207 protein-coding genes, 1 tRNA gene, 1 other RNA gene and 2 pseudogenes (1 of these 211 only partly in view) are annotated in these 203,881 nt (G+C 63.7%); 140 read left to right on the top strand and 71 right to left on the bottom strand.

From position 1 onward, the window contains the following. The first annotated feature begins 141 nt into the window (after nucleotides 1–141). Nucleotides 142–333: a hypothetical protein gene (locus RAD16_RS14380; RefSeq protein WP_458158531.1), complete on the top strand. Its 192-nt coding sequence runs from the start codon at nucleotides 142–144 to the stop codon at nucleotides 331–333. Between the two features lie 66 nt (nucleotides 334–399). Here RAD16_RS14380 and RAD16_RS14375 read toward each other — a convergent pair whose 3' ends face one another. Further along, nucleotides 400–1,011 (bottom strand): TetR/AcrR family transcriptional regulator, encoded by a 612-nt coding sequence (locus RAD16_RS14375; protein ID WP_458158530.1) that lies wholly within the window; start codon nucleotides 1,009–1,011, stop codon nucleotides 400–402. Nucleotides 1,012–1,142: 131 nt separating this feature from the next. On the opposite strand from RAD16_RS14375, the gene RAD16_RS14370 reads away from it, so the two are divergent. From RAD16_RS14370 to RAD16_RS14355, 4 genes are all read left to right on the top strand, one after another. Further along, entirely contained in the window at nucleotides 1,143–2,375 is a 1,233-nt protein-coding gene (locus RAD16_RS14370) for a cytochrome P450 (RefSeq protein WP_458158529.1), read from the top strand. 266 nt (nucleotides 2,376–2,641) lie between these two features. Continuing rightward, the gene (locus tag RAD16_RS14365; RefSeq protein WP_458158528.1) at nucleotides 2,642–6,286 is read left to right on the top strand and encodes an AsmA family protein; all 3,645 of its coding nucleotides are present in this window, start codon (nucleotides 2,642–2,644) and stop codon (nucleotides 6,284–6,286) included. Nucleotides 6,287–6,508: 222 nt separating this feature from the next. Beyond that, on the top strand, nucleotides 6,509–7,633 hold the full coding sequence (locus tag RAD16_RS14360) for a DUF2336 domain-containing protein (RefSeq protein ID WP_458158527.1): 1,125 nt from the start codon (nucleotides 6,509–6,511) through the stop codon (nucleotides 7,631–7,633). A 26-nt stretch (nucleotides 7,634–7,659) separates the two neighbouring features. Continuing rightward, nucleotides 7,660–7,893, top strand: coding sequence for a hypothetical protein (locus tag RAD16_RS14355; RefSeq protein WP_458158526.1), 234 nt, complete (start codon nucleotides 7,660–7,662; stop codon nucleotides 7,891–7,893). Between the two features lie 107 nt (nucleotides 7,894–8,000). On the opposite strand, the gene RAD16_RS14350 is transcribed toward RAD16_RS14355, so the two are convergent. Beyond that, nucleotides 8,001–8,234: a hypothetical protein gene (locus RAD16_RS14350; RefSeq protein WP_458158525.1), complete on the bottom strand. Its 234-nt coding sequence runs from the start codon at nucleotides 8,232–8,234 to the stop codon at nucleotides 8,001–8,003. Between the two features lie 245 nt (nucleotides 8,235–8,479). On the opposite strand from RAD16_RS14350, the gene RAD16_RS14345 reads away from it, so the two are divergent. Then, nucleotides 8,480–8,707, top strand: a complete 228-nt coding sequence (locus tag RAD16_RS14345; RefSeq protein ID WP_458158524.1) for a hypothetical protein — start codon at nucleotides 8,480–8,482, stop codon at nucleotides 8,705–8,707. A 108-nt stretch (nucleotides 8,708–8,815) separates the two neighbouring features. Here RAD16_RS14345 and RAD16_RS14340 read toward each other — a convergent pair whose 3' ends face one another. Beyond that, nucleotides 8,816–9,553: an SDR family oxidoreductase gene (locus RAD16_RS14340; protein WP_458158523.1), complete on the bottom strand. Its 738-nt coding sequence runs from the start codon at nucleotides 9,551–9,553 to the stop codon at nucleotides 8,816–8,818. Between the two features lie 150 nt (nucleotides 9,554–9,703). Between RAD16_RS14340 and RAD16_RS14335 the strand changes: the two genes are divergently transcribed. Both RAD16_RS14335 and RAD16_RS14330 read left to right on the top strand, forming a co-directional pair. Next, a complete protein-coding gene (locus tag RAD16_RS14335) occupies nucleotides 9,704–10,255 on the top strand; it encodes a TetR/AcrR family transcriptional regulator (RefSeq protein ID WP_458158522.1) in 552 nt (183 codons plus the stop codon). 130 nt (nucleotides 10,256–10,385) lie between these two features. Then, nucleotides 10,386–10,763, top strand: a complete 378-nt coding sequence (locus RAD16_RS14330) for a RidA family protein (RefSeq protein ID WP_458158521.1) — start codon at nucleotides 10,386–10,388, stop codon at nucleotides 10,761–10,763. 141 nt (nucleotides 10,764–10,904) lie between these two features. On the opposite strand, the gene RAD16_RS14325 is transcribed toward RAD16_RS14330, so the two are convergent. Continuing rightward, nucleotides 10,905–11,402: a GNAT family N-acetyltransferase gene (locus tag RAD16_RS14325; RefSeq protein ID WP_458158520.1), complete on the bottom strand. Its 498-nt coding sequence runs from the start codon at nucleotides 11,400–11,402 to the stop codon at nucleotides 10,905–10,907. A 276-nt stretch (nucleotides 11,403–11,678) separates the two neighbouring features. Between RAD16_RS14325 and RAD16_RS14320 the strand changes: the two genes are divergently transcribed. Further along, the gene (locus tag RAD16_RS14320; protein WP_458158519.1) at nucleotides 11,679–11,945 is read left to right on the top strand and encodes a hypothetical protein; all 267 of its coding nucleotides are present in this window, start codon (nucleotides 11,679–11,681) and stop codon (nucleotides 11,943–11,945) included. 162 nt (nucleotides 11,946–12,107) lie between these two features. Continuing rightward, nucleotides 12,108–12,863 carry an outer membrane protein gene (locus RAD16_RS14315; protein WP_458158518.1) on the top strand — a complete coding sequence of 252 codons (756 nt, stop codon included), beginning with the start codon at nucleotides 12,108–12,110 and terminating at the stop codon, nucleotides 12,861–12,863. A gap of 87 nt (nucleotides 12,864–12,950) precedes the next feature. Here the strand turns inward: RAD16_RS14315 and RAD16_RS14310 are convergent, their stop codons facing one another. Beyond that, nucleotides 12,951–13,574 carry a helix-turn-helix domain-containing protein gene (locus RAD16_RS14310; RefSeq protein WP_458158517.1) on the bottom strand — a complete coding sequence of 208 codons (624 nt, stop codon included), beginning with the start codon at nucleotides 13,572–13,574 and terminating at the stop codon, nucleotides 12,951–12,953. A gap of 475 nt (nucleotides 13,575–14,049) precedes the next feature. Between RAD16_RS14310 and RAD16_RS14305 the strand changes: the two genes are divergently transcribed. Next, nucleotides 14,050–14,187 carry a hypothetical protein gene (locus tag RAD16_RS14305; RefSeq protein WP_458158516.1) on the top strand — a complete coding sequence of 46 codons (138 nt, stop codon included), beginning with the start codon at nucleotides 14,050–14,052 and terminating at the stop codon, nucleotides 14,185–14,187. A gap of 88 nt (nucleotides 14,188–14,275) precedes the next feature. On the opposite strand, the gene RAD16_RS14300 is transcribed toward RAD16_RS14305, so the two are convergent. Further along, nucleotides 14,276–14,728 (bottom strand): hypothetical protein, encoded by a 453-nt coding sequence (locus RAD16_RS14300; protein WP_458158515.1) that lies wholly within the window; start codon nucleotides 14,726–14,728, stop codon nucleotides 14,276–14,278. 406 nt (nucleotides 14,729–15,134) lie between these two features. Here RAD16_RS14300 and RAD16_RS14295 point away from each other — a divergent pair, with 406 nt between their 5' ends. After that, entirely contained in the window at nucleotides 15,135–15,422 is a 288-nt protein-coding gene (locus RAD16_RS14295; protein ID WP_458158514.1) for a DUF3551 domain-containing protein, read from the top strand. A gap of 154 nt (nucleotides 15,423–15,576) precedes the next feature. Here RAD16_RS14295 and RAD16_RS14290 read toward each other — a convergent pair whose 3' ends face one another. Beyond that, nucleotides 15,577–15,897, bottom strand: a complete 321-nt coding sequence (locus tag RAD16_RS14290; RefSeq protein WP_458158513.1) for a hypothetical protein — start codon at nucleotides 15,895–15,897, stop codon at nucleotides 15,577–15,579. 147 nt (nucleotides 15,898–16,044) lie between these two features. Then, nucleotides 16,045–16,977 (bottom strand): cupin domain-containing protein, encoded by a 933-nt coding sequence (locus RAD16_RS14285; RefSeq protein ID WP_458158512.1) that lies wholly within the window; start codon nucleotides 16,975–16,977, stop codon nucleotides 16,045–16,047. 101 nt (nucleotides 16,978–17,078) lie between these two features. Here RAD16_RS14285 and RAD16_RS14280 point away from each other — a divergent pair, with 101 nt between their 5' ends. From RAD16_RS14280 to RAD16_RS14260, 5 genes are all read left to right on the top strand, one after another. Next, entirely contained in the window at nucleotides 17,079–17,417 is a 339-nt protein-coding gene (locus tag RAD16_RS14280; RefSeq protein ID WP_458158511.1) for a carboxymuconolactone decarboxylase family protein, read from the top strand. Nucleotides 17,418–17,545: 128 nt separating this feature from the next. Further along, nucleotides 17,546–18,817 carry a sulfite dehydrogenase gene (soxC, locus tag RAD16_RS14275; RefSeq protein ID WP_458158510.1) on the top strand — a complete coding sequence of 424 codons (1,272 nt, stop codon included), beginning with the start codon at nucleotides 17,546–17,548 and terminating at the stop codon, nucleotides 18,815–18,817. After that, nucleotides 18,804–19,352, top strand: a complete 549-nt coding sequence (locus RAD16_RS14270) for a c-type cytochrome (RefSeq protein WP_458158509.1) — start codon at nucleotides 18,804–18,806, stop codon at nucleotides 19,350–19,352. Before soxC ends, RAD16_RS14270 begins: the two co-directional genes overlap by 14 nt. A 10-nt stretch (nucleotides 19,353–19,362) precedes the next feature. Continuing rightward, on the top strand, nucleotides 19,363–19,836 hold the full coding sequence (locus tag RAD16_RS14265; protein WP_458158508.1) for a DUF302 domain-containing protein: 474 nt from the start codon (nucleotides 19,363–19,365) through the stop codon (nucleotides 19,834–19,836). Nucleotides 19,837–19,858: 22 nt separating this feature from the next. Further along, entirely contained in the window at nucleotides 19,859–20,173 is a 315-nt protein-coding gene (locus RAD16_RS14260; RefSeq protein WP_458158507.1) for a hypothetical protein, read from the top strand. A gap of 255 nt (nucleotides 20,174–20,428) precedes the next feature. On the opposite strand, the gene feoB is transcribed toward RAD16_RS14260, so the two are convergent. From feoB to ssrA, 7 genes are all read right to left on the bottom strand, one after another. After that, complete coding sequence (gene feoB, locus RAD16_RS14255) at nucleotides 20,429–22,303, bottom strand: ferrous iron transporter B (protein WP_458158506.1); 1,875 nt, start codon at nucleotides 22,301–22,303, stop codon at nucleotides 20,429–20,431. Nucleotides 22,304–22,327: 24 nt separating this feature from the next. Beyond that, nucleotides 22,328–22,603, bottom strand: a complete 276-nt coding sequence (locus RAD16_RS14250; protein WP_326904937.1) for a FeoA family protein — start codon at nucleotides 22,601–22,603, stop codon at nucleotides 22,328–22,330. Between the two features lie 115 nt (nucleotides 22,604–22,718). After that, nucleotides 22,719–22,976, bottom strand: coding sequence for a ribbon-helix-helix domain-containing protein (locus RAD16_RS14245; protein ID WP_458158505.1), 258 nt, complete (start codon nucleotides 22,974–22,976; stop codon nucleotides 22,719–22,721). After that, complete coding sequence (locus RAD16_RS14240; protein ID WP_458158504.1) at nucleotides 22,973–23,161, bottom strand: DUF4169 family protein; 189 nt, start codon at nucleotides 23,159–23,161, stop codon at nucleotides 22,973–22,975. Before RAD16_RS14240 ends, RAD16_RS14245 begins: the two co-directional genes overlap by 4 nt. Before the next feature lie 277 nt (nucleotides 23,162–23,438). Further along, on the bottom strand, nucleotides 23,439–24,872 hold the full coding sequence (fumC, locus tag RAD16_RS14235; RefSeq protein ID WP_458158503.1) for a class II fumarate hydratase: 1,434 nt from the start codon (nucleotides 24,870–24,872) through the stop codon (nucleotides 23,439–23,441). Nucleotides 24,873–24,960: 88 nt separating this feature from the next. Beyond that, entirely contained in the window at nucleotides 24,961–25,479 is a 519-nt protein-coding gene (locus RAD16_RS14230) for an SspB family protein (protein ID WP_458158502.1), read from the bottom strand. A 113-nt stretch (nucleotides 25,480–25,592) separates the two neighbouring features. Next, nucleotides 25,593–25,961, bottom strand: a transfer-messenger RNA (tmRNA) gene (ssrA, locus tag RAD16_RS14225). A 96-nt stretch (nucleotides 25,962–26,057) separates the two neighbouring features. On the opposite strand from ssrA, the gene RAD16_RS14220 reads away from it, so the two are divergent. From RAD16_RS14220 to RAD16_RS14165, 12 genes are all read left to right on the top strand, one after another. Then, nucleotides 26,058–26,663 carry a chromate transporter gene (locus RAD16_RS14220; RefSeq protein WP_458158501.1) on the top strand — a complete coding sequence of 202 codons (606 nt, stop codon included), beginning with the start codon at nucleotides 26,058–26,060 and terminating at the stop codon, nucleotides 26,661–26,663. Next, complete coding sequence (locus tag RAD16_RS14215) at nucleotides 26,660–27,190, top strand: chromate transporter (RefSeq protein ID WP_458158500.1); 531 nt, start codon at nucleotides 26,660–26,662, stop codon at nucleotides 27,188–27,190. Before RAD16_RS14220 ends, RAD16_RS14215 begins: the two co-directional genes overlap by 4 nt. A gap of 95 nt (nucleotides 27,191–27,285) precedes the next feature. Next, complete coding sequence (locus RAD16_RS14210; protein WP_458158499.1) at nucleotides 27,286–28,047, top strand: tripartite tricarboxylate transporter TctB family protein; 762 nt, start codon at nucleotides 27,286–27,288, stop codon at nucleotides 28,045–28,047. Nucleotides 28,048–28,054: 7 nt separating this feature from the next. Continuing rightward, entirely contained in the window at nucleotides 28,055–29,569 is a 1,515-nt protein-coding gene (locus RAD16_RS14205) for a tripartite tricarboxylate transporter permease (protein WP_458158498.1), read from the top strand. 139 nt (nucleotides 29,570–29,708) lie between these two features. After that, nucleotides 29,709–30,692 carry a tripartite tricarboxylate transporter substrate binding protein BugD gene (locus tag RAD16_RS14200; RefSeq protein ID WP_458158497.1) on the top strand — a complete coding sequence of 328 codons (984 nt, stop codon included), beginning with the start codon at nucleotides 29,709–29,711 and terminating at the stop codon, nucleotides 30,690–30,692. Nucleotides 30,693–30,878: 186 nt separating this feature from the next. Further along, nucleotides 30,879–31,673: a thymidylate synthase gene (locus RAD16_RS14195; protein WP_063689078.1), complete on the top strand. Its 795-nt coding sequence runs from the start codon at nucleotides 30,879–30,881 to the stop codon at nucleotides 31,671–31,673. 5 nt (nucleotides 31,674–31,678) lie between these two features. Next, nucleotides 31,679–32,164: an N-acetyltransferase family protein gene (locus RAD16_RS14190; RefSeq protein ID WP_458158496.1), complete on the top strand. Its 486-nt coding sequence runs from the start codon at nucleotides 31,679–31,681 to the stop codon at nucleotides 32,162–32,164. Further along, complete coding sequence (locus RAD16_RS14185; RefSeq protein WP_458158495.1) at nucleotides 32,164–32,673, top strand: dihydrofolate reductase; 510 nt, start codon at nucleotides 32,164–32,166, stop codon at nucleotides 32,671–32,673. The genes RAD16_RS14190 and RAD16_RS14185 overlap by 1 nt, the downstream gene beginning before the upstream one ends. Nucleotides 32,674–32,826: 153 nt before the next feature. Further along, entirely contained in the window at nucleotides 32,827–33,963 is a 1,137-nt protein-coding gene (hflK, locus tag RAD16_RS14180) for an FtsH protease activity modulator HflK (RefSeq protein WP_458158494.1), read from the top strand. Then, nucleotides 33,960–34,856 (top strand): protease modulator HflC, encoded by an 897-nt coding sequence (gene hflC / locus RAD16_RS14175; RefSeq protein WP_458158493.1) that lies wholly within the window; start codon nucleotides 33,960–33,962, stop codon nucleotides 34,854–34,856. Before hflK ends, hflC begins: the two co-directional genes overlap by 4 nt. A gap of 70 nt (nucleotides 34,857–34,926) precedes the next feature. Further along, nucleotides 34,927–35,133 carry a DUF2065 domain-containing protein gene (locus RAD16_RS14170; RefSeq protein ID WP_142248818.1) on the top strand — a complete coding sequence of 69 codons (207 nt, stop codon included), beginning with the start codon at nucleotides 34,927–34,929 and terminating at the stop codon, nucleotides 35,131–35,133. 142 nt (nucleotides 35,134–35,275) lie between these two features. Next, on the top strand, nucleotides 35,276–36,787 hold the full coding sequence (locus RAD16_RS14165) for a Do family serine endopeptidase (RefSeq protein ID WP_458158492.1): 1,512 nt from the start codon (nucleotides 35,276–35,278) through the stop codon (nucleotides 36,785–36,787). A gap of 141 nt (nucleotides 36,788–36,928) precedes the next feature. On the opposite strand, the gene serB is transcribed toward RAD16_RS14165, so the two are convergent. Beyond that, complete coding sequence (gene serB, locus RAD16_RS14160) at nucleotides 36,929–37,834, bottom strand: phosphoserine phosphatase SerB (protein ID WP_458158491.1); 906 nt, start codon at nucleotides 37,832–37,834, stop codon at nucleotides 36,929–36,931. 11 nt (nucleotides 37,835–37,845) lie between these two features. Here serB and miaA point away from each other — a divergent pair, with 11 nt between their 5' ends. The 9 genes and pseudogenes from miaA (at nucleotide 37,846) to RAD16_RS14115 (ending at nucleotide 47,338) form a co-directional block, all read left to right on the top strand. Then, nucleotides 37,846–38,787 carry a tRNA (adenosine(37)-N6)-dimethylallyltransferase MiaA gene (gene miaA, locus RAD16_RS14155; RefSeq protein WP_458158490.1) on the top strand — a complete coding sequence of 314 codons (942 nt, stop codon included), beginning with the start codon at nucleotides 37,846–37,848 and terminating at the stop codon, nucleotides 38,785–38,787. 329 nt (nucleotides 38,788–39,116) lie between these two features. Beyond that, on the top strand, nucleotides 39,117–40,892 hold the full coding sequence (locus tag RAD16_RS14150) for an acetolactate synthase 3 large subunit (RefSeq protein WP_458158489.1): 1,776 nt from the start codon (nucleotides 39,117–39,119) through the stop codon (nucleotides 40,890–40,892). Nucleotides 40,893–41,093: 201 nt separating this feature from the next. Continuing rightward, on the top strand, nucleotides 41,094–42,065 hold the full coding sequence (locus tag RAD16_RS14145; protein WP_458158487.1) for a threonine dehydratase: 972 nt from the start codon (nucleotides 41,094–41,096) through the stop codon (nucleotides 42,063–42,065). Between the two features lie 22 nt (nucleotides 42,066–42,087). Continuing rightward, nucleotides 42,088–42,630: an acetolactate synthase small subunit gene (ilvN, locus tag RAD16_RS14140; protein WP_254133287.1), complete on the top strand. Its 543-nt coding sequence runs from the start codon at nucleotides 42,088–42,090 to the stop codon at nucleotides 42,628–42,630. A gap of 3 nt (nucleotides 42,631–42,633) precedes the next feature. Further along, nucleotides 42,634–43,329, top strand: coding sequence for a class I SAM-dependent methyltransferase (locus RAD16_RS14135; RefSeq protein ID WP_458158486.1), 696 nt, complete (start codon nucleotides 42,634–42,636; stop codon nucleotides 43,327–43,329). A gap of 44 nt (nucleotides 43,330–43,373) precedes the next feature. Next, the gene (locus tag RAD16_RS14130) at nucleotides 43,374–44,249 is read left to right on the top strand and encodes an EamA family transporter (protein ID WP_458158485.1); all 876 of its coding nucleotides are present in this window, start codon (nucleotides 43,374–43,376) and stop codon (nucleotides 44,247–44,249) included. A 7-nt stretch (nucleotides 44,250–44,256) separates the two neighbouring features. Continuing rightward, on the top strand, nucleotides 44,257–44,859 hold the full coding sequence (locus RAD16_RS14125) for a LysE family translocator (protein ID WP_458158484.1): 603 nt from the start codon (nucleotides 44,257–44,259) through the stop codon (nucleotides 44,857–44,859). Between the two features lie 132 nt (nucleotides 44,860–44,991). Beyond that, complete coding sequence (gene ilvC, locus RAD16_RS14120) at nucleotides 44,992–46,011, top strand: ketol-acid reductoisomerase (RefSeq protein WP_014493068.1); 1,020 nt, start codon at nucleotides 44,992–44,994, stop codon at nucleotides 46,009–46,011. 476 nt (nucleotides 46,012–46,487) lie between these two features. Further along, a pseudogene (locus RAD16_RS14115) lies at nucleotides 46,488–47,338 on the top strand (SDR family oxidoreductase). Nucleotides 47,339–47,345: 7 nt separating this feature from the next. Here RAD16_RS14115 and RAD16_RS14110 read toward each other — a convergent pair. After that, nucleotides 47,346–47,966, bottom strand: a complete 621-nt coding sequence (locus tag RAD16_RS14110) for a hypothetical protein (protein ID WP_458158483.1) — start codon at nucleotides 47,964–47,966, stop codon at nucleotides 47,346–47,348. Nucleotides 47,967–48,073: 107 nt separating this feature from the next. On the opposite strand from RAD16_RS14110, the gene RAD16_RS14105 reads away from it, so the two are divergent. The 3 genes from RAD16_RS14105 (at nucleotide 48,074) to RAD16_RS14095 (ending at nucleotide 51,294) form a co-directional block, all read left to right on the top strand. Beyond that, the gene (locus RAD16_RS14105; protein ID WP_458158482.1) at nucleotides 48,074–48,730 is read left to right on the top strand and encodes a TetR/AcrR family transcriptional regulator; all 657 of its coding nucleotides are present in this window, start codon (nucleotides 48,074–48,076) and stop codon (nucleotides 48,728–48,730) included. Between the two features lie 335 nt (nucleotides 48,731–49,065). Continuing rightward, the gene (locus tag RAD16_RS14100) at nucleotides 49,066–50,778 is read left to right on the top strand and encodes a sulfatase-like hydrolase/transferase (protein WP_458158481.1); all 1,713 of its coding nucleotides are present in this window, start codon (nucleotides 49,066–49,068) and stop codon (nucleotides 50,776–50,778) included. A 138-nt stretch (nucleotides 50,779–50,916) separates the two neighbouring features. Next, nucleotides 50,917–51,294 carry a rhodanese-like domain-containing protein gene (locus RAD16_RS14095; RefSeq protein WP_458158480.1) on the top strand — a complete coding sequence of 126 codons (378 nt, stop codon included), beginning with the start codon at nucleotides 50,917–50,919 and terminating at the stop codon, nucleotides 51,292–51,294. Between the two features lie 129 nt (nucleotides 51,295–51,423). Here the strand turns inward: RAD16_RS14095 and RAD16_RS14090 are convergent, their stop codons facing one another. Together RAD16_RS14090 and RAD16_RS14085 are read right to left on the bottom strand one after the other, a co-directional pair. After that, nucleotides 51,424–52,983 (bottom strand): glycine betaine ABC transporter substrate-binding protein, encoded by a 1,560-nt coding sequence (locus RAD16_RS14090; RefSeq protein ID WP_458158479.1) that lies wholly within the window; start codon nucleotides 52,981–52,983, stop codon nucleotides 51,424–51,426. Beyond that, a complete protein-coding gene (locus RAD16_RS14085; RefSeq protein WP_458158478.1) occupies nucleotides 52,980–53,762 on the bottom strand; it encodes an ATP-binding cassette domain-containing protein in 783 nt (260 codons plus the stop codon). Before RAD16_RS14085 ends, RAD16_RS14090 begins: the two co-directional genes overlap by 4 nt. A gap of 133 nt (nucleotides 53,763–53,895) precedes the next feature. Between RAD16_RS14085 and RAD16_RS14080 the strand changes: the two genes are divergently transcribed. Both RAD16_RS14080 and RAD16_RS14075 read left to right on the top strand, forming a co-directional pair. Then, nucleotides 53,896–54,714: an ABC transporter ATP-binding protein gene (locus tag RAD16_RS14080; protein ID WP_458158477.1), complete on the top strand. Its 819-nt coding sequence runs from the start codon at nucleotides 53,896–53,898 to the stop codon at nucleotides 54,712–54,714. Continuing rightward, nucleotides 54,714–55,502, top strand: a complete 789-nt coding sequence (locus RAD16_RS14075) for an ABC transporter permease (protein ID WP_458158476.1) — start codon at nucleotides 54,714–54,716, stop codon at nucleotides 55,500–55,502. The genes RAD16_RS14080 and RAD16_RS14075 overlap by 1 nt, the downstream gene beginning before the upstream one ends. Before the next feature lie 45 nt (nucleotides 55,503–55,547). On the opposite strand, the gene RAD16_RS14070 is transcribed toward RAD16_RS14075, so the two are convergent. Next, on the bottom strand, nucleotides 55,548–55,997 hold the full coding sequence (locus tag RAD16_RS14070; RefSeq protein ID WP_326904899.1) for a cupin domain-containing protein: 450 nt from the start codon (nucleotides 55,995–55,997) through the stop codon (nucleotides 55,548–55,550). Between the two features lie 139 nt (nucleotides 55,998–56,136). Here RAD16_RS14070 and RAD16_RS14065 point away from each other — a divergent pair, with 139 nt between their 5' ends. The 8 genes from RAD16_RS14065 to RAD16_RS14030 all read left to right on the top strand — a co-directional run bounded on the left by RAD16_RS14065 (nucleotide 56,137) and on the right by RAD16_RS14030 (nucleotide 63,571). Next, a complete protein-coding gene (locus tag RAD16_RS14065) occupies nucleotides 56,137–57,162 on the top strand; it encodes an ABC transporter substrate-binding protein (protein ID WP_458158475.1) in 1,026 nt (341 codons plus the stop codon). 29 nt (nucleotides 57,163–57,191) lie between these two features. Then, nucleotides 57,192–57,896 carry an NUDIX hydrolase gene (locus RAD16_RS14060; protein WP_458158474.1) on the top strand — a complete coding sequence of 235 codons (705 nt, stop codon included), beginning with the start codon at nucleotides 57,192–57,194 and terminating at the stop codon, nucleotides 57,894–57,896. A 94-nt stretch (nucleotides 57,897–57,990) separates the two neighbouring features. After that, complete coding sequence (locus tag RAD16_RS14055; RefSeq protein ID WP_458158473.1) at nucleotides 57,991–59,301, top strand: ABC transporter substrate-binding protein; 1,311 nt, start codon at nucleotides 57,991–57,993, stop codon at nucleotides 59,299–59,301. 15 nt (nucleotides 59,302–59,316) lie between these two features. After that, complete coding sequence (locus RAD16_RS14050; protein ID WP_458158472.1) at nucleotides 59,317–60,087, top strand: ABC transporter ATP-binding protein; 771 nt, start codon at nucleotides 59,317–59,319, stop codon at nucleotides 60,085–60,087. Further along, the gene (locus RAD16_RS14045; RefSeq protein WP_458158471.1) at nucleotides 60,087–60,791 is read left to right on the top strand and encodes an ABC transporter ATP-binding protein; all 705 of its coding nucleotides are present in this window, start codon (nucleotides 60,087–60,089) and stop codon (nucleotides 60,789–60,791) included. Before RAD16_RS14050 ends, RAD16_RS14045 begins: the two co-directional genes overlap by 1 nt. Nucleotides 60,792–60,796: 5 nt before the next feature. Further along, nucleotides 60,797–61,678: a branched-chain amino acid ABC transporter permease gene (locus tag RAD16_RS14040; protein ID WP_458158470.1), complete on the top strand. Its 882-nt coding sequence runs from the start codon at nucleotides 60,797–60,799 to the stop codon at nucleotides 61,676–61,678. Continuing rightward, entirely contained in the window at nucleotides 61,675–62,694 is a 1,020-nt protein-coding gene (locus tag RAD16_RS14035; protein WP_458158469.1) for a branched-chain amino acid ABC transporter permease, read from the top strand. Before RAD16_RS14040 ends, RAD16_RS14035 begins: the two co-directional genes overlap by 4 nt. Then, nucleotides 62,654–63,571, top strand: coding sequence for a polyphosphate kinase 2 family protein (locus RAD16_RS14030; protein ID WP_458158468.1), 918 nt, complete (start codon nucleotides 62,654–62,656; stop codon nucleotides 63,569–63,571). The genes RAD16_RS14035 and RAD16_RS14030 overlap by 41 nt, the downstream gene beginning before the upstream one ends. A gap of 130 nt (nucleotides 63,572–63,701) precedes the next feature. On the opposite strand, the gene RAD16_RS14025 is transcribed toward RAD16_RS14030, so the two are convergent. Next, entirely contained in the window at nucleotides 63,702–64,586 is an 885-nt protein-coding gene (locus tag RAD16_RS14025) for an MBL fold metallo-hydrolase (protein WP_458158467.1), read from the bottom strand. Nucleotides 64,587–64,998: 412 nt separating this feature from the next. Next, nucleotides 64,999–65,607, bottom strand: a complete 609-nt coding sequence (locus RAD16_RS14020) for a hypothetical protein (RefSeq protein WP_458158466.1) — start codon at nucleotides 65,605–65,607, stop codon at nucleotides 64,999–65,001. Nucleotides 65,608–65,826: 219 nt separating this feature from the next. Between RAD16_RS14020 and RAD16_RS14015 the strand changes: the two genes are divergently transcribed. The 10 genes from RAD16_RS14015 (at nucleotide 65,827) to RAD16_RS13970 (ending at nucleotide 78,134) form a co-directional block, all read left to right on the top strand. Further along, entirely contained in the window at nucleotides 65,827–68,148 is a 2,322-nt protein-coding gene (locus RAD16_RS14015; protein WP_458158465.1) for a mechanosensitive ion channel domain-containing protein, read from the top strand. 90 nt (nucleotides 68,149–68,238) lie between these two features. Beyond that, entirely contained in the window at nucleotides 68,239–69,237 is a 999-nt protein-coding gene (locus RAD16_RS14010; RefSeq protein WP_458158464.1) for a Bug family tripartite tricarboxylate transporter substrate binding protein, read from the top strand. 146 nt (nucleotides 69,238–69,383) lie between these two features. Then, on the top strand, nucleotides 69,384–71,036 hold the full coding sequence (locus RAD16_RS14005; RefSeq protein ID WP_458158463.1) for an NAD-dependent malic enzyme: 1,653 nt from the start codon (nucleotides 69,384–69,386) through the stop codon (nucleotides 71,034–71,036). A gap of 167 nt (nucleotides 71,037–71,203) precedes the next feature. Then, a complete protein-coding gene (locus tag RAD16_RS14000) occupies nucleotides 71,204–71,596 on the top strand; it encodes a BlaI/MecI/CopY family transcriptional regulator (protein WP_458158462.1) in 393 nt (130 codons plus the stop codon). Then, entirely contained in the window at nucleotides 71,593–74,112 is a 2,520-nt protein-coding gene (locus tag RAD16_RS13995; RefSeq protein WP_458158461.1) for a M56 family metallopeptidase, read from the top strand. Before RAD16_RS14000 ends, RAD16_RS13995 begins: the two co-directional genes overlap by 4 nt. Before the next feature lie 167 nt (nucleotides 74,113–74,279). Further along, nucleotides 74,280–75,758, top strand: coding sequence for a DUF1800 domain-containing protein (locus RAD16_RS13990; protein WP_458158460.1), 1,479 nt, complete (start codon nucleotides 74,280–74,282; stop codon nucleotides 75,756–75,758). Nucleotides 75,759–75,760: 2 nt separating this feature from the next. After that, nucleotides 75,761–77,011, top strand: a complete 1,251-nt coding sequence (locus tag RAD16_RS13985; RefSeq protein ID WP_458158459.1) for a DUF1501 domain-containing protein — start codon at nucleotides 75,761–75,763, stop codon at nucleotides 77,009–77,011. A gap of 30 nt (nucleotides 77,012–77,041) precedes the next feature. Further along, nucleotides 77,042–77,209, top strand: a complete 168-nt coding sequence (locus tag RAD16_RS13980) for a hypothetical protein (RefSeq protein ID WP_458158458.1) — start codon at nucleotides 77,042–77,044, stop codon at nucleotides 77,207–77,209. 151 nt (nucleotides 77,210–77,360) lie between these two features. Then, entirely contained in the window at nucleotides 77,361–77,876 is a 516-nt protein-coding gene (locus tag RAD16_RS13975; RefSeq protein WP_458158457.1) for a septal ring lytic transglycosylase RlpA family protein, read from the top strand. A 102-nt stretch (nucleotides 77,877–77,978) separates the two neighbouring features. Then, nucleotides 77,979–78,134 (top strand): hypothetical protein, encoded by a 156-nt coding sequence (locus RAD16_RS13970; protein ID WP_458158456.1) that lies wholly within the window; start codon nucleotides 77,979–77,981, stop codon nucleotides 78,132–78,134. 33 nt (nucleotides 78,135–78,167) lie between these two features. Here the strand turns inward: RAD16_RS13970 and RAD16_RS13965 are convergent, their stop codons facing one another. The 3 genes from RAD16_RS13965 to RAD16_RS13955 form a co-directional block, all read right to left on the bottom strand. After that, the gene (locus RAD16_RS13965; protein ID WP_458158455.1) at nucleotides 78,168–78,467 is read right to left on the bottom strand and encodes a hypothetical protein; all 300 of its coding nucleotides are present in this window, start codon (nucleotides 78,465–78,467) and stop codon (nucleotides 78,168–78,170) included. Nucleotides 78,468–78,593: 126 nt separating this feature from the next. Further along, on the bottom strand, nucleotides 78,594–78,866 hold the full coding sequence (locus RAD16_RS13960) for a hypothetical protein (protein ID WP_458158454.1): 273 nt from the start codon (nucleotides 78,864–78,866) through the stop codon (nucleotides 78,594–78,596). A gap of 147 nt (nucleotides 78,867–79,013) precedes the next feature. Beyond that, nucleotides 79,014–81,704 carry a flavin-containing monooxygenase gene (locus RAD16_RS13955; RefSeq protein WP_458158453.1) on the bottom strand — a complete coding sequence of 897 codons (2,691 nt, stop codon included), beginning with the start codon at nucleotides 81,702–81,704 and terminating at the stop codon, nucleotides 79,014–79,016. Nucleotides 81,705–81,966: 262 nt separating this feature from the next. Here RAD16_RS13955 and RAD16_RS13950 point away from each other — a divergent pair, with 262 nt between their 5' ends. Both RAD16_RS13950 and RAD16_RS13945 read left to right on the top strand, forming a co-directional pair. Further along, a complete protein-coding gene (locus RAD16_RS13950) occupies nucleotides 81,967–82,143 on the top strand; it encodes a hypothetical protein (protein ID WP_458158452.1) in 177 nt (58 codons plus the stop codon). A gap of 185 nt (nucleotides 82,144–82,328) precedes the next feature. Next, the gene (locus RAD16_RS13945) at nucleotides 82,329–83,792 is read left to right on the top strand and encodes a carboxylesterase/lipase family protein (RefSeq protein ID WP_458158451.1); all 1,464 of its coding nucleotides are present in this window, start codon (nucleotides 82,329–82,331) and stop codon (nucleotides 83,790–83,792) included. Nucleotides 83,793–83,813: 21 nt separating this feature from the next. On the opposite strand, the gene RAD16_RS13940 is transcribed toward RAD16_RS13945, so the two are convergent. Then, complete coding sequence (locus RAD16_RS13940) at nucleotides 83,814–83,993, bottom strand: hypothetical protein (RefSeq protein WP_458158450.1); 180 nt, start codon at nucleotides 83,991–83,993, stop codon at nucleotides 83,814–83,816. A 160-nt stretch (nucleotides 83,994–84,153) separates the two neighbouring features. On the opposite strand from RAD16_RS13940, the gene RAD16_RS13935 reads away from it, so the two are divergent. Next, nucleotides 84,154–84,948 (top strand): DODA-type extradiol aromatic ring-opening family dioxygenase, encoded by a 795-nt coding sequence (locus RAD16_RS13935; protein ID WP_458158449.1) that lies wholly within the window; start codon nucleotides 84,154–84,156, stop codon nucleotides 84,946–84,948. A 182-nt stretch (nucleotides 84,949–85,130) separates the two neighbouring features. On the opposite strand, the gene RAD16_RS13930 is transcribed toward RAD16_RS13935, so the two are convergent. The 3 genes from RAD16_RS13930 to glgC are packed head-to-tail and all read right to left on the bottom strand — an operon-like array spanning nucleotide 85,131 to nucleotide 88,121. Next, entirely contained in the window at nucleotides 85,131–85,391 is a 261-nt protein-coding gene (locus tag RAD16_RS13930) for a SemiSWEET transporter (protein WP_458158448.1), read from the bottom strand. 37 nt (nucleotides 85,392–85,428) lie between these two features. After that, entirely contained in the window at nucleotides 85,429–86,862 is a 1,434-nt protein-coding gene (gene glgA, locus RAD16_RS13925) for a glycogen synthase GlgA (protein WP_458158447.1), read from the bottom strand. Further along, nucleotides 86,859–88,121 carry a glucose-1-phosphate adenylyltransferase gene (gene glgC, locus RAD16_RS13920; RefSeq protein ID WP_458158446.1) on the bottom strand — a complete coding sequence of 421 codons (1,263 nt, stop codon included), beginning with the start codon at nucleotides 88,119–88,121 and terminating at the stop codon, nucleotides 86,859–86,861. Before glgC ends, glgA begins: the two co-directional genes overlap by 4 nt. Before the next feature lie 350 nt (nucleotides 88,122–88,471). Here glgC and RAD16_RS13915 point away from each other — a divergent pair, with 350 nt between their 5' ends. Next, nucleotides 88,472–88,885, top strand: coding sequence for a hypothetical protein (locus tag RAD16_RS13915; protein WP_458158445.1), 414 nt, complete (start codon nucleotides 88,472–88,474; stop codon nucleotides 88,883–88,885). A 390-nt stretch (nucleotides 88,886–89,275) separates the two neighbouring features. Here RAD16_RS13915 and RAD16_RS13910 read toward each other — a convergent pair whose 3' ends face one another. Continuing rightward, nucleotides 89,276–90,256 carry an ABC transporter substrate-binding protein gene (locus tag RAD16_RS13910; protein WP_458158444.1) on the bottom strand — a complete coding sequence of 327 codons (981 nt, stop codon included), beginning with the start codon at nucleotides 90,254–90,256 and terminating at the stop codon, nucleotides 89,276–89,278. Between the two features lie 475 nt (nucleotides 90,257–90,731). Here RAD16_RS13910 and RAD16_RS13905 point away from each other — a divergent pair, with 475 nt between their 5' ends. The 10 genes from RAD16_RS13905 (at nucleotide 90,732) to RAD16_RS13860 (ending at nucleotide 100,555) form a co-directional block, all read left to right on the top strand. After that, nucleotides 90,732–91,835, top strand: coding sequence for an ABC transporter substrate-binding protein (locus RAD16_RS13905; protein ID WP_458158443.1), 1,104 nt, complete (start codon nucleotides 90,732–90,734; stop codon nucleotides 91,833–91,835). Continuing rightward, nucleotides 91,813–92,835 carry an ABC transporter permease gene (locus RAD16_RS13900; RefSeq protein WP_458158442.1) on the top strand — a complete coding sequence of 341 codons (1,023 nt, stop codon included), beginning with the start codon at nucleotides 91,813–91,815 and terminating at the stop codon, nucleotides 92,833–92,835. The genes RAD16_RS13905 and RAD16_RS13900 overlap by 23 nt, the downstream gene beginning before the upstream one ends. Next, nucleotides 92,829–93,629, top strand: coding sequence for an ABC transporter ATP-binding protein (locus RAD16_RS13895; RefSeq protein WP_458158441.1), 801 nt, complete (start codon nucleotides 92,829–92,831; stop codon nucleotides 93,627–93,629). Before RAD16_RS13900 ends, RAD16_RS13895 begins: the two co-directional genes overlap by 7 nt. After that, on the top strand, nucleotides 93,623–94,795 hold the full coding sequence (locus tag RAD16_RS13890; RefSeq protein WP_458158440.1) for an acyl-CoA dehydrogenase family protein: 1,173 nt from the start codon (nucleotides 93,623–93,625) through the stop codon (nucleotides 94,793–94,795). Before RAD16_RS13895 ends, RAD16_RS13890 begins: the two co-directional genes overlap by 7 nt. A gap of 20 nt (nucleotides 94,796–94,815) precedes the next feature. After that, nucleotides 94,816–95,910: an LLM class flavin-dependent oxidoreductase gene (locus RAD16_RS13885; protein WP_458158439.1), complete on the top strand. Its 1,095-nt coding sequence runs from the start codon at nucleotides 94,816–94,818 to the stop codon at nucleotides 95,908–95,910. After that, a complete protein-coding gene (locus RAD16_RS13880; protein ID WP_458158438.1) occupies nucleotides 95,907–96,845 on the top strand; it encodes an ABC transporter substrate-binding protein in 939 nt (312 codons plus the stop codon). The genes RAD16_RS13885 and RAD16_RS13880 overlap by 4 nt, the downstream gene beginning before the upstream one ends. Nucleotides 96,846–97,172: 327 nt before the next feature. Then, nucleotides 97,173–98,018 (top strand): CmcJ/NvfI family oxidoreductase, encoded by an 846-nt coding sequence (locus tag RAD16_RS13875; RefSeq protein ID WP_458158437.1) that lies wholly within the window; start codon nucleotides 97,173–97,175, stop codon nucleotides 98,016–98,018. A 104-nt stretch (nucleotides 98,019–98,122) separates the two neighbouring features. Then, nucleotides 98,123–98,434, top strand: coding sequence for a septal ring lytic transglycosylase RlpA family protein (locus RAD16_RS13870; protein WP_458158436.1), 312 nt, complete (start codon nucleotides 98,123–98,125; stop codon nucleotides 98,432–98,434). A gap of 49 nt (nucleotides 98,435–98,483) precedes the next feature. Further along, nucleotides 98,484–99,653, top strand: a complete 1,170-nt coding sequence (locus RAD16_RS13865; protein WP_458158435.1) for a Gfo/Idh/MocA family protein — start codon at nucleotides 98,484–98,486, stop codon at nucleotides 99,651–99,653. Nucleotides 99,654–99,796: 143 nt separating this feature from the next. Continuing rightward, the gene (locus tag RAD16_RS13860) at nucleotides 99,797–100,555 is read left to right on the top strand and encodes a hypothetical protein (RefSeq protein ID WP_458158434.1); all 759 of its coding nucleotides are present in this window, start codon (nucleotides 99,797–99,799) and stop codon (nucleotides 100,553–100,555) included. Here the strand turns inward: RAD16_RS13860 and RAD16_RS13855 are convergent. The 9 genes from RAD16_RS13855 to RAD16_RS13815 all read right to left on the bottom strand — a co-directional run bounded on the left by RAD16_RS13855 (nucleotide 100,543) and on the right by RAD16_RS13815 (nucleotide 110,730). Further along, the gene (locus RAD16_RS13855; RefSeq protein WP_458158433.1) at nucleotides 100,543–101,853 is read right to left on the bottom strand and encodes an ABC transporter substrate-binding protein; all 1,311 of its coding nucleotides are present in this window, start codon (nucleotides 101,851–101,853) and stop codon (nucleotides 100,543–100,545) included. The two genes, RAD16_RS13860 and RAD16_RS13855, sit on opposite strands and share 13 nt — an antisense overlap. Nucleotides 101,854–102,044: 191 nt before the next feature. Beyond that, nucleotides 102,045–103,283, bottom strand: coding sequence for an ABC transporter substrate-binding protein (locus tag RAD16_RS13850; RefSeq protein ID WP_458158432.1), 1,239 nt, complete (start codon nucleotides 103,281–103,283; stop codon nucleotides 102,045–102,047). Nucleotides 103,284–103,324: 41 nt separating this feature from the next. Next, nucleotides 103,325–104,806: an ATP-binding cassette domain-containing protein gene (locus tag RAD16_RS13845; protein WP_458158431.1), complete on the bottom strand. Its 1,482-nt coding sequence runs from the start codon at nucleotides 104,804–104,806 to the stop codon at nucleotides 103,325–103,327. Next, nucleotides 104,806–105,732 (bottom strand): branched-chain amino acid ABC transporter permease, encoded by a 927-nt coding sequence (locus RAD16_RS13840; protein WP_458158430.1) that lies wholly within the window; start codon nucleotides 105,730–105,732, stop codon nucleotides 104,806–104,808. Before RAD16_RS13840 ends, RAD16_RS13845 begins: the two co-directional genes overlap by 1 nt. Nucleotide 105,733: 1 nt before the next feature. Beyond that, the gene (locus RAD16_RS13835) at nucleotides 105,734–106,609 is read right to left on the bottom strand and encodes a branched-chain amino acid ABC transporter permease (protein WP_458158429.1); all 876 of its coding nucleotides are present in this window, start codon (nucleotides 106,607–106,609) and stop codon (nucleotides 105,734–105,736) included. A 100-nt stretch (nucleotides 106,610–106,709) separates the two neighbouring features. Continuing rightward, nucleotides 106,710–106,856, bottom strand: a complete 147-nt coding sequence (locus RAD16_RS13830) for a hypothetical protein (protein WP_458158428.1) — start codon at nucleotides 106,854–106,856, stop codon at nucleotides 106,710–106,712. Between the two features lie 247 nt (nucleotides 106,857–107,103). Further along, nucleotides 107,104–108,207 (bottom strand): NAD(P)/FAD-dependent oxidoreductase, encoded by a 1,104-nt coding sequence (locus RAD16_RS13825; protein ID WP_458158427.1) that lies wholly within the window; start codon nucleotides 108,205–108,207, stop codon nucleotides 107,104–107,106. 54 nt (nucleotides 108,208–108,261) lie between these two features. Continuing rightward, on the bottom strand, nucleotides 108,262–109,377 hold the full coding sequence (locus tag RAD16_RS13820) for a D-alanine--D-alanine ligase family protein (protein ID WP_458158426.1): 1,116 nt from the start codon (nucleotides 109,375–109,377) through the stop codon (nucleotides 108,262–108,264). A 120-nt stretch (nucleotides 109,378–109,497) separates the two neighbouring features. Further along, nucleotides 109,498–110,730, bottom strand: a complete 1,233-nt coding sequence (locus RAD16_RS13815) for an SMP-30/gluconolactonase/LRE family protein (RefSeq protein WP_458158425.1) — start codon at nucleotides 110,728–110,730, stop codon at nucleotides 109,498–109,500. Between the two features lie 317 nt (nucleotides 110,731–111,047). Between RAD16_RS13815 and RAD16_RS13810 the strand changes: the two genes are divergently transcribed. The 6 genes from RAD16_RS13810 (at nucleotide 111,048) to RAD16_RS13785 (ending at nucleotide 119,576) form a co-directional block, all read left to right on the top strand. Next, nucleotides 111,048–111,302 (top strand): hypothetical protein, encoded by a 255-nt coding sequence (locus RAD16_RS13810; RefSeq protein WP_458158424.1) that lies wholly within the window; start codon nucleotides 111,048–111,050, stop codon nucleotides 111,300–111,302. Between the two features lie 608 nt (nucleotides 111,303–111,910). Continuing rightward, nucleotides 111,911–113,470: a 2-isopropylmalate synthase gene (locus RAD16_RS13805; RefSeq protein ID WP_458158423.1), complete on the top strand. Its 1,560-nt coding sequence runs from the start codon at nucleotides 111,911–111,913 to the stop codon at nucleotides 113,468–113,470. A gap of 171 nt (nucleotides 113,471–113,641) precedes the next feature. After that, entirely contained in the window at nucleotides 113,642–117,238 is a 3,597-nt protein-coding gene (locus tag RAD16_RS13800; protein ID WP_458158422.1) for a beta strand repeat-containing protein, read from the top strand. 241 nt (nucleotides 117,239–117,479) lie between these two features. Beyond that, complete coding sequence (locus RAD16_RS13795) at nucleotides 117,480–118,493, top strand: TRAP transporter substrate-binding protein (RefSeq protein ID WP_458158421.1); 1,014 nt, start codon at nucleotides 117,480–117,482, stop codon at nucleotides 118,491–118,493. Nucleotides 118,494–118,735: 242 nt separating this feature from the next. Further along, nucleotides 118,736–119,341 carry a Spy/CpxP family protein refolding chaperone gene (locus RAD16_RS13790; RefSeq protein ID WP_458158420.1) on the top strand — a complete coding sequence of 202 codons (606 nt, stop codon included), beginning with the start codon at nucleotides 118,736–118,738 and terminating at the stop codon, nucleotides 119,339–119,341. 159 nt (nucleotides 119,342–119,500) lie between these two features. After that, nucleotides 119,501–119,576, top strand: a tRNA-Lys gene (locus RAD16_RS13785). 57 nt (nucleotides 119,577–119,633) lie between these two features. Here RAD16_RS13785 and RAD16_RS13780 read toward each other — a convergent pair. From RAD16_RS13780 to RAD16_RS13755, 6 genes are all read right to left on the bottom strand, one after another. After that, nucleotides 119,634–120,566 (bottom strand): hypothetical protein, encoded by a 933-nt coding sequence (locus tag RAD16_RS13780; RefSeq protein WP_458158419.1) that lies wholly within the window; start codon nucleotides 120,564–120,566, stop codon nucleotides 119,634–119,636. A 1,299-nt stretch (nucleotides 120,567–121,865) separates the two neighbouring features. Then, nucleotides 121,866–122,639, bottom strand: coding sequence for a GntR family transcriptional regulator (locus RAD16_RS13775; protein ID WP_458158418.1), 774 nt, complete (start codon nucleotides 122,637–122,639; stop codon nucleotides 121,866–121,868). 183 nt (nucleotides 122,640–122,822) lie between these two features. Then, entirely contained in the window at nucleotides 122,823–123,161 is a 339-nt protein-coding gene (locus RAD16_RS13770; protein WP_458158417.1) for a 2Fe-2S iron-sulfur cluster-binding protein, read from the bottom strand. A gap of 37 nt (nucleotides 123,162–123,198) precedes the next feature. Further along, the gene (locus RAD16_RS13765) at nucleotides 123,199–123,495 is read right to left on the bottom strand and encodes a ferredoxin (RefSeq protein ID WP_458158416.1); all 297 of its coding nucleotides are present in this window, start codon (nucleotides 123,493–123,495) and stop codon (nucleotides 123,199–123,201) included. Between the two features lie 79 nt (nucleotides 123,496–123,574). Then, the gene (locus tag RAD16_RS13760; protein ID WP_458158415.1) at nucleotides 123,575–123,907 is read right to left on the bottom strand and encodes a 2Fe-2S iron-sulfur cluster-binding protein; all 333 of its coding nucleotides are present in this window, start codon (nucleotides 123,905–123,907) and stop codon (nucleotides 123,575–123,577) included. A 17-nt stretch (nucleotides 123,908–123,924) separates the two neighbouring features. Beyond that, on the bottom strand, nucleotides 123,925–124,689 hold the full coding sequence (locus RAD16_RS13755; protein WP_458158414.1) for a TenA family transcriptional regulator: 765 nt from the start codon (nucleotides 124,687–124,689) through the stop codon (nucleotides 123,925–123,927). 255 nt (nucleotides 124,690–124,944) lie between these two features. On the opposite strand from RAD16_RS13755, the gene RAD16_RS13750 reads away from it, so the two are divergent. From RAD16_RS13750 to RAD16_RS13720, 7 genes and pseudogenes are all read left to right on the top strand, one after another. Next, entirely contained in the window at nucleotides 124,945–126,495 is a 1,551-nt protein-coding gene (locus tag RAD16_RS13750; RefSeq protein WP_458158413.1) for a hypothetical protein, read from the top strand. 16 nt (nucleotides 126,496–126,511) lie between these two features. Continuing rightward, nucleotides 126,512–128,008, top strand: a complete 1,497-nt coding sequence (locus RAD16_RS13745) for an aldehyde dehydrogenase family protein (protein ID WP_458158412.1) — start codon at nucleotides 126,512–126,514, stop codon at nucleotides 128,006–128,008. Between the two features lie 70 nt (nucleotides 128,009–128,078). Next, nucleotides 128,079–128,552: a GlcG/HbpS family heme-binding protein gene (locus RAD16_RS13740; protein WP_458158411.1), complete on the top strand. Its 474-nt coding sequence runs from the start codon at nucleotides 128,079–128,081 to the stop codon at nucleotides 128,550–128,552. Between the two features lie 33 nt (nucleotides 128,553–128,585). Further along, a complete protein-coding gene (locus RAD16_RS13735; protein ID WP_458158410.1) occupies nucleotides 128,586–129,494 on the top strand; it encodes an alpha/beta hydrolase in 909 nt (302 codons plus the stop codon). Continuing rightward, nucleotides 129,491–129,646, top strand: a complete 156-nt coding sequence (locus tag RAD16_RS13730) for a hypothetical protein (protein WP_458158409.1) — start codon at nucleotides 129,491–129,493, stop codon at nucleotides 129,644–129,646. The genes RAD16_RS13735 and RAD16_RS13730 overlap by 4 nt, the downstream gene beginning before the upstream one ends. Then, nucleotides 129,631–131,113: pseudogene (locus RAD16_RS13725) on the top strand (amidase). Before RAD16_RS13730 ends, RAD16_RS13725 begins: the two are co-directional and overlap by 16 nt. 33 nt (nucleotides 131,114–131,146) lie before the next feature. Continuing rightward, on the top strand, nucleotides 131,147–132,454 hold the full coding sequence (locus tag RAD16_RS13720; protein WP_458158408.1) for an MFS transporter: 1,308 nt from the start codon (nucleotides 131,147–131,149) through the stop codon (nucleotides 132,452–132,454). Nucleotides 132,455–132,614: 160 nt separating this feature from the next. On the opposite strand, the gene RAD16_RS13715 is transcribed toward RAD16_RS13720, so the two are convergent. Further along, the gene (locus RAD16_RS13715) at nucleotides 132,615–133,064 is read right to left on the bottom strand and encodes a DJ-1/PfpI family protein (RefSeq protein ID WP_458158407.1); all 450 of its coding nucleotides are present in this window, start codon (nucleotides 133,062–133,064) and stop codon (nucleotides 132,615–132,617) included. Between the two features lie 150 nt (nucleotides 133,065–133,214). Here RAD16_RS13715 and RAD16_RS13710 point away from each other — a divergent pair, with 150 nt between their 5' ends. Beyond that, a complete protein-coding gene (locus RAD16_RS13710) occupies nucleotides 133,215–133,421 on the top strand; it encodes an SDR family oxidoreductase (RefSeq protein WP_458158547.1) in 207 nt (68 codons plus the stop codon). 547 nt (nucleotides 133,422–133,968) lie between these two features. Here RAD16_RS13710 and RAD16_RS13705 read toward each other — a convergent pair. From RAD16_RS13705 to RAD16_RS13660, 10 genes are all read right to left on the bottom strand, one after another. Then, nucleotides 133,969–134,577, bottom strand: coding sequence for a sll1863 family stress response protein (locus RAD16_RS13705; protein ID WP_458158406.1), 609 nt, complete (start codon nucleotides 134,575–134,577; stop codon nucleotides 133,969–133,971). Nucleotides 134,578–134,674: 97 nt separating this feature from the next. Next, a complete protein-coding gene (locus RAD16_RS13700) occupies nucleotides 134,675–134,920 on the bottom strand; it encodes a hypothetical protein (protein ID WP_458158405.1) in 246 nt (81 codons plus the stop codon). 27 nt (nucleotides 134,921–134,947) lie between these two features. Further along, nucleotides 134,948–135,736: a 3-hydroxybutyrate dehydrogenase gene (locus RAD16_RS13695; RefSeq protein ID WP_458158404.1), complete on the bottom strand. Its 789-nt coding sequence runs from the start codon at nucleotides 135,734–135,736 to the stop codon at nucleotides 134,948–134,950. 63 nt (nucleotides 135,737–135,799) lie between these two features. Next, on the bottom strand, nucleotides 135,800–136,591 hold the full coding sequence (locus RAD16_RS13690; protein WP_458158403.1) for an acetoacetate decarboxylase: 792 nt from the start codon (nucleotides 136,589–136,591) through the stop codon (nucleotides 135,800–135,802). A gap of 30 nt (nucleotides 136,592–136,621) precedes the next feature. After that, on the bottom strand, nucleotides 136,622–137,794 hold the full coding sequence (locus RAD16_RS13685) for a DUF3734 domain-containing protein (protein ID WP_458158402.1): 1,173 nt from the start codon (nucleotides 137,792–137,794) through the stop codon (nucleotides 136,622–136,624). Between the two features lie 39 nt (nucleotides 137,795–137,833). Then, nucleotides 137,834–138,433, bottom strand: coding sequence for a PepSY domain-containing protein (locus RAD16_RS13680; protein ID WP_458158401.1), 600 nt, complete (start codon nucleotides 138,431–138,433; stop codon nucleotides 137,834–137,836). 23 nt (nucleotides 138,434–138,456) lie between these two features. Further along, the gene (locus tag RAD16_RS13675) at nucleotides 138,457–138,738 is read right to left on the bottom strand and encodes a hypothetical protein (RefSeq protein WP_458158400.1); all 282 of its coding nucleotides are present in this window, start codon (nucleotides 138,736–138,738) and stop codon (nucleotides 138,457–138,459) included. Nucleotides 138,739–138,796: 58 nt separating this feature from the next. Next, on the bottom strand, nucleotides 138,797–139,015 hold the full coding sequence (locus RAD16_RS13670; RefSeq protein WP_458158399.1) for a hypothetical protein: 219 nt from the start codon (nucleotides 139,013–139,015) through the stop codon (nucleotides 138,797–138,799). A gap of 19 nt (nucleotides 139,016–139,034) precedes the next feature. Then, nucleotides 139,035–139,190: a hypothetical protein gene (locus RAD16_RS13665; protein WP_458158398.1), complete on the bottom strand. Its 156-nt coding sequence runs from the start codon at nucleotides 139,188–139,190 to the stop codon at nucleotides 139,035–139,037. Further along, nucleotides 139,187–139,387: a hypothetical protein gene (locus tag RAD16_RS13660; protein ID WP_458158397.1), complete on the bottom strand. Its 201-nt coding sequence runs from the start codon at nucleotides 139,385–139,387 to the stop codon at nucleotides 139,187–139,189. The genes RAD16_RS13665 and RAD16_RS13660 overlap by 4 nt, the downstream gene beginning before the upstream one ends. Before the next feature lie 156 nt (nucleotides 139,388–139,543). On the opposite strand from RAD16_RS13660, the gene RAD16_RS13655 reads away from it, so the two are divergent. The 3 genes from RAD16_RS13655 (at nucleotide 139,544) to RAD16_RS13645 (ending at nucleotide 140,968) form a co-directional block, all read left to right on the top strand. Next, nucleotides 139,544–139,798, top strand: a complete 255-nt coding sequence (locus tag RAD16_RS13655; RefSeq protein ID WP_458158396.1) for a hypothetical protein — start codon at nucleotides 139,544–139,546, stop codon at nucleotides 139,796–139,798. A 79-nt stretch (nucleotides 139,799–139,877) separates the two neighbouring features. Next, on the top strand, nucleotides 139,878–140,315 hold the full coding sequence (locus RAD16_RS13650; RefSeq protein ID WP_458158395.1) for a hypothetical protein: 438 nt from the start codon (nucleotides 139,878–139,880) through the stop codon (nucleotides 140,313–140,315). Nucleotides 140,316–140,371: 56 nt separating this feature from the next. Further along, complete coding sequence (locus RAD16_RS13645) at nucleotides 140,372–140,968, top strand: TetR/AcrR family transcriptional regulator (RefSeq protein ID WP_458158394.1); 597 nt, start codon at nucleotides 140,372–140,374, stop codon at nucleotides 140,966–140,968. A 40-nt stretch (nucleotides 140,969–141,008) separates the two neighbouring features. Here RAD16_RS13645 and RAD16_RS13640 read toward each other — a convergent pair whose 3' ends face one another. Beyond that, complete coding sequence (locus tag RAD16_RS13640) at nucleotides 141,009–141,659, bottom strand: TetR/AcrR family transcriptional regulator (protein ID WP_458158393.1); 651 nt, start codon at nucleotides 141,657–141,659, stop codon at nucleotides 141,009–141,011. Nucleotides 141,660–141,869: 210 nt separating this feature from the next. On the opposite strand from RAD16_RS13640, the gene RAD16_RS13635 reads away from it, so the two are divergent. From RAD16_RS13635 to RAD16_RS13570, 14 genes are all read left to right on the top strand, one after another. Beyond that, nucleotides 141,870–142,739: an ATP-binding protein gene (locus RAD16_RS13635; protein ID WP_458158392.1), complete on the top strand. Its 870-nt coding sequence runs from the start codon at nucleotides 141,870–141,872 to the stop codon at nucleotides 142,737–142,739. A gap of 74 nt (nucleotides 142,740–142,813) precedes the next feature. After that, a complete protein-coding gene (locus RAD16_RS13630) occupies nucleotides 142,814–143,851 on the top strand; it encodes an efflux RND transporter periplasmic adaptor subunit (protein ID WP_458158391.1) in 1,038 nt (345 codons plus the stop codon). Next, nucleotides 143,848–144,924: an efflux RND transporter periplasmic adaptor subunit gene (locus RAD16_RS13625; RefSeq protein ID WP_458158390.1), complete on the top strand. Its 1,077-nt coding sequence runs from the start codon at nucleotides 143,848–143,850 to the stop codon at nucleotides 144,922–144,924. Before RAD16_RS13630 ends, RAD16_RS13625 begins: the two co-directional genes overlap by 4 nt. Continuing rightward, on the top strand, nucleotides 144,921–148,070 hold the full coding sequence (locus tag RAD16_RS13620; protein ID WP_458158389.1) for an efflux RND transporter permease subunit: 3,150 nt from the start codon (nucleotides 144,921–144,923) through the stop codon (nucleotides 148,068–148,070). The genes RAD16_RS13625 and RAD16_RS13620 overlap by 4 nt, the downstream gene beginning before the upstream one ends. Before the next feature lie 579 nt (nucleotides 148,071–148,649). Further along, entirely contained in the window at nucleotides 148,650–148,946 is a 297-nt protein-coding gene (locus RAD16_RS13615) for a DUF3551 domain-containing protein (protein WP_458158388.1), read from the top strand. A 659-nt stretch (nucleotides 148,947–149,605) separates the two neighbouring features. Continuing rightward, nucleotides 149,606–150,340 carry a GntR family transcriptional regulator gene (locus tag RAD16_RS13610; protein ID WP_458158387.1) on the top strand — a complete coding sequence of 245 codons (735 nt, stop codon included), beginning with the start codon at nucleotides 149,606–149,608 and terminating at the stop codon, nucleotides 150,338–150,340. Nucleotides 150,341–150,552: 212 nt separating this feature from the next. After that, a complete protein-coding gene (locus RAD16_RS13605) occupies nucleotides 150,553–151,059 on the top strand; it encodes an ureidoglycolate lyase (RefSeq protein WP_458158386.1) in 507 nt (168 codons plus the stop codon). 12 nt (nucleotides 151,060–151,071) lie between these two features. Beyond that, nucleotides 151,072–151,992, top strand: coding sequence for an allantoinase PuuE (locus RAD16_RS13600; RefSeq protein ID WP_458158385.1), 921 nt, complete (start codon nucleotides 151,072–151,074; stop codon nucleotides 151,990–151,992). A 20-nt stretch (nucleotides 151,993–152,012) separates the two neighbouring features. Beyond that, nucleotides 152,013–152,885, top strand: coding sequence for a substrate-binding periplasmic protein (locus RAD16_RS13595; RefSeq protein WP_458158384.1), 873 nt, complete (start codon nucleotides 152,013–152,015; stop codon nucleotides 152,883–152,885). Nucleotides 152,886–152,939: 54 nt separating this feature from the next. Further along, nucleotides 152,940–153,611 carry an amino acid ABC transporter permease gene (locus tag RAD16_RS13590; RefSeq protein WP_458158383.1) on the top strand — a complete coding sequence of 224 codons (672 nt, stop codon included), beginning with the start codon at nucleotides 152,940–152,942 and terminating at the stop codon, nucleotides 153,609–153,611. A 9-nt stretch (nucleotides 153,612–153,620) separates the two neighbouring features. Beyond that, a complete protein-coding gene (locus RAD16_RS13585) occupies nucleotides 153,621–154,292 on the top strand; it encodes an amino acid ABC transporter permease (RefSeq protein WP_458158382.1) in 672 nt (223 codons plus the stop codon). Nucleotides 154,293–154,295: 3 nt separating this feature from the next. Further along, a complete protein-coding gene (locus RAD16_RS13580; protein WP_458158381.1) occupies nucleotides 154,296–155,291 on the top strand; it encodes an NAD-dependent epimerase/dehydratase family protein in 996 nt (331 codons plus the stop codon). Nucleotides 155,292–155,317: 26 nt separating this feature from the next. Next, complete coding sequence (locus tag RAD16_RS13575) at nucleotides 155,318–156,064, top strand: SDR family NAD(P)-dependent oxidoreductase (protein WP_458158380.1); 747 nt, start codon at nucleotides 155,318–155,320, stop codon at nucleotides 156,062–156,064. A gap of 17 nt (nucleotides 156,065–156,081) precedes the next feature. After that, nucleotides 156,082–156,837 (top strand): amino acid ABC transporter ATP-binding protein, encoded by a 756-nt coding sequence (locus RAD16_RS13570; RefSeq protein ID WP_458158379.1) that lies wholly within the window; start codon nucleotides 156,082–156,084, stop codon nucleotides 156,835–156,837. 235 nt (nucleotides 156,838–157,072) lie between these two features. Here the strand turns inward: RAD16_RS13570 and RAD16_RS13565 are convergent, their stop codons facing one another. After that, the gene (locus tag RAD16_RS13565) at nucleotides 157,073–157,387 is read right to left on the bottom strand and encodes a recombinase family protein (RefSeq protein ID WP_458158378.1); all 315 of its coding nucleotides are present in this window, start codon (nucleotides 157,385–157,387) and stop codon (nucleotides 157,073–157,075) included. A 436-nt stretch (nucleotides 157,388–157,823) separates the two neighbouring features. On the opposite strand from RAD16_RS13565, the gene RAD16_RS13560 reads away from it, so the two are divergent. Together RAD16_RS13560 and RAD16_RS13555 are read left to right on the top strand one after the other, a co-directional pair. After that, a complete protein-coding gene (locus tag RAD16_RS13560; RefSeq protein WP_458158377.1) occupies nucleotides 157,824–158,579 on the top strand; it encodes a class I SAM-dependent methyltransferase in 756 nt (251 codons plus the stop codon). 112 nt (nucleotides 158,580–158,691) lie between these two features. Continuing rightward, nucleotides 158,692–160,038: an alpha-amylase family protein gene (locus RAD16_RS13555; protein WP_458158376.1), complete on the top strand. Its 1,347-nt coding sequence runs from the start codon at nucleotides 158,692–158,694 to the stop codon at nucleotides 160,036–160,038. Between the two features lie 80 nt (nucleotides 160,039–160,118). Here the strand turns inward: RAD16_RS13555 and RAD16_RS13550 are convergent, their stop codons facing one another. Continuing rightward, entirely contained in the window at nucleotides 160,119–161,099 is a 981-nt protein-coding gene (locus tag RAD16_RS13550) for a LysR family transcriptional regulator (RefSeq protein WP_458158375.1), read from the bottom strand. 102 nt (nucleotides 161,100–161,201) lie between these two features. Between RAD16_RS13550 and RAD16_RS13545 the strand changes: the two genes are divergently transcribed. The 14 genes from RAD16_RS13545 (at nucleotide 161,202) to RAD16_RS13480 (ending at nucleotide 172,565) form a co-directional block, all read left to right on the top strand. Then, nucleotides 161,202–162,146: a ketopantoate reductase family protein gene (locus tag RAD16_RS13545; RefSeq protein ID WP_458158374.1), complete on the top strand. Its 945-nt coding sequence runs from the start codon at nucleotides 161,202–161,204 to the stop codon at nucleotides 162,144–162,146. Nucleotides 162,147–162,150: 4 nt separating this feature from the next. Beyond that, on the top strand, nucleotides 162,151–162,537 hold the full coding sequence (locus RAD16_RS13540; protein WP_458158373.1) for a VOC family protein: 387 nt from the start codon (nucleotides 162,151–162,153) through the stop codon (nucleotides 162,535–162,537). Between the two features lie 19 nt (nucleotides 162,538–162,556). Continuing rightward, entirely contained in the window at nucleotides 162,557–163,027 is a 471-nt protein-coding gene (locus RAD16_RS13535; RefSeq protein ID WP_458158372.1) for a MaoC family dehydratase, read from the top strand. Next, complete coding sequence (locus RAD16_RS13530; protein ID WP_458158371.1) at nucleotides 163,024–164,265, top strand: CaiB/BaiF CoA transferase family protein; 1,242 nt, start codon at nucleotides 163,024–163,026, stop codon at nucleotides 164,263–164,265. Before RAD16_RS13535 ends, RAD16_RS13530 begins: the two co-directional genes overlap by 4 nt. A gap of 3 nt (nucleotides 164,266–164,268) precedes the next feature. Beyond that, entirely contained in the window at nucleotides 164,269–165,096 is an 828-nt protein-coding gene (aroE, locus tag RAD16_RS13525) for a shikimate dehydrogenase (protein ID WP_458158370.1), read from the top strand. A gap of 13 nt (nucleotides 165,097–165,109) precedes the next feature. Further along, a complete protein-coding gene (locus tag RAD16_RS13520; RefSeq protein WP_458158369.1) occupies nucleotides 165,110–165,964 on the top strand; it encodes a shikimate dehydrogenase in 855 nt (284 codons plus the stop codon). Between the two features lie 51 nt (nucleotides 165,965–166,015). Then, complete coding sequence (locus RAD16_RS13515; protein ID WP_458158368.1) at nucleotides 166,016–166,684, top strand: amino acid ABC transporter permease; 669 nt, start codon at nucleotides 166,016–166,018, stop codon at nucleotides 166,682–166,684. An 11-nt stretch (nucleotides 166,685–166,695) separates the two neighbouring features. After that, nucleotides 166,696–167,352 carry an amino acid ABC transporter permease gene (locus tag RAD16_RS13510; RefSeq protein WP_458158367.1) on the top strand — a complete coding sequence of 219 codons (657 nt, stop codon included), beginning with the start codon at nucleotides 166,696–166,698 and terminating at the stop codon, nucleotides 167,350–167,352. Nucleotides 167,353–167,403: 51 nt separating this feature from the next. Beyond that, nucleotides 167,404–168,231 (top strand): transporter substrate-binding domain-containing protein, encoded by an 828-nt coding sequence (locus RAD16_RS13505; RefSeq protein ID WP_458158366.1) that lies wholly within the window; start codon nucleotides 167,404–167,406, stop codon nucleotides 168,229–168,231. 57 nt (nucleotides 168,232–168,288) lie between these two features. Beyond that, on the top strand, nucleotides 168,289–169,035 hold the full coding sequence (locus RAD16_RS13500) for an amino acid ABC transporter ATP-binding protein (RefSeq protein WP_458158365.1): 747 nt from the start codon (nucleotides 168,289–168,291) through the stop codon (nucleotides 169,033–169,035). 14 nt (nucleotides 169,036–169,049) lie between these two features. Further along, the gene (aroQ, locus tag RAD16_RS13495; RefSeq protein ID WP_458158364.1) at nucleotides 169,050–169,499 is read left to right on the top strand and encodes a type II 3-dehydroquinate dehydratase; all 450 of its coding nucleotides are present in this window, start codon (nucleotides 169,050–169,052) and stop codon (nucleotides 169,497–169,499) included. 6 nt (nucleotides 169,500–169,505) lie between these two features. Then, entirely contained in the window at nucleotides 169,506–170,540 is a 1,035-nt protein-coding gene (locus tag RAD16_RS13490; RefSeq protein WP_458158363.1) for a Gfo/Idh/MocA family protein, read from the top strand. A gap of 465 nt (nucleotides 170,541–171,005) precedes the next feature. Continuing rightward, nucleotides 171,006–171,581, top strand: coding sequence for a hypothetical protein (locus RAD16_RS13485; protein WP_458158362.1), 576 nt, complete (start codon nucleotides 171,006–171,008; stop codon nucleotides 171,579–171,581). Nucleotides 171,582–171,725: 144 nt separating this feature from the next. Then, nucleotides 171,726–172,565: a LuxR C-terminal-related transcriptional regulator gene (locus tag RAD16_RS13480; RefSeq protein WP_458158361.1), complete on the top strand. Its 840-nt coding sequence runs from the start codon at nucleotides 171,726–171,728 to the stop codon at nucleotides 172,563–172,565. Here the strand turns inward: RAD16_RS13480 and RAD16_RS13475 are convergent. The 4 genes from RAD16_RS13475 to RAD16_RS13460 all read right to left on the bottom strand — a co-directional run bounded on the left by RAD16_RS13475 (nucleotide 172,562) and on the right by RAD16_RS13460 (nucleotide 178,062). Then, nucleotides 172,562–173,980 (bottom strand): HlyD family type I secretion periplasmic adaptor subunit, encoded by a 1,419-nt coding sequence (locus RAD16_RS13475; protein WP_458158360.1) that lies wholly within the window; start codon nucleotides 173,978–173,980, stop codon nucleotides 172,562–172,564. The two genes, RAD16_RS13480 and RAD16_RS13475, sit on opposite strands and share 4 nt — an antisense overlap. Before the next feature lie 50 nt (nucleotides 173,981–174,030). Then, on the bottom strand, nucleotides 174,031–175,767 hold the full coding sequence (locus RAD16_RS13470) for a type I secretion system permease/ATPase (RefSeq protein WP_458158359.1): 1,737 nt from the start codon (nucleotides 175,765–175,767) through the stop codon (nucleotides 174,031–174,033). A 142-nt stretch (nucleotides 175,768–175,909) separates the two neighbouring features. Continuing rightward, nucleotides 175,910–176,368: a hypothetical protein gene (locus tag RAD16_RS13465; protein WP_458158358.1), complete on the bottom strand. Its 459-nt coding sequence runs from the start codon at nucleotides 176,366–176,368 to the stop codon at nucleotides 175,910–175,912. A 254-nt stretch (nucleotides 176,369–176,622) separates the two neighbouring features. Next, the gene (locus tag RAD16_RS13460) at nucleotides 176,623–178,062 is read right to left on the bottom strand and encodes a hypothetical protein (RefSeq protein ID WP_458158357.1); all 1,440 of its coding nucleotides are present in this window, start codon (nucleotides 178,060–178,062) and stop codon (nucleotides 176,623–176,625) included. A gap of 363 nt (nucleotides 178,063–178,425) precedes the next feature. Between RAD16_RS13460 and RAD16_RS13455 the strand changes: the two genes are divergently transcribed. Beyond that, a complete protein-coding gene (locus RAD16_RS13455; RefSeq protein ID WP_458158356.1) occupies nucleotides 178,426–179,232 on the top strand; it encodes a hypothetical protein in 807 nt (268 codons plus the stop codon). A 469-nt stretch (nucleotides 179,233–179,701) separates the two neighbouring features. Here the strand turns inward: RAD16_RS13455 and RAD16_RS13450 are convergent, their stop codons facing one another. From RAD16_RS13450 to RAD16_RS13420, 7 genes are all read right to left on the bottom strand, one after another. Next, entirely contained in the window at nucleotides 179,702–181,474 is a 1,773-nt protein-coding gene (locus RAD16_RS13450) for a complex I subunit 5 family protein (protein WP_458158355.1), read from the bottom strand. Next, nucleotides 181,474–181,812 carry an NADH-quinone oxidoreductase subunit K gene (locus RAD16_RS13445; RefSeq protein ID WP_458158354.1) on the bottom strand — a complete coding sequence of 113 codons (339 nt, stop codon included), beginning with the start codon at nucleotides 181,810–181,812 and terminating at the stop codon, nucleotides 181,474–181,476. The genes RAD16_RS13450 and RAD16_RS13445 overlap by 1 nt, the downstream gene beginning before the upstream one ends. Further along, nucleotides 181,809–182,753: an MnhB domain-containing protein gene (locus tag RAD16_RS13440; protein WP_458158353.1), complete on the bottom strand. Its 945-nt coding sequence runs from the start codon at nucleotides 182,751–182,753 to the stop codon at nucleotides 181,809–181,811. The genes RAD16_RS13445 and RAD16_RS13440 overlap by 4 nt, the downstream gene beginning before the upstream one ends. Continuing rightward, on the bottom strand, nucleotides 182,750–183,043 hold the full coding sequence (locus RAD16_RS13435) for a monovalent cation/H(+) antiporter subunit G (RefSeq protein WP_326904829.1): 294 nt from the start codon (nucleotides 183,041–183,043) through the stop codon (nucleotides 182,750–182,752). The genes RAD16_RS13440 and RAD16_RS13435 overlap by 4 nt, the downstream gene beginning before the upstream one ends. Continuing rightward, nucleotides 183,040–183,330 carry a monovalent cation/H+ antiporter complex subunit F gene (locus tag RAD16_RS13430; protein WP_458158352.1) on the bottom strand — a complete coding sequence of 97 codons (291 nt, stop codon included), beginning with the start codon at nucleotides 183,328–183,330 and terminating at the stop codon, nucleotides 183,040–183,042. Before RAD16_RS13430 ends, RAD16_RS13435 begins: the two co-directional genes overlap by 4 nt. Beyond that, nucleotides 183,323–183,790, bottom strand: coding sequence for a Na+/H+ antiporter subunit E (locus RAD16_RS13425; protein ID WP_458158351.1), 468 nt, complete (start codon nucleotides 183,788–183,790; stop codon nucleotides 183,323–183,325). Before RAD16_RS13425 ends, RAD16_RS13430 begins: the two co-directional genes overlap by 8 nt. Nucleotides 183,791–184,096: 306 nt before the next feature. Beyond that, on the bottom strand, nucleotides 184,097–184,252 hold the full coding sequence (locus tag RAD16_RS13420) for a DUF3551 domain-containing protein (protein ID WP_458158546.1): 156 nt from the start codon (nucleotides 184,250–184,252) through the stop codon (nucleotides 184,097–184,099). 509 nt (nucleotides 184,253–184,761) lie between these two features. Between RAD16_RS13420 and RAD16_RS13415 the strand changes: the two genes are divergently transcribed. The 10 genes from RAD16_RS13415 (at nucleotide 184,762) to RAD16_RS13370 (ending at nucleotide 196,413) form a co-directional block, all read left to right on the top strand. Beyond that, on the top strand, nucleotides 184,762–185,871 hold the full coding sequence (locus RAD16_RS13415) for an efflux RND transporter periplasmic adaptor subunit (protein ID WP_458158545.1): 1,110 nt from the start codon (nucleotides 184,762–184,764) through the stop codon (nucleotides 185,869–185,871). Next, nucleotides 185,868–188,933 (top strand): efflux RND transporter permease subunit, encoded by a 3,066-nt coding sequence (locus tag RAD16_RS13410; protein ID WP_458158350.1) that lies wholly within the window; start codon nucleotides 185,868–185,870, stop codon nucleotides 188,931–188,933. The genes RAD16_RS13415 and RAD16_RS13410 overlap by 4 nt, the downstream gene beginning before the upstream one ends. A 132-nt stretch (nucleotides 188,934–189,065) precedes the next feature. Beyond that, nucleotides 189,066–190,499, top strand: a complete 1,434-nt coding sequence (locus RAD16_RS13405) for a basic amino acid/polyamine antiporter (RefSeq protein ID WP_458158349.1) — start codon at nucleotides 189,066–189,068, stop codon at nucleotides 190,497–190,499. Between the two features lie 25 nt (nucleotides 190,500–190,524). Further along, nucleotides 190,525–191,787 (top strand): arginine deiminase, encoded by a 1,263-nt coding sequence (gene arcA / locus RAD16_RS13400; RefSeq protein ID WP_458158348.1) that lies wholly within the window; start codon nucleotides 190,525–190,527, stop codon nucleotides 191,785–191,787. A gap of 152 nt (nucleotides 191,788–191,939) precedes the next feature. After that, complete coding sequence (locus RAD16_RS13395) at nucleotides 191,940–192,746, top strand: outer membrane beta-barrel protein (protein WP_458158347.1); 807 nt, start codon at nucleotides 191,940–191,942, stop codon at nucleotides 192,744–192,746. A 52-nt stretch (nucleotides 192,747–192,798) separates the two neighbouring features. Beyond that, nucleotides 192,799–193,044, top strand: a complete 246-nt coding sequence (locus tag RAD16_RS13390) for a hypothetical protein (protein ID WP_458158346.1) — start codon at nucleotides 192,799–192,801, stop codon at nucleotides 193,042–193,044. A gap of 356 nt (nucleotides 193,045–193,400) precedes the next feature. Then, complete coding sequence (locus RAD16_RS13385) at nucleotides 193,401–194,201, top strand: sensor histidine kinase (protein WP_458158345.1); 801 nt, start codon at nucleotides 193,401–193,403, stop codon at nucleotides 194,199–194,201. A gap of 107 nt (nucleotides 194,202–194,308) precedes the next feature. Further along, the gene (locus RAD16_RS13380) at nucleotides 194,309–194,938 is read left to right on the top strand and encodes a response regulator (RefSeq protein WP_458158344.1); all 630 of its coding nucleotides are present in this window, start codon (nucleotides 194,309–194,311) and stop codon (nucleotides 194,936–194,938) included. Between the two features lie 152 nt (nucleotides 194,939–195,090). Further along, nucleotides 195,091–195,726 (top strand): response regulator, encoded by a 636-nt coding sequence (locus RAD16_RS13375; RefSeq protein ID WP_458158544.1) that lies wholly within the window; start codon nucleotides 195,091–195,093, stop codon nucleotides 195,724–195,726. Between the two features lie 141 nt (nucleotides 195,727–195,867). Beyond that, nucleotides 195,868–196,413 carry a DUF1269 domain-containing protein gene (locus RAD16_RS13370; RefSeq protein ID WP_458158343.1) on the top strand — a complete coding sequence of 182 codons (546 nt, stop codon included), beginning with the start codon at nucleotides 195,868–195,870 and terminating at the stop codon, nucleotides 196,411–196,413. Here RAD16_RS13370 and RAD16_RS13365 read toward each other — a convergent pair. Continuing rightward, the gene (locus RAD16_RS13365; RefSeq protein ID WP_458158342.1) at nucleotides 196,376–197,086 is read right to left on the bottom strand and encodes a Bax inhibitor-1/YccA family protein; all 711 of its coding nucleotides are present in this window, start codon (nucleotides 197,084–197,086) and stop codon (nucleotides 196,376–196,378) included. The two genes, RAD16_RS13370 and RAD16_RS13365, sit on opposite strands and share 38 nt — an antisense overlap. Before the next feature lie 236 nt (nucleotides 197,087–197,322). On the opposite strand from RAD16_RS13365, the gene RAD16_RS13360 reads away from it, so the two are divergent. The 7 genes from RAD16_RS13360 to RAD16_RS13330 form a co-directional block, all read left to right on the top strand. Further along, a complete protein-coding gene (locus RAD16_RS13360) occupies nucleotides 197,323–197,520 on the top strand; it encodes a DUF6894 family protein (RefSeq protein ID WP_414645213.1) in 198 nt (65 codons plus the stop codon). 154 nt (nucleotides 197,521–197,674) lie between these two features. Continuing rightward, nucleotides 197,675–199,114 (top strand): basic amino acid/polyamine antiporter, encoded by a 1,440-nt coding sequence (locus RAD16_RS13355; protein ID WP_458158341.1) that lies wholly within the window; start codon nucleotides 197,675–197,677, stop codon nucleotides 199,112–199,114. A gap of 303 nt (nucleotides 199,115–199,417) precedes the next feature. After that, nucleotides 199,418–200,554 (top strand): AI-2E family transporter, encoded by a 1,137-nt coding sequence (locus RAD16_RS13350; protein WP_458158340.1) that lies wholly within the window; start codon nucleotides 199,418–199,420, stop codon nucleotides 200,552–200,554. Next, on the top strand, nucleotides 200,551–201,150 hold the full coding sequence (locus tag RAD16_RS13345) for a hypothetical protein (protein ID WP_458158339.1): 600 nt from the start codon (nucleotides 200,551–200,553) through the stop codon (nucleotides 201,148–201,150). The genes RAD16_RS13350 and RAD16_RS13345 overlap by 4 nt, the downstream gene beginning before the upstream one ends. Next, the gene (locus tag RAD16_RS13340) at nucleotides 201,151–201,636 is read left to right on the top strand and encodes a DUF992 domain-containing protein (RefSeq protein ID WP_458158338.1); all 486 of its coding nucleotides are present in this window, start codon (nucleotides 201,151–201,153) and stop codon (nucleotides 201,634–201,636) included. It begins immediately after the preceding gene. Nucleotides 201,637–201,669: 33 nt separating this feature from the next. Next, on the top strand, nucleotides 201,670–202,911 hold the full coding sequence (locus RAD16_RS13335) for an efflux RND transporter periplasmic adaptor subunit (RefSeq protein WP_458158337.1): 1,242 nt from the start codon (nucleotides 201,670–201,672) through the stop codon (nucleotides 202,909–202,911). Next, a protein-coding gene (locus RAD16_RS13330) for an efflux RND transporter permease subunit (RefSeq protein ID WP_458158336.1) crosses the window boundary here: on the top strand, nucleotides 202,908–203,881 show its beginning. 2,182 nt of this gene lie beyond the right edge of the window; 974 of the gene's 3,156 nt are visible here — the first part of the coding sequence; the start codon lies at nucleotides 202,908–202,910; the stop codon falls past the right edge of the window. Before RAD16_RS13335 ends, RAD16_RS13330 begins: the two co-directional genes overlap by 4 nt.

Below are 203,881 nucleotides of genomic sequence, written 5' to 3'. Positions count from 1 at the left end.
GAAAGCCTCGCTATAATCACCCATGACTCGCCCTCCTTGCGTGAGGCTCTGCCCGGACCATCCGGGTAACCCTCGCAGTCGCATCGAGGGTGAGTCGCCCCGTTCCGCAAAGGGACATACGGTCTGAAGAACTGCGGCGACGTGCTGACGCGCGAGAACGTGCTGAAGCAGGCCACGAACATCAGCAAGGTGTCACTGCCGCTACTCCTCCCCGGCATTACGGTCTCCGTGTCGCCGACGGATTACTCCACGTTCGACACGTTCAAGCTCGCCAAGTTCGACGGCAAGACGTGGAAGTTTTTTGGCGAGAACCTCAGCACCGCGTCGCGCTGACGGCAGGCGCTTCGCAAACGACGGGACGCAGCGGTTTCGCTGCGTCCCAAGTTGCCCGACAATTTCCTACTCCTCCGCCAGCCCCGTCCTTCGCCGCAAATCCATGATCGCGCGCAGAAAGCTGTCGGCGGGTGTGGTCTCCGGGTCGATCAGCCGGTGCAGACGAAAGCCGTCTTCCAGGGCCAGTACGACGGAGGCCATCCAGGGCGGGTTCAGATTGTCGTTCCTGCCGTTGCTCTTCAGCGTCGCCTCGACGATGTCGGCGACGAGCTTGCGCCGCGCGCGCAGGCGCTTGGCGAGCTCGGGGCGGCGCTTCTCGGCGCGCGCGACGAACAGGATCATCTCCATGTGGAGGAGGGGCGAGCGGCCGAGCGGGTCTTGTTTGGTGCGGTCCATCGACTTCAGCGCCGCGATGAAATCGTCGAGATTGTCGTGCTGGGCGAGGATGTCCATGTTGCGTCGGATCGACTGCTCGACATGGTCCTCGAGCATGGCGATGATCAGCTCGTCCTTGCTCTTGAAATTCGAATAGAACGCGCCGCGGGTGAAGCCGGCGGCGGCCGCGATCGCCTCGATGCTGGCGCCGCCGATGCCGTCTTCCTCGAACACGCGCGCGGCCGCCTCGAACAGCTTGTCGCGCGTATCGTCCCTGGTCGGCCTGGTTCTCACCCTTGACATCGGCGCAGGTTAGGGCAGAATGCAACTCGATACAACAATGTATCGAGTTGATAATCAAAAGGGATGGTTACGCCGGGCAGTGGGGCTGCGACTGGCGTATTCGTGTCATCGGCAACCGAGTTGAGGTCACCATGAACGAGCAAGTGCAACCCACAGGCGGCGATCCGCTGTTCAACCCGCTGTCACCGGACTTCATCCGCGATCCCTATCCGCATTACGACCGGCTGCGCACGACCGATCCGGTCCATGTCACGCCGTTCGGCCAGTTCGTCACCAGCCGTCATGCCGACGTCAGCCTCGTGATGCGCGACAAGCGCTTCGGCAAGGATTTCGTCGAACGCTCCAAGCGCCGCTACAGCGCCGCCATCATGGACGAGCCGGTGTTCCGCAGCATGAGTCACTGGATGCTGCAGTCCGATCCGCCCGATCACACCCGCCTGCGCGGTCTCGTCGTGAAGGCCTTCACCGCCCGCCGCGTCGAGGACATGCGGCCGCGCATCCAGGAGATCGTCGACCATGCCATCGATGCCGTGATCGATCGCGGCCACATGGACCTGATCGAGGACTTTGCCTTCCGCCTGCCTGTTACGATCATCTGCGACATGCTCGGCATCCCCGAGGACCATCGCGAGGTCTTCTACAAGAGCTCGCGCGACGGCGGCCGGCTGCTCGATCCCGTGCCGCTGTCGCCGGAGGAGATCGCCAAGGGCAACGCCGGCAACATGATGGCGCAGATGTATTTCCAGCAGCTGTTCGAGCTGCGCCGCCGCAATCCCGGCGACGACCTCATCACCCAGCTGGTGCAGGCCGAGGAAGACGGCAACAAGCTCACCAACGAGGAGCTGACCGCCAACATCATCCTGCTGTTCGGCGCCGGCCACGAGACCACCGTCAATTTGATCGGCAATGGCCTGCTCGCGCTCCACCGCAACCCGGACCAGCTCGCGCTGCTGAAGGCGCGGCCGGAGCTGATGGTGGGCGCGATCGAGGAATTCCTGCGCTACGATTCCTCGGTGCAGATGACCGGGCGCGTGACGCTGGAGGACATCGACGACCTCGGTGGCAAGAAAATCCCAAAGGGCGAGACCGTGCTCTGCCTGCTCGGCTCGGCCAACCGCGATCCGGCGGTTTACCCCGATCACCCTGACAGGCTCGACGTCACCAGGCAGAACGTCAAGCCGCTGTCCTTCGGCGGCGGCATCCATTTCTGCCTGGGGGCCCAATTGGCGCGGATCGAGGCCGAGATCGCCATCGCCACGCTGCTGCGGCGGCTGCCGGATCTGCGCATCGACGACGTGGAAAACCCCCAATGGCGGCCGACCTTCGTGCTGCGCGGCCTGACGCAGCTCCCGGCGAGTTGGTGATAGCTGCCAGTCCTCATCCTGGGGAGCGCGCCAGCGCGTCTCGCAGGATGAAAGGCCCCGCTGCATCCATGCGGCGATAGCCGGGCCTCGCCCTTCGAGACGGCCGCGTTCCACGGCCTCCTCAGGGCGAGAGTCTCACACCGGCGTTAACCTCCGCGCGCAACAGTCGCTGTGACTTCGCCACACTTCCCTCTATATAAGGGGCTGTTCCGGCGCGCCTGAGGCCCTCAGGTTTGGCCCGGGCCGGTTTGGCCGAGGGGAGACCCGTGCAGACGACGCTGCTCGGATTGGCGATTGCCTTCATCTTAGCGCTTTTGGCCGCGCTGATCGGGCCTTACTTCATCGACTGGAACCAGTTCAGGCCCCAGTTCGAGGCGGAGGCTGGCCGGATCATCGGCGTGCCGGTACGGGTGGCGGGCGCGCTCGACGCGCGGCTGCTGCCGGCGCCGACGCTGCGGCTGCGCTCGGTCACCTTCGGCGGCAACAACGATCTCGGCCGCCTGCGTGCCGACAAGCTCGACGTCGAGTTCAGCCTGGGCTCCCTGATGCGCGGCGAATGGCGCGCCACCGAGCTGACCGTCAACGGCATGGCGGTCGATCTCGGCCTCGATGCGCGCGGGAGGGTCGATCTGCCATCGACTGCCAGCGGCGCCTTCAACCTCGCCTCGCTCGCCATCGAACGGCTGAACCTCACCGGCCGCATCGCCCTGCATGATGCCGCCAGCCGCTCGACCCTGGAATTGAACGACATTGTCTTCTCCGGCGACGTCCGCTCGCTGGCCGGCTCGGTCCGCGGCGACGGTAGCTTGACGGCCAACAGGGTGCGTTATCCCTTCCGCGTCTCCTCCGGCCCGAGCGCCGACGGCAGCGCCACCCGCCTTCACCTCAACATCGATCCCGGCGAGCGCGCCATTCTGGCCGATCTCGAAGGCGTGCTCGCCTTCGACAACCGCCTGCCGAAATTCGAGGGTGCGCTGATCCTCGCCGTGCCGCCGCCGAAGAAGCCGGGCGAGCCGGGGCCGACGCCCTGGAAGCTCACGACAAAGCTCAAGGCCGATCCGGCCGGCGCCAAGTTCGACCAGATCGATGCGAGCTTCGGCACCGAAGACAATACGTTGAAGGTTGGCGGCGTCGGCGATCTCAGGTTCGGCGCCTCGCCGCTGCTGCGTGCGGTGCTGTCGGCGCGGCAGGTCGATGCCGACAAGCTGGCGGGCAAGGACGATACCGATCCGCAGCGCGTGCTGCCGGCGCTGCGCGCGGGGCTGGCGGCGATCCCGCAGGCGCCGATCCCGGCGCAGATCGAGTTCAACTCCGATCAGATCATGCTCGGCGGCCGTCCGCTGCAGAACATCACGGCGGAGCTGCAGACCGGCGGCAGCTCGTGGACCTTCCAGCGGCTCGAGCTGCGCGCGCCCGGCATGACGCAGCTCTCGCTCAACGGCGCGACACCCGGCGCCGACAGCTTTAGCGGCCGTCTCAGCGTCGAGTCGTCCGATCCGGATACGCTGGTGGCCTGGCTTCAGGGCCGCAGCGAGATCAACCGCCGCAGCACGCGGCCGCTGCGGCTCGCCGGCGACGTGACCATCGCCGCCAACCATCTCGCCATCGACAAGCTGAAAGCCGACATTGAAGGCGGCACGGTGGAGGGCCGCATCGGCTTCGTGCAGACAGGCGCGAGCAAGGGCTCGCGGATCGACGCCGAGCTGAAGGCCGACCGTCTCGACCTCGACGCCGCCGCGAGTTTTGTCCGCGCGCTGGCGGGCCCGCAAGGCGAATGGCCGGAGGAAGTAAAACTCTCGCTCGATGTCGGCCGCGCCATCTCCGCGGGACAGGAGCTGAAGCCATTTGCGGCCAAGCTCGGCTACGGCCCGAATGCGCTGTCACTGGAGCAGTTGCGGTTCGGCCAGACCGGCGGCGTGACCACCGAGGCGAGCGGCAGCTTCGATCGCACCAAGGCCACCGGCAAGCTCGCGCTGAAATCCTCGGCCAATTCGCTGCGCGAGCTGACGGCGCTGATCGAGCCGTTCGCGCCGGCGGTGCGTGCACGGCTGGATGCGCTGCCGTCACTGCCGGGCGCGACCCGCCTCAAGCTCGATCTCAGCCTCGACAAGAATGCCGAGCATGCCGATCGCGGCGACGCCCGCGCCGTGCTCGATCTCGATGCGCCACAGCTGAAGGCCACCGCGACGCTGGCGGCGCAGACACCGCTCGCGGCAATCAACGGTATCGACATCGACAAATTGCGCGGCAGCGATTTCACGCTGGACTCGAAAGTCTCGACGCCGCAGTCCGGCGCATTGCTGGCGCTGCTCGGGCTCGATCGCATGGTGGCCGCCGGCGACGGCGCTTCGCAATTCGAAGGCCGGTTAAGTGGCGCCTGGCGCCGGCCGCTGCAACTGAACGCAAAGCTCAGCGGCGGCGGGCTTGACGCGGATGCACAAGGCAGCGTCGAATTGTCGGAGCCGAAGGCCAACGTGAATCTGCGCGTGCGCAACGTCAATCTCGCGCCGCTGTTCGGGACCAGTCCGGCGGACAAGTCAGCGCAGGGCGTCAGCCTGTCCTCGCGCGTCGGCCTGTCCGGCAACCGCCTGACCTTCGACGATCTCGACAGCAGCGCGGCCGGCTCGCATCTGCGCGGGCATCTGGCGGTGACGCTCGATCAGGAGAAGAGCGTCGACGGCGAGATCGGCCTCGACACGCTCGACGTGATGCCGGCGCTGGCGATGGCGATCGGCGCCGCCGGACGCGATGCAGGCGAGCCGCTGAGTGCGGGGCTGCTCGGCGGTTGGCGCGGCCGCATCGCCTTCCAGGCGCTGCGCGGCACGTTGCCCGGCGGGCTCGAGCTGCGCCCCTTCGGCGGCACGATCAGGAGCGACGGCCAGTCGCTCGCGCTCGATGCGTTGAAGGGAAATGTCGGCGGTGGCGGAATGTCGGCGAGCTTCGATGCGCGCAATGGCCCCAATGGCATTGCGCTGAACCTGCATCTCGATCTCACCAATGTCGATGCGACGACGCTGCGCTATCGCGACCTCGCGCTGCCCAAGGGACGCGCCTCGGTGCAGATGGCGCTGACCAGCCAGGGCCGCAGCGTCGCGGCCTTGACCGGTGCGCTCGCCGGTAACGGCACGGTGACGCTCGACTCTGCCGAGATATCTGGCCTCAATCCGCGCGCCTTCGAGATCGCGATCCGCGCCAGCGACGGCGGCCAGGTCAGTGATGACAACCGGCTGCGGCAGCTCGTCGAGCCTGCGCTTGCGTCCGCGCCGATCGCGGTTGCCTCGGCGCAGATTCCGTTCACGATCCGCGACGGCCGCCTGCGCGTCGGCGCCACCCCGCTGGAAGCCAAGAACGCCCGCGCCATCGTCTCCGGCGGCTATGACATTCCCGCCGACCAGGCCGACATCCGCGCCAGCCTGACGCCGATCATGACCGGGCTGTCGGGCGCGCCGCCGGAGATCCAGCTGTTTGCGGCGGGGCCGCCCGACAGGCTCAGCCGCACCGTGGACCTGGCGCCGCTGTCGTCATGGCTCGCGGTACGCACGATCGATCGCGAGACGCGGCGCCTCGACGCCATCGAGCGCGGCGAGCCGCCGCCCGCGACCGCCGCGCTGCCGACGCTGGTCTCGCCCGATCCCGCGCCGGAGCCCTCGCTGACTGATGTGCCGATGCCCGGCCGCGATCCGCGCCGTGCGCCGGCGCCGAAGGCCAAGGTTGAACCCAGGGCGCCGCCGACACCGAAGCCGCCGCAGGCTGCGCCCGCAGCGCCAAGCCCTCCACTGACAAGCCCGCCGCTCGCCAGCCAGCAGGTCGCCCCGCTGCCACCACCGATCGAGGTGCGGCCGGCGCCGGGCCCGCCGCCCGCAAAGCCGAAGCCAAAGCCGCCGCTGGTGCTGACGCCGTCGAATCCGTGAGGCGACAGCATCGTTGCGGCCATCCTTCGAGACGCCCGCCTTTGCCCGCCGGTAAGCCCCATTCCCTCGCATTTTACTGAATTTTCGTCAGCAAAACTGATCTGCTGATTTTACTGGATTATCGCGTTTCATCTCTAGCGTCTGTTCGTAGAGGAAATCGGCGTCGCGCCTGCACAGGCGGGATGGCCCGGCAAATAACGACCAAGAACTGGGGTTATCGAGATGAACGGGGCGAAGACGCTTCTACAGGATCTGGACGACGCGATTGCGCGCGGCACCGACGAAAGCCGGACGCGGGCGTTGTGGCATGCGACCGACATCCTGATCACCGGCCGCTACAGCGACGACGAGATCAGCATGTTCGGCGAGGTGATCGGCCGGCTCGCCGACGAGATCGAGGTTGCCGCGCGGACGCAGCTCTCCGAATTGATGTCGGCCTGCGATCACGCTCCGTTCAACGTCATCGAAAAGCTCGCGCTCGACGACGAGATCGAGGTCGCAGGTCCCGTGCTGCGCGACTCCACCCGCATCGACGAGAAGATGCTGGTTCAGAGCGCCATGACCAAGGGCCAGGCGCATCTGCTCGCGATCTCCCAGCGCCAGTCGATCGGCGAGGCCGTGACCGACGTGCTGGTCAAGCGCGGCGACCAAGAGGTCGTGACCTCGGTCGCCAGGAACGAGGGCGCGCGCTTCTCCGGCTCGGGCCTTCTGCACATGGTCCGCCGCGCCGAGGGCGACTCGATCCTTGCGGAGCAGCTTGGCCTGCGCAAGGACGTACCACGGCACATCTTCCAGCAGTTGATCGCGAAGGCGTCGGAAGACGTCCGCCGCCGGCTCGAGACCGAGCGCCCCGAGATGATGGCGCAGATCCAGAGCTCGGTGACCGAGGTCACCGGCGATCTGCAATCCAAGTTCGGCCCGTCCTCGCGCAGCTATTTCGTTGCCAAGCGCGTGGTGACGACGCAGTATCGCCAGGGCAACCTCAATCAGGATTCGATCTCGAACTATGCGCGACAGCACCGCTTCGACGAGGTGCAGATCGGCCTGTCGCTGCTGTCGGCGCTGCCGGTTGACGTGATCGAGCGCGCGCTGATGGACCGCAACCGCGAGATGCTGCTGGTGCTGTGCAAGGCGCTCGACTTCTCCTGGGACACGACCATGTCGCTGCTGTTCCTCGGCGCCAAGGATCATTTGATCACGGCGCGCGAGCTCCAGGACAACGAGCGCGAGTTCGGACGGCTCAAGATCGAGACCTCGCGCAGCATTCTGAAATTCTACCAGTCGCGCAAGAACAGCGCGGGTGCCGAGGCCCCCGGGGGCCGTCAGCCCGAGCTCCAGGTCCACTGAGCGGAAAATCGAGGGAGTATTTGCAAATGTTGCCTCAATTCGGTACCGCCGTTCGCAAGAACAAGAACCTCGCCGCCGACACGAGCGGATCGGCTCCCGAGAAGGCTTCCGTCGACGCCGCCTGGCTCGTGCTGGAAGCCGCCAACGATCTCGGCGACCAGGCCGCGATCGCAGCCTGCCGCCGTGTCATCGACGCCGAGCTGAACGGCACCGTCGCCAGCAATTCGGATGTCGATCTCGTGCTGGGATATTTCCGGTAGAATCCTACGAACTGGGATATTTCTGGTAAGCCGGGGACGACCCGCGGCTGACGAAAGCAAAAAGGCCCCGCCGAAGCGGGGCCTTCCTGTTCGATCACGTGGACGCGTTAATCGTCCCAATGGTGGTAACGGCGGATCACGACGCCGCGGTCATAGTCCCGGTCGTGATGATACCAGCCACGATGCCAGCCGCGGTCATGTTCGTAGACGCGCGCACGCGGGCCATCATAGTAGTCCCTGTCGCCGCCGACATAGACGCCGACGCCGGCCGCATTGGCGATGGTGGGGGCACCGATTGCAAGCGTCGCTGCCGCTGCAAGAGCGTAAACCAGCTTCTTCATCTGTTCCTCCTTCTTCGCGTCGTCCCCGGGTCAACTTCTGCCGTCCGCGCCTGTTGCAGGAACGCGCAAGAAACTTTCTTGAATGGCTGTTCAGGTTTGTTGCGCTCGGCGCCAACAAGGTATCCGCAACGGAACTGTGGTGCGGGATCCCTTTGTTCCGCTGTCGTCCCCCAGGCTGAGCGAAACTGTGTTATCGTACTACCTGGGATAGTGTTCGCTGTCCTCACGGTATGGGAGAGATCACCATGAAGACCTTGTCGTTCCTCATCGTCGGGCTCGCTGCCGCAACTATGTCAATGCCGGCAGCAAATGCTCAGTACAAATGTTCCTTTAGCGGCGGCACCATTTCCGCCGTCCCGTGTGCCAAGCGTTATGCTGTGAACTACGAGGCGTGCCGAAAACACCTCATCGAGCATGGTTCGACGTCGGCTGACGCCATGTGGTGGTGTACGAGCCAAGGCTACACGCAATAAGGTCACACGAAATAAGGCCACGCTAAATCAGACGGCACAAAGGCGATCCGACACCGGCCACGAGCAAGAGGCCGCTTTGGGGCGGCCTCTTGCAACCGGATGGGACGCTCAGGCGTTCGCGCCGCCGTCGACGGTCAGTGTCGTGCCGGTGACGTATTTGGCTTTCGCGCTCGCCAGGAACGCCACCGCGCTTGCGATGTCGTCCGTCGCGCCGTACCGGCCCAGTGCCATGAACTGCTTCAAGGTCTCCGCGGTCGCGCCGTGCGCCGGATTCATGTCGGTGTCGATCGAGCCCGGCTGCACCAGGTTGACCGTGACGTCGCGGGGGCCGAGCTCGCGTGCCAGCGCCTTGGTGAAGGCCGATAGCGCCGACTTCGTCGCCGCGTAGACACCGAGCACCGGCGAGGGCACGCGGTCGGCGAAATAGCTGCCGATGGTGATGATCCGGCCGCCCTTGCCGAGGTGCGGCAGGGCCGCCTTGCTCGCGACGATCGGCGAGCGGACATTGACGTTCAGCTGCGCATCGATGTCGGCGAGCGAGATGTCGTTGAGGCCGCCCAAGCGCAGAATGCCGGCGTTGTTGACCAGGATATCGAGCCCGCTCAGCTCCTTGACGGTCTTGTCCACCGAGGCCTGGACGGCGGCGACATCGGCGCTGTCGGCCTGGATCGCCACGGCTTTCCGCCCGGACGACTTGATGGCGTCCACGATCTTGGCGGCGCTCTCCGCGGACTTCTCGTAAGTGATGGCGACATCGGCACCTTCGGCGGCGAGCGCCTTCGCGATGGCGGCCCCGATACCCCTGCTTGCGCCCGTCACCAGGGCCCGTTTTCCAGCCAGCGTCATCTGATCTCTCCAATTCTGTAACGATCGACACAGAATATGTGGAGTCTTGATCACTCAGATCAAGTGAATTATGTGTTGATCATTACAGAAAGGCGGGCGATGGCAGGTCGGCCACGGGAATTTGATCGCGACTCGGCACTCGAGGCTGCCATGCAGCTGTTCTGGCGCAAGGGCTTTGCCGCGGCCTCGATGACCGATCTGTGCGAGGCCATGGGCGTCCGCTCGCCGAGCCTCTATGCCGCCTTCGAGAGCAAGGAGGCGCTCTACCTCGCCGCGATCGCGCATTACGTCGAAACGCAGGGACAGCCGGTCTGGGACAGGCTGGCGGAAGGTGCAACCGCGCGCGCCGGCATCGAGAACCTGCTGATCGGGGCGGCCGAGACCCTGCCGAAATCCCGTGCCGCACCGGCCGGCTGCATGGCCGTGCTGGGCGCCGTCAGCGACGAATGGCCGGCATCCATTGCCCGGGTGGTCAAAAAGGTCCGGCTCGACATGCTCGATACGCTCCGCGCGCGGGTCGAGGCTGCGGTCGCTGGCGGCGAATTGCCCGCCACGACCGACGTCGACGCGTTGAGCCGGTTCTACCTCAGCGTCTTCGAAGGCATGGCCATCCAGGCCAAGGACGGCGCGACGCTCGCGGAGCTGAGGGGCGCGGCGAAAGCGGCCATGGCGGGGTGGCCGGGCGGGGGCAGCGAAAGTTAGCTCCATCTGCGGCCGCGACCTGATGCATCGCACGTGGCTGCGATACGCTGCAATGGCACTTGCGGCTTTGGCCGAAAGAGGGCAGCGGTGATGGTTCGGTGTTGCGCAGGAAAATCACGGGGGCGCGTCGTTGAAGAGGCAAAACATCTCATCGGGGTATGCGTTTGAAGACAGCTATGGCTACTCCCGCGCCGTGCGCGTCGGAAACCAGGTCTTTGTCTCCGGCACAACGGCACGGCCGCCGCATCTCGACGGCGATGCCTACCTGCAAGCCAGGGCCGTACTTGCATTGATCGCCGACGCATTGGCCGAGGCCGGCGCCGGTATGCGGCATGTCGTCCGCACCGTGGTGTACGTCATCGACATGGCGGACACTGATCATGTGGCGCGCGCCCATTCCGAAGCTTTCGGTGCGGTGCGCCCGGCGAGCACCCTCGTTCAAGTCAGCGCCCTGACGCCAGCTTCTGCCCGCGTCGAGATTGAAGTGGCGGCGATCATCTCGGACTGACGGGCTTCAAGCCGCGCGGGCGCCGGATCCGCTACGTAGTCCGTAGGATGGGTAGAGCGCAGCGAAACCCATCATTGCTTCCGCGCGTGTTGAAGCGCGATGGGTTTCGCTTCGCTCTACCCATCCTACAAGTGTGCGCTCTCATCGCCTGATACGGTAGATCACGACGTCTTCGCCGCGATGCGTCGTGCTCTTCTCCAGAATGTAGTTCGCCTTCTCCAGCACGCGGCGCGACGCCCTGTGCTCGACAAACACCAGGCCGATGAGGGACGGCAGCGCGAGTTGTGACAGCCCGATATCGGTCAGCGCGGTCGCGATCTCGCTGGCAAGTCCCTGGCCCCAGACATCGCGCCTGAACGTGTAGGCGACCTCGATCTCGTCCAAATCGTCCACGAGGATGTGCCGGATGCCGGCCCGCCCGGCGAAGGCGCCGTCCTTGGTCCGCAGCACCCACAGCCCGAAACCGTGCCGGTCCCAGTGGGCCATGTTGACGTCGAGATAGGTCCTCGTCGCCTCCGCCGAGCGCACGCCGCCGAGATAGCGCGACACCTCGGCATCGAGATGCAGCGCGACGAGGTCGGCGATGTGGCTTTCGTTGAGTCTTTCGGCGGTCAGTCTGTCGGTGCTGAAATGGTCCATGGACGCCGTTGGTCGCCTTGAAACTGTTCGCGATCTTGATGTGGTTGTCCTGTTTTGCCCGGCTGGTCAACTGGCGTTCGGTCCGTAGCCCGGATGGAGCGCAGCGAAATCCGGGAACTCGTTTGGTGGATGCAGATTCCGGATTATGCTTCGCTCCATCCGGGCTGCGGATACGCCGTCCGGCGTGTCAGCCATCGCTTGATCTGAATCAAGCACGCGCATGACAGCCACAGCACAACCCGACTCCAGGGGCTGGTGATATGTTTGGTGTGCGCAATGAGTCCGACCTGGTACGTCACCTTTGAAGTGCAACAGCGAGGCATTCTGCCGAGACAACGCAGTCCGCGAGAGACGAAGACCTTTGCGACGGAGCAGGAAGCGAAGCTGTTCGCGCGTGCCAAGCGCGATGAGGGACTCGCCGTCTTTGCAGGCACGATCAACCCGCATCTTCCGAGGCGGCTGATCCCGTCCTCGGGCATCAACGCGTGGCTTGCCGACGACCAGGACAGCGCTGCTGCGCCCGGTACTTCAAAAAGCGACTAAGCACTCTGTCGTGCACAGCGATGGCGCTTGGGTGTTGCCATTTTGGTACGGGCCAAAAACCTCCTCGCGCGTAAACTTCAGGATGTTCGCGGCACTTATGCACGTCAGCCTGCATAAGGGCTCGTTTCTGACGGAAAAGATTTGAGCAAAGGGGACGAAACGATGAAAAAGCTTTCAATCGCGGCAATCGGCTTTGCGGCGCTGAGCATGGCGGCTCCCGCCATGGCAGCCGATATGGCCGTCAAGGCGCCGCCGCCGGCGCCGGTGGTGGCCGTCTACAACTGGACCGGGTTCTACATTGGTGCCAACGGTGGCTGGGGGCAGAGCCACGGCTGCGTGGATTTCCTGACGCCCGCAGGGAGAGTCGGAAGTGGTTGCGCCGATCGCTCCGGCGGCCTCGCCGGCGGACAGATCGGGTATCGCTGGCAGATGAATCAGTTCGTGTTCGGCCTGGAAGCGCAGGGCGATTGGGCCGATATCAAGAACACGCGCGTGAGCCTGATCGATCCATTGATCTCGACCACGGGCAAGACCGATGCGATCGGGCTGTTCACGGCCCAGCTCGGTTGGGCATGGAACGCCTCGCTGTTCTACCTGAAGGGCGGCGCCGCCGTGACGCGCAATCGCTTCGACATCTTCAACAACCTCACCGGCGTCGGCCTCGCCTCGGCAGGTCACACGCGCTGGGGCGGCGCCCTGGGTGTCGGCTGGGAGTATGGCTTCGCGCCGAACTGGTCGGCCGGTATCGAATACGACCATCTCTGGATGGGGCGTGACAACACCACCTTCGCAGGCGTGGTCACTCCCGGTGGGGTCCTCCTCACGGGTAGCGGCGTCACCCAGGATATCGACATGGTCACGGTTCGGTTGAATTACCGCTTCGGCGGTTACGGTGCGCCGGTCGCGGCTCGCTATTAATCTGAAGTCTTCCCAGAGAACTCAGGCCCCGGCATCGACCGGGGCCTTTTTCATGGGAGGCCGAAGAAAGTGCGCGAATGTCCGGCGTCAGTTCCTGCGGTCGAGCGCGGCGAGCTGCTTCCTGTCGAGCAGCACGATGTGGCGCTGATTGTTGTCGATGAAGCCGAGGATGCCGAGCTCGCGCAGATGCGACAGTGACCGCGAGACGGTCTCGAGCGTGAGGCCGAGATAGTCCGCGATGTCACGCCGCGTCATCGGCAGGGCGAGCACGCCTGCGGCGGTGAGCCGCCGGTCCATCTCGATCAGGAACGCGGCAACCCGCTCCATCGACGTCTTGCGTCCCAGCAGGAGCATGTGGTCCTCGGCATGCCGAAGGTTCATCGTGGTCATGTAGAGCAGGCTCCTCGTCAAGGCGCCGTCGCTCCCGGCAACCGCCTCGAGGCTCTCGTGCCTGATCAGCCGCACGGTCGTGTCCACCACCGCTTCGGCGGTGAAGCGATGGATGCCGCCGTTTGTCAGTCCGAAGACGTCGCCGGGGACGTGAAATGCACTGATCTGCCTGCGCCCGTCCGGCAGCAGCTTGTAGCTTCGCACCGTGCCCGACTTGACCTGGTAGACATATCTTGCGGGCTCTCTCTCGCCGTAGATCTCGCCGCCGCGGCGATAGCTGAACTCGCTCAAGCTGACCATGGGATCTGAGTCCGCGGTCATTCCGAATTCGCTCAGAGAGTGCGGGCGGGGCAGGGACGCCGAGGTCAAGTGCATCAGCATCGGACCAACTCCTCAATCCGGTGGCGATCGGGTTTGTTAGCCGCAGCGCATGCGACACCAGGACGGCGTCGCGCCGCCTCGTTCTTGCTGAGACGAAGCTTGTTCGAAAGCGAAACCGATGACTATCGTCCTAAGGTTCAATGTCCCAAGGGGCATGCAGGGTTCGGCGCGTCGCGCCGCCTTGATCTAGCGCAACATGAGTGCCCGCACGGCTCCGATGCTCCGATCGCTGGATTTAACCAGCTCACGGAGGCGAGTATGGATGCAAAGCGATTGATTGTGGCGGCTGCCGCGTTCGCGTGCCCAGCCTCGATGCTTTCGATCAGCGGCCGCCGAGGCAAGTGACCGGCTCTATGTCGGGCCGCTCTATCATGGCGGCTACATCGCCGACCAGACCGGGCTGCCCTGATACGCGGTGCGGGCCTATTACACCGGAGGTCCCTGGACCTATGGCTACAGCAGCTGGTCCGACTACGCCGCGCGCAACGGCATCGGCTGCACACCGGGTACGCTGGTCAAGGGCGGCGACGGCATCATGTATGTTTGCCAATAGGACGCGAGACCGGAGGCGGCCTCGCGCCGCCTCCCTTTGTCTGTCGCCATCTTCGTCTGTCGCCATCTTCGCCGCCACGACTGGCCGACTACCAGTACCTGTACCCGAACCACGCGAACTGTCCCTGCGGCGCCGCCAGAAGCATCTGCGGCGGCGCGTGCCGCTTCGATCGCACAGCAACGTGTTGGCTCTTGCGCGGCCGCTTGTGATCGACGATCTCGCGCGACGGCGCTTCCGGCCGCGCCATGGCGAGCGCGTTGGCAACCGCTGGAGTCTCTGCCCGGATGACGGGCGGTTCTGCACGGTCGGGAGGAGCCGCGGCCTGCGCGGTCGACACTGCGGGCGCAGCCGCGACGACGACCCGCGTGCTGGTATCGAGGACCACGCGCTCGGGCCATTTGCGATCCGAGTGGATGCGGATCGCCGGCCGGTCCGCGTCTGTCTTCTCGGTAACGGGGGCCTTCGGCAGACAAAGGCCCGCAATGAAAAGGAGCGCGAGCAGCACCGCGCCGACTTTCCAGAAATACGCCAACAGCGGCATATCGGTCGCTCCGTGCCCCCCACATTGGGCCCAGCGACGACGTCCCGCTTCAAGTCATTCGAGCGTGGAATGCGAAGCTGCGTTCAACTCGACCAGGACTGCCGCGCAGCTTCGGAGCATTGACGCAACGTGTCAACCACTAGTTTCATCGTGTGTCAGTAAGCACGTGACCCTCAAGCCAGATCTTTAGTAGCGCCCCGAGCCAATGCGATTGACGCCGCCATTGGCGTTGCCGCCGGCATTATGGCGGACCGTGGCACGTGCGACTGGCCGGAGCCTCAGCACGACGCCGGTTCTCGCAACGCAGCCGACGAGGCTCTGATCGCGCCCAATTGTGTTGATGTTCGCAGTTTGAAGGCGGACTCTTGCGCACAGCAACCGACAGATCTGAAATCAGGAGATCGACATGACACGCCTGCTCCTTGCAATCGTATCGGTCAGCTTAATTCTGGTGTCGACGGCCTCGACCTCGTCCGCGGGGCAACGCCAGTATCGCTACAGCAACGTCGCCCCGAGTGCTCCTGTGCGCTACTGCTTGCAGGGCCGGATTTGGGGATACCCAGGCAATTGCCAATTCGCGACCTATGAGCAATGCATGGCAACCGCTTCAGGGACCAACGCATATTGCGGCATCGATCCGAGCTACGCCTTTGCATATCAGCGCGATTCTCGCGGTCAGTGGTATCCGCGCTAGGCCTTGGATTAATGGATGGTGCGCTTGTGCTGGGCACGTCATCGACGCCGGCCCTTATCACCAATCAGGCGAGCCGATGTGGTTCAAAGCCAGTCAGGTGCGCGTCAACTGGCGCTCAGCGACATGAGAGAAGCTCACATGACGCCGCTGCGGTTCACTTCTTGTCACCAAACTGTCCTGAATACATTTCGAGGCAGGTCAAAAGTTCGACGTAGCTTTTCTCATCACCGCCGGCGTTGCTCTCGCCGACGCACTCTTTCTTCTGCGACGCACTGAATGAAGACCAGCGCTTGGTCAGTTGGTCCTTGGCGTCGGTTTCGTCGATCGTGCAATTCTTCCCCATGCCGCCGGATCCCGCCGTCTCCATGCTGCAGTTTCGGGCGATGTCGAACACGGGTGGTCCGTCGGCGGCTCCCGCCGGCGCAACCGCAAAACCGAGTGCAACGACAATCAGACCCAAAATGAAGTTGCGCATCCTGGCCTCCCGGTGTCGGGCCGCACCAGGGTAAGGACAGCCGTGCTCCATGGCTTGATCTGCATCAACGCTACCTGCGGCGCGTGGAGGCAGCCGCGCGCTGCCTCCATTTTAACTGGCCCGGAGCAACAGTTCCGACCGCGGCTATCACCCGGGCTCCGCCATTCTCAGCGCGCCGGGCCGCACGCCGTATCTGCGCATGACGGCCTTGCTCAAGGCGCCCTCGGACGCGTAGCCGACCTCGCCCGCAATCTTGGCTATGGAATCGGAGGTGCCGGCCAGACGTTGGCGCGCGACCGTCAATCTCAAATCGGACAGGAACGTCATCGGCGCCATCCCTGCGTGCTTGCGAAAGGCGCGGACCAGGCTCGCGCGGGAGGTGATCGCGACGGCCGCCATCTCGTCGAGCGTCCAATCCCTGGAAAGATCGTTGAGGATTGCCGAAACGACACGGGCCGTCGTGCGGTCCCGCAATAACGAAACTGTATGATTCCCGGCAGCATCGTCCGCGAGATGGTCGCGGAGCATCATGACGAACAGGGCTCTGGCGAGATCGGCGGCGATTGTTTCCGATCCAACCCTGCCTGCGTCCAGTTCTTCACGAATATCGATCAGCAGTCGCCGAAACCTTTCCAGCAGCGGCTCGCCTGCCGTGCGAAGGACGATTTCATCGGGAAGCGCTGCGATCAGCGGGTTTCCGTCCGACGTCTCGAACAGGAACCGGCCACACAGGAATTCGGTGTCGATCTGAGCGTCGACCGTCGTGCGTTGTCGAACCCCGTTCCGGACGTCGCTCGCGATCCGCGCAGCTGCGCCGCCGGCCTGGCTGCGGACCAAATGGCTGTCTCCGTGCGGCAAGAGCAGAATGTCGCCGGCGTTCAACCGCTGCGAGCCCAGGCCCGGCCTCTCGACAACGCAGGAGCCGCACGTGACCATGTGGAATTGCGCCCATCCCCGGCCGTTCGGCGCGTGGAGCGATTCCCAACTGCCGCCAAATCGACAGTAATCGTCGATTACGGGCCGGATTCTGAGCAGCGGCACCATCGCCTTCAACAATTCCGCGGCTTTCGCCACCGACATTCGTGCTCCTTGATCCGCCCGGACATGATTGCGAGCCGCCTGGCCATACCTCGTAGCCGCAGGCGCTTCTAAATCAGATTTACCAAGACACGGAGAGCACAATGTCAATGCTCGACTGGAACAATTACCGTCGCCAGGTCGTGGCCGGCGTCGGCGAAATTGGAAAGCTGACGCCGGATACGGTGAAGGGCTACGCGATCCTCAACGGCGCGGGCTCGAAGACCGGTCACCTCGATGCCAAGACCCGCGAGTTGATCGCGCTGGCGGCCGCAATCAGCTTGCGCTGCGACGGCTGTATCACCGTTCACGCCGCCGAAGCGAAGAAGCATGGTGCGACGGAGGGCGAGGTCGCCGAGGCGCTCGGCGCCGCGATCTCGGTCAATGCCGGCGCCGCGCTGGTCTATTCGACGCGTGCGCATGAGGCCTTCAGAGAGGCCTGAGCGATCATGCGCACGATGCTCATTGTTTCTAACACAACCTAACGAGCAATCGTCGCCGTGTTCGCTAAATGTGGCGGCACGACAGCGGCGGAGATTTTCCAAAAAGCACGATGTCGACGGGAGATGACATGACGTCCAAGACGCCAATCGAAGTGTTGCCACGGCCCGCGAATGTGTCGCGCCGTGGCTTCGTGGGAGGCCTCTCGGCCGGCATCGTTGCCGCGGTTTCGACCGAGGCGGCGGGTGCAGAGTCGTTGGCCGACGTGCCCGATCGCGGGCCCGGCGCCGATCTGAGCGCACACAGTGAGCGATCACGGTTTGCAAAGCTCGATCGCATCCCCGAGGCCACGCCGGGCAAGCGCAACGTCGATCCCGGCGATGCCATCAACTCCAAGACCCCGCATCAGAAGCTGGTTGGCAACATCACGCCGACCGACGTGCATTACGAGCGGAGCCATTCCGGCGTGCCGGATATCGATCCCGCACAGCACAGGTTGCTGATCCACGGCATGGTGCAGAAGCCGCTGGTGTTCAGCGTGGACGATTTGAAACGGATGCCGTCGGTCACGCGCGTGGTCTTCATCGAGTGCACCGGCAACGGCTGGGAGAACTGGAAGAAGGCCGACCCTGACCTGACGGTGCAGAATACGCACGGTCTCGTCAGCACCAACGAGTGGACCGGCGTGCCGCTCAAGTTCCTGATCGACCTCGTCGCCAGGGACAAGGGGGCGAGCTGGATGCTTGCCGAGGGCGGCGACGGCGCCGGTGTCGATCGCAGCATCCCGCTCACCGACGAGATCGTGAACGAGGCTTTCATCGCCTACGGGCAGAACGGCGAGCCGCTGCGGCCCGCGCACGGCTTTCCGATGCGGCTGGTGATGCCGGGCTTCGAGGGCAACCTCAACATCAAATGGCTGCGCCGTCTCAAATTCGGCAACGCGCCCTGGATGACGCGCTGGGAGACGGCGCGCTACACGCAGTTGCTCGCGAACGGCAAGGCGCGGCAATTCCAGCTCCGGATGGAAACCAACTCGGTCATCACCCAGCCCTCCGGCATGATGCAGATCCAGCCCGGCTATAACCGCATCTCCGGCCTTGCCTGGAGCGGTCATGGCAAGATCGCCAAGGTCGAGATCTCGACCGACGGCGCGAAAACCTGGAAGCAGGCGCAACTGAGCCAGCCCGTCCTCTCCAAGGCCCAGGTCCGCTTCCAGATGGATTGGGTGTGGGACGGCAAGCCGACGAAAATCGTTAGCCGCTCGACCGACGAGCAGGGAAACGTTCAACCGGACCGGCAGACCTTCATCGCCGCGATGGGGACCAACGCCCTGTTTCACTACAACGCCCAGCAGACCTGGAGCATCGACGAGGCCGGGAGGGTCCGCAATGTCCTCGCATGAGAAACTGCTTCTTGCCGGCATTATCGCTGCCGGCTTGCTCGCCGCACCCGCGCTGGCATTCGATTTTGGCCGCCGCGCAACGCCGCAGGAGATCAAGCTGTGGGACATCGATGTCAGCCCCGACGGCAAGGGCCTGCCTGACGGCAGCGGCACGGTGGCGCAAGGCAAGCAGATCTTCGCCGACTATTGCGCGGCCTGTCATGGCGACAACGGCCAGGGCGGCATCAAGGACCGTCTCGCCGGCGGCCAGGGCACTCTTGCCTCCAACATGCCGGTCAAGACCGTCGGCAGTTTCTGGCCTTATGCGACGACCCTGTTCGACTACATTCATCGCGCGATGCCTTATCCGACGCCGGGCTCGCTCAGCACCGACGAGACCTATGCCCTCACCGCCTACATCTTGAGCCTCAACGGCATCGTTCCCGCCGACGGCAAGGTCGACAAGGACAGTCTGCCGAAGATTAAGATGCCCAATCGCGACGGCTTCATTCCGGAGCCGGAGTTCGATCCGGCGAAATTATTCCGCAAGAAGTGAGCTTGTGGTCATGAGGTTTTCGACACTGATCACGATCCTCGCTCTGGCTGCAGCGACATGTTCATGGGAGACGCAAGCAATGGCCGCAGACGGACTGATTACCATCAAGAGCAGCTTCGGACCGGAAGACACGATGAAGCGGCTGGAAGCGGAGGTGAAGGCCAAAGGCCTCACCGTGTTTGCCCATGTCGATCATGCCGCGGGCGCCGCTGCGGTCGGCCTGCCGCTGCGGCCGACCGATCTCATCATCTTCGGCAACGCCAAGGGCGGCACACCGTTGATGCAGCAGTCGCAGACGATCGGGATCGACTTGCCGCTGAAGGCGTTGGTCTGGCAGGACGAGCAGGGCGCGACGTGGCTCAGCTACAACGATCCAGCCTATTTCACGCATCGTCACGGCCTCGGCGATGGCGCCAAGGCCCCGGTCGAGGCGATGTCGGGCGCGCTGAAGGCGATCGCCGCAAAGGCGACGAGCGCGCCCTGATGCGGACCATCAGGAGGGGCCGATGAGCACCAACGAGCCACCGACACCGTCCAGCCCGCGCGACGGCAAGCTCGCCAGATGGCTTGTCATCGCGGTGCTGTGCGCCATGCTCGTCGGCGCCGGCGCGCTCGGCTATCTCGGCTGGTTCAGGACGGATCACGACGTGCCGGAGGCGGGCTATGTCGCGCTCGTGCTCGGCGTGGTGTTCTCGCTGGTCGTCGGCGTCGGCCTGATGGCGCTGGTGTTCTACAGCAGCCGCAAGGGCTACGACGAACCGGCGGTGCTGATTCAGGAGCCGGAGAGCGATCCGGAGGATCAGCGAGACGATCCGAGATGATGGGTCGCGCGCAGGAGCCCAAGATGCCATCATGCCAGTGTTTTGCCCGACGGTGCAACCGGGGCACATCTCGTAGCCCGGATGGAGCGTAGCGCAATCCGGGTCCGGCGGTGCGTTACGCGAGAATCCCGGATTTCGCTTCGCTCCATCCAGGCTACGGCTCGGTGCTTTTTGCACCCCCCGTAAGCCATTGATTTCACAACCCCCGTCTACTGTGCATGGGGTTGTTTTCGCAGTTTTGGTGTTGAGGGGGCCTCAGCCGGCCCCGAGCGCGACCGCGACGTTGTAGGTCACGAGGCTCGCCGCATAGGCCAGCACCAGCATGTAGGTGAAGGTGACGGCCATCCATCCCCAGCTTCCGGTCTCGCGCCGGATCACGGCGAGCGTGGACGCGCATTGCGGGGCGAAGATGTACCAGGCCAGCATCGACAGGGCGGTGGCGAGCGACCATTTCGTCGCCAGCACCTGGCCGATCTGCTCGGCGGCTTCCTTGCCGCCTTCGATCGCATAGACCGTGCCGAGGGCTGCGACCGCGACCTCGCGCGCCGCCATGCCGGGGATCAGCGCCACCGCGATCTGCCAGTTGAAGCCGACGGGTGCGAGCAGCGGCTCGAGTGCCTTGCCGATGATCGCGGCGAGGCTGAAGTCGATCGCAGGCTCGGTCGCGCCGGCGGGCGGCTGCGGGAACGAGGCCAGGAACCAGATTAGCACCATCATCGAGAAGATCGTGGTGCCGGCGCGGTACAGGAACATCTTGGCGCGGGTGAAGATGCCGATCGCGACTGATTTCAGGCGCGGCAATTTGTAGTCCGGCAGCTCCAGCATGAATGGCGCCGGCGCATAGTCGCGCAGCATGAAGAACTTGATCAGGAACGAGACGAGGAGCGCGCTGACGATGCCGGTGGCATAGAGCCCGAACATCACGAGGCCCTGCAAATTGATGAAGCCCCAGACGTCCTTGGCCGGAATGAAGGCGGAGATGATCAGCGTGTAGACCGGGATGCGCGCCGAGCACGTCATCAGCGGCGCGATCAGGATCGTGGTCAGCCGGTCGCGCTTGTTGTCGATCACGCGCGTCGCCATGATGCCGGGAATGGCGCAGGCAAAGCTCGACAGCAGCGGAATGAAGGCGCGGCCGTGGAGGCCGGCGCCGCCCATGATGCGGTCCATCAGGAACGCGGCGCGCGCCATGTAGCCGAAATCTTCCAAGAGCAGGATGAACAGGAAGATGATGATGATCTGCGGCAGGAACACGATGACGCTGCCGACGCCCGAGATCACGCCGTTCTGAAGGAAGCTCTGGAGGAGGCCGGCGGGCAGGTGATCGTGCACGAACTCGCCGAGCATATCGAAGCCGGAGTTGAGCAGCTCCATCAGCGGCTGCGCCCAGGCGAACACCGCCTGGAACATCACGAACAGGATCAGCGCCAGCACGATCAGGCCGCCGACCGGGTGCAGCACCACGGCGTCGATCCGCGCGGTCCAGGTGTCGGGCCTAGCAGGCAGGCTGACGCAGTCGGCGATGATGCGGTCGGCCTCGCGCTGGGTTGCGCGCAGCTCGGCGACGCTGAGCGCGCGCCAGCTGTTCTCCTGCTGCGGCTCGGAAGCGAGTTTCGCGGAGATCTCGTCGGTCAGCGCCAGCAGGTCGGCCGTGCCGCCCTTGCGTACCGCGATCGAGGTGACCACGGGGACGCCGAGCTCCTTGGCGAGCCGCTCCACGTCGACCGCGATGCCGCGGCGGCTCGCGATGTCGAACATGTTGAGGACGAGGATCATCGGCCGGCCGGTGCGCTTGAGCTCGAGCAGCAGGCGGATGGTCAGGCGCAGATTGGTGGAGTCGGCGACGCACAGCACGAGATCGGGCACGGTCTCGCCGGTGGCCTTGCCGAGCACGAAGTCGCGGGTGATCTCCTCGTCCGGACTGCGGCCGCGCAGCGAATAGGTGCCGGGCAGGTCGACCACCGAGACCTGGCGGCCGAGTGGACTGACGAAGAAGCCTTCCTTGCGCTCGACGGTGACGCCGGGGTAGTTCGCGACCTTCTGCCGGCTGCCGGTCAGCGCGTTGAACAGCGAGGTCTTGCCGCTGTTGGGCGTTCCGACCAGGGCGAGATGCAGCAGGGGTAATTCCATGGAAACAAATATCCGGTCGCGATCTCAGGCGACGATGATGGCCATGGCTTCGCGACGGCGCACTGCGATCGTGATGTTGTCGACCCGCACCGCGATCGGGTCGCGCCCGACCAGGCCCTCGTGCAGGACCTCGACCCGGGCCCCCTCGACGAAGCCGAGCTCGATCAGTCGGCTCTCGAGCTCGATGTCCGAGAGCGCCGAGCCTGCGTCCTTGGTGGAAAGGTGCTGAATGACGCCGGTGTAGCCGCGCAGGGCGAGACCAAGCGGCATGTGTGGGCGCGTATCATGGGTGTCGGTCATGCCCTGTATTTTCAACGCAGGGCATTGAGGTCAAGCGCGCGGGCTCGCCGAAACTGCACCTTAGAGTGATTTTAAAGTGCAGTTGATGGGGGGCGTCGAAAAGACGCCCCGGCGGCTACTGGGCCGGGACCTTTTCCGGCTGCTGGATGGCGGCCATGGCGCGGCTCTTGAAGTAGTCGAGCACGAACAGGCGGATCGCCGAGGACAGGTTGCCCTGCTGGCGGGCGCCGTCGATCTCGCCGACGAGCTCGGACAGCGTCATGTTACGCAGGCCCGAGATCTCCTTCATGCCGTTCCAGAACGCCTCTTCCAGGCTGACGCTGGTCTTGTGGCCGGCAACGACAATCGATCGTTTCACCACGGGCGACTTCATGATTGATCCTCGTGATCGATCTGGTGCTGGTCCAGATGCGTCTTCGCCTTGTCCGCGCGGGTCTCCTCCGCGGACCGCTCCGCCTTCGTGCGGCCGAACTTCGCCCGATTGGCGTCCGCCTGCTTCGCCGATGCTTCCCGCTCGGCGCGCTTCCTGAAACGATTCAGGTTGATGACGTTCCCCATGCCGCGTCTCCATCATCCGATCCTTTCCAGGTGGGATGAAACATTCAGAAACAGGGTGCCGCGCTGCGCCCTACAAGACTTGATCGCCATTAGCTTGTCCTCGTCAATCGGCCCTTCGGGCCATCAAACGATGAATTAGCCCCGTCAAGGGCAGAGAGGCCTGCGTAGCACGCCGCCTCCCTGCAACATTGACGGTAATCAAATCCCGTCCCTGAAACCTTATAATTATAGGCCTTTGGGCTCCGTATCATTACGGATGACTATCGGAATTCGGAATTCATCCGGGCCGGGTCATTTTCTCCGGCTGCACCAGGCGGTCGAATTCGTCGGCGGAGACGAAGCCCAGACGGAGCGCTTCCTCCTTCAGCGTGGTGCCGTTGTGATGCGCGGTCTTGGCGACCTTGGCGGCGTTATCATAGCCGATTTTCGGGGCGAGCGCCGTCACCAGCATCAGCGAGCGCTGCATCAGCTCCTTGATGCGCTTTTCGTCGGCGCGGATCCCGTCGACGCAATGTTCGGTGAAGGAGCGCGCGGCGTCCGCCATCAGGCGGATCGAGTGCAGCATGTTGTAGGCCAGCACGGGCTTGTAGACGTTCAGCTCGAAATGGCCCTGGCTGCCGGCGACCGTGATCGCCGTGTGATTGCCGAACACTTGGCAGCACACCATGGTCATCGCCTCGCACTGCGTCGGATTGACCTTGCCCGGCATGATCGAGGAGCCCGGCTCGTTCTCCGGCAGGATCAGCTCGCCCAGCCCCGAGCGCGGGCCCGATCCGAGCAGCCGGATGTCGTTGGCGATCTTGAACAGGCCCGTCGCGACGGAATTGATGGCGCCGTGCGCCAGCACATAGGCGTCGTTCGAGGCCAGCGCCTCGAACTTGTTGGCGGCGCTGGTGAAGGGCAGCTTCGTAATCCCGGCAACGTGCTTAGCGAACAACGTTGCAAAGCGCGGCTTCGAGTTGAGGCCGGTGCCGACGGCCGTGCCGCCCTGCGCAAGGGGGTAGAGGTCCTTCACCGCGACCTTGAGACGGGCGATGCCGCTCTCGACCTGCGCGGCATAGCCGGAGAATTCCTGCCCCAGAGTCAGCGGCGTCGCATCCTGGGTGTGGGTGCGGCCGATCTTCACGATCTTCGCGAACGCCTTCTCCTTCTTGCGCAGTGCGCGGAGCAGCTCGGTGAGGGCAGGGACTAGATCGACATTGATGCGGCTCGCGGCCGCGATGTGCATGGCCGTGGGGAACGAGTCGTTCGACGACTGGCTCATGTTGACGTGGTCGTTGGGATGCACCGGCTTCTTGGCGCCAAGCTCGCCGCCGAGCAGCTCGTTGGCGCGGTTGGCGATGACCTCGTTGAGGTTCATGTTGCTCTGGGTGCCTGAGCCGGTCTGCCACACCACCAGCGGAAAATGGTCGTCGAGCTTGCCCTCGATCACCTCGCGCGCGGCGCGGATGATCGCATTGGCGCGGCGCTGGTCGAGCAGGCCGAGCGCGAGGTTGGACTGTGCGGCGGCAAGCTTGACGATGCCCAGCGCATGCACGAGCGAGATCGGCATGCGGTCGGTGCCGATGCGAAAATTCTGGCGCGAGCGCTCGGTCTGCGCCCCCCAATAGCGGTCGGCGGGGACCTCGATGGCACCGAAACTGTCGGTCTCGATGCGGGTGGCGGGGGACGAGGTCTTCGCGCGAGCAGCTTTGGCCATGAGCACATCCATTCCGCCGCGCATGTGCCGCGCGGCCTCTTCATGTGCTTCTCTATACAGGGAGTTTGGCCGGGCGCGACCGGTTGGCGCCCAACCTAGATCATTTCTTGCGGAAACGATCGAGCCGCACGACCTCGGCACCGCCCTGGCTCGGCGGGGTCGGCTCGTCCGCGGTCTCCGCCTTCTCCGTGTCGGGTGCGGGCACCGACAGCGCCGAAGGAGCAGGGGCCGCCGGCAGCGTCTCCGGCGCGACCTCGGCGACATCGGAGGTGTCGAACTGGAGGCCGAATTTCACGGACGGATCGAGGAAGCTCTTGATGGCGCTGAACGGCACCACCAGCCGCTCCGGAATGCCGCCGAAGGACAGGCCCACCTCGAAACGATCCTCGAGCACGGTCAGGTCCCAGAACTGGTGCTGCAGGATGATCGTCATCTCTTCCGGATATTGCGCCAGGAGCCGCGACGACAGCTTCACGCCCTCGGCCTTCGACACGAAGGTGATGAAGAAATGGTGCTCGCCGGGCAGCCCATGGGACGCGGCATCGGTCAGTACCTTCCGCAGCACGCCGCGCAGCGCGTCGCGGGCCAGCACATCGTATCGGATATGATCGGTCGCCATGGTGGTCCTGTTGCATTCCAGGAGTTGGGCCCTCCGGCCCGACTCGCCAAGCCGCAATAGTACCGCGCCTAACGGGTCAGAAGGAGTCCCCGCCGGGGAGGAAATAGAAGGCAAGTGGAGGCTTCTGTTGCCAGGTGCCTCCGAACCCCGCCTAACGGAGCTTAACCCGTTAGGACTTTAAAGTGGTCTTTCAAACTGCGTTACGCAGCCTGAGCAACCGGAGCAAAGTTGTCGTTGGCAACTATTGCAGTAGCCCGATAACGGCGGAACAATACCGGGAAAAAGCACGCCCTTTACGCCCTCGTCGATCCTATTTCGCCCCCGCCAAAACTCACCTTCGATGGGCTCGAGCCCGATGAACTTTGGTGGAGGCGCCGGGTACCGCCCCCGGGTCCGAATGGTTTATTGCGACGACCGTTTATTTCCATAGCCGGCGAACCGGCACCCCCAATATAGGGGGCAAAGGTTTCAAAAAACAGAGGTTTCGAGCGGAGAGGGCGCTGTTCCCTTTGGATAGGTTCCGGATCGCCACTGGTCCGATCTTGGCCGCGGCGCGGCCCCCGTTCTAAGCTCCTGACATGTCCACGGATTCAGCACCGGCCGCCCAAGAGCCGGATGTCCCCGCCGTCCACGCCCCACCGCCCGGCTTGCTGGCGCTATTCGTCGCCTTCGCCCGGATGTCGCTGGCCGGTTTCGGCGGCGTGCTGGTGTTTGCCCGGCACGCCATCGTCGACCAGCACCGCTGGATGACGGCGGACGAGTTCAACGAGACCTTTGCGCTCTGCCATTTCCTGCCCGGGCCCAACATCGTCAATCTGTCGATGGTGTTCGGCTCGCGCCTGCGCGGGATCGCCGGCGGGGTTGCCGCCTTCACCGGGCTATTGCTGCCGCCGACGCTGATCATGACCGTGCTGGCGATCGTCTATGCCCGGTTCGGCGACGTCGAGGTGCTGCGTCGTATCCTCGCGGGGATTTCCTGCGCGGCGGTCGGCCTCCTGATCGCGGTGGTGTTCCGGATGATGATGCCGTTGCTGAAGCGAATGGATGTCGTCGTGCTCATCCTGATGCTCGGCGTCTTCATCGCCATCGGCGTGCTCCGCCTGCCGCTTCAGGCGGTGCTGCTGGTCGCGATTCCCGTCAGCATCGGCGTCACCTATGTGATGCGGCGGAAGGTAGCAGCATGAACGGCGAGAACCCGATCTGGGCGCTGATCTCCACCTTTGGTCTAATGTCGCTGTTCGCGGTCGGCGGCGCCGCAGCTGCGGTGCCGGAAATGCATCGCATCGCCGTCGACGTGCATCACTGGATGACCGACAAGCAGTTCACCGATGCCTATGCGATCGCGCAACTTTCGCCAGGTCCAAACGTGCTTATCGTGACGTTAATCGGCTATGCCGTCGCCGGCATCCCCGGCGCGCTGGCCGCAACGCTCGCGATGTGCCTGCCGACAGCACTGCTTGCCTATTATGTCAGCCGTCTGCTGAGCCGGCCCAGCCAATCGCGCTGGCCCGGCTTGATTCAGGCTGCATTGGTTCCGCTGTCGATCGGATTAATGGCAGCCAGCGCCCTGATCCTGGCCCAGTCAACCGATCGTACGTTTGTTGCACTGCTCCTGACCGCATTGGTTGCGGTGGTCGCGTCGGTCTCGCGCATCAATCCACTCTGGCTTCTGCTGGTCGGAGGCCTGTTTGGTTTTGCTGGCATTGTGTGATGAAAATCGCTAGGCAATGGTCCGGGCCGGGGATCCACTTCCAGCCGATTTAGAACAACAGTGCTCGTGACTTACGGGTCGCGGAGGAGACATGCATGGCCGAGACGATGGGCCACTCAGCGACGGCCACCCGAAATACTTCGGTGGCGATCGGCTTTTGCCTGCTGGCGATAGCGCCGCAGATTTTCGAATTCATCTGGTCGATCGGGACTATTTTCGGCTGGGGCGCGGGACGCGGCCCGGCCACGGTCCTGATCAGTCACGCGACCGCACTGGTCACGGGCGCTCCTGCCGCGCTGATCGGCGCGGCCGGCGGTGACACCAAGAAGGCGTCATCGGATGTGCTGCTGGCGCTGATCTACTCCTATCCGATTTTCGCGGTGGCGATCGTCACCCTGTTCATGACCATCCGGTCTGCGCAGGACTATGTCGGCGGCGTCATCCTGATGGCGCTGGCGCTGTTCGCGCTGTGGGCCTCGAGCGATTTGCAGGGCATGCGCGGCTTCTCCTTCGGCGCGGGCACCGCGCCGCGGATGTTCGGCGGGCTCCTCGTCGCCATGTCTGCCGGCATCGCCCTGAGCGGCCTTCTGGTCGATGGGCCGGGAATGTCGCATTATTCCTGGCGCGGGCCGCTGTTCGTGATGGTCGCGATCCTGTTCTTCGCTCTGGCGATCCGGCCGCTCGGTCTCGTGGTCACGGCCTTCGCGAGCTTCATGATTGCAGCGACGGGGTCGCACGAGACGCGCTGGCTGGAGGCCGCCATTGTCGGCGCCTGCCTGACGCTGGGCTGTGCCATCCTGTTCCCCTACGTGCTCGGGCTACCGATGCCGATGTTTCCGCGTTTCCTGATTCAGTGAGGGCGTGATGGATATTTTTGCGAACCTCGCTCACGGCTTTGTCGTCGCGCTCTCCCCGATCAACCTGCTGATGTGCCTGATCGGTGCCCTCGTCGGCACGCTGGTCGGCGTGCTCCCGGGCATCGGCACCATCGCAACCGTCGCGATGCTGCTGCCGATCACCTTCGGACTGCCGCCGGTCGGCGCGCTGATCATGCTCGCCGGCATCTATTACGGCGCGCAATATGGCGGCTCGACCACGTCGATCCTGGTCAATATTCCAGGTGAGGCGACATCGGTCGTCACCGCCATCGACGGTCACCAGATGGCCAAGCAGGGCCGTGCCGGTCCGGCGCTGGCGATCGCGGCGATCGGCTCGTTCTTCGCCGGCTGCGTCGCGACCGTTTTGATCGCGGTGCTCGGCGCGCCGCTGACGAAACTCGCGCTGGCGTTCGGTCCGGCCGAATATTTCTCGCTGATGGTGCTCGGCCTGATCTTCGCGGTCGTGCTGGCCAAGGGCTCGGTGCTGAAGGCGATCGCGATGATCGTGTTCGGCCTGTTGCTCTCGATGGTCGGCTCGGACATCGAGACCGGTGCCTCGCGCATGGCCTTCAACATTCCGGAACTTGCCGACGGTCTCGGCTTTGCGACGGTGGCGATGGGTGTGTTCGGCTTCGCCGAGATCATCCGCAATCTCGACGCCGGCGCCGAGATGAACCGCGACCTCGTGCAGCAGAAGATCACCGGCCTGATGCCGACCAAGAAGGATCTGATCGACTCGACGCCGCCAATCCTGCGCGGCACCGTGCTCGGCTCGATCCTCGGCATTCTGCCCGGCGGCGGCGCTGTCATCGCCTCGTTTGCGGCCTATACGCTCGAGAAGAAGCTCGCCAGGAACCCGTCGCGGTTCGGCCGCGGCGCGATCGAGGGCGTGGCGGCGCCGGAAAGCGCCAACAACGCGGCGGCACAGACCTCCTTCATCCCGTTGCTCACGCTCGGCATCCCGCCGAACGCGGTGATGGCGCTGATGGTGGGTGCGATGACCATCCATGGCATCGTGCCGGGCCCGCAGGTGATGCAGAAGCAGCCCGACCTCGTCTGGGGCATGATCGCCTCGATGTGGATCGGCAACCTCATGCTGATCATCATCAACCTGCCGCTGGTCGGCATCTGGGTCCGCCTCCTGCGCGTGCCTTACCGGCTGATGTTCCCCTCGATCGTGATCTTCTGCGCGATCGGCATCTACTCGGTGAACAACGCACCGGTCGACGTCATCCTCGCCGGCGTGTTCGGGCTCGTGGGCTACTGGCTGATCAAGCACGATTTCGAGCCGGCGCCGCTGCTGCTCGGCATGGTGCTCGGACCGCTGATGGAAGAGAACCTGCGCCGCGCGCTGCTGATCTCGCGCGGCGATTGGAGCGTGTTCCTGACGCGTCCGCTGTCGGCAGTGCTGCTGGCAATCGCGGCGGGCCTTCTGGTCCTCACGGTGCTGCCCGTGCTGCGGGCCAAGCGCGACGAGGTGTTCACCGAATCCGAGAACTGATCGCGCCGCGCCTGCGTCGTCGCGGCGCCCTGCGTCCGCGCGCCGCATTCGGAAGTCGAATCGACTTGTGCGATGTCTTCGTGAAATGAAAATGCCGGCCCTTGTGGCCGGCATTTTTCTGTGTCCCGGGGGAAACGAAATGACTTCCATTCGCGCGCTTGCTACCGGCGCATGTGCCGCCGCGCTCGCATCGATGTGCGCCTTTGTCGCACCGGCGAAGGCGCAGACCTATCCGACGCGCGGCATCACCATGATCGTACCGTTCGCTGCCGGCGGCCCGACCGATGTGATCTCGCGCATCGTCACCGCGCACATGGCGCAGACGCTCGGCCAGAGCATCATCATCGAAAACGTGGTCGGCGCCGGTGGAACCACCGCGACGACGCGCGCGGCGCGCGCGACCAATGACGGCTATACGCTCATCACCGGGCATATGGGCACGCACGCCGCGTCGGTGCCGCTCTATCCGAAGCTCGCCTATCACCCGGAGAAGGACTTCGAGCCGATCGCACTGCTCGCGGGCACGCCGATCCTGATCCTCGCGCGCAAGGACTTTCCGCCGAAGGACCTGAAGGAGTTCGTCGCTTACGTGAAGGCGAATGCCGAGAAGGTGAATGCGGCGCATGCCGGCGTCGGCTCGGTCTCGCACGTCTCATGCGAGCTCCTGCACTCGATCCTCGACGTCAAGCCGGTCGGCGTGCCCTTCAACGGCACCGGTCCAGCGATGAACGCGCTTGTGGCGGGACAGGTCGACTACATGTGCGACCAGATCGTCAACGCCGTGCCGCAGATCAACGCAGGCACCATCAAGGCCTATGCGATCGCAACGCCCGAGCGCAATCCGTCGCTGCCGAACGTGCCAACCACGACCGAAGCCGGTCTGCCGACGTTCCAGGCGCAGGCCTGGAACGCGATGTTCGCGCCGAAGGGAACTTCGCCCGCGATCATCGCGAGCCTGAACGCCGCTGCCATCAAGGCGCTCGACGACGAGACCGTGAAGAAGCGCCTGCTCGAGCTCGGCAGCGTCATCCCCGCGCCCAAGGACCGGACGCCCGAGGCGCTGGCGACCCTCGTCAAGAACGAGATCGCGAAGTGGACCCCGGTGCTCAAGCCGGCAACTTAACCAGCACTTTCAAGCCGATAGGCGAGGGGCGGGACGCAGGTTCCGCCCCTTTTCGTTTGCCCCGGGAACAGCCACTTTTCGGGGTATAATGCGTTTAAACAGCGAATCGCCGCTGTCGCAGCGCGGGGGTGGCCGTTAAGTTCGCCGCCTCCCCAAAGGCTGCCGTCTTTCTAAAGGTTTGGGCACATGCACCAGTATCAGGACCTGCTTGAGCGGATTCTTTCAGACGGCGCCGAGAAGACCGACCGGACCGGCACCGGCACCCTGTCGGTGTTCGGCCATCAGATGCGCTTCAATCTGTCCGCCGGCTTCCCGATGCTGACCACCAAGCGGCTGCCGCTGAAGGCGATCGTGCATGAGCTGCTGTGGTTCCTGAAGGGCGACACCAACATCAAGTATCTCAAGGACAACGGCGTTACCATCTGGGACGAATGGGCGGACGCCAATGGCGATCTCGGCCCGGTCTACGGGCATCAATGGCGCTCCTGGCCAACGCCGGACGGCGGCAGCATCGACCAGATCGCCAAGGTCATCGACATGATCAAGCGCACCCCGGATTCGCGCCGGCTGATCGTCACCGCCTGGAATCCGGCCGACGTCGACAAGATGGCGCTGCCGCCCTGCCACCTGCTGTTCCAGTTCTATGTCGCCAACGGCAAGCTGTCCTGCCAGCTCTATCAGCGCTCGGCCGACGTGTTCCTCGGCGTGCCCTTCAACATCGCCTCCTACGCGCTGCTCACCATGATGGTCGCGCAGGTTACGGGCCTGAAGCCCGGCGACTTCGTGCATTCGCTCGGCGACACCCATCTCTATTCCAACCATCTGGAGCAGGCCCGGCTGCAGCTCACCCGCGCGCCGCGTGCGCTGCCGGTGATGCGCATCAACCCCGATGTGAAGGACATCTTCTCCTTCCGCTACGAGGATTTCGAGCTCGTCGGCTACGATCCGCATCCGCACATCAAGGCGGAAGTCGCGGTCTAGCGCCGATGGCGTTCAACATCCGCCGCGCGCGTCCCGGCGAAGCCGGACTCGTTCTCGATTTCGTCCGCGAACTCGCCGAGTACGAAAAGCTCTCGCACGAGGTCGAGGCGACCGAGGCTGACATTGCGGACGCCTTGTTCGGTCGCGATCCCAGGCTGTTTTGTGCGATTGCCGAGTGGAACGGCGAGCCGGTCGGCTTCGCGGTGTGGTTCCTGAACTTCTCCACCTTCAGCGGCCGTCACGGCATCTATCTCGAAGATTTGTATGTGCAGCCGTCGCATCGCGGCAAAGGCCTCGGCAAGGCGCTGCTGGTCTATCTCGCCAAGGAATGCGTCGACAACGGCTGGTCGCGCCTGCAATGGGCGGTGCTCGACTGGAACGCGCCGTCGATCGCGTTCTACAAGTCGCTCGGTGCGGTCATGATGGACGACTGGACGCTGTGCCGCGTCTCCGGTTCTGCGCTGACGCGGCTTGCCGGGAGCTCTGCCTGATGGAGATCGTCTTCGTCGTTGCCATCGCTGAGAACGGCATCATCGGCGCGGGTAATGCGATCCCGTGGCGATTGAAATCCGACATGGCGCGCTTCAAGGCGCTCACCATCGGCAAGCCCGTGATCATGGGCCGCAAGACCTTCGAGTCCCTGCGCCGGCCGCTGCCGGGTCGCACCAACATCGTCATCACGCGCGATACGGATTATCGCGCCGCGGGGGCGGTCGTCACGACGTCGTCCGCCGATGCCGGCGCGGTTGCGCGCGGCGACGCCCTGCGGCGTTCGGTCGCCGAGATCGCGGTGATCGGTGGCGCCGAGATCTATCGGCAATGGCTCGATCGCGCCGACCGTCTCGAAATCACCGAGGTGCATGCGCGGCCCGAAGGCGACACGCATTTCGACATCGACAGGGCGGAATGGGAGGAGACGGTGCGCATTCGTCATCCTGCCGGCCCCGACGACAGCGCCGACTTCTCCTATGTGACATATCGTCGGCGGGCGCCCCATTAACCGCTTTCTCCAATGTTTACATTGACTTTTTCTTGCCCGAGCATAGCTCGGAAGACGGCGATGGCTGCGTTGTAAGGGACCTGCCTGTCCCCTATAAAGCCGGACCGGACAAAGCGGGCGGGGGCAATTCCACCCTGCCGAGGAGAGCGTCGAATGCCGTGGAAGAATCAGGGCGGTGGCCCTTGGGGCTCGGGTCCGAAGGGACCATGGGGCACAGGCCCGCAGCCGGTGGGGCCGAGGCCGCCGGATCTGGAAGATCTTCTGCGGCGTGGCCAGGACCGCCTCCAGCAGATCATGCCGGGCGGCTATTTCTCCGGCATCGGCATCACGCTGATCGTCCTGCTCATCGTCGCGTTCTGGCTGCTGTCGGGCTTCTTCCGCGTGCAGTCCGAAGAGCAGGGCGTCGTGCTGCGCTTCGGCAAGCATGTCCGCACCGTCGATCCGGGCCTGAATTATCATCTGCCCTATCCGATCGAGACCGTGCTGCTGCCGAAGGCGCTGCGCGTCAACACCATCTCGATCGGCATGACGCTGATCGACGATCCGGCGCGGCGCGGCCGCTCCATCCGTGACGTGCCGGAAGAGAGCCTGATGCTGACCGGCGACGAGAACATCGTCGACGTCGACTTCACCGTGCTCTGGCGCATCAAGCCCAACGGTGTCGGCAACTTCCTGTTCAACATTCAGAACCCCGAGGGCACCGTGAAGGCGGTCGCCGAAAGCGCGATGCGCGAGGTGATCGGCCGATCGCAGATCCAGCCGATCCTGACCGGTGCGCGCAACGTCACCGAGCAGGGCGTGCAGGAGCTGATCCAGCGGACCCTCGACAGCTACGGCGCGGGCATTCAGATCACCCAGGTGCAGATGCAGAAGGTCGACCCGCCTGCCCAGGTCATCGACGCCTTCCGCGACGTCCAGGCGGCGCGCGCCAATCAGGAGCAGTTGCAGAACGAAGCGCAGACCTACGCCAACCAGGTTGTTCCGCAGGCCCGTGGACGGGCGGCGCAGATCCAGCAGGCCGCCGAAGGCTACAGGGAGCAGGCGATCGCCGAGGCCAAGGGCCAGAGCGCGCGCTTCCTGAAGGTGTACGAGGAATACAAGAAGGCGCCCGACGTGACGCGTGAACGGATCTATCTGGAGACGATGGAGCGTGTGCTCGGCAGCTCGGACAAGCTCATCTATGATGGCGGCCGTTCCGGCCAGGGCGTCGTGCCCTATCTGCCGCTCAGCGAATTGACGACCAAGCGGGCGCCTACCACCGGTCAGCCCTCGAGCGGAGCCACAAGATGAGGTCTCCGGTCACAGGTATCGTCACGCTGCTCGGGCTCCTGATCGTCGTGATCGTCGGCTACATGTCGCTGTTCACGGTGCAGCAGACCGAGCAGACCATCGTGCTCCAGTTCGGCAAGCCCGTCGACGTCGTCACCGATCCCGGCCTGCACTTCAAGGCGCCGTGGAATTCGGTGATCAACATCGACAAGCGGATCCTCGATCTGGAGAACCCGTCGCAGGAAGCGATCGCGTCCGACCAGAAGCGTCTCGTGGTCGACGCCTTCGCGCGCTACCGCATCAAGGACGCGCTGCGCTTCTATCAGAGCGTCGGCTCGATCCAGGCGGCCAACCTCCAGCTCACCACGCTCCTGAACGCGGCGCTGCGCCGCGTGCTCGGCGAGGTCACCTTCATCAACGTGGTGCGCGACGATCGCGAGAAGCTGATGCTGCGCATCCGCGACCAGCTCGATCGTGAGGCCGACGGCTACGGCATCCAGGTCGTCGACGTCCGGATCCGCCGTGCCGACCTGCCGGAGCAGAACAGCCAGGCGGTCTACCTGCGCATGAAGACCGAGCGCGAGCGCGAAGCTGCCGAGTTCCGCGCACAGGGCGGCCAGAGGGCGCAGGAGATCAAGTCGAGGGCCGACCGCGAAGCGACTGTGATCATCGCTGAAGCCAATTCGCAGGCTGATCAGACCCGCGGTGCGGGCGATGCCGAGCGCAACCGGCTGTTCGCGGAAGCCTACAGCAAGGATGCCGACTTCTTCGCCTTCTACCGGTCGATGACGGCCTATGAGACTGGGCTGAAGTCGAGCGACACCCGCTTCCTGCTGCGGCCGGACTCGGATTTCTTCCGGTATTTCGGTAGCCCGTCCGGCAAGACGGCGACCGAGACGCCGGCGAAACCGTAAGCTAGACAGGGGCGGCAGTTCTGCCGCCCTTCGTCCAGACAAGAACAGCACAACGGGAGGTTCCCATCCGATGAGGTCCATTGCGTTCGCCGACTTCCTCATCGGCCTAGGCATCCTGTTTGTGCTGGAAGGCTTGATGTTCGCGGCAAGTCCGAACTGGATGCGCAAGGCCATGAAGAGCGCCATCGCCACGCCGGACAATATCCTGCGGGTGGTCGGGATCGGCTCGGCCGTGGCCGGCCTGGTCCTGATCTGGGTGATGCGGCGCCCGGTTTAGCCGCGGGGCCAACGCCAAAGTGAAGGCGACAAGCCGGTTTTCGCCATATTGTCCGGGTCTTGAGGCCCGTTAACGTCCGCGCTTGCGCCGTCCCCCGGTTCGAGCGCAGTCTGGCGCCGAATCCCTTTCTCTGGAGATACCAATGACCGCTGCCATCATTGCCCCGTCCCGCTTGCGCCGATGTGCGCGATTTGGGCTGGCCGCGCTCGCCATCAGTGCTTTCAGCGCGTTCGGCACGCCCGCCGAGGCGCGCGGACCGGAGGGCATCGCCGACGTCGCCGAGAAGGTGATCGACGCGGTCGTCAACATCTCGACCTCGCAGACCGTCGAGGCCAAGGGCGGTGGCAGCAACACCATGCCGCAACTGCCGCCGGGCTCGCCCTTCGAGGAGTTCTTCGACGACTTCTTCAAAAACCGCAGGGGTCCCGGCGGCGGCAGCAAGGGCGGCGACAACGGCAGCGGCCCGCCGCGCAAGACCAACTCGCTCGGCTCGGGCTTCATCATCGACACATCGGGCGTTGTCGTCACCAATAACCACGTCATTGCGGACGCCGACGAGATCAACGTCATCCTCAACGACGGCACCAAGATCAAAGCCGAGCTGGTCGGCGTCGACAAGAAGACCGACCTTGCGGTGCTCAAGTTCAAGCCGTCGAAGCCGCTGGTTGCGGTCAAGTTCGGCGATTCCGACAAGCTGCGCCTTGGTGACTGGGTGGTCGCGATCGGCAACCCGTTCAGCCTCGGCGGCACCGTGACCGCGGGCATCGTCTCGGCGAAGAATCGCGACATCTCCTCGGGACCCTATGACAGCTACATCCAGACCGACGCCGCCATCAACCGCGGCAATTCCGGTGGCCCGCTGTTCAACCTCGAAGGCGACGTCATCGGCGTCAACACGTTGATCATCTCGCCCTCCGGCGGCTCGATCGGCATCGGCTTCGCCGTGCCGTCCAAGACGGTCGCGGGCGTCGTCGACCAGCTCCGCCAGTTCGGCGAGCTGCGCCGCGGCTGGCTGGGCGTGCGCATTCAGAGCGTCACCGACGAGATTGCCGAGAGCCTCAACATCAAGCCGCCGCGCGGCGCGCTGGTTGCGGGCGTCGACGACAAGGGCCCGGCCAAGCCCGCCGGCATCGAGCCCGGCGACGTCGTCGTCAAGTTCGACGGCAAGGACGTCAAGGACCCCAAGGATCTCTCCCGTGTCGTCGCCGACACGGCGGTCGGCAAGGAAGTCGACGTCGTCATCATCCGCAAGGGTCAGGAAGAGACCAAGAAGGTCACGCTCGGCCGTCTGCAGGATCCTGAGAAGGTGCAGGCCGCGGTGAAGACCGACGAGCCCGCGCCCGAGAAGACGGTGACGCAGAAGGCGCTCGGCCTCGATCTCGCCGTGCTGAGCAAGGATCTGCGCACGCGCTACAAGATCAAGGACAGCGTCAAGGGCGTGGTCGTGACCAATGTCGACGCCAATTCAGACGCCGCCGAGAAGCGTCTCTCCGCCGGCGACGTCATCGTCGAGGTCGCGCAGGAGGCGGTGTCGAGCGGCGCCGACATCCAGAAGCGCGTCGACCAGCTCAAGAAGGACGGCAAGAAGTCGGTGCTGCTGCTGGTGTCGAATGCCGACGGCGAGCTGCGGTTTGTTGCGCTGAGCGTGCAGTAAGGGCGGTCTCGTAGGGTGGCAAAGCGAAAGCGTGTCCACCATCTTTCGACCGTCTCAGCAAAAGTGGTGGGCACGGCGCAAGCGCGCCTTTGCCCACCCTACGGCTGCGGAGTGTGTCGCAACGGCTGACGAAGGCGGAGGCTATGCCTCCACGAACTCGTCCCGACGATACCCTTGCGCATAAAGCAGCGCAGTGAGATCGCCATGATCGATCCGCGCAGCCGCGGCCGCGGCCACCGCCGGCTTGGCGTGATACGCCACACCCAGCCCCGCTGCCTGGATCATCGCGAGATCGTTGGCGCCGTCGCCGACCACGACCGAGTCGATGTCGTCGAGATCGAACGACTCCATCAGATCCACCAGCGTCGCGAGTTTGGCCGCGCGGCCCAGAATCGGCTCCTTCACCTCGCCGGTGAATTTTCCGTCGCGCACGACGAGCTCGTTGGCGCGGTTCTCCTGGAAGCCGATCTTTGCGGCGACCGCGCGCGTGAACAGCGTGAAGCCGCCGGAGACGAGGCAGGTATAGGCGCCGTGCTTCCGCATGGTCGCGACCAGTTCACGGCCGCCCGGGGTCAGCGTGATGCGCTTGTCCAGCACTTCGTCGACGACGTTGGCGGGGAGGTCCTTCAGCAGCGCGACGCGCTCGCGCAGCGCCGGCTCGAACTCGATCTCGCCGCGCATCGCGCGTTCGGTGATCGCGGCGACATGGGCCTTCATCCCGACCAGATCGGCGAGCTCATCGATGCATTCCTGCCCGATCATTGTGGAATCCATGTCGGCGAGAAAAAGCTTCTTGCGCCGGAAGCCGACAGGCTGCACCACGATGTCGATCGGCAGGTCGCCGCGCAGCTCGCGGAGCCGCTCTTCGATGGCGTGACGGTCGCCTTCGAGGTTACTGTCGGCGCCGAAGGGGATGTCGACCGCAACCCCGTCGAACAGCCAGTGCGCAGGCGCTGCCTGAGGCAGCACGGCACGGGCGCCGTCGACGATGGTGGAGTCGAGGGCGGGATTATCGGGGTTGCAGATCAGCGTGGCGACGAGGGACATTTGAGGTTTTCGTGAGCGAGAGGCATCCGATCAAGGCCGTGCTTATCGCAGGCCCGACCGCCAGCGGCAAGTCGGCGCTGGCGCTCGAGCTTGCCATCAGCGCCGGCGGTACCGTCATCAATGCCGATTCCATGCAGGTGTACCGTGACCTGCGCATCATCACGGCGCGCCCCACGCATGGCGAGGAAGCGCGCGTTCCGCATCGTCTCTATGGTCATGTCGATGCGGCCGTGAATTTCTCGGCCGGCGCCTGGGTGGCTGATGCGGCGAAGGCACTGGAGGAGGCGCAAAGCGAAGGCCGCCTGCCGATCTTCATCGGCGGCACCGGGCTTTATTTCAAGGCGCTGACTGCGGGCCTCTCCGTGGTGCCGCCGATCCCTGCGGAGATCCGCGACGACGTGCGGGCGCGACTGGAGCGGAATGGCGTCGAGGCGCTGCACGCGGAACTCGCGCGGCGCGATCCGCGCGCCGCTGAGCGATTGAACCTGCGCGACCGAACCCGCATCGCACGCGCGCTCGAAGTGGTCGAGGCGACCGGCCGCTCGCTGCTGGACTGGCATCATGAGGGCCAGCCGCCGCTGCTGCCGAAGGACAGTTTTCGCGCGGTGTTTCTCGCCCCTGAGCGTGAAGAGCTCTATGCCCGCATCGACGCCCGCTTCGATGCCATGCTGGGCGCCGGCGCTTTGAAGGAAATCGAGCGGCTCGCCGCCCGTCACCTCGATCCGCTGTTGCCGGCGATGAAGGCCCATGGCGTGCCGGCGCTGATCCGGCATCTGCGCGGTGAGCTCAACCTGGAGGAGGCCGCAACCATCGGTCGCGCGGACACCCGGCACTACGCCAAGCGGCAATTCACTTGGTTCCGGCACCAATTGCCTGACTTCGAATGGGTGAAGCTCGAGGAGGCGAGGGGGTGGCTGGCGGCTGCCGTCAAGGTGGCGCGGGATCCCGGTTAACGTGCTTTTGTGCCCGGGTCCCCGCATTTACCTCTCGCCGAACCTCGGGAACACCGTTACACTGCCAAAATCACGCGGAAGCGGCCGCTTTGCCTTGACATCGAGGCTTTGGTCGTTATGTTTCGCGCAACCTTTGGGATGTCGAGCGCCTACCATGCGTAACATTATTACCAAGCTCCTTATCGCCGTCGTACCCAGGCACACCGCCGGGGGTGGCTAGCTGCCATCCACATGACAGGCGGTGTGCAGGGTCCCTCTTCGGGGCCTTTTTTATTTCCCGAACCCAGAACGAACGAAGCCGCTGACAACAGCGCATCCGGAGCAAGACAATGAGCGACAAGAGCCACGATCCGAACCAGATGACCGGTGCTGCGATGATCGTCCGCGCGCTCATCGATCATGGCGTGACCGACATTTTCGGCTATCCCGGCGGCGCGGTGCTTCCGATCTATGACGAGATCTTCCAGCAGAGCGAGGTCCAGCACATCCTGGTTCGCCACGAGCAAGGCGCGGGACACGCCGCCGAGGGCTATGCGCGCTCGACCGGCAGGCCGGGCGTTGCGCTGGTGACCTCCGGCCCCGGCGCCACCAATATGGTGACGCCGTTGACCGACGCGCTGATGGACTCGATCCCGCTGGTCTGCATCTCCGGCCAGGTGCCGACGCATCTGATCGGCAACGACGCGTTCCAGGAATGCGACACGGTCGGCATCACGCGTCCCTGCACCAAGCACAATTGGCTGGTGCGCGACGTCAACGACCTCGCCAAGGTCCTGCACGAAGCCTTCTACGTTGCCACCACGGGCCGTCCGGGCCCGGTGCTGGTCGACGTTCCCAAGGACGTGCAGTTCGCCACCGGCACCTATCATCCGCCGCGCAAGTCCGACGTGCACCGCTCCTACGCGCCGCGCGTGAAGGGCGATGCGACGCAGATCCGCAAGGCCGTGTCGCTGCTCGCCAATGCCAAGCGTCCGGTGATCTACAGCGGCGGTGGCGTCATCAATTCCGGCCCCGAAGCGACCAGGCTGCTGCGTGAGCTGGTCGAGGTCACCGGCTTCCCGATCACCTCTACGCTGATGGGCCTGGGTGCTTATCCGGCGTCGGGCAAGAACTGGCTCGGCATGCTAGGCATGCACGGCACCTACGAGGCCAACATGACGATGCATGATTGCGACGTCATGCTGTGCGTCGGCGCACGCTTCGACGACCGCATCACCGGCCGCGTCGATGCGTTCTCGCCGAACTCGAAGAAGATCCACATCGACATCGATCCGTCCTCGATCAACAAGAACATCCGCGTCGACGTGCCGATCATCGGCGATTGCGGCAACATCCTCGGCGACATCCTGCAGGTGTTCAAGGCGGAGGCGAAGAAGCCCGACATCAAGGCGTGGTGGCAGCAGATCGCGCAGTGGCGTGCCCGCAACTCGCTCTATTACAAGAAGAGCAACGACGTCATCCTGCCGCAGCACGCGATCCAGAGCCTGTTCGAGGCGACGCGCGGCCGCGACACCTACATCACGACCGAAGTCGGCCAGCACCAGATGTGGGCGGCGCAGTTCTATGGCTTCGAGGAGCCGCACCGTTGGATGACTTCGGGTGGTCTCGGCACCATGGGCTACGGCCTGCCGGCCGCGGTCGGCGTGCAGGTGGCGCACCCCGACAGCCTCGTCATCGACATCGCAGGCGATGCCTCGGTGCAGATGACGATCCAGGAGATGTCGACGGCGGTTCAGTACGAGCTGCCGATCAAGATCTTCATCCTGAACAACCAGTACATGGGCATGGTGCGGCAGTGGCAGCAGCTGCTCCACGGCAACCGCCTGTCGCATTCCTATTCGGAGGCGCTGCCGGATTTCGTCAAGCTCGCCGAAGCCTATGGCGGCGTCGGCCTGCAGGTGCACAAGCCGTCCGATCTCGACGGCGCCATCCAGGAGATGATCTCGGTCAAGCGTCCGGTGCTGTTCGACTGCCGCGTCGCGGCGCTCGAAAACTGCTTCCCGATGATTCCCTCCGGCAAGGCGCACAACGAGATGCTGTTGCCCGAGCAGGCCAACGACGAAGCGACCGCGAAGGCGTTCGCCGGCGGCAAGGCGCTGGTGTGAGTCGGTGATGGCGCAGCAGCGAAGAGCGACTTCTCTTCGCCTCTCCCCGCTTGCGGGGAGAGGCCGGATTGCGCGCGAGCGCAATCCGGGTGAGGGGGAGTCTCCGCGAGTCCAGCTGTCACCGTCCCTGCGGAGACTCCCCCTCACCCCGACCCTCTCCCCGCAAGCGGGGCGAGGGGGCAGACCGTACGCGGGGCTACAATGTTCGACCTGACGGAGCTCGAGCGCGCACATGCGATCGTGGGGCAGGCGGTGCCGGCAACGCCGGCACGCGGCTGGCCGCTGCTCGCGGAGCGCCTCGGCACCGAGGTCGTGGTCAAGCACGAGAACCACACGCCGATCGGCGCCTTCAAGGTGCGCGGCGGGCTGGTCTATCTCGATCGGCTCAAGCGCGAGCGGCCGAACACGCCTGGCATCATCTCGGCGACGCGCGGCAATCACGGCCAGAGCCTGGCGTTTGCCGCGGGCCGCCACGGCGTGCCTGCGGTGATCTACGTGCCGCGCGGCAATTCGGTCGAGAAGAACCGCGCGATGAAGGCGTTTGGCGCCGAGCTGGTCGAGCATGGCGAAGACTTTCAGGCCGCGCGCGAGGAAGCCGAGCGCCGCGCGCAGTTCGCCGGCCTCCACATGGTGCCGTCGTTCCACTCGGACCTTGTGCTGGGTGTCGCGACCTACGCGCTCGAGCTGTTTCGCTCTGCGCCCGATCTCGACGTCCTCTACGTGCCGATCGGGCAGGGCTCCGGCATCTGCGGCTGCATCATGGCGCGCGACCTGCTGGGCCTGAAGACCGAGATCGTCGGCGTGCAGTCGACCGAGGCGCCGTCCTACGCGCTCTCGTTTGCGGCCGGTAAGATCGTGACGACCGAGACGGCCAACACGCGCGCGGACGGCATGGCGACGCGCATCCCTGACGAGGATGCGCTCGCGCTGATCCGCAAGGGCGCTTCGCGCATCGTGCAGGTCACCGACGACGAGGTCGCTGCGGCGATCCGCGCCTACTGGATCGACACGCATAATCTCGCCGAAGGCGCCGGCGCGGCCGCGCTCGCCGCGGCGCTGCAGGAAAAGAGCAAGCTGAAGGGCAAGCGCGTCGGTCTCGTGCTGTCCGGCGGCAATATCGATTTCGATCTGTTCCGCCGTTGGGTCGGGACGGACGCGCCAGCGATGGCGTGACGGAGAGACAAGAGGGACGACAATGAACCAGCCCGCATCCGCCTACTTCATCGAAGACCGCCACGATCCCAACGAGACGCACACGCTCGCGGTGCTCGTGCAGAACGAGCCGGGCGTGCTCGCGCGCGTCATCGGCCTGTTCTCGGGCCGCGGCTACAACATCGAGAGCCTCACGGTCTCCGAGACCGAGGCGCAGAAGCATCTGTCGCGCATCACCATCGTCACGACGGGCACGCCGATGGTGATCCAGCAGATCAAGCACCAGCTCGATCGCATGATCCCGGTCTATCAGGTCGTCGACATGACCCAGACCAAACGCTCGATCGAGCGTGAGCTCGCGATGGTGAAGGTGCGCGGACAGGGCGAGCATCGCGTCGAGGCGCTGCGACTCGCGGATGCGTTCCGCGCCCGCGTGATCGACGCCACGACCGAGAGCTTTGTGTTCGAGATCACAGGCAATACCGACAAGATCAACCAGTTTATCGACCTGATGCGCCCGCTCGGCCTTGTCGAGGTGTCGCGCACCGGCGTTGCCGCGATCGGCCGCGGGCCCGAAGGGATGTGAACCATGCTGGCGCGCGACTGGTACTATAACGAGCGGAACCGGATGGGCATCGAGCCCGCGGTGGCGTCGATCTACGACAGCCATGACGATGCCGATCTGCGGGCGCGCGCCGCGCTGAAAATGCTTGGAGTACAGCGCGGCTGGCGCATCGCCGATATCGGCTGCGGCAATGGCGTGCTGGCGACCGAAGCCGCGCTGATGGGAGCCGAAGTCGATGCCATCGACATCTCGCCGGCAATGCTGGCGCTCGCGGAGATCTATGCCCGTGACCGCAAGGCGCCGGTGCGCACCCAGTCGGCCGGCCTGCTCAGCTTCGCCTACCGGCCCGAATCCTACGACCTGATCGTCAGCGAGTTCACGCTGCATCATCTGCCGGATTTCTGGAAGGTGGTGGCGATGTCGCGGATCTTCCGCGCGCTGAAGCCGGGCGCGACGTTCTATCTGCGCGATATCGTCTATGCGTCCATGCCTGACGCGGTCGAGCGCGACGTCGAGCAATGGGCCGACTACCAGATCAAGAACCACGACTTTTCGCGTGAGGGCGTCGTCACGCATATGCGCGACGAATATTCCACCTTCGGCTGGGTGATGGAGCGGATGCTGACCGACGTCGGCTTCACCATGGTCTCGGCCGATTACCACGCACCCATGCACGGCACTTACCTGCTGCGCAAACCGAAAGCCGGCGAGCAAGGCTAGAACAACAAACAGGGCTGCACGACAAAGCAGAACCGGAAACAACAATGAAGCCGGCCGACATCCTCATCGCCCTCCTGGTGGCGATCATCTGGGGCCTTGCCTTCGTGGCAAGCCGGATCGCGCTCGACGAGTTTTCGCCGGAGCTGATGACGGCGATGCGCTTTTCCATTGCCGCGGTGCCGTGCCTGTTCATCCGCAAGCCCAAGGTCGCCTGGTCGCTGCTGATCGCGATCAGCTTCACGCTGTTTCTCGGCCAATTCCTATCGCAGGCTTACGGCATCGCTCATGGCGTGCCGGTTGGGCTGACCTCAGTCGTCGTGCAGAGCCAGGCGCTGTTCACCATCGGCTTTGCTGCGCTCGCATTCGGCGAGCGTCCGACGCCGGTGCAGACGCTGGGTGTCGTCATCGCCGCGGTGGGCTTGCTGATGATCTGCGGCACCGTAGGTTATGATTTCAGCGTCGGCGCCTTCGCGGTGTTGATGATCGCGCCGGTCAGCTTCGCGGTCGGCAATCTCCTGCTGCGTGGCGCGCGCGGCGTGCCGATGTTCGACCTGTTCGCCTGGCTCTGCCTTGCGACCGCCGTGCCGCTGTTCGCGCTGACACTCGTCGTCAACGGGCCGGTGCCGACCGTGAAGTCGCTGATCCATATGTCGCTGACCGGCCTCGTCTGCCTGCTGATGATCGGCGCGATCTCCACCAGCATCGCCTATTGGCTGTGGGGCCGGCTGCTGCGTGATTATCCCGCTGCGCAAGTGGTGCCGCTCGCGCTGCTGGTGCCGTTCGTCGGCTCGGCGGCGTCCAGCATCGTGTTCGGCGAGCGTTTCGGGCCGCTGCGCCTCGCCGGCATGCTGACTGTGATCGGCGGCATTGCGGTGATGGTGCTGGCAAAGCGCCCGCAGATCCTGCCGAAGACCGCGTGAGATGATGATGGCCTACTCACTGTTCTACGCCTTCCTCGCCTTCATGGTGGTGATGTACTTCACGCCGGGGCCGAACAACATCATGCTGTTGTCCTCCGGCCTGACCTACGGCTTCCGCCGCACCATTCCGCACATCGTCGGCATCGTGCTCGGCTTTGCCTTCATGGTCGCCACCGTCGGCCTCGGGCTCGGCACCGTGTTCCTGGCCTATCCGGTCCTCCAGACCATCCTGAAATATGCCGGCGCCGCCTACCTGATTTATCTCGCCGCCGTGATCGCCATGTCCGGCCCGACCACGCCGGGCGGGGAGAGCGGCCGCGGCCCGATGACCTTCTGGGGCGCGGCCATGTTCCAGTGGATCAACGCCAAAGGCTGGGTGATCGTGATCGGCACCATCACCGCCTACGCGGCGATCGCCCAGTTCCCCCTCAACATCGCGATTCAGACCCTGATCAGCCTGCTGGTCGGCACCGTCTCGACCGTGGTTTGGGCTCTGTTCGGCACTGCACTACGACCGGTGCTGACCTCGGAGCGGCTGGTCCGCGCCTTCAATATCCTGATGGCGCTCCTGCTGCTCGCCTCCCTCTACCCCGTTTTCATGGATGCATGATGTCGCGGATTTCCATGCAGAAACGGGTTTCCTTAAGGGGCCAAAATGCTCTAGACAGCCCCCGAAATCCGCAAATTTCACCCTTCGGACACTGACCATCGGCCGCTTTTGGCCCTGAACGAGGAAACGACTATGCGTGTTTATTACGATCGCGACGCCGACCTGAACCTGATCAAGGGGAAGAAGGTCGCCATCGTCGGCTATGGCAGCCAGGGCCACGCCCATGCGCTCAACCTGAAGGACTCCGGCGTCAAGGAAGTGGCGATTGCGCTCCGCAAAGACTCGGGCTCGGTCAAGAAGGCGGAAGCCGCCGGCTTCAAGGTGATGGAAGTCGCCGAAGCCGCCAAATGGGCCGACCTCGTCATGATGCTGACCCCGGACGAGCTCCAGGGCGACATCTATCGCGAGCACCTGCACGACAACATGAAGAAGGGCGCCGCCCTCGTGTTCGCGCACGGCCTCAACGTCCACTTCAACCTGCTCGATCCGCGCGCCGACCTCGACGTGCTCATGATCGCGCCGAAGGGCCCCGGCCACACCGTGCGCTCGGAGTATCAGCGCGGCGGCGGCGTGCCCTGCCTGATCGCGATCGCCAAGGACGTCTCGGGCAACGCCCATGACCTCGGCCTGTCCTACGCTTCGGCCGTCGGCGGTGGCCGCGCCGGCATCATCGAGACCACCTTCAAGGAAGAGTGCGAGACCGACCTGTTCGGCGAGCAGGTCGTGCTCTGCGGCGGTCTGGTCGAGCTGATCAAGGGCGGCTACGAGACCCTGGTCGAAGCCGGCTACGCCCCGGAGATGGCCTATTTCGAGTGCCTGCACGAAGTGAAGCTGATCGTCGACCTGATCTATGAAGGCGGCATCGCCAACATGAACTACTCGATCTCGAACACTGCCGAGTACGGCGAGTACGTCACGGGTCCCCGCATCGTCACCGCCGAGACCAAGGCCGAGATGAAGCGCGTTCTCGCCGACATCCAGGGCGGCAAGTTCGCCCGCGACTGGATGCTCGAGAACAAGGTCAACCAGACCTCGTTCAAGGCGACGCGCGCCAAGCTCGCTGCGCACCCGATCGAGGAAGTCGGCGCCAAGCTGCGCGACATGATGCCCTGGATCAAGAAGGGCGCGCTGGTCGACAAGTCGAAGAACTAAGTCGTCGTCGTCGCGACGCGGCGTATCGCTTACGCCGCGTCGGACGCGAGAGCGAAAACACAAGCTTCGCTCGCCAAACCAAATCTTAAACCTTCGCGACTATATTCGAGCGAGATCGCAGATAGCGGTCTCGCTCTTTTCATCTCGCGCGAAGCATTGCTGCTTCATTCAAATTCTTCGCGAGCTGATGTGCCCTCTGAGTACGAAGAACTGACGCTTAAACCATATTCTTGAGTTCGCGTCGTTTTTCAGGACTTTTTCAGCAGCAGCCGATTGCCAAAAGCCTAGCGTCTTCAGAGTCAAGGATTCGGCTCTTCATCCGTATTTTCAAGGCGCAGATCCATCTCGTGCGCGACGTTTACGCGCCGCTTCATCTTAAGAACTGACACCTGCAACCTCAGCTTGAGCGCTGGGCGGCATTGCGCACCAAGGCCTTCCTCCTCCATGATCTCTGGAATTCAAAGGGGGGAGCGACCATGCGATCCGTCGTCGTCACCGGCGTGTCCACCGGCATCGGCTGGGCCATTGCAAAATTCCTGATCGGGCGCGGCTATCGCGTCTTCGGCAGCGTCCGCAAGCAGGCCGATGCCGACCGTCTCAAGGATGAGTTCGGCGCGAACTTCACGCCGCTGCTGTTCGACGTCACCGACGAGGCAGCCGTGCTGGCCGAGGCCCGCCAGGTACGCGAGGCGCTGGGCGGCGAGACGCTGGCCGGCCTCGTCAACAACGCCGGTATCGCCGTCGCCGGCCCCGTGCTCGAATTGTCGGCAGACGACTTTCGCCGCCAGATGGACATCAACGTCATCGGCCCCGTCATCGCGACGCAGGCCTTCGGGCCGCTGCTGGGCGCGGACCCGTCGCTGAAGGGAGCGAAGGGACGGATCGTGATGATCAGCTCGGTTGCGGCAAGAACGGTAACCCGCTGTCGGCGCCTTATTGCACGTCCAAGCACGCGATTGAGAGGCTGTCGGAAAGCCTGCGGCGCGAGCTGATGCTGTTCGGCATCGACGTCATCATCGTCGCGCCCGGCGCGGTGAAGACGCCGATCTGGAGCAAGGCCGAGCAAATCGACCTCTCCGTCTACCAGAACTCGCCCTATCTGCCGGCGCTGAACAAGGTCATGGCGTTCATGATGGACCTTGGCGCCAAAGGCCTGCCGGCCGAGCGGATTGCCGAAGTCGTGTTCGAGGCGCTGACCGCGGCAAGCCCCAAGGTGCGCTACCAGATCACGCCCGACCCGCTGCGCCATCTGATCGGCGCATTGCTGCCGAAACGGACGGTCGATCGCATCATCGCCAAGCGGCTTGGATTCCTGCCGCAGGCCTGATCGGCGTTCAGCCCGCCGCGATGGTTCGCCCACGTGGATGGGCGGCCATCGCGATCAGCCGCAGTGCCATCACGGCGAGCAGCGGAATGAGGAAGGCGGCATAGAGCGGCATCGCCGGCACGCGCTTGCCGAACGACACCATGAACTGGAACCAGAGGTAATAGCCGCCGGCGAGATGCAGCACGCGCCAGGCGCGCGGTCCGACCAGCGCGGCGGTGCGGTCGAACGAGGTCGCGCTCATGGCGACGATGATGGCATAGCCGATGCCGCCGAAGACGTAGGAGGCGGGCGAGGTGGCTTCCGCGAAGCCGGCCGGATCCGTGTTGGCGAAGTCGATGATCGCCACCGCGTGGATGGCGTGGGAGGCCGCAAAGCTTAAACCCAAGTAGCGGCGGTTGCGACGCTGCCAGCGCGTCCAGGCATTCGGCCACAGCCGCGCCAGACCCGCGGCACTGAAGGCGAGGCAGAACAGCAGCAGCGAGCTGCGCGCAGTAAAGCGGATCACCATCCGCACGCCCTCGACCTCGAACTGCCGCATCGAGGCGATCCACAGGCTGAGCGCGATCAGGCTCAGGGTGAGGGCGGCCAGCAGCCGCCAGCCTTCGAACCAACCTTGACGTTGCGACATGGCGATTTCCTCGGTTATGTAATCATCGATTACATTTGAGGGTGGCGAGGTCGTCAATGGTGTAATCGCTGCTTACATTCACGTTCGGGTGATGCTAGGACAACGCCATGCCTGCCCGACAGCCGTCCAAGCCGCGCGCCCGCCGCCAAGCCTCTGAAGCCCGGCCGTACCATCACGGCGATCTCCGCCGTGTGCTAATCGATGCTGCGCTGCAACTGGCAGCCGAAGGCGCCGAGGTCTCCGTGCGTGAAGCCGCGCGTCGGGCCGCGGTGTCGCCGGGGGCGCCGTTCCGGCACTTCCCCAACCGTGATGCCCTGATGGCAGCTGTAGCCGAGGAGGCGCAGCGGCGCTTTCGCACCGAGATCGAGGTGGCCCTTGGCCAGGCACCAGCCACCGATCCGCTGGGCCGGTTCCGCGCCTTCGGCCTCGCTTATCTGCGCTGGGCGATGCGAAACCCCGCGCATTTCGAGATCATCTCCACGGGGCGCTTTTTTGCCCATGGCAGCTCCCCTGAGCTGACCCGGGACAATGCTGAGCTGATCGCCCTGACCGAGCAGATGCTGGCTGACGCAGCCGCGCAGGGCCTGCTGCGCTCGGCTGACCTCAAGCGTATCCAGATCGCCGGACGCGCGCTGGTCTATGGCTTTGCCCGCATGAATCTCGACGGCCACTTTCCGCGCTGGGGTGTCGCGGAGGGCGAGATCGACCGGATGGCGGAAGGGGTGATCGACCTGTTCATCGCGGGGATCGCGAAGTCCGCTTGACCTCATGGTGAGGAGGCGCGTAGCGCCGTCTGCGGACGATGCTTCGCATCGCCGCGAGAACCATGCAGGCCCGACTGCTGCCCCGGGCCTCGCCCTTCGAGACGCCCGCTTCACGGGCTCCTCAGAGTGAGGGGATAGAACTGGCCGTGCGGCCGTTCGCCGCCCACCAGGATTAAGCCAAAGTCGCGTCGCGGCGCGCGTTGCCTGTCCTTGACCGTTCCGTTACAGTTTTGTGACATGGTGCAGGCATCCGGCTGCGCCGGACGCCCTAGCCGCCGCCAGGCCGGCCAGACGGCTAGGTTTCATTGCGCCGGACCAGCTGTTGCGTGTCGTCGATGGCGTCCGCGCCCAATCCAGGTCCCTCTGCCACGACCGCCGTGCTGGCGAGCGTCGCCGCGCTCGGAATCTGGCGGCTGCTCGCGGTTGCCGCGCCGCATCTGGCAGCGCTCGCCCTGATGTACGAGACCGAGATCGATTTCGGCTCGCGCCTCTCCTTCGCGCTGGCCTGGGGCATCCTCAACTTCTTCTGGATCACGTTGCTGCGGCGGCCCGCGCTGTCGGGTGCGCTGTCGCTGACCATGGTCGTGGTGCTGGTGCTGCTGTCGCGGCTCAAGCACGACGTCGTGCAGATGACGGTCAACTTCATCGACCTGATGATGATCGACCGTGACACCGTCGCATTCCTGTTCACGATCTTCCCGAATTTGCGCTGGTCGGTGATCCTGGCCGGCCTCGTCACGCTGCCGCTGATGTATGCGCTGTGGTGGCTCGATCCGTTCCGCATCCGCCGCTTGCCGGCGCTGGCCTGCAAGCTTGCTTGTCTTGCCGCCCTGGTCGGCTATTCGCTCTATCATCCGGATGAGGCCTGGCGCGGTTATTACGACGACGGCTATCTCTCGAAGTTCTTCCGCTCCGGCGTCACCGCGGTATCCGACTTCGCGCAATACGGCTTCATGGAATCGGCCGCTTCGACCAATGAGCGGCTCAACATGCCGCTGGTCGATGCCTGTCATCCCGCCGGCCGCCGGCCGAACATCATCATGATCCATGATGAATCGAGTTTTGACATCCGCGCCGCGCAGGGCGTCAAGTTGCCCCATGGCTATGGCAATCACTTCAAGTCCTGGGACGGCAAGCAGCGCACCTTCCTCGCCGAGAGCAATGGCGGGCCGAGCTGGTTCACCGAATACAACGTGCTCGCCGGGCTGTCGTCGCGCTCGTTCGGCCGCTTCGCCTATTTCGTGACGCGCATCGCATCCAACCGTGTCGAGCGCGGCCTGCCGCTGGCGCTGCGCCGCTGCGGCTACGATACGATGTCGCTCTATCCCGCCTATGGCGGCTTCATGGGCGCGCGCAGCTTCCAGATGACGACCGGCGTCGAACGCTTCCTCGACTCCAGGGATCTCGGCGCCAAGGATGTCGAGCCGGACTCTTTCTTCTACGACAAGGCGCTGCAGCTGATGGGCCAGCAGCCGCCGAACAAGCCGCTGTTCACCTTCATCTATCTCGGCGCCAATCATTTCCCCTGGGAGACGCGCTTCCGCCCTGACCTGCTGCCGACCTGGCGCGCGCCGGGCAATGCGGCGTCGATCGACGAATATCTGCGCCGGCAGGCGATGAGCGCCGAGCAGTACAAGGCGTTCGTTGCGGGCCTGAAGAAGAGTTTTCCGGGCGAGCCCTTCCTGATCGTGCGCTACGGCGATCACCAGCCCGAATTTGCGCCGAACCTGCTCGAGCCCGGGCTCGACGAGGGCGCGATCGGCAAGAAGCTCGACGCCTACGATCCGCGCCTCTACGCGACCTATTACGCCATCGACGCCGTCAATTTCGAGCCGGTGAAAAGCGAGGCCGTGATGGACACGGTCGACGGCCCGTATCTGCCGCTGGTGATCCAGGAGGCCGCCGGTATCCCGCTCGACCCGTCCTTCGCCGAGCAGAAGCAGATCATGCTCCGCTGCAAGGGCATCTTCTACGGCTGCAAGGACGGCGCCGAGGCGCGGCGGCTGAACCGGTTGCTGATCAATGCCGGGATCATCCGCGGGCTGTAGTTTTCATCGCGGCCATTCATTCGCCACCGCGTCCGTCGATATTTTGGTCCCGCGTCCTCGTCCGAACGAGGGACGCGATGAAGGATGATGCCGGGTAATGGGGCGCTCGATCAACCGCGAACCTTAAGGAGGAGTCATTTGCCAATCTCCGTGAAACAGATGCTCGAGGCCGCCAACGCGGCCGTGCCGAAGATCTCCCCGGCCCAGGCGAAAGAGATGATCGGGAAGGGCGCGCTCGTGCTCGACGTGCGCGATGCGCCTGAAGTCGAGAAGAGCGGCAAGATCCCGGGCGCGCTGAACATCTCCCGCGGCATGCTGGAGTTTCGGGCCGATCCGGACTCGCCCTATCACGACAAGTCCCTCGCCAGGGACAAGACCGTGATCCTCTATTGCGCCTCCGGCGGCCGCTCCGCGCTCGCCGGCAAGCTGCTTCAGGACATGGGCTACGGTCACGTCTACAACGTCGGCGGCTTCAAGGACTGGGTCGATGCCGGAGAGGCGACCGAGAAGGCCTAGCACGGGCGGCGGCGCGGGGAGGCACGCCCTAAAGCGCGATGACATTAGGATGAATCGTCATCGCGCTTTAGCTTGTTGTTTGAGCATGATCTTTTCGGAAAACCGCTGCGCACTTTTCCGGATCATGCTTTAGCGCCGGCCCACCTTCTCCCACAGCCACTTCGCCACCACATCGGGCGATGAATTCGCGTCGTTGCCGCTGGCGCGCAGGTTGGCTTCGCGCATCGTGGCGATGTCGATCCTGCCGAGCAGCGGCTTGAGGGCTGCCTGCAGCTTCTCGTCCCCGGCGCGCTTCGGCGCCAGCAACAGGATTGCGTCATAGGGCGGAATCGCGTGCTTGGGATCGTCGAGCGCTGTGAGGTCGTATTTCGCGATCAGGCCGTCGCTGGTGTAGCCGGCGATGACGTCGACCTCGCCGCTGGCGACCGCGGCATACATGAAGTCCGGCTGCATCTGGCGCTGGGCGCGGAACTGAAGTCCATAGGCCTTTTGCAGCGCCGCCCATTCCGGGCGCGAGAAGAATTCGTAGTCGCCTGCAATCGATAGGGTCGATGCATGCGTGGCGAGATCGGCGATGCTGCGGACGCCGAGCGCCTCGGCACGCTTCTTCGGGATCACCAGCGCATAGGCGTTCTCGAAGCCGAGCTCGCCGAGCAGGGTGATGTTGTCCTTCGCGAGTGCTGTCCTTAAATCGGTCAGCAGCTCCGCGCGCGGCTTGATGTCGGTGCGATGCAATTGATTGGCCCAGAGCGTACCGGAATAGTCGACATAAAGATCGATGTCGCCCGCCTTCAGCGCCTCGAAGATCACGCTGGAGCCGAGGCCTGATCGCGCGGTGGCGGCAAGACCGGCCGCCTGGAGGCGGTCTCTGAGCAGCGCCGAGAGCACATATTGCTCGGCAAAGGTCTTGGCGCCGACGACATAGCTTTGCGATGAGCGGCTCATCGTCGGCACCAGCGTGGCGGCGACCAGCGCTGCGATGCCGATGCCGCCGAGCGCGGTGCGCAAGCGGCTGCGTTGGCGCAGGCCGCTCTCGATCAGGCCGAGCAGTTGATCGACGGCGAGCGCCAGCAGGGCCGAGACAAGGCAGCCGAACAGCACGAACACCCAGTTCTGGGTCTGCAACCCCGCGAAGATGTAGTTGCCGAGGCTGGTCTGCCCGATCGGCGTCGACAGTGTCGCGGTGCCGATCACCCACACCGCGGCGGTGCGGATGCCCGCCATCATCACCGGCAGTGCCAGCGGCAGCTCGACCATCGTCAGCGACTGACGCGGCGTCATGCCGACGCCCTTCGCGGCTTCGATCAGCGCGGGATCGATGCCGTTGAGGCCGGTGATGCCGTTGCGCAGCACCGGCAGCATCGAATAGAGCGCCAGTGCCAGCATCGCCGGCAGGAAGCCGAAGGCGGAGAATGACACGCCGAACCAGGCGAGCGTGACCGAGGCAGCCGCCAGCAGCAGCGGATAGAACAGCGCGAGCAGCGCCAGCCCCGGCACCGTCTGCACGATGCTGGCAAGCGCGAGCAGGACGGCGCGCGGCGCCGGCCGGTTGCGCGTCAGGATCGCCAGCGGCAGGCTGGCAGCGAGGCCAAGCGCGAGCGCGGCGAGACTCACCCGCACATGGTTGCCGAGATAGTCGGGCAGATGCGCCAGCGCCTCGCCCCAGCGCGGATCATTGAGGAGGCTCATGCCGCACCGCTCGTGGGCAGCAGCGTATTCAGCCGCTCGACCTGCCGTCGCGGCGTGCGCAGCAACTCCAGCACGTAGGAATCGCTGCTCTGCGAGAGCTCGGCGGGCGTGCCCTGCGCCAGCAGCCTCCCGCCGTGCATCACCGCGATACGGTCGGCAAGCAAGATCGCCTCCGTCATGTCATGCGTGATCATGACTGTCGTCAGGCCGAGGCTGCGATGCAGCGAGCGATAATCGTCGCCGAGCGCATCGCGGGTGAGGGGATCGAGCGCGCCGAACGGCTCGTCCATCAGCACGATCCTGGGCTTTGCCGCGAGCGCCCGCGCCACGCCGACGCGCTGGCGCTGGCCGCCTGAGAGTGCCTCGGGCAGCCGGTCGCGATGGGAGGTGCGGTCGAGCTGCACGAGCTCCAGCAGCTCGTCGACGCGTGTTGCGATCGCCGCCGCGGGCGTGCCGAGCAGCCTTGGCGTGATCCCGATATTGTCGGCAACACTCAAATGCGGGAACAGTCCGCCGCTCTGGAAGACGTATCCGATCCGCCGCCGTAGTGCGACCGGATCGATGTTCTGCACGTCCTCGCCTTCGACGGTGATCGTGCCGCCATCCGCCTCGATCAGCCGGTTGGCGAGCCGCAGCAGCGTCGTCTTGCCCGAGCCCGAGCCGCCGACGATGGCCACAAACTCGCCCTCGGCGATGTCGAGCGACACGTCGTCAACGGCCTTGAGGGAGCCGAAGCTTCTGGTGACGTGGGCATAGCCAATCATCGGCCTGGACGGCATCGGGCGGGGCTCGCTTCGCTGCCCCGCCCATGGAGGGAGGGGATGACAAGGCCCATGCGTAGCACGCTTGGCCGGTTGATTGAACTTGGCCGCGCGAGCGGCTAAGGCATCGGGCGAGGTTCGGAGGGAACACATGACAACGCCCACGGCAGTGGCGCTGGAAGATGCCAAGGTTGCGTTCCGGCTCGGGGACGGCCGGGTTTATACGGCGGTGGAGAAGGCGCATCTTTCGGTCGCGCAGGGCGAGTTCGTCGCCATCGTCGGCCCCACGGGGTGCGGGAAATCGACGCTGCTCAACGCCGCCGCAGGCCTGCTCAAGCCGGCCGCCGGCAGTGTCAAGATATTCGACCGGCCGCTCGCGGGGCTGAACCGGGATGCCGGCTACCTGTTCCAGGCCGATGCGCTGTTTCCCTGGAAGACGGCGCTCGACAATGTCGCGATCGGGCTCGAGATCAAGGGCACGCCGCGCGCAGAGGCGCTGCCGCTGGCGCAGAAATGGCTGACGTCGGTCGGCCTCGGCGCCTTCGCGGGGCGCTATCCGCACATGCTGTCGGGCGGCCAGCGCAAGCGCGTGGCGCTGGCGCAGGTCCTGATCCGCGATCCAAAAATCCTCCTGATGGACGAACCGTTCGGCCCCCTCGATGCGCAGACGCGCCAGGTGATGGGCAATCTGCTGCTCGACCTCTGGAACGCCGACCGCAAGGCCGTGCTGTTCGTCACCCATGATCTCGAAGAGGCGATCGCGCTTGCCGACCGCGTCGTGATCATGTCAGCGGGACCGTCCTCGCGTATCATCGGCGACTGGCGCGTCACGCTCCCCCGGCCGCGCGACATTTTCGAGGTGCGGCTCGACAAGGAGTTTCACGCACTCCATCGCGAGATCTGGAGCGTGCTCAAGGACGAGGTGATGAAGGGCTACGCGCAATCCACCCAGGCGGCGGAGGCGGTCTGATGTCGCGCGTCACGCTGCTTGCGCTGCAAGTCCTGGTCGCCGTTGTCTGCCTCGCGATGTGGCAAGTCTTTTCGAGCGTGCCGGTGTTCGGAAAAATCCTGCTGCCGCCGTTCTTTTTCTCCAACCCGGTCGACGTGTTCAGCCAGATCGTGAAATGGTTCGCCTCCGGCGTGATCTGGAAGCATCTCGGCATCACGCTGGCAGAATCGATCCTCGCCTTCGTGATCGGCTCGCTCGGCGGTGTGCTGATCGGCTTCTGGTTCGCACGCCAGCCGCTCGTTGCCGCGGTGTTCGATCCCTATGTGAAGATGGTCAACGCGCTGCCGCGCGTCGTGCTGGCGCCGATCTTCGCGCTGTGGCTCGGCCTCGGTATCTGGTCCAAGGTCGCGCTCGGCGTGACGCTGGTATTCTTCATCGTGTTCTTCAACGTCTATCAGGGCGTCAAGGAGGTCAGCCGCACCGTGCTCGACAACGGCCGCATGCTCGGCATGAGCGAACGGCAGCTGATGCAGCACGTCTATTGGCCCTCGGCGCTGTCCTGGATGTTCTCCTCGCTGCACACGTCGGTCGGCTTCGCCGTGGTCGGCGCGGTCGTCGGCGAATATCTGGGATCGGCCGCGGGGCTCGGCTATCTCATCCAGCAGGCCGAGGGCGTGTTCGATGTCGCGGGCGTGTTCGCCGGCATGTTCGTGCTGTCGGCTTTCGTGATCCTGATCGATTTCGGCGTCACGCTGGTCGAGCGCCGCCTCCTGGTGTGGCGGCCGACCGCGTCGGACGGGCGCGGCTAGCAGTGGAGGGCCCGCGCATCGGCGCGAGCCCCTGATAGCAAGAGCTCAGTCCAGCAGCTTGGTATCGTCAGGCGCCTGTGGGGGCGTCTTGATCGCGATCGCCTTGACCTGACCGCTGATCGGCTTGGTGCCACCATGCGGCGTGCCCTTCGGGATGATCACGAGATCGCCCGGTTTCACCGTGACCTCCTTGTCGCCGAGCCAGATCGTCCCGGTTCCGTCCAGGATGTACTGGATCTCGTTGGTGTTGGGGTGCATGTGCTTGGGCACATTGCCGACCTGGATCGAGATGGTGGCGCCGTCGGCGCTGGCGAACATCTTTGAGCGGTAGCCGACATTGTTGGCGGCCCCGAGCGCGTCGCCCTCCATCTCGCCGGTGTGGATGATCTGCGCGGTGATGTTCTCGGCGGCCAATGCCGGCCGGAGCAGCTGGTTGGCACCGCATCCGGCGGCAAAGGCGGCGGCGATCGACAGTCCGGCAACAAGGCGATTCATGGATGATCCTCCCCATCAAGAATTGTTGTTGTGGGCGGATGCTATTGCGTCGAAAGACCAATGGCTAGTCGCACTTAAGCGGTGCTTCTCAAGCCGGTCCCGCTGCTCTATGGTGCCGCCAGCCGAACGGAGGAAACCAATGAAGAACACGATTGCCAGGCTCGCCGGCGCGCTGCTCGCGCTGACGCTCACCACCGGTCTTGCTTCGGCCCAAAGCAAGGTGACCGTCGCGATCGGTGGCGGCGCCTGCCTGTGCTATCTGCCGACAGTGCTGGCCAAGCAGCTCGGCGAGTACGAGAAAGCCGGCCTGAACGTCGATCTGGTCGACCTCAAGGGCGGCTCGGACGCGCTCAAGGCCGTGCTCGGCGGCAGCGCCGACGTCGTCTCCGGCTATTTCGACCATTGCGTCAACCTCGCCGCCAAGAAGCAGGAGCTTCAGGCCTTCGTGGTCTACGACCGCTATCCCGGCCTCGTGCTCGTGGTCGCGCCCTCGCGCACCAATGACATCAAGTCGGTCAAGGATCTCGCCGGCAAGAAGGTCGGCGTCAGCGCGCCCGGCTCCTCCACCGACTTCTTCCTGAAATATCTCCTGAAGAAGAACGGCCTTGATCCTGCCGGCACCGCCGTGATCGGCGTCGGCCTCGGCGCGACCGCGGTCGCGGCCATGGAGCAAGGGCAGCTCGACGCCGCCGTGATGCTCGATCCCTCCGTGACCGTGCTCCAGGGCAGCCACAAGGATCTGCGCATCCTCTCTGACACCCGCACTCAGAAGGACACCCTCGAGACGTTCGGCGGCGAATATCCGGGCGGCGCGCTGTATTCGACCGTCGCCTGGATTAACGGGCACGAAAAGGAAACGCAGGCACTGACCAACGCGATGCTCGCGACGATCGCCTGGATCCATTCGCATTCGCCCGAGGACATCATGGCGAAGATGCCGGAGGAGATGGTCGGCAAGAACAAGGACCTCTATCTCGCCGCGCTGAAGAACACGATCCCGATGTTCTCCGAGACCGGCAAGATGGACCCGAAGGGCGCGGACGCCGTGCTCGCAGTGTTCAGCGTCGGCTCGCCCGAGGTCGCCAACGCCAAGATCGACGTCAGCAAGACTTTTACCAACAAGTTCGTCGATCAGGCCAAGAAGACCACGGGAAGTGCCAAATAACTGACGCGAACACGTTGTAATCAGGCGTCATGACGTCACTCACCATCCATCGCGTCACGACGCTTGATCTTGCCGTGCGGCCGGCCGTCTGGCCGTTCGCGGAGGAGCGCCGCGACGAGATCGCGGCGCATTTCGCCCAGCAGCAGCGCGAGCGGCCGAAGATCTGGAACGGCCGCGTCCTGCTTGGGCGCGATGCCGTGTTCACGGATGGCCATCTCTCCGCGACCTATTTCGAGACCGATTTCGCCAGCTTCCTCGCCTGGCGGGACTGGGGCTATCCCGACAGGGGGGTGTTCAACGGTTTTGGCATGGGCGCGCTGCGCAGCTCCGACGGCGCCTTCATCATGGGTGAGATGGCGCATCACACCTCCAATAGCGGCCGCATCTATTTCCCGTCCGGCACGCCCGATCTCGACGACGTCAGGGACGGGATACTCGACATTCCCGGCAGCGTCGTCCGCGAGCTCGCCGAGGAGACCGGCCTGTCCGAGGCCGACTGCCGGGCCGAGCCGGACTGGCACTGCGTCTTCACCGGTCCAGCTCTTGCAATGATACGGGTCCTCAACCTGGATGTGCCGGGCGACGTCGCCCGTGCCCGCATCGAAGCCAATCTCGCGCGCGAGGCCGAGCCCGAATTGTCGGCCATCCATCTCGTGCGCGGGATCGATGATCTCAAGCCGTCCATGCCGCGATTTGTCACGGCCTTCGTCGAGCAGCAGTTCGCCTCGCGCTGATGCGCGAGGCTTGACATCGCTGCGCGCAGCCCATGTGATGGGCAAAAAATAAAACCAAGGAGAATGCAATGCACAATCGTCCAGGGAGGTTTAGATGCGCCTGCGCATGGCTGCCCGCTTGGTACGTGGGCTGTTGGTCGCGATAGCAGCGACGGGCTTGGCGGTGTCCGCCGAAGCTCAGGAGAAGAAGATCAAGATCGGCGTCGTCTTTGATTTGACCGGGCCTCTCGCGGGCGGCGGATCTGAACTCGGCTATATCGGCGCAAAGATCGTCCTCGACCATTTCGCCAAGACCGGCGTCGAGGGCCACAAGATCGAGGCGGTCTATGCCGACGCGCAAAGCAAGCCCGACATCGCCATCAACGAATCCGTCCGCCTGCTCGAGCAGGAAAAGGTCGACATGGTGCTCGGCTTCTTTTCCTCGGCGCAGTGCGTGCCGGTCGCCGCGCGTGTCGAGCAGCTCAAAAAGTTCATGTGGATGACGACTTGCATCTCGTCGGCCGTGTTCAACGACAAGGGCTACAAATACGTCTTCCGCCCGCAGGCGAGCGGCGACCAGTTCGGCATGATGACGATGGATTTCATCGCGCAGAATGCCAAGGCAAAGTTCGGCAAGGAGCCGAGCGAGCTGCGCGTCGCCATCATCCACGAGGACGGCGCCTATGGCGTCGACGTCTCCAGGGGCAACGAGGCCGGCGCCAAGAAGGCGGGCTTCAATGTCGTGATGAAGGAGGGCTATTCGGCGACCGCGCCCGACCTCTCAGCGCTCGTGACCAAGCTGAAGCGCGCCAAGCCGGATGTCATATTCCACACCGGCTACAACCCCGACATCACGCTGCTGCTGCGGCAGGCTCGCGAGCAGGGGCTGAAGTTCGGCGCGCTGATGGGCCATGGCGCGGGCTACGGCGTCTATGAGAAGCTCAAGGAGGGCATGGGCGCCGACGCCACCTACATCTTCAACACCGACCCGATCTCGATCTGGCTCGCCAACCAGAAGACGATGGATCCGAAGCTTCCGGCCGTCATCAAGATGGTCGGCGAGGAGTTCGACAAGATCAGGCCCGGCGTCGCCATCCGTTCGGCCCATGTCGGCATCGGTGCGTCGAACACCTATGTGTTCATGAGCGACGTGCTGCCCCGCGCGATCAAGAAGTACGGCGGGGTCGATCCCGATGCGCTGCGCAAGGCCGCGCTCGACACTGATATCCCCGAGGGCGGGACCATGCTCGGTTTCGGCGTCAAGTTCTACGGCGAGGGCACGCCGATGGCGGGTCAGAACGAGCGCTCGTTCCCCGTCGTGATCCAGTACATCGACGACAAGTCCCATGTGGTGTGGCCCAAAAGCCAGGCGCAGCGCGAGGCCGTGCTGCCGCTGCCGAAGGGCACCACCTACAGCAACCAGTAGAGGCGGAGAGCGGTGGTGCTGGAAGTCAGCGGGCTGGTGAAGCGGTTCGGCGGCTTCACCGCCGTGAACAATGTGTCGTTCAGGGTCGATCAGGGCGAGATCCTCGGCCTGATCGGCCCCAACGGCTCGGGCAAGAGCACGATCTTCAACATGCTGTCCGGCACGCTGGCGCCAAGCTCCGGCTCGATCCTGTTCGCCGGGCATGAGATCGCGGGCCTCGCGCCGCACCGGATCATCAATCGCGGCATTGGCCGCACCTTCCAGATTCCGCGTCCCTTCCGCCGCCTGACCATTTTCGAGAACGTTGCGCTCGCAGGCTTCTACGGCCAGGGCCGGCACAGCCGCATCAAGGCCGAGGAAGCGGCCGAGCGATCGCTCGCCATGGTCGGCCTGCCGACCGATCGCCATGCCAGCGTCGATGGCCTCGGCGCCGCCGGCCTGAAGAAGCTCGAGCTGGCGAAAGCGCTCGCCACTGCGCCAAAATTGCTGCTGGCCGACGAGAGCCTCGGCGGCCTCGACGAGGCCGAGATGGACCAGGCGGCGGACATGCTGCGCAACATCCGCGACGAACTCGGCATCACCATCATCTGGGTCGAGCACATCATGGGCGTGCTGATGCGCGTCGTCGACCGCGTCATGGTGCTCGATCACGGCGAGAAGATCTCGGAAGGGCTGCCGAGCGCGGTTGCGGGCGATCCGCGCGTCATCGAGGTCTATCTCGGCACCGATGCCGAGACCACGCAGGCCGCCGCCGCCGAAGCGCGCCGCCGCGCGGGAGGGCAGTGATGCTGGGGATCCGCGGCGTCAATGCCGGCTACGGCACCTTCCAGGCGCTGTTCGACGTCGATCTCGACGTGAAGGCGGGCGAGGCCGTCGGCGTCATCGGCCCGAACGGCGCCGGCAAGACCACCCTGATGCGCGTCATCTCCGGCCTGATCCGTCCCTCGCGCGGGTCGATCGCCATGGAGGGCGTCGACGTCGTCGCGACGCCGCCGCACAAGATCGTCAGCCTCGGCATTGCGCATGTGCCGGAGAACCGGCGGCTGTTTCCGCAGCTCACGGTCGACGACAATCTCAAGATGGGCGCGTTCATGAAGGAGGCGCGCGGTCACTATGCCGAGCGGCTGGAGGTCGTGTTCGACCTGTTTCCGCGCCTGAAGGAGCGCCGCCACCAGATGGCCGGCACCATGTCAGGGGGCGAGCAGCAGATGTGCGCGATCGGCCGCGCGCTGATGTCCAAACCAAAGCTGCTGCTGCTCGACGAGCCCTCAGCGGGACTCGCGCCGGTCGTGGTGCAGCAGGTGTTCGAGCTGGTGAAGCGGATCCGCGCCAGCGGGCTGACGGTGCTGATCGTCGAGCAGAACGTGCAGCAGGTGCTGAAGGTGGTCGATCGCGCCTATCTGATCGAGGCCGGCAGCATCCGCGCGTCCGGCACGTCGGCCGAAATGCTGGCGAGCGACACGGTCAAGGAAGCGTATCTCGGGGTGTGAGGTTCATGCAGGCGTTCCTGGACGTATTCGATATCTACCTGTTGGAGGCCGTGATCAACGGCATCCTGCTCGGTGGCGTGCTGGCGCTGCTTGCGCTCGGGCTCAACCTGATCTTCGGCGTCATCGACGTGACCTGGATCTGCTACGCCGAGCTGGTGATGATCGGCATGTATGCCATGTATTTCATGGTGCAGTATTATGGCGTCAGCTATTTCGTCGCCGCGCCACTCACCATTGTGCTGGTCGCGATCCTCGGGGCTCTCTTGCACTACCTCGTGATCGCGCCGCTGCTCACGGCGCCGCCGATCAACCAGCTGCTCGCGACCGGCGGCGTGCTGTTCGTGCTGCAGAGCTTCGCCACGGTCGCCTTTGGCATCGACTTCCGCAATCTCGGCATCCGCCTGCCGGTGCTCGCCTTCGGCGATATGAATTTCAGCTACGCCCGGCTGCTCTCGTTCCTGGCCGCGCTGGTCGGCATGGTCGCCGTCTATCTGTTCATGACGCGGACCTTCACCGGCACCGCGATCCGCGCGATCTCGCAGGACCGACAGATCATGGCGCTGATGGGCGTCGATACGAAGCGGATCTATCTCATCACCTCAGCGCTCGGCGGCGCGCTGGCCGGGCTCGCCGCGTGCCTCCTGGTGCTGCAATACGACGTGCATCCCTTCGTCGGCCTTTCCTTCGGGCCGATCACCTTCCTGATCTGCGTGCTCGGGGGCCTCGGCAATTTCATCGGTGGCTTCATTGCCGCCTTCGTGTTCGCCGAGATCATCTCGCTCGGCGGCCTGTTCTCCGATCTCGAATGGGGCTACGTGCTCGCCTTCGCTTTCTTCATCGTCATGATGTTCATCCGGCCCGCGGGCCTGCTTGCGAGGCGCCGATGATGGGGCAGGGGCGGCTTGCAGCCTGGACAGTGGGATTGGCGGCGCTGGTCGCGCTGCCCTTCGTCTATCGCGATCCCTATCATCTCCACATCCTGGTGCTGATCCTGATCTGGTCGTTCGCCTATACGTCCTGGTCGATGATGGGCCGGTTCGGCCTCGTCTCACTCGGCCATGGCGGCTTCATGGGCATCGGCGCCTACGTCACCGCGTTGCTCTGGAACCATCTGGGACTGTCGCCCTGGATCGGCATCCCCATCAGCATGGTCGCGGCCGGCGCGCTGGCGCTGATCGTCGGCTATCCCTGCTTCCGCTTCCGCATCACCGGGCATTATTTCGTGCTGGTGACACTCGCGTTGTCAGGCATCGTGCTCCAGGTCATCACCGCAACGCGCGACTATACCGGCGGCTCGCTCGGCTACACGCCGAACCGCGCCACAGGCAACAAGCTGCTGGCGCTGCAATTCGACGACAAGACGACCTGGTACCTGATCGCGCTCGCGGTCTGGCTGTTCGGCATCGTGGTCTGGCACTGGGTCGACCGCAGCATGGCGCGCTATGCGCTGGAGGCGATCTCCGAGGACGAGGATGCGGCGGCCGCCGCCGGCGTCGACGTCACCGCGGAGAAGCTGAAGATCACGCTACTCAGCGCGCTGATGACGGCGCTCGCGGGCGCCATTTACTGCCAGTACCAGATGTTCATCACGCCCGACACCGTCAGCGGCATCGCGGTGTCGCTCCAGATGGTGTTCGCCGCCATCGTTGGCGGCCTGTTCGTCTCGCTCGGCCCGACTGTGGGCGCCGTCATCACCATCCTGCTGGCGGAGACCTTACGCATCGGCTTCGGCACCAAGGCGGTCGGCTGGGACAACCTCGTCTACGGCGTGCTGCTCGTGCTTTTCATCATATTCCTTCCCAAAGGCATCCTTGGTAGCGTGCTCGACCGACTGAAGCCGCAACGCAAGGTGCCCCGCGCTCATGAGCAAGAAGCCGTCCAAATCGCTCGCCCAGGAACTTGACCACTACATCACGCCGTTCCGCTATGATGGTTCGGGCAAGTTTCACCTCAAGGACCACAAGACCAACGAGAGGAGCGATCTCGATAAGGAGAAGGCGCAGGAGATTCTCGACGCCAACAAGAAGCGCCTGATCGAGTTCCAGGAAAGGCTCTATGCCCAGGACCGCTGGTCGCTGCTGATCGTGTTCCAGGCCATGGACGCCGGCGGCAAGGATAGCGCGATCAAGGCGATCTTCGAGGGGATCAATCCGCAGGGCTGCGAAGTCTCCGCCTTCAAGGCGCCGACGAGCAAAGAGCTCGATCACGACTTCCTCTGGCGCCACGTAATCGCGTTGCCCGAGCGCGGACATATCGGCATCTTCAACCGCTCTCACTACGAGGAATGCCTGGTGACACGCGTGCACCCGGAGATCCTTGCCAAGGAGAAGCTGCCGCCGAAGCTCGTCACCAAGAACATCTGGAAGGAGCGCTTCGAGGACATCTCCGCCTTCGAGCGCTATCTCTGCCGCAACGGCACCGTGGTGCTGAAGTTCTTCCTCAATCTCTCCAAGGAAGAGCAGCGCAAGCGCTTTCTCGACCGGCTGGAGGAGCCGGCCAAGCAATGGAAATTCTCGATGGACGACATCAAGGAGCGCGCCTTGTGGCCGCGTTACCAGGCGGTCTATCAGGACATCGTTCGCCACACCGCAACGTCCCATGCGCCGTGGTACGTCGTCCCCGCCGACCACAAATGGTTCGCCCGCGTCGTAATCGGCTCGGTGATCAATGCCACGCTCGAAAAGCTCGACCTGCGCTTCCCCCGCGCCGACAAGGCGTCGCTGGCGGAGTTCGAGGCGGTGCGCAAGGCGCTGGAGCGGGAGGGGAAGGGAAAGCGGTGAGGGCCGCGATCTCAGGTCCCGTAGGGTGGGCAAAGCGCAAGCGTGCCCACCAATCTTTGACCCGATCGAAGTGGTGGGCACGGCGCTGGCGCGCCTTTGCCCACCCTACGGCTTCTGTGCAAGCCGCCTGTCAGTACCCGCGGCCCCACCAGTAGCAGAAGCGCTCGACATTGGCGGGAAGGCTGGCCTCGTAATTCGCCCACTTCTCGTATTTCGGCAGCTTCACCTCCTTCATCGCGGTGTCGAAGCATTTGCCGGCGTCTGCCGCCTTCTTCACCTCCGCCGAGAGGTCCTCCATGTAGGCGATGTCGTCCTCGACGTCCTTCTTGGTGCCGAAGCGGCCGCCCGCATAAGGATGGCCGGGGATCATCCGCTCCCAGTCGAGCGAGGCCAGCTTCTTCAGCGAGGCGATATATTCCAGCGGCGAGGCGTTGTCGGGGATGTTGCGGAACTGGACGGATTCGATCGGCGCGAAGTCGACGACGAAGACGATCTTCTCCTTCGGCAGCCGCATCACCAGCGAATTGTCGGAATGGTTGCGGCCGACATAGTCGAGCTCGAGCGTGGTGCCGCCGAGCTTGATGATCTTCTGGTCACCGACCACCTCGTCCGGCATCACCACGTCCGCGAGCAGCGAGTTCTGCTTCTTCAGCTCGAGCAGGCGCTCCTTGGTCCACCTGTGCGCGATGAAGGTGGCGCCGAGATCCTTGAAGGGCTGGCCGCCCGCGATGTGGTCGTAATGGTGGTGGCTGTAGATGACGTATTTGATCGGCTTGTCGGTAACCGCCTTGATCGCGTCGATATAGGGTTTTGCGGGACGCAAGTAAGAGATCGGGTCGGTCGCGATCACGCCTTGCGGCGTCACCACGAACATGGACTGATGGCCGCCATAGCGGAAGACGTAGACGTTCTCGGTGCCGTCGACCTTGCGGGTCGAGGTCTGCGGCGGGCTTTGCGCGAATGCTGACCCGGTCACGAGGGCAGCGAGAACGGCGATGCAAAATGATGCTTTCATCTCTGGCTTTCTGAAAAAGGATGGGGCGGGAGAGGCGAGTATTCCCTTCGACACAAACGCTGCGTCGAGGGATTTATTCCGCTGTTTCACGGCCAATCTGTCGCGGGTAACGCATGGAACGCGTCCGCAAAAGTGATTTGAAAGCCATTGATCCTGCTTGACAGTTTTAAGTCACGGGAGGAGCATCATGAGGGTCGCGAATACGCGACGCGGAACATCCATCTCGAGAGCAAGGGGAGGTCTATGACGCCACCTCCGCAAATCCAGCCGCGTTAAATGCGATGGAGCTCGTTCGGACTATCGCATAGCGGCAGAAACCGCGAACGGCACGCCGGGTAAAGGTCTAGAGGGCTGCATCAGTGAGGCAAAGCCCCTACCTACCCGGCGCTGTGCGTTTTGGGCTGGCTGCGCGCTACGCCTTCTGCACGCCGAAGAGATCACCAAACCATTGATAGTAGACCGGCTGCTTGTCGTGGAGCGTCGTGCGATTGAACGGCGGACGGTCGACATTGCCCCAGAGATAGAGGCTTCCCGTCACGGCAAAATATTCCTGCACGTTCTTCAGCACGTAGGCGTCCGGCGGATAGAGTTCGTTCTGCCGTGCGATCCCATAGAAGCGCAACAGGTCGGGGTTCTGCAATGCGCCCGGCAGGACACGAAAATGATTGGCGTACAGCAGCACCGGCTTCTCGGGCGGGACGATCGATGCATCGACCGTCACGCCATCGACCTTTGACGAGAAATGTCCGCCGCCGTCGCCCTGCCCAGGCTTGACCGCGACCGGCTGGCTCTTGAAGAAGGTCATGATCTCGGGCTTGGCCCCGCAGCCGACGACGATGTCGATCTGGTGCTTCAGCGAGGCAACGATGTCCTTGATGTTGGGCGCGGCCTGCGCGGCGCTGGTGTCGACGGCGATGCTGCGATAGGTGAAGGTCGGTCCCGTCTGCGCGATCGCGGATCGCGTGCCAAGCAGGATCGCAGCTCCCGCAAGCACGAGCTGGCGCCGATCGAAATCTGTCATGTGATGCCCCCGAATTCCCGCCGCAATTTCGCATGCTTTTGCGACACAGGCCATGGATGGGTTCCATCACATCTGCGTTGCAGCAAATGCCAAGAGAATGTCGCCTCATTGGCAAACTTCCGACACAGGATCGGGGCGAATACCCACGATCCGACATGACACACTGCTTCGGGCGGTCACGATTCCGCTGGCGCATTTCATTTATTTTGGGGAATCCGCGTGTCGCATAAGCTTGCCTCGGCGCTTCTCGCTGCCTTCTTTCTCGCCTTCTCTCCGACCCACGCAGAGCCGCCTGCGCCGGCGGCCAATAGCGCGGCCGCGCTGTCGCCCGACGAGGCCAAGCGGGCGCTGGAGACCCTTCAGGACGACAAGAAGCGCGCGCAGATGATCGACACGCTGCGCGCCATTGCGAGTGCGTCCGGTCAGCAGTCGCCCGCGCCCGAGGCGAAATCGCCGATCCCGCTCTCGGCCGACGGTCTCGGCGCCCAGCTTCTGCTCACGGTGTCGGAGCAGATCGGCGAGATCTCGAGCGAGATCGCGAGCATGGCGCGAACCCTCACGCACTTTCCAGCCTTCTATTACTGGATCGTGCGCACCGCGAACGATCCTGCCGCCTACAATCTCCTGATCGAGATCGCCTGGAAGCTCGCGCTGGTGCTCGGCTGCGCGCTCGCGGCCGAATGGCTGATCTTCCGCCTGATCCGGCGTCCGGTCGCGTTCCTGGAGGGACGCGTGCCGCAAACCGCGCGCTTGCCGGCGCAGGTGCTGCCGATCGCCGATCCACCGTCATCGGTGGCGGACGTTACTCCCGCGCCCGAGCTGCACAGGCGCCGCCACAACCTGGCGCGGATCTGGCAGGTGATGCTGCGGCTGCCCTTCGTGCTCGGGCGTTTCGTGCTCGAGCTGCTTCCCGTGTTCATCTTCATGGGCGTTTCCACCGCGCTGCTCGGAACGGAGATCGGCGAGCCGACTACCGTTCGCCTCGTGATCCTCGCGGTCGTCAATGCCTACGCGTTCTCGCGCGGCCTCATTTGCGTGGTCCGGGCGCTGGCCGCGCCGTTCGGCCTGCTTCCGGTTCGCCCCGAGACTGCGGCCTATATCGAGATCTGGGCGCGCCGCATCGTCGGCGTCGGCGTCTCCGGCATCGCCTTCGCCAATGTGGCGCTGCTGCTTGGCCTGCATCGGGCCGGCTATGCCGCGCTCATTCGCATGGTGATGCTGGTCGTGCATCTCTTCATCGCCGTCATCATCCTGCAATGCCGTCGTCAGGTCGCCGAAGCCATCCGTGCCCCGGCTGACCGGCAGGGGATCGCGGCGCGGCTGCGCAACCGCATCGCCGGCGGCTGGCATTATCTTGCCATCGCGCTCGATCTCGCGCTGTGGGCGGTGTGGGCGCTGAACATCCGCAACGGCTATTCGCTGCTGCTGCAATATTTCGTCGGCACCGTCGTGGTGGCGCTGCTCACGCGTGTGGCCATCATGCTGACGCTGGGTCTGATCGACCGCGGCTTCCGCATCAAGCCGGAGATCCTGCAGCGCTTTCCGGGGCTGGAGACCCGCGCCAACCGCTATCTGCCGCTGCTGCGCAAGATCGTCTCCGGCGTGATCGCCTTCATCGGCTTCGTGGCCGTGCTCGAGGTCTGGGGCGTGGACGCCATCGTCTGGTTCTATGGCGGCCAGATCGGCAGCCGGCTGATCTCGGCGGTGGTGACGATCGGCATCGCCGTCTTCGTCGCTGCGGCGATCTGGGAAATCGCCAACGCGCTGCTGGACCGCCAGATCAACGCGCTGTCGCGGGACGGCCATTATGCCCGTGCCGCACGCCTGCGCACTTTCCAGCCGATGCTGCGCACCGCGCTGCTCTGCCTGATCGCCACTGTCGTCGGCCTCACGGCGCTGAGCGAAATCGGCGTCAATGTCGCCCCGCTGCTCGCGGGCGCCGGCATCGTCGGCATCGCCATCGGCTTCGGCTCGCAGAAACTGGTGCAGGACCTAATCACCGGCCTGTTCCTGCTCTTGGAGAACACGGTGCAGGTCGGCGACACCGTCAGCGTGTCGGGTCTCTCCGGTGTCGTCGAGAACGTCTCGATCCGAACCATCCGGCTTCGCGCCGGCGACGGCGCCGTGCATATCGTGCCGTTCAGCGCGGTCACGACCATCACCAATGCGAGCCGCGGCGCCGGCAATGCCTCGGTCAGCGTCAACGTGGCCTACAAGGAGGATACGGATCGGGCCGGTCAGATCCTCAAGGACATCGTCGACGAGATGCGCCGCGAGCCGGACTTCCGCGCGCTGATCCGCGGCGATCTCGAGCTCTGGGGCATCGACAAGGTCGACGGTGCCATGGTGTCGATCGTCGGCCAGATCCGTTGCACCGAGGCCGGCCGCTGGCCGGTCCAGCGCGAATTCAACCGCCGCATGAAGCAGCGTTTCCAGCAGCACGGCATCGAGGTCGCGTCCGCCACGCAGACCATTTTGATGCACATCGCGCCGCCGGCCGACAGTGCCGCAAATCTGACCCCACGGCGGGCAGCTGGATAATTTCCAGCTTGCCTCGGCCCGCCCGGCAGCGTTCACTCCGGCTCCAGCCCGCTGCCAACAAGCGGGCGGCAAAAAGGGTGGGAGAGACTGATGCGGGGGCTGTGGGCCGTGTTACGCGGTCATGTGATTGTCGTATGCGCGTTGCTTGGATGTGCGGCGTGGACCTCGCCGGCAGGCGCCCAGCCGTTTCCCTCGCGCCCCATCACTCTTGTGGTGCCGTTCGCGGCGGGCGGGCCGACCGACACGCTGGCGCGCATCCTGTCCGATCGGATCGCTGCGGAATTGCACACCACGGTCGTGGTCGAGAATGTGGCCGGAGCCTCCGGCAGCATCGCCGGTGCCCGCGTCGCGCGCGCGGCGCCCGACGGCACGACGATCACCATCGGCCATTGGGGCACGCATGTGCTCAACGGCGCGATCTTCAAGCTGCCCTATGACGTGCTTGCCGATTTCGAGCCGGTTGCGACCATCGCGATGGGCACGCAGCTCATCGTCGGCCGGAAGTCGCTCGAGGCCAACAACCTGAAAGAGATGATTGCCTGGCTCAAGGCCAATCCCGGCAAGGCCACTGCGGGCACGGCCGGCGCGGGCACGGGCGCACATGTCGCCGGCGTCTTCTTCAAGGAGAAGACCGGCACCGACTTCCAGTTCGTGCCCTATCGCGGCGCCGGGCCCGCGATGATCGATCTCGTCGCAGGCCAGATCGACATCATGTTCGACCAGGCCTCGAACTCGCTGCCGCAATACAAGAACGGGGCGATCAAGGCGTTTGCGGTGACCTCGCCGACAAGGCTTGCATCCGCGCCCGATATTCCGACCGTCGACGAGGCGGGCCTGCCCGGCCTTTACATCTCCTACTGGCACGGCATCTGGGCACCGAAGAACACGCCGAAAGATATTGTCACAAAGCTCAACGCGGCCATCGTCGCCGTGCTCGCCGATCCCGCTGTCAAGCAGCGCTTCGGTGAGTTGGGGCAGGAGATTCCGCCGCCCGACCAGCAAACACCCGCAGCGCTCGCGGCTTTCCAGAAGGCCGAGACCGAGAAATGGTGGCCGATCGTGAAGGCCGCCGATATCAAGCCGGAATAGCTGCGCGACATTAACCTTTTGTCGTGTTCGCCAATCTCGCTGCGGTGCGAGATCACAATCGATGCGCGGAGTGCTACGTCCTTGATCTCAGGGGACCGCTGGCCGACAATGTCGGCCCTTCAATAAGAAACTCCCTGGGGGATTTCGTGAATAGACCGGCTCGGGTCAGCGCCCATTCGACATCATCCGACACCACGCACGGCATGACGCTGCTGCGCGATCCCTTGCTCAACAAGGGCACCGCCTTCACGGAAGCGGAGCGCGATTCGCTCGGCCTGCGCGGCCTGCTGCCGCCTTGCGTGCTGACGATGGAGACCCAGGCCGAGCGCGTGCTGACCAATCTGCGCACGCTGCCGACGGACCTCGAGAAATACGTCGCGCTGAATGCGCTCCACGACCGCAACGAGGCGCTGTTCTTCCGCGTCGTGGTCGACAATATCGACGAGATCCAGCCGATCATCTACACGCCGACGGTCGGGCTCGCCTGCCAGAAATACGGCCTGATCTTCCAGCGGCCGCGCGGCATGTTCATCTCCTCGCGCGATCGCGGCCAGATCGCCGAGATTTTGAAGAACTGGCCTTATCCGGCCAAGCTGATCGTCGTCACCGACGGCGAGCGCATCCTCGGCCTCGGCGACCTCGGCGCCAACGGCATGGGCATTCCGGTCGGAAAGCTCTCGCTCTATTCGGCCTGCGCCGGCGTGCATCCCGAGCAATGCCTGCCTGTTGTGCTCGACGTCGGCACCAACAACGAAGAGCTCTTGAACGATCCCTATTATCTCGGCCTGCGCGAGCGGCGGCTCACCGGCGAGGCCTATGACAGCTTCGTCGACGAATTCATGACGGCTGCGCGAAAAACCTTTCCCGGTGTGCTGATCCAGTTCGAGGATTTTGCCAATCATTCGGCGTTCAAGCTGCTGCACAAATATCGCGACGAGGCCTGCGTCTTCAACGACGACATCCAGGGCACCGCCGCGGTGGCGCTCGCCGGCCTGTTCTCGGCCCTGCGCGTTAGCGGTGGCAAGCTGAAGGACCAGAAAATCCTGTTCCTTGGCGCTGGCGAGGCGGCAACCGGCATCGCCGATCTCGTGGTCTCCGCGATGATGGCGGAGGGTGTGTCGGAAGCGGACGCACTGCGGCGCAACTGGCTGGTGGATTCCCGCGGCCTCGTCGTCAGCGGCCGCGATGGCCTTCACGGCCACAAGCTCCGCTACGCCCATACGGACCAGGCGCCGATTTCCGACTTCCTCACCGCGATCAAGACGCTGAAGCCGACGGCGATCATCGGCGTTGCCGCGGTCGGCGGCGCCTTCACGCCCGACGTGCTCAAGACGATGGCCGAGCTCAATGAGCAGCCGATCGTGTTCGCGCTGTCCAACCCGACGTCGAAGGCCGAGTGTTCGGCGGAGGATGCCTATCGCTACACCGAGGGCCGTGCGCTGTTCGCCTGCGGCAGCCCGTATGATCCGGTGAAGCTCAGCGGCCGCACGTTCGTGCCGCGCCAGGGCAACAACTCCTACATCTTCCCGGGTGTCGGTCTCGGCGTCATCGCCAGCGGCTCGCGCCTCGTCACCGACGAGATGTTCATGGCGGCCGCCCATACCCTCGCCGATTGCGTCGGCAAAGAAGACCTCGCGCAGGGCAGCCTCTATCCGGCACTGCCGCGCATCCGCGAGGTTTCGGCCCGCATTGCGGCCGCCGTCGCGGATGTCGCCTATCAGCGCGGCCTCGCCGACGGACCCGCGCCCAACGACGTGAAGGGTCTGGTCCAGTCGCAGATGTACGAGCCGAATTACTGAGCAAGGCGGGTCCGGGACGGCCCCGGGCATGACGACCGTCTGAAGCCAACCGCGGTCAGGTCAGCAAGGCGATACCATGTCCAGTGGAATCGCCGTTGCGCGGCACTGGTGTATATGCGACGATCTGTAGCGTTACAAGAAAAAATCCAACCGTAAGGTAAGCCACCATGGACGATCGTTTGCCCGAACTGGGCGACCTCGAGCACGAGGTCATGCAATTGGTTTGGGCCCATGGTCCTGTGACGGCCGAGGTGGTTCGTGAGCGCTTGTCGCGACGTCTGAAGGAATCGACCGTCCGCACGGTGCTGCGCCGGCTCGAGGAAAAGGGCTATGCTAACCACACCGTGGACGGACGCACCTACGTTTACCAGGCTGCCGAACCCCGCGCGAAGGTCGCGGCCAAGGCGGTGCAGCGCATCGTCGACTGGTTCTGCAACGGCTCGATCGAGGAGGTCCTCGTCGGCATGGTGGACAATGCGATGCTCGACCAGCAGCAATTGCGCACGCTGGCCGACCAGGTGGCGAAGGCGAAGAAGGCGAGGGGAGTGAAGAAAGAATGATCGCAACTCTGGCGGAGGCGGCGCTGCGCTCCTTTGTGCTGGGAGGCGTCGTCTGGTTCGGTCTCACCCTGTTTCGCGTGCGTAACCCGCACGTCCACATGACGGCATGGGTCGTCGTGCTCGTAGCCTCGCTCGCGATGCCGTTCGTGATGCGTTGGCCGACGCTCACCATCGACCGGCTGCCTCTGTCCGTGCCTGTCACGGACGAGGCGCGGCAGGCCGATATCTCCTCGCTGGAGACGCCGCAGCCGGCATTGCCGATTCCGCCCGGCGCGGCCGTTGCGCCGCCGGTGAAAAGCGTCGTCTCGGTCAACTGGTGGCTGCTGGCCACCGTGGTCTATGCCAGTGTCGCCGGCCTGTTGCTGCTGCGGCTTGCGATCGGCCTCTGCCTGACCTGGCGGCTTGCGCGCGCCGCGAAGCCGATGAAGGGCGCGCAGACGATCGGTGCCGACGTGCGCGTCAGTCGCGATGTCGGCGGTCCCGTCACCTTCGGCTCGACGATTCTGGTGCCGCCGCAATTCGCCGGCTGGGACGCCAAGAAGCGTCTCGCGGTGCTCGCGCATGAGGGGGCCCATGTCGCCAACCGCGATTTCTATGTCCTCCTGGTCGCGGCATTCAACCGCGCGGTGTTCTGGTTCAGCCCGTTCTCGTGGTGGCAACTCGCGCGTCTTGCCGAGCTCGCCGAGATCATCAGCGACGCCCAGGCGATCGAGGTCATCGACGACCGGTTGTCCTACGCGGAAATCCTGCTCGACTTTGCAAGTAGCGTGAAGCCGCGCCCTGTGGAGCTTGCGATGGCGCGGGCTTCCACCGTGCGCGCCCGCGTCGAGCGCATCATCGCGGCTGCCTCAATTCCCGCTGCGGTCGGCTGGCGCAAGCGGCTGTGGATTGCGGCGGCGATCGTTCCGGTCGTGATCGTGTCCGCCGGCATGATCGCCTATCGCACGCCGGATCCCGCGACCGCCGTCGCCGACCTCGGCGAGGCACCGGCCCAGCATTACCGTCCCTTCGTCAATTTCTACGCCATGGGCCCGGCCTCGGTGTTCGCAATCTTCCGCGAGGGGGATGAGGTCTATGGCCAGCTCACCGGGCAGCGCAAATTGCGTCTGACGGTTGGCGGTGACGGTACCGCGTCCTATGCGTCTTCGTCCGGCGAGATCACGTTCCCGCTCGAGGCGGAGCGCCGCTCCGGCGGGCTGACGCTACGCATGAACGGCCGCGACATCCGCGCAGTCCGCGTTGCCGAGGTGCCGGTGGCGGCCACTGAACCCGCCTCGCTCGACCAGTATGTCGGCTGGTACAGGGTCGCGCCGAACCGCGTGCTCACCGTGCGCCGCGATGGGGATCGGCTGCAGGTGCAGGAAACCGTGCAGGGCCGGGCCGCGCTCCTCGCCGAGGGGGCCGACGTCTTCTCCATCCATGGCGACAATCTCCTGGTCTTCCTGCGCGACGAGCAGGCCAAGGTCTCGCGCGTGCTGGTCCAGAACGCCGTCTTCGGCGCCCGCATCGCACCGCGGATCGATGCGGCGCAGGCGCAGGCGATCGAGGCCGATTTCGCGCGCCGCGTGGCGGAAGTGCCGGACCGCTTCCGCGAGCAGGTTCCGGTCGCTGGCGGCAAGGAGATGATCCTGCGCGGGATCGAGGATATGCGTCGCGGCACGCCCAACTACGATCGGATGAGCGCGCCGCTGGCTGCCAAGATCCAACGTCTGCTCAATGAGACGCAGGCGACATTCGTCGCGCTCGGTGCGGTGGAATCGATCTTCTTCCGTGGCGTCGGCCCTGGTGGCTACGACATCTATGGCGCCAAGTTCGAGAACGGCACGGCGGAATTCCGCCTCCTGCTCGAACCCGACGGCAAGGTCGGCGACGTGATCTTCCGGGCCGACGGCAATGACGAACTCGGCGGTATCGTCTCCTGCGCAGAAGAGGCGAATGTGCCCGGCCGCGCCGGCACCTCGCCGATCCGGATCATGGTCTACAACGAGATGGCCGACGACATCCGCGTCTTCAATCTCGATGCCGACGGCAATCGCAAATCGCAGAGCGTGGTCAGGCCGAACATGAGCTGGGCCACCACGACCACCGTGAACAATCCCTGGGTGATTGCCGACAAGTCGGGGCGGTGCCTTGAAGTGTTGATGCCGGGCCGGCAGACGCGCTTTCACAATGTCGAGGCTTCGAACATCGGAGCAAAGCCGGGGCGCGCGGCGCGCCGCGCCATTCCGATCGCCAATGGCGAGGAGATGCTGCGCCACTACATCGAGGGCGTCGGCAAGGGGCAGCCCGATTACGAGCACATGACGCCGGAAGTCGCCGACATCACGCGCCAGCAACTCCCGTTCGACCAGGCGATCCTGTCGCGGCTCGGCGCGCTGCGTGCGGTCTCGTTCCGCGGCGTCACCGCGCTCGACAGCGACATCTACATCGCCCAGTTCGCCAACGGTTCGGCGGAATGGCGCATCGGTGTCAGGAACGGCACGATCACCAAGATCGCGCTCGGCCCCAACTTCTAGGATCATTGCGGCCGATCCGTCGCGTCGGATGGGCGGCCCATGCGTGCGGACGGGGATCCCTCAATCTCCGCTTGCCGAGGCATATTCTAGATGCTACGATTTGTAGCATTACGGGTCGTAGCCTCTAACGGCGCTGCCGGCGGGCACGACAGAATTGGGCGGTCGCCATGAACGATCCTGGAAAGGGCAATCCTGCAAAGGCCGAAGCTGTCTTGGCTCTTCATCGCTTCGGCATGGGGCCAAGGCCAGGATCGATCGCCGCTGTCGGCACCGACCCGCGCGGCGCGCTGATCGCCGAGCTCGACCGGCCGCTCACGCTGGCGGCCGCCGCCGGCCTTCCCGGCAGTGCAAAGGCTTTCCGAACAGTGGCCGATGCCAATGCGCGGCGGACTGCGCGCGCCAAGCAAGCGCAGCAGCAAGCCAAGAAGCAGCAGGTCGCGGCCGCGCAGGCCATGACAGAAGACCAAGCGCAAGGTCAGGGGCAGGCACAAGGTCAAGAGAAGGACGCCGCCGAGATGGCGGCGAAGCAGGCGGCTGACGCCGTTCCCGATCCCGGGCGTCCGATGTATCTGCAGGAAGCCAAGCTTCGCATGGAAGCCGCGCTTGCCGCCGACATCGGCTTTGCCGAGCGTCTGGTGTGGTTCTGGTCGAACCATTTCTGCATCTCGGCCAACAAGATCCAGAGCATGTCCGGCGCCTACGAGCGCGAAGCGGTTCGCGCCAACGCGCTCGGCCGCTTCGTCGATCTGCTGCAGGCGGTCGAAGGCCATCCGGCGATGCTGTTCTATCTCGACAATCTCGAATCGATGGGCGCGAATTCGATCGCAGGCATCAATCGCAGCCGCGGCCTCAACGAGAACATCGCGCGTGAGATCATGGAGCTGCACACGCTCGGTGTGCGCACCGGCTACACCCAGGATGACGTGATCAGCTTCGCCAATGTCATGACTGGCTGGACCCTGGTGCCGCCGGGTGCCGATCCACAGCATGGCGGCGAGTTCACCTTCAATCCGCGGCTGCACGAGCCCGGCGGACAGACCGTGCTCGGCAAGCGCTATGAGCAGGAGGATGTCGAGCAGGGCCGCGCGGTGCTGCGCGATCTCGCCGCGCATCCGGCGACCGCGACCCATGTCGCGACCAAGCTCGCGCGACACTTCGTGGCCGATGACCCGCCGCCGGCGCTGGTCGAGCAGATGGCGAAGACGTTTCGCGACACCGAAGGCGATCTCAAGCAGGTCGCGATCGCGATGGTGTCATCGGACGAGGCCTGGCGCGGACCGCCGACAAAGCTCAAGCGGCCCGGCGAATGGGTCGTCGGCATGGTACGGGCGACCGGCATCACGACCGTCGATCCCGTCCGCTACACCGGCGGCCAGGAGTTGCTCGGCGAGGCGCTGTGGCGTCCGTCCGCGCCGAAGGGCTATCCGGACGACGAGGCGAGCTGGATCGACGGTATCGGCCGGCGGCTCGACATCGCCAATTATTTCGCCGAGCGCATCACCGGCATGGCCGATCCGCAAGTCATCATCGAGGACGTCTTTGCGTCCGAGATCGCACCCGAGGTGAAGCAGGCCGTCAGCCGCGCCGAGAGCCGGCAGCAGGCGCTGGCGCTGCTGTTCATGTCGGCGGATTTTCAGAGGAGGTGAGCATGGGCGTTGTCAATCATTTGCCCACGCGGCGCGAGCTTCTGGTTGGCTCCGGTGCGCTGTTCGCATGGAGCCAGATGCCGCGGATCGCGCGCGCTGAAGGCCGCGATCCGCGCCTGCTCGTCGTCGTCCTGCGCGGCGCGCTCGACGGCCTCGGTGCTGTCGCGCCGGTCGGCGATCCCGACTGGATCTCGTTGCGCGGGGATCGCGCGTTGACGCTGGACGGCAAGCCGCCGGCGCTGCCGCTCGATGCGTTCTTCGCGCTCAATCCGGCGATGCCTAACCTGCATCGGCTCTACAAGACCGGCAAGGCCGCGATCGTCCATGCCGCAGCGACGCCCTATCGCGAGCGCTCGCATTTCGACGGGCAGGACGTGCTGGAGAGCGGGTTCACCAAACCCGGCGCGACCGCCTCGGGATGGCTCAACCGTGCGCTGCTTGCGATGGAATCCGGCGGTCGCGTCGATCCGCGCGGCAGCCGCGCGCTCGGTATCGGCTCGGTGACGCCGCTCGTGGTGCGCGGCTCGGCGCCGGTCATGACATGGGTGCCGCAGAAGCTCTTGCCCGCGAGCGAGGATACGCAGAGCCGCCTGCTCGATCTCTACCAGCACACCGATCCGAAGCTTGCGACCGTGCTGCAGGCGCGCATGAAGCTCGCCTCGCTCGGCGGTGCGCCCGGCGCCGGCGATCCGATGTCGGACGATCCGACGCTGGTGCCGCCGGGTGCGGCACGCGTGCGCGCCTATTTTGCCGAAGCTGCCGGCACCGCTGCGCGTTATCTTGCAAAGCACGACGGCCCGCGCGTCGGCGCGATGGGTTTCGTCGGCTGGGACACGCACATCGCCGAAGGCGCCGCTTCGGGGCAACTCTACAATCTGCTCGGCGCGCTCGACGGCGCCTTTGCCGCGATCGAGACCAACATGGGCGAAGCGTGGAGCGAGACCGTGGTCGCCGTCGTCACCGAGTTCGGCCGCACCGCGCGCATCAACGGCACGCAGGGCACCGATCATGGTACGGGCACGGTCGCCTTCCTCATCGGCGGCGGTCTCGCCGGTGGCCGCGTGATCGCGGACTGGCCGGGCCTGAAGCCGGCGCAGCTTCTCGAGGATCGCGATCTCAAGCCGACCACGGATTTGCGCGCCGTGCTGAAGGGGTTGCTCAGGGATCATCTGCGCGTGGATGAGAAGGTGCTGGCCGAGGCGGTGTTCCCGGGCAGCGCCGACGTCAAACCGCTGGGAGGCCTCGTCGGCTGACGATACGGCGCTCGCAACCGGACCGGGTTCATGATGTGCACACTGACGCAACGGGAGCTCGACTTTCTCGCCAGCCTGAAAACCGGCTGGCGAAGGCTCTATCGGCATGAGCTGATGCGGCTCCTGAAGGGTGACGCCGAGCCCGGCGAGGATCAACCAGGCGTGCGCCCGATCCTCTGGCGCGTCGTATCGGGCTGATTTTCCGCCGGACTGTCCCGATTCAGGACACCGACTGTGGTGGAATCGTCACAGCCGGCGCGAAACGGCCACGGCCTTAGGCCCGCTTTCCTTCCGACAAGGTTCTGCCCTCATTGCCCACCGAAACTTGGGGTTGTTCGGAGGGCGCATCATGTCTCGCATTGCAAGTGCCGAAACTGCCCGGATCTCCCTGGGAACCTCGAGCCGGTTGCTGCTCGCAATCGTCAGTGCCGCATCGCTCGCCGCGTGCGCGCAATCACCGGTCGGCCGCCAGAGGGCCGATCTCGGCACCAGCAGGCAGGCTGCGGTGGAGCGCGCCCACAGGGTCGCGGCGCTGCATCCACGGCCCATCAGCCGGGCACGCAGGCCCGACGGTGAGGCAAGGCAAACCGCCGCGCGTGGCGTCGCCAGCTTCTACTCGGACACCGAGACCGCGAGCGGCGAGAAGTTCGACAAGAACGAGTTGACCGCGGCGCATCCGACGCTGCCGTTCGGCACCAAGCTGCGTGTGACCGACGTCTCCTCCGGCCGCTTCGTCACCGTCAGGGTCAATGATCGCGGCCCCTTCGTTCGCGGGCGTGTCGTCGATATCTCGCCGTCCGCGGCCGAGGCACTCGGCATGGTCGACAAAGGCCTCGCCAATGTCCGGCTCGACGTCGTGCGATGAGCTCCGATTCGCCGATCTGAAGCGCCGCGCTTAACCGGCTGTTAGGCGCTTCTCAAGCACCATGGCTGCCCAAACAAATCGGGCTTTTGGGGAGGCGGACGCTTGAACACGATCCAGTATCTCGAAGATCAGGCTGCACGCGCCGAGCGCCTTGCCAAACGGATCACGGATACGCTGACGATCGAAAAGCTCCTGACCTTCGCCGGCGACCGCCGCCGCGAGATCGAGGTCATCGCCGGCAAATACCGGCGCGCATAGCAATTGGGACTGTATCAGACGCGCGTTGCGTGCTCAGCTGTGGCTCTCGACGAAGTCGCTGAGATAGTCGGGCAGGGTCACGCCATCGATGTCGCAGCGCGCCTGGATCTCGTCGGCGACATCGGTTGAGATGTCCTTCATCCAGTGCTCGAGCGTATTGAACGAGATCACCTTGATGGGATCGTTGAAGCAGCCGGCGACGAGCTCGCCGATGGTGGCTTCGAGATCGCTCCGCTCGATGCGGATTTCGGTCGCCTTGTCGAGGCGATCGATCACCACGAACAAGGTCTGGTCAGCGCCATAGGGCACGACCGGGGGTGCAGCTTCAAGCATCTTGGACACTCACGCTTTTAGCTTCCGATCCCCGTTAACGGGAAAAACCGGAGGAAGGTTCCTGCGGAAGTCCCAGGATGCAAGCGAGACGCGCCGCGTGCGTGCAATACCGGAATCGTCGTGCAGTCAGAGAAATTCTCTCAGCCGCGAAAGCTCGGTGACGTGCTCAGGCGAGAGGATATCCGTGACCAGCGGCGGCTGCGCGATCGTGTGGATCTCATAGAGATGCCTGCTCTTCGCCGGCTTGCCCATGAACGCCGAGATGCACTCATCGAGGGTGCCTTGGCTGACTTGATAGGCCTCCCTGTCCGGCCGGCGCTGGTTGGCAAGTGACGGCCATTTATGCAGCGCCGCAAGCGCGCCGAAATTGACCTTTGAGTCCGCGACTACATCCCGCATCACTCCACCTCACAAAAAAAGACCCCACGCAAAAAAGAACCCCAGCTCGCGGATTTGCGCGCCGGGGCTCATACCTATCGCTACATCTCAATGCCACGCCGCCTTAACGCAGTAGCCGGGAAAAGGTTCCCGGCTGCCTTGTGAAGATCAGCTCGCGGCCGCTGCGATCTTGTGCCCCGGACTAGCATGGCCGTGGCTCGTCTCATCGCCGCGGCTAACCTCCGGCGGAAGCCCGGCGAAGCGCCGCAACGCCTCGGCCATCTGCACCCGGCCCTGGACGCCGGTAATCACCACGTCCACCATCGCAAAGGACGAATGGAAATGGCCACGCGCCTTGAGCTGCTCGACCGGAACGCCGGCAGCCGCCATCGCGTCGGCATAGGCGATGCCCTCGTCGCGCAGCGGATCAAACTCGCAGGTGACGACGAAGGCGGGCGGTAGCCCTGCGACCTTGCCGCGGAGCGGCGAGACGCGCGGATCGGTTCGGTCGGCCGGCGAGCAGTAGAGGTCCCAGAACCAGTACATCAGCGATCGCGTCAGGAAGTAGCCGGTCGCATTGTCATTGTAGGAGGGCCGGTCGAAGGTGCAGTCGGTGACCGGGCACACCAGAAGCTGGCCGGCGATCTCCGGCCCGCCACGGTCGCGTGCGAGCTGGCAGGTGACGGCGGCGATGTTGCCGCCGGCGCTCCAGCCGGCAACCAGCACCGGGCCTGCCTTGCCGCCGAGCTCGGTGGCGTGCTCGGCGATCCAGCGCGCGGCCGCGTAGCCGTCTTCCGCCGCCGTCGGGAAGCGATGCTCGGGCGCGTGGCGATAGCCGACGCTGACGAACATCATGCCGGTCCGCCGCACCATGTCGCGGCAGAACGGCTCGTCCGACTGCTCGTCGCCGAGCACCCAGCCGCCGCCATGGAAATAGACCACGACCTGATGCGGCCCCGGGGACGCCGGCTTGTAGACGCGATAGGGCAGCGGCCCATTGGCGCCGGGCAAGGTGCCGTCGACGATCTCGCCGATCAGCCGTCCCGCGGGGCGGCCCTTGTTGAACTCGTTGACGAAGGCGCGCGCGCCGATCGCGCCCATCGACTCGATCGGTGGCAGGTTCAGCGAGGCCAGCAAATTCAGCACCAGCCGAACGTCCGGCTGCAGCTTCACCACCTCGCCGTCATTGCATTGCGCGGCGACGTTGGGGCCGGTCAGCTTGAAGCCGAGCATGCCGCGGCTGGTGATCTCGTCGCAGATGCTGCGATAGGGACCGACGCCGCCGGTGTAGGGCATCAGGCCCTGCACCTTGCCGGGCACGTTCGCGCCCGTGTACCAGGTGTTTGCGAGTCGGTGCAGCGTCACCATCGAGCAGTCGGCCATGTGCCGGCCCCAGCCGGCCTGCGCCGTCTCGGTCGGCTCCATCGTGGTGAAGCCGGCATCGCGCAATGCGGCCAGACGATCCACCACCCAGTCGACATGCTGCTCGATCGAGACCGCCATGTTCGACAGCACCGACGGGCTGCCGGGCCCCGTGATCATGAAGAAGTTCGGGAAGCCCTCGACCGTGAGACCGAGATAGCTCTGCGGTCCATGCGCCCAGACGTCGGTGAGCGACTTGCCGCCCCGTCCGGTGATCGGATGCACGGCGCGGATCGCGCCGGTCATGGCGTCGAAGCCGGTCGCGAACACGATGACGTCGACATCGACGTTGCGCTTGCCGGTGGTAATGCCGCTCGCGGTGATCGCCTTGATCGGCTCCTGGCGCAGATTGACCAGCGTGACATTCGGCCGGTTGTAGGTCGCGTAGTAATTGGTGTCGAGGCAGGGACGCTTGGCGCCGAACGGATGATCGTCCGGCATCAGTGCCGCTGCGGTCTCGGGGTCCTTGACGGCGGCGCGGATCTTTTCGCGGATCAGATCCTGGACAATCTTGTTGCCGTCGACATCGACGGCCTGGTCAGCCCAGAGCTGCGTCAGGATGTGGACGAGGTCGCCGGCGGCCCAGGCGCGCTCGAACCGCTCGCGACGCTCGGCGTCGCTGAGCTGCCAGCTCACGACGGTTTGCTGCGGATAGGGCACGCCGGTCATCGACTGGCGCGCTTGCTCGCGATAGGCGGCGCGATCGCTCTGGAAAAAGTCCATGCGATCGGCGGGCGAGGGGCCGTTATGTGCAGGCAGCGCGAAATTCGGCGTACGCTGGAACACGGTCAGGTGTGCTGCCTGTTCGGCGATCAGCGGGATCGACTGAATCGCCGACGAGCCGGTGCCGATCACGGCGACGCGCTTGCCCGCGAGGTTGACGCCGTCATGCGGCCAACGTCCGGTGAAATAGATCTCCCCCTTGAAGTCCTTGACGCCGTCGATCTCCGGCGGTTTCGGTGCGGAGAGGCAGCCTGTGGCCATGATGTAGTGGCGGGCGGAAACCGGCGCGCCGTTGTTGGTGGTGAGCTGCCAGCGTTCGGCCGTCTCGTCCCACTTGGCTTCGGTGACCTTGGTCCTGAAGCGGATGTCGCGGCGCAAATCATAGCGGTCGGCGACGAAGCCGAGATAACGCAGGATCTCGGGCTGGGTCGCGTATTTCTCCGACCAGGTCCAGAGCTTGTCGAGTTCCGGATCGAACGTGTAGCTGTAGTCGATAGTCTGAATATCGCAGCGCGCGCCGGGATAGCGGTTCCAGTACCAGGTGCCGCCGACATCGCCGGCTTCTTCGAGCGCGACTGCCGAGAGGCCTGCCTTGCGCAGGCGATGGAGAAGATAGAGGCCGGCAAATCCGGCGCCGACGACGGCGACGTCGACCTGTTGGGCTGTTCCACTCGCCGCCTTGGACTCACGTGCGGCGACCATTGCGTCTGGCATGGTATTCCTCCCGTGTATTTTGTTTTGCCGGCAGGCTAGCCCTGCAGGTTTGGTCTGTCATCAGGACAAGTGCAATCTTCGGTAGTCGTTTGCGGCGCAGTGGTGGCCGCGCGAAGATTGCGGCGATACACGCACCGCGATGCACAATCGCCGGGATTGTCCGGTCTAATCAGATCACATCCTTCTGTGTATGCTTGCGGTTACAAGCCACGCGTGCCGACCGGGCGTCATGACAGAGTTGAGTGAGCGAACCAGAGCCAACATGGACGTCGTCCTCGAGGAGACGTGCCGCCAATTGCCGCATGGCGGCGATCACGACAGCCGCAGGTTCATCGCCGAGCGCCTGATCGAGGCAGCGAAGGCGGGACACTCCACGCTCGGCGAGCTCGGCATCATCGCAAGGCGTGCGCTGGCGGAGATCCGCGCCAAGGGCGGTTAGCTGCCGTCGCGATCAAGCTGAACGTTTAGCCGCGGCGAAGGTGCACTCCCCGCCCCGCTCTTGCGGGGAGAGGGTTGGGGTGAGGGGCCTCTCTCCGCAAGCGGGGAGAGGTGAGACGCAGCTTGCCTCGCCCGTGGCCGTGGACATAACCTCACGGGAACCTTTCCGCGCATCGAGATCCCAAGATGCGGTCCGTGCTTGCGCTCATCGTGGTTGCCGCATTGCTCTGCCTCGCTGGCCCCGTTGTGGCCCAGCCGGTCGGGCAGTTTCCGTTCGCGCTGACGCGTGAAGGCCAGATGCTTGGTGCCGTCGAAGGCGAGGTGGCGTTCTTCAGGGGGCTTGCTTATGCCGCCCCGCCGACCGGCCCGCTACGCTGGCGGCCGCCGCAGGCAACGGTCGAGGAAAGCTCCGAGATGCGCACCGCCTTCGAGTACGGCGCAGCTTGTCTCCAGCCATCGCTTCGTGATGCGAGCGAGGATTGCCTCACGCTGAACGTGTTTCGTCCGTTCGGCGTCGACGGCCCGCTGCCTGTGATGGTGTTCATTCATGGCGGCGCCTTCGTCAGCGGCACCGCGAACGATCCGCTGTTCGATGGCGCGAGACTCGCGCAGGCCGGTCTCATCGTGGTCACCGTGAATTACCGCCTTGGTGCGCTCGGCTGGCTCACTCATCCTGCGCTGTCCGAAGGCGGCTCCGGAAATTACGGACTGATGGACCAGATCGCAGCGCTGCATTGGGTCCACGACAATATCGCGGCGTTCGGGGGCGATGCGAACAACGTCACATTGTTCGGCAGCGGCGCGGGCGCGACGTCGATTGCGTTGCTGATGCTGTGCCAGGAGGCACGCGGTCTGTTTCACAAGGCCATCTTGCAATCGGTGCCCGGTCGCATGCACCTGCGATCGCGGCAGGAGGCGGAGGCTGCGGGCCAGCAATTCGTGGCTGAACTCGGAGGTCCCGCGGATTTGCGCGCGGCCGAGCCCCGGCGTCTCTTGGCCGCCGAAAGGAAGCTGCGCGCGACATCACCGCATAGCTTTGCGCCGGTGATCGACGGACGCCTCGTGACGGAAGATATCGCTGCAGGCTTTGCGGCCCGACATGAAAGCCGGATTCCGCTGATCATCGGCTCCAACGATGACGAGACGGATTTCGACAGCGAGCCTGACATCGCGCAGGCGCTCGCATCGTCCGGTATCACCTTGGATGAATTGCGCAAGCTCTATCCTGATCTTGCCCAGGCTTCGGACCTTGCGGCGAGGTTCTATACCGACAAGGTGTTCTCCGAGCCGGCGAGGCTGCTCGCGCGTCTTCACGCCGCGACCGGTGCGCCGGTCTTCCGCTATCGCTTCGCCTATGTGCCGGAAGCCCGGCGCAGGACTCCGGAGGGCGGTCACGGACGCGAATTGCAGTTCATCTTCGGCGTGGAGGGCGTGCCCGGCGCGGGCATCTTCTCACGGCGCGATCGCGAGGTCGCAAGCCGCATGCGGTCCTACTGGATCAACTTCGCGAGGAGCGGCGATCCCAACGGTCCTGACCTGCCGCGCTGGGATGCGGCGGCAGGCGGCGACCGCCTGCTGCTGATGACGAACGAGCGCACCGCGAGCGGTGACGATCCCTTCGCGGAGCGTCTCGATAGGCTCGCGCGCTAGCGCGACGGCAGGAGATTGGATTTAGGCCGCGAGCTCGACGCGCGGGGCCGGCGTCAGCCGGTCTTCTTCCAGATAGTCCATCGCACCGTCCCTCTCGACGGCATAGAACTGCTGGCCTTCCTTCGACCGGTAGGCGGCACGGACAACGCCGCGGCGGCCCTTGTCACTGTTGACGACGTCCCCCAGCGCAAACTTCTTCATCTCACGTCCCGCTTGTCTTCAGGCCGACTCCTTCGGCCATGGGGCGATTGTGGGCGGCAAATCGTTAACGGGTTGCTAACCATACCGGTTTGCCTATGCTCGCCGCCGATCCCGCGCACGGCTACACGCGCATGTCGCCAACGAGACGAGCCCAGCATCCATGACGCGCTTTCCGACCCTGTTCCTGTCGCACGGTGGCGGCCCCTGGCCCTTCATGGAGGACAGAAGGGTGCAGTACGCCAAGACCGCCGAAGAGTTCGGCCGGCTGCCGCAGCTCCTGCCTGAAAGGCCGAAGGCGGTGCTCGTCATCACCGGACATTGGGAGGCGGATGCCTTCACCGTCTCGACCTCGGCGCATCCGCCGATGGTGTACGACTATTACGGTTTCCCCGAGCATACCTATCACCTCAAATATCCGGCGCCGGGCAAGCCCGAGCTCGCTGCGGACGTGAGGGCGCTGCTCAAGCACGCCGGCCTCGATTGCCGGGAGGATCCCAACCAGGGTTTCGATCACGGCACCTTCGTGCCGCTTGGCCTGATGTATCCGAATGCCGACATGCCGATCGTGCTGCTGTCACTGAAGTCGACTTACGATGCGGCCGAGCACGTCAAGGCCGGGCAGGCGATCGCCTCGCTGCGGGACGAAGGCGTCCTGATCGTCGGCAGCGGGCTCACCTATCACAACATGCGCGGCTTCAACCGGCCGGAGTCGAAGCCCGTGTCTTACGATTTCGAAGCCTATCTCAACGAAGCCATCAGCAATCCCGATGCGGCGCGCCGCAACGCGATGCTGGTCGACTGGGAGACCGCGCCAAGCGCGCGCCTGGCGCATCCGCGCGAGGATCATCTGCTGCCGCTGATGGTGGCGGCCGGGGCGGCTGGCCGCGACGTCGGCAAGCGAGTCTTCGTCGACGAGGTCGCGGGCGTTGCGATGGCGTCGTACATGTTTGGATGATGCCTCTGACATAAAACGACGAAAACAACCCCATGCACAGTAGAACGGCTGAGCAATTTGAATGGGTTAGCAGGGGCTTTTTTACCGGCCGGGTGATCGAGCGGTGCTCCTGACGACATTTGACTCGTCGGGCAAAACAGGAGCGGAGTCAGATCATGGCGGTGGTGGCGGTGTGATCAAGCTCAGCCGTATTTCAGCTTCATGAACAGGATGCCACCGGCGAGCAGCATGGTGATGGCGTTGGCGGCGACCAGGGGTGCATCGCCGCTGAGCAGGCCGTAGATGAGCCAGAGCGCCAGGCCCAGTACCATGACCAGGAACATGCCGAGCGAGATGTCGCCGGTGGAGCGGGTCTTCCACACCTTGAGGGCTTGCGGCGCGTAGGCCACGGTGGTGCAGGTGGCGGCGGCAAAGCCGATCAGCTTGATCACGAACGGGTCCATGCGCGCTCTATAGCATGGATTCGACGATGGTGATGCCTCAGGGGTGGCGCGATGCCATCAGGCTGCGATAGAGCGCGGCGTATTCGCCCGCCCGATGACGCCAGGAGACGTCGGTGGCAAGACCCGTGAGCTGCAATTGCCGCCACGCCGCCTTGTCGTGGAAAGCGAGACTCGCGCGCCGCAGGGCCGCCGAGAGATTTTCGGACGAGACCGGTCCGAACGTAAATCCGGTCGCCGGCTCGCTCACGGTATCGGCGAGGCCGCCGACGCGCGACACGATGGGCACGGCGCCATAGCGCAGCGCGCAGAGTTGGGTCAGGCCGCAGGGCTCGAACCTGGATGGCACCAGCAGCGCATCGGCGCCCGCCTGGACGAGATGCGCGAGCGCCTCGTCATAGCCGATGATGGCCGCGATCCGGCCAGGACAGGCCCGCGCGGCGCCTTGGTAGCGATCCTGCAACTCGGCATCGCCGCTGCCGAGCAGGGCCAATTGCATGCCCTCGCCGAGGACGATCGGCATGGCGTCGAGCAGGAGATCGAGACCCTTCTGCCACGACAGCCGGCTGATGACGCCGAGCAGCAGCGCATCCGGCCGCGGGTCGAGGCCGAACCGTTGCTGTAGCGTCGCCTTGTTGGCCGAGCGGAACGTCAGGTCCTCCGCGCCGAAGCGATAGGCGATGTGCGGATCGGTTTGCGGATTCCACACCTCGGTGTCGATGCCGTTGAGGATGCCGCTCAAGACGCCCGCGCGTTCGCGCAACAGCCCGCCGAGCCCCATGCCGCCTTCATCGCTCTGGATCTCGTGCGCATAGGTCGGCGACACCGTGGTGATGCGATCGGCGAATTGCAGGCCGGCCTTGAGAAAGCTGATGCCGCCGAAATATTCGAGGCCATGAACGTCGAACGATGCCTCCCGTGGCAGGCCGATCGCGCTCGTCAATTCGCGGTCGAACTTGCCCTGATAGGCCATGTTGTGGATCGTCATCACCGTGCCGGGCCGCAGGCGATTGTCGTAGTGGAGGTAAGCGGGCACGAGACCTGCCTGCCAGTCATGGGCATGCACGACATCGGGCACGAAGGCCGGCACGAGGCCGTAACCGATATCGGCCGCGACGCGCGACAGCGCCGCAAAGCGCACGCCATTGTCCGGCCAGTCGACGCCGTCGGCGGTGACATAGGGGTTGCCCGGCCGCGCGTAGAGATGCGGCACGTCGAGCACGAACAGGTCGAGCCCGTCATGGCAGCCGGCGAGCAGGCGTCCGGGGCCGCCGAAATAATCCGGCCAGCGCCAGAGCTCCGCCGCGTTCGCGACCAGCCGCATCACGTCGGGATAGCCCGGCATCAGCGTGCGCATCTCGACGCCGTGCGCCTTCAGCGCAATCGGCAGCGCGCCGGCGACGTCCGCGAGGCCGCCGGTCTTGACGATGGGATAGACCTCGGAGGCGACCGCGAGGACGCGAACAGGCGTCATGTATTGAGCCTGTCGATCATCGGTTGGGTGATCAGGGAGACACCCTGCTCGGTGGTGCGGAAGCGTTTGGCGTCGACCTCCGGCTCCTCGCCGACGACGAGTCCCTCCGGAATCTCCACGCCGCGGTCGATCACGACGTTCTTCAGCCGCGCGCCGCGGCCGACATTGACGTAGGGCATGATCACGGCATTCTCGACATTGGCATAGGAATTGACGCGCACCCCGGTGAACAGCAGCGAGCGGCGCAGCGAAGCGCCGGAGATGATGCAGCCGCCCGAGACCAGTGAGCTCACCGCCTGGCCGCGCCGGCTCTCCTCGTCATGGACGAACTTGGCCGGCGGCGTGATCTCCGCGTAGGACCAGATCGGCCAGGCCCGGTCGAACAGATCGAGCTCCGGCACCACGTCGGTGAGGTCGATATTGGCCGCCCAATAGGCGTCCACCGTGCCGGCATCGCGCCAGTAGGCGCGGGGGTCGTTGCCCGAGCGCACGCAGGACGTCGAGAATTGATGCGCGATCGCGCGGCCGTTCTTGACGATATAGGGAATGATGTCCCTGCCGAAATCGTGGTTCGAGTGCGGGTCCTCGGCGTCGCGCTTGAGCTGGTCGAACAGGAATTTCGTGTCGAACACGTAGATGCCCATGCTGGCGAGCGAGACATCGGGCTTGCCCGGCATCGGCGGCGGATCCTTGGGCTTCTCGAGGAACTGCTGGATCCAGCCGTTCTCGTCGATATGCATGATGCCGAAGCCGGAGGATTCCTCGCGCGGCATTTCGAGGCACCCGACGGTGACGTCGGCGCCGCTGTCGACGTGCTGACGCAGCATCACCTCGTAGTCCATCTTGTAGATGTGGTCACCGGCGAGCACGACGATGAAGCGGCAGGCGTGGGACTCGATGATGTCGATGTTCTGGTAGATGGCATCCGCCGTGCCCACATACCACATGTTCTCGGAGACGCGCTGGCTCGCCGGGAGAATGTCGAAGCTCTCGTTACGTTCGGGGCGGAAGAAGTTCCAGCCCATCTGCAGGTGCCGGATCAGGCTGTGCGCTTTGTACTGGGTGGCGACCGCGATGCGGCGAATGCCGGAGTTAACCGCGTTCGACAGTGCGAAATCGATGATGCGGGACTTGCCGCCGAAATAGACCGCGGGTTTGGCGCGCCGGTCGGTCAATTCCAGCAGCCGGCTACCGCGTCCGCCGGCCAGGACGAATGCCAGGGCCTGGCGGGCAAGCGGCTCATTTCCGGCGGCACTCATGCTGTCCTCCCACTCGTCTGGCGCAAGCCAAATTCCGGCGTAAACCAAGGCCTTCGCGAAGTGCCTTCCGGCCGCGCACCATTGGAACCGATGGTAACGGTACGAATAGTAAATCGGGAAGGTGCTTGTTGGTTGCGAACGCATGGGAAGCTTAACGCTTTGCCGTGGTTTGCGGCCTCGGTCTCGTCGCATCGGTGTCACATCGCCGCGGCGCGCCTGACCACGATTGAGGCATGTGCAGGCCATGTTGTGCGCCGCACGCAAAATGGAGTCTTTGACTTCGCGCCGGGATGCCCGATCATGGACCTGCGATCCTTTTCCGAGCGAAACGTCAGACAGGGAGCAAGACGATGAGGATCTGGAAATCGGCAATTGCCTGGTCGCTGGCGGGCGCGGTTCTGGCCGGCCAAATCGGGCAGGCCACGGCTGCGCCGCTGCCGACCCATGTCGCGACCATGAAGGCCGCGGTCGGTGACGATGTCACGCAGGTGCATTGGCGTGGTGGCGGCTGGGGATGGGGCCTCGGCGGTCTCGCAGCCGGTGCGATCATCGGCAGCGCCATCGCCAGCAGCGCGGCCTATGGTTACGGACCCTATTACGGCGGCTATGGATACCCCGGCTATGGTTATGGTTACGCGCCCGCCTATTACGGCTACGGGCCGGCCTATGCCTATCCGCGCTACTATCGGCCGTATTACGGCTATAGCTATGGCTACTACCGGCCTCGCGCGTATTACCGGCCTTACTACCGCGGGTATTGGTAAGCACTTTAATTCTTGAGCATGATCTTTTCGGAAAACCGCTGCACACTTTTCCGGATCATGCTCTAGAGCGACAGCCACACGATAAGGCTCATGCAGGCGAAATGCGCGAGCACGATCGCGGCGAGATGCAACGGGCCGGCCTTGAGGCGAGGCGCGCGCATCGGTGAATCAAATTGGGTTCGGCCAACGGCAGCACTCTCTCCGTTCCCTCCCCCCTTGTGGGGGAGGGGCAGGGAGGGGGGTGCCCCACGGGGATTCTCTCCGTCGCGCACGTTTTGGTGCTTCATCAGCAGCACTGCTTCCTGGGCTACCCCTCTCCCTAACCCTCCCCCACAAGGGGGGAGGGAACGCACTTTCGCTGAGGCGCTAGGCTAGTCTCATTCCATCGCGCTAGTTCGATCCCGCGGCCGCAGCGGTGAAGCTGCGGTCGACGGCTTTGCTGACGTCGAGCGTCTTCGGCAGGATGCCGTACCGCGTCGAGCGGTCGGAGGCTTGCTGCACTTCCTTGACCACGTTCTCGTCGATCACGATCGGGCTGGTGCGCTGCGCGGTGTAGGCTGACAGCAGCACGTCCTCGGGCAGCCTGGTCAGCTCGGCCGTGCTCTTGGCGTATTCGCCGAGGTGATCCAGCGACCACAGCCTTGCCTTGTTCAGCCGCTGCACCAGATCCTGCACCGCCGCGCGCTTGGTCGCGATGGCGTTGTCGGAGGCGACGATGAAGGTGATGGTCGGCGTCAGGCCTTCGCCGTCGGCGATGACGCGGGCCTTGTCCTTCAGCGTCGCGAACGAGACGTAGGGTTCCCATACCGCCCAGGCGTCGATCGAGCCCGCGACCAGCGCGATCTTGGCATCGACAGGGCCGAGCGGCGCGAAGGTCGCGTCCTCGAGCTTGATCTGCGCCTTCTCCAGCGTTGCGTCGATCAGGAACTGGCCCCAGCCGCCGCGCGTGCCGGCGAGACGTTTGCCCTTGAGGTCGGCCGCCGACTTGATCGGCGAATCCTGGCGCACGAGAATCGCTTGCGTTCGTGCATCCGATTTAGTGCCCCCGATCGCCTTGATCGGCGCACCGGCCGCGTACACCGACAGGAACGAGAGATCACCGGTGTAGCCGACGTCGAGCGCGCCGGCGTTGAGCGCTTCCAGGATCGGTGCTGCCGCGGGGAATTCCGACCATTCGATCTTGTAGGGCAGGTCCTTGGCATAGCCGGAGATTTCGAGCAGCGAGCGGTTGCCGCCCTTCTGGTCGCCGACGCGGAGCACGACGGTGTCGGCGGCAAAGGATGCGGCGGCGGTCGACAGCGTGATGGCTGCGGCGAGCAGCGATGCCGCGAGCCGGCGGGTGATGGGATGATCGTGGGAGTTGGTGCTCATGTGGCCTGTCTTGTTGCTTTGCTCACGACGCGTGAGCGAACGATGCAGCTGGACGATCAAGTCTATGATCGCGCGATACGCAGTCAATGAAATGGCCATTCGTATTGCGCGCGCATCAGGCAAGGACATTTCAGCAACGCGATGCTTTCGAGAACGAGCGGCGTGCGTTGTTGAAGATGGGCAGGAATGAAGCAGGAGAGGGAGTCGGGGCGCCTGCTTGCATGATGATGCGTCAGCGAAAATCGTTTCATCGCCGTCCTGCGCGCTGATGGAGAGAATGACTTCGCTGCGCGTCACATTCGAAATTCCATTTCATTGACGATGCCGCGAGCGCGCCGCATGATTTGCGCATCGCATCAAAGCGGCGCGTGAAGCGCCGACGAAGAATATTCTCTCAACGCAGCTCCACACGGAACATGCGCAGCGTAAAGCGCTGCGCGAACGGCGGATCTGTGCCAACTCAGGAGCGGGGCTGATGGACAAGGACAACAAGCGCGGCGGATCGAGCCTCCACCGGCGCCATTTGCTCCAGGCAGGGCTGGCGACGGCGTTCGCCGCGCCGCTCGGTGCCTTTGGTGCGGCACAGGCCTTTGCGCCGCAGGCGATCGCGCCCGGCGTCGACCTCTCGGAGTTTCCGCTGTGCCGGACGGCTGCGGATGGTCCCGCGCTCTCCGGTGCTCCGCGTAAGCTAAAGCTGTCGTGGAATGCCGGTGCGGTGTGCCTTGCGCCGGTGCCTGTCGCCATCGAGCACGGCTTCTTCCAGAAGCACAATCTCGACGTCGAGCTCGTCAACTATTCCGGCTCGACCGATCAGCTGCTCGAAGCCATCGCGACGGGGAAAAGCGATGCCGGCCTCGGCATGGCGCTGCGCTGGCTGAAGCCGCTGGAGCAGGGCTTTGACGTCAAGATCGCCGCCGGCACCCATGGCGGCTGCATGCGCGTGCTGACCCGCACCGATTCCGGCGTCGCCAAGCTCGCGGATCTCAAGGGCAAGATCGTCGCGGTCGGCGATTTCGCCGGTCCCGACAAGAACTTCTTCTCGATCCAGCTTGCGAGGCTCGGCATCGATCCGAACAAGGACGTCGACTGGCGCGCCTATCCAGGCAACCTCCTCAACGTCGCCGTGGAGAAGGGCGAGGTGCAGGCCTTCCTGTCGTCCGATCCGCTGGGCTATCTCTGGCTCAAGGACAGCCAGTACAAGGAAGTCGCCTCCAATCTCGACGGCGAATATCGCGACAAGAGCTGCTGCATCCTGGGGCTGCGCGGCAGCCTCGTGCGCGAGGAGCCGCAAGTCGCGCGCGCGATCACACAGGCGCTGCTCGATGCCGCGATGTTCACCGCGCAGAATCCGTCGGTGACGGCCAAGTCGTTCCAGCCTTACGCGCCGAAGACGGCGACGCTCGCCGATATCGAGGGCATGGTGCGCTACCACACCCACCATCATCATCCCGTCGGCGAAGTGCTGAAGCGCGAGCTCAAGGGTTATGCCGACGATCTGAAGAGCGTGCAGGTCTTCAAGGCGAGCACCGACACGGCCAAATTCGCGGAGCGCATCTATGTCGACGTATTCGCTGTCTGACGGCCTTGCTTCCGGCACGCCGCGCACCTCGCGCGCGCCGCTGCTGGCGAGCTGGCTCCGGGAGTCCGGCGTCGGCATTCTCGCCAGCATCGCCTGGATCGCCTTTGGCTTCTCCTGCCTGTGGTGGGACGATGTCGGCGACTGGTCGCGCACGCATTCGCTCGGCATTGCCGCCTTCGTCATCGCGGCTATCGCGCTGTTCGGAACGGTTGCGTCCGACTATCTCGGCTCGGCGGGGCCGGCCTTGCACAAGCGCGGGCCCTGGCTGGTCGCGATCGGCGCGTTCCTGACGGTGTGGGAGGTCGCGACCGCAAAGTTCGCCTGGCTGCCGCTGCCGTTCTTCCCGCCGCCGCAGTCGATCATCGAGGTCTATACGGACGATCTGCCAAAGCTGCTCGACAGCGTGTTCGCTTCGGTCAAGCTGCAGCTTGGCGGCTATCTGATCGGCGCCACGGTCGGCTTCCTGACCGGCGTCTCGATCGGCTGGTCGCGCGCGGTCGGCTATTGGGTGCATCCGGTGCTGCGCTTCATCGGCCCGCTGCCGGCGACCGCCTGGCTGCCGATCGCCTTCTTCACCTTTCCGTCGAGCTGGAGCGCCTCGACCTTCCTGATCGCGCTCGCGACCGGCTTCCCGGTCACGGTGCTGACCTGGTCGGGAGTCGCCAGCGTCAGCAACGCCTATTACGACGTTGCGCGCACACTCGGGGCAAAGCCGTCCTTCCTGGTGCTGAAGGTGGCGATCCCCGCCGCGCTGCCGCACGTCTTTGTCGGCCTGTTCATGGGGCTCGGCTCATCCTTTGCCGTGCTCGTCGTTGCCGAGATGATCGGCGTCAAGGCCGGGCTCGGCTGGTATCTGCAGTGGGCGCAGGGCTGGGCCGCCTACGCCAACATGTATGCGGCGCTGATCGTGATGTCGCTGCTCTGCTCCGGTGCGATCACGCTGCTGTTTTCGATCCGCGATCGCCTGCTGGTCTGGCAGAAGGGGACCGTGAAATGGTAGCCGCAGCCGCACTGGCCGACGTCGCGACGCCTCCGGCCGCGGGCGCCGCGCTCGACATCGCGCAGGTCAGCCACGCCTTCGACATCGACGGCGCTGAACTGCCGGTTCTCGACGACGTCAGCATCTCCGTGGAGCCCGGCGAGTTCGTCGCGCTGCTCGGCCCCTCCGGCTGCGGCAAGTCCACCTTGCTGCGCCTGGTCGCCGGTCTCGACAAGCCCAAGATCGGGACACTGCGCGAGGACGAGGTGCGCATCACCCGACCGCATCCTTCGCGCGTCGTCGTGTTCCAGGATCCGACCCTGTTTCCCTGGCGGTCGGTCTGGGACAACGTCGCCCTGGGCCTCGAGGCCCAGGGCATTTTGAAGAGCCAGCGGCGGCGCGTCGACGATGCGCTGGACCTCGTGGGCTTGGCGTCGTTCCGCAACGCCTATCCGCACCAGCTCTCCGGCGGCATGGCACAGCGCGTCGCGCTGGCGCGGGCGCTGGTCAATGATCCCAAGATCCTCATCCTCGATGAGCCACTGGGAAAACTGGACTCGCTGACCCGCATCACCATGCAGGCCGAGCTCGTCTCGCTCTGGCAGCGCAAGGGGTTTACCACGCTGCTGGTGACGCATGACGCCGAGGAAGCGCTGGTGCTTGCCAACCGCGTCATCGTCTTCAGCGACCGGCCTGCGCGCGTGAAGGCCGACATTCGCGTCGACCGTCCGTATCCGCGCCATCGCGGCGATCCGTATCTCGCCGATCTGCGCCGCCAGATTCTGGGCCTGTTGGGATTGGATGCCACATGGTGACCTCTGCAGTTCAGGGACGGGTGGCGCATAGCGAGCCCGACTATATTGCGCGCGCCGAGGTGTTGGCGCCGGGCTTTGCCGCGCGTGCGGCGGAGCATGACCGCACCGGCAGCTTCCCCTTCGAGAACTTTCGCGAGCTCTCCGAGGCCGGTCTGCTGTCGCTGACCGTTCCTGCTGCTCTCGGCGGGGCCGGCGCGGGCGCGCGATATACCGCGCGCGTGCTCGGCATCATCGGCAAGGCCGATCCGTCGACTGCGCTGGTGCTGTCGATGCACTACATCAACCATCTGGTGATGGGGCGGAGCCAGACCTGGCCGCAGCGGCTGTCGCGCAAGCTCGCGCGCGAGACGGTCGAAGGCGTCGCGCTCGTCAACGCGCTGCGGGTCGAGCCCGAGCTCGGCTCGCCCTCGCGCGGGGGACTGCCCGCGACGATCGCGCGCCGCACCGAAACCGGCTGGCGCCTCTCCGGTCACAAGATCTATTCGACGGGCTCGCCGATCCTGAAATGGTATCTGGTCTGGGCGCGAACGGACGAGGCCGAGCCGCGGGTCGGCCAGTTCCTGGTGCCGGCTGGCCTGCCGGGCACGCGCATCGTCGAGACCTGGGACCATCATGGCCTCCGCGCCAGCGGCAGCCACGACGTCACATTCGACGATGTCGTGATCCCGCTCGATGCCGAGGTCGATGTCCGCAAGCCCGCGGACTGGCGGGCGCCCGACGTGGCGCAGGCGACCGTCCACACGGTGTTCGTCGCCGCGATCTATGACGGCATCGCCCGCGCGGCGCGCGACTGGTTCGTTCAGTTCCTGAAGCAGCGCGTGCCTGCCAGCCTCGGCGCGCCGCTCGCGACCCTGCCGCGTGCGCAGGAAATCCTCGGCGCCATCGAGGCCCGGCTCGCGGTCAATGCGCGGCTGCTCGACACCTTCGCGCGTGATTTCGACGAGGGGGTCGATCTCTCCACCGGCGAATCCAACGTCATCAAGCTGACGGTGACCAACAACGCCGTTGCCGTGGTCGAGGATGCACTTTCGCTGACCGGCAATCACGGCCTGTCCCGCAGCAATCCGCTGGAGCGGCACTATCGCGATGTCCTGTGCGGACGCGTGCATACGCCGCAGGACGATGCGACGCGCACGGGCCTTGGCCGCGCCGCGCTCGGACTCTAGAAAACAAAAGGGAGACCATCATGTCGGTCGAGTTCATCGGCTTTATCGCCAACAGCAATGCTTCCGAGACCATCGTACGCCAGGGGCCGGTGCTCGATCCCGCCTATATCGAGACGGTGGCCAAGGCGCATGAGCTCGCCGGTTTCGACCGCGCGCTGCTGGCGTTCCATTCGACCACGCCGGATGCGCTCCAGGTCGCCCAGCACGTGCTGACCATCACCAGGAAGCTCAAGGTCATGATCGCGCAGCGGCCGGGCTTCACTGCGCCGACGGTGCTGGCGCGCCAGCTCGCCACGCTCGACCAGCTCTATGGCGGCCGCGTCTCGCTGCACGTCATCACCGGCGGCAACGCGATCGAGCTGCGCCAGGATGGCAACACGCTCGACGACAAGGACGAGCGCTACGCCCGCACCAGCGAATTCCTGGACATCGTGCGACTGGAATGGACCAGCGAGAAGCCGTTCAACTACAGCGGCAAATACTACACCGTCGAGAACGGTTTTTCGCAGGTGAAGCCGCTCCAAAAAGGCGGCATCTACACCTTCGTCGGCGGCGGCTCCGATGCCGCGATCGAGGTCTCGGGCAAGCATGCCGACACCTTTGCGCTGTGGGGCGAATCCTATGCGCAGGTGCGCGACGTCACCGCGCGCGTGCGCGCGGCGGCCGCGAAGCATGGCCGGCTGGCGCCGCGCTTCAGCCTGTCGGTGCGGCCGATCCTCGCCGACACCGAGGAGGCCGCCTGGAACAAGGCCGACGAGATCCTCGAACGCGCCACTGCGCTGCAGGACCAGACCGGCTACCGCCGGCCCAATCACGCCACCGACGGCGCCAAGCGGCTGCTGGCGCTCGCCGACCAGGGCGCGCGCATCGACAAGCGGCTGTGGACCGAGATCGCCAAGCTCACCGGCGCCAACAGCAACTCGACCGCGCTGGTCGGCACGCCCGAGCAGGTCGCCGAGGTGTTCGCCGACTACTACGAGCTCGGCGTCAGCCACTTCCTGATCCGCGGCTTCGATCCGCTTCCCGATGCCATCGACTACGGCCGCGCGCTGATCCCGCTGACGCGTGAGCTGATCGCGAAGCGCCAGGCCGTGCGCGGCGAGGCGGCGGAATGATCCGCCTGATGCTGGCCGGCGCGCTGCTGTTTGCCTCCCTCGAGCAGGCCTCGGCGCAAACCACCTTGCGCGTCGGCGACCAGAAGGGCAATTCGCAGGCCGTGATGGAAGCGGCGGGCGTGCTCAAGGACGTGCCGTACAAGATCGAGTGGAAGGAGTTTCCGGCGGCAGCGCCGCTGCTGGAGGCGCTCAGCGCCGGCGCGATCGAGACCGGGCTCGTTGGCGATGCGCCCTTCACCTTCGCCGCCGCCTCCGGTGCGCCGGTGAAGGCGATCGCCGCGATCCGGCAGACGCGCGAGGGCCTCGCGATCCTCGTGCCGGAGCATTCGCCGATCAAGAGCTTTGCCGATTTGCGCGGCAAGAAGATCGCAACCGGCCGCGGCTCGATCGGTCATCAGTTGATCCTTGCCGCACTCGAGAAGAATGGCTGGAGCGCGAGCGACGTGCAGATCGCGTTCCTCGCGCCGTCCGATGCCAAGATCGCCTACACGCAAGGCTCGGTCGATGCGTGGTCGACCTGGGAGCCGTATGTCAGCCAGGAAGAGGTGCTGTTCAAGTCGCGCCGGATCATCAATTCGGAGGGCTTGACGCCGGGGCTGAGCTTTCAGGTCGCGCGGCCCGACGCGATCAGGGACAAGCGCGCCGAGCTCTCGGACTTCGTGCGGCGTCTCACCGCCGCGCGGGCGTGGTCGCTGAACAATGTGAATGGCTATGCCGAGACCTGGGGCCGGCTGATGAACATCCCGGTCGCCGTGCCGCAAAACTGGCTGTCGCGCGCAAAGATCCGAGTCGCGCCGATCGACGACGGCGTGGTCACGGACGAGCAGCGCACGATCGATCTCTATTTCCGCTGGGGCCTGATCAAGCAGAAGCTCGATGCGGCCGAGGTCGTGGATCGCTCGTTCGCGGATGCGATCGCGAAGGCGGGGCTGTAACGACGCCCGTGTCCCGGACGCGGTGCAGCGCGCAGCGCTGCTCCGCAGAGCTGGGACCCATGCCGCGCAGTTTTCTCGCGGTGAGATGGGCCCCGGCTCAGCAGCGCACCACTGCGTGATGCGCTGCGTCCGGGGCACGAGACCTCACGAGGCTCTCAAGCGTCCGTGATGCGGGGAGCGTACCTTCCAATCCGATCTCTATCCTCGAAATATTCCTTCTGCATTCCACGCGCGTGACAATACCCGCATTGCTATTTGCATACCCACCCTTGCGCCGCGCTTCATCCCCACAAAAATCAATCCGACGACCTCATCGGGAGACCGGCCATGGGCCTGCAAGAAACAAAAATCGAATCGCTTCCCTTCGTCACTGCCGAACTCAACTATCTCGCCCCCGTTTCGGGCAAGCCACGCACCTACGCCTTCGATCCGCCGCCGGGTGAGCCGAAAAGCACCTCGCTGCCGGAGCCGCACCAGGTGCCGATCTTCGATGCGCGGCTGATCGCGAACAATTTCTCGCTCGATCGCGAGGGCTTTGCGCTGGTGCGTCATCCGACCCAGGTGAAGGACTTTTACAACGACGAGGAAATCCGCGCCGTCTACTATCCCGCCGTCGAAGCGTTCCTGCGCGCGACGCTGAAGGCCGATCGCGTCTTCATCTTCGATCACACCGTGCGCAAGCGTGTCGAGGGTGCGGCGGACATTCGCGACGGCGGGCCGCGCCAGCCGGCGACGCGCGTCCATGTCGATCAGACCGCGGTCTCCGGCGCCAATCGCGTGCGCGAGCATCTGCCCGACGAGGCCGAGGAGCTCTTGAAGGGCCGCGTGCAGGTGATCAATCTGTGGCGCCCGATCCGCGGGCCCTTGCGCGATTCACCGCTGGCGATGGCCGACGGCACCACGGTCGCGCCCGATGATCTCGTTGCCTCCGACCTGATCTATCCCAACCGTCGCGGCGAGACCTATTCGGTGAAATACAATCCGAACCACCGCTGGTTCTATTTCCCCGAGATGACGCCGGACGAGGCGCTGCTGCTCAAATGCTACGACTCCGCGACCGACGGCCGCACCCGCTTCGGGCCGCACACGGCCTTCGTCGATCCGACCACGCCGGCCGATGCCGCGCCGCGCGAAAGCATCGAGATTCGGACGCTGGTATTCCACAAACGGTAACAAACTGTGATGGCACCGCCGGGCATCGCCCGGCAGTGTTTGGGGAACTTTGGGGAACAAATCGTCGTTTGCAGCGCTGGGCGGGCCAACCGGGGAGCGGTGCTGTGCGAGCGCAAACGATATTCTTGCTTTGTTTTACGACGTCCTCTTTCGCCCTCATCTCGATTGCCAGTGCCGAGAGCGGCCTTGCCTCATACTATGGATATGGAAAGGCAGGCAAAGGCGAGCTGACCTGCGCCCACCGCACACGTCCTTTCGGCACCGTCCTCAGAGTGTCCTATAGCGGACGCACCATTCAGTGCCGCGTCAATGATCGCGGTCCCTTCATTCGCGGCCGCATCGTCGATCTCTCCGTGCCCGCCGCCCGCGCGCTCGGCATGATGAGCGCCGGCGTGGTGCGCGTCTCGGTGGAATAGGCCTGCAAGCGCGCTATAGTGCCGCCCAAAGCAAGGGTGAGGGGGCGCTATGGCCAGGATCAGGGTGGGACTCGTCGGCTGCGGCTTCGTGTCGGAGCTGCATATGTATGCGTTCCGGCGCGTCTATGGTCTGGATGTCGAGGTCGCGGCAGTGGCCGCGCGCGGCGACCGCGTCGTCGAATTCGCTGCGCATCGCGGCATCCCGCGCGTCTATCGCAGCTTTGCCGATCTGATCGCGGACGCCGATATCGACGTCGTCGATATCTGCACCCCGCCCAATCTCCATGCAGGGATGATCGTCGCGAGCATGCAGGCCGGCAAGCATGTCATCTGCGAAAAGCCGTTCGCTGGCTATTTCGGCCGCGAGGGCGACGCGGAGCCGATCGGCAGGCATGTGCCGAAGGCCGTCATGTACGAGCGCGTGCTCGAAGAGATGGACGCGACCCGCGCCGCGATCGAGCGCACCGGAAAACTCTTCATGTACGCCGAGGACTGGATCTACGCGCCTGCTGTGACCAAGACCGCGGAAATCCTGAAAGCGACGAAAGACAAGATCCTGTTCATGAAGGGCGAGGAGAGCCATTCCGGCTCGCACGCCGCCCATGCCGCGCAATGGGCGATGACCGGCGGCGGCTCGCTGATCCGCATGGGCTGCCATCCGCTCTCGGCGGTGCTCTATCTCAAGCAGGTCGAGGCCAAAGCGCGGGGCGAGACCATCCGTGTCGCCAGCGTCACCGGTGACGTCGGCAACGTCACGGCCAGCCTGAAGCCGGAGGAGCGCAGCTACATCAAGGCAAATCCTGTCGACGTCGAGGATTGGGGCACGCTCACCGCCACCTTCTCCGACGGCACCAAGGCCACCGTGTTCTCCGGCGACATGATCATGGGCGGCGTGCGCAATCTGGTCGAGACCTACACGTCAGGCGGCTCGCTGTTCGCCAACATCACGCCGAACAACCATCTCATGAGCTACCAGACCTCGGAGGAAAAGCTCGCCAGCGTCTACTTCACCGAGAAGGTCGATCGCAAAACCGGCTGGCAATATGTCTGCCTCGAGGAGGAATGGACGCGCGGCTATCTGCAGGAGATCCAGGACTTCATGGAATGCGCGGCAACCGGACGACAGCCACTGTCGGATCTGGCGCTGGCCTACGAGACGATCAAGGTGAACTATGCCGGCTATTGGGCGGCGGAGGAGGGGCGGCGGGTGATTTTGTAAGGCGCCGCCACACGCTCGCTGCTGACAGGTGCCGTGGCTACCAGGTCCCGACAGCCATCATGATGGCAATAGTCATGCATGAGAAGCACGCAATCGTTGCGGTGTAGAATTCGGGTGTGTTCATTGTTGCCTCCTGAAAAAGTATGTCCTTTCCAAAATGTCGGCGCCGCCTATTCTTTGAAGCGTTTCGCTTCTGCTTCGTGCTGCGCGTCCGTCCCGTCAGCGGCATCGGGCTCGGAGGGATCGTCGACCATCTGAAAGAGTTCGGGATGCTTGCCCGTGAGCTGAAGCTGTTTGCGCATCTCGGCGAGGCGAGCGCGACAGAATTCCTGGTAGAGCAATTCGAGTATGGCGGGCATCGTCACCCCCATGGCCGGAATTCACGTTCTGAAATTTTCTGCTTACTGCTCAACGGCTCGGTGATGCGAGCGGTTTGCCGTTTACGTCAGCTAAAGCTGAACGAGGTGGCTAATCGGCTTATACGTCCGAAAATGGAGCAGGCTTCATTATCCAGTTCACACATCATAGAAAGCTTTTGTTTCAATTGGACTTCGTCTCACAACCTGCGCGCGCTGCTGCATGGCGAAAAATCCAACTACAGCGCGAAAGGAATGACCAGTGGATGCAAGCGTCGTCGGCTGCAACGCGATTGGCGATGGATGACTATGTTGAGCCACGCTGAGCGCCCGGCGTTCAGTGCCAATCCTTCTCCCCTTGTGGGAGAAGGTGGCGCGAAGCGCCGGATGAGGGGTTCTAGCAGCGAGAATGACTGCGAGAGGTTCACGCGTGGAGAGAACCCCTCACCCGACTCGCCGCTATGCGGCGAGCCACCCTCTCCCACAAGGGAAGAGGGGAAGATGCGCCGCAATCTATCTCAGCGCATTCGACGCTACGCCCCATAAGTCGAGCCCTTCGGTAGCGGAAACACAGGATCCTGCGTGCGGATGTTGGTCGGCCACACCACCGAGATGTGCTCGCCGGCATTCTGCATCACCACCGGTGTCGAGCGCTCGTTCTGGCCTGACATCGGCGTGCCCGGCGGGAAGAACTTGACGCCATAGCCCTGGATGGTGCCGCCGGCGGGGATGTCGACGTCGAGCGCGGCCTTGCGGATCGCCTCGGGCTCGAAGCTGCCGTACTTCTCCTTGGCGACCGGCAGCACGTTGTTGAGGAGAATCCAGGTCTGGTTGAAGCCCATCGAGCAATGCGGCGGTACGTCGGTGGCGCCGGTCTTGGCCTTGTAGCGCGTGACCATGGCGTTGGTGAGATCACCGATGCCCGGCGCGAGCTTTGCCGGGTCGAGCAGTTGCGCCGGCACCGGATCGATGTTGCAGAAATTGTCGATGTCGGGACCGAAGGTCGCGCGCAGCTTGTCGAGCTGGCTGTAGCCGGCGCCTGCGCCGAACAGCATCTTGAAGCGCAAGCCGCTCTCGCGCGCCTGGCGCAGGAACAAGGTGATGTCGGGATTGTAACCGGCATGCGAGATCACGTCGGCCTTGGCGCGCTTGATCTTGGTGACGAGCACCGAGAGGTCGGGCGCCGATGCGGAGTAGCCTTCGCGCAACACCACTTGGATGCCGGCCTGCTTGGCATAGGCCTCGTCGGCCGCGGCGACGCCGACGCCATAGGGGCCGTCCTCGTGGATCAGCGCGACCTTGACGTCCTTCGGATCCATGCCGAGCTTGCCTTGCGCATGCTCGGCGAGGAAGCCGGCGAACGCCTGGCCATATTGGTCGGAATGGATCTGCGCGCGGAACACGTATTGCAAGTTCTTGTCCTTGAACACGGCGGTCGAGACCGCGGTCGTGATCCAGAGGATCTTCTTCTGCTGCTCGACCTTCGCCGCCATCGGCACCGCGTGCGCGCTGGAATAGACGCCGTTGATGATGTCGATCTTTTCCTGGTTGATCAGCCGCTCGGCCTCGTTGATCGCGACATCGGCCTTGCTCTGGGAATCGGCCGCAACAGGCACGATCTTGGTCTTGCCGCCGATGCCGCCCTTCTCGTTGACGAGGTCGATGGCGATCTGCGCGCCGACCGAGGAGGCGACCGAGCCGCCTGCGGCGAAGGGGCCGGTGAGGTCGTAGATCAGGCCGATGCGCAAATTCTCGGCTTGCGCCTGTGCCCTTGTCCAATCGAGGCTGAGTGCGGCGGCGGCAGCCGCCGAGCTCTTCAGCAGCTGCCTGCGTGAAGTCGGCATCCTATCCTCCCTCAAAACCGTCTGTTGATTGGTCTTGTTACTTTTTTGCGAAGTATGGGGAGGGGCACGGCGGAAAGTCAACATCGCACAAGGTCGATACGAGGCGTTGGCCGGGCCGAAAGCATCTGCGAAAGGCAAAGAAAGGCCCACCGCTCGCGAACGAGCGATGGGCCTGAAGGCTTGTGAGCCGCTTACTGTGACAGCTTCACGAAGCTCGGAAACTTCAGCTTGCCCTCGGCGATCTTCTCCGGCCAGACCACGACCTGCTTGGAGTCCTGCCACTGGAAGACGAGGCCGGTGACGGCGCCAGGTCCCGACTTGATGCCGTGGGTGAACTCGTCGTCCTTGCCGTAGAACTGGATCTTGCCGATCGTGCCCTCGAAATCGGTCTTCTCGAGCTCGGCGACCATCTTGTCGGGATCGGTCGAGCCGGCGCGCTTGATGGCGTCGGTGATGATATAGACTTCGTCATAGGCGGTGTAGCCGGTGTAGGCCGGCGGCGTGCCGAACTTGGCCTTGAAGGCCGCCGCAAACGGCTTCGTCTTCGAGGTCACGGCGACGTCGGGCGTTGCAACTGCGAGCGAGGGCACGCCGTCGGCGGCGCCATTGGTGTCCTTCCAGAAGGTCGGGCTCAGCGCCTGCGCGCTGATGCCGAACATCGGGATCGGCACCTGCTGGTTCTTCCACTGCACCGTCGGCTGCACGCCGACATGCGAGATGCCTGTCACGATCACGTCCGGCTTCTTGGCCTCGATGTTGTTGAAGATCGGCGTGAAGTCGGTGGTGTCAGGCGAGAAGCGGACATGCTCGACGACCTTCAGGCCGGCCTTGGGCAGGCAGGCCTCATAGCCGACGTCGAGCGGCTTGGTCCAGGCGGCGTCCTCGCTCATGATCGCGACGGTCTTGAACTTGAGCTTGTCGACCAGCAGCTCCTTGGCGGCGTCGCAGACGAGCTGGGCTTGCGCGGCCGAGGTGAGGTAGCCGTGGAACGTGTACTTGTTCTTCTCGTAGTCGTTGTGGATCGCCTTGGTGATCTCGTTCGAGGCCGCGCCGGGAGTGATCAGCGGCATCTTCAGGCGCGCTGCCCAGGGCTCCAGCGCCAGCACGACCTCCGAGATGTAGCTCGCGATCACGGCGGAGACCTTGTCCTCGCTCACCGCGCGCTGGAAGGCACGTACTGAGTCGGCCGAGGAGCTCTTGTTGTCATAGGTGACGATCTCGACCTTGCGGCCGAGGATACCACCCTTGGCGTTGATCTCGTCGGCGGCGATCTGCGCGCCGCCCGGCGTCGCTGCACCCGCGATCGACTGCACCTCGGCGATGATGCCGATCTTGATCGGATCGCCCGACTGCGCGTAGGCGGGCGCGGCAAGACAGAGCGCCAGCGCGGAGCCGAGGATGCTGCTGCCGAGAAGTTTTGATGGTCGCATGGTCGTTTCCCTTTCGTTGTTTTGTTGTTGGTATGCGCTACTCAAAGAAAATCGGCGCCGGCCTCGCTCGCGAAGCGGCCGGGATCGCCCTCCCAGACGATCCGCGCGTGCTCGAGCACGTAGACGCGGTCGGCATGCGGAAGCGCGAAGGTGACGTTCTGCTCGCCGAGCAGCACCGTGATCGAGGTCGTCTCCCGCAGTTTCGTCAGCGCCTTGGACAATTGCTCGAGGATGACGGGCGCAAGGCCCAGCGTCGGCTCGTCCAGGATCAGGATCTGCGGTTGCATCATCAGCGCGCGGCCGATCGCCAGCATCTGCTGCTCGCCGCCGGAGAGCGTCTGCGCCATTTGGCCCTGGCGCTCTTTGAGGATCGGGAACAGCTCGAACAGCCAGGCGAGCTGCGCCGCGCGCTTGTCGTCGGCAAGGTGCTGACCGCCGAGATCGAGATTCTCCCGCACGCTCATCTCGCCGAACAGCTCGCGCGATTCCGGGCATTGCACGAGACCGCTGCGCGCGATCTTGGCCGGGCTGGTGCCGCGCAATTTGTCGCCGCCACGCACGATCTCGCCGGTGTAGGGCAGGAAGCCGGAGATGGTGTTGAACAGCGTGGTCTTGCCGGCGCCGTTGAGACCGACGACGGAGACGAACTCGCCCTCGTGGACGTGAATCGAGACGTTCTCCAGCGCCTGGGCCTTGCCGTAGAACACGCTGACATTCTCGACCTGGAGCAGCGGCACCTTGTCCTTGAAGCTGGTCTCGGGCCGCGCATGGGTCTCGAGCGCGCCGCCGAGATAGACCCGCCGCACGGTCTCGTTCTTCATCACGTCCTCGGCCTTGCCGGTGACGATCTCCTCGCCGAGATACATCGCCAGCACGCGGTCGACGAGCGCGGCGACGCTCTTGACGTTGTGGTCGACCAGCATCACGGCGCGGCCGTCATCGCGAAAGCTGCGGATCAGGTCGGAGAAGACATCGACCTCGGCCCGTGTCAGACCGGCGAAGGGCTCGTCCACCAGCACGACCTTGGGATCGCGGGCGATGGCCTTGGCGAGCTCGAGCCGGCGCAGATCGGCGAAGGGCAGCGTCGGCGGGCGGCGGTTCATGACGTTGCCGAGGCCGACGCGATCGGCGATCCATTTGGCGCGCTCGACCAGCGCGTTGTCCGGGAACAGCATGAACAGGCTGTCCGGCAGGAGCGCGACCAGGATGTTCTCCAGCACCGTCTGCCGGTTCAGCGGTCGCGAGTGCTGGAACACCATGCCAAAGCCTTTGCGCGCGATCTTGTGCGCGGGCAGGCCGGCGACGTTCTCGCCCTCGAAGATCACGTCGCCCGATGTCGGGCGCTCGATCCCCATCACGCTCTTCATCGCGGTCGACTTGCCCGAGCCGTTCGGCCCGATCAGGCCGAAGATCTCGCCGGCGTTGACCTCGAAGCCGAGGTTCTTCACCGCCGTCAATCCGCCGAAACGCTTGGTCAGGCCGCGGACTTCGAGCACGGCCCGGTTTGAAAGCCTCATATCCATCACGAGCGAGCCTCGCGCGAGAGGGCCGCTCCGAGGAAGCCGCCGGGGAAGAACAGCACGACGAGCAACGCGACCGCCGAGACGATGAAGGTTGCGAGTTCGCCGGTGGGCCGCAGGAATTCGCCGGCGACGATCAGGAAGATCGCACCCAGCGCCGCGCCAAGCACGGTGCGTCGGCCGCCGAGCACGGCCGAGACGATCACGTTCACGCCGACCGCGACGTCGACGACGGTACCGACCGAGGCGGTGCCGAAGTAGAACACCAGCAGTGCCCCTGACAGTCCCGAGAAGAAGGCGCTGACGATGAAGGCGGCGAGCTTGTGCTTGACGATGTTGAAGCCGAGCGCACCGGCCTGCACCGGGTCCTGGCCGCTGGCCTGCAGCACGAGGCCGATCGGCGATTGCGACAGGCCGTAGAGGATCGCAGCCGAGATCGTCATGAAGCCGAGCGCGATCCAGTAATTGGTGCCGGCATTGATGCTGATGACGTCGGGGATGGTAAGGCCGATCTCGCCGCCGGTGAGGTCGGCGAACACGACGATGAAGTTCTGCAGCATCAAGACCGCGACCAGCGTGGTCAGGCCGAAATACGGCCCGCGCACGCGGAGCGCCGGCAGCGCCAGCACGAGGCCGGCGATGACGGAGGCGCTCGCCCCTAACACGATGCAGAGGTACACCGACCAGCCGAGCTGCGCATTCAGGATGCCGGCGGTGTAGGCGCCGACGCCGATCAGGAAGGTCGGGCCGAAATTGACCTCGCCGGCGAAGCCGAACAGCAGGTCCCAGGCCATCGCGAACACGCCGAAATAGAACGCGACGGTGAGCAGCCCCAGCACGTAGCCGGAGACATAGAGCGGCAGCGTGGCCGCGATGAGGACGAGCGCGAGCGAGACGAAGAACAGGCGCGAGGTGAAGAAGTTCGACATCTCAGCGCCTCCCCAGAAGGCCCTGGGGCCGGATATACATCACGAAGACGAGCAGCAGCAGCGCCGGAATGGTGCGATAGGCCGGCGAGACCAGATAGGCGGTCAGCGTTTCGAGATAACCGACCACGAAGGCGGCGATCAGCGAGCCGGAGACGCTGCCGAGACCGCCGAGCACGACGATCGAGAACGCGCTCGCGGTCAGCGGCCCCACGCTGTAGGAGCTGACGCCGAGGAACATGCCGAGCAGCACGCCGGCGATGCCGGCGAGGATGCCGTAGATCGCCCAGACCACGATGTAGATGTGGGTGAGCTCAAGCCCGAGCAGGGTGACGCCGCGCGGGTTCATCGAGGCCGCTAGCACCGCCTTGCCGGTGCGGGTGCGGTTCACCAGCAGCCACAGCAGCGCGATGACGAGGCAGCACACGATCGCGGTGAAGATCTCGTTCTTGGGCGTGCGCACGCCGAGGATCTCGACCACGCCTTCGACGATCGGCAGAACGGTCTTGGCGTTGTTGGTGAAGAAATAGGCGATCAGCTCCTGGATCATGATGCCCCAGAGCAGCGTTCCCGTGAGGACGAAGATCTCTTTCTCTTCATTGGGAATGCGTCGGGAGTCCTGGATCGGCTTCACCACCGCGAAGTAAGTGGCAAAGGCGGTAAGGAGGGCGACGCCAACGCCGATCAGCGCGCCGGCATAGGTGCCGACGTTGAGCACGCTGGCGGCGGCCCAGGCGGCGACTGCTGCGGCCACCATGATGGCGCCGTGGGAGAGGTTGAGCACGCCGGAGACGCCGAAGATCAGGGTGAAGCCGGTGGCACCGAGAGCGTAGAGAGCGCTGATGGCAAAGCCATCGATCAGGATCTGGAAGACTCGCATTGATGATTTGGCCAGGCAGACGAGCTGCCTCTGGAGGGAAGGTGCTGCGTGGAGCCGCATGTGAACGCTTCCGGGCTCACGCCCGGGACAGCAGTCCCGATCAGCTTGTGATGAGATTGATGAGGCCGGTGAGCCGGACCGTGGCTCTTGCCTTTGCTCTTGCGTCGGCCGTTGCAACATCCTTCGGCACGCTGGTCGCGGCCGTGTCGCGCGCTATTTGCAATGCAACAGAGAGTCGTTTCTTCATCTTGTTCTCTCCCTTCGAACAGGCCTCTTGTGGGCCATTGTGTCGCAACTATAACGGCGGAGACTTTCTCGGCAAGTGAAACCGCGTTCAGGATTATGAGAGACGAACTAAAGTCTAGCGCTGCGCAAATTGCGGGCAGGAAAGGTGTGAGACCCGTTTCGCGCGCAGGCATGCAGATTTCGTCGACGGGCATGCGCCGCTATCGCGGACGCAAACGGCGCGGTCGATCAGCAGTGATGCTGTTGGTTCAGCGCGCGTGCAGCAACGACGGATCGAGCGGCTCGAGCCGCGCGGGATCGAACGGCGAGAGGTCCACATCGCGTGTTGCGCCATCGGCGATCAGTTGCGCCGTCGCCTCGCCGGTCGCGGGCGCGTTCAGGATGCCCCACACATTGTGTCCGGTCGCAACATAAAGCCCTTCGCTCTCAGGGACCCGGCCGATCAGCGGCAGGCCGTCCTGAGTCACGGGACGAAAGCAGGCCTGCCGTGCGATGATCTTCTCGGGCGCGAACAGTGGCGACAATCGCTCCGACATGGATTGCAGGCGCGCGATCGCATCCAGATCCGGTGTGACGGCCGCCGGATCGAGCGGCAGCGGCGCAATGTCGGAGAGGGCGACGATATGCGTGCTGCCGTCCGCGCGCGGAAAGACCTCGATCGACGCGGCGCCGTCGCCGTCCTCGTGCTCCAGGAACAATGCATCGGCCGGCGCGTTCGGGCCGATATCGTACACGATGCTCGGGCTCCGCTGGCCGTAGACGGCGGGCAGGCTCATCCATTGTGCCGCGAGCAGCGACCACGGTCCCATCGCGATCACGACGGCGTCCGCTTCGACGACGCTGCCGTCAACCTCGACGCCCTTCGCGCGCGTGCCGCCCGCGTCGCGCGCGATGCCGGTGACGCGGCCAACGCGAAGCTCGGCCCCTTGCGCGATCGCCGCATCCATGACGGCCGATGTGAACTTGCGGGGATGGACGATCGCCGTCGTCTGTGGCGTGCCGATGCGCTGCGCGATGACGATGCCATCGCTGAGCCAGCCGAGCGCGGATGGTGCAGTCCGACGCGGATCGCCATCGGCAGCAACGAAGCCGCTATACGCGCTCATCGCGCGGTGGCCCCAATCGCCCGCAATCTCCTCAGGCAGTTGGGCGTGAAGCGCAAAGCTGCGCCGGGCCAGCGTATCGAGCGGCGTGCCGGCGCACCAGTCGCGCGCCAGGAAGCCGCCGGCCTTGCCGGAGGCGGCGGCCGCGACCTCTGCCCGCTCCACGACGATGATGTCGACGCCGCGGCGGCGCAGGAAATAGGCGATGCAGGCTCCGATCACGCCGCCGCCGCAGATCACCACGGGCATGGCTTCTTCCTGTCTCGGCCAATTCCTGGGGGCTTCCCCCCGAGCGGAGACAACCTAGCTGGCGTAACCCCGTTCCAGCGATTGCCGCTGCCGGTGCCGCTCCAGCGCCAGGTTGACGAGACGCGTCAGCAGCTCCGGATAGGGCACACCCGAAGCTTCCATCATCTTCGGGTACATGCTGATCGACGTGAAGCCGGGGAGGGTGTTGATCTCGTTGAAGCAGAACTCGCCGGTCTTCCGGTCGAGGAAGAAGTCGACGCGTGCGAAGCCGCTGCATTCGAGCGCGGCGAATACCTGCGTCGCCAGCGATTGCACACGCGCCATCTGCGCCGCGTCGAGCCTGGCCGGCAGGTCGACCCGGGCGCCATCGGGATCGAGGTATTTTGCCTCGTAGGAATAGAATTCGTGATGGGCGTTCGGGTTCAGCTCGCTGGCAAGGCTCGCGAACAGCGTCTCGCCCTCGAGCACCGCGACCTCGATCTCGCGCGCGTCGATGCCCTGCTCGACCAGCACCTTGACGTCATAGCGAAACGCATCGTCCAGCGCCGCGCCGAGCGCATCCGACGTCTTGACTTTGTGGATGCCGACGCTGGAGCCCATGTTGCACGGCTTGACGAAGACCGGGAGGCTCAGGCCTTCGACCGCCTTGGCGAGAGATGAGTTGCGGTCCCGCGCAAATTCCTTGCGGGTGAGCACGCGATACGGCGCGACCGGAATGCCGGCGAGCGTGGCGAGCCGCTTGGCGACATCCTTGTCCATGCTGACGGCGGAGGCGAGGACGCCTGATCCCACATAGGCGACGTCGGCCAATTCCAGCAGGCCCTGCACGGTGCCGTCCTCGCAAAGCGGCCCATGCATGACCGGAAAGACGACGTCGATCTCGACAGGGGCTCCCGGTGCGATCGGCATGAGGACGCCGCGTCCATCAGGTCCCCTGGCGAGCCGGATTTCTGGCGCATCGGGCAGGATCGGCAGGGACACCGTCTGCGCCAGATCGAGCGCATGAAGGTCGTTCAATTGCCAGCGCCCGGCTTTGTCGATGGAGACCGGGATCACTTCGAAGCGGCTGCGGTCGAGATGCCTGAACGCAGAGGCCGCCGATTTCAGCGAGACCTCGTGCTCACCGGACCTGCCGCCATAGAGAACAACAACGCGCGTTTTGTTTGCCATGGCTCAATTATCACGCGCGCCGTCCGGAAGTCACCCTCGTTGCTCCCGGTTGACGACCGAAAACAATTCGGCGCCGGCGAGGCACGCCGGCGCCGTGTTGCGGTCAAAGGCCTGTGCCGTTCAGCCCGGGCCTGCGCCTTGCGTGGCCGTGTACACCGCATAGAGCGACTGGCTCGCGGCCATGAACAGGCGGTTGCGCTTGGGGCCGCCGAAGCAGACATTGCCGCACACTTCCGGCAGGCGGATGCGGCCGAGCAGCTTGCCTTCCGGCGACCACACCGTGACGCCGCTATAGCCGACGGCGCGACCGGCATTGCTGGAGGCCCAGACATTGCCGTTGACGTCGCAGCGCACCCCGTCCGGTCCGCATTTGACGCCGTCGATCGTGCAGTCCGAGAAGCGCTTCTGGTTCGAGAGCTTGTTGTCCGCGCCGACGTCGAACACGAAGATCTCGCCGTTGCCGCCGGGGCCGGTATCGCCGGGTCCCTTGCCGGTCGAGACGACATAGAGCTTTTTGAAGTCGGGCGAGAAGCAGAGGCCGTTCGGATCGGGCACCTGCTCCTCGGTGACGACGAGGTCGACGCGGCCGGAGGGATCGATGCGATAGCAATTGGTCGGCAGCTCGCGCTTGCCCGGCACGAAGCCGGCCGGCTGTCCGATCCGCGGATTGAGCTTGCCGCCGGAATTGCTCGGACCGCCGGCTGCGTCGGGCTCGCCTTCATAGAGCTGGCCGCCATAGGGCGGATCGGTGAACCAGTAGCTGCCGTCGGGATGTGCGGCGATGTCGTTGGGCGAGTTCAGCCGCTTGCCCTGGTAGGAGTCCGCCAGCACGGTGGCGGTGCCGTCATGCTCGTAGCGCGTCACCCGCCGCGTCAGATGCTCGCAGGAAAGCTGGCGGCCCTGGAAATCGAACGAATTGCCGTTGGAATTGTTGGAGGGCGAGCGGAACACGCTGACGCGGCCGTCGTCCTCGCTCCAGCGCATCTGCCTGTTATTGGGGATATCGCTCCACAGCAGATAACGGCCTTGCGCGCTCCAGGCCGGGCCTTCGGCCCACAACAGGCCGGTGTGAAGCCGCTTGATCGCGGTGTTGGGCTGCGCGAGGTCGTTGAAGGACGGATCGACCGCGATGATGTCAGGGTCCCAGAAATAGGTGGTCGGCGCGCCGTTGGGGCCGAAATCGCGCGGCGGGGTGGTGATGGTCGTCGGCGGCGCAGCCGGGCCGGTCTGGGCCAGTGCGGGGCCGGCGATCGTGGCGGCGGCGCCGAGCGCGAGCCCCCGGACAAGTGTTCGTCGTGAAAGCGCAAGCTCCTGGTCACGCGGCTCGTCGTCACGGGCCCTTTGGCGTGTCATCGCGTCCTCCCGGTCATGTTGGCTGGCCGGTTGATCCGGCCGAGCAACTTGAGGTTAGTCCGGTCTGCGTCCGGTTGCGAGGGGGCGGTTCGCATCGTCAGCGCGATGCCGGCGTGGTGCCGTGAATTCGTCGCAGGTCTGCCCAAAACGGTGAGCCGCCAGATGCGGTTCGCCCGCATACGGCTGTTCCGCGCTTGTGAATAACCATCCGTTCGCTTGGTACGGATGGAACGAGACCGGCCTCGCGGCATTTACAAGCCTTGATTTCGCGCGGTTTGCCGCGCAGAAGCATTCGGAAGCAAAGGCTGGAGTTGCGTGTGGTTGGCGTTGCCATATTGATCATCTTGCCCGGGATCGCATTCGCGGCCGGCTATTTTCTGCGCGATTATATGTCCCGGCAGCGACGTGCCGAAGCGCGTCGCTGGCGCGGCTATGACCAGCAGCAGCCGGATTGGCTCACTGCAAAACCGCCCGCCAACACCAATGAAACCCCGCCGGTCCCGGCCGTCGGCGAACTCGGCCAGATGCTCGACCGCTGGGAGAGCCGCGCTCGCGCCCGCCGGACCGGCTAGCCGCCGCCCCGGCGTGAGGAGCGGCCGCCCTGCAGGCCGCGTTCAATTCCCAAATCCAAAATGAGACCTGCGCTGTCGTCGCGCGATCCGTGACGCGGTGGTGGCGCATGCAACCTTGCGTGCGATGAGCGCACGCTTGATCCTTACTTGCCGCGGGACGCCGCGCTCCGGCAGCGTCCTGCGGAGCACAAAACCGGGGACGTCATCGATCCCGGGGTGGCGAGATCGCCAGCTCCTGGTCCGAAACTAGGTCACCTATGCTGACCATCTTTTGGCGTTGCAGTTGCGCCCGGTTCTCGTCTAGAAACAGGCGCATCGAGCCTCCCGGCAACCAACCGTCAACGGTTTTGACCGAGGATTTGAGGGCTCAAAAGGGTCTGGCAATGCTGATTCGCGGCCAAATCGAGGGATTTTCGGAGGAGGTGGCTCTGGCCGCCGCCACGATCCCGGCCGCGCTGCCCACCCTGCTTCTTGGCGGGCTTCTTCTTAGCTGCCCCTGAGGGCCGGCTGGGCGCTGCGCGCCTGGGCACTCAGGGGTTGGTCGAGATCACCAGACACCTCAAGCGCCCAGCAGACTGACGGCGCAAAAGCTCAAAAGGAAATTTGCAATGGCCTCCGTGAACAAGTCCGACAAGGACCGCGTCATCATTTTCGACACCACGCTGCGTGACGGCGAGCAGTGCCCCGGCGCCACCATGACCTTCGAGGAGAAGCTCGAGGTCGCCGAGTTGCTGGATGATATGGGCGTGGACGTCATCGAAGCCGGCTTCCCGATCACCTCGCAGGGTGACTTCGAAGCGGTGAGTGAGATCGCCCGCCGCTCCAAGAATTCCGTCATCGCCGGCCTGTCACGCGCCCATCCGGCCGACATCGACCGTTGCGCCGAAGCCGTGAAATTCGCAAAACGCGGCCGCGTCCACACCGTGATCGCGACCTCGCCGTTGCACATGCGGGTGAAGTTGAACAAGACGCCGGAAGAAGTGCTCGAGACCTCGGTCGCCATGGTCGCCCGCGCCCGTAACCAGATCGACGACGTCGAATGGTCGGCCGAGGACGGCACCCGAAGCGAGATGGAATATCTCTGCCGCATCGTCGAAGCCGTCATCAAGGCCGGCGCGACGACGGTGAACATCCCGGATACCGTCGGCTACACGGTGCCGGAGGAATACACCCACTTCATGAAGACGCTGATCGAGCGCGTGCCGAACTCCGACAAGGCGGTGTTCTCAGTCCATTGCCATAACGACCTCGGCATGGCCGTGGCGAATTCGCTGGCCGGCGTGGTCGGCGGCGCGCGCCAGGTCGAGTGCACCGTCAACGGCATCGGCGAGCGCGCCGGCAATGCGGCGCTCGAAGAGATCGTGATGGCGATCAACGTGCGCAACGACAAATTCCCCTATTGGAACAAGATCGACACCACGCAGCTGACCCGCGCCTCGAAGGTGGTGTCGGCGGCGACCTCGTTCCCGGTGCAGTACAACAAGGCCATCGTCGGCCGGAACGCGTTCGCGCATGAGAGTGGCATCCATCAGGACGGCGTGCTGAAGGACGCCTCCACCTACGAGATCATGCGGCCCGAGATGGTCGGCCTGAAGCAGTCCTCGCTGGTGCTGGGCAAGCATTCCGGCCGCCACGCCTTCGTGCACAAGCTGGAGGAGATGGGCTACAAGCTCGGCCCGAACCAGCTGGAAGATGCGTTCACGCGGATGAAGGCGCTCGCCGACCGCAAGAAGGACATCTACGACGAGGACATCGAGGCGCTGGTCGACGAGGAGATGGCGGCCTCGCACGATCGCATCAAGCTGACCTCGCTGACCGTGATCGCCGGCACCCATGGCCCGCAGCGTGCGACCATGAAGCTGGACGTCGACGGCCAGATCAAGATCGAGGAGGCCGAGGGCAACGGTCCTGTCGATGCGGTGTTCAATTGCATCAAGCGCCTGGTGCCGCACGACGCCAAGCTGGAGCTGTATCAGGTCCACGCCGTGACCGAAGGCACCGACGCGCAAGCCGAAGTCTCGGTGCGGCTGTCGCATGAGGGACGTGCGATGACGGCGCGCGCGGCGGATCCGGACACGCTGGTCGCCTCCGCCAAGGCCTATCTCGGCGCGCTGAACAAGATCGTCATGAAGCGCCAGCGCGACGCGGTGACGGCGGCGGCGAGCTGACGCTCACGCTCCTATTGGATCGGCAGAAACGCGGTGCCTTCGGCGCCGCGTTTTTCGTTGGAATGTCCTCGTGCGGATGAGGGTGTATCGCAACAAATATGTTATTAACATGTCATGTTAACATTCCATTAACCGGCAGCGTCGCGCGCCCTCGCTGCTGGAGAATTTGGAATGCCCCTGACTGCTGGTTCGATCGCCTTCACCGGATTCAACGGCGACGGCAATGACAATCTGTCCTTTGTCGCCCTGACCGACATCCCGCAGGGCACGGTGATCAACTTCACCGACAGCAACTGGAACGGAAGCAGCTTCGCCACCGGCAGCAATGCCGAGAGCACGATCGCCTGGACCGCGACCAGCGCGATCGCCGCCGGCACCGTCATCGACATCAACAACATCGGCAAGGGCACGTTCGGCATCAGCGCCGGCTCGGCCACGTTCACCAATGCCAACAACACCGGCCTGTCCAACGACAGCGAGGTCGTCTACGCCTATGTCGGCTCCTCGACCGCGCCGACCTTCCTCGCCGCGATCTCCAATGTCGGCTATGCGACCTCCGACGGCACGCTGACCGGCACCGGCCTCGTCGTCGGCCAGACCGCCGTCAGCTTCACCGGCGGCCTCGACATCGTCGGCTATAACGGTCCGCGCTCGGGCTTCGCCAGCTTCGCCGACTACCTCGCTGCGATCGGCAACACCGCCAACTGGGTCACCCAGAACGGCAGCGGCGACCAGAGCACCGACGGCACCGCGCCGGACGCGCCGTTCCCGACCACCGCCTTCACCGTCGCCGCGCCCGCCACGCAGACGATCTCGTTCTCGCCGGCGAGCGTGTCGGTGACCGAGGGTGAGAGCGGCACCAAGACCATGACCTTCACGGTTCTGCGCACCGGCGGCACCATCGGCGCGATCAGCTTCTCCGGCAGCTTCGCCGCCGGCACCACCGACGCGGCCGATTTCGGCGGCACGCTGCCGGCCTCGACCTTCAGCGGCAGCTTCGCCGACGGTGCGTCCTCGGCGACCGTCACCATCACGATCTCTGGCGACACCACCGCAGAGCCCGACGAGAGTTTTACGCTGACGCTCACCAGCGCCAGCAATCCGGGCGCGGCGGTCACCATCGGCACCGCGACGGCGATCGGCACCATCGCCAATGACGACGGCGCCTTGGTCTCCGGCAACTCGTCCAACCCGATCACGCTCGCCAACAACGATCATCTGAGCGTGCTCGCCGGCGCGACCCTGTCGGGCTCGACCCCGGTCACCTGGATCGGCGGCAGCACCTCGCCCGGTGCGCTGATCGACAATTCCGGCACCATCACCGGCACCAGCCGCGCGGTCGCCACCAGCGGCTCGAGCAGCGGCAGCTTCACCATCAACAACAAGACCGGCGCTACCATCACCGCGACCAAGGACGCGGTGAAGATCTCGAACCTGGTCTCGGGCACCAGCGGCACCTTCACCGTCAACAACCAGGGCACGATCTCCTCGACCGGAACCGGCAGCAATGCCGGACAGGCGCTCGATCTCGACGACATCAATTCGAGCGGCGTCCATACCGTCATCAACAATGCGGCAACCGGCGTGATCTCGGCGGCCGATGCCGATGCGATCCGGGCCGGCGCCCATGCGACGATCAACAATTACGGCCAGATCGTCAGCCACAACGCGTCGGCGGCCTCGTCCGGCAACGATGCGATCGACTTCCAGTCGGTCAACGCCGGCGGTGTCGTCAACAATTTTGCCGGCGGCATCATCGACGGCGCGCGCCACGGAATCACCGGCGACCAGCCGATCAGCGTCAGCAATGACGGCACGATCATCGGCCGCAGCGGGTCCGGCATCAACATGGACAGCGCCGCCAACACGACGACAATCGTGACCAATACGGGCACCATCACCGGCACGGCGGTCGGCGGTTCCGACGCCGACGGTATCGATGTCGACGGTCTGGTCTCGATCGACAATTTCGGAGCCATCAGGGCAATCGGGCTCGTAGCCGAGGCCAACGGCCTCAACGAGGCGCTGGCGATCGGCGGCGGTTTCGTCCACAACGAGGCGGGCGGCCTCATCATCAGCGACCAGCGGGCGATCACCGTCGACGACAGCAATGACGGCAGCGCCTTCGGCGTCATGACGATCATCAACGACGGCACCATTCGCGGCAACAACGGCGAGGCGATCTTGATCGTCGGCACGTTCGGCGACACCGTCACCAACACCGGCAGCATTTTCGGCAGCATTGCCACCGACGGCGGCAACGACACGCTCACCAACAGCGGCCTCATCATCGGCGACGTCTCGATGGGCGCAGGTGACGACGCCATCGACCTGCTCACCGGCTCGACCGTCGCCGGCACCATCGACGGCGGCGACGGGGTCGACACGCTCACGCTTTCGGGCGGCGGCGTGCTGGCCGGCACCGTGGTCAATGTCGAGAAGCTCGACGTCCAGAGCGGCGTCTGGACGATCGAGGACGCCACCGGCTATTCCGACATCAAGGTCGAAAGCGGCGCGGTGGTCGTGCTCGAGGGCGCGGCCGACGGAATGGTGGTTGCCGCGGGCGCCGCGCAGGCGGTGTTCGGTCGGGCCTCGAACTCCGTGATTGCGGGCAATCAATACATCCAGATCGGCGGCTCGGCCGACGGCACGACGATCGTTGCCGGCGGCGAGCAGGACATCCTTGGCGGCGGCATCGCGAGCAACACCGCCGTGGACGGCGGCACCCAGAACGTCTTCGGCGTCGCGATCGAGACCACGATTGCGAATGGCGGAATGCAGCACGTTCACAACAACGCCTTCTCGACCACCGTCAATGCCGGGGGCGAGCAGAATGTCTATATCGAAGGCAGTGCGACCGGGTCCACCATCAATGCCGGCGGCATCCAGATCGATTGGGGCTTCACGATCGTCACGACGATCAGCGGCGGCGCCCAGTACGTGTTCGGCTCGGCGAGCCTCACGACGATCAATTCGGGCCTGCAGGCGGTCGAGAGCGGCGGCACCGCCTCGGACACGACGATCCATGGCGGCGGGCAGGACGTCTATCTGGGTGGAACCGCGATCAACACCACGATGGATGGCGGCATCCAGTCGGTCAACGGCGGCACGGTGGTCCAGACCACGATCAGCAACGGCGCCCTTCAGGTCCTCCACGGCAGCGCGTCGATGACGACGGTCAACGCCGGCGGCCAGCAGAGCGTCTATGCCGACGGTGTCGCGGCCGGCACCACGGTCAACGCGGGCGGCGTCCAGGTCGATTGGGGCGCCGCCAGCGCCACCATCGTCAACGGCGGCGTGCAATTTGTGTATGGTAGCGCGACCGGCACGACGGTCCTGTCCGGTACGCAATATGTGCAGTCCGGCGGCAGCGCGGACGACACCACGATCGGCTCGGGCGGGCTCGCCTTCGTCCATGCGGGCGGCACGATCGACGATGTGATCTTCGCCGGCCCCAATGCGTCGCTGGTTCTAGCCCAGGCGTCGGCCTTCACCGGAACGATTTCCGGCTGGCAGGATCATGACAGCATCGATCTCGGCGATATCCTGTTCAGCGACGGCGTGACCTCGCTCGCCTATGCTGCGAACGGCGACAACAGCGGCGGCACGCTGACCGTCTCGGACGGCACCCATACCGCCTCGCTGAGCCTGCTCGGCCAGTACAGCGCCGCCGACTTCGCCCTGTCCTCGGACGGGCATGGCGGCTCCTTGATCACCGATCCGGCGGTGGTGCAGCAGGCCCAGCTCGCGCCGGCGCTGCACGGCTGAGGCTGGAGAGACGGCACCAGCGATGGCGGGGGGCTCCCTGCCATCGCCCATCGTTCTGCTCCGCCGATCCGGCGGATTTCGCCTCCGGATACCGCATTTTTGCAAGCCGCCCCCTGCTAAGGGGCAATGGCGCCTGTGCCTGCTTCTCTATAATCCTGCCTTCAAGTCTCGACTTTTAAGTCTCGACTTCAAGTGTTGGGGGCCGGCGATCCGCGCCCCACAATAATATGCGGGAGGAAGCATGCGGAAACTCATTTTGGCTGCGGCATCGGTTGCGGCCTTGACCGGGGCTTTGGCACTGGCCGGGCCGGCATCGGCGCAATCGCCGATCATCATCAAGTTCAGCCACGTCGTCGCCACCGACACGCCGAAGGGCAAGGCGTCCGAGAAATTCAAGGAGCTGGCCGAGAAATACACCGGCGGCAAGGTCAAGGTCGAAGTCTACCCGAACTCGACGTTGTACAAGGACAAGGAAGAGCTCGAGGCGCTGCAGCTCGGGAGCGTGCAGATGCTGGCGCCGTCCAACTCCAAGTTCGGCCCGCTCGGTATCCGCGAGTTCGAGGTGTTCGATCTGCCCTACATCCTCCCCGACCTGAAGACGTTGCGGAAGGTGACAGAAGGCCCGCTCGGCCTGCGGCTGCTCAAGCTGCTCGACTCCAAGGGCATCACCGGCCTTGCCTATTGGGACAACGGCTTCAAGCAGATGAGCGCCAACAAGAAGCTCGTCGCACCCGCCGACTATCAGGGCGTCAAGTTCCGGATCCAGTCCTCGCGCGTGCTGCAGGCCCAGTTCAAGGCGCTCGGCTCGCTGCCGCAGGTGATGGCGTTCTCGGAAGTCTATCAGGCGCTGCAGACCGGCGTGGTCGACGGCCAGGAGAACACCTGGTCGAACATCTATACCCAGAAGATGCACGAGGTGCAGAAGTACATCACCGAGACCAATCACGGCTACATCGGCTACGTGGTGATCGTGAACAAGAAGTTCTGGGACGATCTGCCGGCCGACATCCGCGACCAGCTCAGCAAGGCGATGAAGGAAGCGACCGACTTCAACAACGCGCAGTCGCAGAAGGAAAACGACGACGCTCTCGCCGAGATCAAGAAGAGCGGCAAGAGCGAGATCATCAAGCTCACGCCGGAGCAGGACGAGGCGATGCGCAAGGCGATGGAGCCGGTCTACAAGGACGCCGCAGGCCGCGTCGGCCAGCCGCTGATCGACGAGTTCCTGAAGGAAGCCAAGAGCACCACGAACTAAGAGCACCACGAACTAAGAGCACGACGAACCGGCTCACATCCTGCGTGGATATATAGTGCAATGAACAAAGGGCTTCCGTGCCGGCACGGAAGCCCTTTTTGTTGCAAATCGTTTCAGTCTGCATCTGAACAGGCATTCACGGTAGTTACATCTCTGTAAGAACGGCTTCCCTGTCCAAGTTGTAAGTTGCGCGTCAGCGGTTCGGCGCTCATCTTCTGCGCATCCTTCCAGAGGAGGTACGTATGAGGAAGTTCACCATCGCCGCCATCGCCGTGCTCAGCATCGCCGGCTCGGGCGCGGTCTATGCCCAATATCATCACCCGTGGATGGAGCACTTCCGCCACATCCGCATGAACCCGGAAGACCGCGCCGCCTTCGTCGACGCGCGGATCGCCGCCGTCCATGCCGGGCTGAAGCTCAATGCCGATCAGGAGAAGCTGTGGCCGCCGGTCGAAGCCGCCGTGCGCGACTTCGCCAAGCTGCGCATCGACCGCGCCAATGCGCGGATGAACGCCGGCCCCGGCGGCGCCAGGGACGGCGACAAACCGGAGGATCCGATCGCCCGCCTGCGCGAGCGCGCCGAGGACATGGGCGCTACCTCCGCGGCCCTGAAGAAGATCGCCGATGCCGCCGATCCGCTCTACAAGACCCTGGACGAGGGCCAGAAGCGGCGCCTCGCCGTGCTGACCCGCCACCGCGGCCCGTTCGGCGGCGGCGAGGATGGCCCGCCCCGCCACTTCATGGAACGTGGCATGGACCGGATGATGGAGCGCGGCATGGACCGCTTCCACGGCGACCGTTTCGACCGCGATGGCGGCCCGGACCGGGATCGCGAGGGCCGGCTCTGAGCCACTCCGTATTTCCCGCGGGATTAACCTTGGCGAAGCCGCTGGAATCCAGCGGCTTTTCGCTTTTTGGGGACTGTGGAAAAACCTTCACCACATCGCTTGCCAGACCGGATTCGCTTTGCTAAACGACCGGCCTCGCAAGGCATTTGACCGCCTTTCGGGCGCATAGCTCAGTTGGTAGAGCAGCTGACTCTTAATCAGCGGGTCCCAGGTTCGAGCCCTGGTGCGCCCACCAAGCTTTTCAAGGGCTTGGGTACCCTTCCCGACGGCCATTCCGACAAGCGATCAGCGGCTATTCCGACAAAACAGCTGCTTTTGTTCGCTCCTCGCGACGCTTTTTGGTGCCTGAGATCAGTTGCTTGCGTGTGCATTTTGCATATATCGGCAGTTGCCGCGCTGATCGATGACAGCCTGCAGCGCGCAATTCGGCGTCCGTGAGATCGCTATCAGCGCCCTCCGTGAAGCCGCCGTGGCGGAAAGAGGTGAATGAGAGTTCATTTCGAATGCCGGCTTCTACAATGATGTCCTTAACGACACTTCGCAGGTAGCGCAGATCCTTACGTTCGGTGATCCACGGTAGAGGAGTGGATGCCCTGCGGTGCGCATGATCTCGCCGGAAGACCAAGCCTGAAACCATGGTCTTCTTAACCTCATCGAGCTCCGCCATCAGTTCTGGGAAGAGTGGCTCGCCCGTTTCATCGAATAGCGGCCACCAAGCCTCCTCGCCGTTTTTTGGATGCACGATCTTTACGCTATTCGGCCGCTCCTTGGGCCGATAGTGCGCGATCTCAAAGGCGCCGAAGACGTGTTCTTCTCTTTGCAACCATTCCCAGGCGACCAGTGCGGCTGTAGCCACTGAACTATATCCGAGTTTCTTTGCAGCGGCGCGAAACGCGACCAGTTCGTCCCACGTTGCCGTTGGCGTCTCCCGCACGGGCTGGTTGGGCGAGCGTGCCTTTAGGCCCATCCGGGAGAATGGATTGATAGCCGGCACAAGCTTTTCCTGCGCACGCTGGCCAACAAACCAAGCGCGCCTGCAAGCGGTCATTGCCGCATTCGCAAACCGGCGGCATTCGCGCTTGACGATGTTGCCGTCTTCATCCTTGTCTTCCACCACCAACAGCTTGGCATAGATTGCATCGACAAAGCCTTTGCTGAATTGCGATATCTGCTTTGAGCCCGCGCGCGTCCCGTCTTTCAGCTCATGATCGGCAAAGAGTGCCAAGCCCTGCTCGTAGAGGCGCTGCGTTTAATGATCGATCTCTCTCCATTTCTGATGTCCCTTGAAAATGCCGACGAGCCAGTCGAATGAGCCAGGCACCGAGGAAGGTGCCACCGTGTCAGTCAAACCTCGCGACCGCCAGCTGTCGAAGGCTGGTAGGAGAATGTGTTCAGCTCGTTCAACGGCTGCCGTGTAGTCCTGGCCCAGAGCTACTGGCTCAATTTGACAGCCTTTTGCGGGCCCAGGTCGGCGGTTCAAAGAAATATGCCCATCGACCATTCTTCAAAAGCTTTCGCCGGCAATAGCGCGGGAGCTTCAATGCAGTGCGAGGCGGTTTCATACGAGGGAAACCAGATCTTGTTTTCTTGGGCTATCCGAATCCGGCTCGAGGAAGTTGTCAATGGCCGCCTTCAACCAGATTGGTTCTCGCGCACGTCCGACTCCATGATAACCCATCGGTGGAGGCGCTTCACCTCGGCCGACGCCGCGTGTCAACTCACTTGTGTCACGATAATCCAGGTATGCGGCCACAAGGTCAGCGCGCATTACCGCAGGCCAGGCGCCGGTTGGCGGGTAGCGGGCGGGAAGGGGCGATCGGGGCGACATGGCACTTCTTCACCGCTCAAGTATCAAGCAGGATGCAGTTAGCCAGTTCCGCTATCGGTGCCCTCACTTGGCAACGCTGCGTCACAAACGTCTCCGTGCACCTTCACATCGTGTGAATTCCACATCATAGGTGAGCGGACGCGAACGAGCCCGAAAAGGGGGCAAACGGCCTCGTGTGGCATTCGGCTATCTTAGAGTGTGATTTGGTTGCTCGAATTGGAAGGGACTGCGCCGCCAGTTGACGGCCTTGCCGCAGTGCTACTCGTTCCCAGACGCGGCACCGAGACGAAAACTGGTGCGGTCATGCCACTTCGCTCTCGCTGAGACCTATCCTAGAGCCTGCAACCAGGCCGTTATGAGCGGCAGACTATCGATCAGCTTCGTTGTTCTTGCTGCGTTTTTGGTTGAATTTGATCGCGTTCGTTGTGCTTTGGTCACGTGGCTTCTGGTGCGAAACTGGTGCGGTTGAATTCCAGGTAGGAAGGCGTCACACTGCTACTCGGTACGTTAGGGCCTCGGTCTGTCCTATGATGGAGCGAGAGTTTGAGATTTTCAATCGGTTAGAGAGCGTCGTGTGCACGACGTGTGCACCGGGAGATCAAGAAAAATCTACCGTGTGTGGTCGCTGTTGCTACTAATCTGCTCAGCCAATCCAGTCCGCGTGTATTACGGCGGACGTGGGCGGGCCCGCTTGGCCTATTTTTTGGGGCGGCCGGCAGTTGTCCGGACACGTCGCGATTTTGGGGACCCTTTTTTCGGTCGCGCGGACAGCGCCTCCAGCGAAGGGCTGTCCTCGGGCACGTGAAGCGTCGAGAGAAAATCGGCGCCGGCACGCATCACGTGCTCGGCGGCAAGCGTCGCGGCTGCGCGCTCGTCGCCGCCAATAATCGCACGCAGAATGCCGGCATGCTCATGCCAAGTGCGCGCCTGGCGCTCCGGATCCGTCGGTGCGAACAGCATAGCGGTCCGTTCGCGCAACCGCTTGAGCAGATCGGACAGAACGCGATTGCGGCCGGCCGCTGCGAGCTCGTGGTGAAATTGCTGATTAAGTCCGGGCAGCAGGTCGTAACGTTTGGCCGCGACCGCCTCGGTTCCTTTGGTCAATACGGCGGCGATCCGCGCCAGAATGTCCTCGTCGCGGCGGCGCGCGGCAAGCCGCGCATTCTGTCCCTCGAGCAGCGCACGGACTTCGATGGTCTCGCGCGCTTCCTCGTCCGTCATGGCAAGGACCGACGCGCCGCGTCGCGCGGTCACCTCGACCAGGCCTTCCGTGGTCAGCACGCGGATCGCCTCGCGCACCGGATTACGCGAGACACCGAGCTCGTCGGCGAGTCGTCCCTCGACCAGCCGTTCGCCGGGCTTCAACCGCCGGCTCAAAATGGCCTGCCGCAGCTCCTCGATGACCTTGTCGTGAAGGGAGAGGTAGTCGTCACCAAGACGTCGTTTGGAATTTCCCAGCCTGCCCGCCATGCGATGACCTGTTCAGTCGCTTCGAGTGATCTTCTGAACCACGGCGAAGTCCAGGTCGCCATCGACCGATTCGCAATTCCCGGCAATGCGACCGGGACAGTACTTAGACCGGCGATTGTATACCGGCAAGCTGTCGAGTCGACCGTCAACAGAGCGATGGGTTCCGTCGTCAGGTAAGGAGGCTCAATCCTGGGACCGCCCTTCGGCCGCCGGCGCTTGGGCGCGGGCGCCGGCGGGCCGGAGCGTCCAGGACACGCTGACATTACCGATGAGGAACGTCTGGCACGCCATGCGGTAGCCGGCCGCGAACTGCTCCTCCGTCAGGTGCTTCCGTTCCTTTGGCTTGATCGCGTCCGTGTTCTCGAGGCCCTTCTCGATCAGGCATTTGCAGGTCCCGCAGATCCCACCGCCGCATTTGAAGGGGATGCCGCCTTGCTCGCGAAGGGAGACGCGCAGCAGGTTGCTGTTCTCCGGCGCAGTGACGGTTTTTCCATTGTTGGTCAGGAACGTGACTTCGATCATGACGGTTTTCGCGACAGGCTCACTGATTTTCTGGAAATCACAGCTTGCGCAGCGCTGTGTCCATATGGCCGAAGGTCGTGAGGTGCTGAAGCTCGTTGAGGGCGCGCTCGGGTGTTTCGAACTTCTCGAGGAATTTGGAGGGCACCTCGTTAACGATCGGAGGCGACCAGGCCTCGTCGATCACCCTGATCTTGGTGTCCTTGACAAGCTCCGCGATCACGAAGGTCGCCTTCTTCGAGCCGTAGAACAGATAGTCGTAGGATGCGAATGGCTTGAGCCCGTCGACGATCTCGGTCCGGAACTGTCCGATCTTGCTCGTCAGGATCACATACATGATTCGCGTCCCTCCCTGTTTTCAGCACGCATGCTGGCAGATGCATTCGCGGGCGTGCGGAGCACACCCGATCCAAAAATCAACCGACCTTGGCCGGAGCGACGACGTCTGCGAGCGGCGCAGCCTCCTGTGACAGCTCGATATCGTGGGTCAGCCAGAGCTGACAGGCGAGGCGATAGCCCAGCTCAATCCTGGCGCCCAGACGCTTCTTTTCCTTCCAGTTTGGCTCCGGCAGGTGCTCGCCGCCCTTAATGATCAGGGCCGCGCACTTGCCGCATTTGCCCATGCCGCAGCCATAGAGGAAGTTCGGATATGGAAACTGCCGGATGCCCGCCCTCACGACGAGATTGGTGTTCTCCTTGATCTCGCCGTGAAAGGTCTGGCCGTTCCTGTGAAAGACGACGTTAGGCATCCTGGCGTCGTTCCGCTTCAAGCCTGCAGCAGGGTGCGCTCATCGGCAGGAACCTTGTCGTCGACGAGCTCCAACAGCGGAATGTCCTGGGCGACATAGTCGTGATACAGCGCGGTGGTGTAGAGCAGGCGCATCTGCGCGCCGATCTCGCAAATCTTCAGGCAGCGCTGTTGCAGATCCACGGTGTTGGCATGCTCTAGCACGATCTGGTAGCCGCGCTCGCCGTGAATCTCGTCCGACACGATGTGGAGATCGAAGAACTCGACCTCCTCGTCGGTGAACTTGTACTTCTCGCGCAAGGTCGGCGTCTGCTTGCGGTAGATCGACGGCACCTGCGATTCCAGGCCGACCACGAGACCAGCCACGGCCACGATCGGGTCCTCGCGCATCGCCACCGCATAGCACCAGCTCTGCAGCCCGCGCGTGGTGGCCGTCATGTTGTCGGGATCTTTGACCCGCGCCGCGGTCGTGCCGCAGGCTTCCGCGAAGCGGATCAGGAGGTCGGTATGGCGATCTCCGCCGATTTCCTCCTCGTACATGTTGGCGAGCAGGAAGTCCTTGGCCTCCTGGTATTGCTCCGGCATCCGCGCGTAGATGTAGCCGAGATAGTCGGCGAACGGCCCGACATAGTGGTAGTGGTTCTCCGCCCAGCGCGCGAGATGCGCACGGCTCAGCTTTCCGCTCGCCCAGGCGATGCTGAAGGGCGCCTTGTTGGCGCTCTTGCCCTTGATGGCGTTTTCGAGAGCCGTGCGAAATTCCACGTGGTTCATCAGCTTCTGCATCGTCGCGCTCCTGTCGCCGGAGTGATGATCTCGTCAAGTTTAGTATACAGTATACAATTTATGGAAGCGGTGTCAACATACGAGCGACGGCTCTTGGTGTTTTGCATTTTATTTCTTACATTTAAGTGTTTGAAATGTTTTTAGAAAGAGAATTTTTAGGGAGGGATTTGCAACAGCCTTTGCTACGCAATCGCAGTTTTGTGTTGCAATTATAGAATACAGTATACAACATTGTGACGATTGGGGAGCGTTCAAATGACACTGCAGTCGCATGTTCCGATCGTCGCCGCGCACTGGGTATATCTGTTCGGCGTCGCCGCCATCGTCCTGACCATGCTCTGGCGCGCCAATGTCGTCGTGCCGTCGATTATCGCGACCTGTCTCGTCACGCTGGCCTGGACGCACAGTCCGATCGCAGCGCTCGGCAGCATCTTCAATGCGAGCTTCACCGCGGCCAAGGAGCTGTTCAACATCTTCCTGGTGATTGCGCTGATGACCGCGCTGTTGAATGCGCTGAAGATGCTGCGCTCCGACATCCGCATGGTCGAGCCGTTTCGTGCGGTCATGAAGGACGGGCACTCGGCCTATTTCGTCCTGGCTGCCATCACCTACGTCATTTCCCTGTTCTTCTGGCCGACGCCGGCGGTGCCGCTGGTGTCCGCGGTGTTGCTGCCTGCGGCGATCGCGGCCGGACTGCCGCCGCTCGGCGGCGCGCTGGCGATCGCAATCGCCGGACAGGGCATGGCGCTGTCCTCCGACTACGTCATTGGCGTCGCCCCGGGCATCAGTGCCAAGGCCGCTGGCGCCGCGGTCAGTGCCGCCACGGTGGCCGACCGGGCGCTCGTGTTGTCGCTGATCACGGGCCTCATCGCACTGGTGCTCGGCTATTTCGCGATCCGCAAGCTCATCACCAAGCCGGACGACAGGCTGCTCGAACGCTGGCAGGCGCAGTCGACCAACGGCGAGCTGGCGCGTATCGAGGAGGAAGGCTCCTTCGACAAGGCCGAGATCGCGCGCGGCACGGCCGGTGACCAGAAGCCGTTCGCAACCCAGGCGCAGATCGACAGCGCGCTCGCCGCGCTTCCGAATCGCCGCGAAAAATGGTCGAAGGTCTTCGCAGTTGCCACGCCGCTTGCGTTCCTCGGCGTCATCGTCGTGATGGTGCTTTCCAAGGTCGGCATCGGCCATGATCTCAAGGGCGGCGATGCCGCGGCGCTGGTCGGCGGCGTTGCCGCCGTACTGATGATCTGCGCGTCGTTCGTCACCGACGAGCTGCGGAAATTCCTCGACGCCAGCGCCGACCATGTCACCGAAGGTTTCGTCTTCGCGTTTAAGGCGATGGGGTCGGTGTTGCCGATCGCGGGCTTCTTCTTTCTCGGCGCAGAGCCTGGCCTGTCCGCGCCTATTCTCGGCGTTCCTGCGGCGCAGGCGCCGAATCTGCTGTTCGAACTCGTCCAGGCCGTGCAGGGCTGGATTCCGGGCAACCAGGTGTTTGTTGCGTTCGGCGTGCTGATCTCCGGCATGATCACCGGCATCGACGGTTCGGGTTTCGCAGGCCTGCCGCTCACCGGTTCGCTGTCGGGCGCGCTGGCACCCACCGTCGGGCTGGATCCCGCCACGCTCGCCGCGATCGGCCAAATGGGCGCTGTGTGGACCGGCGGCGGCACGCTGGTCGCGTGGTCGTCGCTGATCGCGGTGGCCGGATTTGCCCGCGTCCCCGTATTCAAGATCGTTCAGACCGTCATGATTCCGGTGCTGACGGGACTGGTGGTCGCGACGATCTCGGCCGTCCTAATCTGGCACTGAGGAAAGTTCGACGAAAATGAGCGACGTTGCTGTGCAGGCTGCGCCGGCTTCCGACGGAAGCGCAGCGCAGATCGAAACCTTCCGGAATCTGATCGACGGCGAGTGGTGCCACAGCGCGTCGAGGCCGTTCGACAACCTCAATCCGGCAGACACCTCGGATATCGTCGGACGTTTCCAGGCGTCCACGGCGGAGGACGCCGGGCGGGCGGTCGCCGCCGCGCAGGCCGCGTTCGAAGCCTGGAAGAAGACGCCAATCTCGAGGCGCGCCGCCATCCTGAACCGCGCGGCCGATCATCTCGATGCGCATGCGGACCGGACCGCGCGGGAGATGACCCGGGAGATGGGCAAGGCGCTCGGTCCTGCGAAGGACGAGATCCTGCGCTCGGCCCAGACCTTGCGGTTCTACGCGGTCGAAGGCCAGTCGCTGGCTGGCGAGGTGTTTCCGAACGACGATCCCGGCATGACCGTCTACACGCTGCGTGAGCCGCTGGGCGTCGTGTCGGTGATCACGCCATGGAATTTTCCAGTGTCGATTCCGGCCCGCAAGATTGCGCCCGCGCTCATCACCGGAAACACGGTCGTCTTCAAGCCGTCGTCCGATGCGCCGCTCAGCGGCTACCGGCTCGCGGAAGCCTTCGCCGCGGCGGGATTTCCGAAAGGCGTCCTCAACTTCATCACCGGACGGGCAGGCGAGGTCGGTCCGGCCATCACCGAGCCGCCGGTGATCCGCGCGATCTCGTTTACCGGGTCGACCGCAGCCGGCGAGCAGATCTGCCGCTCGGTCGGGTTCACAACCCGCACGCAGATGGAGTTGGGCGGCAAGAATCCGCTGATCGTGATGGACGATGCCGATCTTGACCAGGCGGTCGATCTAGCCGTGAAGGGTGGTCTGTCGCTCGCGGGCCAGGCCTGCACCGGCACGAGCCGGGTTCTCGTCATGAAACAGGTGCGGGCCGCGTTCACCGAGAGGCTGGTTGCCCGGGTGAAGGCGCTGAAAATCGGCAGCGGCCTGACCGCAGGCATGGACATGGGCCCGCTCGCGACCGCTAAACAGCTTGAGACCGTGCTGCGCTACATCGCGATCGGAAAGCAGGAAGCAAGGCACCTTTATGGCGGAGAGCGGCTCTCCGGCGGGGGCTATGACGGCGGCTACTATGTCTCGCCGGCGATCTTCACCGACGTCACCCAGCAGATGACGATCGCGCGCGAGGAGATCTTCGGCCCCGTGCTCGCGATCATCGGGGTCGAGTCCTATGCCGATGCCATCGCCAAGGCCAACGACACCGAATACGGATTGTCGGCGGCGATCGCGACACGCAACCCTCGCATTATGCATGATTTCGCCAACGACATTCAGTCGGGAACGGTCAAGATCAACCGCACCACGACCGGCAATCTCATCAATGCGCCGTTCGGCGGCCTGAAGCGGTCGAGCACATCGACGTTCCGCGAGTCCGGTCGTGCGGGGCTCGAATTCTATACGCAGACCAAAACCGTCTATCGCGGATGCTGATGCACAAATCTTGTTTGCCGCCGCGCCGCCACCTGGGTGGCCGGCGGCGGTTATCTGGGAAAGGCATGAGATGAAGCTTTCGATCAAGCTCGAACTGGCGGAGGCGATGCATATGGCAGCCGCCGCGCTCAAGAAGGCCGCCGAGCTCGGCGTGCCGGAGACTGTTTGCGTGGTGGACGATGGCGGCTATCCGATCGTTCTCGAACGCATGGATGGCGCACGCGTCACGGGCCCGCAGATCGCCTGGAACAAGGCGTTCACTGCCGCAGGGCACAAGCGCTCGACGCATCTCTTCAACCAGGTGCCGAACGGCCCGGCACTGCCTGGCAACGAGGCGTTCGGTATCCAGTGGAGCTTCGAGGGCAAGTTTGCCGTCTTCGTCGGTGGCTTTCCGATCGTCGTCGATGACGAAGTCGTGGGCGGAGTGGGGTTGAGCGGCGGCAATGGCGAGCAGGATACGCTGTGCGGCGTGGCCGCGTTGCAGGCTCTGCAGGAGCTGCTGCGCGACCATCGCGTGCTCGTGGCCGCCGACATCAAGAAGTGACGGCGCGGCGTGAACGGGATTCTGCACACGCCCATGCTCCATCTGTGCGCCGAGGACCGCTCACGTCTGGCGCGGCTGAACCGGCACTGGAACGATGACATCGTCCAGCACCGCGCCGAGGTCCTAGAGATTTACGCGCCTTTGATTCGGCGTGCCGACAAGGCGGGAGTGGCGGTGTTCCGGGACATCGACTACGGCGCCGATCCGCGGCAGCGGCTCGACGTCTTCGTCCCCGACGGCGCAGATGAGCGCCGGGTCCTGATCTTCGTCCATGGCGGCGCCTTCACCCGCGGCAGCAAGAGTACCAACGGCGATTTCTACGACAATGTCGCCTATTGGTTCGCGCGCCAGGGGTTCGTCGCGGTCAATGTGGAATACCGCCTGGCGCCGGCGGCGATGTTTCCCGCCGGTAGCGAGGATGTCGGACGGGCGGTCGACTGGGTGACACGGAACATTGCGGCCCATGGCGGCGATCCAGCCGACCTGGTCTTGCTGGGCCATTCGGCCGGCGGATGCCATGTCGCCTCCTACCTGCTCGATCCGCAGGCCTGGGACGGCCCCCGTGCCGGCGTTACCGCAGCCATTCTGGTCAGCGCGCGACTCCGTCTCGAATGCCTGCCGAGCAACCCCAATGCCGCAAATGTCGCGGCCTATTGCGGCTCCGATCCGGCCGTGCTCGAGCGTTGCTCCCCGATCAATCATGTCGAGCATTGTCGCTGGCCCGTGTTCATTGCGATTGCCGAGCATGAGAACCGTCACCTCGATGCGTACGGGCTGGAGTTTGCGGCGCGGTTGGCATTGACGGGCGGCCGCACTGCGCGCGTGGTGCAGATGCAGGGGCACAACCACAGCTCGATCATGGCGCATTTCAACTCAGGCGAAGACCAGCTCGGTCGGGAGATTCTCGCCTTTCTCGCCGCCAACAGGAAGGCTTCGCAATGACCGATGCCTCGCCACCCAAGCCGCGCGACAATTATCGACCGGCGGTGACTTTCGGAGGCATCGTTCATGTCAGCAGGCAGGTGTCGAGGGACGACGCCGGCGCGCTGGTCGAGGGGAATCTCGTGTCGGGCGATGAATGGAGGAAGCGGTAGTGCCTGAGCAAAGTCTTGGAAGCAGCGTTGCTTTGGGGGGTGAGTCTCCTTTCCTTTCAGCGTGGCAGGCCGCTGCATACCTCGATACCGGCAAGGTCAGCGCTCGGGAATTGGTCGACCTGTGCGAGATGGCTTATCGCGAAGGCCACGGCCGTATCAACGCTTTGATCTTGAGTGATTTCGACGCCGCGCGCGCCGCGGCGGCCGAAAGCGACGCGCGGCGGGCGCGCGGCCAGACGCGGGGTTCATTGGACGGCATCCCCTTCTCCGTCAAAGAATCGTTTGACGTGTCAGGTTGGCCGACGACGTGTGGCAATCCGGCCAATCTCGGCAATGTGGCCAGCAGTGACGCCGTCGTTGTCGCGCGCCTGCGCGCTGCCGGTGCGGTGCTTTTGGGCAAGACCAACGTGCCAATCGCCTTGCGCGACTGGCAAAGCTATAATGCAATTTACGGGACCACTCGCAATCCGCACGACGACAAGCGCACCCCTGGCGGCTCGTCAGGTGGCAGTGCTGCGGCGGTATGCGCGGGCATGAGTTTCTTCGATGTTGGCTCCGACATTGCCTCGTCGCTACGCAATCCCGCTCACTTCTGCGGCGTATTCTCGCACAAGAGCAGCCACGGCGTAGTTCCCTTGCGCGGGCATGGCGTTGGAACCAGCTTCGGCGAGCAGGAGATCAACGTCGCGGGCCCAATAGCGCGCAGTGCTCGCGACCTGGAGCTGGTGCTGCGCGCAATCATGGGGCCCGATGCGGACGCCGCGTCGGCTTGGCGGCTGGACCTGCCCAAATGCAACAAGCGTAGCGATCCTGACGACCCACGCGTTGGCCGAAGTCGATCACGAAGTCAGTAGCGAGATCGAACGGCTTGGTCGCTGGCTCGAGACGCAAGGCGTGCACGTCGCGTGGAATCGACGGCCCGAATTCGATGCTGACGAATTGTGGCGCGCCTTCGTGCAAATGGTTCGCGCGACAACCTCGCTATATCTGGACGATGCGACGTTCGAAGGAATCCTGACGAAAGCCGCCGCGGCGGATCCGAAGCGGTTCGACTACGGAATCCTGCAATATGTCGGTACGAGCATCCGGTACCGCGACTGGTTGAGGCTGCAACAGCAGCGGGCTCGCTTCGCCGAAGCCTGGCGGCGCTTTTTTTGCGACTGCGACGTTCTGCTGTGCCCGGCTGCTGTTACCAGCGCCTTCACGCTGAACGAAAGTGGCGAGCCGTGGCAGCGCACATTGCTGGTCAACGGGCAACCGCAGCCAATGACGAACCAAATGTTCTGGGCTGGACATTCCGGTCTTTGCGGACTGCCATCAACGGTGGCTCCGATCGGACCGGGCTGCAGCGGCCTGCCTGTCGGCGCGCAGATCGTTGCCGCTCGCTACGCCGACCTTACGTCATTGCGCTTCGCGCAATTGCTGGAGCAGGCCGGGTTTGCATTTCGGCCACCCGGACTTTCCTAGTCCATCTCACGACATCGCGAAAAAGGGGGATACATGCTGAGCTGGTTCAAAGAGCTGTCGCCTGGAGAGCGAAAGGGATTTTACGGCGCGTTTCTAGGACATGCAGTCGACGTGTTCGATTTTCTCATCTACTCGTTTCTGATGTCGACGCTCATCGCGCAGTGGCATATGAGTCCAGCGATGGCGGGTGGGATCGTCACCTGGACACTCGTGTCCTCCCTGATCGGCGCGATCGGCGCGGGCATAGCGGCCGATCGTTATGGCCGGGTGCGGGTTTTGCGCTGGACGATCACTCTGTTCTGCGTGTCCTGCTTCCTGTGCGGCCTCGCTAACAGTCCCGAACAACTGGCAGCGTTTCGCGTGCTGCAAGGCCTGGGCTTCGGTGGTGAATCCTCGCTTTGCATGGTGCTCGTGACCGAACTGATCCGCAATCCGGCGCATCGAGGGAAGTATTCCGGGTTCACCGCCAGCAGCTATTCTTTCGGCTGGGCTGCGGCAGCGATCGTCTACGCGATCGCTTTCAGTGTGGCTGCGCCCGAAACGGCTTGGCGTGTCTGCTTCTTCATCGGCATCCTGCCGGCTGGGATTGTGATCTATATACGCCGCAATCTGAATGAGCCGGAGATCTTCACCAAGAACCGCGCGAATGTCGGCGCCGGTCCTTCGGCGCTCCGCTTGCTCGCAAGAGTGGGATCGCCACCTCTCCTCGGCAAGACAGTGCTTTGCAGTTTGTTGTCGGGCGGAATGCTGGGCTCTTACTATGCGATCGCGACCTGGCTCCCGACGTTCTTGAAGACTGAACGGGGACTCTCGGTTTTCGGCACCAGCTCCTACCTCTCCGTGACGATCATCGGTTCATTGGTCGGCTATGTCGCAGGCTCCTATGCCTCCGATTCCTGGGGCCGTCGCCTGACCTACGTGTTCTTCGCCGTTGGCGCCTTGGTAATGGCGCTCGCCTATATGGTCATCCCGGTTTCCAACACGTCCATGCTTTTTCTCGGCTTTCCATTGGGCGTCCTGATGCAGGGCGTGTTCGCCGGGATCGGTGCCACGATCTCGGAATCTTATCCGAACGACACCCGCGCCACCGGCTACGGTGCATCCTACAACATTGGTCGCGTGATCGGTTCGCTATTCCCGCTCGCGGTAGGCTGGCTCAGCAGCGGACATACCTCGTTGCCGCTTGCCATCGCCTTAGTTGCCGGCGCGGGCTATACGATCGTGATCGGTGCAGCCCTTCTACTGCCGGAAACTCACGGCATGGATCTGAACCAAGCCAGCGACAGCAATCAAGATAAGCGTCGATCCCTTTCAACGGGGATATTGGAGGAAACCGGCTAGCCGCGGTCGAGGGACGGGCGCAGCCAGGGCCAGAGCGGTCCCGCCGATGTTTCTACAACTCGAACGTCGCGGGGAATCGTTGAAGCTTCAATCGGCGCATTTTCTTCCCACGGCTTTGGGGCGCCACTAAGCGCAATTTGGTGCGGCGGCTCATCCCGGCCTACGACGCCAAGCTCGCAATGGTCAGGTTGCGGTCGAGATGGCGCTGGGCCCAGATGAAGACCGCAGCGAGGGCGTCGCCTTCGGCCTTTCGCGTCGGCTGGGGAATGAACTGGGCCTGCCCACCGTCGCGATGCGGCGCAATCACGAGCCGCTGGGCGATACGATTGGCGATCTCGGAGCCGAAATCCCGGCGCACGATGTGGAGACATAGGTCGAGTCCGGCGGCGCGGCCGGCCGAACTCATGACGTTGCCGTCCTCGACATAGAGCACGTTGGCATCGACCCGCGTGCGCGGAAATCGCCGCGCAAGGTTCTCGGTATGCGCCCAATAGGCGGTGGCGCGCCGGCCGTCGAGGAGTTCTGCTGCGGCAAGGATGAAGGCGCCGGCACAGATCGAGGCCACCCGCGTGCCACGCTTGTGCGCGCGCCTGAGTGCTTCGAGCAGCACCGGTGGGCGGAGTGTCCACGATATCGAGCGAAGCCGGCACGATGATCGTGTCGGCGCGGGATAAGGCCTGAAGTCCGCCGTCGACAATGACCTTGAGACCGTTGTTGGCTTTCAAGGGCTGTCCGGCCGTTCCGAGCAGATCACGACGCGATACCAGTCCGTCGCCATGAGGCGACAAATCCGCTGCGGCGGATGGCGGATCCGGAGAACATCGCTAAATCGATCCTGTTCCTGGCATCTGACCTTGCCAGTTACGTAAACGGCAACATCCTTGTGCTCGACGGGGCAGGCGACAACAATTTGAGCGCTCTCGGCTTGAAGCTGAACTTGCCGACAGCGATTTCGAGGGCGCCATGAAGGCGGTCAGCTCGACATCCGTGCCATTCAAATGGGGCATCCGAGCCAACAGCTCATGACGCGATGGAGGCCGCCGCGACAGCCGGCTCTCTCGAATGCGTCATCGTGACGCCGCCCTGACGGATAAGAGGTCGTGGACCATGGCGAATGGCCGGTTGGAATTCCCGCTGTAAGCTCTTGATCTGCAATGATTGGATTTCGGTCCAGTTGACGAAATTCCCTTGAAGAATCAATGGTCGCAGGGTGTCTCTTAATCAGCGGGTCCGCGGTTCGAGCCCTGGTGCGCCCACCATTTCAAGGTCCTGCTCATGCTGGGCTTTTTCATTTCAGGCGGTAGTCGAGTGGCGTTTCGTGCGATGCTTTCTATGCTGGACGTCGCACAGGCACATTGCTGAGCGACTGGTTCTTGCGCTGGTCGTGGAATAGGATGTTGTGGCGCGCAAAGCGGACGGTCTGTTGCGCCCACCGAGCAAACGCTCGAAGGTCCTGAGAGGTCGGGAGAGTTGGATGGGTTCTCTCCGGACCCCAACTGAGAATCAGGCGGCGTTCAGCTCTTCGAACCGGAGCCCTTCAGTGCATTCCAGGCTGCCTGATTGGCCTGATCGAACGCCTTGCGGGATTCCGCGAGCGCGGCGCTTAGCACGGACCAGGACTCGCTGCCGGCCTGCTTCAGCTTCTGCAGACGTGCTTCCGCCTCGGAAGCATCGGATTTCATCTGCTTGAGGGCGGCATCGAAGTCGCCGGTGTGCGTTGCGGCGACCTTGCCGGCCGCTTCGCGGAACTTATCAGCGGCGTCGCGCCAAGCCTTTGCCTGAGCGGCAGCGATATCCTTGAAGGTGGCTTGCTGCTGCTCGACCTGCCTGCCGGCGCTTTCGAAATAGGTCTTCATCTGCGCCTCGAACCCGTTCCATAGCTTCTCGAGTTCTGACCGGCTGCGTGCCAAGGCCGCTTCGCCGGCTTCCGCTTGCGTCTTGAACTGCACCTGGAATTCGTTGCGGCGCTTCTTCAGGTCGGTGATGATCTGTTCGGCTTTGACCTTGGACTCGGCCTTGGCTTCGCCGGCCTTGACCTCGAACGAGGCGAGAGCGGCATCCATTTCGTCGATGCGCTCTTTGGCCCAATTTAGGTAAAAATGCATGCTGCTCTGCTCTGGCATGACTATCTCCTTTGACTGTTCGAGTTGGATGATCTCCGAGCTTGGGTTTGCTCGTGTTGACTTGGGTCAACAGCCGGGTCGTTCTCTGTCGCGTCCATCAGGCCGCGAGATAGGGAAACAGCCTTACCTCTTCATCCCGGGGCGTTGGCCGAGTGCGCGACGGTCCGGAAGCAATCGCCGCATAGAAGTCGCTCGGAGCCATCAGCTCGGCATCGCGGGGCAGCACATCCGCATTAAAGACCTTCTCGCTTATGCGCAGGGCGTTGGCCAAGCGGTTATCTTCTGCGAGATTGAGCTCAGAAACGCGCCTGGTCTCGTTTAGCCTCGCTTCTTCAACAGACATGATTGAAAGCTCCATGAGTTGAACGAGCTACGCGGCCGTCCAGCCCCCGTCCATCGAGAGGTTCGCGCCGGTGATCTGTGCGGCGTCGTCGCTGCACAGGAACAGCGCGAGCGCAGCGACCTGCTCCACGGTGACGAACTCCTTCGTGGGCTGCGCGGCGAGCAAGACATCGCTGATGACCTCGTCTCTCCGCATGCGCCGGGCCGCCATCGTGTTCGGAATTTGCTTTTCGACGAGTGGCGTCCAGACGTAGCCGGGACTGATGCAATTGCAGGTGATCTTCGAGCGCGCGAGTTCCAGCGCCACCGTCTTCGTGAGGCCGGCGATGCCGTGCTTGGCCGCGACATAGGCCGACTTGAAGGGCGAGGCGACCATCGAATGTGCCGAAGCTGTAGTGATGATGCGGCCCCAACCGCGCTTCTTCATGCCGGGCACGACCGCGCGGATGGCATGGAAGGCGGCGGACAGGTTGATGGCGATGATCGCATCCCACTTCTCGGCGGGGAAGTCCTCAATCGGCGAAACGTGCTGGATGCCGGCATTATTGACCAGGATGTCAACGCTGCCGAAGGTCTTTTCGCCGAGCGCGATGAGATCGGCGATCTCGCTCGGTTTCGTCATGTCCGCGGGCGAGTAGATCGCCTTGACGGCGAAATCGCGCTCGATCGCAGTACGGGCCTTCTCGACATCGGCAGGCGCGCCCATGCCATTGATCACGACGTTGGCGCCGGCGCTGGCGAAGGCCCGCGCGCAGGCGAGGCCAATGCCGCTGGTCGAGCCCGTGACGACCGCCGTCTTACCGTTCAGAATTCCCATGTCTATAGTTCCTCGTAGATGCTGATAGGGTCGTCGCTGCCGGGTCGCGGCGCGCAGTTGAAGTTAAAAGACCAAAGCTCTCTCACGGGCTCGAATCGAACCGCGAGCCGGCTGGTGCAGATAGTCGTGCACCACCGTTCCAAGACCGAGCGTGAGGTCGGCACGGATGTGGACGGCTGAGACGATCTCCAGTACCGGCAGTTCTGCTACCGGCGCCAGTGCGTGTGGTGTGAGCGCCAAGGCCGCCGGTCCGGTCCAGGCGCCCTTCAGCACGATGTCCTCGAGATGGTACTGAACGAGCTCGCAGATCCGTGGGCTGCCGTCGACGTGCGGGATGATCTTGAGCAGGAAGTTCGGCTCGCTAAGCGTGGCCTTGACCTTCGCCAGATCGGCTTCGCGGTGCTTGTAGCCCATCGTTCCTGTGGCGACTCGGAGCGGGCCGTAGTCCAGCGTGCCGATCAGCGTGTCGATCTCGGTTCGCAGGGTCGGCTGCGCGAGCTTTTTCGGGAAGCCCCATAGCTCGCGCCCGCCCGCGATAGGTCCTTCGTCGTTGAGAAACATGCAATGGGTGTAGCCGCCCTTGCGTCCGAGGAACGAGACGGGAATGACCTGACCGCTTTCGGTGTAATCGCCGAAGCCGTTGGAATCGGGCATCCGGATGAATTCGTATTTGACGAGCGCTTCTCGCTCGTCGACCTCCAGCGGCTCCGGAACCACGGCCCGGAGCTTGGCCGGGTCCGTGCGATAGGTGATGATCATGTATTCGCGATCGACGAACCGGTACGGCCCAGGCGGATAGGCCGGATTCGTGAGCGGCATGGCAAAGGCCCGTTGCTTCACATCAGTCTCGCGCATTTGCGTTCTCTCCAAGCGATGGGGTTGCGGCTACTCGCGGCCGTCATGTTCGAGATCGAAGGTGAAGACCCCGTCGGGGCTCGAAGGCCGGGCGAGCACCTCGGGATGGCGCAGGGTGCGCAGCGCATCCTGGTAGCCGGCGCGCCAATGGTCCTGCATCGACAGCCGCGAGAACTCGTAGTCCTTGGAGTGCCCCTCGTGATTGCGCGCACGATAGATCAGGTGGACGATGTTGTAGACATTCCGAGAGACCGCCGTGCTGAGCAGTTTCACGGTCTCATGCTGGCTGAGATCGTCGGGCAGCCTCCCCAGTAGATCCGTTAGTGCGCGCCGCAGGCGCTGCACGTGCTTGAACTGGTCGGTGCTGGCGCGCGTGCGGCTCGAATACTGGATTTCCTTGTGCCGCGTGACGACCTCAGCCATGTTGCGGGGAAGTTGACCGCGGGCGCTCCAGAGGTCGACCTGGAATGCGAGTATGTCCTGCGGGGCGTCCGATTCGATCACCCATTGCAGCGGCGTATTGGAGACGAGACCGCCGTCCCAATAGTGCTCGCCCTCGATCTCCACCGCCGGAAAGCCCGGCGGCAGCGCGCCGCTTGCCATGATGTGCTCGGGCCGGATCGTATGGGTGGTATTGTCGAAATAGACGAAATTTCCGGTTCGGACGTTGACCGCGCCGGCGCTGAAGCGCGTCAGCCCGGCATTGATACGATCGAAATCGACCAGGCGCTCCAGCGTGGTCTTGAGCGCGCGCGTGTCATAGATGCTGGTCGCATCGCTCGCGCCGCCAGGCTGCAACCAGGGCAGGACCGGACGGGCGGAGAAGAATCCTGTGGCGCCACACGTGGCCGCCAGACCGGCGCTCATCTGGTTGATGAGGTTGCGCGTATTGTCGCTCCGCGTCCAATCCAGGAAGGGATTGCCGCACCAATCCCAGGGCGCCGTCGAGGTGACCTGGGTCCAGAAATCGCGCAGGCGGTCGACACGGGACTCGGGCGCGTTCCCGGCAATGATGGCGGCATTGATGGCTCCGATCGAAATGCCGGCGACCCAGTCGGGATGGATGCTGGCTTCGGCCAGGGCTTCGTACACGCCCGCCTGGTACGCGCCGAGCGCGCCGCCGCCTTGCAATAGCAGCGCGATGCAGTCGAAGGGAAGCTGCCGTTGTGCGGATGAGAGCTGTGATCGAGGCTGGAAGTTCATGGGGTGTGTGCTCTTTGATTGCTGATGAACATGCTTGTGTTAATGGCGACTCGTGTCTTGCTTTCCGACCTTCGGAGGCTCGAGCAGCACCTCTTTCAGATGGTCTCCGGAAGCCACGACGATCACAAAGTTGAGTTTGCCATCCTGTTGAATCAGTCCACCGGCCAGCGCGCTGCCGGCCGCCGCTTTCTCGGCGACCTGCACGGCATCGGACAATTCCGGCTTGATCCATTTCAAGGCGTGAATCTTGGCGAGGTCTTCCCGATCGAGCTCCTTCAGCGACGAGGTCGTCTCCTTGCCCGTGATGCTTCCGGTATTTGCGTCGATGGCGTTCTCCCACACGTGCTCATTCCGGATCGTCCGAACGCGGTAGACGGGTGAGCCGTCGACCTCGAAGCTGATGTCGGCGGTCCTAGAGCCATCATGCAGGTGCTCCGCGATGGCTATCGCCCGACTGAGCGGGACGCGTGTGGTGCGGAATTCCGAGAGCACGCGGCGGATAGCGGCGTCCTCGGCATCGCTTTGCGCGCTCGCGCTGCGGCTGTCCGTCTCCGTGGAATTTTGGACGTCCGCCACGGCACCGGTGGCGGCGAGCGTGGCGGACCACATGATCAGGGCAAACAAATGCTGCTTCGACATTGGACAAAACTCGGTCTGATTGGCTAATCGCTTGCGACGGGCGTGTGAGCGACGACGATCTCCTTGTCGGAGAGCGTGGGCAGCGACTGATTGGTATCGATCACGACGCGCTCCGGCCCCTTCACGTCGGAGTGGATGCGGATCGGAGGCCGCGCAGGATCCGGCTCCGCGAAGCGGCTTGGCAGTTGGGTCGGGAGCACCCAACCGGTCGCCCAAAGCAAGCAGAGCAGGGCGGCGCCGACCGACAGAAAATAGCCGCGCAAGGGAAGGGCGGTGTCGTTCGATCGGCTCGCGTGCATTGACATGACGGATCGTCGGCTCACGGCACGCGGCTCCCGACAACGGCATCACTCTGTCGCATCGTCAGATACTCCACGGGCGCGGATGCCGGCGCGCACGTTCGGCGTCGAGATAACCGCGCTCATCGAGCCATTCGGTTGGACAATAGGCTGCGGCCTTCGGATCGATCATGAGTCCATCACGCTGGAGCGCTGTTCGTGTTCCGATCACACCGGTCCGCACGAGCTCGCCGCTGGTCGGGTCCGCTTCCATCCCCTCAAAGACTTCGATGAAGTTCAGCATCTCGGTTCCCAGTCCTCCTTCACGCCGTGTGCGTGAAGCGGTCGATTTCGTCGGGCGCAACGCCTCTGCGCGCGAGTTCGGACTCGATCACTTCGAACACGCATTCGACCGGCGCGATCCAGACGTTGACCCAGCAGGTGATGCAGTCGCGGGCGATCAAGAGGGCCGGCGTCATGCGACCGTCCTCCTCTCCAGCCGAACGGCGCGGGGCTGGCGCGCGGCAAGCGTATGAGCCCACGCAATCATCGCGATCGTGATGCCAAGCAGCACGCTCAGCGCCACGAGGCACAGTGCGACAATGACGTTCAGCGATGCGGCGGCGAGGCCGGGCAACGGATTTTCGCGCATCAACGCGAACAGCAGGGTTGACATTCCGCGTCTCCTTAATAAAATACACCGTATAGTTCATATAAATCACGCGCGCTGGCCGGAGTCAAGACGAGTGCCTCACAAGCGCGTGTGCAGATCGAGGCGGCGAGGTTTCCGCCTCAGCTAACCACAAGCCTCGAGCAGAGAAAGGGATCTGACATGACGAGATTGATGCCGGCGTTGTTCGCAGCGGCCGTAGTCGCGCTTGGCAGCGCAGCAGGTTTTGCCCAGGAGAACCGGGGGACACCGGAGCAGCGGGCGGCCTGTACGCCTGACGCTTTTCGCCTGTGCAGTGCCTACATTCCCGATCCCACGGGAGTCGAAGCCTGTCTGCGGCTCAGAAAAGCGGATCTGAGCGAAGGCTGTAAAGCGGTGTTCGACCAGGCATCCGCCGGATCAGTCAGGGCCAGATAACGAGTGACGTTGCAGCGTGATGTGACGAGGCGCTGCCTTGAGCCACATCCGCACTGCGACAGGAGACAGGAGCGATCTTATGAGCACGGTGTACATACCGGCCCTGGCCGCCTTCGGCGGCTCTGCGTTCGGCGCGCTCTCGACCATCGTCAGTGGATGGTTTAGCGGACGCCGAAGGCGTCGCGAGCTTCATCATGCCCGCTCGTTCTCGAAGCGCGAACAATTGTACCATAGCTTCATCGAGGAGGCGTCACGGCTCTATGCCGAGGCCCTGGTCAATGATCAGGCCGAAATCCCGCAACTGGTCAGCCTCTATACACTGGTCGGACGCATGCGGATCTTGTCGAGCAGCGAGGTCGTTCGGGCTGCCGAGAGAGCCGGGCACTTGATTATCGAAGCGTATCTTTCGCCAAATCGCACATTCGTCGATCTCCCCAAATTCATCGAGGAGATGGATCCCTTGCGCGATTTCGGAGAGGCTTGCCGCCGCGAGCTGATGAACATTCCGGCGCAGTGAGAGGCGTTATGCGCAGACAGATTGACGACCGAACGAGGAGCGTCCGCCGCGGGATCGTGCAGACCGCCATCCATCTCTACGGCGAGATGGGACACAACAAGACCACCGTCGCCGACATCGCGCAGAGCCTGTCGATGTCCTCAGCCAACGTCTATCGATTCTTTCCCTCGAGGCGGGCGATCGAGGAGGCTGTGGTGCAGGAGGTGCTCGAAGAAACGGTCAGTGCGGCGGCTGAAGCGGCGGGCGGCAGTGGACCGGCGTTACGGCGCCTGGCCGCAATCCTGAAGGCCATCGCCGACTGCAATGAAGCTCGACCGGCGAAGCATCGACGACTGCAAGACCTGATAGCTCTGGCCGTCCGTCAGAACTGGACGGTCGTCCTCACCTATGACGACAGGATCCGAGGGCTGGTGCGACCGATCATCGGCACCGGCCAAGCGCGCGGCGAACTGCAGGGCGGCAGTCCGATGGCGCTGACCTGCTGCCTGCTTGAAGCCATGGATGTCCATCTCAATCCTTCGCGGGTCGGGGCTGCGACGCTGCGGCCAAGCTTCGACGAGATGTTGAGATTTTGTGCGGGCGCTTTGCGTCGCGCGCCATTCCTGCAGCCGGTCGAGATGACAGCTCACGTGCAGCTCAAGGCCGCCGGCTGATGCGAATGCTTCCGAGCCTACCGTCCAAAGAAGACAGCTCCTACGACCAGTCCGTCTCGCAGGCTGCCAGGAAGAAGCCGACGCGCTCGCGCACGAAGCCGGGAAGCTCCTTCTTCAGGTCTTTCGGCGTCTCGCCGACAAGCGACCGGAACAGCATCGGCAGCAGAATCAGGTCGAGGAAAATCTGTGCGGTGGCGCGGCTTCGCTTGGCGCTGAAAGGCCCCCTTGCGGTGCGGGCGAGCTTTTGCGTGGCTTCGTCCAGCAGTTGCGACACCGCATTCAGGGAGCGATCGCGCGCAGCGTCGTGGACGTTGCGGCTCAGTTCGGGAAACCGCTGCGATTCCGCGATCGTCGCGCGTACCATGCCCAGCGATTCCTCGACCACCCTTTCGACGATTGCGGTCCCGAGGCTCATCAGCTTGTCCTCGATGGTGCGGCCTTCGGGCGAGAAGCCCTCGAAGTCCGTCAAGCCGTCGATGGTGCGGGCCACCACCGCCGCGAACAGCGCTTCCTTGCCGGGGAAGTGGGCATAGATCGTCGGCTTGCTCGCGGGTGCGAGCTCGGAAATGTCGTCGATGCTGGCGCTGCGAAAACCCTTCTCCAGAAACAGCTGCTGGGCTGCATCGAGAATGCGCGCCTGCGCGTCGCCGGCAAGATCCTTGGGCGGTCTGCCTCGCTTGGTCTTCTTCATTCTTGCACCTCCGAAATCACGAGTCTGTGCGCATCGCTTTCCCACTTGACACGACGGGTGAAGAAAGGCAAGAAAAAGAAAATATACGGTATAGTTTATTAAATCGTCAGGTCGCAACGCTTCGCAGGCTTGGCGAGTGCTCCCGAAAGATCGGGGTCGCAAAGGTGGGTCGTTCGCCCCCCGATCGTTCGTGTCGAATAGGAGAATGTCATGACTGTTTTGAGCCCAGCCCCGTCCGGCTTGCAGGAAGGCGTGCTGCTGCGCGAGCTGCATCATAGGGTTACCAACGGTGTTGCCTTCGCCATCGACCTGGTCGCTGCCGCGGCCATCCGGGTCGAGGGGACAGAAGCCAAGTGCGCGCTCAGCGATGTCGTCGAGCTGCTGCATGGTTACGCCGATGTGCATCGTGCGTTGTCGATGCCAGCCGGTGAAACGCTGATCCACGCCGCGACCTACCTTCGCAAACTCGGCTGCGGTATGCGCCGCGCGCTGCTCAACCGGATGAACATTGAACTGGCATTTGCGACCCAGTTCCTCGCGCTTCAGCCGGAGCGCTGCTGGCACCTGGGGCTGATCGTCCATGAGCTCGTGATGCACGCGGCAAGACACGCTTGTATCGACGCGCGGGCCGGGGAGATCAAGATCAAGCTGACGCGTACCGGTACGTTGGTGAACTGCGTGATCCTGGACAACGGCTCGCGTCCCGCGCGGGAGACTTCCGACCGCGAATTGCGAATTGCGAGGGATATCGCGCGAGCGCTAGGCGGCCGGATCGAGCAGGGCTTCGGCGCAGAATTCACCTCGATCGTCCTTTCATTCCCGCTGACCGAGCGTGAGCGCGGCCCAAACTGGACCATTGCGACGCGCAAGATGAAGGCACCGCGTCGCAGGAGAGCCATTGCTTCAAACGACGCAGTGCTCACCGCAAGCGCGGCGGCCGATCACCACGGGCCCGCTGTCGAAGCCGATCCCCTTGCGGGACTACTGCGCCAGCAAGACCGCGAATTGGTCGTCCCCCGTCGGTCCGTCGATGCGCTTGGCGGGCTGTTGTCACCCTCCGATCGTGTGGACGCGCCATGACAAATCAACCTTCCAACCCAGTTCGAACGCCACATGTTGGGAAGGCCTTCGCCACGGCGGCCGTGCTTGGCAGCATGGTGCTGACCGGCTGCAACGATCACGCGGCGCAGACGGCCACACGGGCAACGCTGGTCCGGACCACGATCGTGCAGCCGCGCGACCGGCAAGCCTCCATCACATTGACCGGAGAGGTCCAGGCGCGCTTCCGTGCCGATCTTTCGTTCCGCGTCAGCGGGCGGGTGATCGCTCGCACCGTGGACGTTGGTGCTCACGTCAACAAGGGCGATGTCCTCGCCCGGCTCGATCCGGCCGAGCAACAGGCCGATGTCGATGCCGCGACCGCGGCAGTGGCCTCCGCCGAAGCCCAGCTGCGCGTGGCGAAGGCTACGTTCGAGCGGCAGAAAGCGCTGATCGCAAGCGGCTTCACCACCCGGACCGTTTACGACCAGGCCCAGGAAGGTCTGCGAACCGCAGAGAGTGTGCTGGAGGCGGCCAAGGCGCAGCTGGGCACCTCGCGCGATGCGCTCGGCTATACCGTGCTGCGTGCCGAAGCGGACGGCGTCATTACCGCACGAAATCTCGAGGTCGGCCAGGTCGTTCCGGCCGCCCAACCCGTGTTCTCGCTTGCTCAGGACGGCGAGCGCGATGCCGTCTTCGAGGTCTACGAATCAGTTTTCCTTGGCCAGACCGACAGCCGCCGCGTGGCGCTGGCGCTGGTCTCCGATCCCGGCGTGACAGCGACGGGAGAGGTGAGAGAGATTTCACCAGCGATCGACGCGAAGAGCTCCACGATCCGCGTCAAGGTGTCCATCGAGGACCCGCCGGCTGCGATGACGCTGGGCAGCGCCGTCGCGGGAACGGTCAAGGCGAAAGCTCAGAAGGAGATCACCTTGCCCTGGAGCGCGCTGATGGCCGCGGGCAGCAAGCCTGCTGTCTGGACCGTCGACCCGAAAACGCAGACAGCGTCGCTGAAGCCCGTCACGGTCGGCGCCTATGAAGCCGGTCAGGTGCTGATCAAGGCAGGCATCGAGCCCGGCGAGCGCGTCGTCGTCGACGGCGGCAAGCTTTTGAGCGTCGGCCAGTCGGTCACTGAAGTGGGAGGCAGGTCATGACGCGACCGATCATGATGATCGTCGGTACGCTCTCAGCAGCGTCGTTGCTCGCCGGCTGCCAGCAGGAGACGAGCGCGCCGGAGCCGGTGCGCCCGGTGCTCTCGATGCTGGCCAAGCCGAACAGCGGAGACAGCACGGTTGCGGTCGGCGTCGTCGAGGCGCGCTACAAGACCAACCTCGGCTTTCGCGTGCTCGGACGGCTGGCCTCGCGCCCGGTCGACGTTGCCGACATCGTTAGCGAAGGACAAATCATCGGCACGATCGATCCGACCGCGCTCGATCTCGCCGTTCGTGCGGCCAAAGCCCAGCTTGCGAAGGCTGAGGCGCAGCTTGCGACGGCCAAGGCCACGGAGGAGCGGCAACGCACGCTCATCACCAGCGATGCGACCACCAGGCAGACGCTTGATAATGCCGAGCAGGCCCGCGCCGGCGCCGAAGCGAGCGTCGCGCAGGGGCAGGCGAACCTGACCAAGGCGATCGAGCAACTCGGCTATGCCCAGATCAAGGCCGACTTCGGTGGCGTCGTCACCGCCATCGGCGCGGAAGTCGGCCAGGTGGTCTCGCCGGGCCAAACCGTGGTGACTGTCGCGCGGCCCGACATTCGCGAGGCCGTCGTCGATATCGGGGAAGACCTCCCCGTGCCGTTCGAAGTCGGTCTCCCGTTCACTGTCAGCCTGCAACTGCTCCCCACCGTTCAGGTCGAGGGCAGGATTCGCGAAATCGCGCCGCAAGCCGATGCGGTGACGCGGCTGCGACGTGTCCGGATTGCGCTCGACAACCCGCCCGAAAGCTTCCGTCTCGGCGCGACCGTCACGGCAAGGCTCGGCAAGGATCAGGGCGCGGTCTTGCGCCTGCCCGCATCAGCGGTGCTCGCCAGGGACGGCGCCGATTTCGTCTGGGCGGTCGACCCGTCCGCCGGCACGGTGTCGCTGCAGAAGATCGATGGTGTCGCGGAACAGGCGGGCATCCGCGTCACCGGCGGGCTTGCCGCAGGCACCCGCGTCGTCACCGCCGGAATTCACAGCCTCAAGCCTGGACAGCACGTCCGAATCGAACAGGATCAAGAGCCATGAAGTCGTTCAACCTCTCCGACTGGGCGCTCGGCCATCGTTCGCTCGTCTGGTATTTCATGATCGCCTTCATGGCGGCCGGCCTGTTTGCCTATCTCCAGCTGGGACGGCAGGAGGATCCTGACTTCACCATCAAGACCATGGTGATCCAGGCGCAGTGGCCAGGCGCCTCGCCCGAGGAGATGACGCGTCAGGTCACCGACCGGATCGAGAAGAAGCTGGAGGAGCTGGAAACGCTCGACTACACCAAGAGCGTGACGGTCGCGGGCCAGACCACCGTCTTCGTTTACTTGCGCGATTCGACCAAGTCGGCCGACGTCAAGCCGACCTGGGTGCGCGTCCGCAACATGATCGCAGACATCAGGGGCGATTTTCCACAAGGCGTGATCGGACCCGGTTTCAACGACCGCTTTGGTGACGTCTTCGGCAACGTCTATGCCTTCACCAGCGACGGCTTGAGCCAGCGACAGCTCCGCGACCAGGTCGAGGACATCCGCGCCAAGGTGCTCACCGTGCCCGATGTCGGCAAGGTCGACATTCTCGGCGCGCAGGACGAGGTCATTTTTCTCGAATTTTCCACCCGCAAGATCGCAGCGCTCGGCCTCGACGTCCACGCCATCATGAATTCGCTGCAAGGCCAGAACGCGGTGGCACCCTCCGGCGTGTTCCAGGAAGGGCCGGAGCGGATCAGCGTTCGGGTGAATGGCCAGTTCACCTCCGAGGCGAGCCTGAAGGCGGTTAATCTGCGCATCAACGACCGCTTCTTCCCGCTGACCGATGTCGCGACCATCACGCGCGGCTACGCCGATCCGCCGTCAACCCTGTTCCGATACAACGGCCAGCCCGCTATCGCGCTCGCGATCGGCATGAAGTCCGGCGCCAATCTGCTCCAGTTCGGCGAGGCGCTGAAGCAAGAGATGACGAAGATCATCGCCGACCTGCCGATCGGCGTCGGCGTGCACCTCGTTGCCGACCAGCCCGTCGTGGTCGAACATGCCGTTTCGGGCTTCACCGAAGCGCTGTTCGAGGCTGTGATCATCGTGCTCGGCATCAGCTTCCTGAGCCTGGGCTTGCGAGCGGGGCTCGTGGTTGCCATCGCCATTCCGCTCGTGCTTGCGATCACCTTCGTCGTGATGGCCTATTGCGGCATCTCGCTCCAACGCATTTCGCTGGGAGCCCTGATCATCGCGCTTGGCCTGCTGGTCGACGACGCCATGATCGCGGTCGAGATGATGGTGGCGCGGCTCGAGATCGGCGATCCGCTCGAGAAGGCGGCGACCCACGTCTATACCTCGACCGCGTTTCCAATGCTGACGGGAACGCTGGTCACCGTTGCCGGCTTCATCCCGATTGGGCTCAACAGCAGCAACGCCGGCGAGTTCACCTTCACCCTGTTCGTGGTGATCGCGGTTTCACTGATCGTCTCCTGGATCGTCGCCGTCTTGTTCACGCCGCTGCTCGGCGTCACCATCCTGCCGGCGAAGATGAAAGGACACCACGAGCAGAAGGGCCGCGTGGCGCAGATGTTCGCGCGCCTCCTTCTGTTCTGCATGCATCATCGCTGGAGCACCGTCGCCGTGACGGCCGGCGCCTTCCTGCTCGCCCTGTTCGGCTTGCAGTTCGTGCAGCAGCAGTTCTTCCCCTCCTCCGACCGTGCCGAGCTCGTCATCGACTGGAACCTGCCGCAGAATGCCTCGATCACGGAGACCAACACCCAGATGGCGCGCTTCGAGCGCGAGCAGCTGCAAGGCAATGGGTCAGTCGACCACTGGTCCACCTATGTCGGCACCGGCGCCCCGCGCTTCGTGCTGTCGTTCGACCTGCAGACCGCCAACACCTGGTTCGGCCAGCAGGTGATCGTGACCAAGGGTGGCATCGCCGCGCGCGACAAGCTCAAGTCGCAGTTCGAGGATTACTTGCGGAAGACGTTCCCGGGCACCGACACCTACGTCAAGCTGCTCGAGGTCGGCCCCCCCGTGGGACGTCCGGTGCAATACCGCCTGAGCGGCCCCGACATCGCTGAGGTGCGTAACCTCTCGCAGAAGCTTGCAGCCGTCATTCGCAGCAGTCCTGACCTCGGCAATGTGGTGTTCGACTGGATGGAGCCGGCGCGCGTCGTCAAGGTCGACGTGCTCCAGGACAAGGCACGCCAGCTCGGCGTCACCTCGGAAGACATCGCCACCACCCTGAACTCCGTGCTCCAGGGCTCGCCGGTCACGCAGGTGCGCGACAGCATCTATCTCGTCAATGTCACGGGACGTGCGACCGCGCCGGAGCGCGCCTCGATCGATACCCTGCGCGACCTGCAGATGATTGGGCTCGGTGGCCAATCCGTGCCGCTCGGGGCCGTCGCCAATCTGCGCTACGAACTCGAGCAGCCCACGATCTGGCGGCGTGCGCGGATTCCGACGATCACGCTGAAGGCGGCCGTGGTCAGCGACGTTCAGCCGAAGACGGTCGTCGACCAGCTCGCGCCGAAGGTGGCGGAATTTGCGAAGCAGCTGCCCGCGGGCTACTCGATCAAGATCGGCGGCTCGGTGGAGGAGAGTGCCAAGGGCCAGGGGCCGATCATCGCGGTCGTGCCGTTCATGCTGTTCGTCATGGCGACCGTGCTGATGGTGCAGTTGCAGAGCTTTTCGCGCCTGTTCCTGGTGTTCGCGGTCGCGCCCCTCGCGCTGATCGGCGTCGTCATTGCCATGCTGCCCAGTGGCGCGCCGCTAGGTTTCGTCGCGATCCTCGGCGTGCTCGCCCTGATCGGGATCCTGGTCCGAAACTCAGTCATCCTGATCGTGCAGATCGAGGACCTGAAGAAAGAGGGCAGGCCCGCCTGGGACGCCGTGGTGGAAGCAACCGAACACCGCATGCGGCCGATCCTGCTGACAGCCGCCGCCGCAAGTCTCGCGCTCATTCCAATCGCGCGCGAGATTTTCTGGGGCCCAATGGCCTATGCCATGATGGGCGGCATCATCGTCGGCACGCTCCTGACGTTGCTGTTCCTGCCGGCGTTGTATGTCGCTTGGTTCAGAATTCATCCTGACGATGCGGATGAATCACCTTCACATGAGCCCGAATCCGTTGCGAACGAAGCGCCGGCCGAACAGAGGCCCGCTCATCACGCCCCGCAGCCAGCGTTCGAGCCCCAGATCTAGAATGGAGACGATGATGCTCGCGAAGACCCGTTCAACCCTTGCTGTCGCTGTGACGATCGCGGCGAGTTCGCTCGCCCCGTCTATGGCATTTGCGCAGTTTCCGCCGCCGCCGCCGATGGCGCCCGCGGGCCCTCCACCGATGGCTCCAGCGGGGCCCCCGGCTCTCGCAGGTCCCGGTCCCGCCGCACTTGCCTCTGGCGGCCCTCGGCTCGGTACAGCAGCGGGGCCGCGCGTTGATCTTGCCGCGCGAGGTGCCGGCGGCGGGCCCGCTCTGGTGGGCTCCGCGCGGACGACGGCGGTCAACATCGGTGGTGCCGGCTATCGCTACGGCGGGGAGCACGGATACGGATATGGTGCGCGCGCCGCGGCTTATGCGGGCGCATACGCAGCCGGGGCCTACGCTGGATACGCCTACGGGGGAACGCGCTCAAGCGACTATTCGAGTAACGAATGCCGGTACGTTTACAGCCGTCATCGCAGGTATCTCGTCTGCGACTAGCCTTTGCGCAAGTTGCGTCTGAATAGAGCAGTCTCGCTGAGCCTTGTGGCTCTCAGCATCAACAGATTACGGAAGCAAGCATGCACAGGAGTTTCGTCGTCGCCGTGGTTGTCGCGGCGTCGACAGCCGCGACGACCCTGATCCCGGAAGAGCCGGCCGCGGCAAGGGAATATTCGTTCTGCCGGCTCGACTATGACTCAGGCATGCGGAGTTGCGCGTTCGAGACGATCGACCAGTGCGTGGCGGCAATCGCTGGCCGTGGCGGAAGCTGCTCTCGCAGCCCGGACCGCGAGACGAACGCATCAGTTGCCCATGCTCCGAAGATGCATGCTCGCACCGCCACTGACCTGCCGGCCGACGGGGTTTTCGGGCGATAGCGAGGTCATTCAACGCAAGGCGGGCCAGCTGGCATACTGCTGGACGACATTCCTGACTTGAAAACCCGCGATCGAGACATCAATACTTGATCGTGTGCGATGGTAATCGGCGCGATCGTCACGTTGCGCTCGCCGGTTACAAGGGCTCTTTGTTGACGTTCGACTTTCGACGTCGAAAAAAGGCGCAAATCCGCTGGCAGGCCGGCTCGTCTGCCTAACCTCCCTAAACTGGGATGGGCCTGCTGGTTTACGGCGGCGGCCCCTTCTTCTGCCGGATTACACAATGGCATGCCTCGGTCTGTGGCAGCAGGGGTAACGGTTGCTGCAAAACCAGGAACCGCATTGTTCCGGCCGGGCGTTCGTTTCGCTTCCGCTCCCACGGGCCACGATTTCCCACCCCAAACTACGATCTTCTCCGATGTTGCGCACTTGGTCGGGGCGGCGCTGCCAGGCGTCGATTCGGCCGATGGCGAGGGTCGGCAAAAACCATCGGTATCCCAATCGGATACACCCGGCCCATGCGGAGGTGCAGCGGCGAGGTGCCTTGTGGCCCGCCGTCGCCTTCTCGATGCCGGATATGTCCGGGGCGAGGTATCTCGACAAGCCGCGGTAGCACGATTATCTACCGCTATTGGCGAACGGCGGCCCGAGGATTGAATGTGACCAAGACGACTGCGCGCAAACGCTTATCCGCGACAACCTCTTCGCGCGCAACGGCAGTAGAGGCACCGAAGCGCCCTCGGCCGACCGGCAGCGTCACCGAGGCGACCTATCGAAAGCTCCTGGATCTGATTGAATCGCGGCAACTTGGACCGGGCGAGGTCATCGAGGAGCGCCGGCTTGCGCTGCGCCTTAAGGTGTCGCGTACTCCGCTACGTGCCGGAATCAGCCGTCTGCTGGGCGAGGGCAGGTTGGAACAGCTTTCGAATGGTTCGGTAATCGTGCGCAATATCGGTATCGCCGAGTTGCTCGAACTAATTCATCTACGACTCATTCTCGAAAGCGAGGCGGCCTCGCTTGCTGCAACCCGTATCAGCCTCGATGTCCTGCAGCCGATCAAGGCCAGCCTGGAGAAGATCCTGTCCACAGCCGTGATCACCAAGACCAAGCACTGGACGCTGGATGACGAGATTCACGACCAGATCGCCAATCATTGCGGCAACCGCTCTCTTGCCACCCTCATCGGAGAGACCCGCCGCAAGATCAGGATGTGCAATGTGGAGCGGCGTCCCGAACGGCTGTTGCCCGCGTGTCGTGAACACCTCGCAATTGTTGATGCCATCATCAAGCGAGACGCAGCGGTGGCGCGCCACGCGATGATCCAGCATCTCACCAATGTCCGCCAGGGCATGCTGGAAACATTCGGGATATTTTTACCCGAGAGCCACGGCTGATCGCCGTCGCTGAGAGGTTTCCCGAACGGCACCAGGCCTGTTCGGGGCGCGCCGCATTCTGCCTGAATCTTCACTTCCGATTGCTGCTCATGTGGGCAGAGGTCACGGCTCGCGCCCTTGACAAGGCGGTATCTCCAAGCTCCAATGGTATCCCACTGGTATAATGGATTTCGCGCGGTGCTATTTGCATCGTTTCCCGGGCTAGAGCTTTAATGATCGCTTCTCCTTCGTATACGGTTTCGCTCGAGCCGCTGTCCGTCGAGGCCTTTGCTCCTTTCGGTGACGTGGTCTTGCGTCCGACCGGTGAGCGACGGCGTTACCTTCCGACCATGCTGAACTGCGCCGGCGAGGCGCGATCATTCTCGCTTTGGATCAGCGGCGCCGCCGCGCTCGGTCGGCTCCCGCTGCGGGCGACCACACTGGAGCGCCACCCCTATTCGGCGCAGACCTTCGTGCCGCTCGGTTCTGCGCGCTATCTCGCCGTCGTCTGCGCAGCGACGTCGGGCGGTGATCCAGACCTGGCGACGCTGCGCGGATTCATCGCCGGTCCCGACCAGATCGTCACCTACGCGCGCAATGTGTGGCATCATCCGATGACCGTGCTTGACGCCCCGATGGAATTCGCGGTGGCGATGGGGGTGACGGGCCAGCAGAACGATGATGTGTTCTTCGGTCTTGATGCCGTCGTGACCCTCGTTATGCCGCCGGCAGGTTCGTAGAAGGTAATGGTCATGACCGAGCAAACCGACCAGGATCGCGATTTCGTCGGCTATGGACGCAACCCGCCGGATCCGAGGTGGCCCGGCGGCGCTCGCATCGCGCTCAACATCTGCGTCAACTACGAAGAAGGATCGGAGGTTTCGTTCGCCGATGGTGACGGCGTCACTGAGGCGGCGCTGACGGAGGGTGGCGGGGGAGGCTTTGAAGGGCGCGATCTCGCTGCGGAATCGATGTTCGAGTATGGCAGCCGCGTCGGTTTCTGGCGGCTGATCCGGTTACTCTCCGAGCGCGGCATGCCGGCCACCATCATGGGGTGCGCCCTTGCGCTGGAGCGCAATCCGGAAGCGGCAGCGGCCATCCGCGAGCTTGGATACGATGTGTGCGCCCATGGCTGGCGCTGGGAGCGGCATCAACATCTTGGCGAGGATGAGGAGCGCGAGCGGATCAGAAAGACGGTTGCGAGCCTTACGCGGACGACGGGCGAGCGGCCTCTCGGCTGGTATTGCCGCTACGGCGCCGGAGTGAACACACGCCGACTGGTGGTCGAGGAGGGCGGCTTCCTCTACGATTCCGACGCCTACAATGACGAATTGCCGTACTGGACTACGGTGGTCGGCAAGCCGCACCTGGTCGTCCCCTATGGTCTTGTCAACAACGACGCCAAGTTCATCCGCGGCGCGATGACGACCGCCGACGACTTCTTCGTCTATCTGAAGGATGCCTTCGATATGCTCCATGCCGAAGGCGCGACCGCGCCGAAGATGATGTCGGTCGGCCTCCACACCCGGATCGTCGGTCATCCGGGCCGCGCCGCGGGCCTCGCGCGCTTTCTCGACCACGTCGCCACGCATGACGCGGTGTGGGTGTGCCGACGCGTCGACATTGCCCGGCATTGGATTGCCACCCATCCCGCACAACCCCGAAAGTCTTGACTCATGGAAGGACCCGACCGATGACGCTCCGATCGAAGCTTCTTGCAATCGCGCTGGTCCTGGCCGGGGGGCAGGTCGCGGGCTGGATTCAGGCTCATGCCCAGGAGGCCGATCACCCCTCCGACAAGCCGTTGGTGGTCGCGTCCGATTTCGGTGTCGCGCCATGGATGGTGCGAGGCACGAGCGGTCCCGAAGGCTTCGGCGTGGATCTGATCAACGAGATCGGTAAGGAACTCGGCCGTCCGACGGTCGAGATCGTGGATATCAACTTCTCCGGGTTGTTTGCGGCATTGTTTGCCAAGCGGGTCGAATTCCTGGTCAACCCGCTGAATCTGACGGCCGAACGCTCCGAGCGGATGCTCTATACCGAGCCGCTATTCACCACCGGAAACGGCTTTCTGGTCCGCACCGCCGACGAGATGAAGGGCTTTGACGATCTGAAGGGCAAGGCGGTGGCGGTGAACCGCGGCACCATCTCGGACACCTGGGCAACCGCGAATGCCGAGAAGTATGGGTTCGAGGTACAGCGTTATGACACCTTTCCGGACAGCGTGCAGGCCGTGCTGACCCGGCGCGCATTCGCTGCGCTCAACGAAATCCCCACAACCGTGTATGCCGCCAGCCAGAACAAGGCGATCAAGGTCGGCTACAAGGACTTCAACGGGCGCAACTTCGCTTATGCGTTCCGTCTGGAGGACACCGAGTATCGCAACAAGGTCGAGAACGTGATCGAATGCATGAAACTCGACGGGCGGCTGCGCAAGCTGCACGAGAAGTGGTACGGGGCCGCGCCGGACGCCGGTTCGGCCATCGAAACAGTATATTTCGGCTACGGGCCTCCCGGCTTCAAGGGCTTCGAGCCGGCCGCCCATATTCCGGCGTGCAAGAAGTAGCCGGCACCACAGCCGGATCGCAAGGGCGGTCCGGCCGCCACTTGGTGACAGCCGATGGACCGTATTCTCGAGTACTATTTTAATCCGAAGGTCATCGCACTCGCGTTTCCGAACGTGCTGGCGGGCTTTCGCGTGACGGTTGCCGTAGCGCTGCTGATTATCCTGTTCGGCATCGCGACGGGGCTGCTGTTGGCGCTGCTGCGTTGTGCCAATTTGCGGCCGTTGAATGCGTTGATTGTCGTTTACGTGGACGTATTGCGGACGTTGCCGCAACTCGTCATCATCGTGTTCATCTATTTCGGCCTGCCGTATGTAGGGCTTACCCTCTCGCCGTTCGTGACCACGGTGCTGTCGCTGGCGATGGTGCTGTCGGCGTTCAGCACTGAGATATTCTGGTCGGCCATCATGGCGGTGCCCCGCGGGCAGTGGGATGCCGCGAGCGCTCTCGGGTTTGGGCGGGTGCGCACGTTGCTGCAAATCATCTTGCCTCAGGCCTTCCGACTGTCGGTGCCGCTTCTGACCAACCGGGCGATCTCGATCAGCAAGGGCACCGCACTGGGCACCGCGGTGTCGTTGCCGGAGACGCTGGGGCAGGCGCAGAGCGTAACTGCGATGGTTGCGAATCCCTCGCCACTGACGCTCGCCGCGGCTTTCTACGTGCTGTTCTTTCTGCCGCTCGTGATTGCCAGCCGCTGGATCGAGCGGCGATCAGCACTGGGACGATGAGAGAAGACCATGCAAGCGTTGCTGGACAATTTTGCCGACTTCGACGCGCTGGCGCGGGTCTATCCGCTGCTGCTGCAGGGCCTGCTTTACACCGTCACCCTGGCGCTGGTGGCTCTGCCGCTCGGCCTCCTGCTAGGCCTGTCCATCGCTGTGGCGTACAGCTTCCATCATCGCTGGCTGAACGTTGCCCTGCTGGTCTATATCGATGTCTTCCGGGCGTTTCCGGTGGTCGTGCTGTTGATCCTGGTATTCTACGGCCTGCCGTTCCTCGGGTTGACCCTGGGCGGATTTGCTGCCGCCGTTCTTGCGATCGTGCTCAACAATTCCGGCTACTACGGCGAGATCTTTCGCGCCGGCATCGAGTCCGTGCCTCGTGGCCAATACGAGGCGGCACGCGCGCTAGGCTTTAAGCCGTTGCATGTCGTGCTCTACATCGTCCTGCCGCAGGCGGTACGCAATGTGCTGGCGCCGCTGGCGAGCAATTCACTGGAGTTGATCAAGGCCACCTCGATCGGTGCGCTGGTCGCACTGCCTGAGCTTCTGCGCTCGGCGCGTGTCGCTCAAGAGCAGACCTACAATCCGACGCCGCTGATGGCGGCCGCGGTGATTTTCTTCGTCCTGCTGTATCCGATCGCGCGTTGGGTGGCGCGTCTGGAGCGGCAGGCCCTGGCGGCACGCTAAGTCATGGCCACGCTGATCACCGGTGGTGCAGGATTCATCGGACTTGCGCTGGCGGAGCGTTTTCTGGCGGCAGGGCAACGCGTCGTGCTGTTCGACTTGCCGGGGGCTTCGACGGAGTTGCTCGCGCGGCCCGAGCTTGCGAACGCGGTCTATGTCAGCGGCGATGTTACAAGCCGGGCCGATCTCGACGCGGCGCTCGCTGCCGCGCCGATCGACCGGGTGGTTCACGCGGCTGCGGTGACACCGAACGAGCAGCGCGAACGCAAGGACGCTGGCGGGATCGTCGATATCAACATCGGCGGTACCGTCAACCTGATGGAGCGCGCGATCGCGCACGGCGGAATTCGACGTATTGTTGTGGTGAGCTCTGTTGCCGTCTACGGGTTTTCTGCACCTGCCCCCTCAGGCTGTTTTGAGGAGGAGATCAGTCATCCGGCGCCCGCCGCACTCTACGGTATCAGCAAGCTTGCGGCGGAACAGGCGGCGATCAGGATCGCGCATCTTCACGGATGTGACACGCGGATCGTCCGGCTCGGCCCGGTCTATGGTCCCTGGGAATGGCCGACCCAGGTACGCGATGCGCTCAGCCCGCACCACCAGGTCCTGCAGGCGTTCAAGTCCGGTCGAGAGGCGGTGCTGCCGCGCGCGATGCGTGCCGATTGGATCTACTCGCGCGATGCCGCCGCCGGCATCGCTGCAGTCGCCACGAATGAGGCCCTGCGCAATGCGATCTATCACGTCGGTGGCGGTTGCCTGTCAGACCTGCAGGACTGGTGCCGCGCGCTGGCAAACCGCTTTCCGGATTTCCACTGGCGTTGCGCCGAGCCGGGCGAGGCTGCCGGCATCCTCTACAACCTGCCTGTTGATCGCGCGGCGATGAGCATTGCGCGTCTCGTGCGCGACACCGGGTTCAACCCGGCCTATCCCGTGGACGCTGCGGCTGCGGATTATCTGTCCTGGATGGGTCTCGATGGCCCGGCCTCTGGAGGTACGTCATGACGGGGCGACTGCTCGGCAAGTCCATCGTGATCACCGGCGCCTCGTCCGGAATCGGGCGTGCCATCGCGTGCCGGTTTGCGGCCGAAGGCGCGCGGCTGGTTCTCGCCGATGTCACCATCGACGTTCGCGAGGGCGGCGTGCCGACCATCGATCGGCTGCGGGCGGACGGCTACGAGGCGGAGTTCATTCGCACCGACGTCTCCTCCGAGACCGACACAGGGCAGGCGGTGGCGCTCGCCGTGGAGAAGTTTGGCAGGCTCGACGGTCTCGTGAACAATGCGGCCATCGGCATCGGCAAGCCATTGCTCGAGACCAGCCTCGCGGAGTGGAACCGGGCGTTTGCGGTTAATCTCACCGGCGTCTTCCTGATGAGCAAGGCAGCGGTTGCGACGATGCTGAGGCAGGACGCACACAACGGCGTACGCGGACGGATCGTCAATATTTCGTCCCAGCACGGCATGATCGCCTGCCCGGAGGATATTGCCTACGGCACTTCGAAGTCCGGCGTGGTCTACATCACCCGGCAGATCGCGGTGGACTATGCGAAGGATCATATCGTTTGCAATGCCGTTGCGCCTGGCAAAATCGTGACTGGTAAGCCGGGGCGTGCGGCGGAGCCTCGCTGGATGGAGTATTCCAGCAGCAGGACGCCGATGCCGCGCCTGGGCGTGCCCGACGATGTGGCAAACGCGGCGCTGTTTCTGGCTTCCGATGATGCCACCTTCATCACGGGAGAGAACATCCTCGTTGACGGTGGCTGGATGGCCGCATGACAGGCACGGAGACATCGATGACCCGCGATACTGAAACCGCAGCCCCGGTGATCGATCTCCGCGGCGTCAGCAAATGGTACGGCGCGACCCAGGTATTGAAGAGTATCGATTTTTCCGTCGCACGGGGCGAGCGCGTGGTGGTGTGTGGTCCATCCGGCTCCGGCAAGTCGACCATGATCCGTTGCATTAATCGGCTGGAAGAGCATCGGGACGGAAGGATCATCGTCAACGGGGTGGAGCTTGATCACTCGACCAAAAACGTCGACCTGGTACGCCGCGATGTCGGGATGGTGTTCCAGCAGTTCAACCTGTTTCCGCATCTGACTGTGCTGCAGAACCTGATGATCGCGCCGGTCAAGATCCGTAAGATCCCCAAGCCAGAGGCCGAAGCAACGGCGCGGCAGTTTCTGGCACGGGTGCGGATCGCCGAGCATGCGGACAAATATCCGAGCCAGCTGTCCGGCGGACAGCAGCAGCGCGTCGCGATTGCGCGAGCACTTTGCATGAAGCCGAAGGTCATGCTGTTCGACGAACCGACGTCAGCGCTGGATCCGGAAATGGTCCAGGAGGTGCTCGACGTCATGGTCTCGCTCGCGCGTGAGGGAATGACCATGGTATGCGTGACGCACGAGATGGGATTTGCCCGCACCGTTGCGGACCGGGTGGTGTTCATGGACGCCGGCCTCATTGTCGAAGAGGGATTGCCTCAGGAGTTTTTCTCGAATCCCAAGCACCAGCGCACGCGCGCATTCCTGAAGCAGATTATGCATTAGCCGCAAGGCGAGAAGAAGCGCAATGGCTGCTGCCGTTCTGCTATGGAATCGAAGCTTCTTCTTTCGAAGACCTTCTTGGACAGCTGCTTGCTGTAGTCGGCCGCCGCGACCCTCTTGATGTTTTGAGAACTATGGAGGCCAGACTGCCGTCGTTCTCGAAGTCGTCGGCGCAGTAGTGGATGTGGATCCCAGCGCGCTTGCAGATAAACTCGTAGTAGGCGCTTTCGTCGACGTCCTAAAATCGGCCCCAGCGCGTGATGTCGTAAACCAGCAACCAATCGAAATCGGCTCGCCCGAGCTGAACATCGCGGATCAGGTCCTGCAGCCGGTCGCATCCGGCAATCCGAAGTCCGCTCCTGCCCGGATCAGAGTAGGTGCGAACGATCGCAATGTGGCGCCGGGCGGCATAGGCCGCGATCGCAGCCGCCTGGTGCTCGAGGGGATATTTTTTGGGCATCCGTCGACATGCGGACGTACTGCGCAGCGCGCGCCCCGTTCGCACGAGCTTCGTCAGACTCGTTCCTTTGCTCACCATCCGTGAATGAGCCATGGGCGCCGCCGTACGCAGGCTGACCAACTATGCCGCACTCTGCAATTATTTCCAGATGTTTCTGATTGTGGTAGACGGCCGGTACGTATCAAAAAGTGTGCGGGTCCACCCGTTATGAATTTTGTCCAGAGAGTTCGGCGATATGTCCCGGACCCGGTCGAGACCATCGGAGCCCTGTGCTCGGTCCGGTCGAAAACGATGGTCTGGCACCGCGTACCGATTAGCGATTACCTGCGCGACAATGGTCCGGGTCGATCGCTGGCCTCCAAGGAAAAGCTAGTCGCTTACGAGCGGAATTGGATCTCAGAGCAAACGCTTGTCCACGCACACGAGGGCTTTTGCATCACCGATCGAAGCCCCGATCCCATCGAGCGCGGCACGCAGCAATTCAAGTTTGCGCGGATCTAGTTCCTCCTTTTCAGTTTCGGATGACCTCTTGTTCGATGCTTTCTCAGACTGGTTGCGTCGCACCGCAATTTTCTCGATTGCCATCGACATCGCTCGCCGGACGCTGCCAGCGCCAGCATTGACTTGGTTGCGTACACAGATGGTGCGGAATCTGCGCGGCACGCCCAGCGAGGTGTTTGGCGAAATCTATCGGCGGAACATCTGGGGCTATAAGGAGACCGCGTCTGGTGGCGGATCGACACTGCACAACACTCAAAGGGTGCGAGAAAGTCTTCCTGAACTGCTTGGCGAACTCGGGATCGACACCCTGCTTGATCTCCCGTGCGGCGATCTCCATTGGCTGTCGAAGATCGACCTTCCAGTGTCGCGCTACATCGGAGGCGACATCGTTCCGGAGTTGATTGAGCGCACCCGTGAGAAATATGGGCGTCCAGATCGTTCATTCATCTCAATCGACATCTGCAATGATCCGCTTCCGCAAGCCGACATGCTGCTTTGCCGCGACTGCTTCATTCATCTGTCTGAGGACATGATCTTTCGAGCGATCGACAATATCCTGCGATCCAACATCAAGTACCTGTTGACCACGACCTGTCCTGGCGGCTTCAATCGCGCGATCAGCACAGGCGACTTCTTCACCATCGACCTGTGCGCGCCGCCCTACAATTTCCCTGCACCGATTCGAGTGCTTGAAGACTGGGTGCCGCCATTTGACCGGCGGCAGCTTGCGCTGTGGGAGGTCGAGACGCTGCGCAAGTTCCGGCGAGATAGTCCGCCCATCTGACGGCTTGGGCTTCGATGGCGCACGGGAGTTTCGAGAACGTAACGGGCCGGCGATTGAAGCGAAGGATTGCGCGCCGCGCGTGGCCACTAATAACCTCAACTCGAGATGCACGATGAAGCGAGACGAGCGATTGGCCAACTGGATCGAACATGCCGTGTTCTGGCACATCTACCCACTCGGCTTCGTCGGCGCCGAGCGCGTGGCTGCGAGTTGCCCCGAGGTTCAGCACCGGCTCGGGCGCCTCAATGCCTGGCTCGACTATGCGGTCGATCTTGGTGTTTCCGGCCTCTTGCTCGCGCCGATCTTTGCCTCATCCACCCACGGCTACGACACCACGGATCATTTCGCGATCGACAGGCGGCTCGGCGATGCCGCCGATTTCGATGCGCTGGCAAACGAACTGCATCGCCGCGGGCTGCGCCTCGTCCTCGACGGCGTCTTCAATCATGTCGGCCGCGACTTTCCGCGCTTCCAGCGCGCCATCGCCGGCGGCCCGCAGGCGAGGGAGGCGGCGTGGTTTCACCTGATCTGGAAGGAGCAGGGCGGCGAGCCCGACTACGCCACCTTCGAGGGCCATCGCCAGCTCGTCACGCTGAACCATGCCGAGTCCGCGGTCGCCGACTATGTGACGGGCGTGATGACCCACTGGCTCGACCGCGGCGCCGACGGCTGGCGGCTCGATGCCGCCTATGGCGTGCCGCGGCCGTTCTGGCGCGAGGTGCTGCCGAGGGTCCGCGAGAAGCATCCCGACGCGTATATCTTCGGCGAGGTGATCCATGGCGACTACACCGCCTTCGTCCACGAGACTGGCGTCGATGCGGTCACGCAATATGAACTGTGGAAGGCGATCTGGAGTGCGCTGAACGCCGGCAATTTCTTCGAGCTCGCCTGGGCGCTGAAGCGCCACAACACCTTCCTCGACGCTTTCGTGCCGCAGACCTTCGTCGGCAACCACGACGTCACGCGCATCGCAAGCCGCCTCACCGACGAGCGGCATCTGCCGCACGCGCTCGCCATTCTCGTGACGGTCGGCGGCATGCCCTCGATCTACTATGGCGACGAGCAGGCTTTCCGCGGCCTCAAGGAAAATCGCGCCGGCGGCGATGACGCCATCCGCCCGACATTTCCGGACTCTCCCGCCCAGCTTGCGCCCTATGGCTGGGGCGTCTATCGCCTGCACCAGGAGCTGATCGGCCTGCGCCGCCGGCATTCCTGGCTCCATCGCGCGCAGAGCCGCGTCGTCGAGATCCGCAACACCGATCTTCTGCTGGAGGCCTTCGATGGAGAGCAGCGGCTCTGGGTCGCCCTGAACGTCGCGGATGCATCCCTCACACGCCGCATCGCCGCCGATGCGGACCGGCTGGCCGGCAATGCGTTGGCCACGAAAAAGGGGAGCAGCACGGAGATCGTACTGCCGCCCCATGGCTGGGGGATTTTTGGCAGTCCTGCCTTCCCCTGAAGGCCGTCCTCCCGGGTCCGGGTCGCCCACGGGAGCAAAACGTCCAAGGAGGGTCCAAACCGACCTCAGCAAGCGCTCTATTACGACGGCAGATCGCGCGGCCTTCGTTTCCTCGGCCGACTGGAACGATGTAGACCCCGCACTTCCTGCTGTTGAAAGAGCTCCGCGCATGCGTCACGCAACCATTGGCATGCCGGGTCGTGGTGGAAGCGGGCGTGCCAATATTGCTTCACCGTAAAGCCGGCGATCGCCAGCGGGCAGTCGAGCACGCGCAATCCGTAATAGTGGGCCAGCGTTTCGCCAATGTGCCTTGGCAGGGTGGCGATCAGGTCGGTCGTCCCGATAATTGCGGGTAGGCCCAAAAAGCCGGGGAGTTCGAGCGCAACGTCAAGGACCATCTGCTGCTCCTTTAGCGCGTCCGCGAGCAATTGATGTCCGGTGCCGGAGCGAATGAGGACATGCGCCTCGCGCCTGAAATCCTTCACCGTGATGCGGTCGCGGATCCGGGCGTGTCTTGCGCTCGCCAAGCAGACCCAATCCTGCGGAAACAGTGCCTGTTGGAAGTGGCCAGCATCGAGGTCCGAGATGTAGCCGAGCGCCAGATCGGCCTCGCCGGATTGCAGCATTCGTGGGGTATCGCCGCCGATCTGCGCCGCCTCAACGCGGATGCCCGCCGCAACACGACGAACGTAGGCGAGGATGGCGGGAAGCAGCGTGATGTGGCTCGCATCCGTCATGCAGATGACGAAGCGGCGCTTGGCAGTCGCCGGATCAAACTCGGAACGAAGCTCCGCCAGCCGTCGCAGCATCTCCAAGGCCTGTCTGGCCGTGCCGATGAGAGCCTCCGCGCGGGGGGTCGGCAGCATTCCCTCGGCTGAGCGAATGAAGAGTGGGTCGTCCAATTCTTTTCGCAAGCGCGCCAGCCAGATCGAAATGGTCGGCTGACTTTGACCGAGCCTCTCGGCTACCTTGGTGACGCTGCCCGTGGTGAACAATGCGTCGAAAAGCCGGAGCAGGCGCGGCTCCAGCAGGTTCGTCTCGGAGGGGTCCCGATGTTTCATTGCGATCCACAATAATGAGTATAAGGAGCATAGCATATCCAAATACAGGGCAGCCTGCTACCACGCTTCCGACGCCGAGAAAGGCGCGGGAGAAACGTTCGGATGAGGATCTGCTTTACCGGAGCAGGTGCCCTGGGCTCGACCATTGGCGGCACGCTGGCGCGTGGTGGTGCCGAGGTCTGGTTGATCGATCCGTTCCAGGCTCATGTCGACGCGATCAATGCCCGTGGTCTGCGGATGCTCGAAGGTGACGCCGAGACCGTCGTGAAGGTCTCTGCCTGCACCTCCGCGGACCAAGTCGGCATCGTGGCGGACCTCGTCATAGTCCTCGTCAAATCCTACCACACGCGGGATGCGATCCGGGCGGCGGCGCCGATCATCGGGCCGCAGACGGTCGTGATGTCGCTTCAAAACGGTCTTGGTCACGAGGACATCCTTGCGGAGGAAGTCGGTCGTGATCGGGTCATGGCGGGCAAAACCTACGTTGGTGGCGTGCTGCTTGGCCCTGGTCATGTTCGCTCCGGGGTCATCGGCAAGGAAACCATCATCGGCGAACTTGACGGACGCTTGACGGAACGCGCACAGCGAATTTCCGAGACTTTCAATCGTGCCGGCATCCTCACGCTGCTCAGCGACAACATCCTGGGCACGATGTGGGACAAGCTGTTCATCAACGTCGCCGGAGGGGGAATTACCGCCGTTACCGGGCTGACTTATGGCGGCCTCTATTCGCTACCGATCCTGGAAGATTGTGCGCTGGCCGCAATCTCAGAGAGCATCGCAGTCGCGCAAGCTGCTGGCGTCAAGATCTCGATTACCGACCCGCGGCGCGCTTGGACGATGGCATCCGCTGGACTACCGCCCGAGTTCAAGACGTCGATGTTGCAGAGCTTGCAGTCCGGTAATCTGACCGAGGTTGATTACATTCACGGCTCGGTCGTGCGTTGGGGCGCCAAGCTCGACGTGCCGACCCCCGTCAACTCCACGCTCGTCGCGCTGGTCAAAGGGCTCGAGTACGCCCGCAGCGATTATCCGGGAAAGGCCTGAGACGATGTCGTTGCCGCGCGCCTACGTCGAACACGTCGCGATCCGCGTGCCGGATGTCGATCATCACGTCGGCTTCTTTCGCGAGGTGCTTGGTCTTGCCATTCGCGACGAGCAGCCCGCCGATGGTGCGCGCCCACGTCAAGTGTGGGTGCTCGGAAGCGTGCAACTCATCGAGGATCCGGATTTTCTCGGACCGGAGGGGCGTCTGGCCCATCTCGGCATCATGGTCGACGATTACGCAGGCGTGCTCGCGCGTGCTGCCGCCTGGGGCGCCAAGGCGTTACCTGCAGGGCCGAACTGGCTCGAGCTGCCGGGCGGCCTGAACGTCGAAATCTTGCAAGCCAGCGCAGGCGCCGTCGAGGCCGCCCTGGCGATCAATCCCCGAGCCTAGAGTCAGAGGAAGACGTGACATGACCGATGAGCGCTATTGGGACGATGCCAAGGTCGGGGACGAATGCATCACCCCCTCAGTGACGGTCACCGAAGCGATGGTGAATGCCTATGCCGAACTGACGGGGGATTTTACGCCTGTTCATGTCGACGAGGAATACGCCAAGACCACACCATTCGGCACGCGCGTCGCGCACGGGCTGTTTGGTCTGTCGCTGGCCGACGGTTTGAAGACCCGTGCCGACTACCGCTTCCTTCCGGGAATGTCGCTGGGCTGGACCTGGGATTTCAAGCTGCCGATCAAGCTCGGCGACACCGTGCACGTGAAGTTTCGCGTCGGCTCGATGCGCACCATCAAGCGTGATGGGTGGGGCATCGTGGTGCTGCCCTCGGAGTTGATCAATCAGCGCGGCGAAGTGGTGCAGTTCGGTGAACATCGGCTGATGATTCCGATGCGCCCAAAGAGCAACGCCGCAGGAGAGCAGGCATGACCGCGCAAGATCTGCCGCTCCAAGATCTGCCGCTCAAAGGCATTCGCGTCATCGACTACAGCCATTTTCTCGCAGGTCCGTTCATGGGCCGTTGCCTCGCCGCGATGGGCGCCGAAGTCATCAAGGTGGAGCGCCCCAGGGCAGGCGATGCGGGCCGGGCGCACGGCTATTTCAAGGACGGCCAGTCCGGCTACTTCCTGCAGCAGAACATGGGAAAGCAGGGGTTGTGCATCGACCTGCGCGACGCGCGCGGCCTCGACATGATGATGAAACTGGTCGACACGGCCGATGTGTTCATCGAGAACTACCGCCCTGGTGCACTCGATCGCCTTGGGCTCGGCTACAAGGCTCTGTCGACACGGAATCCCAGACTGATCTACTGCTCGGTCTCCGCCTATGGCCACACCGGTCCCTATGCCGATCGTCCGGGCTTCGGCCTGATCGCAGAGGCGATGTCGGGCGCTTTGGCGCAACTGGGCTCCCCCGGCGAAGCGCCGCCGTTGCTACGGATGCCGCTGGCCGATATGTACACCGGCATTCACGGCGTAGCTGCCGTCAATGCAGCGCTGGTCGGCTGCGCGTCGTCCGGGCGTGGCCAGCACATCGATCTGGCGCTGTACGACTGCATGGTGTCGATGCACGACTATGCGGTTCAGCGTTACTTTCTCTCCGGTGGTACCGACCTGCCGAAGCAGACCGGGAGCGGTCAGCCGGACTCGACTGTCTACGGCGTTTTTCCGGCCAAAGACGGCAATCTTGTTATCGCCGCCCAGGTCGATGATGCGTGGCGGCGATTGGCGAGCCTGATCGGAGGCGACAGGTTGGCGTCCGACGAACGTTTCGCCATGCCTGCTGCGCGGAACGCCCATTATGCCGAAGCCATGGAGATTGTACGCGACTGGACAATGTCGCAGCCGTCTCGGAATGCCTGTCTTGCCGCACTTGAGGAGGCCGGTGTGCCGTCGGCTCCCGTGCAGACCATCGAAGAGGTCGTGAAGGATCCGCAGATCCACGCGCGCGGCATGCTGGTCGAGCAGGAGCATCCGGTGCTCGGCAAGGTAACCCTGCCGAACCTGCCTTTCCGCTTCTCCGATTGCGACACCACCGTACGCACTCCGGCGCCACTGCTCGGCCAGGACAATCGCCGCATTGCCGCCTCGCTCGGACTGTCAGCCGAAGCCGTCGATGCGATGGTACGCGATGGCGTGCTGTACAACGAAGCTGCAGTACAGGAGTAGGCCATGAGCGACCGTTATGCGGTGATCGGCAATCCGATCGGCTTCAGCAAATCACCCCTCATCCATGGCACATTCGCCAAAATGACGGGACAGGACCTCGTCTATGAGGCGATCGAAGGGCCCCTCAATGGCTTCAGCGAACGGGTCGATCAGTTCCGGACAGCGGGCGCCAAGGGGCTGAACATCACCGCCCCGTTCAAGCTCGATGCCTTCGCTTACGCAAACGAGCTTTCCGAGCGCGCCGAACGTGCTGGCGCGGTAAACTGCCTGAAGTTCCAGGGCGATCGGATCATTGGCGAGAATTTCGACGGGATTGGCCTCGTGCGTGACATCACCGTCAATCTCGGCGTCAAGATGGCCGGCCGTCGCGTTCTGATGCTTGGTGCTGGGGGCGCAGCGCGTGGTGCGCTGCTGCCGTTCCTGCGCCAGGAGCCGTCCGAGCTGGTTCTCGTCAACCGGACGCTGTCGAAAGCGGTGGCCTTGGCCGAGGAGTTTGCCGGCTGTGGTCCCCTGATCGTCAGCGGCTATGCTGAACTGGCCGATCTTGCTGAGGGTTATGACGTCGTCGTCAACGCGACATCGGCGAGCCTGCGAGGCGAAATGCCGCCGCTTCCAGGCAATGTCTTCCGCGGCGCGGAGCTGGCGTACGAACTCGCTTATGGAAAAGGGCTGACTCCCTTTCTGCAGGCAGCCCGCGCCGAAGGCGTAGCCAAGCTGGCCGATGGTGTCGGCATGCTGGTCGAGCAGGCGGCGGAAGCGTTTTCCTGGTGGCGCGGCGTTCGACCGAGCACGGCTCAGGTCATCGCCGAGCTGACTGTCCCGTTGAGCTGAGGCGACGCCGAGCATGCATCCGAAGCCCAGCTTTCTCGTCGGCCTGATCGGCAGCGGCATCGCCGCCTCCCGCACGCCGCCCATGCACGAAGCGGCCGCTGACGCCGCCGGCATCCGCTATCTCTACAAGAAGATCGATCTCGCAGAATTGAAGCTCGGCGTGGAGGCGTTGCCGGAATTGCTCACCGCGGCCAAGCGGATGGGCTTTGACGGGTTGAATGTGACCCATCCCTGCAAGCAGGCGATTCTCCCACTGTTGGACGAGCTCTCGCCGGATGCAGAGGCGCTTGGTGCGGTGAACACGGTGGTCATCAGGAACGGTCGAATGACCGGCCACAACACCGACTGGTTCGGCTTCGCCGAGAACTTTCGCCGCAATATGCAAGGTGCATCGCTGGGTCGCGTCGTCCAATTCGGCGCGGGCGGCGCAGGCTCGGCCGTGGCTTTCGCGCTGATGAAGCTCGGCGTGCAGGAATTGACCATTATCGACGTGGATTTCGCCAAGGCGCAGAGTTTGGTGGATAGCTTGTCCCCTCGATTTGCAGAAGGACGCCTGAGGGCTGGCCATGATGTCGCAGTTGCCGTGGCTGCCGCGGACGGAATCGTAAACGCGACGCCGATTGGCATGGACAAATATCCAGGCACAGCGCTGCCGATGGCCCTGCTGCGTCCGGATCTGTGGGTCGCCGAGATCGTCTACTTCCCGCTGGAAACCGCACTGCTGCGCGCAGCGCGTGCCCTCGGCTGCCGCACCGTCGATGGTGGTGGCATGGCGATCTTCCAGGGCACCGAAGCATTCCGCCTGTTCACCGGCGTCTCACCTGATCCAGACGTCTTCTTCGCGACATTTGCGTCCCTGGGAGGGTGACACCCGGCCGATGGGCGAGCGGCACGAACAACGCCCGAGAGGAAACGCAAGATGGGCTACACGCTCGATTTCTCCGTGGTTTGGCATGCCATGCCCGCGCTGCTGTGGGGGTGCGTGGGCACGTTGGGCCTGGCGCTTGCCGGGATGACGCTCGCGATGGCGATCGGTGTCGCCGGCGTGGCGGCACGTGAATCGAAGGCGGCCTGGTCGCGGGCCATCGTGATCGGCTTCGTCGAGATCGTACGCAATACGCCTTTCCTGGTGCAGATTTTCTTTCTGTTCTTCGCCCTGCCGCTCGTCGGGTTGAAGCTCAATCCAACCGCTACCGCCATTATCGCACTCGGCGTCAATGGCGGCGCCTACGCCATCGAGATCATCCGCGGCGGGGTCCAGTCTATCCACAAAGGACAGATAGAGGCCGGCTACGCGCTCGGACTGCACAAGGGGCAGGTATTCCGGTTCATCGTGCTCAAGCCCGCGCTCCGCGCGATCTACCCTTCGCTCACGGGGCAGTTCATCATGCTGACGCTGACCTCATCGATCTGTTCGGCGGTATCGGCCTACGAATTGACGTCGGTTGCCCAGCGCATCGAAAGCGACACATTCCGCAGCTTCGAGGTCTACTTCTTCGTCACCTTCCTCTACCTTGCGATCTCCTGGCTGTTGATGCTGGGCTTCGCGCTCGTCTCTCACCGCTTCTTCTCCTATCCGACACGCTGAGGGAGGCGAGCATGACACCGCATTTTGGTCTTCCGGAGTTCGGCTTCCTGCTGCGTGGTCTGCAATGGACCGTGCTGCTGACTCTCGTCGCATTCGTAGGCGGCTGCACGGCGGGGTTGGCCGTCGCGTTGTTGCGCACCAGTGGTCATAAAGGCGTGGAATGGGTCACCCGCATCTACATCGGGATATTCCAGGGCACTCCGCTGCTGCTGCAGCTTTTTGTCGTGTATTACGGATTGGCGCTAACCGGGCTGAAGCTCGACGCCTTCGTCGCGGTGGCGATCGGCTTCACCGTGAATGCCTCTGCCTTCCTTGGTGAGATTTGGCGCGGAGCGATACAGGCCGTGCCGCGCGGGCAGACCGAGGCGGCGATGGCGCTTGGACTGCACTATTCGTCCCGTATGCGCGACATCGTGCTGCCGCAGGCGATCCGCATCTCGCTGCCGGCGACCATCGGCTATCTCGTGCAGCTCCTCAAGGGCACCTCGCTCGCCGCGATCGTCGGTTTCATCGAACTTGCCCGCGCCGGTCAAATCGTATCGAACCAGACCTTCCAGCCGTTGCTCGTCTTCGGCGTGGTCGGCGCGATGTATTTCATCCTCTGCTGGCCGCTGTCGTGGTGGGGCAGCCGGATGGAGGTCAGGCTCGCCCTGGCCAGTCAAAGGTAGGAACGGCGCACCTGCCCAATCAATACAGTCATCACCAGGAGGAGGAATTTCATGTTGCTTTCATTCAATCGTCGCCAATTCGGCATTGCGCTGCTGGCGCTGGGGGCCATCGCCGTTGCAGGCAAATCGCAGGCCGGCACGTTGGAAGATGTGAAGAAGAAGGGCGTCGTCGTTATCGGTATCCAAGGCGACAATCCTCCCTGGGGCTATGTCGATAGTTCAGGAAAGCAGGATGGCATCGATGCCGACATGGGGCGAGCCTTCGCTGAATTTCTCGGCGTGAAGGCCGAGTTCGTCCCGCTGGCTGTGGCCAATCGTATTCCGGCGCTGACCACAGGCCGCGTAGATATCTTGTTTGCAACCATGGCCATGCTGCCGGAGCGCGCGAAGGCGGTGCAGTATTCCAAGCCCTACGTCGCCAACGAGATCACGCTGGTCGCAGCCCAGGCAACGCCGATCAACAGCAATGCCGACATGAGCAAATTCGTCATCGGCGTTCCGCGGTCCTCTACGCAGGATACTCAGGTGACCAACAACGCCCCGTCCGGGACCGAGATTCGCAGATTCGACGATGACGCCGCCACCATCCAGGCGCTGCTCTCTGGCCAAGTCCAGGCAGTCGGCGCGAATCTGTTTTATCCGCAGCGCCTCAACGCCGCAAAGCCGGAACTGGGGTTCGAGCCCAAGCTTCACTTCACCGCCCTTTATAACGGCGCTTGCACGCGACCGGGTGACAAGGAGTGGAATGAGACGGCCAACAAGTTCATCGACGAGATTAAGTCGAACGGCAAGTTGGCCACTTTCTACGCCAAATGGATGAAGGTCCCGGTCCCTGTCTTCCCGGACTCCGTCCCCGGCGTTCCCTTCACCGTCCAGTAACCACCGCGAGCGGCCGACGCGATCCGCGTCGGCCGCCGCCCAACGGCGGAGACGAGCATGCAGGACCAGATCCTGATCGAAATGAAGGGCGTGCAGAAGTGGTACGGCGGGTACCAAGCTCTCCGCAACGTCGATCTCACTGTGCGCAGAGGTGAAAAGATCGTGCTCTGCGGTCCGTCCGGGTCGGGAAAATCGACGCTCATTCGTTGTATCAACCGCCTCGAGCCTATCCAGCAGGGCGGCATCGTGGTGAACGGTCATCGGCTGGACGACAGCGTCAAGGCGATCGATGTCGTACGCCAGGACGTCGGCATGGTCTTCCAGAGCTTCAACCTTTTTCCGCATATGACGGTCCTGCAGAACTGTACTCTCGCGCCGATTCGCGCGCGCCGCATCGGCAAGATCGAGGCGGAAGCGACCGCGCGGAAATACCTCGAGCGCGTGCGCATCGGTGACCAGGCAGAGAAGTATCCGGCTCAACTTTCCGGCGGCCAGCAACAGCGCGTCGCGATCGCGCGCGCTCTCTGCATGCAGCCCAAGGTCATGCTGTTTGACGAGCCGACCTCGGCTCTCGACCCTGAGATGGTCAAGGAGGTGCTCGACACGATGATAGGCCTTGCCAACGACGGCATGACCATGATTTGCGTCACCCACGAGATGGGCTTTGCCCGCCAGGTTGCCGACCGGGTCATCTTCATGGCTGAAGGCCAGATCATCGAGGAAGGCGCGCCCGACGCGTTCTTCCGCAGTCCCCAGCACGCCCGCACCAGGCAGTTCCTAGGCGAGATCCTCGCCCATCACTGAACGGAGTTTTCTTGATGAATCGTCTTGTCTACGTCCTCAACGGACCAAATCTCAATTTGCTTGGCAAGCGCCAGCCCCACATCTACGGGTACGAGACGCTTGCCGATGTGGAGCGGGATTGTCGAGCGCTGGCCAGGGAGCTTGGCCTGGAGATTCGCTTCCATCAGTCCAACAGAGAATACGAGCTGATCGATTGGATCCACGAGGCGCGCGAGACGGCCGCCGGTATCGTGATGAACCCCGCGGCGTTCACCCACACGTCGGTCGCCATCCTGGATGCTCTGAACACGTTCGAGGGGACAGTGATCGAAGTGCATATTTCCAACGTGCACAAACGCGAGGAATTCCGCCACCACTCGTTTGTCTCCAAACGAGCAGATGGGGTCATCGCAGGCTTCGGCACTCAGGGTTATCTGCTCGGCTTGCGTCGTGTGGCCAAGCTGCTTGACGAGAAGAAGGGATAGCATCGTATGACTGCACCGGTTCGCTTGTCGGTGATGGGAGCGGGGCTCATCGGCAAGCGACACATTGAACACATTCTCGCGCGGCCGGAGGCGGTCCTGTCGTCGATCGTCGATCCGATGCCGGCGGCACGAGAGTTGGCGGTGTCGCTGAAGGTGGACTGGTTTTCGTCCTTTCAGGACATGCTCCGCGAAAATCGGCCGGAGGGGGTGGTTGTCGCCACCCCCAATCAGATGCACGTTGCCAACGGCATGGACTGCATCGCAGCTCGCATCCCGGCGCTCATTGAGAAGCCGTTGGCGGATGACGTCGTCGCCGCACGAGCCCTGGTCGAAGCCTCCGAGCGTGCCGGCGTACCGCTGCTCACCGGTCATCATCGCCGCCACAACCCGATGATCCAGCGCGCCAAGGCGGTGATCGACAGCGGCCGGCTCGGCCAGATCGTGTCGGTGCATGGCATGTTCTGGCTGATCAAGCCGGACGATTATTTCGAGATAGCCTGGCGCCGCGAAAAAGGGGCGGGGCCTGTTTTGCTGAATCTCATCCACGATGTCGACCTGCTTCGCTACCTGTGTGGGGATATCGTGGCGGTGCAGGCTGCCCAATCCAATCGGCTGCGTGGAAATGAGGTTGAAGAGACCGCGGTGATTATCCTGCACCTCGCCTCCGGCGCGCTGGGAACGGTCAATGTCTCCGATACCATCCAGTCGCCTTGGAGCTGGGAGTTCACTACTGGTGAGAACCCGGCCTACAGTCATACGCAGGAGACGTGTTACCAGATCGGCGGCACGAGCGGATCGCTGGCCATTCCGCAACTCGAGCTTTGGCATCACCCCAGCAAGGCCAGCTGGTGGGCGCCAATCGAGCGTGAGCGGCTGAACTACAAGAAGGAAGATCCGCTTGGCTTGCAGATCACAAATTTCTGCGAGGTTGTCCGCGGTACGGCCGAGCCTGTGGTGAGCGGGCGCGAAGGGCTGAAAACCCTCGAGGTGATCAACGCAATCAAGCGCGCAGCGGAAACCGGAACTCTCGTGTCGGTTTGATACCAGGCAAGTACGGGCGTCCACGCCGGAGTATCGCGCAAGAAATGCGACGATCAAGGCGCCGCGAACGGGAAGAGAAACTAAGCACTATGATCGTGCGACGAACGCCTATCTTCTGCCGAATAAGCCCAGTGGTGCGACCAGCAAGTCATTGATTGTTCGTAAACGCACCGCTGTCTCTTAATCAGCGGGTCCCAGGTTCGAGCCCTGGTGCGCCCACCATTCTAAGAGAACGGCCCGCAAGGGCTTTTTTCATTTCTCCCGCAGAACAAGCCGGGTCTCGTGCGACGCTTGTCGTGGTCTCGGCACGGTCTGGAACCCGATCTGATCCGGCCCATCCAGGCATGGGCCGGACAACGGCGCGCGCTTAATGAGCGCTTAATGCTTTTGCGCAACAGATAGATCACCAGCGCGGAATTAGTCCTAGTTACGAGTGCGAGCCGAGCTCCCGAGGAGGGGAATCGGATGGGACTGCTTTTTGTCGGAGTGCTGGCGGGAGTCCTGATCGGCTTTGGCTGGTTTGCGCCTTCCCGAGGGTATTTCCTCGGATGCGCGTCACGCCCCTGTTTCGCTGTCGCCCAACCCGCGCAGCCAATGCCGACGGCGTTGGCGCAAGAGCCTGCGGTTGTCAGATCGAGTTCCGCAACGCCGGCAAGGCCCGGCAAGACATCCTCTCCGAAGAAACGCGGATCAAGCGACCTTGCCAAAACGGCGTCCCCGCGGACGAGGATCAGCGTCCCGGCATCCGAACGGCCCGCGGAAATGCCGGATCCTGTTCTGGACAAGGCGAAGATTGCGATCGCGACGCAGATGGCGGATCTGGAAACGGTCGAATTCAGCGACGTGAAGCGCGCAATGCGAAAGAACGTGCGTGGACGGCGCGTGGATACGATTTGCGGGCTCGTGAAAGGAAGAAGCGCGTCAGGCGGCGAGACTGGAGAGAGGGCGTTTCTGTATCTCGTGAAGGAGGATGAAGCATATGTCGTCGACGGAAATTCAGGGTCGGCGGCGTCAACCGCGTATCGAAATATCTGCAATTGAGGGAATGCGTCGACTGCGCCACGGCGTGGTGCGCGCCCAGATGATTTGAGCGGAAAGAATTTCCCCCGGTGCCAAGTGATCTCGCAGTGGATACGGCACTAACGGCGGCACTGCGCCGCTCTCGTGTTGATGCATTCAGGATGAATGCAGCAGCAGGGGAGACGCAATACGGAATGGGAATATCGCGGAAGTTCTTTTCATCTCGAGGACATCATGCACGACATAACCAACACTTCAAAACGGCTCAACGAATCGCTTCACTTGCCGGTTCTGGTGATCATCGAGCCGCTCCTGTTGCCTCGTACATGTATTCTGCACGTCCTCAGGAGCGAGTTGGACGAACTTGAGATCCTTGACATGGCAACGGTCCAAGGCCTGGACTGCACGTCAGCCCGCGATGTTCGTCTGGTGATGCTGAGTATCGCCGACAAGCCCATCGGCGATCCCTCGGTTGAGGACGATCTCGCCTTCGTTGCGGAGTGTTGTCCCAACGCCGCCACTGTGGTCCTGTCAAACCATGACGACGAGCCGACCGTGCAGGCCGCGATGCAGCGGGGCGTGCGCGGCTTTCTTTCCACCTCGCTACCAATCGAGATCGCGATAGCTGGCCTGCGCCTTGTTCTTGTCGGCGGCGCCTACAGGCCGTTGCCCGTGGCCGGGATCAACAGGATACCGGATTTCGAGTCACCGGATGCGCGCGGGCCCGCTTATCTGATGAACGAGGGAGCCAGAGCGGCTATCGCGAGGAGCGTGACCGACCTTACGCCTCGTGAGCAACAGGTTCTGGCGGAACTGGAGCTCGGCCTGCCTAACAAGCTGATCGCCGCCAAATTGAACCTCTCGGAAAGCACTGTCAAAATGCACATCCAGCATATTATGAGGAAATGTGCTGCGCACAATCGGACGGAAGCCGTCCTCCGCTGGCGCGGCCGGTTGCCCGCGCAGAGTCGCGATCACGACCCCGGCGCAGCTCATGAGACTTAGTCTTCTCTGAATGCACCTCGGAAGCTGTCGAGCAGGGGCCTGAGCGCGTAGAGAGCCACGGTGCCGCGCCCCGTCGTGATGAACACTTGAACCGGCATGCCGGGGACGATCTGGATGTCGTTCGCGACGATCTGCCCGTCGTCGATCCGGATCTTGGTCGCGTAGTATGGCTGGTCGGTGCGCTTGTCGAGGAGCCGGTCTGCGGACACGCGCACGACGGTTCCCCTCAGGCGAGGCACGCGACGCTGATTGTACGGTACGAGGTGAACCTCGGCATTGAGGCCGGGATGAACCACATCGATGTCCTCGGGCCTCAGGCGCGCGGTCACGATGAGGCGGTCTTGCCGGGGCACCAGGTCCATGAGTGGAGCGCCCGCTCCGATGACGCCGCCGGCCGTATGAATCCGCAGATCGGTTATCACGCCGTCCTCGGGCGCCTTGATCTCCGTTCGCGATAGCTGATCCCTGGCCGCAAGCAACCGCTCGCGGAGCTGGAATATCTGGTTCTGTGCTTCACGAAGCGACTGTGCGATCTCGTTCTGCCTCTCGCTCTCGAGCTTGAACAGTGTGGCCTGCTGTTCGCTGATGACCTGTCCGGCGCGGGAAATCTGCGCGGCGATCTCGCCGCGGCGGCCCTCGACGTCGGCCAGCTCCCGCTGCAGGTTCAGAAGCCGCGGCCTCCGTTCGAGTCCCTTGTTGACGAGGGTCGCGACCATATCCAGCTCCTCCCGAACGATGTCGACCCGCTGCCCGGTGGCGGTTTCCTGAGCCTTGAGACCTTCGATCTCCTTCTCGACTTGACGCCTTCGTTCGCGAATGACCGCAAGCTGCGACTCGTGAACCTGCAGGCGCGCCTGGAAAATGAATTGCTGCGCCGACACTGCAGCGGCGGCCACTCCGCTCTGCCTGCTGTCCTGTTCCAGCGCGTCCGGGATTGCGATCCTCTCGAATCTCTGCTGCTCGGCCTGAAGCCGTGCGGCACGAGCAGCTGCATCCCAAAATTGGCCTTGAAGACTTTGCACCTCCGAGCTCGCCCGGGTGTCCTCCAGCGCGACCAGCGTTTGGCCGCTTCGCACGATGTCGCCATCCGACACCAGGATCTTGCTGACGATGCCACCTTCCAGATGCTGGATCGTCTTGCGGCTCGATTCCGATTCCACGACGCCGGAGGCGATCGCGGCGCTCTCGAGCGGCGCGAGGCTCGCCCATGTACCAAGCCCCAGCATGAAGCAGAGCACCAGCAGATTGCCCGCGACGGTGACACCGCGAAGCCTTCCGCGCGGAGAGGTCGGCGTGGGCGTCGAGCACCATGGAAATTCCAGAGGCTCGAAATCGTCGATCGCGGTCACCACGACGCCGGATCGCCGGGCGGGCGGGGGGCTCGCCGGCGCTCGCATGAGCTGGTCCCAGATCATGGGAAGTCTCGAGACGGCGGGATGCTTCCATATGGTGAAAGAGTTCCAGATCATGGCGCAATCTGCGAAGTAACCTGGGGGCGGCTCAGGTGCCGTTCAAAGATGTCCTCGCTGTCGCCGAACGCGGCGACCGCACCGCCCTCCATGATGGCAATCTTGTCCGTGGCGGCGAGGAGACCCATCCGGTGAGTGACGACGACAAGGATGACGCCTGCGAGCTTCATGTGCTCGATGGCATCCAGGAGCATTCGCTCGCCCCCGTAGTCGAGGCTGGCGTTGGGTTCGTCGAGAACGACGAGGCGTGGACTGCCGAAAAAGGCGCGGGCAAGACCGAGGCGCTGCCGATACCCGCGCGAGAAGGTTGCTTCACTCTGAACCACCGTGTCATAACCCAGCGGCAGGCGCATGATCGCCCCATGGATACCGACGAGCTTGGCCGCTTCGACGACCTTCCGCCGGTCGGCATCTTCAAGGCGTGCGATGATGTCGTTGATCGTGTCGCCGAGCAGGTTGATGTCCTGGGGGAGATATCCGAGGCGGTCGCCGTTTCGGCCCTCGCGAAGCAGCGAGACGTCGGTATTGTCGAGGACGACACGGCCATGCGTTGGCATCGACAGCCCGGCGATCACCTGGCCGAGCAAGGACTTGCCTGACCCGGACGGACCGATAATGCCAAGGCATTCTCCGGGCATGAGGCTGAACGAGACACCGTTCAGCAGAAGATGGTTGGTCCCCGCAAGCCTGACGCCGACATTGTCGACGACGAGGCCGCTTGGCGCCTGCAGCGGAGAAACCTCCGCGCTCTGCTGCCGGGCGACGGGGAACGCGGCGAGAAGTGCGCCGAGCCGCTGACAGGCGCTCACGGCCGTCATGAGTGATTTCCAGCCTGCGACCGCACTTTCGACCGGCGCGAGCGCACGGCTGAACATCAGCGTGGCAGCAAAGATGATGGCCGGACTCTTCCCGTGATCGAGGACGAGCCACGCGGCAGCCCCCATGATCAAGACCTGTGACAGCGCGCGAACCGGCTTGGTGGCCAGCGAGACGATCTCGCCTCGCCGGAGTGCCACATCGCGCTCCCTGCGGGCGTGCTGCGCGTCACGATGGATCATACGCGCAGCGCTATCGAGCATTCCCATGGCGCGGATCATGTGGATGTTGCTCGCTGTAGTCTGGAGGCGGCCGCAGCTTCTGGACAGCGCGGCGCCGGATCTGAGCAGAACGTCTTCGGTGACCAGCTCTCCGGCAACCGTGAGTGCGAACAGGAAGGCGACGCAGCAGGCGCCCACCACGCCAAGCAGGGGATGGATCAGAAAGAGGACAAGGAGGAACAAGGGCGCCCAGAGCGCGTCGAACAGCATCGTACATACGCCGGACTCGACGAACTGCCGCAGCACGGTGAGATCCCGATACGCGCCCGATGCTTGCGTCCAATCGCTGCGAAGCGCCGATTCGAGACCGGCCGAAAGCACGCAAGGACGAAGGCGATCGTCGAGCCAGGCGCCAAGGCGTCCCAGGACGGCGCGCCGCAATGCATCGAACACGCCGCCGACGACCACAGTGATCGCGACGATTAGCGTGAGCAGGAGTAAGGTGTCGCCACTCCGGCTCGACAACACCCGGTCATAGATCTGAAGAAGATAGATGGAGGGCGCAAACAGGAGCAGATTGTAGCTGCAGCTATACGCGAATACGAGACCGAGCGGTCCCGCGCAGGACCGGAGGGCCGCGTGCAGTGGCGTCCCGATCTGCGGCAGGATAGGCAACCGAATGGGCGGCATCAGCATGATCGTCACCGCCTGAAATCGAGGTCCGGCGCACTTGACCGATGGCCAATTTCATCTGCCAACGGGTTCGGCGGGGTATTGGCTCGAACTTCAGGACCGGTGGCGGCGGCCACCGGTCCTGCCCGTCGGACGAGCCGGGTGGTCAGAACGTATCGAGGTGGAAGCTCACTTCTCCGCCCAGCGCGGCGTTGCCGTCTCCGCCATTGCCGCCGAGGCCGGCAACGACCTCCTGATGCTGGTCCACCGCGACCTTGTTGATCTGGCTCGCATCCGTATTGGCGTAGACCTTGGAGGTGTCGTAACCGCTGTAGGATTTCTGGCTTCCGTTCGACTCGGCGTCTCCGCCATGGGCCTTCGAAAAATACGAGGCCTTCGCGTTGGCGCCGCCGGCATCCCAATCTGCCGTCTGTTTGACGTGATCGCCGGTGCTCACGTGAACGTCGGCACCGACCGCCTTGTTGGATGGATCGAAGTTGAGCGTCGGCTTGCTGATGATGGCTCCCTTGAAGGTGCCGTCGCCGCCATTTCCGACGTTCTGGCCACCCGTGCTGATCGATTTGAATTCGATCGAGTCCGAGATGTGGATCGCTTTGGGCATCATGTGTGCCTCCCTCGTTGTGTTGGCTTTCGTGCATCATCCATCCCGATCAGGCGGACGCGCGCGGCAAGTCTGGTCCGCCCACGCGCGATGGCGATAGATGTCAAATCGGACAGCATTCGGTTGGTCGGCCTATGTACGAAAGGATGACGTTCATCGCGCAGCATCGGGGAAGCGTCCGGGAGGGCGCGCAGGGCGAGCTTGCGTCGCGTCGACGCAGCTCGCGATCGGGCTTGTGCGAGCGGCGCGATGTTTCGCTATCCCATCAGGTGAATATCTGACAGAAGATGGGCAGAAAGATCGCCACCCAGTGCGAGATTGCCATGGCCGCCGTCCCCGCCAACACCAGCGATCTGGACCGCACTCTGGTCGATGTGCACGTTGTTGACCTGATCGGCCACGGCCGTCGAATGGGGACCCGCGATTGCGATATTGATGGGTGCATAGATTGCGACGCTGACATCGATCAGGCTGCCGGAAAAATATCCGTTGCCGCCATTGCCTGCGCCGTTCGAACCGGTCGCGATCGTGTCGGAGCCTCCCCACAGGCCATGGGAAGGAAGGCTTGCATGGCCGCCCGCCGCGGCGTTGCCGTTGCCGCCGTGCCCGCCAATGCCGGCCATCTGCATGATGGATTGATCGACGTAGGCGTCATTTGTCTGGACCGAATGAACGTTGGAGCCATAGCCCGCGACTGCGATGTTGATCGGGTCGTACAGGACGAAGGAGGTATGGACGAGCCCGCCGTAGAACGCGCCGTCGCCGCCATTGCCAACCTGGCTTCCGCCCGTTTGAACGTCCGGGACGCCCCCTCCGTTGCTTGATCCCCAGCTGGGGTCGAGCGTCATGACGCTGCCGCCGGCGGCCAAACTGCCATTTCCGCCACTTCCGCCGACGCCCGCGATCTGGGTGGCCGACTGATCGATGTCCACCGTGTTCGATTGACTTGCATGCGCAGTGCCGCCCGAGGCCGCCACCGCAATATTGATCGGATGATAGATCACCACGGGAGCGTCCAGGATTGCGCCCGAGAAATAGCCGCTGCCGCCGTTTCCGGCGTTGTTGTCGCCGCTCGCGATCACGCCGGCGCCTAAGGACGTACTGACGCTGCCTCCCGATGCAATGTTGTCATTGCCGCCATGGCCGCCGACGCCGGCGATCTGAAAGGCGGATTGATCGACATTCAAATTGTTGGACTGGTCGGCCAGGGCGACCGAGCCATATCCCAGACTCACCGAGATGTTGATCGGTTGATAGATCAACAGGGACGCGTGAATGATACTTCCGTAAAAGTAGCCATCTCCGCCATTCCCGGCCGTGTTCGCTCCGCTCTCGACCGTAGCAATACCCATCCCGGGATGTGATGCGCCGGAAGCGGGCGTGGTGGACGAAGCATCCAGGCCCGCCGCAGCGTGGTTGCCGGCGTGGCCGCCCGTGTCGACCCCCGATGTGGAATGTTTGGATTGAACAGGGGCGGAGTCATGATGCTGGGTATTCGCGCTCGGGGGGGGCGCTCCAGAATCCGCAAATTGACCTGCAAACGGGCCGGGACCATGGGCCGGGGCGCCACCGCCGGCCGCGTGAGCCAGGAACGGTGCGCTCGGTGCCGGGCCCGCTTCGTCGTCATCATCGTACCCATCGTGGCGATGGGAGGCGAGATGCAGCCGGATTCCATCCGACATCCGCGAAAAATCCATCGTAGCCTCCCTCATCGCAATCGCTCCGCGCGATCGGACGGGTTCTGCACTCCGGACAGAATGTCATCCCGGGAAGGTCGAATGCCCAGTCGTCAGTTCGGATATAGCGCTTCGTCTGGCACCCGTAACATCGGCTACATCCGTTCGGGTAAAGTTACAGCCTTTGCAACTTTGCGTGGGCCGATGCTTGAAAATGCGACCTTGAGGGGATGGCGAAAATGGACAATCGAGCTGACGGCCAGGTCGCCGGCATCTCGCCTGCGGCCAAAATGAATCCACCGCGTTGCCGGATTTAAGTCGCATTGCGACCCAGGTCACGGCCAAAGCTCCAGTCCGGGCGGGGGCGCAACACCGGGGTTTTCCATGTCCGGTCATTTGCGAGTTTGTTACGCCGCTTTTGCACTTTTTGCAGGTCTTTCGACATCATCCGCGTTTTCGACGCCTCTTTCCGAACTCTTCAATGCCGGTCCCGCCACAGCCCCTGCGCCCGCTTCCGCGGAAGCGGAGTGCTTGACGCGGCCCGGCAAGTCGACCGCCGATGGCCAGCACTGGGTCTATCGGGTGGAAGGCCAGCGCAGATGCTGGTTCCAGATAGCCGAAGGAACAGAGCCGGCGAAGAAGCTGGTTCAGCAACGCGCCACCAAACATCGTGCCGCCACGGCCGAAGAGAACCAGACCGCGGCGCGCAAGCGGAAGGCGGTGGTGGATGCGCGCGCGGAGCTGCCGCGCGCCGCACCTGCGGATACGTCCCGGCCTAGCCCGTCCGTGCCCGCGCAGGTGGTTGATGCCAGTCCCGTCCTCGCCACCGGGATCGCAACCCGCGCGTCGCCGGCCCCCCTTTCCAAACGCGACCGGCTCACGGCTGACGAGATCACGCCGCGCCAGGTCGACGTGGAGGCACTCCTGGCGGCGGCGCCGGCCGCCAGTGACGTGGTTGTCGCCTCGGCCGCGCCGCTCGCCTTTTCCGCCGCAGAGGCGGGCGATGACGGACGGGTCTGGACCTGGCTTGGCATGCTGCTGATGGCTTTGGGGCTTGCCTCCGTCTTGAGCGCGAGTCCAACCATTCGGTGGGCCGTGCTGCTGCCCCAGTTACTATCCGCTTGCCAGCGGCTGCTGCTGGTCAAGACGCGACTACGCGGGGAGGCGACGCAAAGCGGCCATTCGGCCTGAACCGCATGTCTCGGGTCGGCTCCGGCGGCGACCTGAACAGCTGAGACGGTCTTTGGTTCAGGTCGGACTTTCCGAACAGGCGTCAGGGCCCGATCCTGGGTCGGCGACGGCGATCCATTGTTGTGCTCACGCACCGAGGCCTGCTTCTACTTCCGCCCGAACAGCGTCAGCATCCGCAGGTCTTCGCCATCCAGCGTTACATATTACAGAGACGGTGCACTTAGTTCATGAGCCTTCGAATCCGCGAAAGCGGCCAGAGTCATTGAGTGCACTGTCGCCGCAATCCAGCAATGGTCGGTGGGGGTATTTCGGAAGCTGCAACAGACACTTTCACACCACGGCGCGATCGCGGTGTGAGATAAGTCGCGGCGGGCAGATCCGGACAGTCGATCGAGTTCGCGATGGAGTTGACCTGTCAGCGGAAAACGCGCCATGGCATCGCACGGTTCGAACCGAACGTGCGGGGTGTTCAGTTCGCGGCGTATGTCAATGCAGCGAGCGTCAGCACGAGCAGGAGCAGGCAAATGCCCGCCGTCGACCATTGACGAAGGACGCCGTCGCCTCTTTCGACAAGGCTGCCCAGTCCAACGCAGGTGCGCCGCAACGGGCCGATCAAGCTTGTCAGCCGTTTCCAGGCTGCCGAAGAAGCCGGCGGATGTGCCCAGGGACTGAACAGGATTGCGAGCGCCGAACCTCCCAGTACGGACAGGAGCAGGTCGGCGAGCGCATCGATGCCGAATGATTTCGCTGTCGCGTGAGGGGGAATCGGCAGGCATGGCTCCCACGGTACCAGGCCAAGCAACAGCGAGCAGATCGCCAGGGCGAGCGCTGCCAGATCCCGGCTCGGCGGCGCTGTTCGGACGAGCAAGATTCGCTGATCGGAGGGCGCGAGTGCATGGGCCAGAACCAGCGCAACATAAGCCGTCGTGAACATCGCGCCGGCCTGGAGCGCGACGACCCACCACCATTGTCCGGTCCTCGTCGCCTCTTGAAGCCATAACTCCTTCGCGAGGGCCGCGCCGCCGGGTTGGACACCCATCAGTGCGAGGCCGCCGATTGCGAAGGCCAGGACGCTGAAGGGCAGGGCTCGTGCGACGCCGCTTAGCCCGGTGATGCGATCATGGCCCAGCCCGGCATAGATCGATCCGACGGCCAGGAACATGGCTGCCTTTGCGGTGGCGTGAGAGATCGCCTGCAGCACGCCGGCCGCAAGCGCCGGTCCGCTCTCGAGGCGACCCGAGGCATTGGCGGCGAGCGGAAACATCAGGAAGAGGTACCCGATCTGGGCCAATGTCGAATATGCGATGAGCAATTTGAGGCGCTCTTGCCGCAGGGCGACCACGCTTCCGACCACGATTGCACCCGCCCCCAGGACTGCCAGCAATTGTGCGGCGGCAAAGCCGGACAGGCCCGGCAGGACGTTGAACCAAAGCCGCAGGAGGATGAAGAACGAGCCCTTCACGACCAGGCCGGACAGGATCGCACTCGCCGCAGCAGGTGCGCCCGCGTGAGCGGGCGGTAGCCAGAGGTGCAAGGGAAAGAGCGCGGTCTTGGCGAGGAGACCGGTCGTCATCAAGGCCGCCGCAATGTAGACGCCGGGCTCTGCACGGACGCGATGCGACAAGAGCATGATGTCGAGCGTGCCGTAGAGGCCATAAAGCAGGGCGGTGCCCAGCAGGTAGAGAACCGAACCGAGCAACGCGAAGAGAAGATAGCGAAGCGCAGCTTGAATCGTTTCCGCACGTCCTTCGAGAGAGGCCATCGGCACCGCGGCGAATGTCAGCAACTCCAGGGCGACATAGAGGGTGAAGAGATCGCCGCCGACGAAGATGATGTTCAGCGCCGCCCAGATCGCGAGCAACAGGATCCAGAATGCGAAGGATGTGCGTCGCGCATCCGCTGCTGCCGGGCGGAAGATCGGTGCGGCAAAGACAGCAACCGCACAGATTACGATAGCGGTCATCGCGAGCATGACCGCCGACAGTCCGTCCGCGCGCAGGGCCACTCCCAACGGAGGCGGCCAGGCACCGAGCAGATAGACCAGGGGGTCGGTCTGCGCCGAGGCCACGACAACGGCGCCGGCGATCATGAGCCCCAGCGGTATCGCCGCGAAGGCAATCAGCCGGACGAGGCGGTCGCCGAGAACAAATGCCAGCAGGACGCCTGCGACCGGCACGACGATCGACAGCACGAGCAGGAGACCGGACGCGGTCGTCGCCAGCGCGGGGGCAGAGGATGGCATCAGCCACCGGACGGATCAGAGCGCAGATTCTCCGGCGCGCGGCCGTCGGCCGTCGTGGCGGCCATGTTGAACCACCGGAGCAGCAAGGCGATCGCCAACGCCGTTGCGGAAAAGGCAACCACTATTCCCGTGATTACCAGGGCCTGTGGCACTGGATCGTTACCAAAGCCCGCCGCAGCACCTCTCCGTCCGACGACGCCGAACAGGAGAAACACGCCGCTCCCGAGCACATTGAACGCGACGATCTTGCGAAGCGGTTGCGGGTGGGTGATCAGACCGTAGAGTCCAAGTCCGACCGCTGCGGCCGCGCACAAGCCGAATACCGTAACGGCGCTCATTGCGACGCTCCCCTTTCCGGTACGCCGGCGAGAAGGAGGGCGAGAGTCGTGGCGATCGTCAGGATCATCGCGACCTCGATGCCCAGGATCAGAGGCTTGGCAAGCGCAACCGGATAGGCAAGGAACGCCGGCGCGAAGCAAAGCCCACCGATGCCCACGACAAGAAACAAGCCGGGCCCGGCGACCAGGACGAGCCGCAGCCGTCGGCTGCTCACAGGTGCCGTATCCGCCAGCCCGGCCATCATGACCAGCAGCCACATGGATGCCAGAACTGCGCCACCCTGGAACGCTCCGCCGGGTTCATCGGCGCCTGCCCAAAGGATGTAAATCCCGACGACGATCCCGGCGGGAGGCAATAGCCGGGCAAGGAACACGAGGACGCCGTTTGGATCGGCCTCGTGCCGCGGTCCGGGACGGCCGCCCCAGGCTTGTTCCGATGAGAGGGACCAAACACCGACAATCGCCATCAGCAGCACGACCTTCTCGAGCATCGTGTCTAATCCGCGAAAGGCCATCAGCACGTTGGTGACCGGGTTGGCCATTCCGGTCGCTCCGGCATTCGCGACGACAGCCGGCGCAAGTGTCGGTGCCGGATCAGGCAGAAGCAGGATCGCGAGGGCCAGTGTCACCGTGATCGAAGCAGACAATATCGCCGCGCCCAGATGCACGATCCGGCCGGCTCGCTCGCTCGCCATCGCCTCGCCATCGCGCAACCGCGCGGTCGCGCTCAACAGGAGGACACCTCCCAGGCCTCCACCAATGGCCGCCTCGGTCAGGGCGACGTCGACCGCATCGAGATGAACCCATATCAGTGCAACCAGAAGACCATAGGCGACGAATCCGACCGTTGCAGAATAGGTTTCGGGCACGGCGATGGTCCAAACAGCAAGGCCCAGCACCACGGCGGCGAGACCGATCTCGAAGACCGTTGCGATGCTCATCTGCCTGATCCGCCTTGACGTGCCGCGCGTGCAATCAGTTGGGAGACCGTGGCACCTGCAAGGAGTGCGAACATCCAGATGCTGATCAACTTCAACCCGTCGCGGAGGCTTGCTGCCTGCGGGAGCAATCCGAGCACCACGAAGCCGAGACCGAGATTGTCGGCCTTGGTCAGCGCGTGCAAACGGGTCAGCGTATCGGGGAAGCGAAGCAGGCCGACAGTGCCGGCGAAAAAGAAGAACGCGCCCGCCGACACGCCGACAATCGTCAAGATATCGCCGGCGATGTTCATCGATCCTCCGGTGAACTGGCATAATCGGCCTCGAGGCGGGAAAGCCCTTTCTTGACGAACGCGATGGAGGCGAAAGTGGAGAGCAATGCGAGGATCAACGCCACGTCGATGGCCGCCGGAACGCCGGTTATGGTGCCGAGCAGAAGCAACACGGCGATGCCCGCAGTCCCGATCAATTGCGTCGCCATCATCCGGTCGGCATCGCCCGGGCCGCGCAAGATCGACACCAGCCCAAGCCCGAGAAGCGCGAGGATCAGGCCGACTGCAGCGGTCAGGAATTCAGTCATTGTAGAGCGCCCGAACCAGCGCCGCTTCCTCTGCGGCAAGATCGGCAACGACGGCCTGCGTCACGTCGAGGCAATGATATATGATCTGTCCATCCTCCTCGCCGGCAGGCACCGTGCCCGGCAACAGGCTGGTGAGTGTGGTGAACACGTTCCGGCGCACGCCGCGTGAAAGACCGGTGGGATAGGCGATCAATCCCGGATGGAGCGGCAGCCGCGGATTCAGCGCGCGTCCCGCAACGTCGATTCCGGCGACGACGGAGTGATACAGGAAAAGCAATGCCAGGCGAGCGAGGGCCAGGAGCGACCGCCGCGAGTTGTTCGGTTCGAGGAGGCGCAGGCTTGTCCATGTTGCCGCCGCGACTGCGGCCGCTGCGGCCGGTAGATCGCCAGCATGGGCGCCGGATAGTATGAGCCAGAGGCAGAGGAATAATACCGCTCGGAACGTCGCGATCGGCCACAATCGTCCGTCTGCGACGGCCGCACGCCCGTCTCCACCAACTGAAGCTCTTGTCATGTCGGCTTCCTCGTTCGCACCCGATCTGCATTGTCGGGCCTTACGATGCCTCGACAACGCGCGTTTGCCGGGGGCAGACATATGGTCCGGCGGCGCTGCCGCATATGCCGCGCTGCTCCGCTGGTCACTCGATGCACCGAGCCGCAAGCCGGCATGGCGATACATCGTCATCCAGAAGGGTTCCGATGGCACCCACGAGCGGATCGTCCGGCGCCATCGCCTTGGATAGGATCTTGCGGCCCTGCCGTGCAACTAGCGCGACGCCTGCCGGGGGAAACACGTGCCGCCTCTTCCGCTCCTGGAGGCGCGGCACTGGTCTTCAGTGGAGTATTTGCAATTGGTCATGCCCTTGAACTTGGAACACCATTGGTTCTGCTGAGCCATTGCCGGTGATGCCAAGGGTGTCATCGCCAGCGTTCCCAGGATGGCGACTGCGGCTAAGATAAGGGTACGCATTTGGATCCTCCTGATCCCTTTTCTCGGTTGAAGCCACGTTCGAGCGTTGCCTGCGGCGCCGGCCCCGGTGACTTGCCAGGCGTGCCAGATGCCGTTTTGGCGGCAGCGAGCCAGATCGGAGCCGCGTTAGCCGCGACACCTGGGATCGATGACGCCGATCATGCGAAGCGCAGTCGCGCGCTGGCGACATTGCTGCGCGCGGTGTGCTTCACCTGATGGTTGGATCATCGGTTCTTGGCGTGGGCGGCGATATCGGGTGATTGCCTGATCAGGTCTTGGGAATCTCCCAAGATGCAGACATCGGCGGAGCACAATTTTCATCCGGTTGCATCGAGTAGATTTACCGATGTCGGCAGCGGGCCCGTTTGGCAAGAATCGTAACGGCGACATTGGGACACCGCAACCAGGAAGGACGATCTGCCCGGCAATGTCTCACTCCCGGAACGGAAGAGATCATGTTCATGCGCAGCCGCCGCACGCCCCGATACATTGCTACGTTGGTGACTTTGACGTTTGCGACGGCATCGCTGCCGATGCTGGCAGGCTGCGGAAGGGAGGAAGCAACGAATGATCCGCCGGCACCGCGAATTGTGCGGACGACAACCGTGGAAAAGCGAAAGATCGAGACCCCGTTAACGTTCTCAGGACGCATCGAAGCTGAAGACGAAGTGAACGCGTCCTTCCGGATATCCGGGCGGCTGTTGAACAACGACGCCAAGGTTGGCGACCGAGTCACGGCAGGCCAGCTGCTGGCGCGATTGGAGTCCCAGAACGAATTGAATACGCTTCGGCAGGCGCAGGCGGCTCTCGCGGCGGCACAGGGGCAACTGACCCAGGCGCGCAATCATTTCGACCGTCAGGAGACGCTGCTGGCGCAGGGGTGGACAACACGCGCCAATTTCGACGCCGCGACCCAGGCGCAACAAACAGCGCAATCCCAGGTCGAGGCGGCTGAAGCGCAGCTGAGCGCCGCACATGATCTCGTCGGCTTCACCGAACTGAAGGCCGATGCCCCCGGCGTGATCACCGCGACAGGGCCCGGGGCTGGCGAAGTGGTTCAGGTCGGGCAGATGATCGCAAGGATCGCGCGCCAGGACGGCCGCGATGCCGTCTTCGATGTCCCCTCTCAATTGATCAGATCGGCGTCTGCCGATCCGGACGTCGAGGTCAGTCTCGCGGATGATCGGGCGATAAGCGCGAAGGGGCGCATTCGGGAAGTTGCTGCGCAGGCCAGCGCCGTGACCCGGACATTTGAGGTCAGGGTCGGTCTGACCGATCCTCCGCCAGCGATGCGCCTTGGCGCAACGGTCGTCGGGCGAGTGAGCACGCGAGCAGGCCCGATGATCGATGTTCCGTCCTCCGCCCTGACCAGGATGAACCAACGCCCCGCTGTTTGGATCGTCGATCCGGCCACCAGTACGGTCGCCGTGCGCAATGTGGACGTTCTGCGCTTCGACGAAGCCCAGGCAGTGATTTCGCAGGGCCTCGATACCGGCGAAGTGGTGGTCACCGCGGGCGTCCAGGCGCTGCATCCGGGGCAGAAGGTGCGGGTTCTCGGATCAGTGCAATGAGTGGATTCAACCTTTCCGACTGGGCGCTCAGACACCGGTCGCTGGTCGTCTATATGATGATCATCGCGGTGGTCGCGGGTGTACTCTCTTACTTCCGGCTGGGTCGCAACGAAGATCCAGCCTTCATCATCAAAACCATGGTTGTTCAGGCCGCCTGGCCCGGCGCAACTGTGGAAGAGACGATGAAGCAGGTGACAGAGCGCCTCGAGCGGCACCTGCAGGAAACGCCGCATCTCGATTTCCTGCGCAGTTTCACGAGGGCAGGCGTCTCGACTGTCTTCGTGAATCTAAAGGGGAGTGCCAACGCGAAGGAAGTCGCCGACACCTGGTACCATGTGCGCAAGTCAATTGGCGACATGCGGCATACGCTGCCCGCCGGCGTGATCGGACCGGGGTTCAACGACGAATTCGGAGACACGTTCGGCATCATATACGGCTTCACTAGCGATGGCTTCAGCCAGCGGGAGCTGCGCGATCGGGTTGAGGATATTCGCTCGAGGCTGCTTCTCGTATCCGACGTGTCGAAGATCGAACTTCTGGGTGAGCAGGACGAGGTGATCTTCGTCGAGTTCTCCACGAAGGAGCTTGCGGCCCTCGGAATCGACAGGTCGGCACTCATTGCCGCGCTCCAATCCCAAAATGTCGTGCGTCCGGCGGGCGCAATCCAGACGAGTTCCGAAAGCATTTCGATTCGCGTGTCGGGCAGCTTTCAGTCCGAGCAGGACATTGCCAACATCAATTTCTCGGCGGGCGGCCGGATGCTTCGCCTCAGCGATATCGCGCAGGTGCGGCGCGGCTACACCGACCCGCCCAAGCCGATGTTTCGCGTTAACGGCCATCCCGCAATCGGACTTGCAATCGCCATGCGGGATGGCGGCGATATTTTGGCGCTTGGGGCCAATATCAGAAAGGCGATGAACCGGATCACCGCGGAGCTGCCGATCGGAATCGAACCGATCCTGGTTGCCGACCAGCCTGTTGTGGTCGACTACGCCATCCGTGAATTCATGGTTTCGCTGATCCAGGCGATCGCGATCATCATGGCAGTCAGCTTCATCAGCCTCGGCGTGCGGCCGGGCCTGATCATCGCGCTTGCCATACCGCTCACGCTGGCGATCGTCTTTCCTGTCATGGCGCTTCTCGGCATCGACATGCAACGCATATCGCTTGGGGCGCTGATCATCGCGCTTGCGCTGCTGGTTGACGATGCGATGACGACGACGGATGCAACGCTGGCCAAGCTGGCGGAGGGGGCGAGCAAGATCGAAGCGGCAACCTTCGCCTATCGAACTCACGCGATGGCGATGCTCGCGGGCACGCTGGTGACGATCGCGGGTTTCATCCCGGTTGGTTTTGCGGCGAGTGCGGCTGGCGAATACACGTTCTCGCTTTTTGCCGTGGTCGCGATTGCCCTGCTGGTGTCGTGGCTCGTTGCGGTGATTTTCACACCGCTGCTCGGCGCTGCGATCCTCGTTCCGCCCACGCAGACCAGCACCACGGATCCAGGACGGATCTTCGGCATCTACCGGAAGCTTCTGATATCGGCGATGCGGGTCAGGTGGCTGACGATAGCGCTCTCGGCGGCGCTCTTCGTCGCTTCGGTCCTTGTGATGCCGCTGATCCCGCGTCAGTTCTTTCCGTCGTCGGATCGTCCGGAACTGGTGGTGGATATCAGCCTGCCGCAAAACGCGTCGATCTACGCGAGCGAGACCGTTGCGAAGCGCCTGGATGCGGTCCTCTCGTCCGATCCTGACTTGGCAAAATGGAGCACCTATGTCGGCCGTGGCGCCATCCGCTTCTACCTGCCGCTCAACGTGCAGCTCCCGAACGATTTCTTCACGCAGATCGTGCTGGTCGCCAAGGATGTTGCGGCACGAGAGCGTCTGCATTCCAGGCTTGAAAAGCTGCTGGCGCAGGAATTCCCGAAGGCGATTGCCTTCGTTTCTCCGCTCGAGCTTGGACCGCCGGTTGGATGGCCAGTGCAGTATCGGGTCAGCGGGCCCGACGTGGAGGGGGTGAGGGAGATCGCGCTCAAGGTCGGACAAATCGTTGCATCCGGTCCTGATATCAAGCAGGTCAATTTTGACTGGATGGAGCCCGATCGACAGGTGCGCATTCGCGTCGATCAGAACGAGGCGCGTCTTCTCGGCCTCAGCTCGCAGGCGATTGCATCCGTCCTGAACACGGTGATCACGGGAACGCCGGTCACCCAGGTTCGCGACGATATTTACCTCGTCAACGTCGTGGCGCGCGCGACCGAGGAGCAAAGGGGCTCGCTGGACGGTCTGCGTAATCTGCAAGTGGCGCTGCCGGGCGGGAAAACCGTTTCTCTCGGCCAGTTCGCCTCCTTTGAATATGACCAGGAGTTCCCGCTGATCTGGCGGCGCGATCGCGTCCCGACCTTGACTGTCCAGGCCGCCATCGCCGGCAGCAAGTTGCCGGAGGGCGTGGTCACGTCACTGTCGGCGGGGATCGAAAACCTTAGAAAGACGCTTCCGCCTTCGTACAACGTGGTCGTGGGCGGGACGGTGGAGGAGAGTCAGAAGTCCCAGGCGTCGGTGCTCGCCGTTGTGCCCGTAATGCTGTTCGCAATGTTCACGATCCTCATGGTGCAGCTGCAAAGCTTTCCGAGGCTGTTTATGGTCCTTAGCGTCGCGCCGCTCGGGTTGATCGGAGTCGTCGCGGCATTGATGCTGTCCGGGAGGCCGCTTGGCTTCGTCGCCATTCTCGGCGTGCTTGCTCTCCTCGGCATGATCAGCAAGAACGCGGTCATCCTGATCTGTCAGATTGACGCCGAACGCGCCTTGGGCAAGTCGCCCTGGGAGGCGGCGGTGGACGCCAGCAGTTCCCGGTTCCGGCCGATCATGTTGACCGCCATATCGACTGTCCTTGGAATGATCCCGATCGCGCCGACAGTGTTTTGGGGGCCGATGGCTTTCGCGATCATGGGGGGATTGCTCGCCGCGACCCTTCTGACCCTGATCTTCCTCCCGACACTGTATGTGACCTGGTTTGGTCGCGACGAAAAATGGCGGCCTCCAACGGAATCGCCTTCCGCCTAGCTGCAGGACGCGGGGAATTCCTCACGACGGGCTCGGTAATCCACCCGATGTCGCGGTTTCTGTTCGGGGCGCATGGTGTCGAAGAACGCTGCTCGGCCGGGATGCCGGTCGGCCGCGGTTCGAGGTTTTCTCATGACCGGGACGCCATCCATTCAGAAACTGTCGCTGTTCGCCCTGACTGCGATGGTGGTCGGCTCAATGGTCGGCTCGGGCATCTTCTCGCTGCCCAGAACGTTCGGCATCGCCACCGGCCCGTTTGGCGCCATCTTCGCCTGGTGCATCGCCGGCGGGGGCATGTACACAATGGCCCGGGTCTTCCAGTCGTTGGCCGAGCGCAAGCCCGATCTCGACGCCGGTGTTTATGCCTATGCGAAGGCAGGATTCGGCGACTATCCCGGTTTCCTGTCCGCGCTTGGCTACTGGACGGGAAGCTGCATAGGCAACGTATCCTACTGGGTCCTGATCAAGTCGACGCTGGGCGCCTTCTTTCCCGTGTTCGGTGACGGCAATACGGTCATCGCGATCATTGTTGCGTCGGTCGGGATCTGGCTATTCCACTTCATGATCCTGCGCGGCGTGCAGCAGGCTGCAGCGATCAACACGATCGTCACCATCGCCAAGATCGTACCGATCCTGATCTTCATCATCATTCTGATCTTTGCATTCAAGGCCGACATGTTCCGCGCCAATTTCTGGGGCGGCGAGGGCATGCCGGACACGAGTCTGTTCGATCAGATCCGCGCGACCATGCTGGTCACCGTCTTCGTCTTTCTCGGGATCGAGGGTGCCAGCGTGTATTCGCGCTACGCGCGGGAGCGATCCCATGTTGGCGTTGCGACGATCATGGGCTTTGTCATCGTGACCAGTCTCATGGTGCTCGTCACGATGCTGCCGTATGCAGTGCTTCCCCGTGCCGAAATCGCCGACATGCGGCAACCATCCATGGCAACGGTGCTTGAAGCGGTGGTCGGCCATTGGGGCGCCGTCTTCGTCAGCATCGGACTTCTGGTTTCAGTGCTCGGTGCATATCTTGCCTGGTCGCTGATCTGTGCCGAGGTGCTTTCGGCGGCCGGCCGGACCAGGGACATGCCGGCCATTTTCGGCACCGAGAATGCGAACAAGGTTCCCGCGCCGGCGCTGTGGCTGACGAATGTGGTCGTTCAGCTCTTCGTCATCAGCACTTATTGGTCGCGGGATGCCTTTGCGCTGATGCTCAATCTGACGAGCGTCATGAACCTCATTCCGTTCTTCCTGGTTGCCGCCTACGGGCTCCTGCTGGTCAGGCGCGGCGACACCTATGAGAAGCAGCCGGACCAACGCAGTCGCGACCTGATCTTCACGGGCATCGCCGTCGTCTACACCCTTTTTCTGATCTATGCGGCCGGAATGAAATACCTGCTGTTGGCCTCCATTCTCTACGCGCCCGGCACGGCGCTGTATCTGTGGGCCCGCCTCGAACAGAAGGCCAAGGTCTTCACCTCGATCGAGTGGGGCATCTTCATCGCAGTCGCCATCGCCGCTGCAGTTGGAATCCACGGATTGGCAACGGGTTACATCACCATCTGAGCGGATGACCTCCTGGAGAACTGTCATGACAAATCACGCCTCGGACTCCTCGGCCCCGTTCGGGGTCCACTCGGAGGTCGGCCAGCTGAGGAAGGTGATGGTCTGCTCGCCGGGGCGCGCCCATCAGCGCCTCACGCCCTCCAACTGCGACACGCTGCTGTTCGACGACGTGTTATGGGTCGAAAATGCCAAGCGCGATCACTTCGACTTCGTGCAGAAGATGCGCGATCGCGGCATCGATGTCGTCGAGATGCACAATCTGCTCGCAGAGACCGTCGCGATTCCTGAGGCGAGGAAATGGATCCTCGACAACCAGGTCGTTCCCGATCAGGTCGGTCTGGGTCTGGTCGACGAGTTGCGCTCCTATCTCGAGAGTCTCAAGCCTCGCGATTTGGCGGAAACGCTGATCGGCGGGGTATCGACCTACGACTTCCCCGACGCCCATGGCGGGGAAGCGCTCAAGCTGGTTCGCGAGGCGGCCGGCATGACCGAATACCTGCTGCCGCCGCTTCCCAATACGCTGTATACGCGGGACACGACCTGCTGGATCTACGGCGGGGTCACGCTGAATTCATTGTATTGGCCGGCACGACACGAAGAGCCGATCCTGGCTGCGGCCATCTACAAATTCCATCCGGATTTCGCTGGCAAGGTCAATGTCTGGTGGGGCGATCCGACCAAGGACCACGGCCTTGCAACGTTCGAAGGCGGCGACGTGATGCCGATCGGGAAGGGCAACGTCCTGATCGGCTTGAGCGAACGCACCTCACGGCAGGCCATCAGCCAGGTTGCGGCGGCGCTGTTCGAGAAGAAGGCGGCCGAGCGTGTCATCGTCGCCGCGATGCCGAAGCTGCGTGCGGCGATGCATCTCGATACCGTGTTCACCTTTGCCGACCGCGATTGCGTCCTGCTCTATCCGGACATCGTCAACGGCATCACGGCGTTCTCCTATCGGCCGGCGAACAACTCCGCAGGGGTCGAGCTCCGCAAGGACGACAAGCCGTTCGTGGATGTCGTCGGGGAAGCGCTGGGTCTGAAGAAGCTGCGTGTCGTCGAGACGGGCGGCAACGCCTATATGCGCGAACGCACCCAATGGGACAGCGGTGCCAATCTCGTGTGCGCTTCGCCCGGAGTCGTCTTCGCCTACGACCGCAACACCTACACCAACACGTTGCTGCGCAAGGAGGGGATCGAGGTCATTACCATCGTGGGGGCGGAGCTGGGGCGTGGTCGCGGCGGCGGTCATTGCATGACGTGCCCGATCATCAGGGACGCGGTGGATTATTAGACTGACCGGCCAGTTCGCACTCTCGTTCCGACACGGGCGAAACAGCTTCGTTCTGTGAGTGCAACCAGGGATGTAATATCGGAACATTAACACGCCACAATTACCGCCCAATTTGGACGAGTCGTGGTGTTCGCAAAGCGATGGGGATGGCCATGCGACGCTCATTTTCCGTGCTGCCGGCGATCGCGATGTTCAGCGCGGGCAGCGCGTGGGCGGCTGAACTTGACCGCGCCGAGATGAGGGAAAGCAGCGTCCCGTTGCCATCCTGGAGCGTCGTTGGCTCGGTATCTCCAACGTTTACCGATAATGCGTTGTTCAGCCGCGACAACCGCAGGTCCGACGCCTACTATGAGCCTGACGTCAGCGTCAGATTGGACGGCTATTTGACAGGGGACCTGTCATATCGGCTCTATGCGCGTTCGCAGTACGAAGCGTTCGCGCAGGAGAAGGACGGAAACTTCGCTGTCGCCCGCCTCGGGGGGCGACTGACCGAGAACTGGAACGGCTGGCGGTTCTCGGCCATCTACGAAAACCGCTACGATTTCGACGGCGTCTATCGTGATCTCGCCTTCACCTCCCACGACGTGATGGGGTCCGTGGCTCACGACTTCCAGCTCAATAATGTGACCTTGTCCCCCCTGTTGCTGTTGACCTATCGGTTCTCGGATCTGGCGGAGGCGCGTCGCTGGCGCTTCGATGCTGTCCTCGGCATCGAGGTCAAACTCGATTCCAGATGGTCGATCGTGAGCGCGCCGCTGTTCGAAGCCTATTGGTTCACCGACGGATTGAACTCCGGGCGGCAAGACCAGCTCTATTCTGCCGATGTCGGGCTGAAGTACAATTTCGCCAGCAATGTTTCGCTCACCACCAGCGTATTGTACGAGGTGCGAACGTCGAATGTTCCGCTTCGGCATTACAGGGATCTTCGGATCGGTCCCCGACTGGACTTCGCCTTTTGAGAGAGCCCAGGAATTAAGAGAATCCAAGGATTGAGAGAGCCCAGGAATGCCGGTGAGACACCTGATCGTGCTGTCGGGAATGATTTTCGGAGTGATTGCGCCGACTGTTGGGGTCGCCGATCCTCGTGATTCCGTCGAACGAAGTCAGAGCCTGGATACCGATGCGCTCAGAGACGACATTAGGACAAATCGCCTTCGAGTGCCGTCTCATCCGCTCGTGATCGCGCCGGAGCCCCAGCCCGCTCCGATTTCCAAAGGAAAGAAGAAGAAAAAGAGTGCGAGCGGCAGTAGCAGCTGACAGCGGCCATTGCCCGTTTGCCCCGAGCTCGCTCGGCAATCTGCTGATTGCTTCAAGACCGTTGGATCTGAAGCGCTGCTTGTCGAGAGTTTTAGTCGTTATTGTCGAGCTTCACGACGGTCCGGCCATCAGCTGGCACGAATTGCATATGCATATGCTGAAATTCATGTCAGCTATGCATGGTTTTGGCGCGCATAGAATATAACCCAGTGGTTGTGGAAAGAGTACGGAGGTATACTCTGGGGCAATCCCCTAAGGGTGGCTCTTGCGGACGTTCGTCGCTGCGAGGCCCACCGGGAGGGTAGTTCTCGTAATCGACGCCGAGAGCCGATTCCGGGAATGGCCCGGAAAGTTGGGTGCGTACCGTGAAATACAGTTCTGCTGCGAGCCCCCCGGTGCGGCCCAGCATCACGGAGCGGCTGATTGTCCCGGAGGGCCTCGACGAGGCCGCCGATCCCGGTGATAGTGTCAACTTGGCTGACATTCAGGAAGACATCCAGCAGCGGATCGCGGCCGAGCTTCATGATTCGACGTGCCAACATCTGGTCGCGGCGAGCCTTGGCATGATGCGAATCCGTAGCTGTCTTGGTGCGAACGACGGGCTCGAGCACATTTGCGACGACGTCGATGCGTCGATCGATCAGGCCCTTAAAGAGATACGCTCTCTTACCTATGTTCTACATCCCCAGAATGCTATGCTGCAGGGATTGAAAGCGACGATCGAGTCTTACGCCGAAGGTTTTGCAACACGAACGGCGTTGCGCGTCTGCACCGATATCGATGCGACTGTTGATCGGCTGTCCTATGATAGCCAGTGTTCGTTGCTACGGGTTGTGCAGGAGGGGCTCGCGAACATCTTCCGCCACGCCAAGGCGACCGAGGTGAAAATTGTTGCCGTCGCGACTGACGGACAGTTCCGCCTGACGATCAGCGACAATGGCCGCGGCTTTCCGGCCGTCCGAGTCAAGGACAGCAATCGGGCGACATCCATGGGAGTTGGCATTCCAGCCATGCGGGCGAGACTGAAGCAGCTCGGTGGCTCGCTCGAGATTCACTCCAATCCGGAAGCGGGGCGCGGCGGCACAACATTGTGCGCAGCGTTCCCATATCACGATGAAGCAAGAAGACGCAGGCGGCGAGCTTCCTTGCAATCGTGAGTACCGACGCGGGCGCCCGACAGAGGGATAGTGATGCGACGCCGAAGCTGCGTCTGACCACGGCTCCATACTCGAAACATGGGTGCCAGAGGCTAGGAGTTCCTTCCATGAAGCGAATCCTTATCGCCGATGATCACGAAGCGGTCCGTTCGGGCCTCAGAGCGGTGCTTGCGCAACGTGCCGACTGGGAGGTCGTGGCGGAGGCGAGCGACGGCAGCAAGGCCGTCGCTGCCGCGATCGAGAGCCAGCCGCATGTCGCGATCGTCGACTTTTCGATGCCGCGCATGACCGGCGTCGAAGTCGCCCGACGAATCAAGGATTATCCGCTGCTGACCGAAGTCCTGATCTTCACGGTTCACAATTCCAGCCTGCTGGCTCAGCAGGCCTACCAGGCCGGCGCGCGGGCGTTTCTGATGAAGTCCGATGCCAACAAGCTGCTGCTCGCCGCCGTGGACTCGCTTCTGGCGCACCGGCCGTTTCATGGCAGGAACGGGGAGCACGAACTGGACCGGCGAATGTCCGAGGACACGACCGATTATCGGGGCCTTACACCGCGCGAGCGGCTCGTGGTCAAGCTGGTCGCTGACGGCTACAGCAACAAGGGCATTAGCGCCATACTGAACCTCAGCGTGAAGACGACGGAGGCTCACAGGGCCGCTGCGATGCGAAAGCTCGATGTGAGTTCGACGGCCGGTCTGGTCCGATATGCCGTTCGGGCGAGACTGGTTGACGCGTGATCGAGAGCCTACCGTTGGTAAACTCGCCGGGAAGGATCAGGGTTTTGTAGGATAACTCTTGGATGGATGATCGATATGTTCAGCCGACTTGGCTGCTGGTCATCACCGTTGATTGCCCGATCAGTTCCGGGTCGACATGCGGGAACGACGCCGTGAAGCGCATCGTGATAGCCGATGATCATGAAGTCGTGCGGTCCGGGCTTCGCGCAATCGTCGACACGCGCTCCGACTGGATTGTCAGCGGAGAAGCGACCAACGGCGAGCAGGCCGTGGCGCTGACGCTGGAAACGCTCCCCGACATCGTGATCGTCGACTACTCGATGCCGCTGATGAACGGCATCGAGGTCAGTCGCCGTCTCAGGCTGATGCATCTGCGCACCGAGGTGCTGATTCTCACGATGCACGAGAGCGAGGAGCTCCTGACCGAGGCAATCCTGGCCGGCGTGCGTGGCTTCCTGTTCAAGTCGGACGCCAGGACGCACTTGATTTCTGCAATAGAGGCCTTGCTTGACGGCAGGCCTTACTTCACCAGCGTCCTCCTGGAAAAGCTGTTGCACGATTACCGGGCAAACAAGCAGAACAAGTCCGACGTACCGCTCACGTCGCGCGAGCAGAGCGTGGTCCAGCTCATCGCCGAGGGCCACACGAACAGGTCGATCGGCGCCATCTTGAAGCTCAGCGTGAAGACTGTCGAAACTCATCGGGCCGCGGCCATGCGCAAGCTTGGGGTGTCATCGACCGCGGAGCTTGTGCGTTATGCCATTCGCAAGAAGTTAGTGTCGCCTTGACGTCCGGAACATTCTTGCGGCGGTCGAGGGTTTTCCCGGATGCCGGGGGCACCGATGTCCCCTTAGTCTCGATCCGCACATGTCGCGGCACTGGTCTGCCCGCAGGCGACTGCTCTCGAGAAAACTATCAGGAGATCTCCCATGTCTGATCTGGTCGCGATCGTGTACCCGAGCGAGGCGAAGGCCGAGGAGGTTCGTCAACAATTACTCAAGCTGCAACGGGAGTACTTGATCACCATCAGTGACGCCGTCATCGCGGTGAAGACCGAGAGCGGCAACATCAAACTCAATCAGCTTGTCAATACGACAGCGACCGGCGCCATCACCGGCAGCTTCTGGGGACTTCTGGTCGGCGTACTCTTCCTCAATCCAATCATCGGGGTCGCGGTCGGCGCCGCATCCGGGGCGATCGGAGGTGCGCTGTCGGACTTCGGCATCAACGATTCCTTCGTGAAGGAATTGTCCGCATCGCTCCATCCGGGCAACGCAGCCCTTTTCGTCCTGATCAAGAACATGACAGCCGACAAGGTGCTCAAGGAGATCAAGGGTGCCGGCGGGATCGTGCTCAAGACGTCCCTGGACGAGAGCAAGGAAAAGATCCTGCGCCACGCGCTGGCCAGCGCGGCCCAGCAGGCGCCGGCCGAGCCGCCTATCGCCGACCGCCCATCAGGCGCAGCAGCATCATGAACAGGTTGATGAAGTTGAGATAGAGCGACAGCGCCGCAAGTGCCGACTTGCGGCCTGTCGCAGTCTCATCATCCCTGCTGTCATACATTGCCTTGATCCGCTGCGTGTCGTACGCCGTCAGGCCCGCAAAGACGCCAACGCCGACGATCGAGATCAGCCAGTCGAGCCCTGTCGACCTCAGGAAGATGTTGACCAGGCTCGCGATGATGACGCCGATCAGCCCCATGAACAGGAAGCTGCCGATTCCGGAGAGATCGCGCCGCGTGGAGTAGCCAAAGATACTGAGTGCTCCGAACATTGCGGCTGCGATGAAGAACACGCGCGTGATCGAGGAGCTGGTATAGATGTGCAGCAGGATCGAAAGCGAGATTCCGACCAACGCGGCATAGACGAAGAACAACAGCCGGGCCGTACCCGCCGACAGCGTATTGATGCGCGCGCCGATGAAAAACACCAGCCCGATCGGCGCCAGGATGAAAACCCACATCAGTGGGCTCTGAAGCAGGGCGGGACCCGTGAGCTGATAAGTCATCCACGCCACGAGGGCGGTCAGGCCGACGCCGGCGGCCATATAGTTGTAGATGCGCAGCATGTAGGCGCGCAATCCGGGATCAATCGCGAGCGAACTGTCAACAGGGGCCGAGACCGTCGCGTTCGGATCGTAATTTGTCATTGCCCGCCTCCTCATATTCTCCGCAGGAAGAAGCGAGGCTACGGGCCTGCTCCCGGCGAGAAAATCGGATGATCACCCGAGTAAGGTGAGATACATCACCTTACCATGGAGGCTGCGCAGCTTCTAAACTTGCCGGAGGTAACGCGATAATCGGGAAGCGCTCTTCACCTTTTTGCTGAGACTTTCTTTCCGAGTTGTCACTGGAAGCGGGGACCGCGCCGGCCTAATCCGTGTGCATGCGCTACTTCTTTCATATCGTCGACAAGTATGGGCTGTCCCGGGACGGGACAGGCCATGAATGCGCGAACCACGAAGCCGCTGCGTTGCACGCCAGGCATATCGCGATGGAACTCTCCAAGGCGGGCGAGTTCTTCCGGTCCAGCTTCGTGTTGGTCGCCAGTGCCGGAGCGCCTGGCTCGACCAGGCGGCACTAGCGCACGACGGCTGATTTCCGGCCGTGCCCTCTACAGAGATTCCCTGATGTCCGGCGCCGGAGGTCGCCTCTAAGGTTGCAAAAGGGTGGCCGGCCCATCCCGCTCGCGCGATCGTTGCGCCACCGCTTTTGCCGGCCGGAAAGCCAGTGTCGTCATGGCTCCTTCGACGAACCAGGTCGACCAGAAGCTTTCGCGCAGCGCACTCGTCGCGCTCGTGATCGGGTCGATGGTTGGTTCCGGCATTTTTGCGCTGCCGGCGTCGTTCGGACGCTTCACCGGTGTGCTGGGAACGCTGATCGCCTGGGTCATTGCCGGCACCGGCATGCTCATGCTCGCCTTGGTTTTCCAAACGCTCTCTCGCCGCAGGCCGGATCTGGACGCAGGCATCTACGCCTACGCCAAGGCCGGGTTCGGGGAGTACGTCGGATTTGCTTCAGCGGCTGGCTACTGGATCGGATGTTGCCTCGCCGACGTGGCCTGTCTCATCCTGATCAAGGCGACGATCGGACAGTTCTTTCCCGTCTTCGGCGATGGCACGACGCCGACGGCCATCGCGTCGGCATCGGTGTTGCTATGGGCCGTCCATTTCCTGGTGCTGCGAGGTATCAAGGGCGCCGCGACCCTCAACACGGTTGCGACCTACGCCAAGATCATTCCGATCCTGATTTTCATCGTCGTCGCCTTCATCGTCCTTGATCCCAGCCTAATCGCAGAGAATTTCTGGGCAACGGAGCAGCCGAGCGCGGCAGCGGTGTTCGGACAGGTCCGGAGCACCATGCTGCTCACCGTATTCGTCTTCGTCGGAATTGAGGGCGCAAGCGTGTACTCGCGCTACGCCAGGGATCGCTCCGACATCGGGTTTGCGACGGTCGCCGGCTTCCTGTCGGTTCTCTGCCTTCTCGTTCTCGTGACGCTATTGTCCTATGGCGTCCTTCCGCGCCAGGAGCTGATGGGCCTGCCGACACCGTCAATGGCCGGCGTGATGGAAGCGATGGTCGGGCGTTGGGGCGCAGTCTTCATCAGTGTCGCGCTGCTCATCTCCATTCTGGGGAACTACCTGTCATGGTCACTGCTTGCGGCGGAGGTTCTGCACTCCGCCGCCATCAACCGCACGATGCCTTCCTTTCTCGCAAGCGTTAACACCCACCAGGTTCCCTCGGGCGCGCTCTGGCTCACCAATTGTGTCATCCAGGCATTTCTTCTCGTGACCTGGTTCGCCGAATATGCGTTTACGCTCGCCTTGAAGATGACGAGCGCGATGACGCTGGTCCCTTATTTCCTGGTCGCGGCGTACGGCCTCAAGCTGGCGTGTGTCGGCAAGTCCTATCATGCGGGCGAACGTGCCCGTACCGTCGACGGAATCCGCTCGGCGATCGCAACGCTCTACACCATCGGCATGATCTACGCGGGCGGCGCGACGTTTCTGCTGTTGTCGTCAATACTGTATGCGCCCGGAACGTTTCTGTTTGTCCTCGCCAAGCGCGAGCGCAGGGAGGTCGTCTTCCAGCCGTTCGAGATCGTCATCTTTGCCGTACTCGCGTTCGCGGCTTGTGCGGGCGTCTATGCACTTGCCGTGGGCTTTATCTCGATCTGACGTCGTGTGTTCGAATGGAGGCCAACATGAATGTCCGGACCGTTTGCGGCACTCTGATCCTTGCCGGGTCAATCGCGGCCGCGCAGCCGCCGAGCTCCCAGGCGCAGACAGCCGATCCGGCCGCCGCCGCGCCAAAGCAGGTCACGACGCCCGCGCCGAGTGCGCCAAATATGAATACGAACCCCACAAAGCATCGTTACTGGCGCCATCGCGGCGGCCGGCATCCCCATTATGGCAGCCGCCGCGTTCGCACCTGAGCCCGGCACGACGGTTCGTCATCGTAACCCGCCGAGACATCCACTGATGAGCGACGAGAGGACAGAGCAAGAGCAGCCGCGCGAGGTCGTGGTCCGCGAGCCCTCGAGTCGGCCCGCGATCGGCAAGCGGCGCGGCGCGCTCGCAACGGGGCTCGCCTTGCTCGCCATCTGCGTTGCTCTCTTCCTGGTATGGCAGACGCTGTCGAGCCTGCTCATCATCTTCGCAGGCGTGCTGTTTGCGGCCTTTCTGGACGCCGCCGCGCGGGCGCTGGCGCCGGTCATTCGGTTCAATCGCGTCTGGCGGCTGACATTGGTGCTGCTGCTGTTCACCGCCGTGATCGGACTCGGCCTCGTCTGGGGCGGTGGCAAGTTGCCGGAGCAAACGCGCATCTTGCTAAAGGTCATGGACGCCCAGTTCGACGTCTTGCAGGAACGTCTTCTGACCTACGGCGTCGATCTTCTCGGTCCGGAATGGGGCCGAGACCTTGCGCAGTGGCTCTTGTCCGATCAGGGGCGGTTTTTCAGCCACGCCCAACTCGTCCTTGGCAGAGCGTCAAGCTTTCTGACCGGCGTGCTCGTGATCGTGTTTCTCGGAATCCTCTTTGCGTTCGATCCCACCAGCCATCGCGAAAGCCTCGTGATACTGGCAAAGCCGTCCAGCCGTGCTCGAATGCGCGCCGTGATGAACGAGATGGGAGGCGTGCTGCGGTTGTGGTTCGTCGGACAGTTGATCCGCATCATCCTGATGACGCTGTGCGTATGGATTGCACTCTATCTCATCGGACTTCCCGGTCCGTTCGTGCTTGGGCTGCAGGCAGGCCTGTCCAACTTCGTTCCGTATCTGGGACCCATCCTTGCCGCGATACCGATCGCGCTCGTCGCGATGCCGCTGGGCGCCTCGCTGCTCTTCTGGGCTCTCGTCGTCTATACGGTCATTCAATCGATCGAGGGCTACGTCATCGGTCCGTTGATCCAGCGCCACGCGGTCGAAACTCCGCCCGCATGGACACTGGTTGCGATCGTGCTGCTGGGCGCAACGCTGGGGGTGATGGGTATCGCACTCGCCATGCCGCTCGTCGCCGTCGGCCGGGTCGCAATCATCAGATTCTACGTTGAGGATTACCTCGGCGATGACTGCGGAGGGATCTTCAACAGGGAACCATCGCAAGTGGGTGCGCTATGAGCGAGTCCGAAGCCGAAAGGGACAGTGGAGTGGAGCCATCCGCGAAGCATTCGGGGATGACGCATTTTCTGTGGCAGCAACTGCCCTACATCATTGCACTGGTGCTCGCCGTCGCGGGCGTCGCCTATACCAACGCCTCGCACCAGCCGCTCGTCGGCTACTGGGAATTTCTCGCCCTCGCCATCGGCGTCGTGTGCGTCATCAACAAGTGGCCGGAGCTCGATAGCAAAGTGGACCGGTGGCGGCTGATCTGGACCCAGGCAATGCACTGGGTTGCCGTCCTGGTCGCGATGAACATCGTGCTGATGTCCGGCGTCCAGCAATTGCTGCCGACACCGGCTACCAGCCTCGTTCTTCTCACATTGCTTGCACTCGGCACCTTCCTCGCGGGCGTCAGTCTTCTGTCGCCGCAGATTGCCTTCCTCGGCCTGGCGATGGGCGTCACGGTTCCTGCGATCTCCTGGTTGCAGCAATCCATCATCTTCTTCCTGTTGGGCGCCGTCCTGCTGATCGGCCTCGGCATCACGTTCTGGCTTAGTCAGGATCGCAGCCCAGGGAGCTCGCCTGCCAACACGGGAAGCCAAACGGAGGCCTGAATGCGCATCAACCTGTTTCTCACGATCGTCTGCGGATCCGCCTTGATATGCATCGATGCGCTGCCTGCGCACGCCGCGACGTTCAGGGTCGGCCGGCTCATATGTGCCAGCACCCCGCGCGTCGGGTTGGTGCTCGGCTCTGCACAGGAGCTTCGCTGCGTCTTCACCACGACGCGCCCCACCCGGCAATACGTCTACGAGGGGCGGATCAGGCGGGTTGGTATCGACATAGGCGTGACCAGCGCAGGGACTCTCTCGTGGGCGGTCTTCGCCAAGAACTCGCGCGTCGGCCCCGGCACGTTGCGGGGGAATTACGTTGGAGCGAGCGGCAACTTTGCGCTCGGCCCCGGGCTTGGCGCGAATGTTCTGATCGGGGGCTCGCGCCGGACGATTGCACTCCAGCCCCTGTCGATCGAACGGTCGATTGGATTGAACCTAGCGGCGGGCGTGACGAATCTGACTCTCGGCGCGCGCGGAAGGCGATAACGGCTCCACTCGAAACTGGAGGCTCGAGCGACAATGGACCTTGCGAAAGTCTCAGTCACGGTGTTGGCGGCGGGTTTCCTGACATTCGCCGCCGGCGGCGCGGCCTGGCCACAGGCGCCTCCCGGCGCTCCGCCCGCTGTCGGCGTGGTGGACGCGATCAGGCGACCGATCACCGAAAGCAGTGAGTTTCTTGGCCGCATCGAGGCGGTCAACCGTGTCAACGTCGTGGCTCGCGTCACCGCGTTTCTGGACCGGCGATTGTTCATTGACGGTGCCGAGCTTAGGAAAGGCGACCCGCTCTACAGGCTCGAGCGTGGCCCGTTCGAGGCCGACCTCGCGTCCAAACAGGCGCAGGTCGCCCAGCTCCAGGCGATGCTCGAGAACGCCAGGCTGACGACTGAGCGCGCGCGGACGCTGCTCGGCGGGCCGGCCGGCCAGCAATCGACATACGATGCGGCGATCGCCAACCAACACAGCCTGGAGGCACAGGTTCAGGCCGCGCAGGCACAGGTCGATGCCTCCCGGATCAACCTCGACTACACCATGATCAGCGCGCCGATCGACGGCAAGATCGGGCGGTCGGCCGTGACCGAAGGCAATGTCGTCGGCCCGAATTCCGGCGTGCTGACCACGATTGTCAGCCAGGATCCGATGTATGTCACCTTCCCGGTGCCGTTGCGCCAGGGGCTCGAACTGCGCGAACGCTACGGTCCGCAAGGAGGCCTGGAGGCCGTGGTCATCCGGCTGCGGCTGCCCGACGGCCGCATGTACGGCAAATCAGGCAAGCTGAACTTCGTGGACAACACGATCGCCCAGAATACCGACACGATAACCGTGCGCGGCGAGATCGCAAACCCGATCCTGCGTGCGCCGTCCGCCGCAGGCGTCACCGTTCACGAACTGACCGACGGCGAATTCGTCACGGTCGTGCTGGAAGGTATTCAGCCGATCGAGGTGTTGGCGATCCCTCGTTCGGCGGTGCTGTCCGATCAGAGAGGTGACTATGTCCTCATCGTTGGTGCCGACGACAAGGCGGAACAGCGCCGTATCCAGCTTGGACAATCGACGCCCACCATCGCCGCCGTCATCAGCGGTCTCGCGGCCGGCGACAAGGTCATTGTCGAAGGCATTCAAAGGGTCCGTCCGGGTCAAGCGGTTTCGCCCGGACCGGCAAGCGCACTGATCCTGTCGAGCATGAAGGCCGGGGAGGGCGATGCGCCGCGGCAGGACCATGGCGGCCCGACCGCCCCACGGCCGGATGACAACAAACGATGATGTCCGCTGTATTCATTGACCGCCCTCGACTTGCGATGGTCGTCGCCATCGTCATCACGATCGCGGGTGCCCTCGCGCTGACGCGAATCCCGGTCGCGCAGTTTCCGGACATCGTGCCGCCACAGGTCACGGTTGCCGGAACCTTTCCCGGTGCGTCTGCCGAAGTCGTGGAGACAAGCGTCGCTCAACCGCTCGAAGCGCAAGTGATCGGAGTGGACCGCGCGCTCTACATGAAGTCGACCAGCGGCAATGACGGCAGCTACACTCTGACAGTATCGTTTGCGCTCGACACCGATCCAGACATCAACACCGTCAATGTCAACAACCGGGTACAGAGCGCCCTGTCGCAGTTGCCGACGGAAGTGCAGCAGCAGGGCGTGACGGTGCAGAAGAAATCGTCCGCGATCCTGCAGTTCCTGGTGCTCTACAGCGCCGACGGCCAGCAGGATCCGCTGTTCATCACGAACTATGCCATCATCAACGTGCTCGACGCGATTTCCAGCACGCCCGGCGTTGGCCAGGCGCATCTGTTCGCCAAGATGAACTACTCGATGCGGATCTGGTTCGATACCCAACGGCTGACCAGCCTCAATCTCGCGCCATCGGACGTGATCGCGGCAATCCGAACGCAAAGCGTCCAGGCTCCGGTCGGCCGCATCGGCGCGCGTCCCATCAGCGACGACCAGCAATTCCAGTTCAACGTGCAGACGCTCGGGCGGCTCGAAACGGTCGACCAGTTCGCCAATATCGTGCTGCGCGCCAACCCAGATGGTTCGACACTGCTGGTCAAGGACGTTGCCCGGGTCGAGATGGGAGCGCAAAACCTTGACAGCGAGGCGAGGATCGACGGGCGCGCCGCGGTGCCGCTCGCGATCTATCTGGCGCCCGGCGCCAATGCGGTAACGACCGCTCAGGCCGTCGCCGCCACGATGCAGCGCTTGTCAAAGCGGTTCCCGGCGGGATTGACCTA

Source organism: Bradyrhizobium sp. 18BD (genome assembly GCF_054185225.1).
Note: the sequence above shows the minus strand (reverse complement) of the source record. Positions and strands in the feature narration are given on the sequence as shown.

Excerpts from the sequence above, each read along its gene's own strand:
- RAD16_RS14080 (WP_458158477.1), top strand. The coding sequence starts at position 53,896 with ATGACAACGCCCACGGCAGTGGCGCTGGAAGATGCCAAGGTTGCGTTC.
- RAD16_RS13875 (WP_458158437.1), top strand. The coding sequence starts at position 97,173 with ATGGGCCTGCAAGAAACAAAAATCGAATCGCTTCCCTTCGTCACTGCC.
- RAD16_RS13770 (WP_458158417.1), bottom strand. The coding sequence starts at position 123,161 with ATGATCGAAGTCACGTTCCTGACCAACAATGGAAAAACCGTCACTGCG.
- RAD16_RS13720 (WP_458158408.1), top strand. The coding sequence starts at position 131,147 with ATGCTGAGCTGGTTCAAAGAGCTGTCGCCTGGAGAGCGAAAGGGATTT.
- RAD16_RS14010 (WP_458158464.1), top strand. The coding sequence starts at position 68,239 with ATGCGGGGGCTGTGGGCCGTGTTACGCGGTCATGTGATTGTCGTATGC.
- RAD16_RS13540 (WP_458158373.1), top strand. The coding sequence starts at position 162,151 with ATGTCGTTGCCGCGCGCCTACGTCGAACACGTCGCGATCCGCGTGCCG.
- RAD16_RS14130 (WP_458158485.1), top strand. The coding sequence starts at position 43,374 with ATGAAGCCGGCCGACATCCTCATCGCCCTCCTGGTGGCGATCATCTGG.
- RAD16_RS14320 (WP_458158519.1), top strand. The coding sequence starts at position 11,679 with ATGAGTCCGACCTGGTACGTCACCTTTGAAGTGCAACAGCGAGGCATT.
- RAD16_RS13345 (WP_458158339.1), top strand. The coding sequence starts at position 200,551 with ATGAGCGAGTCCGAAGCCGAAAGGGACAGTGGAGTGGAGCCATCCGCG.
- RAD16_RS13730 (WP_458158409.1), top strand. The coding sequence starts at position 129,491 with ATGACCGATGCCTCGCCACCCAAGCCGCGCGACAATTATCGACCGGCG.
- RAD16_RS13930 (WP_458158448.1), bottom strand. The coding sequence starts at position 85,391 with ATGGACCCGTTCGTGATCAAGCTGATCGGCTTTGCCGCCGCCACCTGC.
- RAD16_RS14285 (WP_458158512.1), bottom strand. The coding sequence starts at position 16,977 with ATGTCGGTGGCGAAAGCCGCGGAATTGTTGAAGGCGATGGTGCCGCTG.
- RAD16_RS13370 (WP_458158343.1), top strand. The coding sequence starts at position 195,868 with ATGTCTGATCTGGTCGCGATCGTGTACCCGAGCGAGGCGAAGGCCGAG.
- RAD16_RS14150 (WP_458158489.1), top strand. The coding sequence starts at position 39,117 with ATGAGCGACAAGAGCCACGATCCGAACCAGATGACCGGTGCTGCGATG.
- RAD16_RS14105 (WP_458158482.1), top strand. The coding sequence starts at position 48,074 with ATGCCTGCCCGACAGCCGTCCAAGCCGCGCGCCCGCCGCCAAGCCTCT.
- RAD16_RS13790 (WP_458158420.1), top strand. The coding sequence starts at position 118,736 with ATGAGGAAGTTCACCATCGCCGCCATCGCCGTGCTCAGCATCGCCGGC.
- RAD16_RS13410 (WP_458158350.1), top strand. The coding sequence starts at position 185,868 with ATGAGTGGATTCAACCTTTCCGACTGGGCGCTCAGACACCGGTCGCTG.
- RAD16_RS14360 (WP_458158527.1), top strand. The coding sequence starts at position 6,509 with ATGAACGGGGCGAAGACGCTTCTACAGGATCTGGACGACGCGATTGCG.
- soxC (WP_458158510.1), top strand. The coding sequence starts at position 17,546 with ATGACGTCCAAGACGCCAATCGAAGTGTTGCCACGGCCCGCGAATGTG.
- arcA (WP_458158348.1), top strand. The coding sequence starts at position 190,525 with ATGACAAATCACGCCTCGGACTCCTCGGCCCCGTTCGGGGTCCACTCG.
- RAD16_RS13625 (WP_458158390.1), top strand. The coding sequence starts at position 143,848 with ATGACGCGACCGATCATGATGATCGTCGGTACGCTCTCAGCAGCGTCG.
- RAD16_RS13455 (WP_458158356.1), top strand. The coding sequence starts at position 178,426 with ATGTCCGGTCATTTGCGAGTTTGTTACGCCGCTTTTGCACTTTTTGCA.
- RAD16_RS13430 (WP_458158352.1), bottom strand. The coding sequence starts at position 183,330 with ATGACTGAATTCCTGACCGCTGCAGTCGGCCTGATCCTCGCGCTTCTC.
- RAD16_RS14240 (WP_458158504.1), bottom strand. The coding sequence starts at position 23,161 with ATGGGGAACGTCATCAACCTGAATCGTTTCAGGAAGCGCGCCGAGCGG.
- RAD16_RS13800 (WP_458158422.1), top strand. The coding sequence starts at position 113,642 with ATGCCCCTGACTGCTGGTTCGATCGCCTTCACCGGATTCAACGGCGAC.
- RAD16_RS13655 (WP_458158396.1), top strand. The coding sequence starts at position 139,544 with ATGACGAGATTGATGCCGGCGTTGTTCGCAGCGGCCGTAGTCGCGCTT.
- RAD16_RS14125 (WP_458158484.1), top strand. The coding sequence starts at position 44,257 with ATGGCCTACTCACTGTTCTACGCCTTCCTCGCCTTCATGGTGGTGATG.
- RAD16_RS13335 (WP_458158337.1), top strand. The coding sequence starts at position 201,670 with ATGGACCTTGCGAAAGTCTCAGTCACGGTGTTGGCGGCGGGTTTCCTG.
- RAD16_RS13635 (WP_458158392.1), top strand. The coding sequence starts at position 141,870 with ATGACTGTTTTGAGCCCAGCCCCGTCCGGCTTGCAGGAAGGCGTGCTG.
- RAD16_RS14265 (WP_458158508.1), top strand. The coding sequence starts at position 19,363 with ATGAGGTTTTCGACACTGATCACGATCCTCGCTCTGGCTGCAGCGACA.
- RAD16_RS14370 (WP_458158529.1), top strand. The coding sequence starts at position 1,143 with ATGAACGAGCAAGTGCAACCCACAGGCGGCGATCCGCTGTTCAACCCG.
- RAD16_RS14000 (WP_458158462.1), top strand. The coding sequence starts at position 71,204 with ATGGACGATCGTTTGCCCGAACTGGGCGACCTCGAGCACGAGGTCATG.
- RAD16_RS13850 (WP_458158432.1), bottom strand. The coding sequence starts at position 103,283 with ATGCGACCATCAAAACTTCTCGGCAGCAGCATCCTCGGCTCCGCGCTG.
- RAD16_RS13600 (WP_458158385.1), top strand. The coding sequence starts at position 151,072 with ATGACCGAGCAAACCGACCAGGATCGCGATTTCGTCGGCTATGGACGC.
- RAD16_RS14070 (WP_326904899.1), bottom strand. The coding sequence starts at position 55,997 with ATGAATCGCCTTGTTGCCGGACTGTCGATCGCCGCCGCCTTTGCCGCC.
- RAD16_RS14295 (WP_458158514.1), top strand. The coding sequence starts at position 15,135 with ATGACACGCCTGCTCCTTGCAATCGTATCGGTCAGCTTAATTCTGGTG.
- RAD16_RS13705 (WP_458158406.1), bottom strand. The coding sequence starts at position 134,577 with ATGCCAGAGCAGAGCAGCATGCATTTTTACCTAAATTGGGCCAAAGAG.
- RAD16_RS14165 (WP_458158492.1), top strand. The coding sequence starts at position 35,276 with ATGACCGCTGCCATCATTGCCCCGTCCCGCTTGCGCCGATGTGCGCGA.
- RAD16_RS13445 (WP_458158354.1), bottom strand. The coding sequence starts at position 181,812 with ATGAGCGCCGTTACGGTATTCGGCTTGTGCGCGGCCGCAGCGGTCGGA.
- RAD16_RS13630 (WP_458158391.1), top strand. The coding sequence starts at position 142,814 with ATGGTGCTGACCGGCTGCAACGATCACGCGGCGCAGACGGCCACACGG.
- RAD16_RS13950 (WP_458158452.1), top strand. The coding sequence starts at position 81,967 with ATGGACGTCGTCCTCGAGGAGACGTGCCGCCAATTGCCGCATGGCGGC.
- RAD16_RS13545 (WP_458158374.1), top strand. The coding sequence starts at position 161,202 with ATGAGGATCTGCTTTACCGGAGCAGGTGCCCTGGGCTCGACCATTGGC.
- RAD16_RS13885 (WP_458158439.1), top strand. The coding sequence starts at position 94,816 with ATGTCGGTCGAGTTCATCGGCTTTATCGCCAACAGCAATGCTTCCGAG.
- ilvC (WP_014493068.1), top strand. The coding sequence starts at position 44,992 with ATGCGTGTTTATTACGATCGCGACGCCGACCTGAACCTGATCAAGGGG.
- RAD16_RS13865 (WP_458158435.1), top strand. The coding sequence starts at position 98,484 with ATGGCCAGGATCAGGGTGGGACTCGTCGGCTGCGGCTTCGTGTCGGAG.
- RAD16_RS13415 (WP_458158545.1), top strand. The coding sequence starts at position 184,762 with ATGCGCAGCCGCCGCACGCCCCGATACATTGCTACGTTGGTGACTTTG.
- RAD16_RS13665 (WP_458158398.1), bottom strand. The coding sequence starts at position 139,190 with ATGACGCCGGCCCTCTTGATCGCCCGCGACTGCATCACCTGCTGGGTC.
- serB (WP_458158491.1), bottom strand. The coding sequence starts at position 37,834 with ATGTCCCTCGTCGCCACGCTGATCTGCAACCCCGATAATCCCGCCCTC.
- RAD16_RS13485 (WP_458158362.1), top strand. The coding sequence starts at position 171,006 with ATGGGACTGCTTTTTGTCGGAGTGCTGGCGGGAGTCCTGATCGGCTTT.
- RAD16_RS13550 (WP_458158375.1), bottom strand. The coding sequence starts at position 161,099 with ATGAAACATCGGGACCCCTCCGAGACGAACCTGCTGGAGCCGCGCCTG.
- RAD16_RS13805 (WP_458158423.1), top strand. The coding sequence starts at position 111,911 with ATGGCCTCCGTGAACAAGTCCGACAAGGACCGCGTCATCATTTTCGAC.
- RAD16_RS14315 (WP_458158518.1), top strand. The coding sequence starts at position 12,108 with ATGAAAAAGCTTTCAATCGCGGCAATCGGCTTTGCGGCGCTGAGCATG.
- RAD16_RS14090 (WP_458158479.1), bottom strand. The coding sequence starts at position 52,983 with ATGAGCCTCCTCAATGATCCGCGCTGGGGCGAGGCGCTGGCGCATCTG.
- RAD16_RS14055 (WP_458158473.1), top strand. The coding sequence starts at position 57,991 with ATGCGCCTGCGCATGGCTGCCCGCTTGGTACGTGGGCTGTTGGTCGCG.
- RAD16_RS13855 (WP_458158433.1), bottom strand. The coding sequence starts at position 101,853 with ATGCCGACTTCACGCAGGCAGCTGCTGAAGAGCTCGGCGGCTGCCGCC.
- RAD16_RS14345 (WP_458158524.1), top strand. The coding sequence starts at position 8,480 with ATGAAGACCTTGTCGTTCCTCATCGTCGGGCTCGCTGCCGCAACTATG.
- RAD16_RS14300 (WP_458158515.1), bottom strand. The coding sequence starts at position 14,728 with ATGCCGCTGTTGGCGTATTTCTGGAAAGTCGGCGCGGTGCTGCTCGCG.
- RAD16_RS14205 (WP_458158498.1), top strand. The coding sequence starts at position 28,055 with ATGGATATTTTTGCGAACCTCGCTCACGGCTTTGTCGTCGCGCTCTCC.
- RAD16_RS14170 (WP_142248818.1), top strand. The coding sequence starts at position 34,927 with ATGAGGTCCATTGCGTTCGCCGACTTCCTCATCGGCCTAGGCATCCTG.
- RAD16_RS13825 (WP_458158427.1), bottom strand. The coding sequence starts at position 108,207 with ATGCCCGTGGTGATCTGCGGCGGCGGCGTGATCGGAGCCTGCATCGCC.
- RAD16_RS13905 (WP_458158443.1), top strand. The coding sequence starts at position 90,732 with ATGGACAAGGACAACAAGCGCGGCGGATCGAGCCTCCACCGGCGCCAT.
- RAD16_RS14210 (WP_458158499.1), top strand. The coding sequence starts at position 27,286 with ATGGCCGAGACGATGGGCCACTCAGCGACGGCCACCCGAAATACTTCG.
- RAD16_RS14185 (WP_458158495.1), top strand. The coding sequence starts at position 32,164 with ATGGAGATCGTCTTCGTCGTTGCCATCGCTGAGAACGGCATCATCGGC.
- RAD16_RS13830 (WP_458158428.1), bottom strand. The coding sequence starts at position 106,856 with ATGAAGAAACGACTCTCTGTTGCATTGCAAATAGCGCGCGACACGGCC.
- RAD16_RS13590 (WP_458158383.1), top strand. The coding sequence starts at position 152,940 with ATGGACCGTATTCTCGAGTACTATTTTAATCCGAAGGTCATCGCACTC.
- RAD16_RS14135 (WP_458158486.1), top strand. The coding sequence starts at position 42,634 with ATGCTGGCGCGCGACTGGTACTATAACGAGCGGAACCGGATGGGCATC.
- RAD16_RS14325 (WP_458158520.1), bottom strand. The coding sequence starts at position 11,402 with ATGGACCATTTCAGCACCGACAGACTGACCGCCGAAAGACTCAACGAA.
- RAD16_RS13615 (WP_458158388.1), top strand. The coding sequence starts at position 148,650 with ATGCACAGGAGTTTCGTCGTCGCCGTGGTTGTCGCGGCGTCGACAGCC.
- RAD16_RS13460 (WP_458158357.1), bottom strand. The coding sequence starts at position 178,062 with ATGGATTTTTCGCGGATGTCGGATGGAATCCGGCTGCATCTCGCCTCC.
- RAD16_RS13380 (WP_458158344.1), top strand. The coding sequence starts at position 194,309 with ATGAAGCGAATCCTTATCGCCGATGATCACGAAGCGGTCCGTTCGGGC.
- glgA (WP_458158447.1), bottom strand. The coding sequence starts at position 86,862 with ATGACGCCTGTTCGCGTCCTCGCGGTCGCCTCCGAGGTCTATCCCATC.
- RAD16_RS13915 (WP_458158445.1), top strand. The coding sequence starts at position 88,472 with ATGAGGATCTGGAAATCGGCAATTGCCTGGTCGCTGGCGGGCGCGGTT.
- RAD16_RS13565 (WP_458158378.1), bottom strand. The coding sequence starts at position 157,387 with ATGGCTCATTCACGGATGGTGAGCAAAGGAACGAGTCTGACGAAGCTC.
- RAD16_RS14340 (WP_458158523.1), bottom strand. The coding sequence starts at position 9,553 with ATGACGCTGGCTGGAAAACGGGCCCTGGTGACGGGCGCAAGCAGGGGT.
- RAD16_RS13900 (WP_458158442.1), top strand. The coding sequence starts at position 91,813 with ATGTCGACGTATTCGCTGTCTGACGGCCTTGCTTCCGGCACGCCGCGC.
- RAD16_RS13765 (WP_458158416.1), bottom strand. The coding sequence starts at position 123,495 with ATGTATGTGATCCTGACGAGCAAGATCGGACAGTTCCGGACCGAGATC.
- RAD16_RS13580 (WP_458158381.1), top strand. The coding sequence starts at position 154,296 with ATGGCCACGCTGATCACCGGTGGTGCAGGATTCATCGGACTTGCGCTG.
- RAD16_RS13835 (WP_458158429.1), bottom strand. The coding sequence starts at position 106,609 with ATGCGAGTCTTCCAGATCCTGATCGATGGCTTTGCCATCAGCGCTCTC.
- RAD16_RS14375 (WP_458158530.1), bottom strand. The coding sequence starts at position 1,011 with ATGTCAAGGGTGAGAACCAGGCCGACCAGGGACGATACGCGCGACAAG.
- RAD16_RS13535 (WP_458158372.1), top strand. The coding sequence starts at position 162,557 with ATGACCGATGAGCGCTATTGGGACGATGCCAAGGTCGGGGACGAATGC.
- RAD16_RS14350 (WP_458158525.1), bottom strand. The coding sequence starts at position 8,234 with ATGAAGAAGCTGGTTTACGCTCTTGCAGCGGCAGCGACGCTTGCAATC.
- hflC (WP_458158493.1), top strand. The coding sequence starts at position 33,960 with ATGAGGTCTCCGGTCACAGGTATCGTCACGCTGCTCGGGCTCCTGATC.
- RAD16_RS13520 (WP_458158369.1), top strand. The coding sequence starts at position 165,110 with ATGCATCCGAAGCCCAGCTTTCTCGTCGGCCTGATCGGCAGCGGCATC.
- RAD16_RS13405 (WP_458158349.1), top strand. The coding sequence starts at position 189,066 with ATGACCGGGACGCCATCCATTCAGAAACTGTCGCTGTTCGCCCTGACT.
- RAD16_RS13820 (WP_458158426.1), bottom strand. The coding sequence starts at position 109,377 with ATGGCAAACAAAACGCGCGTTGTTGTTCTCTATGGCGGCAGGTCCGGT.
- RAD16_RS14215 (WP_458158500.1), top strand. The coding sequence starts at position 26,660 with ATGAACGGCGAGAACCCGATCTGGGCGCTGATCTCCACCTTTGGTCTA.
- aroE (WP_458158370.1), top strand. The coding sequence starts at position 164,269 with ATGAGCGACCGTTATGCGGTGATCGGCAATCCGATCGGCTTCAGCAAA.
- RAD16_RS13985 (WP_458158459.1), top strand. The coding sequence starts at position 75,761 with ATGGGCGTTGTCAATCATTTGCCCACGCGGCGCGAGCTTCTGGTTGGC.
- RAD16_RS13775 (WP_458158418.1), bottom strand. The coding sequence starts at position 122,639 with ATGGCGGGCAGGCTGGGAAATTCCAAACGACGTCTTGGTGACGACTAC.
- RAD16_RS14085 (WP_458158478.1), bottom strand. The coding sequence starts at position 53,762 with ATGCCGTCCAGGCCGATGATTGGCTATGCCCACGTCACCAGAAGCTTC.
- RAD16_RS13475 (WP_458158360.1), bottom strand. The coding sequence starts at position 173,980 with ATGATCTGGGACCAGCTCATGCGAGCGCCGGCGAGCCCCCCGCCCGCC.
- RAD16_RS14190 (WP_458158496.1), top strand. The coding sequence starts at position 31,679 with ATGGCGTTCAACATCCGCCGCGCGCGTCCCGGCGAAGCCGGACTCGTT.
- RAD16_RS14335 (WP_458158522.1), top strand. The coding sequence starts at position 9,704 with ATGCAGCTGTTCTGGCGCAAGGGCTTTGCCGCGGCCTCGATGACCGAT.
- RAD16_RS13910 (WP_458158444.1), bottom strand. The coding sequence starts at position 90,256 with ATGAGCACCAACTCCCACGATCATCCCATCACCCGCCGGCTCGCGGCA.
- RAD16_RS13350 (WP_458158340.1), top strand. The coding sequence starts at position 199,418 with ATGAGCGACGAGAGGACAGAGCAAGAGCAGCCGCGCGAGGTCGTGGTC.
- RAD16_RS13530 (WP_458158371.1), top strand. The coding sequence starts at position 163,024 with ATGACCGCGCAAGATCTGCCGCTCCAAGATCTGCCGCTCAAAGGCATT.
- RAD16_RS13585 (WP_458158382.1), top strand. The coding sequence starts at position 153,621 with ATGCAAGCGTTGCTGGACAATTTTGCCGACTTCGACGCGCTGGCGCGG.
- RAD16_RS14060 (WP_458158474.1), top strand. The coding sequence starts at position 57,192 with ATGACGTCACTCACCATCCATCGCGTCACGACGCTTGATCTTGCCGTG.
- RAD16_RS13395 (WP_458158347.1), top strand. The coding sequence starts at position 191,940 with ATGCGACGCTCATTTTCCGTGCTGCCGGCGATCGCGATGTTCAGCGCG.
- RAD16_RS13660 (WP_458158397.1), bottom strand. The coding sequence starts at position 139,387 with ATGTCAACCCTGCTGTTCGCGTTGATGCGCGAAAATCCGTTGCCCGGC.
- RAD16_RS14355 (WP_458158526.1), top strand. The coding sequence starts at position 7,660 with ATGTTGCCTCAATTCGGTACCGCCGTTCGCAAGAACAAGAACCTCGCC.
- RAD16_RS14280 (WP_458158511.1), top strand. The coding sequence starts at position 17,079 with ATGTCAATGCTCGACTGGAACAATTACCGTCGCCAGGTCGTGGCCGGC.
- RAD16_RS13745 (WP_458158412.1), top strand. The coding sequence starts at position 126,512 with ATGAGCGACGTTGCTGTGCAGGCTGCGCCGGCTTCCGACGGAAGCGCA.
- RAD16_RS13880 (WP_458158438.1), top strand. The coding sequence starts at position 95,907 with ATGATCCGCCTGATGCTGGCCGGCGCGCTGCTGTTTGCCTCCCTCGAG.
- RAD16_RS14110 (WP_458158483.1), bottom strand. The coding sequence starts at position 47,966 with ATGTCGCAACGTCAAGGTTGGTTCGAAGGCTGGCGGCTGCTGGCCGCC.
- RAD16_RS14145 (WP_458158487.1), top strand. The coding sequence starts at position 41,094 with ATGTTCGACCTGACGGAGCTCGAGCGCGCACATGCGATCGTGGGGCAG.
- RAD16_RS13995 (WP_458158461.1), top strand. The coding sequence starts at position 71,593 with ATGATCGCAACTCTGGCGGAGGCGGCGCTGCGCTCCTTTGTGCTGGGA.
- RAD16_RS13595 (WP_458158384.1), top strand. The coding sequence starts at position 152,013 with ATGACGCTCCGATCGAAGCTTCTTGCAATCGCGCTGGTCCTGGCCGGG.
- RAD16_RS13505 (WP_458158366.1), top strand. The coding sequence starts at position 167,404 with ATGTTGCTTTCATTCAATCGTCGCCAATTCGGCATTGCGCTGCTGGCG.
- RAD16_RS14100 (WP_458158481.1), top strand. The coding sequence starts at position 49,066 with ATGGCGTCCGCGCCCAATCCAGGTCCCTCTGCCACGACCGCCGTGCTG.
- RAD16_RS13700 (WP_458158405.1), bottom strand. The coding sequence starts at position 134,920 with ATGTCTGTTGAAGAAGCGAGGCTAAACGAGACCAGGCGCGTTTCTGAG.
- RAD16_RS13895 (WP_458158441.1), top strand. The coding sequence starts at position 92,829 with ATGGTAGCCGCAGCCGCACTGGCCGACGTCGCGACGCCTCCGGCCGCG.
- RAD16_RS13795 (WP_458158421.1), top strand. The coding sequence starts at position 117,480 with ATGCGGAAACTCATTTTGGCTGCGGCATCGGTTGCGGCCTTGACCGGG.
- RAD16_RS14075 (WP_458158476.1), top strand. The coding sequence starts at position 54,714 with ATGTCGCGCGTCACGCTGCTTGCGCTGCAAGTCCTGGTCGCCGTTGTC.
- RAD16_RS13890 (WP_458158440.1), top strand. The coding sequence starts at position 93,623 with ATGGTGACCTCTGCAGTTCAGGGACGGGTGGCGCATAGCGAGCCCGAC.
- RAD16_RS14065 (WP_458158475.1), top strand. The coding sequence starts at position 56,137 with ATGAAGAACACGATTGCCAGGCTCGCCGGCGCGCTGCTCGCGCTGACG.
- RAD16_RS13670 (WP_458158399.1), bottom strand. The coding sequence starts at position 139,015 with ATGCTGAACTTCATCGAAGTCTTTGAGGGGATGGAAGCGGACCCGACC.
- RAD16_RS14195 (WP_063689078.1), top strand. The coding sequence starts at position 30,879 with ATGCACCAGTATCAGGACCTGCTTGAGCGGATTCTTTCAGACGGCGCC.
- RAD16_RS13945 (WP_458158451.1), top strand. The coding sequence starts at position 82,329 with ATGCGGTCCGTGCTTGCGCTCATCGTGGTTGCCGCATTGCTCTGCCTC.
- RAD16_RS13470 (WP_458158359.1), bottom strand. The coding sequence starts at position 175,767 with ATGCTGATGCCGCCCATTCGGTTGCCTATCCTGCCGCAGATCGGGACG.
- RAD16_RS13480 (WP_458158361.1), top strand. The coding sequence starts at position 171,726 with ATGCAGCAGCAGGGGAGACGCAATACGGAATGGGAATATCGCGGAAGT.
- RAD16_RS13650 (WP_458158395.1), top strand. The coding sequence starts at position 139,878 with ATGAGCACGGTGTACATACCGGCCCTGGCCGCCTTCGGCGGCTCTGCG.
- RAD16_RS14220 (WP_458158501.1), top strand. The coding sequence starts at position 26,058 with ATGTCCACGGATTCAGCACCGGCCGCCCAAGAGCCGGATGTCCCCGCC.
- RAD16_RS13365 (WP_458158342.1), bottom strand. The coding sequence starts at position 197,086 with ATGACAAATTACGATCCGAACGCGACGGTCTCGGCCCCTGTTGACAGT.
- RAD16_RS13450 (WP_458158355.1), bottom strand. The coding sequence starts at position 181,474 with ATGCCATCCTCTGCCCCCGCGCTGGCGACGACCGCGTCCGGTCTCCTG.
- RAD16_RS14200 (WP_458158497.1), top strand. The coding sequence starts at position 29,709 with ATGACTTCCATTCGCGCGCTTGCTACCGGCGCATGTGCCGCCGCGCTC.
- aroQ (WP_458158364.1), top strand. The coding sequence starts at position 169,050 with ATGAATCGTCTTGTCTACGTCCTCAACGGACCAAATCTCAATTTGCTT.
- feoB (WP_458158506.1), bottom strand. The coding sequence starts at position 22,303 with ATGGAATTACCCCTGCTGCATCTCGCCCTGGTCGGAACGCCCAACAGC.
- RAD16_RS13940 (WP_458158450.1), bottom strand. The coding sequence starts at position 83,993 with ATGAAGAAGTTTGCGCTGGGGGACGTCGTCAACAGTGACAAGGGCCGC.
- RAD16_RS14025 (WP_458158467.1), bottom strand. The coding sequence starts at position 64,586 with ATGAAAGCATCATTTTGCATCGCCGTTCTCGCTGCCCTCGTGACCGGG.
- RAD16_RS13975 (WP_458158457.1), top strand. The coding sequence starts at position 77,361 with ATGTCTCGCATTGCAAGTGCCGAAACTGCCCGGATCTCCCTGGGAACC.
- RAD16_RS13980 (WP_458158458.1), top strand. The coding sequence starts at position 77,042 with ATGATGTGCACACTGACGCAACGGGAGCTCGACTTTCTCGCCAGCCTG.
- RAD16_RS13515 (WP_458158368.1), top strand. The coding sequence starts at position 166,016 with ATGGGCTACACGCTCGATTTCTCCGTGGTTTGGCATGCCATGCCCGCG.
- RAD16_RS13740 (WP_458158411.1), top strand. The coding sequence starts at position 128,079 with ATGAAGCTTTCGATCAAGCTCGAACTGGCGGAGGCGATGCATATGGCA.
- RAD16_RS14245 (WP_458158505.1), bottom strand. The coding sequence starts at position 22,976 with ATGAAGTCGCCCGTGGTGAAACGATCGATTGTCGTTGCCGGCCACAAG.
- RAD16_RS13605 (WP_458158386.1), top strand. The coding sequence starts at position 150,553 with ATGATCGCTTCTCCTTCGTATACGGTTTCGCTCGAGCCGCTGTCCGTC.
- RAD16_RS14260 (WP_458158507.1), top strand. The coding sequence starts at position 19,859 with ATGAGCACCAACGAGCCACCGACACCGTCCAGCCCGCGCGACGGCAAG.
- RAD16_RS13570 (WP_458158379.1), top strand. The coding sequence starts at position 156,082 with ATGACCCGCGATACTGAAACCGCAGCCCCGGTGATCGATCTCCGCGGC.
- RAD16_RS13960 (WP_458158454.1), bottom strand. The coding sequence starts at position 78,866 with ATGCGGGATGTAGTCGCGGACTCAAAGGTCAATTTCGGCGCGCTTGCG.
- RAD16_RS13420 (WP_458158546.1), bottom strand. The coding sequence starts at position 184,252 with ATGACACCCTTGGCATCACCGGCAATGGCTCAGCAGAACCAATGGTGT.
- RAD16_RS13675 (WP_458158400.1), bottom strand. The coding sequence starts at position 138,738 with ATGTCAATGCACGCGAGCCGATCGAACGACACCGCCCTTCCCTTGCGC.
- RAD16_RS13465 (WP_458158358.1), bottom strand. The coding sequence starts at position 176,368 with ATGATGCCCAAAGCGATCCACATCTCGGACTCGATCGAATTCAAATCG.
- RAD16_RS14310 (WP_458158517.1), bottom strand. The coding sequence starts at position 13,574 with ATGACCGCGGACTCAGATCCCATGGTCAGCTTGAGCGAGTTCAGCTAT.
- RAD16_RS14250 (WP_326904937.1), bottom strand. The coding sequence starts at position 22,603 with ATGACCGACACCCATGATACGCGCCCACACATGCCGCTTGGTCTCGCC.
- RAD16_RS13500 (WP_458158365.1), top strand. The coding sequence starts at position 168,289 with ATGCAGGACCAGATCCTGATCGAAATGAAGGGCGTGCAGAAGTGGTAC.
- RAD16_RS13435 (WP_326904829.1), bottom strand. The coding sequence starts at position 183,043 with ATGAACATCGCCGGCGATATCTTGACGATTGTCGGCGTGTCGGCGGGC.
- RAD16_RS13840 (WP_458158430.1), bottom strand. The coding sequence starts at position 105,732 with ATGTCGAACTTCTTCACCTCGCGCCTGTTCTTCGTCTCGCTCGCGCTC.
- glgC (WP_458158446.1), bottom strand. The coding sequence starts at position 88,121 with ATGAGTGCCGCCGGAAATGAGCCGCTTGCCCGCCAGGCCCTGGCATTC.
- RAD16_RS14020 (WP_458158466.1), bottom strand. The coding sequence starts at position 65,607 with ATGACAGATTTCGATCGGCGCCAGCTCGTGCTTGCGGGAGCTGCGATC.
- hflK (WP_458158494.1), top strand. The coding sequence starts at position 32,827 with ATGCCGTGGAAGAATCAGGGCGGTGGCCCTTGGGGCTCGGGTCCGAAG.
- RAD16_RS13815 (WP_458158425.1), bottom strand. The coding sequence starts at position 110,730 with ATGACACGCCAAAGGGCCCGTGACGACGAGCCGCGTGACCAGGAGCTT.
- RAD16_RS13555 (WP_458158376.1), top strand. The coding sequence starts at position 158,692 with ATGAAGCGAGACGAGCGATTGGCCAACTGGATCGAACATGCCGTGTTC.
- fumC (WP_458158503.1), bottom strand. The coding sequence starts at position 24,872 with ATGGATGTGCTCATGGCCAAAGCTGCTCGCGCGAAGACCTCGTCCCCC.
- RAD16_RS13845 (WP_458158431.1), bottom strand. The coding sequence starts at position 104,806 with ATGGATATGAGGCTTTCAAACCGGGCCGTGCTCGAAGTCCGCGGCCTG.
- RAD16_RS14230 (WP_458158502.1), bottom strand. The coding sequence starts at position 25,479 with ATGGCGACCGATCATATCCGATACGATGTGCTGGCCCGCGACGCGCTG.
- RAD16_RS13490 (WP_458158363.1), top strand. The coding sequence starts at position 169,506 with ATGACTGCACCGGTTCGCTTGTCGGTGATGGGAGCGGGGCTCATCGGC.
- RAD16_RS14030 (WP_458158468.1), top strand. The coding sequence starts at position 62,654 with ATGAGCAAGAAGCCGTCCAAATCGCTCGCCCAGGAACTTGACCACTAC.
- ilvN (WP_254133287.1), top strand. The coding sequence starts at position 42,088 with ATGAACCAGCCCGCATCCGCCTACTTCATCGAAGACCGCCACGATCCC.
- RAD16_RS13680 (WP_458158401.1), bottom strand. The coding sequence starts at position 138,433 with ATGTCGAAGCAGCATTTGTTTGCCCTGATCATGTGGTCCGCCACGCTC.
- RAD16_RS13955 (WP_458158453.1), bottom strand. The coding sequence starts at position 81,704 with ATGCCAGACGCAATGGTCGCCGCACGTGAGTCCAAGGCGGCGAGTGGA.
- RAD16_RS13965 (WP_458158455.1), bottom strand. The coding sequence starts at position 78,467 with ATGCTTGAAGCTGCACCCCCGGTCGTGCCCTATGGCGCTGACCAGACC.
- RAD16_RS13440 (WP_458158353.1), bottom strand. The coding sequence starts at position 182,753 with ATGAGCATCGCAACGGTCTTCGAGATCGGTCTCGCCGCCGTGGTGCTG.
- RAD16_RS13510 (WP_458158367.1), top strand. The coding sequence starts at position 166,696 with ATGACACCGCATTTTGGTCTTCCGGAGTTCGGCTTCCTGCTGCGTGGT.
- RAD16_RS14040 (WP_458158470.1), top strand. The coding sequence starts at position 60,797 with ATGCAGGCGTTCCTGGACGTATTCGATATCTACCTGTTGGAGGCCGTG.
- RAD16_RS13755 (WP_458158414.1), bottom strand. The coding sequence starts at position 124,689 with ATGCAGAAGCTGATGAACCACGTGGAATTTCGCACGGCTCTCGAAAAC.
- RAD16_RS13340 (WP_458158338.1), top strand. The coding sequence starts at position 201,151 with ATGCGCATCAACCTGTTTCTCACGATCGTCTGCGGATCCGCCTTGATA.
- RAD16_RS13690 (WP_458158403.1), bottom strand. The coding sequence starts at position 136,591 with ATGCGCGAGACTGATGTGAAGCAACGGGCCTTTGCCATGCCGCTCACG.
- RAD16_RS14290 (WP_458158513.1), bottom strand. The coding sequence starts at position 15,897 with ATGCGCAACTTCATTTTGGGTCTGATTGTCGTTGCACTCGGTTTTGCG.
- RAD16_RS13620 (WP_458158389.1), top strand. The coding sequence starts at position 144,921 with ATGAAGTCGTTCAACCTCTCCGACTGGGCGCTCGGCCATCGTTCGCTC.
- RAD16_RS13685 (WP_458158402.1), bottom strand. The coding sequence starts at position 137,794 with ATGAACTTCCAGCCTCGATCACAGCTCTCATCCGCACAACGGCAGCTT.
- RAD16_RS13355 (WP_458158341.1), top strand. The coding sequence starts at position 197,675 with ATGGCTCCTTCGACGAACCAGGTCGACCAGAAGCTTTCGCGCAGCGCA.
- RAD16_RS13640 (WP_458158393.1), bottom strand. The coding sequence starts at position 141,659 with ATGAAGAAGACCAAGCGAGGCAGACCGCCCAAGGATCTTGCCGGCGAC.
- RAD16_RS13760 (WP_458158415.1), bottom strand. The coding sequence starts at position 123,907 with ATGCCTAACGTCGTCTTTCACAGGAACGGCCAGACCTTTCACGGCGAG.
- RAD16_RS14045 (WP_458158471.1), top strand. The coding sequence starts at position 60,087 with ATGCTGGGGATCCGCGGCGTCAATGCCGGCTACGGCACCTTCCAGGCG.
- RAD16_RS13990 (WP_458158460.1), top strand. The coding sequence starts at position 74,280 with ATGAACGATCCTGGAAAGGGCAATCCTGCAAAGGCCGAAGCTGTCTTG.
- RAD16_RS13860 (WP_458158434.1), top strand. The coding sequence starts at position 99,797 with ATGTCCTTTCCAAAATGTCGGCGCCGCCTATTCTTTGAAGCGTTTCGC.
- RAD16_RS13935 (WP_458158449.1), top strand. The coding sequence starts at position 84,154 with ATGACGCGCTTTCCGACCCTGTTCCTGTCGCACGGTGGCGGCCCCTGG.
- RAD16_RS14270 (WP_458158509.1), top strand. The coding sequence starts at position 18,804 with ATGTCCTCGCATGAGAAACTGCTTCTTGCCGGCATTATCGCTGCCGGC.
- RAD16_RS14035 (WP_458158469.1), top strand. The coding sequence starts at position 61,675 with ATGATGGGGCAGGGGCGGCTTGCAGCCTGGACAGTGGGATTGGCGGCG.
- RAD16_RS13735 (WP_458158410.1), top strand. The coding sequence starts at position 128,586 with ATGCTCCATCTGTGCGCCGAGGACCGCTCACGTCTGGCGCGGCTGAAC.
- RAD16_RS13360 (WP_414645213.1), top strand. The coding sequence starts at position 197,323 with ATGCGCTACTTCTTTCATATCGTCGACAAGTATGGGCTGTCCCGGGAC.
- RAD16_RS13695 (WP_458158404.1), bottom strand. The coding sequence starts at position 135,736 with ATGGGAATTCTGAACGGTAAGACGGCGGTCGTCACGGGCTCGACCAGC.
- RAD16_RS13750 (WP_458158413.1), top strand. The coding sequence starts at position 124,945 with ATGACACTGCAGTCGCATGTTCCGATCGTCGCCGCGCACTGGGTATAT.